Below are 230,686 nucleotides of genomic sequence, written 5' to 3'. Positions count from 1 at the left end.
AACCCCAGCAAATGCTGCGAAACAAAGTGCGATTCATCCTAAACCCAAAGTATGGAATTGGAATAAAATAAATGATTTCATAGATTTCGCAAATAAGAACAAACTTGTTGTTAGACTGCACGGCCCTATAAGTCCGCAAGCCTCTAAATGGGTAAAATCAGACAATCGAACTCCAGAAGAATTAGAAACCATGTTAGTAGAATTTACTACAGCTTTTGCTATGCGATTTAACAATGAACCATCTGTAAAATGGATGGATGTTGTCAATGAAACCATATTAGCCAATGGCGATTGGTTTGGGTCAAAAGAAGGCGTTGACCAATGGGAGAACCCCTGGTTAAATATAGGATTGGATGAAATTGGAGTTCCACTTTATATTTTAAAGGCTTTCGAGATAGCTACAAAGCATGCTCCAAATTTAAAATTAGTTTATAATCAAAATGCAGGTATGGAGGATGCTATTTGGGACAAACTAAAGAAAACTGTACTCTATTTAAGATCAAAAGGATATCGGGTTGATGGTATTGGTTGGCAAGCACATTTATTACTAGGAGCAAAACGAAAAGACTTTGTAGATAATACCGATGCCACCATGAAAAAACTTTCTGATTTAATAGATTGGGCGCATGACAATAATCTTGGTTTTCATGTTACTGAGTTGGATTATTTAGTGAAGGACGTCTCAAAATTAGAAACAGAGCGCGATATTCAAAAAAGAGTATATCAAAGTATAGTTGATGTTTTATTGGCAAAAAGTAAAAACGGAGAAGTCACACTTAACCTTTGGGATCTCGGAGAACGGCACAAAGAAGGCATGGGAGATTTCCAATCCATTTATAATTCAGATTTTAAGCCTACTCCAGCTTATAACGTCATTAAAAAGGCCATTGAGACAAAGCACTAAAAAATCATGAGGATTTCGAAATTAATTTTTGGTATGATACTTTTAGTATTCGTTTTCGGCTGTAAAACGAAACCTATTTCTTCAGAAAAACAAATTGATTCAGAAGCTACAAAACCAAACATTCTAATTATCCATGTTGATGATTTAGGTTTTCATGATTTAAGTATGAACGGAAGCCAAATCTATCAAACACCAAATATTGACGCACTAGCAAAACAATCCGTTGTTTTTAATAATGCATACGCTAATTATCCACGGTGTGTGCCATCTCGTTATGCAATGATGACAGGAAATTATCCTATTCAAAATGGAGATGTGCCAGATGATGGTTTTAAAATGGAAGGCATCCCAAATGATAAAAATTTTGTAAAAAACATAAAGGCTTCTGGGTATCAAACCGCTTATTTTGGAAAATGGCATTTAGGAAGTAAAGAAAGTTTAAAAGATTTTGGATACGATTTTAGTTTTGCTGCGGGTCATGCAGGTTCGCCAATTAGTTTTTTATATCCTTTTAATGTGGCCAAGCGCGGTAATGGAAAATCAAAAAAATCGCCAATTCCAGATGTAGATAACGTGAGTAAAGAAGGTGATTATTTAATGGATGTGATGACTGACAATGTGGTTAAATACATCAAAAACACAGACAAGAGCAAACCCTTTATGGCCATGTTTTCATTTTATGCGGTGCATCAACCTTTAGAAGCAAAAGACGAAGATATTAAACGCAATAAGGAAGACATCAAAAATTTTGACTTTGGGAATCAGCCAGAATTCATTTTAGAAGGAACTGGACGAACAAAAATGCGTCAAGACCATCCTAAATATGCCGCTATGGTAGAAACCATGGATGAAAACATTGGGAAATTAATGCAGCTATTGAAAGACTTAAAAATCGATGACAACACCGTTATTGTATTTTCTTCAGACCATGGAGGGCTTTCTAACGATGGCACAAAACAACGTGATTTAGCAACTTCTAACTACCCGCTCCGAGCAGGAAAAGGTTGGTTATATGATGGTGGCATTAAAGTACCTCTATTTGTGAAATGGGCTAATCATTTTCAACCTAAAGAAGATAATGCATCATTGGTAATGCTCATGGATGTGTTTCCAACACTTTTAGATATTGCTGCTAATAAATCTTTAAATACCAACGGAAAAAGTTTTCTTCCTGTATTAAAAAATGAAGAACAATGGGATGATAGAACTGTATTTTGGCATTCTAATAATGCAAGACCTGTAAATACCGGAGACACAAAATCTTCTGCTATAAGGAAAGGAAATTTCAAATTGATTAATTGGTATAAAGAAGGTAGAACCGAGTTATATAATATTGAAAAAGACCCGTCTGAAATGAATAATCTTTCTGAAGAAAAACCAGAGTTGACACAAAATTTATTGAACGATTTAAACGACTGGAAATCTGAATTTTAAAGTATATGAAATCTAATAATAAAAAAACACATTACTTAGGCTTACTTATAATTTTAATGTTAAGTTCGTCTATATGGTCTCAAAATTATAATCATATAAAGGCGGAGACCATCGAATACAAAAAAATAGATACCATTAGTCTTAAACTTCATATCTATAAACCAGAAGAATTCAATCCAGATAAAACTTATAACTGTATCGTTTTTTTTCATGGGGGTGGTTGGAACGGTGGCAGTCACAAAGCATTTAGGAGACAATCTCAATATCTTGCCTCAAGAGGAATGATAGCTATTTCAGCAGATTACCGCCTAAAAAATACTCATAACACCACACCCTTTGAAGCGGTAAAAGATGCCAAATCCGCCATTCGATATGTTAGAAAATATGCTAAAGTATTATATATAAACCCAAACAAAATTGCATCTGGTGGTGGTTCAGCAGGAGGGCATTTAGCTGCAGCTTGCGGTAATATTATAGGATTGGAAGAAACCAATGAAGATTTAACAATATCCTCAAAACCAAACGCACTTGTTCTATTTAACCCCGTTTACGACAACAGTAAAGCAGGCTATGGTTTTAGAAGAATGAATGGGAGATATTTAGAAATTTCACCGTTACATAATATTTCAAAAGGTGCTCCACCAACTATTGTGTTTTTTGGAACTAAAGATAAAACAACACCCGTTTCATCTTCAAAAGCCTATGAAAAAAGAATGCATGACGTTGGTAGTAGATGCGATTTGTTTTTATATGAAGGGCAAGAACATTCCTTTTTCTATAGAGGACAATACTTTACAGAAACATTACGCGAAACTGATATTTTTCTAGAGTCATTAGGCTATCTAACCGGAAAACCAACAATTTAAAACTATGAAACATTTACTGTCCTTAATTGTATTTATTTTATGTGTTTCTTGTAATTCGAAAAACGAAAAACAAGCTGCGGTAACATCTAAAAAAATGCAACCTAACATCGTTTGGATTGTAACAGAAGATATCAGTCCTACCCTATCCTTTTATGGTGATACTACAGCCAAAACTCCAAATTTGGATGCATTGGCGAAAGAAAGTTTGATTTTTGATAATGCCTTTGCCGTAGTTGGCGTTTGTGCCCCAACCCGTTCGTCTATAATTACGGGCATGTATCCAACAACGATTGGGACCATACACATGCGCACGGGACAAGATGTGATGGGTTTAGGAAAAAGAACTTACAAAAAAACAGATAGAGTAGATATTGAAGGGGATTCAATAATTCAATATTCGGCAGTAATTCCAGAAAACGTAAAATGTTATACCGAATATTTGAGAGCAGCTGGATATTACTGTACAAATAATAGAAAAACCGATTATCAATTTGCAGCCCCAGTAACAGCCTGGGACGAAAATAGTACTAAAGCACATTGGAGAAACGCACTAAAAGGTCAACCCTTTTTTTCAGTATTTAATATTGGCACCACCCATGAAAGTCAACTTTGGAAAAAGAGTGATTTACCATTAACCATAAATCCAAAAAATGTAAAAGTGCCTCCTTATTTCCCAGATAACGAAGCTACCCGAAATACCATAGCGAGACATTACAGCAATATTGAATTAATGGATACTGAAGTCGGTGCATTTATCAAACAATTAAAAGATGATGGTTTGTATGACAATACTATTGTTTTCTTTTATAGCGACCATGGCGGACCGTTGCCAAGACAAAAACGTGAGATTTACGATTCTGGTTTAAAAGTACCTTTTATGGTAAAAGGTGTAGCTGAAAAAGGCAGAACAGACCGTATGATTTCATTTGTAGATTTAGCGCCAACCATGTTAAGTTTAGCAGGTATTAAACCTCCAGAATATTTAGAAGGACATGCGTTTTTAGGCGAATTTGATTCCGAAGAAAGAGATTATATTTTTGGAAGTTCTGATAGGTTTGATGAATTCACAGATAGAATTAGAGCCGTAAGAAACGACCAGTTTTTATATTTACGTAACGACTTTCCTGAGTTGCCAAAATACAAAGATGTAGGTTACAGAAAGAATGTACCTATGATGTCCACTTTTCTGGAGTTAAGAGATGAAGACAAATTAAACGAGATTCAGAAAATTTGGTTCGAAACAAAAACCAATGAAGAATTATACGATTGTAAAGCAGATCCACACAACATCAATAATTTAGTTAAAAATCCAGACTATGCTTCGGTTTTAGCTGAAATGAGAACAACACTAAAAAAACATGTAAAAGATAGACCTGATTTAGGTTTGCAGCCAGAAGCACAACTGATAAACAAAATGTGGCCTAATTTTGAGCAGCCTGTTACCGCTACTGTCACGTTGAGTACTTCGACTGCGCTCAGCACAGGCTCTGTCGAAACGTCTCAAGGAAAGACAATAACGCTATCTTCAGAAACAAAAGGAGCTTCAATTGGGTATTATATTTCAGATAATCCTAATAATAAGCCAGATTTGACCAGCACATGGCAGTTGTATTCTAAACCAATTGCTGTTGCAAAAGGGAAAACGGTTTATGCTATTGCGCAACGTATTGGCTTTAAGGAAAGTGAGATTACAAGTCAGGAAATAAAATAGTAAACAGTCGCAGTCTCAGTTTACAGTTTCCAAAATGAGACTGTAAACTGAGACTGAGACTGCGACTGTAAACTGAGACTGATTACTATCTCTTCAATACTTTCTTAACAACACCTAAGTTGTCATCCCCTTTAATTTCAACAAAGTAAATTCCAGATTCACCTTGCAAACGAAGTTCTGTGTTTTCCAAATCGTCATAATGATGCGTCAAAATAGTTTGTCCTAATATATTGTAAACTCTGATGTTTACATTATTGTAGGTTTTGTTCAGATTTAAATTTATGACTCCATTTGTTGGATTAGGATATATACTAATCGTATTATCTACTATTTCATCATCACTTAAAGTACCTGTGTAAGTACGACCAACAACCTCTATTTCAGCAAGTTTTATCTTGATATTACTTGAATGTGAGGAGTGAATACGCATATAACGACCAATTGCATTCAAATTGTTTTGGGAAAATTTGAGTGTTGGCGATGAGTTTTTTTCATATTCATAATCAGATTCTGCTTGCGAACCTGCAAACGTGGTACTTGTAAAAGGTGTGTCTGAAATAAATACTGAAAAATTCTTAAAATGATTAGATGGCGTTTCTATACCAGCTCCATTAATTTCAACCGTATTCCAAATATCAAAATAACTGATGAGTTTTTGTTCGCCAAAATCTAAATCATAATAAGGCTCCATTTCATTTTTGGTATGCGAAAAACTACCCACAGGCACTAAACCTCTTTGATAATACTGTGCATTTATGCGTCCGTTAGTATTACCATCAATGGCTTTTTCTGCTTCCAATGTAATGGTTGCGGAAGGATGTGTACCATCATCATAACTCAAATTGCTTCTTGTAGAACTTTGAGACACAGTTGCCAAACGACTAATTAATTGATCTTTTGGTGCAAGTGCAGCGGCACTTTCCACTTGCGGACTTGCAAACACTCCAGATGCAGGGGCGTTCATGATTTTTACACGTACTGGAAATTCGGTATAATCAAAATCACGTCTGTTTGGTAAACTTTCTTTAATGATAAAATACAATTGGTCTCCATCATTTTCATCTTTATAAACGCCATTAACGGTAAGATATTCTTCAAATTTAGCATGTGAAGCAAACTGATAGATACGTTTTGGATACCCTTCCCTTAGATTACCTTGTGCCAATGCTTGTTGAATACCCATGTCGTAACTTCCAAAATCATCGGTAATCACACCGTCAACTTCAAAGCGTAAGGCATCTGCACCTACTTCAGCATAGTCAACTTCTAATGTAGAATCGTCTATAATTGTAAAAGTTGTTGGCCTAGAAACAATATCGCTTGAACTTAAATGAATGGTATTATCGGTATGTTCGGTATAATTAAAACTCGCATTAACGCTTGGGTTATCTACTTCCAATTCATAAAGATCACCAACGTTAATAGTTTGCATATCTACAAAAACCCATGGTGTAAAACCGTTATTTCGTGTTTTAGGCCCTTGTGAATTGTTCAATACCACTCTAGATACTTTGATACCATATTCTAAATCCACAAGTTTTATCCCTTCAAAGGTTTGATTGTGTGAATGTTTCCACATATCAATTCCTAAAGCATTACTGGCATTATCTCCAGAGATAAAAACATCTTTAAATGAATAATCTGCTTGGTAAGTAATAGAAATCCCTGTTTTAATTCCCCAGGCTTTAAAGCCATCAAAAATGGAACGTGTTTCGCTATTAACTCCCATATCACGTTCTATGGAACGTAAGCCTCTATTGGAATCTATAACCAAAGTATTTTCCATAATTAAGGCAGCTTCGACTGGCATAACACCATCGCCTTCCTTACTGTAACCGTTTGTACTTAACGGAAAATTATCAACCTCATAGCCAACTCTAGTAGTTGCCAAAGCCTGTGCATCCAATCGGTCTAAATTATTAATGGCATTATTCATATTAATTATACCAACACCTTGTTTTGTATCTGCAATGACGTTGTTTCTACACAATACTGCACGACCTTTCATAGCCAGTCCTTGACCAGAAAACAAATAATCATCATGATGTAAAGAGGCTACGTAAGGATCTACACTATGACCTTCGCTCACATTAACCACCAAATTGTTATCCCAAGTTCCCGTTTCACTTCCAGTTTCGGAAACAATTCCAGCACCAATAATTTTGTAAACTACATTGTTTGAAACATTGGCATGGGAATCGTGATGTGTAATTCCCCAACCTGGATTATCCCAAACCGCATTTCCAGTTACTTGAGCCATAGTTGCAGTAGCTGTTGCGCCCAATTTGTGTAAGTGAATAGAATAGCGCCCTCTAGGGTTGGTAACTTCGTTTACGGGAATAGTTCGCATTTCTGCACATTCTTGTCCTAAAGCTGATACTTTTGAAGTGAACACAACGGGCTCTAACCATTTGTCCCAAACAAAATCATCTAACAGTACTGATTTATCAGTCCTTCCCAATCTTAAAAATTGAGCATTTTTTATTTGAACATTCGTATCGTTATGCATTGCCATAACATGTCCTCTTTGTGAAACCACACTTGTTGAAGGTGATTTTATTAAGATGTTTCTCGTAAGATTCCCAACATAACAATGTAAATTATCTGCTGATCGTCCTTCGTGGTTTTTAGATAAATTGGAATCTAGAGTAAGTGTTGTACCGGAAATACTTTGAATCGCAACTTGGTCTTCGCCATTATTTGAAGCCCCAGCGTTGCCACCACTTGTGATAATAATATCGTCATTGGTTTCCCAACCTGTAGGCACTTCTGATAATTCAATACTGTTTTGACCAGAAGTAGCATCTGCTGCTAATTTTGCCATATTCAGTTTTTCCTGACCGATAATTTCCAACTGGCCCATGGTGACCATTCCCAAACTTAATTGTTTAGGATCCCAACCATAACGTCCTAAAACACCAGAACCATCATTGATTGTTGAGCCTACACCTTCTACAATTTGAAAGTTTCCGCTCTGTGCTTCTGAGAAAGTATTGTATCTATCATCACCTTGGCCAGTTCTGGTTTTAAAAGTAACCACACCGTTATCCCTAAAATGAGTTTCGGCTGCTGCAGACCAAATATTACTGCCCGCACGATAGGTTTCAATATCAAAAGGTTCTATATTTATAATGATGTCTCCATCTGAAGCATTATTTGCCAAAAATGTCACATAAGAAGAACTCATTGCAAAAAAAGTATCGAATTTTAGTCGCGTAGTTTGGCTAGAGTTTGTTTGTTTACAATTAAAATTTCCATCAACTCTAATGGCAAAAATATGATCTCCAGAAGAGCCTTCGTAATCTACAGTAATACTGGCAGGAATATATACGATGGCACCTGTTGAAGGTACCGTTCCAGTATTCCAAGTGGTGGTATCAAACCAAGAACCGTTTTGTATTGCTTGGTGTGTTGCCAAATTTGAGGGCAATGCATTCATCATATCCATTTGCGCTATCGCATTGGTTATAAATAGAAGACATAAAGTCGATAACAAAAGTTGTTTAATGTAGGATTTTCTCATATATATTTATTTCGTCGGTAAAAATAAACATTATGCCGATAAAATAGGTATAATTTTAGACTTTTTAGGTTTGTTTTAAGTCAGGCTATTTTTTAATTGACAATTTTAATCCTTAAATGATTGATACTATACGATCTTAAAAAGAAGGCATGCAGAAATTAAATTGACAAACTACTTTTGAATGTGCTTTTTCTATAACCATTCTTTAAGGTCATTACAAAAAAAGACTGCTTGTAGCAGCGTGCAATAAGGTTGATAAAAACAAAAAGCGACGTAAATTTGACGTCGCTTTTTTATTGGAAAATTTATGGTATTTATTGTTTTACTATTTTTTTAATAGTCCTATTGCCTTGGCTTTCCACTTCCATAAAGTAAATACCAGATTTGATATTTAATGGTATGGTTAACAAACTTTCATTAGTGGTTTTATGAATCAATAGTTGCCCAATACTATTATAAACACGTACTGTATTTAGTGCATTAGTTTTACTTGCAACAAAATTAACAGTTATTCTATCGGTTGCTGGATTAGGATATATTTTAACCGACGTAACGTTAGATGATGCCGCAATTTGCTTACCATTAGACCTTTTTGAAGTTGTACCTGCCACAGCAAGTTCTGGAGCAAAAGATCCTTCTTTCGTTGCTATTTTATATAACGTTGAGTTATTTCCTTTTAACACAAAACTTGCAACACCATCGCCGTTGACTTGATTAACGACATAGCTGGTCACATCAATTTCATTTGTTGCATTGTTATTTAGGGTTAACGTCCCAATTAAACCCGTAGAACTAGGCTTATTATTCCAAGTGATGGTGTTTTCATCCCAACTATCATTTGAAAGCTCATGCACTTTAACCGAACCATTATTACCGTCGTTTTGAATACGCAACACAATATTTCCTTGGGTCGTGGTTAAATCTGATACATCAAATTGAATATAGGCGTGTCTTTTTTTGTTGCTTTTACTTGTTTCTTTTATCTGCATGACAGAATTACTGCCATAATTATTTCCAGATTTATTCCCATTCCGTACATAAGCATCATTAGTGGCATCGACACTATTAACTCCGCAACTTGATGTTACAATGACATTAGCCTGACTTGCTGAAGTATTACCTACCACATTAAATGCTTTAACCCTAAAACTATAAGTAGTGTTTTCATCTAAATTTTCCGCATTAAAAGATGTGACATCTGGCGCAGTTGTTTCGTATAATGTGTGATTGCTTCCGTTTATACCTCGCATAATCTTAAATCCATCTTCATTATCTGAATTGTCGTCCCATGTGATAGCAATTGAGGTACAACTCGTTTCTACAGCCGCCGCGTTGGTAGGCGCTTCAGGTAAGGTTGGAACACTATCCATATTTTCTATGGCTCCTAAATCTGGATTAGAATCCCTTAGGTTTCCAAAAAAATCATCTGTTGGCGCAAAACCAGTATTGGCGATATCAATAGCTGGAGACCCAGTTTGTAAACCAAAATCCAATTGTGCAGTATTATTAAATAAGGGGTCGGCAATCGTTGTATTTACAGCAATAGCCGTAACATCTAAATCTTCTGTAACACTACCATTAATACCGAACACCAAATTATCCCGAACTTCTACATTGCTTTCGTTTGCTATGGAAATAGGATAGCCTTCCCAAGCATTATCAATATAAATAACGTTGTTGATAAATTTATTGTCCGCTCCACCCTGAGCACTAGCACCAATATTTCTACCTTGTTGCACCTCATTTGCATACGTTACAGTATTGGTGTAAGAATTCATAAAACAGGTATTGTTCACAAAATCTATGCGTAAACCCGTATTACTATGTACGCCACTAAAGCCATTCCAATAAGTTAAATTATTAGCCACTAAAATTCTTCCATTTAGCCATCCAGTATCATCGTTTGGATCATTAGGCGTACCATTATCATCAATATCATTTCGTTGTAAAGAAATCCCCTTACCTTCATCAATACGAGGTGTTATAAAAGTTTTAGTAGGCGCCCATGAATAAATTTCATTGTAATTATTATGCACCTTGTTTTTAGTGATAAAGATTTTTGTGGCATTGCTAGTATCAAAACTTAATGAGTTGGTAATTACCATACCGTGTGTTCCAGAATACGATTTTCTAGAGGTGCTATATACTTCGTTTCCTGTAATGTTTAGATAATCGCCGTCAGAAACCCTAAACCCATTTCCCGGTGTATGGTGTACCGTATTGTTTAAAATATCAATATGGTGCACTTTTGAAAAATACAGGCCACGCGTATCGGTATAGCTTGGTCTTTTTGAATTGTTTAATTTAGGCAAACTACCTTCTTGAGAATATAATGCTTCTACTTGTGCAGTTGTTGTTCCCGGTGGCACACGATGTTGTGTACTCGTACTACTTCCTATTCTGTAAAGAAATTGTAAAGAAAGTGCCGTTGAAAGGGGAATATTATCTACCTCCCCTTCTATTTCAAAATCCTTAATTATTAAATAAGAACTATTGGTAATCCTTAATATATTGGCACCGTCGCCTTTCAACACCGTAGCGTTATTGTATCCAGAAATGGTTATATATTGTGAAGCAGTACCATTTAAGTTGTTGATTTTTACGGTGTTCTCTGCATGCCAAATATGGGAATCGTTGATATTACCGGAATAGCTATAGTTAGGGTTATAGCTAGGGTTGTGGTATTCTCCAACAATATACATGGTGTCTCCAGCTTGAAGGTTTCCAACAGCTGCTTCAATGGTTTCATAAGCGCTGGCTAAACTTGTGCCATTGTTTGAGTCGTCTCCTGTTTGTTGATCTACGTAATACGTATTCTGTCCATAAGTAAAACTACTGATGAGCAGCATAAAAAAAGCATAATAATTTTTCATAATTTAATTTATTTGGTTGGTTAATAAATATGAAGCCACTAAAGTAAGGCATAAATGCACTACTCTGGTTTGAAAGTTGACTTATATAGTATGTTCAGCGTTAATTAGGGTTAAAAACGACTTTTTTTATCACTAGTTTGCATAATCATCTATAAATTGGCTGTTCATCTTAATCGATCGGAAATAATGGGATATATAAAATCTTTTTATATGATACTAATTGCATGTTCTTTTATGGCTATTGGAGGATGCGGTATGAGTAAACAAAAGACAGCTAAAACTAGTTCACTTTTTGATAAAACCAATTTAATCCCCTGGTCTATTGTTGGTTTTGATGTAAAGGAGCGCACACCCAAAGAACGCTTGGAAATGTTGGAACGTTTAGGCTATGATCAATATGCCTATGGAAACAGACCCAAGAATATTCCAACCATGCGCCAAGAATGGGAATTAGCCAAAGAAAAAAACATAGCCATAAAAGCTGTATGGCTGTACATCAATTTGAACAAAGACCAACCCAATACCCTAAAACCTGAAAGTGAAGCAGTATTTAAAAATTTAGAAGCTGTTGGATTAAAAACACAAATTTGGGTGGGGTTTGAACCTACTTATTTTGACACCTTATCAGAAGAAGAATCCTTAAGGCAAACTGTAGCAATAGTTCTATACCTATCAAAACGCGCAAAAAAATTAGGCTGTAAAATTGCGCTTTATAATCATGGCGGATGGTTTGGCGACCCAAAAAATCAATTAAAAATCATTCAAAGCTTACCAAAAGAAAATCTTGGTATTATTTTCAATTTTCATCATGCCCATGATGAATTAGAACACTATTCAAAAAACATCAAATTGCTACTGCCCTATTTATGGTGTGTCAATTTGAATGGTATGAAAAAAGAGGGGCCTAAAATCATCACGATTGGAAAAGGGAATCTTGAAAAAGATATGATTCAACAGTTATTGGATTTAAAATATTCAGGACCGTTTGGAATTTTAGGCCATGTAAAAGGAGGCGATCCCGAAGTTATTTTACAAGAAAACTTAGAGGGTTTATGGCAATTATTTCCTATTGAAAAGTTAATTTTTTAATTCAAATATATATCTTTAAACAAAGTGTATTTTACTAAAAACCAGCTTGTTTCTTCAACAATAATTTCAAATTCACGATTTTTAAACGCTATCAGACTATTATTAAACCTTTAAATAGCATAATTTTTAGAATTTTGTAAAGCACAAAACTACCACAACTAAAATTCAAAAGAATTATGAAAAAAATACTATTTACCTGTCTATTGCTTTTAGGTTTATCGGTTTCTGGATTTGCACAACCTAAAAACATCATACAAAAAGCAAACGAAAAGATTGAAGAATTAAATTCTCAAATAATTGCCATAGATACATCTTTAGCATTAACAGACGATCAAATAACCAAAATACAAACCCTTCATGTAAATAGGTTAAAGGATGTAAAACAAGCCAAGAAAAACGGTCAATCTAAAGATGATATCAAGCAGATAAACAAAAAATGCTTTCAGAAAATATTTAAGGAGATTTTAACAAAACCTCAGGTTAAGGCTCAAAGAGCTGGAAAAAAAAGAACCTAAGCTTAAGTTCTGTTAATAGCTACTGACCATAATGAAGCACTTAAAAATCCCATAATATTAATACTTTTAGCTATGTCATTAAATGTTGCCATCCAAATTACACCACAGCACATGATAATTAATATGGCAAGAGGTATTCATATAGGACATGTTTTGAGTGCTCCTGTGGCAGGTAATTGGACACCTGCATTTACGGAATCTTATTTTATTGAGGTTGCTGCTGAAAAAGCAAATAAAATTTTTAACAAAGATATTCGTATATATAAAGCTACAAATATTGGTTACAGATTAACAAAAACCCGATTAAAAGCAAATAATTATGTTAAAAGTTTAAAAACCCCTATATTAGCTAATTGCATAATTGATTTTACCATAAGTACCATTAAACTTTTAAATTTAAACGAGAGTTCGGTCGGCGGTACTGACGGAACTAATAATTACATATTAAAATTCCCTCCTTTAACTAAAGGTCTTTGCATGTCAGAAATAATTTTTGATAATGCAGAAACATCAAATTATAACCCTAATTATTAATTACTAAATACTTAAATCATGAAGAAAATTACATTTATTATTTTACTAACAATCTTACCTTTAGTAGGGTTTGCACAGTTTGATTTCACATCCTCGGATGATGGGTGGAATACTTTATTTCGTTTTACAGCTACTACAAATCCAACTTTTTATACACTTACTTCTGTTGTAGGAGATGGTGCAACATTAATTAATCCGAATGTTGAAATACCCGTGGCTGCTGGGATTGATGCAGATGTAAACAAATGGGTAGGTGTTACCATCAAAAATAATGATGCAACTGGACCAACTTACCTTCGCTTTGCATATCGGAAGACAGATGATTCCGGTTGGACACAAAAAAATTCAGTTATAACCTCTGGTGACGGATCATTTCAAACTTACTGGATAGATTTAACAAACTCCAATTGGTCTGGCACAAAAGACAGGCTAAGAATACAATTTAAAACAGCCAATGGTAGTACATCAGGTGCAGACTACATTATTCCCAGCGGCGCACAAATTAGTATTGACATAGATAAAATAGAGTTTGCAGCTTCCCCTACTACAACGCTCAAAGAAACTTTTAACTTTGATACAGATAATCTTACTGAAGGTTTCTTAGCTAATAACGGAAGTATTTCTGGTCCAACAGGAGGCATTTTAACATTTACGCCAACTCCAGCTAAATTTGCAAAGTTAGAACAAACATTTCATCATGCCGATGCTAGTGCAAACAAGTACGTTCATATTACATTAAAAAACAATTCTGCGCTAAATGACCAACTGCGCCTTGTTGCTGGTGGCTCAACCAGTACACAAGCTATGACTGTAAGCGATGGTACTCAAAAAACATATTCTTTTGATATGACTGGTGTTGTAGGATGGACAGGTAACCAAACATTCGTTATTGGTATAGGATCTCTTGCTAATGGAAAAGCGACTGATGCAGGAACTGTTGAGATTAGTTCAGTAGTTATTGACAATACTTTAAGTAGCAATGATTTTACCTCTGCTAATTTCTCAGTATTCCCAAATCCTGCTAGTTCTGTATTAAATATTCAAGGGGTTAACACTATTTCTAAAGTTGAATTGTTCAATATCACAGGAAAACAAGTTTTAAAATCTAGTAAACTCATCAATAACAGATTGGATATAAGCGGTTTAAAATCAGGATTATATTTAATTAATATTGAAGATGCCAACAATAACAGAGTAGTTCAAAAATTTATTAAGGAATAATAGTTCTAATTTTTTTAGACTAAACTAAAAGACCTCAACATCTAAAATCTTGAGGTCTTTTTTTGTTTGAACTATTCTTCCACTTGCAAATAATCACGAAAACCCAAAGGCAAAAGAGCTACATAACCCTCATAATTTCCCGAAGCACCTGCCAACAATAGCTTCCCTTTGTCCTTATCCCGATTCCCTAACAAGCTAATAACTTCTTTGTATTTTTCATAATTATTAAATGACCAAGACAAAAGCATATATGGCTTTGGATCATATTCACTTGATGATTTTTTCCATTTCGTCGCCCCTCCTACTATTATATAATATGCTTTTTGCTTAGAACCAGTAGCATTAAAAACAGGACTGTATTCAATATAATCAATCTTTAACGGCGATACCTGTACTCTTCCAAACTTAACATAAACATCTTGATATTTAGGATGAAAATCTTGAATTCCTTTAGCTACTATTACTTTAAATTTAGAAGGCTCTTTTACTTTAAGGTTCTTTTTAACTACGGAGTTTGTTGTTGTAGTTACATTCTTTTTCTTCGCTGAGGTTCTATCTTGTGAATATCCGCAAGTAAAAACTGAAATAGTAATTAATAATACTGCTATTTTTTTCATAATTTTTAAGTTTAATTAACCATTGTGCATTTTGATAAAATTCTGTCAGTTCGAGTGGATTTTACGATTGAAATGAGTAAAATTTGTATCGAGAATAAGAATTTTAGCTTTTTAATTGGTTCTCGATACAATTTTTCGTTCCTCAAAATCACTCAAACTGACACATTAACACTATTTTAAATTCAAAATGCACAACGAGTTTTAATAATAAATAGGCACTTCCGCTGAAGTATTTGTTTCCTTTCCTGACACAGCTGTTCTGCCATCTGCATTAAAATATATAGTAGTTCCGCCAATGGCACCAGAAATTTGAAAAGGTTCTTGGTTGCCAATGTTTTCAATATCTTGAGCTGAAATTGAAAAACAAAATATAGAATTTATTACCAGTAAAGTGATAATCTGCTTAGAAAAACATAACATGCTTTATTTTTTAAATTAACCCTAAAATGTGCAGCCTAAAAACAATACTCTATTTAAAAGTTTCTTTTCAAATTACTTACCAATATTCGTTTATAAATAAGTAATAAAACAATTTTGCTATTAATTAAAATCAATTTATTCAAAACAATTGATGTAAGTGAGAGATAATTCGATATACTATATCGATGGTACTTAATTAAGAATTATTTAGCTGATATTCAGTACTAATTTAGTAAAATTATTACAATGTTCAAATTTTCGATTAATTGTTAGATTTCTACTTGTATAGTAAAAAATATGGTTTTTTATTGTTTACTAAAAAATCTATCCCTTTTACAATGTTAGCTTGCTGTTCAGTAAAAAGTCAAATTGCTCTTAAAAGCACTTTATAATTTTGACATTTCTGGGAAGAAAGTGTACACCTAATTGCGTACCTTTTAGTTGATTTTAACAGGATATCAAATGAAATCATATAAAAAAAACTGATAATCTCTTGATTATCAGTTTTTTGATATAGGAATTAAACTATAATTTGTCGGGGTGGCAGGATTCGAACCTGCGGCCTCCACGTCCCAAACGTGGCGCGATAACCGGGCTACGCTACACCCCGAATTGATTATCTAATATTTTGCGGAGAGACAGGGATTCGAACCCTGGGTACCCTTGTTAGGGTACGACGATTTAGCAAACCGCTCCTTTCGGCCACTCAGGCACCTCTCCAATTCAATATAATTTCAAGAACTTGCGTCCTTATTTAGAACGCGGATGCAAATGTAACTTTTCATCTTAAAGAACACAACTTTTTTATTTATTTTTTTCAATTTTTATTCGGGATATTCAATCCGTAAATGGTAAATATTTGCAAGCTTGTGCTTTAGTATTTTTTTGATGGATTGAATTTCTTTAAACGTAATATTAGCGTTTAAAAATTGCTCCTCTTCTATTTGTTTATTGATAATATTTTCTACGAAAGCATCAATCTTTGTAGATGTAGGGCTCTTTAAACTTTTACTCGCGGCCTCAACACTATCGCACATCATTAAAATAGCGGTTTCTTTACTAAAGGGTTTAGGTCCTGGGTATCTAAATAAATTAGCATCAACTTCCTTGTCAGCTTCTTTGGCCTTCATATAAAAATAATACACAACACTTGTGCCATGATGCGTTCTTATAAAGTCGATTACCCTATCAGGTAAATTATGTTTTTTTGCAATCTCAATACCATTAATCACGTGGTCGGTAATAATTCTTGCACTTTCTTTTGAAGACAATTCATCATGCGGATTAATTCCCGTAGATTGGTTTTCTGTATAGTAATTAGGGTTTACCATTTTCCCTACATCATGATATAAAGCGCCTACCCTAACCAACATGGCATTTGCTCCAATTTCATTTGCAGAAGCTTCGGCAAGATTAGCAACATTCAACGAATGGTGAAACGTTCCTGGCGATACATTTGATAGCTCTTTCAATAATTTTGTATTGGTATCAGATAATTCTAAAAGAGACACATCTGAAACCAACCCAAACAACTTCTCATAAGCATATATTAGAGGCTGTACGAATAGTGTTGCTAGTCCACATAAAATGAATAGCAAAAAAGTATTTAAATCTATGGTTTCGATACTTCCTTCATGGATCACGAAAAAAGCGAAATAAGCGATGATATATATTAAGGTAATCTGTCCTACGGAAATAAACAAATTAGCACGTTTATACAATTCTGAAACCGTTAGTATGGTTACAATTCCCGCTAAAATCTGTAGAAACATGTACTCATAACTATTTGGCACAATAGAACCTAGTAGAAGCACCGTGATAACATGGGCAAACATTCCCAATCGGGCATCAAAAAATGCTTTTAACACCAATGGTAATACGCAAATTGGCACTACGTATATGTATTCAGAATTATAGTTTACTACCAAAGTGGTAATAAAAACCATCAGTAGCACATTAAAAAATATAAAGGTTACTTTGGTATTGTTATCAAAAACTTCAATCCGATATTTTCTTAAAAAAAGCAATAACATCAATAAAGCCAAGGCTACTAACAAGGTGTATGCAAATAATATCCAATTGTAATTAGACTCGTTCCAAACCTGGGATTCATATTCAGATTGTAACGATTTTAATTTCTGGAATTTATCGCCTTCAACTACTTCTCCCTTGGAAATAATAAGCGTGTTCTTTTCCACACTTCCTCGCGTGTATGATATTTTGTTTAATTCATCATTTAAAGCTTTTTCGGTAAAAGATTTATTATAACTGAGATTAGGTTTAATTATATCAAAAAACAACGAGGTAAACTGTCCTGAATATTGATTCAGGCTTCGTTCATTTAACACACTTTCAATAATGGTTTTTACATCTTCCTGTGCTATTAAATTACCATAAATCGTATTGGTTTTCTTTGTGTTTCCGCTAAGAATATTAACTACTTTTTCATCCTTAAAATTATAATTTTCAGATAAAATCCCAAAATCATATAGGTTTGATATAATGTCCCTTCCAACGGTCTTTAACTTATTTAATTTTTCAACAGAGATAGAATCTGGAAAAATTTCTTTAAACGAAGCTTTATAATCCTCTAGCACTTTAGTTTGCACAGATTCATCTACATCAAAATACAAAAGTCCTCTATCCTTAATTTCCTGCTTTTCTTTTTCTATCTCGTCTTGGGATTTTCTTATGGCGAAATCAAAAGGAGCTTGTAAATCTTCCGATTGCCAAGGCTTCCCTTTTTCAAAATTGTATTTAAACTTTCCGCTTTTAGGAAATAAATACACGATTAAAAAAGTGGTACAAACAAATAATAAGGCTTTGTAAATCAATGAATGATTTCGATATAGCTTATTTATAAAGTCTTTCATGTATTGAAGAAATATTGTCAAATGTAATAAATTCTTAGGGTTATTCTGGTTTTTATAAACCCGATAATCCTTATACTATCTATTAAAAATTGATTATTTTCGCTTTAAATAATCATAAATTTTGAATTATGAATTCAGAAGTTGTAATTGTATCCGCTGCAAGGACTCCAATTGGTAGTTTTTTGGGTGCTTTATCTACTGTACCTGCAACTAAATTGGGTTCGGTAGCCATAAAAGGCGCTTTAGATAAAATTAATTTGAAACCAGAATTGGTGGACGAAGTATATATGGGACATGTTGTTCAGGCTGGAAACGGACAAGCACCAGCGAGACAGGCAGCACTTGGAGCGGGAATTCCGAATAGAGTCCCTTGCACCACAGTTAATAAAGTCTGTGCTTCGGGAATGAAGGCGGTCATGTTTGGTGCTCAAGCCATTCGTTTGGGCGATGCCGAAATTGTAGTTGCCGGCGGTATGGAAAACATGAGTTTAATTCCCCATTATTTATATGCTCGAACAGGCACAAAATTTGGACCAACAACTTTAGTCGATGGCTTGCAAAAAGACGGCTTAGTTGATGCCTACGATGAAAACGCCATGGGGGTTTGTGCAGATGCATGTGCTACGGCATATAAATTTTCTAGGGAAGCACAAGATGCCTACGCCATTCAATCTTACAAACGCTCTGAAGCGGCGTGGAACTCGGGGAAATTTAAAAACGAAGTTGTTCCTGTTGAAGTGCTGCAACGTAGAGGAGATGCTGTACTAGTCAATACAGATGAAGAATTCACGAAAGTGAAATTAGATAAAATACCAAGTTTAAGACCTGCATTTTCTGAAGATGGCACAGTTACCGCAGCCAATGCTTCAACCATAAATGATGGTGCTGGTGCGGTAGTTTTAATGAGTAAAGAAAAAGCTAAAGCATTAGGATTGAAGATTTTAGCAACGATAAAAAGTTATGCAGATGCAGCTCACGAACCAGAATGGTTTACAACTGCTCCAGCAAAAGCATTACCAAAAGCACTAAATAAAGCTGGAATCACTTTAGATGACGTTGATTATTTTGAGTTTAACGAAGCATTTTCAGTAGTGGCATTAGCAAATATGAAGATTTTAGGATTAACTGATGATAAAGTGAATGTTAATGGTGGCGCTGTTTCTTTAGGACACCCGTTGGGTTGTTCTGGGGTTAGAATTTTAATCACATTGCTTAGTGTTCTCGAACAAAATAACGCCAAAGTTGGTGCCGCGGCGATTTGTAATGGTGGCGGTGGTGCTTCTGCAATGATAATTGAACGTAGGGTGTAAGTTTGCAGTAAACAGTATTCAGTAATCACTCAAATGAAAAAAAATTATTTACATTTATTATGAAATTTACCTTAAATACAATAGTTAACTTTTTTGATTTATTATATTTTGATAATCTCGACGTTGCATAATAAATAATAAAAATAAGAAATAGTTAATAGTTCTATGCAATACGGAATTTGTAATTTAAGTATCATCCCTTTAAGATTTGAAGCCTCCGATAAAAGCGAGTTGGTGTCGCAGGTATTGTATGGCGATTTTTTCAAGGTTTTGGAGCAACGTAAAAATTGGAGTAAAATCCGATTAGCATTTGATAGTTACGAAGGCTGGATAGATAACAAACAATATTTGGAAATTGAAGCAGAAAATTACAATACCTTAAATGCTGAAACACCCAAACTTTCTTTAGATTTAGTTGAATTTGTACAAGATGAAGATGAGCAGCTCTACCCTATTCAATTGGGTTCCGCTCTGAACGGATTAGATGTACTTAAACATACTTTTGATGGGACTTCTACCGAAGGTGTAATTAATAAAGATAGCATTATTGAAACCTCTTTTTTATATTTAAACAGTCCGTATTTATGGGGAGGTAAAACGCCTTTTGGGATAGATTGCTCTGGTTTTACACAAATGGTGTATAAACTCAATGGTTACAAATTATTACGTGATGCCTCTCAACAAGCGACACAAGGAGAAGCACTTAGTTTTATTGAAGAAAGCGAACCTGGGGATTTAGCCTTTTTTGATAATAATGAAGGCGACATTATTCATGTGGGCATTATTATGAAAGATAATTATATTATCCACGCGCATGGAAAAGTTCGCATTGATAGACTAGACCACTCTGGGATTTATAATGTGGATACTAAGATGCACACGCATAAGTTGCGGGTGATTAAGAAGATAGTTTAATTACAAAAACCGACTATGCCAACTCTCACTGGCTGGCACTTCCCAATTCTCATTAAATTCTGCAATAGTATTTACTAGATTATTAAAAACAATTGTGTTTTTAGACACCGCCCTGTCCTTCGCCATCTTTTTAAAATCGATTAAAGTTTTGTAGGCGATGAACTCCCCTTGCTTGTAAGACACGTTCATTTTATCCATTAAATCGACATCATATTCCTTTTCTAATTGCTGAATAAAATGTACTGATGCATCAATAGAACATCCTGAAGCTGCATTTAAGTTTTGATTCAATCCAATCACTATAAATCGCTTGTATTTAATTAGATAGCCCGATTGTAAATCGCTTCCATGGGCTGTCCAGTTTTCAATAAACACATTTAACTTATTTTGAATTTCTTCAATTTCCTCTGGAGTGAATGATCGGTTGGCTTGGTAGATCCAAACTCGTGATTCTTCTGGTAATGTATTAAATTCTACTAGCATGATTTTGATTTATGATTGACGGTTTTCAATTTACGATTTTCAACAATGACCGTTTACAAATCCTGAGCATTAGCAATCAACTCAGCAATATCCATGACTTGAACGTCTTCTTTTTCTTTAGCTTTCATACCATCGGTTAGCATGGTGTTGCAAAACGGGCAACCGGCAGCTACAATCTCTGGTTTTACTTCCAAAGCTTGCTCTGTACGTTCTACGTTTACTTCTTTGTCTCCTGGTTCTGCATCTTTAAACATTTGAGCGCCACCTGCCCCACAACACAAACCGTTGCGTTTGCAGTTTTTCATTTCAACTAATTCTGCCTCCAGTTTCTGAATGAGTTCCCTTGGTGCTTCGTAAACATTATTGGCACGACCTAAATAACAGGGGTCGTGGAATGTGATGCGTTTGCCCTTATATTTTCCGCCTTCAATAGTTAAACGCCCATCGCTTAAAAGTGTTTTTAAGAACTGTGTGTGGTGCATAACTTCATATTTCCCTCCCAATTCTGGATATTCATTCTTGATGGTATTGAAACAATGCGGACAAGCGGTTACTATTTTTTTAACCTCATAAGCATTTAAAACCTCAATGTTTGTAACTGCTTGCATTTGAAACAAAAACTCGTTTCCAGCACGTTTTGCGGGATCTCCTGTACAGCTTTCTTCGGTGCCTAAAACGGCAAATTCCACTTTAGCTTTATGTAATAATTTTACAAATGCCTTGGTTATTTTTTTTGCCCTGTCATCAAAACTTCCTGCGCAACCTACCCAAAATAATACTTCGGGTTGTTTGCCTTGAGACATATATTCTGCCATTGTTGGCACTTTGAGTATTTCGCTCATCTTCTAAGTTTAGGGGTTTATTAGTTTAATGGTGTATAAGTTTAATGGTGTATAAGTTTAGGGGTTTATTAGTTTAATGGTTTAGATGCTCCTAACTTCTAAACCCCTAAACTTTTTTTAAACCTCTAAACTTTCTTTTAAACTTCTAAACCTATTTATTCGTCTTTCCAATTTAATCTGTCCATTTGGTTGTATGGCCAAGGCGCTCCGTTATTCTCGATATTGGTCATCATAGTATTGAGTTCAGTTGGTGCTGCAGATTGCTCCATAACCAAATAGCGTCGCATATCTAAAATAATGGATAGCGGATTAATGCTTACAGGACAAGCCTCTACGCAAGCGTTGCATGACGTACACGCCCACAACTCTTCTTTTGTGATATAGTCGTCTAGCAACTGTTTGCCATCTTCTTTGAACGCGCCATTGTTTGCATCTATATTTTTAGCTACCTCCTCTAAACGGTCTCTAGTGTCCATCATAATTTTACGAGGCGAGAGCTTTTTACCTGTTTGGTTTGCAGGACACTCGCTTGTACAACGTCCGCATTCTGTACATGTGTAAGCGTTTAATAATTGAATTCTATTCAAATCCAACACATCGCTAGCACCGAACTTTGCAGGTATGTCGTCTTCACTGCCTTCTGCTGGAGCTGCAAATGGATCTGCGTTTGGATCCATCATTAGTTGCACTTCTTTGGTAACCGCTTCAAGGTTATTAAATTGTCCTTGAGGTTTTAAACTTGCAAAATACACGTTTGGAAATGCTAAAAGAATGTGCAAATGTTTAGAGAAATACAGGTAATTTAAGAATATTAATATCCCTATAATATGTATCCACCAGGCACTTCTTTCTATAATATGGAGTGTTGTTTCTGGCAATCCTGAAAACAAAGGCGCAATAAACTGACTCACAACATTCCCTGAGTTTAACGCTTGAAACGAGGTATCTGTTGCATTCATTATCAAAAAAAGCATCATTAATACCATTTCGAAATATAGAATGTAGTTTGCATCATCTTTTGGCCAACTGGTCATTTCGCTTTTCCAGAAACGTGCAACTTTTATAATATTTCTTCGGATCCAGAAAATAATAACCGATACAAATACCAAACAGGCGAGAACTTCAAAAGCACCAATTAAAAAGCCGTAAACTGATGTTGGTAAAATACTTAAGCCAATTCTATGCGTTCCGAATAAGCCATCAATAATGATTTCAAGCACCTCTATGTTAATGATGATGAAACCTAGGTAAACTATAACATGTAAAAAACCAGAAATTGGACGACGCACCATTTTACTTTGCCCAAGCGCAATGTTAATCATGTTTTTCCAACGTTGAGAGGTATTGTCGCTGGTATCTACATCGTGTCCCAACTTAATATTTCTAATCAATTTCTTTACGTTTTTCGCAAAGTAACCTATTCCAAAAATTAGAATTACAGCAAAGAGAATATTAGGTATGTAAGCCATTTTTAGTTAGATTCTTCTTGATAAGGGATTTCTTTTTTTGATAAAATCCTGAAGTAGCGTTTTGGATGTAATTTTACATCACGCAATAGTTCTTCCAGTTCTTTCGATGCGCCCTTCATGTTAGTATATAACGCATCATCATTGAGTAATTTACCAATTGAACCTTCTCCCTTTTCAATTTTATCAGAAATACTATTAAAATTAGAGATTGTAGCCTCTAACTCTTTAATAACATTATTTAAATCGGCTTCTGCCAAATCTTGAGTTGTTTTAGATAAATTTGAAGATACCTTGTCAAAATTGGTTAAAGTACTATTTAACTTTTCTTCATTACTGGCAATAAGTCCGTTGAGTCCCTTTGACGCACTTTTAAAATTCTGCATGGTTTCGTTCAACCCAGCGATACTGGCTCTTAAATTAGCTTTCGTTCTTTCATCAAAAACATCATTTAAATTACCAAGTAACGAATCTGCGCCTACCATCATAATTTCAATCTTTTCCTGCAAAGGTGTTAAGCGCTGGTTTACCAAATCGGTTAATCCAGCTTTTACCGTTCCGTCTAAAAAATCGTCTTTCTTTGCTTTTTCCGCACCATCAAAAGCAGGTATAATAGCTATGGCCTTACCTCCTATTAAGCCAGTCTCGTATAGTTCGGCTTTACTGTTTTTTGAAAATTCAAATTTGCTTTCAACTAACAACTCTACCTTTAATTTACCAGAACCATCTCCTTTAAAATCGACATCAACAACCCTTCCTACGCTAAGTCCATTGATGGTAACTGGTGTTGATGGCACTAAACCTTCAACATTTTCATATTCGGTATAAAATGTAAGTGAAGAATTAAAAAGGTCTCTCCCTTTCAAATAATTAATACCGTAGTACAATAAAACAATTCCAGATATTACGAGTATTCCAGTTTTTACTTCTCTTGATATTTTCAAAATATGCTTTGTTTTAAAAACAAATTTAAAATAAATTTAGATAGTAACTTGCTAATTGGGTTTTGTTTTTAAAACTTCGGAAAGTGAAACCTTTTTATCATCTTTAAAAGCGACGACAAAACAAGATTTATAACCTTTAGATTTAGCCTGTTGCACTAAAGACTTCGTCTTGTTGTAATCGGAGGTATTTCCATAGAAATATTTATACAAATTACCTTCTCGGGTTCTGGAAATAGCATCTAAGCCTTTAAAATTATAGGGTTTTGGCATTAGTTTTCTAGAGCTTGCAGCAATTTGCACTTTAAAAACCACGTTATCAAACTCCATTGGTTCAGACTCTATTAAATCATTATTTTCAATAAGAACTTCTGCCGTGTTAAGATCAAGTGATTTTTTATATTTAAGGATAGCATCCAAAATAGCACTAGACATTTGTTGTTGTCCCATTTTAGAATTTAAATACTTCCCTTCTCTATTATTTGTTAAAAATCCTAATTCTACAAGCACGCTGGGCATTACTGTTTGATGCAGCACAATAAAACCTGCTTGTTTAACCTTTCGGTTTTTTCGGTTGAGCTTCACAAAATTATCTTGAATTAAACTGGCTAAATAGATACTCTGGTCTAAATATTCTTCAAGCCCTAAAATTACACTTATGGCATCTTCGGGAGAATTTGGATCAAACCCTGCATAATTCTTTTTATAGTCATCTTCCATAAAAATTACCGAGTTTTCCTTTTTGGCGACTTCAAAGTTTGTCTTATTTCTATGTAAACCCAAAACAAAAGTTCCTGCACCGTAAGCTTGGGAGGTATGGGAATCGCAGTGCACAGAGACAAATAAATCTGCATTGGCCTTGTTTGCAATCTTGCCCCTTACAAATAAATCGATAAATACATCTTTTTTACGTGTGTAAATAACCTCTATATTCGGGTGCTTCTCTAACTCTTTACCAACTGCCAAAACAACTTTTAGAGCAATTTCCTTCTCTCGAAAGCCATTTCCCAAATTTCCGGGGTCTTTCCCGCCATGTCCTGCATCCAGGACCACAACAAATTTGTCAATGGCCTGCGAACTAACAACTGATGGAAATGTTAATACTATTATAAAAGATACGAAAAGTAATATTCTGTTCGTTTTCATGTGATAAATAAAAAATTATAATCTTTATGTTTTACAAATTTTGAATATTTCTCAGAAAGGCTCAATTTTTGATGTGTCATAAAGATTTAAACGGCTAAACAAATCGGTTTATTTCAAATGATAATTTTTATGGAGAAATATAAATTAATCCAAGAAAAATATATGTAATTTTGGCGTTTCAAAAACCGAGCCATACTTTTACAAAAATACATTTAAAAGCGTTGCGTACAAATAAGTTTAAAATACTTTTTACATTAAGTTTTACTGTGTTTTTTAACACGTTCTGCTTCGCTCAAGACATCCCTAAAAAGACTAAACCGATTACCCCCAAAGCTCAGGATACTATCATAAAAAGCCTAGATAGCATAATTAAACCTGAAGTTGCGGAAACCCCTCAAGACACTACGGTAGTTGATTCCATTAAGCCTAAAAAGAAAGAGTTTTTAGAAAATATAGTGACTTATAAAGCTACCGATTACACCTCTTTAAATCAGAAAAAACAAAAAATATATTTGTATAACAATGCTGAAGTTACTTATGGCGATATCAATATAAAAGCAGGTGATATTACAATCGATTACAAAAGGAATGAGGTTTATGCTAGAGGAATAGTAGATTCTTTAGGTGAATACACCCAAGCACCTGTATTTACGCAAACAGGAAATAAGGTGGAACCAGATTCCATGCGTTTTAATACCAAAACCCAAAAAGCATTAATTTATAACAGTATTACAGAACAGGGCGAAGGCACCGTAATTGCTAAGATTACTAAAAAAGAGAACGATTCTGTTTACTTTATACAAAATGCAAAATATACAACAGCTGAAAATCTTGAAGATCCTGAATATTATTTGAAACTAAGAAAAGCAAAAATAGTTCCTGGAAAAAAAATTGTAACAGGTTTAGCCAACCTTTTTATATATGATGTGCCTACGCCTTTAGGATTGCCCTTTGGCTTTTTCCCGCAGTCTGAAAAACAAACTTCAGGTGTGCTAATTCCGACGTTTGGAGAGCAAAACGAAAGAGGGTATTTTCTGCAAAATGGTGGGTATTATTTTGCAATAAGCGATCATGTTGATTTAGCGCTGATGGGAGATTATTACACCAACGGCAGTTATGGAATTAGAGGCGAAAGCACCTATGCGTTGCGCTATAGGTTCAGGGGGAATTTTGGGTTTAGGTATGAGAATTTAATAACTAGCGAACGTGGTTTCCCAGATTATTCAAGGTCAACAGTTTATAATTTACGTTGGTCTCATAGTCAAGATGCAAAAGCGAGTCCTAACTCAAGGTTTTCAGCATCTGTAAACCTAGGAAGTAGCACTTTTTATAGAACATCTTTAAATCAAGCTACAACGGGAGCTTTCTTAAATAATACGTTAGCATCATCGGTGTCTTATTCTAAAACATTTATTGGAGAACCTCAATTGGATTTTAGCGTAACCGCAACACATTCCCAAAATACGCAAACGCAGCAAATAAACATGACGCTGCCAACGTTTCAAGGGAATATGGGACGGATATTTCCTTTTGCTCCAAAAACGGGGAGTAAAAAAGGCATCATCCAAAATGTCAACTTTCAATATAGCGTAAGAGGGGAAAACAGAATTCAAACTACAGATTCCTTATTTTTCAAAAAAGAAATGTTTGATGACGCAAAAACCGGATTTCAACATTCCATTCCTTTAAGTACAAACTTTAAAGTGTTTAAGCATTTTAGTTTGAGCGCAAGCACCAATTATAGTGAAGTATGGGCTTTTAAAACCATAGACAAACGTTTTGATTTTGATACGCGTGAGACCGTAACCGATACCATAAATGGATTTGACTCTTATAGAACCTATAATTTTAGTACAAGTTTAGGAACTACCATTTACGGGATGTTTAATTTTGAAAAAAAGGGAGAGGACAAAAAAATAAAAGCCATTAGGCACGTTATAAGACCTTCCGTAAATTATAATATAAATCCTGCTTTTGATAAATATTATGATAGTTACGACACCGAAGTAGTTACAGCAGATGGATTAACTATAGAAGAAATTGAATTCTCTCGTTTTGAACAAGGTTTGTTTGGTGCGCCCAATAAAAACTTCTCCAGTTCCATGGGTTTATCGCTTTCAAATAATTTTGAAGCAAAAGTTAGGGACAAGGACAGTACCGCTACCGAACCCAAAAAAATTATTTTATTAAATAACCTGAATTTCTCAACCGCTTATAATTTTGCTGGCGATTCTTTACAATGGAGCCCAGTAAGAATGAATGGTGGCACACAGTTTTTTGATAATAAATTAAGCGTAAACTTTAGTGCTACCTTAGATCCTTATGCCTTGGACAACAATAATAAAAGAATTGATAAATTCAATATTGATAATGGAGGTAGTTTATTCAGACTTACAAGTGCTAATATAAATGCGAGTTACTCGCTTTCAAGCAAGGGGACAGATAAAAAAGATAACAGAAGCGACCCAAGTGTACAAGAGAATATACGTAACGGAGGTCGTGCAGATGATTTATTTGGGCGTTCTGAAGATTATACCAGCAAAAAATTAGATCAAAATTCAAAAGACGATAAGGATAAAAATAGTGAATTCTACAATTTTAAGGTGCCTTGGAGTTTACGATTGGCCTATGCCGTAAATTACAGCAATCAGAGAAGGAATAGTGAAATATCTTCCCATTCCTTAATGTTTTCTGGAGATATAGAATTGTCGCCTAAATGGTCCGTTGGCGGCTCTTCTGGTTACGATTTTAAAAATCAAGGTTTTACGTTTACACAATTGCGTTTTGAACGCGATTTGCTAAGCTGGCGCATGAATTTTAGCTGGGTGCCTTTTAGCTCCAGAAGTTCTTGGAATTTCTTTATCGGTATTAAATCCAGCTTATTAAAAGATTTAAAATACGAACAACGCCGACAACCAGATCAAACGCTATAAATATTTCGGACTACATATAAAGTTCCATTTTTCTTATCTTTAGAAAAGAATAGTAAATCTTTAATATGAAAACAATAATAACTACCGAACATGCTCCTGCTCCACTTGGCCCTTACAATCAAGCAGTTTTAAGCGGAAACACATTGTATATCTCTGGGCAAATTGCGATAAACCCTGAGAGTGGTGATTTAATTTTAGGTGATATTAAAAGTGAAACGCTGCAAGTTATGAAAAACCTAGAAGCCATTCTGCATGCTACAGATCTCACATTTAACAATGTAGTTAAGTCGTCAATATTTATTAGTAATATGGATGATTTTGGAGCAATTAATGAAGTTTACGGCAGTTTTTTTGATGACGCCAATGCACCTGCGAGAGAAACGGTTCAGGTGGCAAAATTACCCAAAAACGTCAATGTAGAAATTAGCATGATTGCTGTTATTGCTGGTATTTAGGAAACACTTTCTTTTTTAAGAGCATATTTTTCTAACAATGTTTTTAGCTTTTCAGTATCAATCGGTTTTGCCAAAAAGGCGTCAACTCCAGCTTGTTTAGCTTTTTCTATGTCCTGATCGAAAGCACTCGCCGAAACTGCTATTATCGGAATGTTGTTTTTAGCATATTTGTCAGAGTTCTTAATAATTTTTGTGGCATCATATCCATCCATTTTTGGCATGTATATGTCCATGAAAATCATATCAAAATTAATGACTTTATAAAGGTTTACTGCATCCAGTCCATTGGTTACAAACGTACATTCAGCACCTTGACTTTCCAATAAAAACTTAATCACCTTTTGATTCATTTTATTATCCTCAGCTACTAAAACATTAAATCTGTAATCAAATTTATTAAGTAACATAGGATTCTCTGGAGGTAACCCTTGCTTTATATTAAGTGTTTTCTGTAATTGCAAGCTAAAGTAAAACGTAGATCCTTCATTTTCTTTACTTTCTATTTTTAAGTCCCCACCCATGAATTCAACTAATTTTTTAGTGACAGTCAACCCTATTCCAGAACCTCTATAATGTTGTAATGATGCAGTATTTTTATTCTCTAGAGTACTAAAAGCATGCTCCATTTCATTTTTGTTCATGCCAACACCAGTATCCTTTATATAAAACGTTACTACTTGGTGGTCGTCATAGGTTATGGTATGGTCTATGGTAATTTCAATCTTACCATTATTGGTAAACTTTATGGCGTTATTTACCAGATTCACCAACACTTGTTGAATCATGCTCAAATCTCCTAGCAATAAAAAATTGTGCTTTTTATCACTCATAAATTTGCACTCAAAATCCAAACCTTTTTCCCAAGCCTGATATTCAAAAATTTTGAATAATCTAGATAGGTCAGATTCTATGTCGATGGTCACCATGTTCAATTTCAAATCATGCTCATAACCTTTTGAGTTGTTCAAAATCATATTTACAAGTTGCAGTAAGTGTTCAGATGAATACTCAGCTATTTCAACCTGTGCAGTTTGATCTACATCTAAATCGGTGTTTTTCAACATGCGAATCATTCCCAGTATAGTACTTAAGGGAATCCGTATTTCATGACTCATGTTAGCTAAGTAAACTGATTTATGATCTGATGATTCATCGGCTTTTTGCAATTCCAACTCTAGTTCACTCAATCTCTTGTTCAAAAAAGATTCTACAACCTCTGTCTCCAATTGCGACCATATTAAATACAAAACAGTTGCAGTAGCAATAATTAATAAGATAAAAACTAATAACGAAAAAGTAATAAGGTAATTTATATCCTCTATATATTTAATACCAATAAAAAAGAAGGCACCAAGAATTGCTGCTCCAATAATGGAACATATAACCCATAGCGATAGTCCTTTTTTAGTCCTTGGGGGAAATATCATGATTCAAAATAATTGGCTTCCAATATACGAAAGTATATTTACTAAATGTAAACCAAATAAATGTACTTTTAATACTAAAGACTATAAAAAAAGCTATTTTTGGGTAGCTCCAAAAAGCAAATAGCAAATTTGCATTGAATATGATATTAAATGAGGCTTTAAAGATGTTATGATTCCTTAGCGATTTTTAATTATTATAATTTATTCATCTCTTAAAATATAAGAATCATAATTTTATAATAGAAAATATAAGAGTATCTAAGCCATATTTGTCTGGTTTCTAAAAAGAAAAAGCTTAAATTGTAAATGGTTAAATCTAAAACATCCTATGGCATTAAAAATTGTTATTTCACACAAGACATTATACAAGTACGATCGTTCGGTAAATCTGTCTCCCCATATTTTCAGACTGCGCCCTGCACCTCATAGTAGAACGCCTATTGAAGCGTATTCCATCAAAATAAAGCCCGAAAACCACTTTTTCAACTGGCAACAAGATCCTTTTGGAAACTATCTCGCACGTTTAACTTTTCCGGAGAAAACGAAAGAATTGTCTGTGGATATAGAAATTATTGCCGATTTAAAAACCATAAATCCGTTTGATTTTTTTGTTGAAGAATATGCCGAAGAATATCCTTTTGAATATTTAGAAACTACCAAAAAAGAACTACAACCCTATTTAGAAATTACAGATAGAGGTAAATTGTTGGAAGATTTTATGAAAACCATCGATTATACACCACGAAAAACCATCTATTTTTTAATTGATATCAATAGAAAAATCTATGAATACCTCAATTATAATATCAGAATGGATCCTGGCGTGCAATCTTGTGAACAAACACTTGAGCAAAAAAATGGATCATGTAGAGATTATGCGTGGCTGTTTGTGCAAGTGCTGCGCCATTTAGGATTTGGTGCCCGTTTTGTTTCTGGTTATTTGGTACAGTTGAAATCTGATGAAAAATCATTGGATGGGCCATCTGGTCCTGAAGAAGATTTTACAGATTTACACGCATGGGCAGAAGTTTATATTCCTGGAGCAGGTTGGATTGGTTTTGACGCAACATCTGGTTTATTGGCTGGAGAAGGTCATATTCCTTTGGCCTGTACGCCTTCTTTTGAAAGTGCTGCGCCTGTAACTGGTATGACCGATGTCTGTGAAACTGAATTCTTTTACGAGAACTCAGTTAAACGCATTTTTGAATCTCCAAGAGTTACAAAACCTTATACTGAAGAACAATGGAACGCCATTTATAATTTAGGGTTTAAAGTTGAAGAAGAACTTGAAAAAGGCGATGTTAGACTAACCATGGGTGGCGAACCTACCTTTGTTTCCATTGACGATATGGAATCGCCTGAGTGGAATACCGATGCCGATGGCGAACACAAGCGTGAGTTAGCAAAAAACCTTTCAGCACGATTATATGACGAATACGGAAACGGCGCTGTACTGCATCAGGCCCAAGGAAAATGGTATCCAGGAGAACCACTTCCAAGATGGTCTATTGAAATATGTTGGCGGAAAGATGGCATCCCAATCTGGCAAAACAAAAAACTATTGTCCCTATTTTCAGAGAATCCAGAATTACCAAAAGATGCCGATAAAAAATTCTTGGAAACATTGACAACCTATTTAGGCGTTTCAGATACACACATTAAACCAACTTACGAGGATGCTTTTTATTTCCTTTGGCAAGAAGGACAAATGCCAATAGACATAGATCCCACAAAAGAAAACGGCAATTTATTAGTGAAAGATAAATTAAAGGAAATTTTAAAGGAAGGCACTTCAAGACCCGTTGGCCATGTATTGCCTCTAAATAATTCTGATGGTGTTTGGTATAGTAACGATTGGGAATTAAGACGAAAGCACATTTTCTTAGTGCCTGGAAATTCCCCAGTCGGCTTACGCTTACCTCTTAATTCATTGCTAGAAAAACCAGAACAAGAAGAGTTTCCAAAATTTGAACCCGATAAGTTTACAAAACAAGGAAAATTACCAAATTTTGCAGATTCAGTTTCAAAACGTTTTGACAAGATTCAAGCAGAAGGTATTGCAAAACCAGAGCACGATTACTTTATTAGAACCGCACTTTGTGCCGAAATAAGAGATAACAAATTACATTTATTCTTACCACCGTTAGATGCTGCGGAATTCTATTTGGATTTGGTAGCATCTATTGAAGCCACTTCAAAAGCACTTCAAATTCCCGTGGTTTTTGAAGGCTATGATCCGCCACATGATAATCGTTTGGAATCCATGAAAATAACTCCAGATCCGGGCGTTATTGAAGTCAATGTACAACCCGCAAAAAACTGGAAAGAGCTTACCCATAACACATTAAACTTATACGAACATGCAAAACAGTCACGTTTAGGCACAGAAAAATTCATGTTGGACGGTAAGCACACCGGCACAGGTGGTGGAAACCACGTCACGCTTGGAGGTGTTTCTCCAGCTGATAGTCCGCTATTGCGCAGACCGAGTTTATTACGAAGTCTATTAACGTTTTGGCAACATCATCCGGGGTTATCCTATTTGTTTTCCGGTGCTTTTATAGGCGCAACAAGTCAAGCCCCTCGTATTGACGAAGCGCGAATGGAAAATCTATACGAATTGGAAATTGCGTTCAGTAAAATCCCAAAAAATGGCGAAGTCCCTTTTTGGATCACCGATAGATTATTTCGTCATTTATTAACCGATTTAACAGGAAACACACACCGTGCAGAATTCTGTATCGATAAATTATATTCTCCAGATTCATCTTCAGGACGGTTAGGGATTTTAGAACTTCGTGCTTTTGATATGCCGCCACATCCGCAAATGAGTTTGATGCAAAACCTCTTGGTGAGAACTTTAGTAGCATGGTTTTGGGAAACACCCTATGAACACGAATTAATTCGTTGGGGCACCGAGTTACATGATAAATTTTTGATTGAACACTATGTTCGCGAAGACATTAAGGACATCGTAAACCAACTAAATAAAGCCGGTTATGAGTTCAAGGAAGATTGGTTCAATCCATTTTTCGAATTTAGATTTCCGCTGCATGGTATGACAACCATAAATAATATGGACGTTGAATTACGGGCAGCCATAGAACCTTGGAATGTTTTAGGGGAAGAAATGACTGGTGGCGGTACTGCACGCTATGTGGATTCTTCGGTAGAGCGTATTCAAATAAAAGTAGCAAACTTCGTTAACGAAAGATATATTGTAACTTGCAATGGCGTTAAAGTGCCTTTAAAAAATACCGGTGTTAAAGGCGAATATGTTGCAGGAGTTAAGTATAAAGCTTGGAATCCTTATTCTTCACTTCACCCAACCATTGGCGTAGATGCACCATTGGTTTTTGATATTGTTGATACTTGGAACAAACATTCCATTGGAGGTTGCACTTATTTTGTGGCGCATCCGGGAGGACGTTCTTATGAAACTTATCCTGTAAATAGCTTTGAGGCAGAATCCAGACGCATCAATCGTTTTTGGGGACTTGGCCACACACAAGGCGATATTTTACCAGATAAAGAAGGTGTTATCGAGCAAGAAGAATATCAAACCATAAAAAGACAAACGAGTTCAAAGGAATTTGAGTATAAAGAATTACCGATTAATTTTGAGTTTCCCCATACCTTGGATTTAAGAAAAAAGTAATATGAAATGCCAGTAGATACCAATACATTTTTTCAAAATTATTTCTCTAGCTTCAGAAATTATGATGAAGTTTTAAAATCTGATATGTCTATTAACCCCAATTGGGAAAAGTTGTTGCAAAACCTTTCCAAAATGGGGTCTGAAAATTTATTAGCCAAACAAAAGGAAGTGGATTGGCTCATGGAAGAAAACGGCGTGACTTACAATGTCTATAACGATCCCAATGGGATGCACCGTTCTTGGGGTTTAAATATTGTGCCTTTTGTTATTTATGAAAATGAATGGGAATCTACTATAGAACGTGGTCTCAAGCAAAGGGCAGAATTACTCAATCTGGTATTAAAAGATATTTATGGTAAACGGGAACTTATTGCCAATGGCATCATTCCTCAGGAAGTCATATTTGCACATCGTGGTTTTTTAAGACAATGCGACCAAATTGAATATGCTACTTCTAAAAATTTATTGGTCTATTCTGCAGATTTAGCTAGAGGACCAGATGGCCGCATGTGGGTTGTTACAGATCGTACCCAAGCCCCTTCTGGTATGGGTTATGCTTTGGAAAACAGATATGCGCTTAATAGGGTGTTACCAAATATTTTTGAAGGTATAAATGTGAAGCAACCCTCGCAGTTTTTTAATGAGTTCAATCAGATGCTTTTGGATGCAGCTCCTAAAAATAAGAGCAATCCAAACATTGTGATATTAACTCCCGGGCCACTAAATGAAACCTATTTTGAGCATGCCTATTTGGCGTCGTTTTTAGGCTATCCATTGGTAATGGGTAACGATTTGGTAGTGCGACACGGAAAATTATGGATGAAAACCTTAAAGGAATTAAAACAAGTTGATGTAGTTTTAAGACGGGTTGATGATGTTTTTATGGATCCTTTGGAATTAAGAGAGGATTCTTATTTAGGTGTTGCTGGATTGTTAGAAGTTGTAAGAAATCAAGAAGTAACCATAGTAAATCCGATTGGTAGCGGCATTATTGATAACTCTGGACTCATTCCATTTATGAATGCTATTTGTAATTATTTCTTAAATGAAGATTTAATTTTACCACAAATTGCCTCCTGGTGGTGTGGACAAATAGTAGAACGCAACTACGTTATCAACAATTTAAAAGATTTAGTGGTTAAAAGAATAGACAGGTCTAATCGGGAAAATATTTTTTTCTGTGAGTTTTTAGATGATGAAGCTTTAAATAAGTTAAAAAATGAAATACTCCTGGCGCCCTATCAATTTGTGGCCCAAGAAAAGATTTCATTTTCTACGGCTCCAAATTTTGTGAATGGTACTTTAGAACCGAGAAAAGTCATGTGCAGAACCTTTGCCATTGCTAAAAAAGACGGGTATAGCATCATGCCGGGGGGATTGGTTCGGGTAGCTTCAGAACGCGAAACCCTTTTTGTGTTCAATCAAAGAGGTGGTATCAGTAAGGATTTTTGGGTGGTTTCAGATCAATTTCAAAATCATATTCAAAATTATGCTTGGGGAAATACTTCAAACTATAAAGTTTCAGATATGAACGATTTACCTAGTAATACCGCCGAAAATCTGTTTTGGTCCGGTAGATATTTGGGTCGTGCTCTGGTTACTGCAAGATACTTCCGTATGGTGTTGAATAGAATGAACCAACAACAATATCACAATGCTAAATCGGAATCTGAAAGTTTAATATTGCTCTATAAATCCATCACAAACCTGACCTCCACATTTCCAGGTTTTGTTGGCAAAGGTTCTAAAACGCGGTTAAAAGATCCATTAAAGGAAATAACGGCTTTAATAATGGACGATGATAGAATAGGAAGTTTAGCGCAAACATTATCAAGCTTTAATAATTCTTATTATTCACTTAGAAGTTTATGGTCTAAAGATATGTGGCGTGTTTTTGATGGCATTAAAAGACAATGGGAGAAATTTGAGGATAAAGGCGATTATTCCGTTACCGAACTTTCAAAATTATTGGACCGCATCATTACACGATTAATAGCTTTTATGGGGCTTATTGAAGATAGTATTTTAGTACATCAAGGTTTGTTGCTCTATTTCATTGGCTTACAGACCGAGCAAACCATGATGAATATTGCAAAATGCAGATCGCTGCTCGTCATAAATTATGAAGAACATTTACAATATGAAATACTGGAATCTTTATTAACAAGTCATGAAAGTTTAAATATTTACAGGTACAGTTACCGTTCTTACTTAAGTTTAGAAAATGTGATAAAGCTGATAATTTTAGATAAGGACTACGGAAAATCATTGTCTTATCAAATAAGACGCATTCAAAAAGATGTAGATAAACTACCAATTTCAGAAGGTGCTGCTGTTATTTCGAAATGTAAAGAAAAAATTGCGCTTGCACATACCAAGATGCAAAATTTAACTATTGAAAATCTATTGGAATTAAACGAAGATGCAACGATAAGACAGAATTTGGACGACGTTTTAGCCGAAGTTAGTGAGTTATTGCATGAAACGTCCATGGCGATTTCTGATACGTATTTCAATCATTCTTACATGCAAAAACAATTATCCAATCAAAATTTCCCATTGTCTTAAATGTTATACCAAGTATCCCATACTACAAGCTATGATTACGAAGATGGCGTTTCGTTTTGCCATAATATAGCGACTATAAAACCTAAAGATATTTTAGGGCAAACCTTAGTAGATTATAGATTGGACATTCACCCAGCGCCTACTGAGTTTTCTGAAAGAACAGATTTTTTCGGAAATACCATCACACGTTTTTCAATTCAAGAACATCATAAAAAACTACAAGTCATTGCGTTTAGCAAAATACTTAGAGATTATACTCAAGCACCAAATATTTTTGAATCTGCCAGCGGACAAAAGATCACATTAAATGAAGCTTTAACAGCTTTAAAAAATCAGAAACCAGACATATTAGACGTTAGACAATTCATTCTAAAATCTATTTTAATTGCTGAATTTAATTCAGAAATAAGGGATTATGCCGAAGTATCCTTTAAACCTCAAAGACCTATTTTTGAAGCAGCCAATGAGTTGATGCAACGAATTTTTAATGATTTTGAATTCAACCCAAATGTGACCAATGTAGCGACACCAATCTATGAAGTGATGGCGAAAAAGAAAGGCGTTTGTCAAGATTTTGCGCAGATTGCCATTGCTTGCATTCGGTCCATAGGTTTACCAGCCAGATATGTTAGCGGTTATATTGAAACATTGCCGCCCCCAGGAAAAGAAAAGTTAGTTGGTGTAGATGCGTCCCATGCTTGGTTTTCAATGTATATCCCAACGTTTGGATGGGTAGATTTTGATCCCACAAATAACCAAATCCCAAAAAACCAGCATATTATTGTGGCTTATGGGCGCGATTATTATGATGTGCCGCCAGTAAAAGGTGTGATTTACAGTTCAGGACAAAATAAGATGAAGGTTGAGGTTGATATTCGGGCTGCGGTTTAGGGACGGATTTTATTTGTTATATACCTATGTTGGTGTAGTATTTAATCCGTTAATATTTTTCGGTATTTCCTTTTGACAGATTTAGAATTCCTTAAACACTCAATTAATGAAACGAAAATTTCATTTTTCATTTTACCCCATATTTCATAATCAGTATTTTCAAGAGGGTAAATTTCTTGTAAAAAATCAATTTCATAATCATCTATTTGATGTCCATAAATATGAGTTTTAAACTCAAAGCTTTTCCCGCATTCGGTTATCTCTATATCATTAGAAATTACGAAACAGTTCAGATTTATTGATGGAAGTTCAATACAACCATTTTCAATTTCTTCTTTTTGGGGAATTGAATCTGTTCTCGTGGGAAGTGACGCTAAAATATTATGGTTATCTTGGTTTTTTAATACAATAAAATATTTTGGCTTTGCTGTATTTCCATTTTTGAAATAAAAAGGGTCAAAGTAAATTATAGTTCCTTCATCAAACATATTTAGTTTGCTTCTAAATAGTCAGAGTAAATCACTTTTTTTCTTTCATCGTGATTTATTAAAGCTCCCATATCAATTAATAACTCTGTATTATTAATTTCTTCCTTTTCTAATAATTCTAAAACAGAATTTTCTTTAGCTGTATTATGCCAAGGTGAATTTTTTCGATGTGTGTAATAAACTAAATCTTTAGCAGATTTGTCCCCGAATTTTTCAACAACAAAATCTAATAAATCAATATCATTATCAGAAAATTCATCGTAATTAAAATCAATAATAGGTTTAATTACGGTAACACCTTCTTCTGAAGTTCTTTCTATGTAATCTTTTAGTAAAGTTGTTTCTGAAGATAAGTCAATAAAAATCTCTTCTGAAACTGGACCAAATTTCCAAACTTTATATTTTAGATTAAAAAAAGGTATTCCACTTTTCTTAATTGATAGTTCATCTAAAATGTATATTAATTTTAAAGCTTTAGTTTTGGATAACTCTCCAATCTTTTCTGAAAGATAGATAATTGAATTTCCGACCTTAACTATTTGATTTTCAGATAATCTTATGTAAGACATTTTTTCCACATTGCAAAAATACAAAAAATAAAATTGTAAACAATCTGTTGAAAACTATATTTATTTGTCACTCATATCACAGCCAACGAGTTATATAACAACCCGCTTTGCGAAGTTTCAAACTTCAAATATTTACCCAATATGATAAAGAATCTACATCTTACTTAAAAAAAAGCTTCATTATATCTATATTATTTTATTCTATTAATGAGTATGCTTCGAAGTTACAAACTTCGAAGAGCCGGTCTTACAGAACACATGAAATGAACGCTTAGTTATTGAACTTACAAGTTATTACCCAACGTTATTTATTAAATCATCTAGAGAATATTTTTTAATTTCTTTTCTTTTAGTTTTAGATAATTCATAAAGTTTGTTTTTGTTTTGAATATCTAACCAAAGCATTGGGTCGTTTCCAAAAATAGTTCCAAAGACAAGCGCTAATTCGTGATTTAATGAACGTTCACCTTTTATCAGTTTACTTAAGTTTGATGGTTTTACTCCTATGTAATGAGCAAACTTATTTTGTCTGATTTCAAAAGCATTTAAATAGGCTTTAAGGAAGTCTCCAACTAATTTAGAGTGTTTGTCTTTAGAATTTAAATAATCTTCCATTTTGAATTTAAGAGCCATTAGTTCTATCATTTTTTTTCGTTCGCTCGAGCGTTCTTTCGATTTGTTTAAAAGAATAGCTTGAAATTCATTAAATTCTCTAGTTCCAACATCCATTTTGTTTGTTAAAACTTGTTCTTTATTTTTATTAATTTCTTGTTTGTTCATAATTCTTAGGCTTTTAGTATAAATACTTTTGTATTAATTTTAATCCAACTGAATCTTCTATATACATTCTTTGACCAAGAGCTTGTATTGCTCCATACCTTTTCTTGTACCACTCAATTAAGCTAGTTTTAGAAGTAAAGGTTAAGAATCCTTTATAATTACCTTCAATTTTAAAACTTTCTCTACAAGCAAAGGCAATTAAACAACCAGCTACATAATCAAATTTTTTATTTGAAGAACCAAAATTATGAGGCGCAATTTCAATTACATCCATAATTAGCATATCATTTTCAATTCTTAATTGTAAAACACCTTCAACACTTTGAGTACTATTCTTTAATCTTAATATATAGGTTTTAGTGTTTTTCTCCTTAATCAGTTTATTCCAATCAAATTTCCAACCGTCTTTTTTTAATGGCATTTTTCCAGATGCAAGAACAATTTCGACTTCAATTAGTTTCTTGTTTCCTAAATCATAGATGTATGTCATTGCTAATTAATATATTATCTAACGACCAATATAATATAAAATTGTCATAAATGTATAATTAATTATATTTTAATTATCAAAATATGAAATTTATCGTGTAGTTTTTAATGTTGGGTAAAGTTGTTGTGTATGGTTAGTCGCGTGGTTAAGCAAGAGCCGAATTTTTTAATTTTCTTATTATCTTTTTTTCTCAATAAGCCAAATTAAAAAATTTGGCGTATTTGCAAATATGCCTTTAACTTCGATTGAGCAACTGATTAGCTATGAGCTATATACGTTGTTGGCAACTGGCCTTATTTACATTAAATCCTGTACTTTTTCTAAAATCATTGGGATATGAATGTCGATTCCCTTTTCTACAGCTTTTGTTGTCATTTTGCCTACCCAAGTCATAATCTTTTTTCCTAATTTAACTTTATCTTTTTCATTTGCAGTAATATCTTTTAAATCAGATAAATCTTCTTCTGGAACATTTAATTGCCTTAAATCAGAAAGTGTTTGTTCAACTTTTTGGTTATAAATATTATTAATGTTCTGTGTTAGATTGTCAGCAACTCCAATAGTAGAATTTGCATTGTCGCCATAAATATTATTATTAATAATTGTTCTGGCCGTTTCTTTATCTTCTTTTGTTGGGCGATAATCATCGTTTTTTAAGTCAGGAAACGCTCTATCAAGTTCAAGTAATGTATCTATCAATTTTTGTTTAGTTATGTTTAAGATATGCCTTGCTTGACTAAATTGCATTCTTCTTCTAATTCCAATTATTCTGTCGCTATAGTTATCTCGTAAAGAGGCTACTAAATTCATTGGTAATTCTTCATATCCATATTGTTCATCCGTGTTGCTAATTCCTTGCTCAATTACGGAAATACTTTGTTTCGCGTCCATTTTGTAAAGTTTTCCATTTAAATCTTTGTCCAAATTTGTTAAATCATATGGAATCATTCTTTTTTGTCCAAACGGGTCAACTATTACAGCAAAAATATCACAAGGCAAAACTCTATAATTCGGCAATTTGTCATCATTTGTATAAACCATTTAACTCCGTTGAAATCCACTTTTTAAAAGAATCATTTTCAATTTCAAACGCTATTATTTTAGCTCTTGTTAAAGCTTGAGTTAAATCAATTTCGTCATAGGTTAAATCCTTAATTAATTGTCATATCATAGTTTTTTAGCTTGTTGCCAACTCGTTACATAATTACCTTTATGTTTTATATCCCATAAATAAGTCAAGATATAATACCTTTTTTATCACTATCATCCCGCAAATATAAAAACAAATTATGTAATAAATTACACCATGCAACCGACATAAATACCCCTAAACGAATACCTCTCTCCCTATAGAACCAGTTTCCTCAGGCTTCAACTCATAAACAAAATCAGGTTTTATAAACTCTTCCTTTCTATGGGATACATAAATAATTGCGGTATCACTTTCCAAAGCAATTTTATTGACCAATTCAGAAAATAATTTAGCATCGGCATCGTCGAGTCCGTTTGTAGGTTCATCCAAAATAAGAAGTGGCGGATGCTTAACCATTGCTCTTGCAATCAACACCAAGCGTTTATGTCCGTTAGACAAAAACTGAAAGCTTTTGTCTTTAATATTGAGCATATTTAAAAGTGCTAACCACTCATGTGCAATACTAATTTGTCTATCGGTTGGGTATTTATAAAGTCCTATTGAATCTACAAACCCAGAGATAATCATACTTTCGATAGTATCTCTTCTTTTAAATCCTCGCAACATTTCAGAAGTATAAAACCCAATGTTCTTCTTGATGTCCCAAACGGTTTCGCCACTCCCCTTTTTTATACCAAATAAGGTCATGTCTGCCATATACCCTTTTGGGTTATCGCCAGAAATTAATGAAAGTATCGTACTTTTTCCCGAACCATTTGGCCCTATTAGCTGCCAAAACTCTCCCGGTTTTATTTCCCAAGAAATATTTTTGATAATGGGTTTGTCGCCATAACTCACAGAAACGTTATTGAGCTGTATCAAAGGGTTATGTATTTCCCTTTCTATGTTGTAGGGTTTTGGTAAATCATTAGTGAAGTAATTATTGGTATTTTTATCAGCGTCTTCTGTTGCAACAAACAATTTAGGTTTGCCATCTTCTAAAATAAAGACATCTTCTATAAACGCTAAAAGATCTCGTTTTCTAGTAGTTATTTGTATGATTAAAATGTGTTTGCTTAATTCGGTAAGTGTATCTTCTATTTTAGATTGCGCTTCTAAGTCCAGACCATCAAAAACATTATCCAAAACGATATATTCAGGATTGGACTGTAAAATATGATTCAGTAGTGCACGTTTGCGTTCGCCTTCAGATGAATTTTTAAGACTATTTCTTGTAGCTGTTTGAACATCAAAATGCCCATGACGTATTTCCTCCTCAATAAACGTATTCAGAATGAATTCAGAAAAAACAGCACCTTTTAAAGTATTTAAGTCTTCAAACCATTCCCCAGAAGTAATGCTGTTGATAAGTTCTTTTTTGTTGGTTGTATTAGAAATGTAAAATGCTTTATGCTTGGGCACAAGTAAAAAACTATAGATCTTTAGTATGGAAAGGCACTAAACCATCAATTGGTCTGCGTACAAAATTCCCAGTCTTAAACCCCATTTCTTCCGCAACTTCCTTAATTTCTTTTTGGGAAAAATAGGCTATGGAACCAGCAAAATGCACAGGAACAGTTTTTAGTTCTTCCTTAAACTGCATGATCATATTAGTTGCAAAGAGGCGAATTCCCTTTTTTATAAGGTTTGTAGTATATTCAGAATCCTTATGCAAGAACATAAACTCAGCAAAGTTTGCCAAATATGCATTTGGACTTGGTTGCTTGTATAAATTATATTTTATATAATCTGCCTCCATGTTATACTTGGCTCCAAAAGCTATTCTAACATTTTCTGGCATGTGACCAAAGTAATAATCCCTAATCAATTGCTTCCCATAATAATTACCTGAAGCATCATCCATTAATGTATATCCAAGTGATTTAACACGTTGGTGCAACCTTTCGCCATCATAATAACTACAGTTAGATCCTGTACCTAAAATACAAACCACAGCAGCTTCCTTTGGATGACTTATGGTCGCATAAACAGCTGCCAAAGTATCTTCATTAACTTCTATGTGAGCATTTGTAAATATTTGAGCAAGAACATCTTGCAATAATTCCCTAGCATTTTCCGTACCGCAACCAGCGCCATAGAAAAATACGTGCGTTACTTTATCCGCATTAGATTTTAATTCCTCACTCTTCATAATTGTTTTATGAAGTTTCCTTTCACTTAGAATTGCTGGATTCAAACCTTTGGTACGGATCTTATCCATTAATTTTTTTCCGTTACTATCTACTGCCAACCAATCTGATTTAGTAGAACCACTATCAACAATTAAAATCATAAGTAATAGAATTAAAAGGTTAATAACATCACGTAAATTCATAGAAAATACGAAATATTAAAAGATAAGATCCCGATTTTCATCGGGATTAGTGCAACTTACTATTTTGATGAAATCAAAATAGAGTTTTACTAAAAAATCCACAGCATTAATCATTTTGATTAATGCTGTGGAATATATAAACAATTATTTTAAAGCACCAATATGTTGTGCTAAATCTACCAATTTAGTTGAATAACCAAACTCATTATCATACCAAGATACTAATTTTACAAAACCATCATTTAATGCCATACTTGCGTTAGCATCGAATGTGCTTGTTTTTGGTTCTGAAACGAAATCTTGAGATACAACACCTTCTTCAGTATATCCTAAAACACCGTTTAATTCTCCTTCTGATGCTTCTTTTAAAGCAGCTTTAACTTCAGCCCAAGGCGCCGGTCTTTCTAAACGACATGTTAAATCTACAACAGATACATCAACAGTAGGGATTCTAAAAGCCATACCGGTTAATTTTCCGTTTAATTCAGGAATTACCTTTCCAACAGCTTTTGCTGCTCCAGTTGAAGCAGGCACAATGTTGTTTAAGGAAGCACGACCTAATCTGTAATCTTTTTTAGAAACACCATCAACAGTTGATTGTGTTGCCGTTGCCGCGTGAACTGTTGTCATTAAACCTTCAGCAATTCCGAATTTATCGTTAATTACTTTAGCTAATGGCGCTAAACAGTTAGTAGTACAAGATGCATTAGACACAATAGTATTGGCAGCTGTAATTTCTTTATGGTTTACACCCATTACAAACATTGGTGCATCGGCAGATGGTGCAGAAATTGCAACTTTCTTAGCTCCAGCCTTAATGTGTTTACCAGCACCCTCCAAGTTTGTAAAAATTCCAGTACAGTCTAAAACAACATCTGCTCCAACAGCATCCCATTTTAAATCTTCTGGGTTACGTTCTGCAGTTACTCTTATTGTATTTCCGTTTACAACTAAGTTTCCATCTTTTGTAGAAATAGTGCCTTCAAACTGTCCGTGAACAGAATCGAACTTTAATAAGTAAGCTAAATGATCTACATCCAATAAATCATTAATTCCTACTACTTCTATATCTGGTCTTCCTGCAGCTACTCTAAAAGCAATTCTACCTATTCTACCAAATCCGTTAATTCCAATTTTTAATTTTGACATAATCGTGTTTATTAATGTTAAGTGCTCATAATATCTGAGACACGCAATAATTCTAAATTTATTTTTGATTTACCTTTTATGGCTTTATCTAATGGTGTTAATTCCATTTTGTTATTTAATAAACCAACCATATAATTGGTTTTTCCTTCCAATAAGGATTCAACAGCCTTTACACCCATTCTACTTGCTAGAACGCGATCAAAGCATGATGGCGATCCGCCCCGTTGCATGTGTCCCAAAACAGACACCCTAACATCGTAGCCTTCCATATTTTCATCTACAAAATCCTTAAGTTCAAAAATATTTTTACCTATTTTATCACCTTCGGCTACCACAACAATACTGGATGATTTTCCAGATTTTCTACTGCGCCTTAAAGATTCTACCAGTCTATCCAATCCTAAATCTTCCTCTGGTATTAAAATCTCCTCTGCTCCACCAGCAATACCGACGTTTAAGGCAATATGCCCAACATCACGTCCCATAACTTCTATAAAAAACAATCTATTATGCGAACTTGCGGTATCTCGAATTTTATCTATAGCTTCTACAACTGTATTTTGTGCAGTATCGAAACCTAAAGTATGTGATGTCCCAAAGATATCATTATCTATGGTACCAGGAATTCCAATGATAGGAAAATCGAATTCTTCGTTAAAAATCATGGCTCCAGTAAAAGTTCCATCACCTCCAATGGCAACCATGGCGTCTATTTCTGCTTTATTTAAATGATCGAATGCTTTTTGTCGTCCTTCTACAGTACGAAACTCTTTGGACCGAGCAGATTTTAATATAGTACCTCCTTTATTAATGATGCTTTTAACACTTCTGGCATCCATGGGTACAAAATCGCCTTCCATCAAGCCCTCATAGCCTCTATAAATTCCAAAACATTCTATGTTGTAATATGCACATGTTCTAACAACGGATCTAACAGCGGCATTCATTCCAGGAGAATCTCCTCCAGATGTAAAAACACCTATTTTCTTAATTTTTGTTGACATTAAATCTTTTAATTTCGACGTAAAATTACTAAACAAAAACCATATTTCGATAACATAAACCATATTTTAATACGATATCGAAACTATAACGTTTTAGTTAACAGTTATGAAGGACTTGTTAATGAAATTGGTAGATGAAGATGACTTCTAATTCTCGCTTTTTGAGGATTTTACTGAAATAAAATCTGGTAGGGACTCTTCGGTTTCTTCTTTTGTTTCAGGTTCAATAACTTTTTCTGGGGCTTCCTTTTTCTTGAATAAACTTCGAATTAATTCTTGAAACGTATCAAAATCTACATTATATGATAAACCAACACCTTGGGTGTAACTTATATTGTCGCCAAAATTACGAATGCTATTCTCTCTATTAAATACTTTGGCTGTTAGTGTGCCTTCATCATTTAATAAAAAGTTAATTTCTAAATCTCCTGCAACAACCGTTTGGGTTTCTCCCGCACCGCCTACTGGCACACCTACTTTGCCATTAAAAAACACACGATTGTTTAACTGCGTTTGAAACGTTAAACCTACCCTATCATCGGTTTGATAATCTGGTCTGTTTTGTCCCGCTTCGTAATAGGGATTCAAATTGAATTTTCCATTTTCACTAGAAAAAATACCGTTAACAATCCCGTTTAACCGTTCTGCAATGGTTCCAGAGAAATTTAAATCATTTAACCCTCTTGAAAACGAGCCTGTTGAGATTAAATACAAGGCTTGATTTTGCCTATCATCTGTTGATTCTAATCGATAATTTAACTCTGACTTTATAGTTGAATTAACATTTGGGAACTCAAATTCATAAATAGGATCTGGATGCTCCAGGTCTCCTGTTAAAGTAATATTAAGTTCAACCGGAATGCTTCTATTTATGGGATTATCCAATAAAGGCGATGGATTTGCTTGAGTTACATATGTTGCCAAAATATTTATTTGAGCTTTTAAAGGATCGCCTTCCCAAGCAATAGTACCACCTGGCTGTACGATAAACTCTTTTTGAATTAAGCCACCGTAAGCAAAATTGTAAACCCCTTCAAACACCGAGAAATCTCCCCACATATCAAATTTTCCATTCGTATTGATCTCAACTAACAAACCACCTACACCGCGACCTTTTAAAGCATGTCCTGTTTCCTTATTTATAATAATTTCTACCTCAGCATCTTGGGTAACGTCTAAATCAAAATCCAACTCCAATCCTTTTATTTCCTCAAACACAAAAGCTTCGCCATTTTTTCTTGCCAGTTTTTCTTCTGGAGTGATAAAGTGAATGAATGAATTATCACCAAAAGACTCTGTATCATTCAAAGGAATTTTAAAAACCGTTCCCCGTTTTGTTTCGCCAACCACACTAATAACCAACTCTTCGGTTGGGCCGTAAATATTTGCTGTTCCGCCAACAAAGCCAGTACCGTAATACAAAGCTTCTTCGGTTTCTTTAGTATCAAGCACCAATAAACGCCTTGTTGTGATCCCTAAATCTAAACTCCAAACGGATAAATTAATATGGCTCAATTTACCATTCAACTTCCCTTTAGTATTATGTTTTGTATCGGTTAACTCTATATTTTTAAAAATAAAACTTTGGTTTTCTAAACCCACCTGAGCCCGATCATTAAATTGGTAATCTACATTTAAGAAAGGAATGGTAAACCCTGATCTATCTAATCGTAAGTCGCCATTAATCTCTGGCTTGTTTACGCTGCCAACTACGTTTGCTTTTCCCGTAACTTCTCCTCTAATATTTGACAAAACATCTACCAGTAAAGGATTTAATGGAATAAGGTTAAATTTATCAAACGTTACATCTACATCCATATTAGCATTCTTTCCGCTCACGCTAATATCACCAATCGCCTTGAACGACTTTTCAATATCATTATCAATACTTACATCTACTTTGTAATTTGTTAAATCTTCATTTCCAACAATGTTCGCCCTAAAATCTCCTAACAGAAACTTATTCACTCTAAAATCGCTAACTACAATGCTAGAATTTGGTAAATAGCTCCCGTTTTTCTGAAGAATGTCCAACTTACCATTTACATTTCCTGTGAGCAATAAACTATCAACATCTGGTGTGATTTTAGAAAGCCGTACATTTTTGAAATTCAGTTTTAAATCTTTTTCGGTAGAATCTTTTAAGAACCCTGAAAGCCGTACTTCCTCTTTACCGTGATTTATTTTTAATCTGTCAATATTGATATAACTCAAATCTTTACTGAAAGCTATCTTATTGAATTTATCATCATCGCCATTAATAAACCATTTGAAATTTTTAACGGTTACATCGGATGTTTTAAAACCTACAACAGAATTATTATCCTTATTAATGGTATGGTAAAAACTGAGATTGAATTTATCGTTATTTCGTTTTCCTCCAGTAAATTCTGAACGCATAAAAAGCGTATCGTTTACAGTAACATTAATTAAATTGAATTTTGAGGTGTTGTAATATTTCGTGTTAATACTATCTACTTCCACATAGGTATTAAAAACAGGATTGTTATTATCTACCTGGATCTCTACGTTTTTTGCAAAATTATCCAACAGTTTTATTTGCGGCGATTTAAAGGTCAACCTGAATTTTTGGGCATCACTCTCTACCCTACCACGTACAAATGTGTTTTTACCCAATTCTATCTTAGGATAAAAAACCTCTATTATTTTATTATAAATTTTAAAATTGAAGTTTATTTTCTGGTTATCGGCAACTTTATTCGGAATGTAATTCGTATAAATGTTTCCCAAAGAGTTTTCAATAAGCTTTATCAAATCGTTTATTACAAACTCGCCACTAATCCCACCTTCTATAATTTCGGGAGAATCTATTTCTATAAATCGAGTTTTGCCCTCAAAACGTGATGCTATCTTAAACCTTTTGAAATTATAAGTGTCATTTTCATTTTTATAGGAGGTGTTTCTAAACGTAATTCTACCATAGGCATCATCCAAATTGCTGCTATTCATATTCATATTAACAGTACTTCTAAAAATTGAAATACTGTCTTTTTTCACAAAATTCAATGCATTTAAATTGGCATAATCCACCTTTGCTTCAAAATCATATTTATTTATTGCTCCAGAATAATCCAGCAAACCATTAAAATTTAGCTGTAGGTTTCTATCATTCACTATTAAAATACCATCAAAAATGCCGTTCTTGATTTTTCCTGACACTTTGGTTTTCTGATAGTTATAGGCATTGTAAACAATTTGAAATACATCGCCTGTAACTTCCGTATCAATAGTTTTAGCAACAAAACCGCGTCCGTTAACATCAATGTTTGCAGATACAGTACCTACTTTTGGGTCTTCAAGAAAAGTACCCAAATCAAATTCTTTTAGGATGAGTTTTCCATTATATTTGGCATTATCAATATCGTTTACTTCTGTGATGCTCAAATCTGAATCTATAAAACCCAAATCGGTATCAATCGTAATGTCTGCCTTTACTTTTGAAGCGGTAATTTGAGAATTTCCCTTTATTCGAAACTTCCCTAATCTATCAAAGGAAGAAGGTATAGATGCACCCAAAACATTTGGCAATAAAGCCTTTAAATCTCGGTAAGTTGATGTAAGGTTGCTAAATCTACCATGCATCGAAAAATCGTCAGTTGCTTTACTAAACAGGTTTTTAAAATCTAAATCGCCATAAACTTTTGTGTTGGTACTGGTGGTAAGTTGTAAGTTTTCGGCATGTAAATCATTCAATGTTCCTGAAAGATTGACGTTGAATTTAGTATGTTGATGTTGTCCAAATTCGTTATAAAACGTATTCAATTCATTCAAAAGCACATTAGACTCTTTAAATGAAGCTTCAATTTTTACTTTATCTACAAAAAAACGTAAATCTTCCCTTTTGTATAGAAATTTTAAATCGCCCTTTAAAATAGAATTTTCTGTTTTAAGCTGTAGCTTGTCAAAAATCATATGAGACCGCGTGTAAACAAAATTGGTCATCATATTCTTTACAGTTACACCTCTGGTATCTACAAAAGAAAGCGTATTGATTCTTGTACTAACATCACTCCCATTAATTAAAAAATTAGTGGCATTGATATTTAAATCATAAAACTCAAGAACTTTTGTGGTTTCTCTATTTTCGTCCAGTAATCTAAAAATTCCGTTATAAATAGAAACATCACTAGAAGACAACAAGAAACTGCTACCGCCCTTGGTAGGGTTATCGCCCTCTAATTTTTCTACGAAAATATCAAGATTTGTTTCATCGTAACCTTTATAGGTTTTTATATTGAACACCAAATCCATGATATCAATATCCCCAAACACCAATTGTCCGTTAATTAAATTGGGAAAACTCAATATTGAAGTGTTTAATTCTTTAATACTTATAAGTGTATCTTGTTTAAAATCTTCGATGTAAATATTTTTAAGCTCCACATCACCATTAAACTGCAATCCTACTCTTTCAATATTAATGTTGGTCTTAAAATCTTCGTTAAGGCGCTTGGTTACAGATTTACCAAGACTGGTTTGTACTGCTGGAATGGAAAGCATTAGTACCAAAATAACAAACAGCAGCAAAAGGATAGCTACAATTTTTAATAGTATTTTGAGTACTCTTTTGATAATTTCTAAATATTAAAATTGGTTTGAATAAACACAAAAACTTCCACTACTTAGAAACTAAATAATGCCTAGTTTTGTATTTACGAATTTCTTTAAGGAAACAGCTGTTTACTTGTTTCCAAAATTAACAATTATTGTGCCTAATATTAACTAATGGCTGAACAAAATATTTTTATCCTTGGAATTGAGTCTTCATGCGATGACACCTCTGCTTCTGTGATACACAACGGTAAAATTTTAAGCAATGTTGTGGCAAGTCAAAAAATACATGGCGACTACGGCGGTGTAGTACCCGAATTGGCGTCTAGAGCGCACCAACAAAATATAGTTCCAGTAGTGCACCAAGCTATAGAAAAAGCAGGGATTACTAAAGCACAATTGCATGCCGTAGCTTTTACAAGAGGCCCTGGATTAATGGGGAGTTTGTTGGTAGGCACATCATTCGCGAAATCTTTGGCATATGGTTTAAATATTCCTTTGATTGATGTGAACCACATGCAAGCGCATATTTTGGCTCATTTCATTGAAGAAGACGGATTTAACAAACCACCTTTTCCTTTTTTAGCGATGACTATTTCTGGCGGACATACCCAAATTGTTAGGGTGGATAATTATTTTGAAATGAAAGTTATAGGCGAAACCATAGATGATGCTGTTGGAGAGGCCTTTGATAAAAGCGGAAAAATTTTAGGTCTCGGTTATCCCGCAGGACCTGAAATTGACAAACGTGCAAGATTGGGAAATCCAAAAGCGTTTCCTTTTACGAGACCACGGGTTGATGGTTTAAACTTTAGTTTTTCTGGTTTAAAAACAGCCATTCTTTATTTTATTCAAAAGGAAGTAAAAACGAATCCTAATTTTATAGCAGAACATTTAAATGACATTTGCGCATCTATTCAATATACAATCATTGGTATTTTAATTGAAAAATTGAAGAAAGCATCTAAGGAAACCGGCATTATGCATATTGCTATTGGTGGTGGTGTTTCGGCAAATTCTGGGATTAGACAAGCGCTGAAGGATGGCGAACAAAAATTTGGATGGACAACTTACATCCCAAAATTTGAATACACTACCGATAATGCTGCTATGATAGCTATTGTTGGATATTTAAAGTATTTAGAAGGCGATTTTGCGAAACAGGATGTGATGGCCTCAGCTAGATTGAAGATTTAGGTTATGAGATTTAATAAACCTCATATTTGGTTTTGGATATCAGCTATTATAATTTTTATTATTAGTTTGTTTTATTCCAATTCTGAGAAAGTTATCGATATAAATGTTCACGATACGTATTTTGTGATAGCACACTATCATGCTCTTAGATTATTGTCATTAGTGTTATTTTTTATTGGTTTTATTTCTTTTTTACTTTCTAAAATAATTAAACGATTTGGAAAATGAATTAACCATTTTACTTTTTGAAGCCATTTTTTATGGGTTTTGTTTTACTTCGTTCGGGTGTTATTTCTTGAACTTATTAAAATCTGAAGAAACTAAACATTTACTTATTTTTTTATCCACTCTTAATCTTTCATTCATAGAGTGCAAACTCATACCCAACAGTTTCCCTCCTAACAAAGAGGTATTAAGAGAGGTGTGAGTCAAAATATCAAAACGTCGAAATAAGTTGTAAACAACAAATTCTTAAAAACTTATTCCATTCTGAAATTTATCCTACACTTTAAAAATTAAATTTGAAAAAATTTAAAATAAACACCATGAAAAAACACCTACTTACCTACATTTTCCTTTTAACCTCTACACTTGTAGTCGCTCAAAATAATACAGAAGAAGCTTTAACGTCTATTGAAACCCAAGAACAAGCAAAACAATTCATTGAAGACAAATATGCTTTTAATAGTAAAATATTCACTTTTAATGAAGAAAAACATAAAACACAATTAGCGAAAACTTTGTTTAAACTTGAAAAAGGAAACGTAAAATCGGTTACTACTGAATACGATAAAACCTTATATAAGATTCTAGAAAAGAATAGCACACCCTATTACAGAGTCTCTTATATTTATTTAGATGGTTCTAAATATACTTCGGAGAGCATCAATGAACTTCGAGAGAATTTAATAAAAAAGTACAACAACGGCACACCTTTTAATGCCTTGGCGAATCAATACTCCATGGATGACAATGCAAAAAGAGGCGGAGATACTGGCTGGTTTGTTGCAGGCCATATGTATCCAGATTTAGAAAATGCCGTAGTTTCAGAACAACATGCATTAGATGATATGTACACAATAGATATTCCTTTAAAAAAGGCGTATTATTTAGTGCTTCAAACTTTTGAACCTAAAGAAATTTCAGAAATAAAAGTTTTAAAAATTGTTGAACCTGTAGAATAATGCAGCTTTTTTACAGCCAAGATATTAATCAAGATTCTAGCGATTTTTCTTTTTCAAGAGAAGAAAGCAAACATATCGTTAAAGTATTGCGTAAATCTATTGGCGACGAATTGCATATTACCAATGGTAAAGGATGGTTGTTTACTGCCAAAATTTCGTTTATAAGTAACAACAAATGTACTGCGGGTATTATTTCGAAAGTAAAACACCCCAAAAAAGATTATAAGTTGCATTTGGCAGTCGCTCCAACAAAAATGAACGACCGCTACGAATGGTTTCTAGAAAAGGCTACCGAAATTGGGATTGACAGCATCACTCCTATTATCTGCGATCATAACGAGCGTAAAGTGATTAAACCAGAGCGTTTTGAACGTATTTTGCAATCGGCCATGAAACAATCTTTATCGTGTTATTTACCCAAATTAAATGATGCTATTAGCCTTAAAGAGTTTGTAAACCAAGATTTTAACGGACAATCATTCATCGCACATTGCGAAGACACCGATAGAAAATCTCTAAAATCAGAGATTCGACCAAAAACAGATATTACTATTTTAATAGGGCCCGAAGGCGATTTTAGTTTAAGTGAAATTGAAATGGCTCTCGAAAACAAATTTATTCCTGTAACTTTGGGAAACACAAGATTACGCACCGAAACTGCTGCTATTGTTGCATGCCATTCGGTAGCGCTTACAAATGAAATCTAAAATGGGCAGAAAATTATTGTTTATGAAATCGGTTTTATCTCTTTTCTTTTTTCTCTTTTCTATCGTCCTGTTCTCTCAAGAATTAGCCGTTTTAAAATACAAAGGGGGTGGCGATTGGTATGGCAATCCAACATCCTTACCTAATCTGATAGAATTTTGTAATAAAAACATCAAAACAAAAATAAAGCCTAAACCCCAAACCGTTGAAACGGGAAGTCCTGAACTATTTCAGTTTCCTTTAGTGCATATGACGGGACATGGCAATGTGTTTTTTAGTGAAGAAGATGCTGAAAACTTGAGAAACTACTTAATCTCTGGGGGTTTTCTGCATATAGACGATAACTATGGTCTCGAGGAATTTTTAAAAAAAGAACTTAAAAAAGTATTTCCAAATAAGGATTTGGTTGAAATTCCAAAAAACCATGCTATATTTAATATCGCCTATAAATTCCCTAACGGGTTACCAAAAATTCATGAACATGATGGTAAACGTCCTCAAGCATTCGGTATTTTCCATGAAGATAGACTGGTATTGCTTTTTACTCTTGAAAGCGATTTAGGCGACGGTTGGGAAGATCCAGAAGTACACAACGATCCCGAAGATGTTAGGGAAAAGGCGCTTAAAATGGGTGCTAATATTGTGAAGTATGCTTTTGAGAATTGAAAAGCCCCCTAACCCCCATAGGGGGAATGCCTACTCAACTGCTAACTTCCAACTTCCAACTTCCAACTTCCAACTAATTTATGCAACTCACTCACTACAACACTAATTTTCAATCAAAAACATTTCCAATTATGTTGGTTTGCGATAACGTTACAAACGCTCCAAACATTGGGAGTTTATTTAGAATTGCTGATGCTTTTGGTGTTGAAAAACTAATTCTTTGTGGCAATAATATCACTTTTGGCAGAAAAATGACAAAAACATCCAGAGCTACCGAAAAGGTCGTTAATTTTCAGATAGAAAAATCTGCTTTAGAAGTTGTAAAACAATTTAAAAGTGATGATTATCAAATTATTTCACTTGAAATAACTGAAACTAGTAAACCCATTCACAAATTCAAATTTTCAAAAGAAAAACCAATTGTATTAGTTATCGGCGATGAAAATTTTGGGGTTTCAGACGCTATTTTAGAAGCATCAGACGCTATCATTCATATTGATATGTTTGGCCAGAATAGCAGTATGAACGTTGTGCAAGCAACTAATATTGTACTTTACGAAATTACTAAGCAACTAATGTAGCATTTAGCTGCAGACCTGTCAGGATTTTAAAACCTGACAGGTCTCAAAAAATTTCCAATTTTGGTCATTATGCTTCAAGTTTCAATGTTTATATTTACCACATGAATTCCAACACCATTTCAAACGGTATTTTAAAAGCAGTCGGCATTATTTGCGGTATTGCGCTGTTGTTATATTTCTTGTATCAAATCCAATCCGTTATTGGCTATGTTGCTATTGCCGCTGTTATCTCTTTAATCGGGAGACCTATTGTACTGTTTTTAGAACATAAATTAAAGTTTAGGAACACAATAGCCGTCGTGGTAACAATAGTTATTTTATTAGGCATTTTTGCTGGATTAGTAGGTTTATTTATTCCTCTAGTGCTAAAACAAGGACATAATTTATCGCTGTTAAATATTGAAGAATTACAGGGGAATATTGAAGACTTATACGTCGAAATCGTCACGTATTTCGATTTGTATCAAATTGATGTTGAGCAGTCTTTAAAAGAATCAGATTTATTATCTAAAATAGATTTTTCGTTAATCCCCGATTTTTTAAATTCAATAATAAGTGGTTTGGGGAGTTTTAGCATTGGTTTATTTTCGGTGTTATTTATTTCTTTCTTCTTTTTGAAAGACAGTAAACTGTTTGAAAATGGCATTCTAACCTTTATTCCGGACAGAAAGGAATCTAACTGGAAAACATCTTCCACAAAAATTAAAGATTTATTATCGCGCTATTTTGTGGGCTTAATTTTTCAAATATTGATTCTGTTCATCATTTACACTATTGGGCTGTTAATCATTGGGGTAGAAAACCCAATCGTCATCGCTTTCCTTTGTGCGCTTTTAAATTTAATCCCGTATGTGGGTCCTTTAATTGGTGCTGGCTTGATGTTAACTTTAACTATGACAAGTAACTTGGGCGAAAGTTTTAGCGACGTAATTTTACCAAAAACCCTTTGGGTCCTTTTAGTTTTTATCATCGGGCAGTTGGTTGATAATTTTGGAAGTCAGCCTATAATTTTCTCAAAAAGTGTAAAGTCGCATCCTCTTGAAATTTTCCTAGTGATACTTATTACAGGTATTTTGTTCGGAGTTATTGGATTGATAATTGCCGTACCTGCTTACACAGCTATTAAGGTGATTTCAAAAGCCTTTTTATCAGAAAACAAGATTGTAAAGAAGCTCACTAAAGACTTATAGTTTTCATTTGAATAATCACATTTTAAATACTGAAATTCAGGAATTTATAACAAATAATTTAAATTCTGACATGAGCACTATTCTTTTAAAAGGAACATCATTTCCTAATGTTGCTACTTCTGAAATAATTGAACAAATTGAAGCCAAAAAGCGATGCAAAAACAAACTATCCACTTGGTTTCATTGTGAAAACATATACTATCCAAATAAACTAAATATTGAGCAAACCTCTTCTGAAATTACTGCAAAATATAAGTCAGAATTAATTAGTGGAAAAAGTATTATCGACCTCACCGGAGGTTTTGGTGTTGACTTTTTTTATTTTTCAAAACAATTTGAAAATGTTGTTCATACCGAAATAAATAAGTCGCTTTCTGAAATTGTAAATCACAATTGCAAACAACTTGAAATTTCAAATATTAAAACCATAAACACAGATGGTATTGATTATTTGAAAAGAGAAAACACAGATTTTGACTGGATTTATAGTGACCCTTCCAGACGTCACGATACCAGAGGAAAAGTTTTCTTTTTGAAGGATTGCCTACCCAATATTCCTGAAAATTTAAAGGTATTGTTTAGTCATTCAAAAAATGTGATGCTAAAAACATCGCCTTTACTGGACATTTCTTCTGGCATTAGCGAATTAGAAAACGTTAAGACTATTCATGTGGTAGCTGTAAACAATGAAGTTAAAGAGTTATTATGGATCTTGAAAAATGGCTATAATGATTCTATTGCCATTGAAACTGTTAATTTAAAATCTACTCAAGATGAAAAATTTAACTTCAAATTAAAAGATGAAAAAGATAGTATTGCAAGTTTCAATAATCCCCTAACCTATTTATACGAACCAAATTCTGCAATCCTTAAATCTGGAGCTTTCAATCAGGTTTCAAAACAATTAGGTGTTTTCAAATTACATCAACATTCGCATTTATATACTTCAGAATCGTTAATTGGTTTCCCGGGAAGAACTTTCAGAATTGAAAAAGCTATTTCTTATAATAAAAAGGAAATCAACAAATTAAGAATTAAAAAAGCAAACATCACCACTAGAAATTTCCCTGAGTCGGTTCAAAATATCCGTAAAAAATTCAAAATAAAAGATGGAGGTGAAAACTATCTGTTTTTTACAACAGACTTAAATAACAAAAAAATAGTGTTAATTGCCAACAAAGACCTAAAACTATAACACATAAAACACTCGTTGGATCCTATTCTATTATTGAAAGTAATTAAGATACAGCATCAAATATCCACATAAAATTTAAAATACTAATAGATTTTTAGTGTTGTACGTCTTTGCATTTTGAAGTTCAATTTTAATGCTTCTTTTATTAAACGCCAGTATTGGAATCTCAATAGCGGCTTCCATATCTTTTATTAAATCTTTATGAAACAAGTTATGGAGTCCCCAATTATGTTTGCGCTCCAACATGGCCAGCATACTTGCTTTTTCATTATTCAAAACACTCAACAAACCTGATTTTATTTCGCTTGACACAATACTTCTAAACGTTATTTCTGGATACGAAACCTGTTTTAAAAGTGTTTTTTTAAATTTTCCCATGTTTTCTTGCGCTATGTCTTTGTCCATTTCGTAAACATGTACTATTTCTATGAGCGCACCAAATGGGCTCGCTATTTCTATAAGTTTTTGGATCGATAAAATATCTTCTTCCTCAAAATCACTAGCATATACTATATTTGAAAGCACATTATAGGGCATATCATTTGGTACCATCAATAATGGCACTTTAATTTTATCCAGTAATGCATCAGTAATACTACCAGAAAAATAACCTCTAGCACTACGGTGATCTTTCTTGCCAATAATAATTACATCTGGGTTTGATATTTTAGAAAACCGCAAAATACTTTTAGAAATAGAATCGTTTTCAACCACGTGAATGTTAATCGCTTTTAAGCTAAATTCATTTTTAAGATGTTTTTTACAATACTTTTCTACAAGTTCTATTTGCTCTTGGTGTATTCTTTTTTTTAAAGACTCTAATGGTAGAATAGTTGAATGGTTAATTGGTGGAACATCATAAACATGTAAAACATGTAAATCTGCTTTCATAATAGAACTAAAACGATAGGCATACCGTAACGTTGAAGCAGCATTGGAACTACAATCTGTGGCATATAGTATAGTTTTCATGACAATAGTTTTAACTTGGTGGAACAACTATTTAACAGACGGTTTTTTCTGTGAAGGTTTATATTCTTTAGATCCTTGATAATTAGGGTTTGGCTTGTCGTCTTTTTTAGATTTACGCTCCTTTCCCGTAATCTCTTGGATATTTATGCGGTAAACTACTGGCAAAGATTCTTGTTTGGCTTTTCCAGAAAATTCTGGAATAAAACAAAGCTCTCTTTTTTCTTTTTCTGCTATATGTTTTTTAACCCCAAGTGAAAATTTATGTAATCCATATTTTGCGTCCGGCCCCTCTAATTCCTCAAAAGTACCCTGTACTAATATGGACCTCCAGTTATCAATAGATTCTATTTCAACAACTTCGAGTGCCACAGCATTATTTAATCGTAACGCTTTTGTTTTATGGCCTTCGCCAGTATAGCCGATGATAATAATGTTTTTTTTGTCGTAATAATAGGTAATAGAAATCACAAAAGGCATATTTCTATATACATAAGCCAAATGGCCTATGTAATTGTTTTTAAGTATTTTAAGACATTCCTTTTTACTTATATTGGTTATCATGGCTAAATTTTTAATTATATAACCAATGTATTCTATATTTAGGGTTTTTTCAATGATACAAATCAGTCTGGAGTATTTTCGGGTTGGAATATTTAGAATATCATTTTTTAACTTCTACTTTTAATTCTGGTATTTTGATAAGCTCTATAGTGGTAGATGCCAAAATTACCTTGCCATTGGTTTTTTCAACTTCCTTATTAATTTTGTCATGCAACAGATGTCCTGCAATACGTCTTTTTTTATAATCAACAATATATCTTAGGTTAAATTGGATCCAATTATCTGTTAAAGTAATCGCCAAACTAGGTTCCACAATGGCATCTTCTATATAATATTTATTGACCACAGCTTTCCATTGTGCTTTTGAATTGGATGTGTATTCGGAAAGGGTTTCTGAAGCAATTTTAATGACTATAGATTTTGCCAATTCAATATCGGATCCATACCTGATAGGTAAATTAAAAGCATCCCATATAAAAGGAAAGTCTTGCGAGTAGTTATAAACAGGGCCTTTAAACACAAAGGCATTACTCAATTTTACAATTCTACCCGTGTAATTATCACTATTAACCCATTGTCCAATTTCCATCATGGTCGTGTAGATGCTATCTACGTCAATCACGTCGCCTTTAATGCCGTTAATTTCAATGCGGTCTCCAGGTTTATAGACTTTAACAATAAAAATGTACAGCGATCCAGCAATGCTCAATATAAGTTCTTGTAGTGTAAAAGCAATACCTGCTGAAAACAGACCAATGGCGAGTGTGAAACCTTTAATATTACCCGTGAAATACGAAAGGGATAAAAGTATCAAAATAACATATCCAATAATTTCTATACCTTTTTGAGATCTATATCGGACTGATGTATCGGAAACTTGCTTTTTTAAAAAACGCCTTATAAGTTGAATTAAAATAAGAACAAACGCAACCAGTAAAATATATTTAACAACGCTAAATATAGTTGGGTTTTCAACAATCCAATTTTTTATTTGTTCCTTTTCAGTCATTTATAAAGCCTCATAAAACTCTATTTTTTCAACTCAATATCAAGTTTAGCAAGCATGATCAATTCCGATTTGTTTAGGCCAGCAAACGAGGCGGCAATGGCATGTGCTGTTTTTAATATGAGTTTTCTAATCGGTTCTGTAAACAAATGCGGTTGCTCATTTTTATAATCAACAAAATCATTAAATAATTTTTCAGCATTCAAAATATCCTGTTTATCCAACCAATCAAAAACAATTTCTATTTGGTAGGCAGCATCTGTATGGAATTCATCTTCAAGTTCATCAATATCTAACCATTGCATTTTTACCACCGCTTTAAGTTTATCAAATTCAGCATCACGCACCTGATTATCAGCCGCGGCAATAGCATAAAACAACTTACCGAGGTTTTGATAAAACTTAAGCGTCATTTTCTTTTTTGATTTCATTTTAACTAAAATTAGTATATAATAAAGTTAACTACATGCTGCGCAATTAGACATGATATAAATCAGTCAGGATAAACTTATACTTTTATTTAGAATTATTTTTGCCACCCCCTATGCAATTATCTTTAGTCATAGAACGGGGTGTTAAAGAAATCTTTTATATGTATTTAAAGCAGCGTCATCTCGGGCGCTTGTGAAAATTTTTGTCTGATGCCTCAGTGCGACATCTTTTCATTTTTTATTGAAGGATCTTTTACCACACGCATTTTTCTTAATTCGATATCTAATTTGGCAAGCAGCATCAATTCTGATTTGTCTTCACCTGAAAACGACTTTGTAATGGCATGTGCCGTTTTTAATATCTTTTTTTTTGTTTTAAAGCTAAAGAGATGGTTTTGCTCATTTTTAAAGCTCACAAAATCCCTAAAGCACGATTGCGCACATGGCTTATTTTCGTTGTTCAACCAATCAAAAATAATTTCAATTTGATTGGCCGCATCGGTACAATAACCATCTTCAATAGGAGCCAACTTCACCCATTTCTTTTTTATGATGTCCTTCAGCACGTCGGATTCTTCCTTTTGCGGCACATTATCTATGGCCGCAATGGCATAAAATAGTTTACCTATATTCTGATAAAACTTAAGTGTCATCTCTTTTTCAGGTGTCATTTTTATGGTGTTTTTATCGCTATAACAAAGCTAACCACTAGTCATGTATTAAGAAATGATATAAATCAGTCTCATATAAAATATACTACGGAATTTTTCGTACTTTTAAGATACTTTTTTATAAACGTAAGTTTTCATGTTCAAGCAAGACCAAGAAATATTCAATATTCTGCTAGAAGCCGTTTCTGAAGGTGTTATTATAGTCGATAGCGACCAAAAGATCCTGGAGGTCAATTCGTTTGCCGAAACTATTTTTGGATACAACAAAGATGAAATTTTAGACAAAGAGTTCCATTTGCTTATTCCTTCTGAAAATCGTGTGAGCCACGCCCTATATATTGAAAAATTTATTGAAAGAGGTGAACGTCGAAAAATAGGAGAATCGGCAGACATTTTTGGCTTAAAGAAGGATGGCACCATTTTTCCTGTAGAAGTTGAATTAAATCCGTTTTTCATCTATAACAAATCTTATGTTATGGCTTTGGTTAGAGATATTTCTGAAAAGAAAACGACAGAAAAAAATTTGATGCTTAAAAGTAGAGCGTTAGAATCTGTTAATAACGGCATTATCATAACAGATGCTTTAAAAAAAGACAATCCAGTAATTTATGTTAATTCGGCTGCTCAAAACCTTACCGGTTACACAAGGGAAGAAATGCTTAATAATAACTGCAGAATCCTGCAAGGAAAAGACAAAGACCAAGAGCCTCTTAAAACCCTTAGGAAAGCTATAAAAAAAGGCGAAAGCTGTCAGGTGACCCTACGTAATTACAAAAAAGACGGCACCCTATTTTGGAACGATTTATACATTATGCCCATTACGAATAACGAAGGTGTTGTTACAAACTTTATTGGCATACAGAATGATGTTACCAATCGTAAAAAAGCCGAAGATGAACGCCAACACCTGGCTTCTATTTTCGATAAATCCTTAAATGAAATCCATGTTTTTGATGCCGAAACTTTAAAGTTTATCAATGTTAATTTTGGCGCGCAAAAAAGTCTTGGTTATACTATGGAAGAATTAACGCATATGACACCAATAGATATAACGCCATATAATAGTGAAGCTGAATTAAGAAAAATCATTGATGTTTTATTTGATGGGAATGTTGAAAAACTAGAGATTGAATCGGTTCAACGAAGAAAAGATGGTACCGAGTATCCCGTTGAAGTTCATTTGCAGCTATCAAATTTAGGAGAAAGGACGGTTTTTGTTGCCATAATTCTGGATATTACAGAGCGTAAAAACTACACGACCAAACTTGAAAAAAAAGTAGAAGAAAGAACGCAACAGCTAAAAATTGCTTTAAGTAAGGAAAAAGAACTTAATGAATTAAAAACAAAATTTTTATCCTTAGTGTCGCACGAATTTAAAACGCCTTTAAGTGGTATTTTAACCTCCAGCCAGTTACTGAGCAAATACCAATTAACCGAGCAGCAAGAAAAACGCGATAAGCATATAAAAACCATTACCGACAAAGTTCACCACTTAAACAGTATATTAAACGACTTTTTATCATTTGAAAAATTAGAATCCGGTAAAGTTAACTATAAGTTTAGCCCATTTAAATTAAGCAAAATGGTTAATGAAGTGGTTTATAATGCCAACATGCTTTTAAAGGAAGGACAACAAATAAATTACCCCAAAAATATTGATGGTCTTACCATAGTCCAAGACGAGAAAATTACGGAGATAATATTATCCAATGTACTGTACAACGCCATTAACTATTCTCCTGAACATACCACTATTGATATAGAGGTGAAACAAAATAGTGACATCACAACGTTTAAAATTATGGACCATGGCATAGGGATTCCAGAAAAAGATCAAAAACATATTTTTGAACGTTATTTCAGGGCAGAAAACGCTGTTAATACACAAGGTACCGGTATAGGTCTAAATATTGTAAAAAATCATTTAGAGAACATAGGAGGCACTATAAGTTTTACCAGTGAAGAAAACAAAGGCTCTTGCTTTACTATAACATTTCCTAATTCGGCAACCCAATGAAAACAGTTTTACTTATTGAGGACGATGTTGTTTTAAGAAAAAACACGGCAGAACTTTTGGAGTTGGCCAACTATAAAGTTATAAAAGCTTCAAACGGAAAAACCGGCATTACATTGGCAAAAAAACATCAGCCCGATATTATTGTATGTGATATTATGATGCCTGAGTTGGATGGTTATAGTGCTCTAGAAAAGCTGTCAAAAAATAAAGCTACAAAATATATTCCTTTCATTTTTTTATCGGCTAAAACAGAGCGCAACGATGTTAGAAAAGGTATGAATCTGGGCGCAGACGATTACATAACCAAACCTTTTACGGAAGATGATCTTATTTGCGCCATTGAAAGTCGTTTAGCAAAAGTTTCCCTTTTAAAGGAATTACATCAAAGTCAAGAGAAAGATCCCGTTTTACGAGATAGAAATGAAATAATGACACTTAACGATTTAAAAAATTTCTTTGATGATCACGGCAATCCATTCTCTTTTAATACAGAAGATGTCATTTATCGCGAAGGCGATCATTCTAATTTTATATACTTAATAACTACTGGCGCCGTAAAATGTTATAAAATAGATGACAAGGGCAAAGAACTGGTAACGGCTTTGTATAAGGAAGATGATTTATTTGGCTATACATCGTTCACACAAAACACACCACACAAAGAAACTGCAACGGCATTGGCAAAGACCAAACTGTTGGGGATTTCAATTATTGATTTTAATAATTTGCTGAGTAAAAACCATAAAGTTCTTTTCGAAATTATAGATCTTTTAACAGATGATTTGTCGGTTGTAAAAGAACAACTTTTGCAAATGGCCTATGGTACTGTTAACAAAAAAACCGCAGCTACTATTTTAAAATTTGCCGAAAAGATAAACCGTAAGCCAGACGATCCCATAAAAATTTCCAGAAACGATTTGGCAAGTGTTGCAGGAATTGCTCCCGAAACATTAATAAGAACTCTTACCGAATTTAAAAAGCAAGGTATTATAAAAGCAGAGGGCAGAAATTTTAAGGTCGTAAACATTCAAAAGTTGAAAAGCCTCATATAGCTACGGCTCTTGTTATTTTAAAATCACTATTGTCCGATTAAATTTCGCTCCTCTGGAGCTTTCTAATATTTTTTGCTTCGGTCTATAAAGATTACGCTCCTCTGGAGCTAAAAAAATCCCATAAGGATGGAATATTTATAGCAAAAGAAGAACTTAAAAATCAAGCCCCATCGGGGCGTCATCTTAAAAATCGCTTATTTAGTCTGGGGTTGAAAGGTTTCTAAAATTTTTTATCGGACACTAATGTTTTAAAATGATTAATATCATTTTGTATCTAACAACTACATTTTAAATTAGTACGTGTAAAGATGCTATGTGATGAAAAATATATTGTTACCTACAGATTTCTCCAAAAATTCATGGAATGCCATTAAATATGCAATTAGTTTTTTTGAAAAAGAAACCTGCAATTTTTATGTACTCCATGTAAATAGATTAAGCAAAGTTCTAGTTAACGATTCGCCATACATCACTGCGCAAGATGTTTTAGAAGACGCTAACGCACAACCAGGGAAAAAACAGCTACGGAATATTTTAAAGCGTATCTCAAAAGATTTTACAACAAATAAAAAGCATAGGTTCTATACACTTTTAGATTATAATTTTTTTGTAGAATCGGTAAGGAAACATGTTGAAGAGAAAAAGGTAGATTACGTTGTTATGGGCACTAAAGGTGCTTCAGGGTTAAAAAAAATTATTGTTGGCAGCAATACTGGCGATGTTATTACTAAAGTAAAGTGTACCACTTTGGTTGTCCCAGAAGACGCTCAATTTATAAACCCTAAAGAAATAGCATTCCCTACAGATTTCTTGCTAACCTATGATATTCAAATACTGGACCCCCTTTCTGAAATTTTGGAAAAACACCACTCTACATTAAGAATTCTTCATATAAGCAAAAAGAAAGCAGATCTGAATGGTGACCAAAAAAATAGCAAAGAATTATTAGAAGATTATTTTAGTCACTTACCCCACAGTTTTCATTATTTAACCAATAAAAAAGTAGAAGATGCCATACAGTGTTTTGTAGAAAGCAGAAATATAAACATGATTTGTATGGTAGCAAAAAACCTCAATTATTTTCAGCAAATCTTATTTCATTCAAAGGTCGAAACCATAAGTTATCATACGGAAATACCCTTTTTAGTACTGCACGAAAAAACATGATAAATGCTGTATAGTTCATTTTTTTTACCAAAATTTTGGGGATGATATTTTATCCCTGAATTAATTTTTGTAAACTGATAAATATCATTTTACAGTAAGAAATTGTGATGTAATTTAGCATAATAATTAAAACGTTCTTACGCATATTAACTGTCTAAAATCAAGGGATTCAACAGTATTATTTAGTTTTATTACTAATTTTTAGGTTGTTGCTTTTGCAATAATTCAATGATATAGTTGAAATTAAATGATAAAGCTAAAATCCCGAGAAAACAGGAAGCCTAGGCTTCCTGTTTTAAAAAAATCTAGGTTTTAATTGTTGTAAAATGATAAAACCGAAACAAAGTGTTTAAAACTATTATTTGACAGGAAAACCGCAATGTTGCTTTTAGACATAAAGGGTATATTGTAGAAAACCGAAACGTTAGATGATGACATTAAACACTTAAGAAAACAGGAGGCTCGGCTTCCTGTTTTTGAATAATACCGCGTTTTCATTGGAAGATGTTTAACGCTGTTTTTAGAAATATTTGTGGCTATTGGTTATCTGAAGATTTAATATCACTTTTATTAGAGGTATTAATGATTAGGGAAGGTTAGTTAATAAAATCAAATATTTCGAAAAAAGGAAACAGGAAGTCTTAGCTTCCTGTTTCTTATTTAAAGAGTGGCTATTAATCAGTTTGCATGGTTTTTCTATGTGAATGAAGAAGGGGTTGTTAATTGGCAATCCCTTTTTTTGTTTTATAATACATCTATCTTAATTCTGAAGCACTCCAATCTGATATATATCATTGTAACATATTGTTTTAGTATTTATTTTTAGTCCTAAACAATTTATGATGATGAGAAAAATACTGATCTGATGAGAAAAATACTGATCCCTACCGATTTTTCTGAAAACGCAATGAATGCCATAAATTATGCTATAGATTTATTTAAATATAAAGTTAGCGAGTTTTATTTTATGCATGCTTATCAAGATGATATTTATGCCAATGAAGCCTTATTGGCAAAAAAAACCTTAGATGATGTTACAGCTATTATTAGTAAAAAATCTGAAGAACAATTAAAAAGAACCGAAAAGATTGCCAATAGCATTTATAATAACCCAAAGCACTCATTCCATATAATATCGTCAAACAGTTTGCTAATTGATGAGGCAGATAAAATAGTTGATCAAAAAAACATAGACATTATTGTAATGGGAACTCGTGGTAAAACAAACAACAGTAGGTTAACCTTTGGCAGCCACACCTTACAGGTTTTAAAATATGTGCAATGTCCCGTTTTGGCAATTCCAGAAAACTATAAATACACCCAACCAAAGCATATTCTTTTCCCCACAGATTATATGATACCCTATAAAAGAAGAGAATTAAAATTACTACACGAAATAGCAGTTCCCTACAGAGCCATAATAGACATGCTTTACATTTCTAAAAGCAATAAACTGTCATCGAGACAGGAAGATAACAGGGCGTTTATAGAAAGTGAATTGGGCAAAAATAAAATCAATTTTAAAATTGAAAACAGTAAGCATATCATTAATACTATTTATAAATATATTAAAGAAAACAGTACAGACATATTGGTTATGGTAAATACTAGACATTCTTTTTTAGAGAATATTTTGTTTCGATCTACAATAGATGAGTTGAGTTTAAATCTTGACATCCCATTTTTAGCATTGCAGAATATGAGACGATATTAATGAACCATTAAAATTTTAAAAAGCCATGAAAAGAATACTGCTTCCTACCGATTTTTCTGAAAACTCTTGGAATGCAATATCCTATGCTTTACAACTTTTTAAGAATGAAACCTGTGAATTTTACCTACTGAATACATATACCCCAATAATTTATCATGTAGAACATGTTCTGGTCAGTCCAGAACAATATGGTTTTGGTGATCCTATTAGAGAAGCTTCATTAAAAAATTTGGATGAACTAAAAACCAGAATAAAAAGGGAATTTAATAATCCAAAGCATACAATAAAAAGTACTGCAGCCTTTAACAACTTAGTCCCCCAAATTATAGAAGTTGTTAAAACCAGAGCTATAGATTATGTAATTATGGGAACAAAAGGCGCAACTGGTTTTAAAGAGATTTTATTTGGATCTAATACGGTACATGTGTTTAAAAATGTAAAATGTCCCACAATAGCCATTCCAGATGGTTTTAATTTTGAAACACCACGCGAAGTTTTATTTCCAACCGACTACCAAATTGATTATCAAGACCATCATATAAAACCCATATTAGATATTGTCTCGCTTCATAAGGCAAGGGTTAACATATTACACGCTACTTATGGATATGATCTATCTGAAGAGCAAGAACAGAACAAGAAAACTCTAGAGAACTACTTTAAAAAATCAGCATACGTGTTTCAGAGTGTTAGCAACCAAACTGTTGAAGAAGGAATTACTAATTTTCAATTAAAAACACATATTAATTTATTGGTTATGATCAATAATAAACACTCATTTTTTGAGAATTTATTTTTCAAGAATACTATAAACCAAATAGGATTCCATTTAAGCATTCCATTTTTGGTCATTCCATCAAAAAAGCATGATTCTTAAATCGTCAAATAGGGCAAACATATTAATTGAAATGAACTTATAGTGTTAAATGTCAAATCATACCCAACAATACAAAAACAACAAGCTATGAAACGTAAGATTTTATTACCCACAGATTTTTCAGACAACGCTTGGAGTGCTACCGTATATGCCTTAAAACTTTATGCAGATGAAGAATGTTCGTTCTATTTTTTAAACTCTGTAACCATACCAGGGGCACCCTTTGAAGACCTTTCAAGCAAACTATTAAAAACAATGGAGGAAAAAGCTATGAAAGAATTGTTGGACTTAAAGGCACTGGCAGAAACCGTAAACACAAACGCAAATCATGATTTTAATATTATTTTAAGTACTAATGATTTAAACAAAGCCATTAGGGCTAATGTTAAAAAACACAGTATCGACCTCGTAATAATGGGCACAAAAGGCGCCACGGGAGCACGAGAATTTTTCTTTGGCAGCAATACCGTTAGAGTTATTAATACTACAAATTGCCCTGTTTTAATTATTCCAGAAGAACACGATTTTACAGTCCCAAAACAAATTGCTTTCCCTACAGACTATAACCGCTTTTATGGTATTAAGGAAATTCAACCTTTAACACAATTAGCAGATTTATATAATTCTAAAATAAGGATTGTACACATTAATGTCAAGGAAGAGCTCAATGATGTTCAAGACTATAATTTAATGATGCTCAAAAGCTATTTAATCAATTACGACCATAGTTTCCATTGGATGCCAAAGTATGCTAAAAAGGCCGTAGAAATCAATGATTTTATTGAAGAATTGGGGATTGATATACTAGCCATGGTAAAATACAAGCGCAGCTTTATTGAAGCAATAATAAAGGAACCTGTAATAAAAAAAATAGGATTTCGTCCCCTTGTGCCATTTTTGGTTATTCCGGAATGAACTGATAAATATCATTGCCCCCAACAACCTATAAAGGTAAATTTATATGAATTGTTAACTTAAGAAGTATATAGCAAATCAGTCCGGGCATTAGCGAGGTCAAAATATATTTTAAACGAAGACAGCTTACAAAGTAAGTCGAGTACATGGGGGATATCATTCTTTAATAGCATTTCGACTGCACGTTCAACTGGACACATATTAATTTTTAGAATGCACTAAAGCCATACACTTAAACAAGCTACCGCATGAGGCACAGAATATTAATACCAACAGATTTTTCTAAAAATGCATGGCATGCCATAAAATACGCACTTGAATTATACAAACATGAGTATTGCAATTTTTACATTTTAAACGTGTTTTCTGCATCCAATAATATTATAGATAGCTTATTGAATCTAGGCCCAGGAAGCGAACTGTACGAAACTGCAAAATTAGAATCTGAAAACGGCCTAGCCAAGGTTTTAAATATGATAGCTTTCACAAATTATGATAACCAAAAACATCATTTTGAAACTATCTCTTCTTTCAACAATGTTGTTGAAGCCATTAAAAATAGTGTTGACGAAAAGAATATTAATTTAATTATTATGGGCACAAAAGGCAAAACAGGTTCCAGAAAAATCATGTACGGCAGTACGGCCATAAATGTGATGGAAAAAGTACGCAATTGTCCGGTAATTGTAGTTCCGGAAAAGGCTGCAATAAAATTACCCAAAGAGATTGTTTTTCCCACCAACTATAAAACGACTTTAAAACAAGAAGATTTACGCCACTTAATTTACATTGCAAAAAATTGTAAGGCATCTATCGAAATTCTACATATTTCTGAAAAAGAGGGACTGGACACGAAACAACTTAGCAATAAAAAACTTTTACACGTCAGCTTTAATGGGGTTAACAATGCTTTTCATAAGCTTAGCACAATGGATATAGCAACCGCAATTAACTGCTTTGCAGAAAGTAGAGGAAGCGATATGGTGGCTTTTATAAACAAAAAACACATTTTCTTTGGAAGTATTTTAACCCATCCATTAGTAAAAAAACTTGGATATAATTCTAAAATCCCCATACTGGTTATGCACGACTCGCAAAACTGAATATAAATTTTCAGTCTTAAAAAAAGACTTATAAAATAGTTTGGTATGCCTACATCAAAATTAAATCGAATAAAAAAACAAACAGGTGTTTGGTTAGATAAGGACAAAGCTATTATTGTTACTATTTATAATGGCGATGTTAGTTTGAATACTATAGTATCTCATATGGAACATTTCCATGTTCATGGTGGTTCTGGAACACGCTCTAAAGGCGGTCCACAAGATGTTGTTCATGACAGTAAATACTTAGAGCGCGAAAAACATCAGCAAAAAAAATATTTCAAAAAATTAGCTTCAGAAATTAAAGATACAGATGCTATTGTGCTTTTTGGCCCAGCAGAAACCAGAATAAATTTCAGTAAAGCTTTAGCCAAATCTTATAAAGGTTTAAGCATTAAAGTTAAAGATGTTGTAAAAACAGACAGAATGACGAACAGACAAGTAAAAGCTTGGGTAAAAGCATATTTCAAATCCAATAGATTGTAATTTTTATTTCTGAAACAAGAAAAGCAAAAATTTTAAACGAAATAAAAATGCTTTGTAATCATTCAGGATAGACCTTTACTATCAAGCAGAAGGCACTTGAGGGAGACAACTACAAGAAGGCGCAGACGAAATACGCTTTTTTGGAAAATACTACCCTATAAAAGCCACCATAAAACGTATAGAAAGCTTATCGGCACATGCAGATCAAAAAGAGTTATTAGATTGGATGGGCAACATTAAAAATAGGCTTGAAAACGTTTTTTTAATTCATGGCGAACCTACGACCTTAGATGGGTTTCGGGTAAAAATAAAAAATACATTCAACTGGCAGGTTACCATTCCAAAACTTACAGATGTTGAAAAAGTGATGCTATAATTTTAAAATTTTTCAAATACATAAAGGCTTCCGATAAACCTCATAACTAACTGATATATATCATTGTAAAAACCTATTTCTGTAAATATATTAGTGCATCGATACAAGTTTAACCTAAACAGATATTATTATGGCAACATTAATGAAAAAGAGAAGACGCGACGGTTTATCTCCATTAGAACACCAATTACTTACCCCTTGGAGAAATAGTCTATTACGACCTTGGGGAAGCAGATTATTTAATTCAAACTTAAATAATCTCACAAGATTTGACGACATTTTCAATGATGATTTCTTAGAAGAAAATAGCTTAATGCCAGCAATGAATGTGCAAGAGCATGAAAAGGATTTTGAAATTGAATTTGCAGCTCCAAGCTTTGACAAAAAAGATTTTGAAGTTTTTATTGAAGAAGATGTGCTTCATGTTTGTGCTGAAAAAGAAGCCAAAGAAGAAGATACAAAAAAAGACTATTATTCCCGTAAAGAGTTTAGTTATAAATCCTTTGAAAAAACCTTAGCACTTCCACCTTCTATTGACTTAGACCAAGATGTAAAAGCAGTTTACAAAAATGGTATTCTAAAAATTAAACTACTAAAAAAAGAAGAAGCCATTGTAAAAGAAGTACCTAAAAAAGTTATTGAAGTACTTTAATAACTTTTTAAAAGCAGAAAGTAGTTGTTGTTTCTAAAACTACTTTCTGCTTTTTTTAAATTTTAAAATGAATCAAAATGAAAACAAAACAGGTTAAAGTAAAAAAATATGCAGCATGGTTAAGCGCAGAGACTATGCATAACAGTTCTATTAAATGGTTATCCGAATTAAGGTTCGCTAAAGACGAGCAGCTATTTTTTGATGATTTGGTAAAATCGTACACCCTTCAGCTTATAGATTCAAAATACTTTACAAAGAGCAAAAAAATTATTGAGCAATTAGGCAAGCAACAAAAAGAAACTGAGGAATTGATTGAGACCATAATTAACCATGAAAAAGAACTTAAAATTATGGTAGATGGCATAAACCAGCTTAAAGAGGAAAAAGCTTATAAAGATAAACATAGAAAACTTATCATTAAAGTAAGTCGTTTTTTAGAAAACTACAGAACTTTAAAATCGCAACTATTTGCACTTATAAAAAGTATTATAAAGGAAGGGAAACAAAAACGCCTGCTGCGATAAAAAATAAAGAACTCATGAAATGTTTTAGGTGTATTTTTTAGAGTGTTTTGGTGCAAAAAACAAAGATAAGAATAAGGAAAACCCTAAAAACAAAAAAGCCCCACCTTTTATAGTGAAGCTTTTTGTGAGCCCTGAAGGATTCGAATACCGAATCCAAATCGGCACAGGCTCCTCGACCGTTCCGCTTTAAGGCGGAATGCTCTATCCAGCTGAGCTAATCAGTCTTTCAATGTAGTCTCTAGATTTCTTGGATTTAATCTCACGCTCTCTTGCGTAAGCTTCCTTTTTTGAATTATAAGTTTCAAAATAAACAACAACCCAATCATTTGCTTTTCCCGTATAACCTTTATGGTTTGTATTGTGTTTTCGCAACCTTTCCTTTAAGGCATCACTTGTAAAACCGACATAATAGCGGTCTATTTCTTTTGAATGTAATATGTAGGTATAATGTCCCATTTTTTAAACAAAAAAGCCCCACCTTTTATAGTGAAGCTTTTCGTGAGCCCTGAAGGATTCGAACCTTAACCTATCCTTATAGTGTTTACAATGCTTATCACTACTCTACTTTTAATGGTGTGCCTAAAAGCATGCCTTTTAGTTTAATTTTTAAACGTTTTTAAAATATATTGCAATTTGGTATTTTACTTGAATACTATGAGTTCTTGATACTTTTTTTTGATAATTAACCAAAAAAGGTAGCTTTTACACTACCTTTAATTTTCTAATTATTATTACTAGTACTTCCAAAGATAACCGCCAGCAGTTTTACGTTCACCTCTGCATGCTTTTGCTATTGAGGTTTTATTAACTTTAGTTTGCCTATTTGCATCTGCAATAGACTTGTAATTATTAACATAAATACCATCTACTGAATATTGAAACACCTGTTTTTTTCTTTTATCTGCTATAGGTTTATGGTACTCTGAGCATTTATAGCTCCAATAGTAATTATCAAGTTTCTGGTTAACACTTAAACACACTTTACTTAAAGCTTGTTTAGTGTAACCTATAGATATTGCAGCTTGACTTAAACTGCTATATTGCGCAACTAATTTTAAAGTCTTTGCATCGTACTTATATAATTCCTTTTGAATTTCTCCCCCTCTACTTTGATTATATAATTCTGTATCTTCACTAAACTTAAATATATAATTTACTTCTTTTTCTGCTAACTCATTATTAGTAATAGCTGTATCAATAGATTCCCAAGTAAAAGCTTCTGCTCCATAACTAGCTATAGCCTTATGTAATGGCTTTTTCGATTTTGCAGAAACTTTTTTTAAATGGTCTTTCTTCCTGTCTTCCAAATTTCTTGTTGTTGCTCCTATATATACAGTTCCTGTTTCCTTATGTGTTACTTTATAAATTATCCTTTCTGGGTTATTCTTCTTCATCTCCAAAATCTATTTTAGTACAATTAACAGAAGAATAAAACCCTCGTTTTGGTCTATTTATAAGTTTACTTTCAACTAAATCAGATAATAATGATTTAATTTGACGCTCTTCAATTCCTAATTCTTTTTTTAGAATTGTTACTAAATCACTAGTCGATAAAGCTTTGCATTCAAGTTCTTTAATTTTTTTAATAATAACGTCACGATGGTTATCTGCACGTCTTCCGTCTGTTGCTTCCAATAACTCATATTCAGTATTAGTTCCTTGATAATCAATTGTAGAGTTTTGAGTAAATTTGAATTGATGAATTACAGAATCATCAACTTCCTTATATCTAAACTCTATATTTTTTAAATACCTCACTTTATTATTGGTATTTCGCAATCCAATAATAAAATCTGCCTCTTGTGCAAAAACAACGCTTCCTTTCATACAATCCATAGTTAATGGTCTATTTCCTATTTTAGGTGTATGGTGGATACATATCAAGGTAATTTTCAAATCCAAGCATAAATTTCTGAGTTTCAACATTATTTTTTCAGCATCACTACTCTTTTCTAAACTACCATGATTGAGACGTGTGATACTATCTATAAACACAATCTCTGCACCTGAATCTTTAATAGTTTTCTTAAGTCTTGCCCAGTCTTTGTCGTTAGATACTAATCTTAAATACTCTGTTGGTTGATAAGTGTAATTACTATTGTATAATAGTTTTTCTGGCTCAGTAAGTGTTTGATATTGGCTTTTGTTGCGCCTCACTCTCATAATCCAACTTTCTTCAAGACCAATAAACATTATTTTTCTTGGCTTTCCGTCTAATTCAAAACCCATAAACTCTTTTCTTCCAACTGCTAAGTGCATACCTAAACACTCACATAGCGTTGATTTTCCACTTTTAGGTGGAGCAAAAAACATCCCAATGGATTTCTCAATAATACCACTCCATAAGTAAGTTATGGGTGGTTCTTTATCGTATAACTTTACGATTTCTTCAAAGGTTAAATAACCTTTCTCTTTGACAACTTCTGTCTTCATTTTAATTGTTTTTTTGCCATAACGGCATGAAATAAAAATATTCAAACAGTTAAAAACACAAATAGAAGTATTAAGAAATGCTTGAAAAGCTTTCCAAATAAGACATACTTATCTACCCTATAAAAATGTATAACTGTAATGAAGACACTTTTTAGAAACAAATTTTACATTTAGATGTTTCGTTTTTGAAGTTGTAAGTGTCTAAGAATTTGTTCTCTTTGAACACTGCAAATATTTTAAAAAAAAGGGATGTTTAAAAGTATTAATTCAAAAACTTATTAACTTATCTGTTAATATCTTTAAAAGTATTAATAAATACGTACACTACATACACAATCTGCACAAAGCAAATAATATTTTGAAATGCACAAAGTGTATGCAATGTATATATTTCTGATTCTTTTCAGTATTTTTATTTTAGTACGAAAAAGTCTCAAAAGAATCGAGTAAAGAAAATCCAAAATAACGTACATCTATAGATTTTAATTTCAGCTATTAATTAAAACATATTCTTAAAGATATGTTAGTATATCAAAGCTGTGGTAATAAAAAGGTTTATTATCAATTATAAATACAGTTTTGCCAGAAGTGGAAAGCTTGATTTCAGATACCTTAGCATAATCTCCTTTTTTCAAATGCCCAATATCTTTACAAACTTTTACAGTTATTGGGGTAAACAAAGTTTTCAAAACCCCATACCAAGTACATATAAGCAATGAATTTTTATTGCAATATTTAAAAAGAGCAACATAATCGTTTTCCATAAAATTATTGATTAATTTAAAGATTATAGCCATGTATAATAATATCTAGCTTTTAGTAAAACTTATTTAAGGCTCTTAAATGTGGTTTATTGGGAATAACTTACTCTAGGAAACGCTAAACTCTTTATTTACAAGTTTGGGTTTCCTATGAGTAATGTTTACCAGAATGAAGTAATTAAGTTTAGAATGATTATATAAAAAATTATATTTCTTGTTTAATTTGTTTTAGATTCTCATTACTTAAAGCCCAATTACGAATTTTCATTCCTGTTAAAGAGTTTATTACAAATGCTTGTTTATCTGTAAACAAATTAGTCCTGTCCTTATTTGAAACTGCAAAATGCTTAATATCTATATCAAAAACTAAATCAAACTCATAGTCCACATCATTACGTTGTACTGCTTTTAACCCTACTTTTTCTGGTATATATTTACCGTTTTTTAAGTTAAGTACGTATGCCTGTTTACTTCGCATTGTAACAATAATATGTACAGGAGCATGTAATATCTTATTTATAAATACATCTTGTTTTGCTGTTACTTTTTTCCAATTAGTAAAAGAATTTCCAGTTAAACTAGCGTGTAAGCCTAATAGATAATTCCAACATTGGCTGATGCCATCAATTACAATTACTTCCATACCTGCTGTTAAGCATATATCAATTGCTTCTATATACTTTTCTGGTAAACAAGGTTGCTCTAACTTTAACACGTTATAGCTTCCTAAATGGGCATACAAATGACTGCTCCCTCTTTCAGTATCTATAATTCCAACTTTACTTAAATTATCATTTGTAAGTCCTTTTGCCAGTAAAATAGCTGACATTGTTTTTCCCGAACCTGAGATTCCTTGCAATGCCATTTTTATTTTAGTTTGCTTTCTTTCTGATGGTAATAACTGCATATTATTATTTTTAAGTTCCTGTATATTGTTTTGGTTATTATATATAACTAAAAAAAGAGGCTTTCGCCCCTTTAGTTTTAATCACATAACTTCTTCTTCTGAAATTACATTTTCTTCAATAATTTGTTGGTTTTCGATGGTTTCATCTTTGTACTCCCATCTATGTTCTAATGTAATTACGTCCCCAGATTCAGGTAATACGTACTCAAATGAAGGAACCTTAACTTTTACAATCTCTCCTTGAAATTCCTGACCAATTAATTGATTGCAAGTATCTTCATCAAATGTTGTTGGCACAGTACACGTTTTTTGTGTAAAATACATGCGCCCAGTTTCTTTGCTTCTTACAGGAGTTATTCCTCCTTCAAGAACTAATACAAAAAATTCATCCCCTGTTTTAGCTTCTCGTTTCTTAAAATTTTTAATTGTTACCATGATAATAATATTTAATTAAACAATGACGGGAGGCTCTATGCCATTCCTCCAATCTAGGGAGGGGTTTGCATCTAATTAAAGGACACTCTTGGTTACAAAAACTTCTTCAAAAAAATTGAAAAAAATATTTAGAAGTGAAGTTGGTAATATGGCTTGACAAGTTGCCAAGTTTTAAATAAATCTATTCAGAAACACTATTTAAATTTAGTTTTAAATACTCAAAACTAGTTGAAATGTTTTTAGCTGCAATAATATCATCAACATAAATAATTACATCATCCAGATTAGCAGTTTTCCTTACATACCCATCTGTTCTATATACTGCAATACAATTATGAAATATATCATTGCAATTAAAAACCACCTTAAACGGTGAAACACCATTGCCGTTTTTATCCTCGATAACGTTAACAGTAACATTATTTATATTGAATATTGTGATAAATGGTGTTGTTCTACTTTTTATATAGACCGTATTCCCCACTAAATCAACATAATCATAAAATGCATTGGCATGTTGTTGCTCTAAAATAGTATTAATCTTTTCTTCTGGGTTAAATGGTAGGTTAAAATTTTCAAATTCTGGTGAAGAGCTTTCAATCCGTGTTTTTGGCTTGGCATTTTCTATACAATTGAAAAAAGTTAATACTATTAAGATAAAAAATATTCTATTCATAACTAAAATTTAAATACAGATTTATTTGTAAAGTAGTACAGCTTATTAATTTTATTATCTATAGCATTTACCATGACTATAGCAGTTTTGTTATTTTTATTGCCAGTATATATAATAATACATGGTTTATGTTTATCATTTTTATAATGACTTAATTCAGCAAAATACTGTCTATTTTTAGCTTTTAGTTTCCTGAACAACATATACAAGTAACCTATGATATGACGATTGCCTCTGATTGCAAATAATGGTTTTTGTGCTTCGTAAACAATATCTTCATCAAATAAATCTTCCAAAAGGTTTGCATCTAAAGTGTTTATAGCTTTTGCAAGCTTTACTGTAAGGGCTTTATTATAATTAAAATCCTTAAATTCTATTCTTAACTTATCAGCAACAGGTTTTACCATACTAAAAAACACAGGGTCATCATTTAAAATACCCCGCATCCCAATATGTGTGTACCTGTCTAACCTTTCGTCATCAACAAATGCCTCTACTTCCTCAATATCTTGGTTTGCAACATGCATAACAATTTCAACAAAAAAGTTGTCAATAGCGTAACATGTCATGAGTTTAATTTCGCCGTATCTTGTGAAATCTTTTGCTACTTCTATACCTTTGGTATTTATAGCTAGTAGTTTTTGTTTGCGGTTTAGGTTGTTGAATTGGGTTATGGTCATTTGTTATATTGAAATCAATTATCAAATAGTATATCTTTCACAAAATAAGTTTTTTTGTCCTTAACACTGACTAATTTATCGTAAGACAATAATTTCCCTTTTTTATTTAAATCTCTTATTTGAACATCATTATAACGCCCCTCTTCGTTTAGGGTTAATGGGTTTATCTTTAAAAAAATCCTTCCCATTGGGAAATCAGTACGATAATTTGCTCTTGTGAAATTGTTTTTTAAATATTTATTAGTTAGATAATTTTGAATGCCATCAATAGAAATTAGTGCGTTTGTAAACTCATTCTCATTAATAAACAGTGCATATTTATCAGTTCCATCTTGATTTAAGATTAAAAAAACATCATCTAAAAAACCATGATTTAGCAAAAAAGAACTGTCACGTAATGATATCAATACAGAATTATTATTAAGATAGCTCCACTCTCCTAATGTAACCTCTCCAGAATTAGAAACAATCAATCTGTTCTTTTTATCAAAAATGTAAACTGTCTTTTGGTCATCTAATTCATTAACAGCTACCCAGTTTTTATTTTTTAATAGTGTTAAATCATCTAACTCTTTAGAATACCGTTTAATCTTTGGCATTAAATCAAAAATAAATGTTTTCATTTTAATCAATTTTAAAAAGGTAAATCGTTTTCTAAATTAATTCTATGTTCTAACACTTTATTATTGTTTTTAAGCCATTCTTTTCTAGTTAAATCATTTTCAGTCAACTTATGTCTATCAGACTCTAAAATTAAACCTACCCTAAAAAATACTTCATCATTCGGCACTCTAGTAGAAACTTTAGTAACTAACCAATTATTATAGCACTCCTGAAAAATTTCCGAAGCCTTTGTCCTGTTGGTAGAGAATTCCTTCATAAAACCTTCAACAATCTCATCTTTAGTTAGTTTATAATATGTGTCAAAAATTTCAAAAATTTCAATTTCATATTTATAACCAATTTTTCTTTTATTTTTTAAATCCTTAATCTCATTTAGCTGACTTTGTTTTTTTTCATTAATAGATTCCTGAGCTTCTTTTCTATTAGTTGGTTCTTCAATTATTTTAAATAATTTAATTCTTTCCTTTTTTAGACGTTGAATATTTCTAATTTCATCAAGAGATAGAACACGATTAGAAGCATAAGTACGACACTCACTACTATTATTTATTAACTCCCATACTTCATCATCCTTCCTCTTTTTTTCTTCATTTTTTTTTGCTAAAAAAAGTATAAGTTGATATCCACCAATAAAAACACCAATTATTGCAAATATGTTAAGTAAAAAATTTTCCATGATTATTTAATTTTTTGTGTACTTCAATTGATTAGGAAATTAATAAGATTTTAAAGGAATTTCCGAGCCTTCATTTTCATTTTTTTCTAATTATAAAATACGCTATTAAAATAGCACTTATCAATATCGTAAACACTAAGCCCCATTTGAAGTAAAATCTAGACTGTTCTTTTGTTCTATGTTCTTCTAAACTTTTATTTAAAATTTCATCTGCTTCATATGGATTATCTTCCATAAAATAATCAAGACCACTTTTATAATTTTCATCATGTTTGCTTTTTCCTAAATTATTTTGTTCAGAATAACCCAGACTTCTTCCTTGAAGTAAAGAATTCCTTTTAGGTTTATTTTTAGAAAAATCTTCTTCATTAATTTCTAAAAATTCTAATAATTCATCTGGGTCTGTTTTTTCTTGATTAGACTGCTGAGACCAAAGCACTATGCAAAACATAATCATCAACAAACTAATTATTTTTATTTTCATAACTAATAGGTCTTATTTTAAATTAATATAGATGAATACTAATACAGGTAAATATAAATAATTATGTAGTATTCTAAGGTTACAATATTTATTTTTTCAAATTGGAATTTTACCTCATGGTAGAATTGTCTGATGAAAAACTAGAAGAGCTAAAAGCCTCCATTCCCAAGGAAATTGGAAAAAGAGTTCGCTTTTTTAGAAAAGAAAAAGGTATTACCCAAACACAATTAGCTCAATCAGTAGGAAAAGATAGGCAATATTTATATAAAATTGAAAAAGGTAAGGTTACTCCAAATGTTGTGACTATATCCATACTAGCCATAACACTTGAAGTACCATTACAAGATTTTTTTGATATTGAAATTTAATCAAGTCTTATTCAACCTCTCCATTTCTAAACTAACTTTTTTCTGTACCACTTTGGCATAATGAGCTTGTGTTACAGATACAGTTGAGTGACCTAATAGTTTTGATACTATTTCAATAGGCACGTTATTATACAGTAATACACTAGTGGCAAAGGTTTTTCTCCCTATGTGATGAGTTAATTTCTTTTCAATTCCAAGAATTTCAGCAATTTCTCTTAAATAGGAGTTGAATCTTTGATTTGAAATTTTAGGAAGTTCATTATTATATTTGCTTAAAATTACTTTTGCCTTTTGAAGTAACGGCACAGAAATTTTAGAACCAGTTTTCTGTCTATACATTTCAATCCATTCGTTACCATCAAAGCCAATTTGTATGTGATTATGAGATAATGTTGCCATTTCATTATATGCTAACCCAGTATAACAACAGAATACAAATAAATCCTTAACTTTTTGTAACCTTAATTGACTAAAGGTATGTGCTTCCAACATAGCTAATTCTTCAACTGATAAATAAACAATTTTAGTCTTGTGTTTTTTATTTTTATACAGATTAAAAGGGTCTCTACTTAAATAGTTTTCTGCTATTGCAAATTGAATTATTTTTTTAACACGTTGCATACTTCTATAAACAGTAGCCTGCTTTAAATGTAGTTCAGTCTTAAAATAATACTCTAAATCTTTAATAAACTTTAAATCTAAATTATTAAGCTTAACATCATTTTTATTGTAAAACATTTTAATAAACTCGGCTACTTTCCTTCTACTTTCAACATATCTACTCCAAGATAACTCATTAAAATCAACACCTATTAATTTTTTAGTTTTCTCGTTGTGCAAGTCATAAGCACCTAATATTGTTATTTCTTCTTTAGAGTCTTCTCCTTTAAATTTTCTGTAAACATCATCCACATCAAACTTACTCGGTAAAATTTGAAGCATTAAAAAAGCCTCATTAATCTTTTGACTAATAAGGCTTAACTGCGTGTTAATAATATTATTTTGTTTGTTGGGGGGTTTAGCTTTCTGAATACTGCTATTCCAAGAATTAGGGTTAATAAATAATCCTATAGAAAATACTTTTCTTTTTTTCTGGTAGGTAATTCTACATCTTATAGGACATAATCCTTTCGCATTTACTTTGTTCCTTTGTATTACGAATAATACAGTGATTTTATAATTATTCATAAGTGTCTATTTTGAAATTAAAGTGGGTACCCCGAAGATAATATGGGTGCCTAATTGCATACCTAAAAAGGCATACATTGCTTAAATAATTGATTGAATTGGTATAATGGCTTTATCCATTATATCTCTTGTGAAGCATACCAAAACCCACAAAAAACAAAAAAGCCCCACTTTTTAAAGTGAAGCTTTTCGTGAGCCCTGAAGGATTCGAATACCGAATCAAAATCGGCACAGGCTCCTCGACCGTTCCGCTTTAAGGCGGAATGCTCTATCCAGCTGAGCTAATCAGTCTTTCAATGTAGTCTCTAGATTTCTTGGATTTAATCTCACGCTCTCTTGCGTAAGCTTCCTTTTTTGAATTATAAGTTTCAAAATAAACAACAACCCAATCATTTGCTTTTCCCGTATAACCTTTATGGTTTGTATTGTGTTTTCGCAACCTTTCCTTTAAGGCATCACTTGTAAAACCGACATAATAGCGGTCTATTTCTTTTGAATGTAATATGTAGGTATAATGTCCCATTTTTTAAACAAAAAAGCCCCACCTTTTAAAGTGAAGCTTTTCGTGAGCCCTGAAGGATTCGAACCTTCGACCGCCTCCTTAGAAGGGAGGTGCTCTATCCAGCTGAGCTAAGAGCCCTCAACCAAAAAACAAAAATATTTTTTGTTTTAGGTGTGCAAATATAAAACATCTTAATTATAAAACAAGATAATTGTTTCGTATTTTATGTAAAATTTCAGCTATTCAAAATAACTAAAAGTGTCGCCTTCTTTAATTTTTAGTAACGTCTCGTATATCAACTTAATAACATTTTCAACATCATCTCTATGCACCATTTCTACTGTGGTGTGCATATATCTTAAAGGTAAGGAAATTAACGCCGAAGCTACGCCACCATTACTGTAAGCAAAAGCATCTGTGTCTGTCCCTGTTGCTCTGGATAATGCAGAACGCTGAAACGGAATTTCCTTCTCCTCGGCCGTATCTGTAATTAAATCTCGTAACTTTTGCTGTACTGCTGGTGCGTAAGCCACAACTGGTCCCTTACCTATTTCTAAGTGTCCCGCCTTTTTCTTTTCTATCATTGGCGTGGTGGTATCATGGGTTACGTCGGTAACAATCGCAACATTTGGTTTAATGGTTTGGGTAATCATTTCTGCACCACGTAATCCAATTTCTTCTTGAACAGCATTGGTAATGTATAACCCAAATGGCAATTCTTTCTTGTTTTCTTTTAACAATCGAGCCACTTCCGCAATCATAAATCCGCCCATGCGGTTATCAATAGCACGACACACAAATTTATCTTCATTTAGAATATGAAATTCATCTGGGTATGTAATCACGCAACCCACATGAACGCCTAAATTCTCAACATCCTCTTTTGTGGCACACCCACAATCAATAAAAATATTATCTGGTTTTGGAGGTTCCTCCTTCGATTTATTCCTGGTATGAATTGCAGGCCAACCAAAAACACCTTTTACAATACCATTTTTCGTATGAATATTAACCACCTTACTTGGCGCAATTTGGTGGTCACTTCCTCCGTTTCTAATCACGTAAATCAATCCGTTATCACTAATATAATTGACGTACCACGAAATTTCATCAGCATGTCCTTCTATTACAACCTTATACTTTGCTTTCGGATTAATAACCCCAACCGCTGTTCCATAGGTGTCTGTAATAAATTCATCTACATATGGCTTTAGATACTCCATCCATAATTTTTGCCCTGTCCATTCGTAACCCGTAGGCGAAGCATTGTTTAAATATTTTTCTAAAAATTTAATCGATTTATTTGTTAGAATACTCTTTTTTGCCATGTTTTATAGATTTTGCACTAAAATAATAATATAAATACGAAATGGATGTTTAACAGAATGTAAATTATTAATTTTGGTCTCGCTATTGCCCAATGATTTTATAATGAACTATTTTAAATACATACTTATATTTCTCCCTTTTTTTGGATTTACTCAAATAAACGATTTTGAGAAAGATTCAACCGATGTGAAATACTTAATTATCAAAGGCGATTCTGTTCCAAGAACAACGATAGATTTGGCTGAAGTGATGTTACTTCATAAATTAGAATTTGATAGTAAAAAAGATAGAATTCGCTATTTAATATTACGACGGAAAACCATAAAAGTATATCCATATGCAAAGCTAGCCGCCGAACGTTTAGATTCCTTGTCCTCTCACTTAAAAACGTTAACCAAAAGGCGTCATAAAAAGCGCTATACAAAAAAAATCCAGAAATATATTGAAGGGGAATTTTCGGATGAATTAAAAAAACTAACGCGTACCGAAGGACAAATTTTAGTAAAATTAATCCACAGACAAACAGGAAGAACCACCTTCGATTTAGTTAAAGAATTACGAACCGGTTGGCGTGCATTTTGGTACAATACCACCGCAAGCATGTTTGATATCTCCCTAAAAAAAGAATACGATCCCTGGAACGAAAAAGAAGATTTTCTTATTGAAGATATTTTACAACGTAACTTTCAAAGCGGACGTTTAGTACGTCAAAAATCTAAGCTAGACATAGACTTTTACGACTTAACCGATAAGTGGATTTACAACAAAACTGAAGATTAACAGATGAGAATTCAAACATATTTTGAAGAAAAACTTAATGCCCTAAGCCATGGTATTGGTGCTTTATTTGGTAGTGTTGCGCTTGTATTCCTAATAGTTTTTGAAACTAAAAAAACAGACTACAGTTTAATAAGCGTTATAATTTATGGCATCTCAATAATCGTTTTATTTACCGCTTCAACCATATATCACGCTACAAAAAACGATGTTAGGAAACACTATTTTAGAATTGTAGATCATATCAGCATTTACTTATTGATTGCTGGAACATACACGCCCGTTTTATTGATTACGTTGGAACAAAGTTTAGGTTGGACTTTATTTTATACAGTTTGGGGAATTGCACTTTTTGGTGTGATTTTAAAACTGTTTTTTACCGGTAAATTTGAAATTTTCTCAACCTTGCTGTATCTAGTCATGGGCTGGTTGATTGTTTTTGATTTTGGAACCTTATCTGACCTTATAGGCTATAATGGCATATTATTCCTTTTTGCTGGCGGCTTATCTTATACTGTTGGTATTATTTTCTATGCCTTTGATAAGATTCCTTATAACCATGTGATTTGGCATTTGTTTGTTTTAGCAGGCGCCATTTTTCATTTCTTTATGATATTTTTATATGTGATCTAATGGATATTCAAAAAGTATCAAAATATCAAGATTTTATAAAAATTGAAAAATTAGCCCATATTATTTGGCGAGAACATTACATAGCTATCATAGGAAAACCACAGGTGGATTATATGCTGAAAAAGTTTCAGACTGCTGATTTTATGGAACAGCAAATTAGTGACCATTTTCAATATTATTTGATTCTTTCTAATGATTCTGAAATTGGTTATATCTCAATTAAAAAAGAAAATCAAAGTTTATTCTTAAGCAAATTTTACATTTTGAAAGGATATCGTGGTAAAGGCTTTGGAAAAAAAGCACTAGAATTTGTTGAAGAAAAAGCTAAAGAATTGAAATGCAAATCTATTTCATTAACTGTAAATAAAAACAACCTTAACTCTATAAAAGCCTATGAAACATTAGGGTTTAAAAACCGAGGAGAAATTATTATTGATATAGGAAATGGTTTTGTTATGGATGATTTTAAAATGGAGAAAGAATTAGATTGAAATTCTTTTTTGTCATTCAGAAGGAGGAACAACTGAAGAATCTATAAAATGAAATTATAAAAGTTCTATCTGAAATGCTTCACTACCACTCTGAACGACAACTAACCTCTAGCCTCAAAAATCTTCAAGTGAATAAACGTTCCCATTTTTCTAGCGCGACGTTTTGCATTTTCGGCATAATCGCCTTCAAATAATTCATTGATAGTTTCAAACCACAAATTCAACCAAATACCAAAATGTAGTTCTGTAATTGTGTGATTAAACGCCTTATCTACTTTTATATGCGCTTCAATTGGATCTCCCGTATAACGTGTTTTTAGAAACAAACTAGCTTCCCAAAACGTCGTAAGGTGTTCTAAATGGGCATCCCAATCTTTTATGGTGTCATTAAAAAATGGTCCTAAAACATCATTTTTCCTAACCTTTTCGTAAAAAGAGGACACAAGTAAAAACACATCTTCCCTGGTTTTAATATCTGCTTTTTTCATATTTCAAAGATAAAACATTGTCCTTTTAAAAATGATATTACTTATGTATTTTAGCCATATGATTTCAGTAACACTTCTTGGTGCTGGCAATGTAGCCACACATTTATTTAAAACTTTCAATAACTCAAATCAAATCGCTGTAAAACAATGGTTTAACAGAAGTATAGACGCGATAGAACCTTTTAAAAATGATGTTGCCATTACTGATGATTTAAATACGTTACAAGATGCCGATATTTATATTATAGCAGTTAGCGATGATGCTATTGCTGATATATCATCACAATTACCATTTGAAAATAAATTAGTGGTGCACACTTCTGGAAGTGTAAATGTTCATGATTTGAATGCAAAAAACAGACGTGGTGTTTTTTATCCGTTACAAACGTTTAGCAAATCTGCCGAGATGGATTTTGTGAACGTCCCTATTTGCATCGAGACATTGGTAAAAACAGATTATCCTATTCTAAAAGCATTGGCAGTTGCAGTTGGAAGTCCCGTGAGAAAAGTAAATAGTGAACAACGACGCACCTTACATTTGGCAGCGGTATTTGTAAATAATTTTACAAATCAGTTGTATCGAGTTGCGCACGAAATCACAGAATCTGAAGAAGCGGAATTCGATTTCTTAAAACCGTTAATTTTAGAAACCGCAAAAAAAGTTCAAAACATGTCGCCTTATTTGGCGCAAACAGGCCCTGCAAAACGCAACGACAAAAAGACGATAAAAAAGCATTTAAAGCTTTTAAAAAACGACCAACATAAGGACATTTACAACTTACTAACGCAATCTATAAAAGACACCCATGGAAGATAAAAGTTATAAAGAATATTTAAACCACATTACCACATTTATATTTGATGTTGATGGTGTTTTAACCGACGGGACTGTGCATGTAACTGCAACCGGCGACATGCTGAGAACTATGAATATTAAAGATGGCTACGCGCTAAAAACCGCTGTGGATAGAGGTTTTAACGTCTGTATCATTTCTGGCGGAAGTAACGAAGGCGTACGTTTGCGTTTAAAAGGATTGGGAATAACCGATATTTATTTAGGTGCTCACAATAAAATCGAACAGCTAGACGACTACTTTTCTAAAAAAGGCATAAAATCTGAAAACGCTTTATATATGGGCGATGATATTCCAGATTATCCCGTAATGAAAGGCATTGGCTTACCTTGTTGTCCGCAAGATGCAGTTCCAGAAATTAAAGCGGTATCTAAATATGTGTCCCATAAAAAAGGAGGTAAAGGTGCAGCCAGAGATGTTATTGAACAGGTGTTGAAAGTTCAAGGAAAGTGGAGCGGTAATTTTGATGCGAAGTATGATTGATTTAGTATGCAGTATGCAGTCTTCAGTTTGCAGTTTGCAGTCGCAGTTTAAGAACATGCAGAAAAATATTTTTGAATTTGTAGCAACTTTAAATTTTGAATTTTAAACCTTGAACTTCTTAAGTCTTATCCGCTGGAAAAATTTAGGAATGATTGCTATTGTGCAATTATTGATTAAGTATGCGCTATTAGAACCTTTTGGGGTTAATACAGCTTTAGATGGATTGGGTATTACTTTATTAGTTCTAGCAACTATTGCTATCGCAGGTGCAGGAAACATTATCAATGATATTTATGATGTTGAAACGGATAGTATCAATAAACCTGAAAAAGTAATCGTTGGTAAAACCATTTCTGAAAAATCAGCTTATAATTTATTCATCATTTTTAATGTTATTGGTGTCGGGTTGGGGTTTTACCTATCTAGTAGTGTTGGCAAAAGTGCTTATTTTTCAATTTTTGTGGTTATTTCTGCCTTGCTCTATATCTATTCATCATATCTAAAACAAATACTTATTATTGGGAATGTAGTGGTTTCAATGTTAGTAGCAGCCAGTATTCTAATTGTTGGATTGTTTGAATTAACCCCAAATATCACACCCGGAAACAGAGACATTCAACTTGTCTTTTTTAAAATTCTTTTAGACTACGCCCTATTCGCCTTCATCATTAATTTACTTCGTGAAATTGCGAAAGACATCGAAGATATTGATGGCGATTACAAAGTTGGCATGAACACCCTACCAATAGCAATTGGGCGAGAACGTGCCAAAAACGTTTTAATCATTTTGAATGTTATACCGCTTGTAATTATAATTCATTATGTAATTTCAGAGCTTTATAAACAGCAAATTTCAGTCATTTATTTTTTAGTGTTTATTATTGGGCCCTTAATTTATATCAGTATTAAATTATTTGGTGCGAAAGCAAAAGAAGACTTTCATCATATTAGTACCGTTTATAAGTTGGTGCTGTTTTTTGGGATGTTGTCTTTAGTGCATTATTTGTTTATCTTATAGTTTTTGTTGTTAGGAAACGAGACAAATTGTTACACGGAGATTCACAGAGGATTCGCCAAGATTCACAGAGAAAAAATTAAAAGTAAAAATGTCGCGCAAAGACGCCAAGTCGCAAAGTGAGACGTGACTTACTGTTAACTGAGACTGCGATTGAATACTGAGACTATAAACCAAAAACATGCTAAACCAAAACCTCAAAAATCACAATATTATTCTAGCGTCTGCTTCTCCAAGAAGACAAGCTTTTTTTAAGGATTTAGAATTAGATTTCGAAATACGGTTAAAGCCCATTAAGGAAGAATATCCACCACGATTAAGGCATTTTGAAATCACCAATTATCTTGCACAACTAAAAGCTTTACCTTTTAAAGAGGAATTACTACCAGAAGATATTTTAATTACAAGCGACACCATTGTTTGGCATCATAACAAAGCTTTAGGAAAGCCTGAAAATGAAGATGATGCGTTTTCTATATTAAAATCTCTAAGCGATGCTACTCACGAGGTCATAACCTCTGTTTGCTTTACCACAACCAATTATGAAAAGACCTTACACGATATTACCAAAGTGACGTTTAAAGTCTTATCAGATGAAGAAATCAAATACTATCTAAAACATTACAAACCTTTTGATAAAGCAGGTGCATATGGCATACAGGATTGGATTGGTCAAATTGGTGTTACAAAAATTGATGGCTCATATTTTAATGTGATGGGACTACCGGTTCATCTTGTTTACAAAACGTTAAATGCCATTGCAAACCGCAGCTAAGTTTGTAATTTTATAAAAAAGAGTTCGCTATGAAATCAATACTAAAAACTTCAGTCTTATACCTTTCATTTATAGCTGTTCTATCTATGTTTACTGCTTGTAAAAACGAAACACATCCAGAACAAAAACTAGCAGTAAACACTTCAAATACTGTTCAAAAAACAGCTGAACCTTTATCTCAAGAATTCAAAGACTATTGGTACGCTGGAGAAGCCGAAATATCATCCTATAAATTAGAACAAGCACGATACAGCGAAATGCGTGAAGGAACTGCCGTTTTAATCTACGTAACAGAAGATTTCCTACCCGAAGTCCAAGTGAAAGCCGATCATCAAAATGCTAAAAACATTCCCGTTTTAAAACTGAATGCCACTAAAAATTTCAATACTGGAATTTATCCGTATTCTATCATGCAAAGTACCTTCTACCCTGTCACTAATAATCAACATGCGTTAAAAGTATCCAGTTCAATACAAGAATGGTGCGGACATGTGTATGCACAACTTAATAATAGAGAAAAATTCGAAATCATGTCGCATTCCTATTTTGAAGGAGAAGCAGATGAGCACTTCAAACTTGAAAAAACAATTTTAGAAAATGAATTATGGACACAATTACGCATCAATCCAAAATCATTACCGATAGGGGATTTAAAAATTATTCCTTCATTTGAATTTACAAGATTGAAACATAAGCCAATAAAAGCATACAATGCTAAAGCCGACTTAAACAAAGACAATTACACTATTTCCTATCCTGGTTTAAATCGTAAATTATCTATCAATTTCAATCCAAATTTCCCTCATGAAATTTTAGGTTGGGAAGAAACATTCACCAGTGGTCCTAAAATTTTAACCACAAAAGCTACCAAGCTAAAAACCATCAAATCCCCATACTGGCAAAAAAATCATAATAAAGATGCAATTTTAAGAGAAACACTTCAATTAAATTAAAGTCATTTCAATTTGTAATGTATCTTTGTGCTAAACTATAATTTTACATATGATTTTTGGCGACTACCGAGACAAGCTAGTATATTCAGCCATTGTACTGATATCCCTGCTTATAATAAGATTCATCACACATTTTACCATCACTAAGGTAGCACGTAAAAATGAGATTAACGAAGCCAGAATCAGACTTATCCGGAGATACGTTACCGTTGCCCTGTTTTTAGTCGCTATTCTCATTGAAGCCTCTATTTTAGGTGCAGAATTTGACGAATTAGCATTGATATTCTCCTCCGTTTTTGCAATAATAGGTATTGGTTTATTTGCCATTTGGTCTATTTTAAGCAATATTACCTCGGGTATTATTATGTTTTTTAATTTCCCCTATAAAGTGGGCGATAAAATTGAAATTCATGATAAAGACTTCCCCATAAGAGCTATTATTGAAGATATTAGGGCGTTTCAATTGCATTTACGTTTAGATAATGGCGATTTGGTAACCTACCCAAACAATTTAATACTTCAAAAGGCGGTTACATTGGTAGAAAAAGATGCTATTGATTATGAAAGCGATAGCGACGATGGTGCCGCTGCTGTTTAAAAAAACCATATATTTAAGTTCTATTTTTAATATATGCCTAGAAAGAGAATTTACAGATCAAAAAAGAAATTAGGTCAAATACCCGGGAGTATTATCTATACGGGCGAGCGTTCCAAAGAAAAATTAAACCTTGAAGCTTTCGATTATACCAAGGAAAACTGTACAGAATTAGATCTTAAATCCATAACAGAAACTTTTGAATTTAAAGACACAATTTCCACAACTTGGATAAATTTTAACGGATTAAATTACGTTAAAGAAATTGAACAACTAGGCGCGCACTACGGCATACACCCCTTAGTTTTAGAAGATATAGTTAACATTGCGCAACGCCCAAAAATTGATGAACATGACGATTATATGTTCGTGGTTTTAAAAATGCTGTATTACGATGAAAAGCAACATATCGTTTCAGAGCAAGTCAGTTTTATTTTAGGGCAAAACTACGTACTCTCATTTCAAGAATCCGAAGGCGATGTTTTCGATACCGTAAGAGACCGTATAAGGCAAGGAAAAGGTAGGGTAAGAAGCATGTCTGCCGATTATTTATTGTACACGCTTATAGATGCCATTGTCGATCATTATTTTAGTGTTATAGAAATTTTAGGCGACAAAATCGAAGATTTTGAGACCACAATATTTGCTGGAGAAATAGATGATGATGTGAGCCAAAAAATTCAAAATTTAAAACGTGAAATCTTAAGGGTGCGTCGTGCCATATTTCCACTTCGAGAAGTCATTAGTAGAATAGAAAAAGACGAAAACAAACTTATTCACAAAAGAACAATCACTTATTACAGAGATATTTACGACCATTTAATTCAAGTGTCAGAAAACATAGATATTTACCGCGAAATGATTTGGAGTTTAATGGATATGTACATGACCACCATTAGTAATAAAATGAACGAAGTCATGAAAGTATTGACCATTATGGCATCCATTTTTATCCCGCTAACATTCATCGCTGGTATCTACGGCATGAATTTCGAGTACATCCCAGAGCTCCGTTACAAATACTCCTACTTCATCCTTTGGGGCGTTATGATTGTGCTGTTTTTGGGTATGCTATATTACTTTAGGAAGAAAAAGTGGTTGTGATTTTAAATGTTTGATGAAATAACATGCAATTCAAACGCAAAAATCAATAGAACTAGGATTCATCCCATTTTCGAATATAAACAAACCCATATTGGCTTTAGCCAAATAAAACATTCATCAAAAATGCCATTTATCAAAATATACATACATTTTGTATGGAGCACCAAAAACCGAGTCCCGTATTTAAAATCCAAAGAATTAAGACAAAAAGTTTGGCACCACATTAAAGAGAATGCTAAAAAGAAAGGGATTTTTATTGATTTTGTAAACGGTTACACAGATCATTGCCATTGTTTGGTTTCATTGGGTACAGACCAAACCATTCAAAAAATAATGCAACTTATAAAAGGTGAATCTGCTTTTTGGATAAACAAGGAACAACTGACAGATGAAAAATTTCGATGGCAAGATGAATATTTTGCAGTTTCTGTTTCTGAGTCTATGATAGACAGAGTTAGAAATTATATCAAAAACCAAGAAAAGCACCATAGTAAGAAAACATTTAAAGATGAATATCAAGAATTTATAGATAAATATGGATTTGAAAGATTTAAAGATGAATAATTTGGCTAAAGCCATTATTGAGATTTTGTTATCCTCTTGCTAAAGCAAGAGGCAATTCAAAAGCAAGAGGCAATTCAAAATGCATGAGGTTATTCAAAATACATCACCACATAATTCAATTGAAATGGGATTTATCCCATTTCAATAGTATTAAAATCCAAATTGGCTTTAGCCAAAAACTTTTAGCAAAACAACCATCAAAAAAGTCCTATAATTTATGTAACTCCCGCTGCGCAAAGTCTCCGACTTTGAGCCACCATCAACCCCGCTCCGCAAAATCTCTCCGCTACAATCTTTTTAAAAAGCGTCATTACGAATGAGCGACGTGGCAATCTGTCAAACCCAAGTTTCAAACCTAATTAACAGTTCATCAAGTTTTAAAAAGGGTTTCCACCACAATCCCTAAAACAAATCGTAACTATAATTCAACTTCAGAACTTCATTTGAAATGTAGAAACTATAAACTTGAATTTGTCAGAAAAATTTTCTAACTTCGTTTAACGTCGAATATTGTGCTTCATTATGACCAAACATTAACCAATGATAAAATTCTTTAGAAAAATTCGCCAAAACTTACTTATTGAAAACAAAACTAGAAAGTATTTTAAATATGCGATTGGAGAAATCATCCTTGTGGTTATTGGAATTTTGATTGCTCTGCAAATCAATAACTGGAATGAAAACAATAAACAAAAAACAAAAGAAAAAGCTATCCTTGAAAATTTGAGAACAAGTCTTGAAAACGATATTTCAACTCATCATTTTCATATTCAAGTCTACGAAGAAGCAAAGTCTTCAATTCAATTTCTAATTGAATTTATTGAGAAAGACTATCAGTATCAAGATTCATTAAAATACCACTTTGGCAGAACTACACATTTATGGAATCCCTCTATAAGACTAGAAATTTTTGAAAATTTAAAATCAATAGGGTTTGATATCGTTTCCAATAAAGATTTAAAACAGGAAATTTTAAGATATTATTCATATGCCAATACGGATTTCGTAACATCGAAAAATAGATATGACGATATTATTACTAATGCCAATTCAAATATCTTTAACACTCGTTTTAAAGCTTTTTGGAATGGTAACTACGATTTATTCCGTAAAACAGGGATACCAAATGACTTGGAGATAGAGATGATACCCAATGACTTTGAATCTCTTAAAAAAGATGATGAATACTTATTCTTCTTACGAAGTTTAAAAAATCAACATTATTGGTTTGCGGAACGAAATAATCTAAATGCAAAAAAGATTGCAGAAAATTTACTGTTAATGGTTAATCAAGAATTAGAGAAAAATAAAAATGATTGATACCGAAAATAAATAACGAAAGCACAACAATTGCCACTGCGCAAAGTCTCCGACTTTGAGCCACCATCTACTTTTGCCTAAGCAACGAGATTTAACTTCCTAAAAAGAATAAATTTCTGTCAATTTGACATTTCCAAAACCACAACATTCCCACAACCTCATTTGGTACATTTTTTGAAAAATAAAAATTGTAAAACATTGTATAATTCAAAAATATATCAATATGAAAGCACTAAAATTAATGCCTTTGTTTTGTCTTTTATTTTTAAATTGTTCAGGACAAGACAAACAAAAAACAGAAGAAAACGCTATCAAACCCGATGAAAATATTACGGTAAACAAAGAATACGACGAGTTTGGAAATCTAAAACGCTATGATTCTATCTATTCCTATAGCTATTCCTCTGAAGGTAAGCTAAGCGACAGCATAAAAATGCAATTCCAAAAGCATTTTAAGAGCCATTCCTTTTTTGACGATTCATTTTTTGATAATTTTTTTGGAAGAGATTCTATAACAGGAAGCTTTAACTCTAAAAACTTCTTCCACGATGGATTTATGAATCAAAATGATCAAATTGAACAAATGATGAAGCGCATGGACTCCATTCAACAACTATTCTTTAACCAAAAACCAAGAATGATAATTCCTCCAGAACCAGAAAAGGCAAAACCCAAGACTGAAAAAATGAGTCTTAAACAGATTTAATTTTAAGGGTAACAATTCTCTACTTGATAAGGGATTAATGGTGGTGTTATATCATAAACGCATAATATTGCCGCTAAAGTTATTATAAGCAACAACCGTTAAATAAAAATTAAAACCGGCAATTAAGTTGGTTTCTTTTTTATATTTGGTTTTTTCGCTAAACCAAAACCATGCAAAAACGTTTACTTTACTTATTTATAGGGCTTTTAGCAGTATTAATTGCCCAAGCCCAAAAACCCAAAACACCTTCATCTTCAGAAATTTACCAATCTCTTCAGAAATTGAATTTTCTAGGCTCTGTATTATACGTCGCAGCACATCCAGATGACGAAAACACACGCTTAATCTCATACATGTCTAACCACGTAAAGGCAAGAACTGCCTATTTATCGTTAACGCGTGGCGATGGTGGACAAAACTTAATTGGTCCAGAAATAAGAGAACTTTTAGGAGTTATAAGAACCCAAGAACTTTTAGCAGCAAGACGTATTGATGGTGGCGAACAATTATTTACAAGAGCAAACGATTTTGGATATTCCAAACATCCAGACGAAACGTTGGAAATTTGGAACAAAGATGAAGTATTGAGCGATGTAGTTTTAGCTATAAGACAATTTAAACCCGATGTTATTATTAACAGATTCGATCACAGAAGAGCAGGGAAAACACACGGACACCATACAAGTTCAGCTATGTTGAGCATGGAGGCTTTTGATCTTGCTAACGACAGCTCTGCATATCCAAATCAACTAAATCAAACTAGCCTGTGGCAACCAAAGCGCTTGTTTTATAATACAAGTTGGTGGCGATATGGTAGTCATGAAGAATTTGATAAAATTGATAAAAGCAACATGTTGAGTTTTGATATCGGCACCTACTACCCGCTTAAAGGCATGTCTAATAACGAATTGGCATCTTTAGCCAGTAGCCAACATTTATGTCAAGGTTTTGGGCGACTAGCACAACGCGGAACTCAAAACGAATATATCGAATTTTTAAAAGGAGATCCTCTCACGGACAATGACCATATTTTTTCAGGTATCGATACGTCTTGGAATCGTGTAAAAGGAGGAAAAGCCATTGGCGACATTTTATATGCTATTGAAGAAAACTTCAATTTTAAAAATCCATCTGTGCATATTCCGCAGTTATTAAAAGCATATCAATTAATACAGAAAATTAGTGATGCACATTGGAAAACTCAAAAAACCAAAGAATTAAAAAGCATCATTGAAATGTGTGCCGGTTTGTATTTAGAAGCTTCTGCTGAAACAAATTGGGCAACAGGTGGCGAAACCATTAACTTAAATATTGAGGTTTTAAATAGAAGTGACCTTCCTATAATTTTAACAAGTATTCAAAATTCAAATGACATAACTATTTCTAAAAATATTGAATTAAAGGGTAATACAAAATATGATTTCAAAGAGACTTTAAAAATTAAAAACGATGCAAAACCAACCACACCATATTGGTTGAACGAAAAAGGAACTTTGGGCATGTATAAAGTTGATGATATGGCGTTGATTGGGTTGCCCGAAACACCTAGGGTTTACACCATCGGCTTTAATGTTTTGATAGACAATGTACCTCTTACTTTTACAAAACCAATAATTCAAAGGTTTTCTAAACCAGATAAAGGCGAACTGTACCGTCCGTTTGAAATTATACCCGAAGCATCGGCTAAAATTACGGAAAAAGTCATCATTTTAAATAATGACCAACAGCGCGATATTACTGTTGTTGTAAAAGCAGGAAGAGATAATTTGGAAGGCGATGTAGAAGTTTGCCACCCAAACGACTGGAATATTTTTCCAAAGAAGCAAAAAATAGCCATTGCACATAAAGGCGAAGAACAAACTCTAGTTTTTACAGTTATTCCGCCTAAAAACCAAAGCGAAGGTTTTATGAGTCCAATTGTGCATATAGGCGATAAAGATTACACCAAAGAATTGATTGAGATAGATTATGAACATATTCCGTTTCAAACTGTGCTATTGCCAAGTGAAAGTAAAGTGGTGCGTTTAGACATTGAAAAACGTGGCGAAAACATTGGTTATATTCAAGGTGCTGGTGATGTAGTTCCAGAAAGTTTAGAACAAATTGGGTATAACGTTCGTGTGATTACACTCGATGAAATTACGTCAGATACTTTAAGTAACTTTGATGCGATTGTTGTTGGGATTAGAGCTTTTAATATTCTCGACGATATAGAATTTAAGCAACAACAATTGTTTGATTTTGTTTCTAATGGAGGCAACGTCATCGTACAATACAGTACATCTTACGGTTTAAAAACGAAGGATTTAGCACCATTTGATTTAGAATTATCACATGATCGTGTGACTGATGAAAATGCTGAAGTCCGTTTTTTAAATCCAGATCATGAAGTTCTAAATTTTCCAAATAAAATAACCCAAAACGATTTTGAAGGCTGGACTCAAGAACGGGGTTTATATTTCGCCAACAATTGGGGCAGGGAGTTCACTCCTATCCTATCTATGAATGACAAAGACGAAGTTCCTAAAGAAGGCAGTTTGCTCATTGCCCAACACGGAAAAGGCTATTACATATACACAGGTTTGAGTTTTTTTAGAGAATTTCCTGCGGGCGTTTCGGGCGCCTATCGCTTATTTGCAAACATACTCTCACTAGGAAAAGATGATGTAAAAGAAGCACTTAAACTAACCGATTAATTATGAAAGAAGAACATCCACCAAAACAAAAATGGCTCAATTTATATACAATCGTTTTAGTAGCTAATGCACTTTATTTTGTGCTGTTTTACATTATCACAAAATCCTTTTAATCATGCAAACTTTAAGTTGGATTGATTGGTCGGTACTGTGTGTAACGCTCGTAGCAATTGTTAGTTACGGGACTTGGCAAACCAGAGGCAGTAAAAATGTAAAGGATTATTTAAGAGGCGGGAATACTTCAAAATGGTGGACAATTGGGCTTTCGGTTATGGCAACCCAAGCTAGTGCCATTACGTTCTTGTCCACACCTGGCCAAGCTTTTAATGATGGGATGGGGTTTGTGCAATTCTATTTCGGCTTGCCAATTGCGATGGTGGTGATCTGTATGGTTTTTATTCCGTTATACCATCGTCTTAAAGTATATACAGCTTATGAGTTTCTTGAAAATAGATTCGACTTAAAAACCAGAACACTTACTGCTATTTTATTTTTAATACAGCGTGGTTTAGCAGCAGGCATTACCATATTTGCGCCTGCTATTATTTTATCGGTAGTGTTGGGGTGGGATTTATTAACGTTAAATATTGCCATAGGGCTTTTAGTCATTATCTACACGGTTTCTGGAGGTACACGCGCTGTGAATGTGACACAGAAACATCAAATGGTGGTGATATTTATTGGTATGTTGGTGGCTTTCTTTTTAATTGTGGATAAACTGCCTCAGGACATTACATTTTCCAAAGCACTTGATATTGCTGGTGCAAGTAGCAAAATGGAGGTATTGGATTTTTCATTCGATTTAAATAACAGATACACGTTTTGGAGCGGTATTATTGGTGGTACATTTTTAATGTTGTCTTATTTTGGAACAGATCAAAGTCAGGTGCAACGCTATCTTTCAGGAAAATCAGTAAAGGAAATGCAACTAGGCTTGATCTTCAACGGTCTTTTAAAAGTACCAATGCAGTTCTTTATTCTATTGGTTGGCGTTATGGTTTTTGTGTTTTATCAGTTTAATGAAGCACCTGTGAATTTTAATCCTACAGCTACCGAGTTGGTTTTAAATTCTGAATATGCAGAAGATTATAAAATTCTCCAAGAAGAACAACAACAGATTTTTAGAGACAAGCAGAAAATCATTAGCTCCTTCTCTACTTCCGAAGATAAAAATATTGCCAAATACGTTGCTGCTGCAAATTTGGCCAATGATGAGTTGCGAAAAGAAGCTAGAGATTTAATAGATAAAGCTTCCGAAAATCAAGATATAAAAGTGGAAAGTAACGATATGGATTATGTATTTATTCATTTTATTCTGAACAATCTTCCACGCGGTTTAATTGGTTTATTATTGGCAGTTATCTTAAGTGCGGCCATGTCTAGTACTGCTAGCGAATTAAACGCTTTAGGTTCTACAACCACCATAGATTTATACAAACGAAACACCAGCGAAAAGACCGAAGCCAAAATGGTAAAAGCCTCAAAATGGTTTACATTACTTTGGGGCATTATAGCCATAGGTGTTGCCTGTGTTGCTAATCTCGCCGAAAACTTAATTCAGTTGGTAAACATAATAGGCTCTATATTTTACGGTAATGTTTTAGGTATCTTCCTATTGGCATTTTTCTTCAAATTTGTAAAAGGCAATGCGGTTTTTGTTAGTGCCTTGATAACCCAAGTTTTGGTTATTGCTTTATACCTTTTAGATGAATATGAAATTATTAATCTGCCATTTTTATGGCTAAATTTTATAGGCTGTGCTATTGTAATTTTTATAGCATGCCTACTTCAAACATTCTCACATGACAAAACAATCAACACTTAAAACCATCAACTGGGGCATTATTGGTCTTGGATATATTGCTAATAATTTCGCAACCGACTTATTAACTGTTGAAGGTGCAAATCTTTATGCAGTAGCTTCACGAGGTCAGGAAAAAGCAGATGCCTTTGCTTCAAAATATAACGCCACAAAAGCTTACGATAGTTATGAAGCGTTAGCAAAAGACAAAAATATTGATGCGGTTTACATTGCTACACCACACGCTTTACACAAAGAGAATACGTTATTGTGTATAGAAAACGGCATTGCTGTTTTATGCGAAAAACCATTCGCCATGAATAGCGATGAAGTGCATGATATGATTGCAAAAGCCAAAGAAAAAAATGTACTTTTAATGGAAGCACTTTGGACGTTATTTTTACCACATTATCAATATGTTTTAAAAGCTTTGGAAGATAAAAAATTCGGAAATATTATGAAGCTTGAAGCAGATTTTGGATTTTATAGAGCGTTTGATAATTCGTCAAGATTGTTTAATAAGGAACTTGGTGGTGGTAGTTTATTGGACATTGGAATTTATCCTATTTTTGCAGCACTTTCAACTCTTGGAATTCCTAAAAACATGGAAGCTAAAGCCACTTATTTTGAAAACGGTGCAGATTCATCATGCAGTATGGTGTTTGAATATGAAAATGATACCAAAGCGTTTTTAAAAAGTACGCTCTTGGAAGATACTCCCGTAGAAGCTATATTCCATTGTGAAAAAGGCACTATAAAAATAGAGCGTCAGTTTCATTGTCCTTCAACTGTGTCTTTAATACCTAAGGATGGTAAAAAAGAAACCATAGACTTCGATTGTAAAACCATTGGTTACAATTATGAAGTGATGCATTTTAATGAGTTGCTAAGAGAAGGCAAAACCGAAAGTGATGTGATGACTTTTGAGTTTAGCCGACAAATTATCAAAACTTTGGATGATGTTAGACAGCTGATTAACCTAAACTATTAATCCATAAAACAACCCCGGCAAGTAGGTGCGTTAACGATTGAAGCGGCATCCTTTTTTGCCATTAAAAGCAAAAAAGATATAGCGGAAAGCGTGACCCTTGTGGTAACGCCCAAAAACAAAAAACGCAGCCCATCATTCAGGCTACGTTTTTACTTTTATTCGTATTTGATTGACTATAATATATCCCCATCAGAGTTCACCTTAATTTTCTTTTTTTGTTTCCCCTTTCCAATTTTAACCAGATATATTTTCTTTACTTTTTTATTAGTATTGTAATACACCTGATAATCTACATTCAACAAAGTCCATTCAGAATATGTTTTAAAAACTTTATCCCTTACGGCGTTTGGCAATTTCACATTTTTATACTTTTCAATAGTGCTTATAATTTTTCCTGTAGTGTCATAACTCACTTTTACAGCCCCTTTGTTCGTTTTAAAAATGGTTTGAAAAGGTTTGGGGTCGCCTTTATATTGAGAAACTGATGTAATATCAAATTGTGACACTTGCTTTTCTAAAGTGCTCACGTGTATTGCCATGGAATTATCCAATACTTTATCCAGATAATCGCTATTCAATATTGTTGGCGATGGTTTTGCTTTAGTAACAGACAATTCATCTGTATTAAATGCCATAAGTTCGGTGTTTACGTTCTGTGAAAATCCAAAGTTGATGCTTACAGAAACTGCGAATACTACTAGTAATGTTTTCATGATTATATAAGTTTAAAGATTAATAAATAATGTTTAAACAAATATGAAACAATAGAGCACACGGCACTTAACAGCTATGTTGCAAGAAATTTAAAGTTTTATTTAAAGGCTATGGAACATAATTTGAAGTGTTTAAATTATGTTGAATTTAGGGGTTTTATTTAGTGGCTGGACAGAAACAGACGATTTTTATAATTTGAATCACAATTGTCCGATTAAATTTCGCTCCTCTGGAGCTTTCTAATATTTTTTGCTTCGGCCTATAAAGATTGCACTCCTCTGGAGCTAAAAAAATCCCATAGGGATGGAATCTTTGGAGCAAAAGGAAAAGAACTAAAAAATCAAGCCCCATCGGGGCGACATCTAAAAAATCGCTTATTTAATATGAGGTTGAAAGGTTTCTAAAATTTTTTATCGGACGCCAATGAATTTGAATTATTTTTGATGTCATTGTTGTTTATGTTCTTATGAGTTGATGCCTTAGCATCAAGCGATTAAAAACAAACTGAAAGAACGCAAAAAGAAGCAAATTTAATTTTGCTATGTTTCTGTCCGGGCACAATTTAGTACTGGCTAATCTTTAAATGTTGCAGGGTGGCTATAATCACTAAAATTCATTTTTTTGAGAAGTTCTAAAAATTCGGGATGTGTATGCATGTCTTCAAAAAAATGGTCGTACTTTAACTTATATAATTCAGAGTTATTTCGACTATATGCTATTTCCAGCCATTCCATCGCTTTATCGTGCTCTCCAAGAAAAGCAAATTTCTCGGCTATCCAATAGGCACTATGATACACATTGTCTTCTCCAACTTGATTTATATCCATATCGTTAAACCATTTAAAAACACCCTTTATACCCGAAGATTCATAGGCTTCTAGCATGGGCTCAATATTTACTTTAATCACAGGATATAAACTCCAACTTCTCCTTAACTCTTCAATGGCCAAATCGTCCTTTCCCTGTTCCACGTAGGACAAAAAGATGATCCAAGACGTCCATAAATCCTTATTGTCAATTTCTTTGGCCTTATTTACCTCTTTTAAAGCCAGCTCATAGTCGCCCATCATTATATAACATTCGGCAATCATAATATGGGGGTAAATAAATACAGGATCGAGTTGTATCGCTTTTTTAAAAAAGTACATTCCTTTATCAATATCGCCCTTAACATACACTAAATAGCGTCCGTAATGCAAATGGGCAAAAACACTTTTCGGGTCTTTTTCCAAAGCTATTTTAAATTCCTTTTCAGCTTCATCCCAGTTTCTTTCATACTCCATTTTAATCATGCCCAACACCCGATGTGTTTCTGATAAATCACTATCTAATGCTATCCCTTTTAGAGCATATTTCTTAGCCTTTAAATAATCTTCCTCAGAAGTCCTGGGCCAACTCCTATACATATAAGCCTCTGCAAGTCCAGAATATGGCAACGCGAACTCTGGGTCATGCACAATACTTTCATTAAAATATTTTTCGGCGCTATCAAAACTTCTTTTTTCAGAATTGTACAAAAAATGCTTTCCTTTTAAGTACAGATTATAGGCTTCTAGGTTTTTAGTGGGTATTTTTCCAATTTGTTCAAGCTCATTTGGGGACAACACAAGATTCAATTCTTTTGCAATATCTATTGAAATCTCCTTTTCCAAATTGAAAATATCTTCAAACTCACGATCAAAATCCTTAGACCATAAATGGGTATCGGTTTTCGTATTGATAAGATGGACAATGATTTTTATTCTATCCTCATGTTTTTGAACACTTCCGTTAACCAAATAATCTACACCAAGAGCATTGCCAATTTCCAATCCAGATAACTCCCCACTTTCATATCTATCGGAAGATTGCCTTGATTTCACAGAAATACTTTTTATTTTCGATAGCTGATTGATGATATCTTCCCGCATGCCATCTGCAAAATATTGGTTGGTATTATCATCGCTCAAATTCTTAAAAGGCAATACGGCAAGAGACTTATTAAGGGTTGCCACAACTTTAGAACTTACAGGGTCTTTTTCTTTAGAATTATTAAATATGAAATAAAGAAGCGCTATAATAAATAGACCTCCAAAAACAGCGACTATGGTGTTTTTGCGATTGAACGATTTGCGGTTTTCAGCTTTTGAATTTTTTATTGAATACCCAGATTCTTTTACTTCAGATGATTTCTCAGAACCACCATCGGAAGAATTTGAATTTCTGTATTTTACTTCGCCTGGGGGATAGCCATAATATTCGCTAAACCGTGTGTTAAAGTATGTAGGACTGCTAAACCCCACACGGTACGCAATCTCGGAGGCCGTAGCAACATTGTTTTGCAATAGCTCCATTGCTTTTTCCAATCTGTATTCCCGAATAAATTGACTGGTTGATTTTCCTGTAAGCGCATTTAGTTTCCTGTGTAGCTGTGATCTACTCACACCCAATGCTTCAGACAATTCATTAACGCCAAATTGTTCATTTTCAAGATTGGCCTCTATAGCATCTTCTGTTTTTTTTAAAAATGCATCATCTATAGAACGTGGGTTGGACATTTTAGTAGTAAGTTAGAGTTATAAATTATTGCCGTTATACTATTTCACTAATATACAGAATTCAGCATCAAACTTAGAGAAATCTAAAAACGCAATCAAACTTTGTCTTTAATCATTTAAATAGGACAACTTCTAAAAGTTAAACCAAAAAAGCGAATTGCACATAATTTGAAATGTTCAAATTATCTTATACTAAGATTTTTTACTTTTTGAATGTTGAACTATGGGTATAATCACCTAAATTCATTTTTTTAAGAAGCTCAAGAAAATCGGGATGGGTTCGTAAATCCATAAAGAATTGATCGTACTTCACTCTATAAAATTCTGAGCTTCTTCTTTTATAAGCAATATTGAGCCATTCAATAGCCTTTTCATGTTCACCTAGAAATGCAAACTTTTGGGCTATCCAATAGGCATTATGGAGCGTGCCTTCCTTATCCTTAAAATTTATATCCAAATTGATTATCCATCTAAAAACACCTGGAATCCCCTCTTTTTCAAAAGCCTTTAACATAGGTTCTACGTTGTTATTATCGGCATCGAGCCTCCAATTTTCTGCCAATTCCTCAACCGCCATGTTTTCCTTGCCAGTTTCAATATGTGCCAAAAAAATAATCCAAGGTGCCCACGCATTTTTATAGTCTATTTCTTTAGCTTTAAGGGCATCCCTTAAAGCCATATTATAATTTTCCTCTGCTAAATAAAATTCTGCACTAGTTGTATAAACATAATACGACAATGGTGCTATTAGTTTCACTTTATCCACCAACTTTCTGGCTTCCGAAAAATCACCTTTAATATAAGTTAAGTATCTCGCCACACCCAGCAGTCCATCAGGGCTTTTAGGATCAATACTAATTGCTTTTTTAAAGGCCTTTCCCCCCGCATCCCAATCCATATCATATTCTATGTGGATTCTTGCCAAAACCAGATAGGGTTCTGGCAAACTATTGTCAAGTTCCAAAGCTTTTAAAACATATTCTTTAGCTTTTTTATAGCCCTCTTCTGTTGGCGTAGGCCAATCCTTATATAAATGATACATTGCCAGACCTGCATAGGGCAATGCAAATTCGGGATCGAGGGCCATACTTTCTTTATAGTATTTTTCAGAAAGCTTATAGCGGTCATTTTCAAATTCAAATAAAAAATAATTGCCTTTTAAGTACAAATTATAGGCCTCAATACTATTTGTGGGTATTTTTGCAATTTCCTGAAGTTCGTCCGGTGACAACACTAAGTTCAATTCTGTAGCGATATCTGTTGAAATCTCTTTTTCCAAATTGAAAATATCCTTAAACTCACGGTTAAAATCCTTTGACCATAAATGTGTATCATTTTTTGTGTTGATAAGGTGCACAATAATCTTAATTCTATCACCGTGTTTTTGAACACTTCCATTAATTAAATAATCCACCTCCAAGGCTTTTCCTATTTCCAAACCTGACAGATCACTACTGCCATAACCATCAGAAGTTTGCCTAGATTTAATCAAAATGCCATTTATTTTCGATAGATGGTTTATAATATCGTCACGCATTCCGTCCACAAAATACTCGTTACCAGCATCATCGCTCAAGTTTTTAAATGGGAGTACCGCAAGCGTTTTCTCAGGTATCTCTACAACTTCTGAAATTATTATATCCTTTTCTTCGGGTTTGTTAAATATGAAATAAAGAAGTGCTATAATTAATAGACCTCCAAAAACAGCGATTATGGTATTTTTGCGATTGAACGATTTGCGGTTTTCAGCTTTAGCATCTTTTCTTGTATGAGGAGGTTCTTTTATTTCAGATGATTTTCCAGCACTATCATCTGAAGCATTTGGGTTTCTATATTTCACTTCCCCTGGAGGGTAGCCATAATATTCGCTAAACCGTGTGTTAAAGTATGTAGGACTGCTAAACCCCACACGGTACGCAATCTCGGAAGCCGTAGCGACATTGTTTTGCAATAGTTCCATTGCTTTTTCCAATCTGTATTCCCGAATAAATTGACTGGTAGATTTACCTGTATGAGCATTCAATTTTCGGTGTAATTGTGATCTGCTCACACCCAATGCCTCAGACAATTCATTAACGCCAAATTGCTCGTTTTCAAGATTGGCCTCAATTAAATCCGTCGCTTTTTTTATAAACGCGTCATCTAAAGATTGTTGGTTTGACATTTAGTTTGATAGTTTAAAATTGTAAAAAAAGACAATTATTCTACACCACTAATATACAGAATTTAAACACGAAATATTTAGAACAAGTTGAAAATTACTCCAATATTATAATAGTCAATTTTATGAATTGTTTTTAAAAGTAGTGCTAGACAAAAAAACGCAACCAATCCCGATAGCCATCGAGAGGTTGCGTTTTTCATTTGTATAAAATTCTAATACTATAAACTCTAAGAAGTCCAATTTATAGTGCTCCCCATTCCTTTAATATGTCTTCATTTTTTTTAATAAAAGCATCATATTTAGCTTCTTTTGCCAATGCCAAAGAAGACTTGGCAGCAGCAATAGCACCTTTTTTATCTCCAGCTTTGGCATGAATTAAAGCCTGCTGGTGAATAAACCAGAATTTTGGTTTATCTTTTGTCATATCTACGGCTTTATCAATCCATTCTACTGCTTGGTTTATGTCGTGTCCCGCCTCTAAATAGTAAACGGCGGCAGAAAAATAATCTTGTGCCGAAACAGAAGAACCACTCATTACATCCTTAATACTTGCCATTACTGCGGCATCTGTAGGCACTGTAATATCAAAACCAACCCAAGTTTTTTCCCAAATAAATTCAAGTCTTGCACCAGTATTGGTTATGTTATTTAAATCTATAGTAAATGTTTCTACATTAAAATCTACAGGATAAGACTTTGCAGAGGTTTTAGCTGCAACATGCTCTGGATCTAATTCATCAGGAGTGCCAGATTCTTTCCCATCATTGTAAAAAATAAGCTCCCAAGATTCTGCATTAGGAATAGTGAAAATAGAATAAGAACCTGCTTTTAAAGTTTGTCCATCTATCGTTACATCAGTACTAAAAGTAATTTTTGTTCTAGCATTTGCACCAGTTCGCCATAGTTTACCGTAAGGCACCAAATCTCCAAAAATGGTTCTCCCTTTTACTCCAGGTCTAGAATATTCTATAGTAATATCTGTTAATCCAACCTTTTGCTCTATTTTAGAAAATGGACTAGGGGCTGGTGTTTTCACTTGCGCATTAACCGCATTAATCGTGGCAAAAGCCATAAATAATAAAAGTAATTTTTTCATGTCAGTAGTTATTAATAATTAAGTTTAAAACGTCATAAAATTAAACAATATTAAATCGGTTATTGTTAACAAAAGCTTAAAATAAGACGTTGTATATTTGCTGAAAAGCAAATTAAATGAAACAATATTATGCCGAAACAATAGGCACATTTGCCATGGTATTCTGCGGTTGTGGCGCCATGACCATTAACGAAATAACAAACGGAAGTATTTCTCACGTAGGTGTTGCCGCCACTTGGGGACTTATAGTCATGGCGATGATTTACGCTTTTGGCGAAATATCAGGCGCACATTTTAATCCCGCAGTAACCATCGGGTTTGCATTTGCCAAAAAATTTGCTTGGAACAAAGTACCCAAGTACATTTTAGCTCAAGCCATTGGAGCCATTTTTGCAGCATTTTTATTGTGGTTTCTATTCCCGGAAAGTCAGTTTTTAGGCGAAACCACACCAGCGGAAGGTTTCCCACCATATAAAGCTGCTATTTTAGAATTTTTGCTCACGTTCTTTTTAATGGTGGTCATCATCAATGTCTCTACAGGTAGCAAAGAAATTGGCACCATGGCAGCTATTGCCGTAGGTGGTGTCATTTTATTGGAAGCCATGTTTGCGGGCCCTATGACAAAAGCCTCAATGAACCCTATTCGCTCCATTGCTCCTGCCCTATTTACAGGGAATTTTCAGTATTTATGGCTGTATATTTCTGCACCAATTTTAGGTGCTATTGCTGCTGTTTCTAGTTGTAAATTGGTTAAGGATGAGCAGTGTTGTTAAGATTTGACTTTTGCTGAAAAAATGGAAAAAAACATTACTATTGAATATATAGAAACGCAATATCCAGAAATTATCGAAGAACTAAGTCAATAACATGTCTTTTCTAAAGAAAATTGAAATCTTTTGAAATAATTACGGATTGTTTTAAATATAAAGATTACCTATACCATTATAAATTATCTTGTTTAACTTTTCATAATATCGATTAAACATTTTATATATTTACCATATTTTAAAAAAAGAATTGACAATCGTGGTTCTAAACACTTCATATTATATAAATAGAAAAATTTTCTGACTGTATAATTTAATGTTCGATTTAAAACCACAAAACATAAAAATCAATAATTATTTAAATAGCTAATATCATGGATTTAATCGATAGAGCATTAAAATTTGAGCAAACAAAAATGAGATCGTTATCAACTAGCGATCGCGTTAAATTATCAAGAGAGGCAAAAGCTTTGATCTTAGATTTAAATAAAGTTTATAAGGAAGAAAAAGACGAAAACATCATGGATATCATGAAGCGGTTAACAGTCATAAAAAGAAAGGTTGAAAAAAGACTCAAAGGCAGACCTTAATAGTATAACCATCAAAAACAGGTACTTAATATTTATAAATATTAAATTTTCCCTAATAATTCTATATAAAAATAGTTAATCTAGCATAATTTATTATATTGCCTAATTGGTATGCTATTTGCTCCAATTAAATGAGATTAAAGATTAAAAAAGAATTATGGAAATTATTGATAAAGCTTTAGAATTTGAGCAGCGAAGACACACTTTTAAAACTACAAGTGAGCGCATCGAATCTTCTAGAGAAGTAAAAAGTTTAATATTAGGTTTAAATGACATTTATAAAGAAAAAAAGGATCCTGAAATAATGGATCTTATGAAACGATTGACTGTTATAAAACAAAAAATTGAAAAAAGGCTAAAGGGCAGGCCATAAAACACAAAATGCCCTGAAACCCATGAAAACAATACTAATTGTTGGTGGCAGTAAGGGCATTGGAAAAGCATTGGTTGAAAAGCTATTAGCAGTATGTAATGTCATAAACATTAGCAGAAGTATTCCCGAAATATCGCATAACAATTTAACCCACCACAATTGCGATATAACTCAAGATGAATTACCAGAAATTGAAAATGCTGACGGACTAGTTTATTGTCCCGGAAGTATCAATTTAAAACCCATTCCCAGATTAAGTATTGAAGATTTTAAAGTTCCTTTTGGTTTGCTTAGACAATTGGTACATCCTATTTTAGTGAAGCCTCAATTGGAAGAATTATATGGTAAGTGTTAAATGAAAAAATCTATTAACTTTTTTTGGTTTCGCCGCGATTTAAGATTAGACGATAATGTTGGCTTTTATGAAGCCTTAAAAGGAAATCATCCTGTTCTGCCCATTTTTATTTTTGATGCTGAAATTTTAGAAAAGCTTCCTGAGGATGATGCGCGTGTTTCTTTTATTTATAAGACGCTTCAAGACATGCGCACTACTTTACAAGAACAGCATAATAGCAATATTGCCCTATTTCATGGTAAACCAATAGATATTTTCAAGGATTTGGTTAATAAATATGATATTAATACGGTTTATGCCAATCATGATTACGAGCCTTATGCGAAAGAACGCGATGAAGCGATACATTCTTTTTTATCTGAAAACACTATAGAATTCAAAACGTTTAAAGATCAAGTGATTTTTGAAAAAGATGAAATAGTTAAAAACGATGGCAACCCGTATATGGTATATACGCCATATATGAAACTTTGGAAGGCTACTTTTAGAACTCTTGATTTGAAATCTTCTCCATCTGAAACAGTATTAAAACATTTAATTCCTACTATTGATTTACCAAGTTTGAGTTTGTCTGATATTGGTTTTAAAACATCTGCTCAACACATAGAGCCATATACGGTAACACCTGTGCTTATTCAAGAGTATGAAGCCACTCGTAATTTCCCTGCAAAAGACAGCACCTCGAGATTAGGACCTCATTTACGTTTTGGAACTGTAAGTGTTCGTAAAATGGTTGAAAAGGCGATTGCTGAAAAGAATGAAATATTTTGGCAAGAACTGATTTGGCGTGAATTTTTTATGCAAATCCTTTGGCATTTTCCACATACTAAAGACGAGAGTTTTAAACCGAAATACGACAGAATTGAATGGCGCAATAATGAAGATGAATTTAAAGCGTGGTGCGAAGGAAAAACGGGGTATCCATTAGTTGATGCGGGAATGCGCCAACTGAACGAAACCGGTTTTATGCACAACCGAGTGCGTATGTTAGTGGGAAGTTTTTTATGCAAACATTTGTTGATTGATTGGCGTTGGGGCGAAGCTTATTTTGCTGAAAAACTACATGATTACGATATGGCAAGTAATGTTGGCAACTGGCAATGGGTTGCCGGTTGTGGTGTTGATGCTGCACCTTATTTTAGAATTTTTAATCCTACGACTCAAATACAAAAATTTGATAAGGATTTGAATTACATTAAAAAATGGGTGTCAGATTTTCAAGAATTGACCTATCCGCAGCCTATTGTGGAGCATAAATTTGCTAGAGAACGTTGTTTGGAAACTTATAAGGCAGCTTTGAATTAGTTTAGATGTCTTCTCTTTACTTTGTCTAAAAAAAACGATAACTTCGTTTAGCTCCTGATAAAAAATATTTTAATATTTTTTATCAGAGATTCATTAAAATACATTTAAAACATGCAACGCGCTACCACCATAAAGGAAGTTCTAGAACAGCTTGATGTTATTATTAATGAAAGCATCGCAACCAACAGCAGGCTGGGTTTGTTTGCCTATATCTATAGACGGACTACTGCTGAGATTGCTTCCGAGATTGCTCTGGGTAATTTTGAGAATAACCAACGCTTAGAAATCCTAGATGTTGCATTTGCCAATTTGTACCTAGATGCCTTCAAAGCCTACAAAAATAATGAGCATGTAAGTTCTTCTTGGACCTATGCCTTTGATCACACGGATGAGTCCTTGACCATTCTGCAACATATTTTGTTAGGGATGAACGCTCATATCAACCTTGACCTTTGTGTTGCCACAGCAGCAACTATGTCTGGTAAGGAAATTCTTGATATTGAAGCTGATTTCAATAAAGTGAATGACATTCTATTTCAGATTACTAACGAGATGCAAGATCGCCTCAGTCGGGTGTCGCCCTTAATGTTTATTCTAGATGTATTGGGCGAGAACAAGGATGAAAAAATTATTGACTTTAGCATGCGAAAAGCTCGTGAGCAATCTTGGAATGGAGCAAACCTACTTTGGTCATTAGGCAAAGGTCAAAGCGAAGGAGCCATAAATAGTATAGACCATCTTGTCCTAAAAATTAGTGAGCGCATCAAGGGGCCAAAATCGCGGATAATTCGATTTGTACTTAAGTTGACGCAAAAATTTGAAACCAAAAAGGTAAGCGTCATCCTTTCAAAATTAAAAGCGGACTAGCTTTTTTTGTGAATTGTAAACCTAGGATATGTATTATTAGTTCTGTGTGTACTCACAAAATCCAATAAACAATCAGAAATTTAGAGGGCTACCTATGAACATTGCAAACAGATGCGTTAACGATTGCAACGGCATCCTTTTTTGCCATTAAAAGCAAAAAAGATATAGTGGAAAGCGTGTTAAAACGCCCAACTAATTTTCATTCAAAAATCATAACATTTTATTAAGATTTATATGTTTAAAATTTTGGTACATTTATCCTTCATCAAAACAAACTAAAATTATGAATACACAAGAAGTAGCAAATAAGTGGGCACAAATGTGTCGTGAGGGTAAAAATTTGGAATGTATAGAAGAACTTTACGGAGACAATGTAACGAGTAGGGAAATGCCAGGGGTGCCTTCCGGAGAAGTGGTTACGGGCAAACAGAACGTATGGGATAAAAGCAAACAATGGTTGGACAATGTGGTGGAGTTTCATGGTGGCGACATCTCGGATCCTGTAGTAGCCGACAATCATTTTACAAGCAAAATGAGTTTTGACGTCACGTTTAAAGACCGTGGCAGACAGCAAATGGAAGAGGTTTGTGTGTTTGAAGTTAACGATGGAAAAATTGTAAACGAGCAATTTTTTTATACGATGTAACCCATTAATTTTTAAAACTTAAGAAGCTTCAATAACTGTTTTGAAGCTTTTTTTATGCTTAAAATCTAAATTTAGAAAACACCATCTAAATATTTCACAACAGAAATCCTTATATTTGAATAACCAACCAACCCGTATATAATATGAGAAAGCTAGTGGTTTTACTGTTTTCCTTATTCTCCCTAGTTGCCTTTGGTCAAAATAAAACGTGTCAAGATTTTAAAACAGGAAAATTTGAATATGTGGACACATCTTATGCTGACTGGAAAGTGTGTAGAACAGATGCTGTTCAAATTGAAACAAATACTAAAAGCGGACTTATAATTTATAGTGCCGTAACATGGATTTCGGACTGCGAATTCACATTGACCTGTACCAAAGTTTCCAAACCAAAATTACAACATGTAGTTGGAAAAATTTTTGAAATTGAAATTGTTAAAACTGGTAACAATACTTACTATTGTATCTCTGAGAAAAATGAGGTTCAAACAAAAGATTTAATGTTGGAGTTAGTTAAAATTGAGTAAAATATTTTTCGGCAATCTCGGAAAATAAGTTTAGCTCTAGTGAAATTACTTTACAAGTCTTTCTATAATTTTTTTAGTCGGTAAAATTTCGGTTGTATGCTCTATACTTGGTCCTGCTACCCAAACCGTTTTGTAAGTGGCCTTAGTCGCCGCATTTTTTGTAGCATTCATACCTATAGAAAAACGAATCATTTTTACCCATTTTTTAAGCTTTTTGTTTTTATTTAATACCGATTCCAGCCAAGTTTGTTTCGTACCTATTTTTTGAACATAAGGTGTATTGATAACCGTACAAGGTGTACCCGAAATACGTTCGGTCATCACGATATCTTCTGCTCCATAATCTACACAGGCTTGTTTATACTCCTCTGTAACACCTGCTTCTTCTGAGGCTATAAACGGACTTCCAACCGAAACGCCGTCTGCGCCATAGCTTAACATTCTATCAATATCTGCTTTACACCCTACTCCTCCTGCCGAAATTATTGGAATACTGCAATGTGTACTCAGCTCTTTAATGAGTGCTTCCGGAGAAAAATTACCTCGGTGTCCTCCTGCTTCGTTGTTAACAGCAATAATGGCATCGCCACCTAAACCTTCAACCTTCTTTGCGAATTTTAAATCCGTAACATCACAAAATACTTTAATCCCAACTTTATGTGCTTGATTTATGGTTTCCTCTGGGCTACCTAAAGAGGTAATTATAAAGTCGCAACCTTCCTCACAAATCACTTCTAACTGCCCTTTATATTTTACGTTAGATTTGTTTACAATGAGGTTAAACCCAAATGAACCTCCTTTTGGTTTAGCAGCTTTTAATTCGCGTAAAGCGCCCCTTAATTCATCTAAAGTTCTATAGTTTAATGCAGGAATACAGCCTGCTATTCCTCCTTTCATGGCTTCTTTTACCATGGCTACATTTGATACCAAAAACATTGGGGCTTGAATAATTGGGTATTTTATATTGAGAAGTTTTGTCAATTTAGTAGCCATAAAATATTTTTTTCAAATATAATAAATTATTATGCATGCATAGTAACTGATAATCACTTAGTTAGAAAACCCTCATTATTGAAAACATCTAAACTACTGATTTACATGACATTTATCATTTTTTTACTATGCGCGCATAGTTAATTTTGAAGTCAATAAACTATATAATATCTTAATCATGAAAAAAATAATCTTAGGTTTATTCATTTTTGGTCTCACCACCCAAGTCAATTCTCAAACCGTAGAACTTCCAGAAACGGTTATTTCAGTAAATTACAAATATTTAGATGCCGTAGATGTAGATCATGTTCCTGAACGCGTTAAAAAATTAGAAGAAGAAATTCTTAACTACAAAAATATAGAACAATCTAGACTTTACTCTGACAAAAACGACATATACAGCGTGTCTTTTTATGTTCCTGAAGGAAAAATAGTTGCCGCTTATGATGTAAATGGCAAAATTTTAAGAACTATTGAAAAATACAAAAATGTAAGATTGCCTTTAGTTGTTATGCAAGCGATTTCAAAGCGATTTCCTAATTGGGGAATAGTTGAAGATGTTTACTATATTAGGTACCATATTGAAAAAGATTCCATAAAACAGGAATACAAAATTAAAATTAAAAATGAAGATGAAACCCTTACGGTTAAAACAGATGAAAAAGGTGCGTTTTTATAAGAATACCTATTTAATTTTTTGATACAAAAAGCGCATTCAAATTATGGATGCACTTTTTTTGTTAATCAATTCTATTCTGAAAAATTTCTGCACCATAATTTAAAAGCTAAATCTAATCTAAAAAACGATAATAACCGCATTTTAAATATGCGCCTTCTGGAAAACTGATGGGATGATCTATATCATGCTGTGTTTTTAAAACTTCTTTGTGACGCCTATTGGCAGAATCAAACATTTTATTACTAATTTCAAAAAACTCTTCGGCTAATACTCTTGAAGAACAAGATGCTAAAACTAATAGTCCGTTTTTAGCAGTTAGTTTTTCGCCTAATTCTGCCAATTGCATATATTTCTTTTTTGCTAAATCTATTTCTGAAGCTTGTTTTGCAAAACTTGGAGGATCTATAACCACAACATCAAATGTTACTTTGCTTTTAATGAGGTTTTTTAATTCCACGAAAGCGTCGCCAGCAATTATTTTATGTTTTCCTGAATAGGTATTCAACTTTCCGTTTTCAATAGCAATTTCTAATGCTTGTTTGCTAATATCTAAACTCGTCACTTCTTTTGCACCATTGTATAAAGCATGTACCGAAAACCCACCAGCATAAGAAAACACATCCAAAACCGTTTTTCCACTACTCCACTCACCTACTTGTTTTCTATTGGCGCGATGGTCTAAAAAATAACCTGTTTTATGACCTTTAATAACGTTTGCCGAAAAGTTAACACCATGTTCTACAAATTCCACAACTTCGTTTTCAAGAGTACCAAAAACAACTTCTCCGTTTTCAAGTTTATGAAGCTTTGATTTTTCTATACTTCTGCTTAATCGGATAACAACCGTTTCAGCTTCTGATGTTTGCTGCAAACTCGGAATAATAGTTTCTAAATAAGGTAACCATATTTCAGAATAAATTTTAACGACCAAAACCGATGCATAAACATCAGCAATTAGCCCAGGAAAGCCATCATTTTCTCCAAAAAGTAAACGATAACTATTCGTGTTCGTTTTTAATAAAGGCTGTCTTTTATTATAAGCTTCATCTATTTTATTTTGAAAAAACCCTGCGTTAATTTCAGCTTTCTCATAGCTACTATGAAGCATTTTAATCCGAATTGGCGAACTAGCATCATATAAACCTAAACCAACAACGCGGTTTTTATTTTTACTGAAAATGATGGCTAAATCTCCAGACTTAGCATCATCATTTATTTTTATGATATTATTGGAAAACACCCATGGATGTCCTTGTACTACAAACTGTTCGCCTTTGGAGTTCAGTTTAACTGCTAAGCGTTTTGGTTTGTGATTTGATTTTAGTTTTGGAGAAAAGGACATTAAAGAAGGATTATTTTAAAGCAAACTTGAATTTACAAAGAAACGGTTTTACCTGTTCCTTTTAGATTGATAGAAAATGAATTACCTCATATAATTATGTTTTATTAATTTAAACCGATAATCGGTCTTTATTATTTTTATCGCTTTGCCACTTAGCTGGATTATTTATGATATAATCTCGTATGTTTTTCAATGCTGTTTCATCTCGAATAATATGATCGTAAAACCTGGTTTGCCAACCAAAATTTGTATCTGGGTGTTTTTTATTTATTTCAAATGTACACCTGCCTTTGTACCAGCGCATAACACGTGATATGTTTTTGTGAAACATTGGATTGTTTTTTCCTGTTGCACCACCCGTAGAGACGCGATTCATCGCGTCTGTTTGTTCGGAGATGCCGTTGATCGCGTCTGTTTGTTCGGAGACGCGGTTGATCGCGTCTGTTTGTTCGGAGATGCGGTTGATCGCGTCTGTTTGTTTGGAGACGCGATGAATCGCGTCTCTATCATCAATGTTATCAATCCACAAAACCCCGTGCACATGATTTGGCATCACAACCATTTCATCCAAAATAATAAATGGAAAATGTTCGGGTATCATATTCCAAAATTTTTGTGCCAATTCGCCAACAGGATTCAACAACATTTCATTATTTTCAATTGCACCAAAAAAACAATATCTATCTGAGGTGCAAATCGTAATAAAATAGGCACCATTGGATGCATAATCATACCCTCTTAAACGGGCTGACGGAATTCTATATTTGCCATTAAATTTTTGTGCAGACATCCCAGCAATATTCAAATTAACCTATCTCGTACAGACGCAATTCATCGCGTCTCAAAAAAAACACAACCATTTCTAGTTGTGTTTCTATTTTATATCATTTCTTAAAAACCTTAATGATTTTAGAAGCATGTTTTGAATTCAATTTTAATATATAGTGACCGCTACTAAAATCTGAAAAATCCAATATTGTTTCTAAGTTATTAGGTACAATACTTATTAATTGTTTTCCAAGAATATTATAAACTTGAATATTTTTAAGCTCTTTTTGAGTGTTAATTTTCAAAACATCGCTTACAGGGTTTGGATAAACTTTAAACTGATTAGTAGCAAACTCTTCATTTGATAATACATTTCCTGAAACCATTATAGAAAAATCCCCGCAGGCAAGTCCTTTACAGGTTACAGGAAAAGGTACAACTTGTATATAATAAGTAGCACCATCTTGAAGTGACTGAACCACATTGTTATTACCTGTACCGCAATATACTAGCGTAGCACCTACACAACTGTTATAAATAGCAAAATCGCTATCGCTTGATACTGTAACTTCACCACTAGGTGGTGCGATAAAAGAATACCAATAATCATTAAACAAAGGGTGAGGGCAGGCACTACTACCTCCACCAGAAACAGTACCTCCTGAATTTGTATTTCCTATGGCTGTTTCATCTGGGTTTAACGCTATTGAGGCACTACAAAAATCATTTTGTGAAAATAAATCTAAACTAATGCTAAAAAATAATAAAAGTGTTGCTAGAGTAATTTTGTTCATATACATAGTGATTTGGTTATTCCATAAAAATACAAATCAATTTTCTAAATCCTACTTTTATTTTAAAAAATTCTTACATTCCTTATTTTGAAGCGCATTGTAGTTTTTTTAAAACAAAAAGAAGCGGTCTGAAAAAGCAGTTAAAAGAATTATGATCTTATACGGAAAAAAATTTCAAAGACAAATAGCACATTCCAAATACACTAGGTTTTGAAGCTATCGATGCCGATAAAATAAATGTTGAAATAGGGCTGATCGCTATGGCACACAACCTTAAAAAGCATAGCTTAGCTATGATAGGGCTACTTTTGCTTTTGTTATTTTTGAGACGCTGAACTCTATATTTTAAAATGAAATAAAAAATCAAAATATAGCAAAAAAGAAAATCGTCCAAAAATTACTTTTTGGACGACCTCTTTTTTATTATTTACACTACGTTTTATGCATCAATATTCGCATAAATAGCATTCTTTTCAATAAACTCTCTGCGAGGTGGTACTTCATCGCCCATTAGCATAGAGAAAATACGATCTGCCTCTGTGCCATTATCTATTTGAACCAAACGCATGGTTCTAAACTCAGGGTTCATAGTGGTGTCCCAAAGTTGTTCTGCATTCATTTCTCCAAGACCTTTATAACGTTGAATTTTAGAACCATCTCCAAATTCAGAAACAATCTCGTCACGTTCCTTATCGCTCCAAGCGTATTGTTTCTTCGCACCACGTTTTACCAAATATAATGGTGGTGTTGCTATATAAATATGTCCGTTTTCAATCAATTCCTTCATATATCTAAAAAAGAAGGTTAAAATTAAAGTGGCAATGTGACTACCATCAATATCGGCATCACACATAATCACTACTTTATGATAGCGTAATTTTGAAAGGTTCAATGCTTTACTATCTTCTTCGGTTCCTATGGTAACACCTAAGGCAGTAAAAATATTTTTAATCTCTTCATTTTCAAAAACCTTATGCGTCATCGCTTTTTCAACGTTTAAGATTTTCCCACGAAGTGGCAAAATAGCCTGAAACGCTCTATCACGACCTTGTTTTGCGGTTCCACCTGCCGAATCTCCCTCAACAAGGAATACTTCGCATTTTGTAGGGTCTTGCTCAGAACAGTCACTTAATTTCCCAGGTAAACCGCCAATGCTCATCACAGTTTTACGCTGTACCATTTCACGAGCCTTTTGAGCTGCATGACGCGCTTGTGCCGCCAGAATTACTTTCTGGACAATCGTTTTGGCATCATCTGGATGTTCCTCTAAATAATCCGTTAACATCTCAGAAACCGCTTGACTAACAGAAGCAGAAACCTCTCTATTTCCTAATTTCGTTTTTGTTTGCCCTTCAAATTGAGGTTCTTGAACTTTTACCGAAATAATAGCTGTTAACCCTTCACGGAAATCATCACCTGCAATATCGAATTTCAATTTATCTAACATCCCAGATTCATCGGCATATTTCTTCAAAGTATGCGTCAATCCACGACGGAAACCAGATAAATGTGTTCCGCCTTCATGCGTATTAATATTGTTTACATAAGAATGTAAATTTTCAGCATAAGATGTATTATAAATCATGGCAACCTCAACTGGCACACCATTCTTTTCGCCTTCAAAAGCAATCACATCTTTCATTAAAGGCTCGCGAGTGGCATCCAAATATCTGATAAATTCTTTTAATCCTTCTTCAGAATGGAATGTTTCACCTTCAAATTCACCATCTTCTTTTTTAGTCCGTTTGTCTATTAAATGAACGGTAATTCCTTTATTCAAATAAGCCAACTCGCGTAACCTGCTCGCCAAAGTATCATAACTATACTCTAAGGTTTGGGTAAAAATAGTCGGGTCTGGTCTAAATGTTACCGTAGTACCACGTTTATCGGTTTCTCCAACTTGTTTAACTGGGTATAACGATTTTCCACGTTCATATTCTTGTTCATAAACTTTACCTTCTCTAAAAACGGTAGCCTTTAAATGTGCAGATAACGCATTTACACAACTCACACCAACACCGTGCAGTCCACCAGAAACCTTATAAGAATCCTTATCAAACTTACCACCTGCTCCAATTTTGGTCATAACAACCTCGAGGGCAGATACCCCTTCTTTCTTGTGTAAATCTACAGGAATACCACGACCATCATCTTCCGTAGTAATAGAATTATCTTCATTTATAATTACCGTAATGTTGTTACAATGTCCAGCCAAGGCTTCATCAATCGAGTTATCTACAACCTCATAAACTAAATGGTGTAAACCACGAGTCCCAACATCTCCAATATACATCGAAGGACGCATACGCACGTGCTCCATGCCCTCTAAGGCCTGAATACTATCTGCCGAATAATTATGCTTGTTAAATTCTTCTTTAGGTTCGCTCATATTCTATTATTTTTCTTGTTTTTAGTTTGATTCATTTTCATAAAAAAATCCCGCTGTTCATCGGGACTCCTGAGACAAACAAATATACGGAATTTTAACCCCTTTTGAAAGTATTTCACCGAGTGAATGATAATTTTATCAACATTTGTTAATTACTCAAAAGTGTCTTAAATCGCCTAAAAACCACCTCAAAATCGATTTTGTGTGATTTTACCATCTTCTGAAAGTCAAAAATTCGCAAAAATTGTTTTAAGAGCTTATTCACGTATTTTCAAGTTTAAAAAAATCACCAAAAGTTTGGTCTAAAAAGCTATATCTATCCTTTTTCTTCTTTTATATTGCTTGTAAAAAAATATAATCACCAAACATGATGTTTGTCACTTTTTACCCCATAAGTTCACCTTAATTTTGTCCAAAATTCTATAACTTAAGATCTCATGGAACTAAAAAAAGGAGCGTTCAACATATGGTTTTTGGCAGTAATTCTATTTTCGCCACTACTTTTAATTTGTCAAAGCGAAAAAGAATTTAAACCCGTAATAAAATGGAACATTACGTCTCAAATTTGGATGAGATATTCCGATTTAAACAATGGCTCTTTGATATACGACGAACCCGCTTCAGAGTTTTTTGATATCTCCATTAGAAGATTACGTATTCCTGTATCTTCTCAAATAACCCCCAATATTTACGCTTATGCAATTTTTGGAGGCAACAATTACAATTTTAAAGACAAAACCTTTTCGCTTGATGTTTTAGATTTATATGTTGAGTATAAATTTGCCAAATTTTTAGAGGTTGGTGTCGGTAAATCTGGTTGGCAAGGTCTTAATAGATGGAATATTCGTTCTGCCAAAACCATGATGGGATTAGACTCCCCTCTATTTACCTTAAACTCTGTTGAAAAAAATGATGATTTGGGACGTTTATTTGGTGTTTGGCTTAAAGGACAAGCTGGACAATTTGATTACAGACTAACCTTTAACAGACCGTTCGCTGTAACCAGCGCACCAGTTAATGCTGTAAATTTTGCCAATAATAAACCTAGAGTAAAAACCTCATCTTATGTAAAATACCAATTTTTTGAGCTCGAATCTAACAAATCTGCCTACCAAACGGGCACCTACATGCAGGCAAAAAAAGTATTCAATATTGGTGCAGGTTTTCAGTATCAAGAAAAAGCCATGAGTGATGGCGATGCAAAACTTGAAAGCACTACTTTTTATGATATTCAACATTTTGCTGCAGATTCATTTTTAAATCTACCGCTTGCGAACGGCAATGCCATAACAACTTATTTGGGATTTTTTGACTATGATTTTGGGAAAAACTATATTAGAAATGTTGGCGCAAATAATCCTACTACCGGAGGTGGCTCAGACTTTAATGGTGCTGGTGTAGCATTCCCTATGATTGGTACTGGAAGCACTTGGTACACCCAATTTGGCTATGCTTTTAAAGAAACAGAATTTTTAAGTCAACCCATGGTTATTCAACCAAACATAGCCATACAGCATTCCAGTTGGGATGCACTAGAAGATAACATGACGGTTTACGATTTTACAATCAACTTTTTATTAGACGGCTCACACAACAACAAATTTAGTTTAGGCTATCAACACCGCCCTATTTTTGATGCCACTACTTTACAACAAAAGGATTACAAGGGCATGGCGGTTTTGCAGTACCAAATTTCTTTGAAATAAATTTTTTTTTGACTATCGAATATGTAATTGGGAAAGTTGCGGAACATATCATTTCGCAACTTTTTTATAAGTCATAAATTTAGCGTTTTTAATTCTACACCTGAACCAAAACCATCGGCGAACAAAATATGCCCATCTTTAAAACCAACGCCCGAAGCAATATCGGTTTCTAAAAGCATGGCGCCATCTGCATCAATATAATCCAAAAGTGGCGCTATTTGTACCAAACTTGAAATCCCGATAGTAGATTCGGTCATGCAACCTGCCATCACTTTAAGGTTTAAATCCCTAGCTTTTTGTATCATTTTTAATGCCGGCGTGATGCCTCCGCATTTCATCAATTTTATGTTAATTCCATGAAATGTTTCTGCACATTTTTCGACGTCTCCTAGTCTTTGGCAACTTTCATCTGCAATAATGGGGAGTGCGCTTGTTTCTTTTATAATGGTCATTGCACCCCAATCATCTGCTCTAAGTGGTTGTTCTATAAACTCAACACCTAAATCTTTTAAAGCTTTTGATTTGTTGATGGTTTCATCTGTTCCCCAAGCACAATTGGCATCAATTCTAAAAACAGCATCTGTAATTTTCCGTAACGCTTTTATGATGTTCACATCTTCCGAAGTCCCCAATTTTATCTTATAAATTGGCCATGTGTTTTCAATAATTTTAGACTTCATTTTAAAAATTTCATCTATACCAATCGTGTAATTTGTCATGGGAATATTTGTATCATCGTTACTCCAAAAACTACGTAATGTTTTCTTATTCAATTTTGCATAAAAATCCCAATAGGCGCAATCTATCGCACACAATGCAAAATAATTTTTCCGAAGTTTAGGCTCTAACCGCGTCCATAAATCGGTGGGATGCACTCCAAAACCCTTCTTAACAATTCCTGAAACACTTTTAATTGCATGTTCCAAATTCTCAACCGTGCTGCCATAATAGGGGTTTACGGTAGCTTCCCCATAACCAGTAATCTCTCCATTTGAAATGGAAACTATCATCGTATCCTGAACAGTAACCGTGTATCTTGACGTGGTAAATGGGTCTTTTAATTTGAGCTGATATTTGGTAGGTGTAATTTTTAATTTCATTTAATAAATATAGAAAAAGTTAGTTATTGAGCTCATCTTGGCTCTTTGTTTTTAACCGAAAATGAGGCAAAATTTCTTCAGATTAGGCACTTTCAGAAAGGCATAGCACCGCTACGGATAAAAAAAAGTAACGAAATATGAAGGAATTTGGGCCATTTTTTAGGAAATAGAAAAAGTCAAGATAAGTTCATTACCTGCATTCATATATTTCATCTAAAAAAAACACTTTCATATTATTATAATATCAATGTTTAACCATGCAAATCGACAATAAAACAGCATAAATTTTGAATATTTAAAACCAATAAAATCGCCCATTCAACTTTAAGGCTTTAAACACCTATTCTGCATAAAAACTTTCGTAATTTTACTCGCTAAAATTTTCAGTAATAAACGAAAGAAAATAAGATGAGTAAAATTATGACAGTCGATGTTTTGTCGAGTATTAAAGGAGCGCAGCCATCGGAGGCCGTGAACAAATTATTTGAAGTGATTAAAAATGCAAATGCATCAAATACTAATTCTTTTAATACGAATCATAATAATTGCGTGTCTTTGGATAATTTGAGAGACGATGTGGTAATAGACAGTCCAGATATTGAAAAGCAAATCATCATCGAAAACTTTCCGAAAGAAAAGAACGGCTATTTAGTGGTTTCTAAAGTAATTGAAGAATAGTTATGGGATCTCAAATACACAAAATTCATCAGCAGTTGGTGAACCAAAAAATAACTTGCACGCAACTTGTACAAGAAAAATTGGAAGCTTTAAAGCACAATACACACAATACGGTAAATTCATTTTTAGACACTTTGGCACTAGATTTAGCCAAAAAAGTGGACACTAAAATAGCTAACGGCGAAACCATCGGGCTTTTGGAAGGCATTCCCTTTGGAATAAAAGATGTCTATATGGTTCAAGGTACGCTTACAACTGCAAGCTCAGATTTATTGAAAAATTATAAATCGGCATACACCGCAACAGCCATTCAAAAATTGTTGGATGCTGGCGCAATTCCTTTAGTAAAAGAAAACTGCGATAGTTTTGGTCATGGGTCTTCTAGTGAAAACACCATTTTTGGTGCAGTTAAAAACGCTGTCAATCCAGATTTGGTGGGCGGTGGCTCAAGTGGCGGTTCTGCGGTAAATGTTGCTAAAGATTATACGGTTTTTTCCATTGGTGGCGATACGGGAGGTTCTGTTCGTCAACCTGCAGGCTATAACGGTGTATATGGCTTAAAACCCACTTATGGTCGAATTTCACGTTACGGTTTAATGGCGTATGCGTCTTCTACAGACTGTGTTGGGCCTATTGCAAAATCTATCGAAGATATTCGTATTGTGTTAAATGTGATGAGTGGTAAAGATGTAAAAGACCAAACTACTTACGCTTCCGCGGAAATATCCAAGGATGGTATTTTAACTTCTGAAACCATTAAAACCGTAGGCTATTTTAAAAACTTTATAGAAAATGATGCGATCGATGCTCAGGTGAAATCTGATTTTTTAGCCTCTATTGAAAAAATAAAAGCAAAAGGTATCGAAGTGAAAGCTTTGGATTTCTTTGAATCCAACACATTGGTTTCAACATACTACACGTTGGCTATGGCAGAAACCGCCTCAAACTTATCACGTTTGGATGGCACAAATTACGGAAACCGAATTGAAGGCGATAACTTAATAGACACCTATGCAGTAACACGTTCTGAGAATTTTTCAGAAGAAACAAAACGCAGAATAGTTGGTGGAAACCAGGTATTATCACAAGGATTTTCAGATGAAATCTATTTGAAAGGTTTAGCGCTTAGAGATAAAATCTCAGAGAATTTTGAGCATGATTTTAAGGAAGTTGATATCATTGTTTCGCCTGTCACACCAAACACGCCACCAAAGATTGGAGATAGTTTAAAGGACCCTTTGGCAATGTATTTATCTGATGCTTATACCGTTGGTTTTAGCTTGGGGCAACTCCCAACGTTAACCGTTCCACAAGGTACTGCAACAGGTTTACAAATTACTGCCGCAAAAAATAATGACGAACTCGTTTTGAAGTTTGCTAACTTCTTAAAAGACACGATATAATGGATTTGGAGCAATTAAATGAGCAACTAAAAAAGCATGAGCTAGAGTTAGTAATCGGACTGGAAACCCACGTTCGGTTAAATACAAAAACAAAGTTATTCTGCTCTTGTGCCAATCAGGAAATAGAAACACCAAATCAAAATATATGTTCGGTGTGTACTGGGCAAATGGGGGTGCTGCCTGCACTAAATAAAGAGGCAATTACAAAAGCGATTTACTTCGGAAAAGCTGTAAAATCGACTTTTGAAAACGACCTGATTTCATGGGACAGAAAGCATTACGAATATCCTGATAATCCGAAAAACATTCAAATTACACAGTTTCATAATCCTGTAATTCCAGACGGACAAGTCTCTTGTTTCCGAAATGATGGCTCGCAGTTTACCGTGAATTTAACGCAAGTACACATTGAGGAAGATGCCGCGAAATTAATGCACGAAAAGAAAGTGTCTTTGGTAGATTTTAATAAAGCTGGCGTGCCACTTATTGAGATTGTTACCGAGCCCTGTATTCGCCATATTGAAGATGCATCCACCTATGCGCAATACATTCAGCGTATTGTTCAGAATTTAGGAATCTCTGAAGCCAATCTGGAAAAAGGAGAGTTTAAATCGGATGTTTCTGTGTCGCTTCGCAAAAAACGTGATTATAATTTAAACCCGCGTACCGAAATTAAAAACTTGAACTCGTTTAAGTTTATGGTGGAGGCCTTAAAGGAAGAAATTGAAAAACAGCTCAACTATTTCTTAGAACATAAAGAGTTTAGACCAGACCAAACTACGGTGCTTTGGGATGCCGATTTGAAGCAGACTAAAACCATGCGTAAAAAGGAATTTGAAGCAGATTACCGCTTTATTTCCGAACCTGACTTACCGTTTGTGAGCATTAAGGATGTGGTGGAGTCTATTGACGTAGATTTAAGCACACTCCCTTTTGCCGTTGAATCTATCTTGATAAAAGGTGGCGTGTTACCGCAAGACGCAAAGTTTTTTACCGCAGACTCTTTACGTTCGGAAACTTTTGTTGCAATCAATAATGAATTAAAAGCTCCATCGTTTGTTGCAAAAACTTTGACCAATAATATTAAAGCCGAACAGTATTCTAATATTGAAAACGTTTCAGATTTTATTGAAATTTTCAGTTTATTCAAAGATGAAAAAGTAACGCCTGTTTTAGCTCAAAATGCAATTTCCTCGTTATTGGCTGATTCAAAATTTGACTATAAAACGTACTTTGAAGCCAATACTATTTCCAAAGAAAAAATTAGTGACGCCATTCAAAAAGTAATTTCTGAAAATGAAGCTGTTGCAAATGACATCAAATCTGGAAACCAAGGAAAGGCAGGTATTCTGGTTGGAAAAGTGATTGCAATTATCGGTAAGGGCGCTTCTGGGAAAGTAATTCGCCAGAGTATTTTGGATGCGCTTGCTGGGGAAAATGACAGAAGACCGAAGACGGAAGACGGAAGTGGTAAACAACAGACAGCTCAACAACAAACAACGAAAGTTCAGGATGAGGAAGTACTTCCCGAGATACCGTTAGTCATCAAAGACACTTACAGAACACACAAAGTATCGCAATTAAGCGAAACTTCAATTTCTGAAACCGTAACTTTAGCGGGTTGGGTGTCTAGTGTGCGAGATCATGGGGAATTGATATTTATCGATTTACGGGATTCTAGTCACGAAATTTTCCAAGTGCGTTTAAGTAGGGAATCTTTTCCTAATTTGGACGATTTGGTAAAACTAAAACCAGAATCCGTCATTACCGTTACTGGAGAAATCGTTCAGCGTAAAGCTGATGATTATAACGCCTCTTTAAGAACAGGAACGATAGAATTAGAAACTTCGGAATTAGAAATTTTGAACCTTTCCAAAACATTACCTTTTGAAATTAAACGTGCACATAAAACCAATGAAGCCGTTCGTTTTCAATATAAATATTTAGACCATAGAAATGATGATGTACGTCGCGCCATAGTAAATCGCCATAAAGTGATTAAATTGATGCGTGACCTTCTCGACGATCAAGAATTTATAGAAGTCGAAACACCAATTCTTACTGCGGGAACCGATGAAGGTGCACGGGAATTTATTGTGCCTACACGTAAAAAAGCAGGGTCTTTCTATACCTTACCGCAAGCACCCCAACAATTCAAACAGATTTTGATGGTGAGTGGGTATGAAAAGTATTTTCAAATTGCACGTTGTTTTAGGGATGAAGATTCGCGTGGCGACCGTCAACCGGAATTTACACAGTTGGATATTGAAATGGCATATGCCAGTATGCAGGATATTATTGATTTAAACACGACTATGTTTAATGAGATTGTTGCAAAAATCTATGGTAAAAAATGGATTTTGCATCCGTTTGAAGTATTGACATATAAAGAAGCGATGGACTATTACGGTTGCGACAGGCCAGATTTACGTTTTGGGTTGAAACTTCAAGATATTACGGCTATAGTTAAGGAAACATCGTTTCAAGTATTTAGCAAACCAATTGATGAAGGCGGTATTGTAAAATGTATAAAAGTTTCTGCCGAAGAACAAGGAAAAAAACGTTTGTCTAAAGGACAAATTGAAAAACTGACTTCTATTGCACAAGACCATGGTTTAGGTGGTTTGGCTTATATCATCGTCAATGAAAACGATTTACAATCGCCAATTATCAAATTTTTAGGCGAAGACATTGCTGCAAATATTATAAAAGCTACTAATGCGCAAATTGGAGACATTGTATTTTTCTCCGCTGCCGATTATGATACAGCAAACAAAGCTTTGGATGCTGTTCGCCAAGAATTAGGCAGCATGTTGAAATTGATCAACCCAAAGGAATTAAGGCCTGCTTGGGTGGTTGATTTTCCAATGTTTGAAAAAACAGATGAAGGCCGCTGGACGTTTACGCACAATCCTTTTTCTATGCCTGCCATTTACGACATTGAAAAACACATGAATGGTAAAGAAGATGAAATTGGAAAGATCATTGCACAACAATATGACTTGATATTGAATGGTTTCGAAATTGGTGGTGGTTCCGTGCGTGCCCACAAACCTGAAATTCTGGAAGCGACATACAAAAACATGGGCTACAACAAAGACGAAATGATGAAAAGCGTTGGGACCATGTATAAAGCATTTCATTATGGTGCACCGCCACACGGTGGTATTGCATGGGGCGTTGATAGATTAATGATGATTTTAGAGAAAAAAGCATCCATTAGAGAAGTGATGGCATTCCCAAAAACAGGCACAAGTGAAGATTTATTGTTTGGTTCCCCTTCTCCCCTTTCGGATAAAAAGGTTGAGGAAATGAATGTTAGGGTTATCAGGTAGATACGCAATACCTTGCGTATCAAACCACGTAAATACGCAATGCCTTGCGTATCAACATTGCGTATCAACATTGCGTATCAACAATGCATACCAAACCATGGAAAAATATAAAGGAAAATACCGCATAGGATCCGCCCGCCTGCCCAATTGGGATTATGGTAGCGAAGCATTATATTTTATAACCATTTGCACACAAAACCGATACCATTATTTTGGGGAAATAAATAACCAAATAATGGATTTGTCGTCTATCGGTAAAATCGTAAATGATGAATGGAAAAAAACATTTGAAATGCGTCCAGATATGAATTTATCCATGGGAGAATATGTGATAATGCCCAATCATTTTCATGCCGTTATTGGTATTAGTAAAAATCGATATAATACTCGTGGTGGTGGTAGAAACGCAATGCATTGCGTTTCTACCACCACCACTATTTTCGGCCCACAATCCAAAAATTTGGCATCCATTGTTCGTGGGTTCAAATCTGGGGTTACCAGGGATGCATGAATAATAAACCCTGATTTTCAATGGCAGGCGCGGTATTACGACCATATCATCCGAAATAGCAAATCGTACGACCGTATTTCCGAATATATTATCAACAATCCCATGAAGTGGAAGAAAGATAAATTCTATGAATAGCATTACAACCGAAAACACCTTTGAAACAGCCATAGAAGAAACCTTTTCGGGACGAGAGGAATGGCAAAACCCAAAAGACCTGCCGCGCAGACAGGCACAAAAAAACTAAAGTTACATCTATGAGATCCCGCTCTTCAGCGGGATTAGTTCAGCTGCGTATTTTGCTAAGGCAAAATACTGCTTCAATAAAAAAAGCCCAAGATCTTCACCTTGGGCTACGCACTAATACTACTAAGATGTTAGGTTTAACGTAATCGATCTACAGATTTTACGAGATCTTCATCCTTCTTAATGGCCTTATTGGCTAATGCCAAAAACACGATAGAAATAATAGGAAGAAACATCCCAATACCTTTCTCAGAAACTACCGTTTCTCCAGATACATTTAGTGACAGATAAACGAAAAATCCTAGTAAAAAAAAATTTAATATGATGTTAAGTCGCCCCAAAACAAATTGAAGCTTCCTGTTTTTAAACAAAAATATGGCGACCAATGATAATATGCCCGATACCACAAATGCCACAAAATATGGTAATTCATCTTTAGCAAAAACTACGACACCATCATTCGTAATCCATAAATGAACTACAAAAATAAGCCCTAACGAACATATGGCCGCTAATAATAAATAAACACTTTGTATGCGTTGTAACATTTATAATACTTATTAATAGAGAGCAAAAATAATAGTTTCTTTATTAAATTGACAGATTAAATTAAAATAAAGTTGTATAATTGCAGTAATAATACCCAACAGTCGCCATAACAGATTGTTAATTCTTCAGAATAAAATTCATTTTTTTCAGAAAAACTCAAATTTATACTTAATATAATAGTATCCAACAAAACATTTATGTTTGAAATTTCACAATTAAAAGAAAAGAAACTTACTGACTTACAGGAGATTGCAAAAAAACTGAACGTACCTAAGTACCGTTCATTAAAAAAATTAGATTTAGTGTATCAAATACTAGATCAACAGGCTGCAGACCCAAAAGCGGTTAAAGCTGTTGTAGCTCCAGAAGCTTCATCTGAAACAAAAACAGATGCAACACCTGTTGCAAAGCCTGCTAGAAAACCGAGACAGCGCGTTGAAAAACCTGCTAGAAACGAGCAACAACAAAATAGCGACAAGGCCTCTGAAAAGAAACCTGAAGCTACGCAAAAAGCTGAGGTTCCAGCTTCTCAAAAGAGAGAAGAAAGGAAGCCCGTACATAAGCCTAACCCTAGACCACAGAACGATAACCAGAAGAAGCCAAATCCGAGACCTAACAAAAATCAGCATAAAAACCAGAAAAATGGTAATGTTGAAAAAGGTAATAAAGATAACAGAAACCGTTACCGTGAGCCTGATTTTGAGTTTGACGCCATTATTCAAAGTGAAGGTGTTTTAGATATTATGCAAGATGGTTACGGGTTTTTACGCTCATCGGATTATAACTATTTATCATCTCCAGATGATATTTATGTATCGCAATCGCAAATAAGATTGTTTGGCTTAAAAGTTGGTGATACTGTTTTAGGACAAGTACGCCCACCAAAAGAAGGCGAAAAATATTTTCCCTTAATTAGAGTGAGTAAAATTAATGGTCAGAGTCCAGATGTGGTGAGAGACCGTGTGTCTTTTGAGCATTTAACACCATTATTTCCGCAGGAAAAATTTAATTTAGCAGAACGTCAAAGTACAATATCTACAAGAATTATGGATTTGTTCGCACCTATTGGGAAAGGACAACGTGGTATGATTGTATCGCAACCAAAGACTGGTAAAACCATGTTACTAAAGGATGTTGCCAATGCAATTGCAGCAAACCATCCTGAGGTGTATCAAATGATTTTATTAATTGATGAACGTCCTGAAGAGGTAACAGATATGCAACGTAACGTTCGTGGAGAAGTGATTGCTTCTACTTTTGACAAAGAGGCTCATGAGCACGTAAAAATTGCAAACATCGTGCTTGAAAAAGCAAAACGCTTGGTAGAATGTGGACACGATGTGGTGATTCTTTTAGACTCTATCACACGTTTGGCAAGAGCCTATAATAGTGTGCAACCAGCTTCTGGTAAAATATTAAGTGGTGGTGTAGATGCTAATGCGTTACACAAGCCAAAACGTTTCTTTGGTGCAGCTCGTAACATAGAAAATGGAGGTTCGCTGACTATTATCGCTACGGCACTTACAGAAACAGGTTCTAAAATGGACGAAGTTATCTTCGAAGAATTTAAAGGAACAGGTAATATGGAATTGCAGTTGGATAGAAAAATCTCTAACCGTCGCATTTTCCCTGCTATTGATTTGACGTCTTCAAGTACGCGTCGTGATGATATTCTTTTAGACGAATCAACCATTCAACGTATGTGGGTAATGCGTAAATATCTTGCAGATATGAACCCTGTTGAAGCTATGGAATTCATTAACGAGAGATTTAAACAAACTAAAAACAACGAAGAGTTTTTGATATCCATGAATGGATAACAAGAAATACTAACTAACTCAAGCTAAACCTCGACAGAAATGTTGAGGTTTTTTTATTACCTTAATCACTAGTGTCCACTTAAATCAATAACAAATTTTTCTGAAAACTTGATTGCTATACTTTGGAAAACGTACAACTTTTTATTTCAAAATCAAGAAACATTATGATAGTTTTCAGTCACTTTTAATCACAATTAATGCTACAAATGACTTTATTTAAACAAGTCAAAAGCAAATAAACAGAGTATAACCAAGAACTGTTTGACAATAGAGATACTGGAAAAAACCCGTTGTGCATTTTGAATTTAAATAGGGCTAACGTGTCATCTCGAGTGGTTTTGAGGAACGAAAAATTGTATCGAAGATCAATTAAAAAGCCAAAATTCTTACCTACCTGCCGCCCTTTAGATTTATTTAGTAAAATGATTAAATTAAAATTTAATAACTATTCAAAAGATCCCTATATTCTTTCAAATCGTCAATATTAGATTTGTTATTTAGATTTCTAAAAAGCGACATTAAATATTTAAGGCTTTCTTCTGGAGACGCATCATGAGCTTCAACAGCTACACCTTCTTCTATAGGCTCATCGTCTAAAATAGGTATAAGAAATGATTCCGTCGCTTCTATATGCTCATAAGTTAGTCTCAACACTTTTACCAACAAAGGGATTTGTGCTTCTAGAGCATACGCTCTTAGTGCCTTAATATCATCGATCAATACCTCTGTATTAACTCCATTTTTGTCTATATCCTTAAGAATCTTATCGATTAATTTAATTGCTTTTTTATTTTCCAAAAGAGATTATTTTTATGTTATGAATTAGCTTAGGCTGATATATTTATAGGTTTTGAAAGGTAAATATATTTAAAAAGTAATAAAAAAAGCTCCTCATTTCTGAGAAGCTTTTCAAAATATTATAAATAGTGCAACACTATTAAAGTGAAGCAATATGTTTAGACAACCCAGACTTCAAGTTAGCAGCCTTATTATCGTGAATGATATTTTTCTTCGCTAATCTATCTAACATAGAAACTACTGAAGGAAACATCGCTTCAGCTTCTTTCTTATCTGTTAACTCACGTAATTTTTTAATAGCACTACGCGTAGATTTATGCTGATATTTGTTAACTAAACGTTTAGCTTCGTTACTTCTAATTCTCTTTAATGCTGACTTGTGATTTGCCATTTTGTTTTTTTCTTAACTTTTTAATTGTAGCCCGTAGGGGAATCGAACCCCTCTTACATGGATGAAAACCATGCGTCCTAGCCGATAGACGAACGGGCCATTTGTTTTTCGAGTGCGCAAATTTAAAAATAATATTTAAACTTGCAATAATCTTTCAAATAACATACAATGTTTCCATTGCGGATGCAAAAATACAACTATTTTTAAATGTTGCAACTCTTGATTAAACTTTTTTATTTTTTTTTTCATCAATACGCTTTTGCGAACAAAACACGCTTGCTAGACGGTGCTCCAGAATAGACACAAACCCCTTTTTCCTCCTTGTTTTCCAATGGAATACAACGGATTGTTGCTTTTGTTATTTCCTTTATTTTATCTTCAGTTTCTATTGTACCATCCCAATGCGCAGAAATAAAACCGCCCTTAGTCTCTAATACATCTTTAAATTCTTCAAAAGTATCAACTTCCGTTGTGTGAGTATTTCTATATTCTAATGCTTTATGAAACAAAGCGTCTTGAATATCTTTAAGTAAACCATCTATTGTTTCTGTAAGGTCATCTAAAGGCACTATTTCCTTTGTTAACTTATCTCGTCTTGCCAATTCCACCGTTCCATTGGCTAAATCTCTCGCACCCATGGCAATTCGCAATGGGACACCCTGTAATTCATGTTGTGCAAATTTTGCGCCTGGCCTGTGCGTTTTTCGTTTATCAAATTTTACTGTTATGCCTTTAGCTCTCAAATCGCTTATAATGGTATCTGCAACTTCAGAAATCGCATCAAAATCTTCATCACTTTTATAAATAGGAACAATCACTACCTGATTTGGTGCTAAACTTGGGGGGAGCACTAAACCATGATCATCACTATGTGTCATTATTAATGCACCCATCAAACGTGTAGAAACACCCCAAGACGTAGCCCAAACGTAATCTTGCTTGCCTTCTTTATTTGCAAATTTCACATCAAAAGCTTTTGCGAAATTCTGACCTAAAAAGTGAGATGTTCCAGCTTGTAATGCTTTTCCATCTTGCATTAAAGCTTCTATACAATAGGTGTCTTCTGCCCCAGCAAAACGTTCGCTTTCAGATTTCACGCCCTGGATTACAGGTATTGCCATAAAGTTTTCAGCAAACTTTGCGTATATGTCGTTCATCAATTTTGTTTCTTCAATCGCCTCTGCTTTTGTTTCATGAGCCGTATGTCCTTCTTGCCATAAAAATTCCGCGGTACGTAAAAATAAACGCGTACGCATTTCCCATCGCACCACGTTTGCCCATTGATTAATTAACAATGGTAAATCCCTATAAGATTGAATCCACCCTTTATAAGTATTCCAAATAATAGCTTCACTAGTAGGTCTTACTACTAATTCTTCTTCTAATTTTGCTTCTGGATCTACACGCAATTTCCCAGGATTATCCGGATCATTTTGCAATCTATAATGTGTGACTATGGCGCACTCTTTTGCGAAACCTTCAGCGTTTTTCTCTTCAGCTTCAAACAAACTTTTGGGTACAAATAATGGAAAATAAGCGTTTTGATGTCCTGTTTCTTTAAACATTTTATCTAATTCTGCTTGCATTTTTTCCCAAATTGCATAGCCGTAGGGTTTAATGACCATGCATCCTCTAACTGCGGAATTCTCAGCTAAATCAGCCTTTACGACCAATTCGTTGTACCATTTTGAATAATCTTCTGCCCTACTTGTTAGTTTTTTGCTCATATCGGTATTTTGGCACAAATATTGTGACTATGTTAAATATAAAAATAGTAGCGCAAAACTAACTATTTTTGTGATGTTCAACAATTAAATTCAAGAGATATGCAAATTAATAACTACTTAAAATCTAAAATGCAATTCGTGGCAATCCTCGGGTTGTTATTCGGATTGGCATCTTGTGGTTCTTACCAATATGTTGGTGTTGATAGCGATGGCATTTATGGAGGCACAAATGAGAATACGCAGAATCGAGAAACCGTTGTTGTAACAAAGGATGGTAATGCTAATAGCAGCGATTATTACCAAAATTACTTTAAAAATAAAGCGCAGGAATATGAAATAGCTACTGATAACGGTGCTATTTTTACTGATATTGACAGTTATAGTAGCGAGCAAAATTATGCAGTAAATGATACCATATATAATGATTACCAAGGTCAAGCAGGTTGGGGACAAGCCAACAGCCATGTAACCATTAACTATATTGATAATGGTTGGAACAACTGGGGCTGGGGATGGAATGATCCTTGGCTATATGGAGGTTTTGGCTGGGGCTGGAACAACTGGGGCTGGAACCGATGGAATCGTTGGGGCTGGAATGCTGGCTTTGGCTGGGGAGGATGGAACGGCTGGGGCTGGAATGCATGGTGTCCACCAGGATTTTACGCAAATAACTTTTACGCAGGTGTAAACAATAGATTTTACAACCGAGGCGTTGCATTTAATAATAGCAGGAGAGGCAGTAGCTCATTATACGGAAGAGGTTCAAATACCGCATTAAGAAGAAGTAGTTCTGCAGATAGAACAAGGACTTCAGCTTCAAGATATAGTACTTCTCGAAGAAGTAGTGTCTCAAGTAATAATCCGTCATCCTCAAGATACAGCACATCCAGACGCAGTAGTGTTACTAATGGTAGATCTACAACAGCAAGACGCTCTTCATCACCTACGGTAATCAATAGAAACTCAACGGTAAGAAGAAGTAGTTCTAGACAACCTTCTTACTCTACAAGCAGGTCGTCGTCTTCTACTAGGTCTTCAACACCTATTAGAAGAAGCTCTTCTGCAACAACTTCTAGAAGCAGATCTTCGTCGTCAAATAACAATTCTAGTTATAGCAGACGTTCAAGTAGTAGCAGCAATAGCTCTTACTCAAGATCATCTTCAGGTAGTTCTAGATCTTCATCGGGTGGTAGTTCAAGAAGTTCATCCTCTGGTGGAAGAAGACGTTAATAGTTCACAATCTCTAAGAAAAATAAACACATGAAAAAGATATATTTTTTGTTCATAGGTGTATTATCTATGTCAACAATTTACGGTCAAGATTTAAGCGATGCTCTAAGATATTCGCAAGATAATGTACAAGGAACTGCTCGTTTTAGAGCCTTAAGTGGTGCCTTTGGCGCATTGGGTGGCGACATGAGTGCGGTAAACATTAACCCTGCAAGTTCGGCTGTATTCAGTCAAAGTCACGCCTCTTTCACCTTAGGAAATGCAGAACTAAATAATGACACCAATTATTTTGGAGGAACCGGAAGCACCAACGATTCAAATTTCGACTTAACACAAGGTGGTGCTGCTTTCGTTTTTAAAAACACGAGCAATTCGCCATGGAGAAAGTTTAGTATCGGCGTGGCTTACGATAGAACTAATAATTTTGATGATAGCTGGTTTGCCGTTGGGACAAACACCAATAGTGCTAATTTCAATAACACAATTGCAAGCTATTTCTTTGATTATGCAAACGGGTTGCGTTTAGATGAGATCTCTGCTTTTGAAAATGAAACCCTAAATCAGGCTTATGCGAATATTGGTAACGATCTTGGATTTGCGCACCAACAGGCTTTTTTAGGATATGAATCTCTAATCCTGGATCCTGAAACAAACGCAGACGACAATACAAATTACTTTATAAATGCCACTGAAGGTAATTTTATGCACAATTACACCTATGTATCAACTGGGTACAATGGTAAGATTGCCGTAAATTTAGCAGCACAATATGAAGACAATTTATATATTGGAGTAAATTTAAATTCTCACTTTATAGATTTTCAGCGTTCAACGCTTTTATTTGAAAACAATTCTAATAATCCCAATCCTGCTCCAGACGTAATTGATTTCGATACTGTTGAATTTGAAAATAATTTATCTACTGTGGGTTCAGGGTTTTCATTTCAATTGGGTGGCATCTTAAAATTGACTAACGAATTTCGTTTAGGTTTAACTTATGATTCTCCAATATGGTACACCATAGAGGAAGAAACTTCTCAATTTTTAGGTGTTGACGGTATTGATAATGGTGCAGGTTTTACGCAGAATATAAATCCGCAGGTAACAAATATTTACCCATCATACAAACTACAAACGCCTGCAAAAATAACTGGTAGTGCCGCTTACGTATTCGAAAACCAAGGGCTCATCAGTTTTGATTATTCCCGTAAAGATTACGGTGCTGCTAAATTGGAACCGGAAGGGGATTATATAGATTTAAATGCAGACATTAGCGATATGTTAACAACAGCTTCTACCTACAAACTTGGTGCCGAATACAAACACAAGCAATTCAGTTTTAGAGGTGGCTATCGTTTTGAAGAAAGTCCATATGTTGATGGTATTACCGTTGGTGATTTAAGTGGTTTTTCATTAGGTTTTGGGTATAACTTCGGAAATACCAAACTAGACCTTACTTACGATCAATGGAAAAGAACCGATGAAACATCTTTATATAGCGTTGGTTTAATTGATACCGCCACGATAGATAGACAAAATTCCAATATAACTATTAGTTTAGGTTTCAATATTTAATCAAATAACAGAAAACATATTTAAAGCTTGGACTTAAAAAGAGTTCAAGCTTTTCTTTTTTGTGTAATTTGAAATGAATTTTGGAGACAGATAGAGATATTAATTATTTGCTAAGAAAAAGCATGCAAAAACAGAAATGCTTATCTTTGCACATTAAATTTTGATTGAAAACCCATGAAATTTGATAACAACTTAGGAGATTTTGATGCTTTAGGAGATGAACATATCGGTGCTTCGGAAAACACACCGATGCGCAGCGATGCCTTCCAACTTTCTAATGAAGAAAAAATAGATATTATTAAAGATGATGTGCGCCGTATCCTAGAAACTCTTGGATTAGACTTAACAGACGATAGTTTAAATGGCACACCAAACCGTGTAGCAAAAATGTTTGTTAATGAAATTTTTGGAGGTTTAGATCCTTCAAAAAAACCAAGTGCATCCACTTTTGAAAACAAGTACAAGTATGGCGAAATGCTTGTTGAAAAAAATATTACGGTATATTCCACTTGCGAGCATCACTTATTGCCTATTGTTGGTAAAGCACATGTTGCCTACATTTCAAATGGTACTGTAGTTGGTCTTTCTAAAATGAATCGTATTGTAGATTATTTTGCGAAACGTCCGCAAGTTCAGGAACGTTTAACCATTCAAATTGTAAAAGAACTTCAAGAGGTTTTAAACACTAAAGATGTAGCTTGTGTTATTGATGCGAAACATTTATGCGTAAATTCCAGGGGTATTAGAGATATCGAAAGTAGTACAGTAACTTCAGAATTTGGTGGTAAATTTAAAGATATGGGGACACGCCGTGAGTTTTTGGATTACATCAAATTAGACACTCAATTTTAATGTTCATTGGTCAATACTAAACTTAGTATTCAATTCTAGAATTTGAAAATCTATTCTGAAAGAACTCAAATTTATTTCCGAAGAAAACTATAAAAATATTAGATTTGAAGTGGAATCTATTACAAACAAGATTAGCGCATTACGAAATTATTTTCTAAAAGCATAATGTAACTTAATTCTAACGTCATCCTCAACTCAACAACAAACGACTTAACGTCTAACAACAAATGCAGTTATACCAATCAAACCAAATCAAAATATATAACTCCTTAACGGGTCAAAAAGAAGCTTTTAAACCAATAGAAGCTGGATGTGTAGGCATGTATGTTTGCGGACCCACAGTTTACAGCAATGTCCATTTGGGGAATGTGCGCACCTTTATGTCTTTTGATATGGTATTTCGGTATCTAAAGCATTTAGGTTATAAAGTGCGCTATGTGAGGAACATTACAGATGCTGGACATTTGGAAAACGATGCAGATGCTGGCGAAGATAAAATCACAAAAAAAGCACGTTTAGAGCAAATTGAACCTATGGAAGTCGTGCAACGCTACACCGTAGATTTTCATAATATTCTCAATACCCTAAACTTTTTACCGCCTAGTATTGAGCCTACTGCAACTGGACATATTATTGAACAGATTGAATTGATTGGTAAAATTATTGAAAATGGTTTTGCTTATGAAGTAAATGGTTCTGTATATTTTGATGTCCATAAGTTTAATGAAACCAACGACTACGGAAAATTAAGTAAACGTAAACTTGAAGATTTAATTCACAACACGCGAGTTTTAGACGGCCAGAGCGATAAAAAAAATCCGCAAGATTTTGCACTTTGGAAAAAAGCAGAACCACAACATATTATGCGCTGGCCTTCCCCTTGGGGCGATGGTTTCCCCGGATGGCATCTGGAATGTACTGCAATGAGCACCAAATATCTGGGCGAAACGTTTGATATTCACGGTGGCGGCATGGATTTAAAATTTCCACATCACGAATGTGAAATTGCACAAAATGAAGCTGCTATTGGGAAATCTCCTGTAAATTACTGGATGCATGCGAACATGTTGGAGCTAAACGGACAGCGCATGTCTAAAACTACAGGAAATATCATTAACCCCAATGAGCTATTATCTGGGAACAATGATAAAATGAGTAAAGCCTATTCCCCTAGCGTTATTCGTTTCTTTATGGCGCAATCGTCTTACAGAAGTGTTTTAGATTTAACAGACGACGGTTTATTGGCTAGTGAAAAAGGGTTTTATAGGTTGATGGATGGTATCAATTTATTGAAGGTTATTAAATCTTCTACTAGCTCTACTATGGATGTAACCGCATGGAAACAGAAATGTTATGATGCTATGAATGATGATTTTAATTCGCCAATTCTAATCGCTCATTTATTTGAAGCCGTAAAATATTTGAATCAGATTAAAGACCAAAAAGCAACTATTTCTGCTGAAGATTTAGAACTTTTAAATGATACTATGCATGCTTTTGTTTTTGATGTTTTAGGACTTTTAAACGAAGTTGAAACTACATCTGGAACCGATAAACTTACTGGGGCCGTTGAGCTATTGATTAAGTTACGGCAAGAAGCCCGAGCCAATAAAGACTTTGCTATGTCTGATAAGATTAGGGATGAACTGGCAGAAGTTGGTATTCATCTTAAGGATGGAAAAGATGGGACTACGTTTAGCCTCTCTTAAATGGCAGGCTAAAAAAATCTTGTCAAACTGAGCACCCGACTGCCGGACGGACAGGCAGTCGGGCGCTCAATATGACATTCGAGCCAAAAGCCTGTTTTTAGTTTCTTATGAAAAAACTACTTATTGCCCCTTTTTTATTTTTGATAAAAGTGTATCAAACACTCATATCTCCTCTTACCCCTGCAACTTGCAGATATAACCCAACATGTTCCCATTATAGTAAAGAAGCCCTAAAAAAACATGGTTTATTTAAAGGGGGTTGGTTAGCTTTAAAACGTATTTTTAGTTGCCATCCTTGGGGCGGTTCTGGGCATGACCCTGTGCCTTGAAATATGATTTAACTTACTTGACTTGTGATTTTTTCTACTATATTTGTATTACTTACAATCTAAAAAATCAAACTAATGATAGAAAGATAGATTATAAGCGGAAAACATTTTTAAAAATTAACATTTATGAAAAAAATCATTGATAGTGTAAAAAGATATTCCTTTTTTTATATTCTAGGGGTAGCAACCATGTATGCGATATTTTATTCTGTCTATAGTTTAAATGAAGCAGTTAATGGTTCATTAAATAAGTATGATAAAGTTATTTCTTATTTTGCAAATGTTTCTATACTATTTTTTACTGCAGGAATATTTTCAGTTTCTTTGAAATATTTCCAATTTTTAGGGATTTTTGAAGCAGAATTTAAAAAAAGTTATATCCTCGAAGGATTTCGATAAAAAACTCGAAAAACAATTAAAACAAATAACCTTTTCTGAAGGTTTTTTAATTGAGCAATCAAATTTACCAGAATTATGGGAAACTGTAACCCTATGCAAATACAGACAGCAATTCCCTGAACTTTATCCAAAGTTAAAAAAGAAGATTGATAATGAACTTTTTATAACAGACAACATTTCATACTACTATAAAAATTTTCAAATAAATTATAATATCGAACTAATAGACATAAATTATATTAAAGTTATTGAAAGTGCCTCTTTAACTATTGTCAGACCTAATATCAATGAATTTGAGTGGGATTTCGGGGTTACTTTTGATGACACTCCTGATGAAAATATTACTTACGACTTAACTTTTGAAATAAAAAACGTAGATGGCATAATATTTGAAGAAAATGATATAAAAACAAGAAAAAAACCTGGTTTAATAAATAAATATATTGCAAAAAAACTCTCAGGTCAATTAGAGTACCATATAGAAAGAAGAATTGAACTAGTACAAGATTTACGAGTGGATAGACAATTTTCTTTTGGAAGTGACAGAATAATTGATGATTTTAGTCTTAAAATAAAACATTGTGACAAGTTATCCGTTTTCTTTACAACCGTAAATAAAAATAAAATGTACCATAATGGAGCATTTAATAAGGAAGATTTAGCCTATATCAATCGAGATATTTTCTTGTCTGGAGAAAAATTTAAGATTTTTATATACAAAAAATCAGAAAAAGTTTAATACATTTGTTTAACCTTAAAATTCAAAATTATGTCTAAAGAGTTATTAATGGGAGGTTCTTGGTCAGGATAAACCAATCCTTTCTTTTTATAAACTAATATATCAAAGCAGGTTTCGACCTGCTTTTCTTTTTATTGATTCAAGCTTTTATAGGATTGTGTCGTGATTTATAAAAAAAAAAGCTAATCTTACACATGGCTTTAGCAACCAAATCTCAAACCATTCTAATTCTCAGGAATAGCCTTCAAAATCTCCAAAACAAACTTCCAATATTTTTGAACTGAGGAAATTTGTGCACGTTCATCAGGAGAGTGCGCTCCTTTAATATTTGGGCCAAAACTAATCATATCCATATCTGGGTAATTTTGCCCCAAAATACCACATTCCAAACCTGCATGACACGCTGCTACATGTGGTTTTTCGCCATTTAAATCTTCATAAATTTTTGTCATTATTTTTAAAATGGCTGAATCCATATTTGGTGTCCATCCTGGATAATCTCCTGAGAATTCTACTTCGCAACCTGTAAGTTCAAAAGTAGCCCGAAGCGTATTTGCCAAATCCATTTTAGAACTTTCAACTGATGAACGCGTTAAACAACCCACTTTAATAGTGCCGTCTTTAACAATAACTCTGGCAATATTATTTGAGGTTTCTACCAAATCCGGAATATCGGCACTCATGCGGTAAACGCCATTTAAGGCCGCATACATGGCTCTTGTAAATCCTTCTTGCACTCCTAAATCCATAATTTTTTCAGGGGTATCGCACTTAGAAACCTGGATATTTAAATCGGGCTCCATGGTTTTTAATTCCTTTTTTATAGCATTGGATATTAAATTAATTTCCAATAAAAAAGCATCTTCATGAATGGCGTCTATAACCACTTTTGCCTTACTTTCTCTTGGAATGGCATTACGCAGACTACCACCGTCAATTTCAGAAATACGTAATCCGAAATTTTCAAAACCATCAAATAACAAGCGGTTCATTATTTTATTGGCATTCCCCAAACCTTCATGAATTTGCATTCCTGAATGTCCACCTTGCAAACCTTTTACGGTTATTTCAAAACCAATCTTGAACTCAGGTGTTTCTTCTTCATTGTAAGTTCTCGTTGCTGTAACATCAATTCCTCCTGCACAACCTACTCCTATTTCGTCATCTTCTTCGGTATCTAAATTTAGAAGGATGCCTCCAGAAAGGAGTCCGCCTTTTAAACCCATGGCTCCTGTCATTCCTGTTTCTTCATCTATGGTGAATAACGCTTCGATTGCCGGATGTGGAATGTCTGTACTTTCTAAAATCGCCATTATGGTTGCAACTCCCAGTCCATTATCGGCACCCAATGTTGTGCCTTTTGCACGCACCCAATCGCCATCTATATACATATCGATACCTTGTATGTCAAAATCGAATTCGGTATCGTTATTTTTTTGGTGCACCATATCTAAATGCGATTGCATCACTACGGTAGTTCTGTTTTCCATTCCTGCGGTGGCTGGCTTTTTTATGATAACGTTTCCAACTTCGTCTTCTATGGTTTCCAATCCTAAGCTTTTACCAAAATCTTTCATAAACGCAATAACACGTTCTTCTTTTTTTGATGGTCTGGGAACGGCGTTTAAATCTGCAAATTTGTTCCAAAGTGCTTTAGGTTCTAACTGTCTTATTTCTGCGCTCATAATTTTTCAAATATAAAATACAAATGTAGTGAGACCTTTCAGGTTTTAAAAACCTGAAAGGTCTAAGTTGTAAACACATTTTAGTATTTTTGAAACATGCTGAAGAAGAAAAAAACAATTATTGCGCTGTTGTTAATTCCGCAATTTTTGCTTGTAAAACTGCTCTCTAACTACCCTGGATTTGTAGAGCAATATTATAGCGAAGGACTTTACCAATGGCTTTCTAAAATTTTTAGGTATGTATTGGGCTTGTTGCCATTTTCTTTTGGGGATTTGGTATATGGGCTTGGTGGTATTTACATGATTTGGTGGTTTTTAAAAAACAGAAAACGCTTAAGAAAGGACACCCTAAATTGGTGTGTTGATGTTTTCGCGGCTGTGTCTTTAATTTACTTTGCGTTTCATTTGTTTTGGGGCTTGAATTATTACCGATTGCCATTGCATAAAAACCTCAATTTGAATGCTGATTACACTACTGAACAGCTAGTAAACGTAACTGAAAAACTTATAGAAGCTTCTAACCTGTTACAGTTTAACATAACTAAAAATGATTCGATTAAGGTTGATATACCCTATGATAAAACCGAGGTTTTTAGCCTAATTCCAAAGGGTTATGATAATATAAAAGCTGTTTTTCCAGATTTAGAATACCAACCAGAAAGTATAAAGCAGTCTTTATTTAGTTATCCATTATCGTATATGGGTTTTAGTGGATATTTAAACCCTTTGACCAACGAAGCGCATGTAAACGGGAGAATTCCAATGTTTCGATTTCCAACCACATCTTCCCATGAAATTGCACACCAATTAGGTTATGCCGCTGAAAACGAAGCTAATTTTATCGGTTTTTTGGCTGCCTCAAATAATGATGATATGTATATTAAATATTGTGGTTTCGCCTATGGTTTGGGGTATTGTTTGAATGAAATTTACCAACGTGACGAATGTCTCTACGAAGATTTAGTTGCAGATGTAAATACGGGTATTATAAAAAATTATGAAGAATCCCGTTTGTTTTCGGATGCGCACGAAAATCCCTTCAAGCCACTTTTTAAACTGTTTTACAGCAATTACTTAAAAGCAAACAGACAAAGTAAGGGCATGGAAAGTTACAGCTACGTGGTGGCACTTTTGGTTAATTATTTAGAGGCACATCCAGACAATTAATTACTCTATAATTTTTGCGCCCACCGGGGCTTCAAACATTGAGGCTTCTGGTTTTTCTTTGCTTAACCTTATGTTTATGAACTCTAAATCGTTGCGTTTAGAAACTGGTAAATTATTTTCTACGTTATACCAAGTCAAGGTTTTAGGCACTATTAAACCATCTACGTTTTGCCAATTGCTGTATTTTATAAAATGCCATTCCTTACTTTTTTCTTTTGAAAAATAGGTTACGGTGTATGCTAGCCATTCCATTTTGTGGCTGTCTTTATTGTAATAGACTATATATTCGTCTTCTGGAGATTCGCCTACGCCACTTTCATATGAGATTTTTATTCCTGGATAGGTTTGCCCTTCGAATTCCAAAGGTTTTGATGCTTCATATTTGATACCATCATCGCCTACAATAAAAGGCATTGCATAGAAATAGAACATTAAGTTATAGTAAAACTTTGGCTTACCTTTATATTGAGCAGTATCTTTATTTTTTAACCAAACATCTTTTCCGTTATAGCCAATGGTGTGTTTTGGCATTTCTATTAAAGATTTTCTGTTTTTCAAATCGGTAGTAGTTACCTCGTTACCGTTTGGTTTTTTTATGGTAAAAACTAACGATTGCATTTTATTCCAATTATCGATACCGCCATGGGCATCAAAAACTTTTGAGATGTTTTCTGGATATATGCTTGTCGTAACATCTAGATTTTCTTTTGAATAGTCTGTGGTTTCTTTTTTAGCGTCTTTGCAGGAAACCATTGAAATAATCAGGAGTAGGAAGAGTAGGTTTTTCATATTAAATAAGATTGAATGTGATAATGTCTTCTGTCGGTTTACAGATGATAAAATTACAGTAAAAAAGCTTCAGAGATTACCCGAAGCTTTTAAAATAATTATTTTCAATCTATTTATTCAATAATTAACTTTTGAGTCAATTTATACATTCCATCAGTCACTTTAAGAAAATATATGCCACTTTTTAAAGCAGATACATCTAGTTTGATGTTGCTGTTCTTCAATTGGTTATCCGAATTTAAAATCAACTTCCCTTGGATATCATAAATAGCTGTATGTATGTTGTTGTTGTTGTTGTTGAGTTTATTAAACTTTAATTCAACCGTATTCTTTGCTGGATTTGGGAACATTGAAAATTCAAAGTCCTTAAAATCCGTATTTGAAAGCGTTGTTATAAATTCCGTTTCAAAAGTATTGGTAATTACAGCAGGGTTAAAATCGAAATAAATTTCGGCAGTATTTGGAATAATATCCCCAACATTATACCCAGCCATTGGTTTTATTTTATAATAGACATAACCGTGGCTGTTGGGTTCGTCCATATCCTCACTTGGTAAATGGATGTCATCAAATTGCCAGTTTAGTTGATTATCGGTTCTTGTGAATACATTAGAATGACTCGAACTTAACATTTGAATTGTTGATTTATCTAAACGACTATCGAGTGTATTATCAATGGACACATTTATGGCGTCGGCTGTTCCAACGTTTTGAAATCTGATTGTGTAATATAGATAATCTGAAGACCCAAAACTACTATGAAGTATTTCTGGACCGTGGGATTCTAATATGTCGTTGGGGTCATAAGATCCAATTACAACTTCAGATAATTCGGATACATTGTTATAAATATTTGAATCATTTGTAGAATACGTAGCAGAATTTGTTATTAGAGTTCCTAAATCGGTAGAAACTGGAAGATTCATTCTAACTGCTATCGTTTCTTTTTCTCCTTTTTCTAAATTATTAAAATTTAATATAAATCCGGTTGAAGTATTTGTTATCGTATTTCCTGAGTCTACTCCAGATACATTAATAAAACTAGTAGAAGCATCATGAATAAATTCAACACTTCCAGATACATTTAAACTAGAACTAAGATTTCTTATTTCAAGATAGTTTATGTAATCAAATCCTGGTCTTGGTGGTGCTTGTGATGTCAAATAAACCGTTATGTCAGAACAATTTTCTTGAACTACTAAATTCATTTCTACTATATCCTCACAACCAGAAGAATTACCATAATCCATCCTTGCATAAATCATTTGAGGATTTGTTACATTAGTATAACCATCTCTAGGCAATTCGTTCACTTTATTTTGTGCGTCAATAAGCGTAGCGTAATATTTGACTCTATATAAAATTGAATCTAAGCCTGCCAAAATCTCACTATCCTTATTAAACAAAACAAAAGTGTTAATCCCATTATTATTTGTATCACACAAAACAAACGATGACGGCTTGTTAGCTTTTTGATAAGTGACTACCTCAATTGACTGATCGTTTCTAGCTATATACTCATCACCTCCACTTGGGTTAATTTTATTTGCCCTGTAGTAAATACTTTGAGAATTAGGCGTGATATTTACATAAGCCTCTGGATTAACTATTGGATTAATTTGGTTTTCCAAATCTTCTTGTGATTCATAAAAAACCATTGAATGATAGTCTTCTTCTACCTCTCCTTGAGGGCAAAAGGAGAGAAAATCAAATAAATCTACTAAATTAAATGTTGCAAAACCATCATCATTAAAATCACAGCCATAAGCTCCTGTAAGGCCGCAAGGAGGCGGTGGCAAAGGAACCTGAGCAAAAGCAAGTGAAGCACTAAAAATCATCAAACCAAATAGTAATCGTTGTATCATAATACAGTAAATTTGTGACATCAAAACTAACAGAAAAAATGCTCAATAAGGTAATACAAAGCATACAAAACCCATTTATTCGACAACTTACACAATTGAAGGACAAATCACGCGAACGCAAAAAAACAGGCACGTTTTTAATTGAAGGCGAACGTGAAATTTCTTTGGCCCTAAAAGGTGGTTATGAGTTTGAAACTGTTTTGTTTTATCCTGAACTGTTTTCTTTGGAACAGATAAAAACTTTAACAAATCGAGAAGTTGACATTATAGAAATCTCGAAAGAGGTCTATCAAAAACTAGCTTACCGAGAAACTACCGAAGGTGTTTTAGCGGTTGCAAAATCAAAAGATCATACTATTGAAAACTTAAATTTTAAGACAAAAAACCCACTCATTTTAGTAGCAGAAGCTCCCGAAAAACCAGGCAATATTGGTGCGCTTTTAAGAACTGCCGATGCTGCAAACGTTGATGCAGTAATTATCGCAAACCCAAAAACCGATTTATACAATCCTAATATTATTCGCTCTAGTGTTGGGTGTTTATTTACCGATCAAATTGCAACTGGAAGTTCTTCTGAAATTATAAGTTTTTTAAAGGAAAAAAATATAAACATCTATTGTGCTGCATTGCAAGCATCAGTTAATTATCATACGCAGGATTATACAACACCAACCGCCATTGTTGTTGGCACGGAAGCTACTGGATTGAGTGACGCATGGTTAGAAAACTCCACTCAAAATATTATTATACCCATGCAAGGAGAAATTGATTCTATGAATGTTTCGGTTGCTGCTGGAATTCTTATTTTTGAGGCGAAAAGACAGAGAGATCTTGAATAAGCGTCATTACGAGGAAAGGATGACCGAAGTAATCTCTAAATTGAACTAAAATTAAACAGATTGCCACGTCGCAAAAAGCGACTCGCAATGACGTTAAAAATAAATATGAATTCAACCACCCTATTCTACATCATCATCGCCATAATCGTCATCAATTTTATAGTTGATAAAGTTTTAGACGCTTTAAACGCAAAACATTTTAATGATGCACTTCCTGAAGAATTACAAGATGTTTACGACGATGAAGAATACAAAAAATCACAAAGCTATAAAGCGACGAGATACAAATTTGGATTATTAACGTCAACTTTTTCTATTATTCTCACGTTAGCTTTTTTAATTTTTGATGGTTTTGAGTTTGTGGATAATATTGCCAGAGGTTATAGTGACCACCCAGTTATTGTAGCACTCATTTTCTTTGGAATTATAATGATCGGGAGCGATATTTTAACCACACCATTTTCCTATTACAGCACCTTTGTTATTGAAGAAAAATTTGGGTTTAATAAAACAACTGTAAAAACTTTCTTTTTAGATAAGATTAAAGGCTGGTTGATGATGGCTATTGTTGGCGGCGGAATTTTGTCGTTAATTATTTGTTTTTACCAAGCTACAGGAAAACATTTTTGGTTGTATGCTTGGGGGTTAGTAGCTATTTTTACCTTGTTTATGAATATGTTTTATTCTAAATTAATTGTACCGCTTTTTAATAAACAAACGCCTTTGGAAGAAGGGGCTTTACGTGATAAAATTTCAGCATATGCGGAATCTGTCGGTTTTAAATTGGACAAGATTTTTGTGATTGATGGCTCTAAACGAAGCACAAAAGCCAATGCTTACTTTTCAGGTTTTGGAAGTGAAAAACGTGTTACACTTTATGATACGTTGATAAATGATTTAGATGATGAAGAAATTGTTGCTGTTTTGGCGCATGAGGTTGGGCATTACAAAAAGAAGCACATCATCTTTAATTTGTTTGCTTCTATTTTATTAACTGGGTTAACGCTTTATATTTTATCGTTGTTTATATCGAACCCTTTATTATCTCAGGCTTTGGGTGTTGAGATTCCGAGTTTTCATATCGGACTGATTGCTTTTGGATTGCTCTACTCGCCTATTTCCGAAATTACAGGCTTGATTATGAACGTGTTTTCTAGAAAATTTGAATACCAAGCGGATGATTATGCTAAAAACACTTATAAAGGCGAACCGCTTATTTCGGCTCTTAAGAAGCTTTCTAAAAACAGTTTGAGTAATTTAACACCGCATCCTGCGTATGTGTTTATGCATTATTCGCATCCTACGTTGAAGGAACGGATTGGGAATTTGAGGAAATAGGTTTTTCTCTCGCAAAGACGCAGAGGCGCAAAGAGATTTTGATTCATTTTGAGTTTGTCGGAAAAAAAACAACTAATACTTTGACTTTCTATAAAGTCCTAGAGAATGGAACCACGCTGCTCAAAGTCGGGATACGTGTCCTCAAAGTCGGGAGACTTTGCGCAGCGGTTGAACCTAGAATTAAACAGATTGCCACGTCGTTCCTCCTCGCAATAACGTTAGCTGATAAGCGCGTTAGGGATTGCAGAGGAAAGCCCACAGTCACGCCTTAAAGCGTGACGAGGACTTGGAACGCAAAGCCCGACCCGACCTTAGGAGGGGAACGCCAAAAAAAGTAAATTCCAAAAGACAAAAACTAAATTCCAAATCTCAAATCGTTAATCTTTTTTTGTTCGTTATTCGTTAATCATCAATCGTTATTCGTTAATTATTTTTCATCAATCGCCAATCTAAAATAATAACGTACCTTTGCACCTTGAAATTAAAAAAGTTGAGTTCCCTGAATGAATTCGGGATTAGTTCAACTAACAAATTTGAATGCGCTTTACAAGGGTTTCAAATTTGAGTTTCACTAAATTCCTCAGAGTGAGGATGTGTTGCTAGGAGTTTAAGGTTAAGTATGTCGATTCGCTTCTTTTGTAACACCACATCATACAATCGAATACTTATACTAGAATGAGCACATTCCAAGATTTAGGTCTTAATGACGACCTATTACAAGCAATTACCGATTTAGGTTTTGAAAAACCGAGTGAAGTACAAGAGAAAGCAATCCCAATTTTATTAAATTCTGAAACCGATTTAGTGGCACTAGCCCAAACGGGAACTGGTAAAACGGCTGCTTTTGGTTTTCCGATGTTACAAAAAATCGATGTCGATAGCAGAACTACGCAAGGGTTGATTTTATCGCCTACCCGCGAGCTTTGTTTACAGATCACCAACGAGATGAAACAATACGGTAAGTATTGTAAAGGCTTAAATGTTGTGGCTATTTATGGTGGCTCTAGCATTACCGACCAAGCGCGCGAGGTAAAACGTGGCGCACAGATTATTGTGGCAACTCCTGGACGTATGAAGGATATGATTAAAAGACGTTTGGTCGATATTTCTAAAATTCAATATTCTGTTTTAGATGAAGCCGACGAGATGTTAAACATGGGCTTTAAGGAGGACATTACGGATATCTTATCGCATACGCCCGATGATAAAAACACATGGTTGTTTTCTGCAACCATGCCTCGTGAAGTGGCTACGATTGCTAAAAAATTCATGGATCATCCGCAGGAAATTACTGTTGGAACCAAGAATGAAAGTACAAGTAATGTGTCGCATGAATATTATTTGGTAAATGCGAGAGACCGTTACCAAGCCTTGAAACGTTTATCTGATGCAAATCCTGATATTTTCTCAGTTGTGTTTTGTCGTACAAAACGTGATACTCAAAAAGTAGCCGAACAACTGATTGAGGATGGTTATAGCGCTGGTGCGTTGCACGGCGATTTAAGTCAGAATCAACGTGATTTGGTGATGAAATCCTTTAGAAACAAACAAATACAAACACTTGTAGCTACTGATGTTGCTGCGCGCGGTATTGATGTTGACGATATTACACACGTTATAAATTACCAATTGCCAGACGAACCCGAAGTTTACACCCACCGTTCTGGAAGAACAGGACGTGCAGGTAAAACAGGAATCTCGATGGTTATTGTGTCTAAAAGTGAAGTGCGTAAAATAAGAGGTATTGAGCGCATTATCAATAAAAAATTCGAGAAAAAGGAAATTCCTGATGGTGCTGATATATGCGAAGTGCAGTTAATGTCCCTGGCTAATAAAATCCATAATACGGAAATTAATCATGAAATTGATAAACACCTAACCAGTATTAACGAATTGTTTGCGGATACCGATAAAGATGAATTGATTAAAAAATTCTTCTCTGTGGAGTTTACGCGTTTTTATAATTATTATAATAAATCTAAAAACTTAAATGTTTCTGAAGGCTCTAGTGATAGAGAAGGCGGTCGTGGTTTCGGAGGAAAAGCTGATAATTCTTCACGTTACTTTATAAACGTAGGTGGTAAAGATGGTTTTGATTGGATGAAGTTGAAAGACTTCTTAAAAGAACAATTGGAATTGGGAAGGGATGATGTTTTTAAAGTTGAAGTAAAGGATAGTTTTTCGTTTTTTAATACTGAAAAGGAACTACAGGAAAAAGTTTTGGCTTTTTTCACCGACTTTAAGCACGACGGGCGTTTTGTAAACGTTGAAGTATCCGAAAACCGTGGAGGCGGCGGACGTCGTGATAGAAACAGAGGTGGCAAGCGCCGAGACCATAGAAAAGGTGGTGACGGAAACAGAGGAGATAGACGCAGAAGCGATAGCAAATCTAAACCAAGACGTTCAAATTCTGGAGAATTCGCAGCTTCTAGACCAAGACGCTCAAGAAGATAATAGGTAATAATTTAACACCTCCCTTAACCCCCTCTTTTTATTGGGTAAACTCATGCGCAACAGTTTCCCTCCTAAGTAAGGAGGGATTAAGGGAGGTGTTGTTAATCCTTACAAAACTAAACCTTCATTAATTATAGGTTTTAAAACCGATTAAGACGCAAAAACCCATAATTTAGGAATAGTTTTTGTTAATTTTAAGTCAAATTAAAACACTACAACAAAATACTATTGTTTTGTTTAGTACTTTTATATCCTAATTTAGAATCTTTATAGATTTATGAAACATTATCTAAACATTATTGTTTTTCTATGTGTTACAGGAATTGCCCTAGGACAGGATGCAACTAGTGTTTTGGGTACTGTTATCAATTCGGCTAACGATAAACCTCTGGAAAGTGTAAATATTGTTAACTTAAATCAAGTTAAGGGTACTTCTACTAATGAAAAGGGGGAATTTGAAATTACCGCGAAAGCGAATGATACGCTTCATTTTTCATTCTTGGGATTTAAATCCATTAAAGTAAGGGTGACGAACGACTGGTTGAAATTTGGAAGTTCTAAAATTGAATTGACCGAATTAGCCCTGGCACTTGAAGAAGTGGTTGTAAACCAATTGACACTTACTGGTTATTTAGAGGTTGACATTAAACAAGTACCTTCTATAAACGATAATTACCGTTACCAGATTTCTGGATTAACAAGTACTGGTTATGAAGCTAGTAAAAAATCTGGCTTGACCAAAGTGATAGGCTCTATCTTTAATCCCGCCGATTTCTTACATCGCATGTTTGGCAAAAAACCAAATGAGCTAAAAAAGCTTAAGCAGATGAAAAAAGATGATGAAATCAGAAATCTATTGGCTTCTCGTTTTGATCGTGAAATGCTTACCGTTCTGCTTAATGTAGATCGGGTGGATTTAGATGAAATTGTAAGCCAATGTAACTACTCTAAAGGCTTTGTACAAACTGCAAACGATCTTCAAATTTTGGATGCCATTAGTGAATGTTATGAAGAATACAAATTGTTAAGTCGCGGAAGAACTAATAGGATTTAGTTTTTTTAAAATTCAGGGTAAATTCATACTTTTTATTTTAAAGTTATTTGAGCCACTAATGCACGAATAAAACTAAAAATAGGAGTTAAATAATTATCACAAATAAAAAATCTATAGATTTTTTTAAAAATTAGTGTACCTGCCTTGCCGGCAGGTTCGTGGCATTTTCGTAAAGTATGTTAATCTTTTTATACTACACATTCCTTTTTACTTTACAAATTCCCTGACTTTATTTCTGCGAATGTAAAGCAACTCTATTTCCTTCTGTGTCAATAAAAACGCCCATACATCCGTACTCGGGAGAAATTTCGGTTTTTGGTTGGTATATTTTACCTCCAGCAGCTTCTACTCTATCCAGTTCAATTTGAACATCCTCACTCATAAAATAGACGAGTGTACCTTCTTGACTTGGAATATAAGACTCCTGTTTAATTAAAGTTCCTGCTGCGCCCTCCTTACCTTCTGTAAAAGGAAACCACCCCATTAACATGCCTCCAAAATCGTGCATATCAATTTTAACCTGAAACACCGCTTCATAAAACGCTTTGGCTCTATCCATATCAGATACAGGGATTTCAAACCAACCCACCATATTTTTTTTCATAATTTCTATTTTTCTAAAATTAATTTTAAACTCGCCAATCCTTCTTCAAAATCTTTCCCAACTGCCTTATCCATATTAAAAAATAAGAAAAACACATTTGTTGGTGGTTTACTTTCTCCAGAAAAACCCCAAATAACTTTAGTTTTATTAGGGGTGATTTCTTCAACCTTTAAATAAGCATCCGATTCTGATTTCCAAGGTTTTAAGAAACGTAATTTCGATATAATGATTTCATTTTTAATAATTCCCGTAATCTCTTGTTCGCCAGAACCCACATCTTTATTCCCTACCCATTTCGATAAAAAACCAATTTCTCCATCAGTACCTATAAACTCTTGTTTCATATCTGGGTCTTTCTTTTTCCAAGGCGACCATTCATCTTGATTTTTAATGAATTTTAAATATTGAAAAACTTCTGGTAACGGTTTATCGATGATGATATTTCTGTTCACATCATATTTTTTGGGTGCTATAAGAACTAAAAGAATACATATCGCAACAATTGCTAAAACGATGTAAAGGAGAATCATCATGATGAGAAAATTTTAGTTGTTTTGTATAAAGATAATTATTTTTTCACTTTATAAAACCGTTCCACAATTTCATCATAGCTTTTTATTGTTTTTTTACACCAATCCAATCGCTTTTCAAACATTTCATTATCCGATAATTGCCATTCAATATTTGATTGTTTCAACTTAGTTGTGACATGTTGTAGAATGATGGCCGCAGATACCGAAATATTCAAACTCTCGGTAAATCCAACCATTGGAATTTTCAGAAAACAATCTGCATTATTAAGCACTTCATCAGAGAGTCCTTCTGTTTCCCTTCCGAAGAAAAAACACGATTTCTTGGAAATATCAAAGTCACTTAAATTACAATCATTTTTATGAGGTGTGGTTGCCACAATTTGATAGCCTTTTTGCTTTAAGTCTGAAATACACGATTGCACAGAACCATACCTATTTAAATCTACCCATTTTTGAGCACCCATGGCAATTTCCCTATCAATCTGTTTTGAGTTTTGCTCTTCTACAATATTGACTTCCTGAATGCCAAAAACATCACAAGATCGTATTACCGCGCTTGTATTATGAAGCTGATATACATCTTCAGTAGCTATTGTAAAATGCTTGGTCCGTTGGGATAATACACGTTGGAATTTTTCTTTTCTAGATACAGTTAAAAAAGATTCTAGGTGTTCTAAAAGATGCAGGTTTACCATTCTATAAAAATACATAAACCCGATAAAATTTATCGGGTTTAGTTAATTCTTCTTCTAACAGATTAATTATTATTCGTTGGCACCAACATTGCCCTGAGCAACAATGATTTCTGGCTGTGCAGCACTTAAATGTATGTTAATATAACCATCAACGGTTAATACATCATCATAATCAAAATCTGTTTCATCATCTAATTCAGAAACATTTGTCATACTCATTCCCGTATCTCCATCTACAGGATTGAAGGTAAACATGATGCTTCCAGGAGCAGTAGCAATACTTCCTGTATGAATATGTGCGGGATGCATACCACCTGCAGGTGTATTCAAGATATCTAAAATAGCTAGAGCCTCACCATTAACACGCTCATGAAAAGTTGCCGTGCCACTAATACCAGTAACATCTTTTTCATTTAAAGTATAAACTTTAGAAGTCCCGGTTAGCTCATTTTCTCCAATATCGCCTTGTGCAACTATTGTTGATAGCTCTGTAGTGCTTAAATGTACGTTGATGTAACCGTCAAAATCCAGAATTTCTTGAAAAGTTACATCCGTATCATCGTCTAGCTTAGAAAATGTTATGGTACTAAAACCCGTGTCTCCGTCAACGGCACCAAGAGTAACAGCTACACCTCCACCCTCGGCAGCAGTATTAAAGTGAATGTGTGCTGGGTGCATCCCACCTGCTGGAGTGCCGGTTAATTGTAATTCTACTGTAGTTGAGCCGTTTTGGTTTTCGATGAATTTTGCTTTACCCGAAATATTTGGGTCAGTAACAGAGTTTAAATCATATGTTTTAGTTGCACCAACAAATACGCCATCGTCGTCGTCACAACAACTACTAGTTAAAACTAAAATAGGCAATACCATTAAAATACTTAAAATTGTCTTTTTCATAATATATAAATTTGAGATTTATACAAAATTAGAATAGCACTTCTATGTAAATTTGCTCAATTAAATTAATTCTTGATTCAAATAATTTTAGGCTTACTTTATCTTCAATTAGCCATTTTTAATTATTTTGTTAAAAACTATTAAAATGAAACACATAGTAGTACTTACAGGAGCAGGCATGAGTGCCGAAAGTGGTATTAACACCTTTAGGGATGCCGATGGTTTATGGGAAGGACATGATGTTATGGAAGTTGCCACTCCTGAAGGTTTTGCTGCAAACCCTGAATTGGTGTTGGACTTTTACAATAAAAGACGACAGCAACTTTTTGATGTTACACCTAATGCCGCTCATTTTGATTTAGCCGAATTAGAGAAAAATTTTAAAGTAAGCATCATTACCCAAAATGTAGATGATTTGCATGAACGCGCAGGAAGCACAACCGTTATTCATTTACATGGTGAATTATTGAAAGTAAGAAGTACTCGTGATGTCAACGATATTCAAGAATGGAAAACGGATTTGGTTTTAGGTGATGTTTGCGAAAAAGGCTATCAACTACGTCCGCATATTGTATGGTTTGGAGAAGATGTCCCGATGATTGAAAAAGCTGTAACCATTTGTGAAACCGCCGATATTTTAATGATTATTGGAACTTCCATGCAAGTATATCCCGCAGCCAGTTTGATGCATTATGTGCCTGAAAACACGCCAACTTATTTTATTGACCCAAAACCGAATGTTGAGAGCAAACAAAATTTGACTGTAATTGCTGATGTTGCTACGGTTGGGGTTAGAAAGGCAATTGAGGATTTTGGTGTTTAAGGGTGGGGTTTAGGGAGGTTTGTTTAACGGTCTTGTGCATGATTTCGTTGAGTCTTTAAGCATTAAAATTAGCAATAAATCACAGATAGAAAAGTCCGCGAGGACTTTAATAAGTAGGCTCTAACTAGCAATGAATTATACACATTGTGCCCCACAGTATTTTTTATTCAGTCAGAAATTTTGTTGTATAGTTTATTACAAAATCGGAAATAAAAGATTTTATAAATTCATCATCGTTGTATTCATCGTTTTCTTTTAATTCCGCATATAATTTTTTGTATTCCTCTGTTTTTTCGAATACCTCAAATTGACGTTTTTTGAACTTTACAAATTCTTTATTGGTATATTTTCGAGCCTCATTAAATATTCCGTTTTCAATTTCGAGAAGCCAATATTTGCTGTAAGTCGATGCATAACCCATATGAACATATTCAACCATTTTTCCGTGTGGTAAAATTAGAATTCCAGTAAACCAGTCAATTCTTACTTTTCCTTGTCTTGGAAAATACATTTTGTAGATTGAAACCCATTTTCGCTTATAATTTCCATCATCATCGGTATAACTAACAGGCTTTTTCATATCAGTTAGAAACAATTCATTTCCGATTATTTCAAAATGACCTACATATCCACGCCAAAGAGCTGTTGACGTCATTTCCGGTCTATTTTCGGGATTCTTGTCAAAATATGGTTCTAATGGATTTGAGTTTAAATTAAACTCTTTTCCTTCATAAATGATTTTGTCAGGATATTGAGCTGTAATTATACTTTCAGCTCTTGTAATTCCAATTGTTAGAATTATTAATATTAATGATAGTGTTTTTTTCATATGGCTACTAATGTTTTTACGGATATACATCATTTTAATACTGAAACAAGTTCAGCACAGGTGACTTATATCCGACGTTAACGAAGTTAAAAATTTTTCTGACAAAATCAAGTCATATATAATACAAAAATCTCCAAGAATCAAACTCTTGGAGATTTAAAATTTTCTTTATAAAAATTTGTAATGGTTATTTAAGACTAGACATTCAGGGTCATAAAAAAGTTATTGTTTTTCATAAGTAAGCGTCATGGATTCTTTATCGTCCACAACACTTGTACCGTTATATTTTTCCATTTCAAAGCCTTTTACAATAGTTGCGGTTACCGTATTTCCAGAAATCGTGCCTACAATATCTGCGGATCCATTTTCAATGGTAACAGTATTTCCGGTTTGTGTCCACGTTGTGGTGCGGTCAAATCCGTTAAGACATCTGTGCGTTGGTTGAAAATTATCATCTACGGAAATAAAGGTAAGTCCGCTCACAATCCTCACGTTTCCGTCTTCCATGTTTTCAATAAAATCGCCATCGTAGCAATCTGTTTCCAGAAATAAATCTCTTGAGGCTGTTCCGTCTCCGTTAAAATCGAAAGCGCTTTCAATGACCAACGACGTTAATTTCCATGTCCCCACTAATGAAGCATTTGATACTTCATCATCACTTGAGCAAGAAAATAAGATAATAGCACATAAAGAAGTTAGTAATACATTTTGAAATTTGGTTCTCATAATAGTAAGTTTTTAAATTATACCATTACATCGAAACCTATTTAAAATGTCATCAATTATTTTTTTCTATAAAGTCAAATCGCAACTAACCCTCTAATCCTTCTCCACAACCGTAATCGGCAAATCTTCTGTCCCAGCATAAAACACCACAATTTCAACGGGTTTGTTTCCCTGGTTAATGCCGTAGTGCATCTTATTGACCAGCTCAACAATTACATCGCCTTCTTTTAAATACAACACGTTATCAGCTATATCTACAACCTTTAATTTTCCTTTTAAAATGATTCCCGAATTTATAACAGGATGGTAGTGCTTATGCAGTTTCGTTTTTGGCGGAATGGTAATTTTTAAAACAGTAATCTTTGGAGTGCCTTCTGGATAATTTGGAAGTGCATCCCCGTTCCAACTTTTAGAGGTTTCTGCCAGTTTTTCAACTTTAATTTCTTTTAGTTTCCCAACAGCACAAGAGGAAAGTAAAATCAGTAGCAAGCAGAAAATTGTGGTGTATTTTTTCATTCTGTAAATTATGTAGATTTTTTTCGAGTACTCACAGACTAAGCAATTGATCATACTTTATTGTATAGTGTGATTTTTAATCAATTAGTTTGTTTATTTCATAAGTCAACCATAATCCGTTCTTCTTTGGTTTATCAAATTCAACCCAGTTTTTTGGTAAATAGACACTATTAACTTTCCAAAATCCATCTTTATTTTTCTTTTTGTCCAGAAACTCTATTGCTGAATTACATCTTACATCTGATAATAAATTATTGTCTTTTATTAGCCGAAGAATTTCAATCAAATTTGTTTTATAAAAAAATGGATACGTTAATTTTGTTATATCTTTTGTGATTGGTTTATCATTCGTCTTTCTTTTAAACAAATTATGTTCGAGCACATATTCAAGTCCTTTTTTTAGTTTTTTTTCGAGTAAAGCGTTTGATTTGTAATTCTTACTTTTTTTGCACTCTGTTAAAGTGATTAAGGCTTTTACTACTCCAATAAAGCAAGGGGTCAGCTTCATACAACCACCATATTTTAAAACCCCAGAACCGTTCCAATTGTTTGGCACACCACGTTCAAAGTTTTGAAATCTCAAAATCCAATCAATTCCCTTTTGGATTTGATTGCTGTTACCATAATTCAATTTTATCAGAATGGTAGTTATCATTGAATTGTAGCAAGCCAAAATATCGTCACTTTTTCCAGTAAGTGAAAAACCATCGCCACAATATGATAAATCGGCAAGTTTGTTTATCCAAAATTTAACTTTATCAAGTTCTGCAGTAAATGGGATTTCAGATAGTTCAGCTAATCTATTCAGTAAGTTAAGTGTGGTTAAATCAAAATCGGACAGTAATTCTTTTATCAGTTCTGATTTTTCAAAATACTCAATTGATTCCTCATATTCAGTAATTTCTCCAATGTCATATTTTTGTTTCAATTCAAGAACTTTGTCCATTTTATTGGTTCTCTTTAATGCCCTACAACTTTGAGGTTATGAACTCATTTAAATACTGAAACAGTTCTGCAATGCGTTTTATATCCTAGGTTACCTGACTGTCGCAGACAGGAACGAAGTTAGCAGTTTATTCTTAAAAAGTCTAGCCCAATAAAACTACCGTATCAAACTAAAATGGCCTCTATAAATTTGAGTATCTCCAGAAGCATCAACTAAATTTATAACAAACCAATAATCGTTAGTTCTAAGAAGTTGTCCATTAAAAGTGCCATTCCAACCACCATTTAAGGGTCTTAATTGTTTTATGAGCTTTCCGTACCTATCATAAATTTTTACTGTAGTATTTTGCAAATATTCATTACTTAAACCTTTGATGTTCCAAGTATCATTGTTTCTGTCTCCATTAGGTGTAAAAAACTTTGGGAAGCCCATTACAAATACTTCTACATTAGCAGTTCCACATTTATTTTTATCTCTTACATAAACTGAATGTGCACCAGCCAATACATTATTAAAAAATGGCGTGTCCTGAAAAGGTCCGAATTCATTATCTAAGGCATATTCATAATCACCAATGCCAATATCAGAATCATCAATGGTGATGGTATTGTTGTTTGATAAATCTTCAACTTTAATATCTTCTTTATCTATTTTTGAAATCCCAGATGCTTTAACCTCAAAAGGAACTGGAAACGATTTACAACCTTCAATTGAAATTGCAACAACTGTATAAATATCTTCAGAATTCACAATTGCAGTTTCTGAATTACTTATAATATTGTCATCGGAATCCTTCCATTCATAACTATATATTCCATTGGGATTGAATGTATTTAAGGTAATGGAATTCCCATCTAAACAAAAGGTTTCAGATTGATCTACTTCAAATTCCGGTCTTGGATGGACTGTTAAAACTAGGTTTGGTCCTATTCCGAAACACGCCCCGTTATCTTCACTTTCAACCCGAACATACAAAGTTTGAGAAAAAGGTGTCTCGTTGATATAATTGGTTGGTGCAGAAATTTCGTTGTCTTCTAATTGTGCATCAGTCAAATTCCTGTAATAATGAACCGTTAAATTTTGTCCGCTTGGAAATTCGTCCATAAATGACATTGACACAGTTGTTAAATCAAATTCATGAAAGCCATCACTATCATCATCACAATGCTCTATATCTTGAATAAAGTTAGCAGCCAATGAAGTCGTAGAAACTTCCAAATCTATTGTGGAGACACTATAACAACCTGTGGTATTATTTTCTACACGTCCGAATATGAGATTTGAGGTTTGGTTATTGTATGGGCTACGAATTAACGGGTTATCGCCAGAATTAACATCTACTAAAGACGAATGGTATGTTATCTTGAAATTATTTAAATTTTCCTGGGTAATAATGCGGTCCAATTCATTTAAATTAAAATCGGTAAAACCATCTGCTATACCATCTTCATCACAGTTTTTAAATACGACTGAAGGTGCTACAACTGGTATCGCATTCACTTTCACATTAAATGAAACATCAGTATAACAATTTGTATTTGCATTGTTTTGTATCCTAAGGTAAACGGACTGTTCGTTGGCAATTGTGTTTTCAAAAGTTTCAGGTGGCGTCGCTATTGGAGTAGCTCTTGCGCCATCTATAAAGTATAAAAAACTAAAATCGCTGGCCGCAGCTCCGTTTAATAAAATGGTTTCATAGGTTCTTAAATTAAATTGGGCTAATCCGTTTGTTGCATCACCATCATCATTGTTGTCGCAGGCTTCCATGGGGTCTATTTCAGTAGGCAACAAAGGGATTACCGTATCGTATATAAGAACTTCTACTGGTAATCTCGCAGCACCTTCGCAACCTCCTATTGTTTGAGATGCATAATAAGTTGTATTATTAACTACTGGTGTAGAAAAACTAAGAAGTGTTCCTCCAGCATTTGAATCATACCACAATATATCTGTTCCTGTAGCGACCAAATCTGCCAATATTGCATTTTCTATATCACAAAATTCCTGAATAGTATTTCCTATTGGTGCTGGTGTTTGTTGAACAGTTGCTGTAACAGGTTCTCTAGTTATTGAAGTACAACCATTACTTATAACTTCAACATAATAAGTGGTTGTATTAGTAAGTATTGGTGTAGAAAATGAAGTTCCTGATGCAATTGACGCACCTCCAGCCGAGACATTGTACCAACTTACTGTGCCTTGAGAAACGGTAACACTTAAAGTTCCAGATGCTCCTTCGCAAACGGTATCTTCGGAAATAGTATCAATACTTGGAATTGGATTAACGGTGGCTACCACTTCAGTCCTTTTTCCTACTAAGCATCCATTTACAGATGCCAATGCATAATAACTAGTTGTCGCATTTATTATTGGGGTAGTAAACGTAGAACCCGTAAATATTGGTGTTGTTGCTGTTAAACTATCAAACCAAACCACATCTCCAGAAGATGCTGTTGCTTCTAAATTCACACTTCCAGAGCCACAAATTGCGGTTGGTGTTACAGAATTGGTTATAGATGCAATATTAATTTTTGTACTTGCAGAAATGTCAAGAGGTGGATCTCCGGGCGTACCTCCGTATTCCATAATATAACCTTTTGGTTGGTAATTCCCACTATTAGCTCCTGCATTAGTTAAATCATTCCAAGAACCATCTATTCCTATGCCAGGTGCGGTAACATGTGCATAATCTTCATTTCCAGATTGGTTGGGTTCATTTGCGTTCCAGTTGGCATAATTTGGGGTAGAACCATTGATGCCACCATTCCAAAATACAGTTCCCGCTTCTGGTCCTGTAACCCATTTCCATACGCCTTCAGTTTCTGCATCGCTCCCTCCTATCCATCCTGCGCCTGCTGCCTGTTCTCCAGAAAGTTGCGCTTCTTCATCAGAAGTTATCGTTGCTAAATAACCTTGTAACCCAAAGTAAGTCCGTGTATCTGCAGCAGCCTTGGCAGCAGTCCATGTAATGCCCAAAGCGGGAACATATTCATAATAATGTCCTGTTGAAGGTAAAAAATTGGCACTTCCTATTGTGAATGAAAATAACTTATCCCCAGGGTCTGTATCAATTGTAGCTTCATAAACGACATTGTTTACTGCGGCAATCAAATCGGTATAATTCATCGGCGCACCACCAAGTCCAGTCAAGCTTAATTTACCTTGAACTGTATTCCAACTCGCTAAAATATTTGGATGTGTTCCGTTTAAAATTAAAACGTCTTCACCAGAAGTATAACCTGTAGATATTTGGATGAAAAATGCATCAATCTGTGTATCATCAGGATCAATAATATTGAAACTTGTCGTAATATTTATTTGAGTTGTTGGACAATAATCCTGATTGCCAGTAGCTATAAGATTTGGTGGTATGTTTTGAGTCCAACCTATCATTGAACTCATGCATAAAATCGGGTATAAAAATTGTTTCAATATGAAATTCAAAGTGAATTGGGTTAAGATTACGACTTATAAATTTATCAATAATATATTAATAAAAAGAAGGATTTAGCCATGATACCGTAATTGTTAGTTAAACGAACATATATTTTTATTAACGTCGGAATTTATCTGTTTTTCTCCTCAATCCATTTACTCATATACTTTGTACTTTGAAGCAGATGATGGTGCAACATTTGTCCCGTGAAATTATTAAGACGGTTTTCTTTTAATTGTTTTATAGATTGCTCAACAACTTCTATAAACCTATTTTGATGTTCTTTTTTATTAAAACGTAGATTGATAATTGAAAATCCGTTCTCTTGTTTTTCTTTCCAAATAGTTTCATTCTGATAGAGTTGAATTGCTTTTGCAGCTAAAATTTCTGGATTATTTTCAATAAACCCATTTACATCAAAGTTTCCATAAACACCTTCTGCTCCAACTTCAGTAGTAACAGATGGTGTTCCATTTTGCATCGCATCAAATAATTTACCTTTTAAACCTGCTCCAAATCGAATTGGTGCTAAACACACTTTTGCCTGTTGCATGACTTCATTTACATCTTCAGCAAAACCTTTTACAATAAAACCTTCTTTTTCATTGTGTAACTGATTTACTTTTTGAGAGGCATAAGCACCATACACATGAAGTTCTGCTTTTGGTAATTGTTTTCTAATGGGTCGCCAAATGGTTTCTTTTAAGTACAAAACCATGTCATAGTTAGGTTCGTGTAAAAAGTTACCGATACTTATAAAATGGTGTCTTTCTTCAAACTTTGGAAGTTTATTCGTGTTTTCTTCTGAAATTTCATCTAAAATAAAAGGCAAATAAAACAACAAAGCATCAGGTACTTTAAAATGGTTTTTAAGAATCTCCATTTCAACTTCTGAAATTATCAAACTTAAATCGTTTCTATAAATACTGGCGATTTCTCGTTTTGCGGTATCATTAAATAAATAGGTGTTATCAAATGGTTTTTGATCTTTTAAGGCTAGATGTCTGCCTTTTCTCAAACAATGTAAATCTTCAGTATCCAAAATTCTTAAAGCATTCGGGCATTGTTCAGCAACGCGCCACCCGAATTGTTCTTCCATCATAAAACGGTCGAACAACACGATATTCGGATTTAGTTCTTTTATAAAACCATCGAAACTGGAATTGTTTAATGCAATCGAAATTTGAGAAACACCAATCGTTTCAAGGTTAATAGCATTGTCACTTTTAGCACACGGACTAGCAAAAGTAATCCCATAGTTTTCATTTAGAAAAAACTCAATCAATTGTAACATTCTACTGCCAGCAGCAGAACTTTTAGGTTCTGGCCAAACGTAACCAATAATTAATAAATTTTTCTTCATAAAAATTATCCAAATCTCAAATTATCAAGAACAAAATTCCAAGTAGATATATTAAGTTTTTATAAATTGAGCTTTTAAGTTGTGCTTTCGCTTCCCCTATGGGGAAGGATAGGATGGGGCTTTATTCTGGTTCTTTCTCCAAGCCATATTTCACCCGCACCAATTTTGCCCAATCAATAACAGATTTCCTTTCTTCATCAGTAAGTTTTGCTTCTTCATGTGTCCAAGTATAAGAGTTTAAAGGCATCTTCTTATCTTCAACCATTTCTATTAATTCTTCAAACTTATGGTCTTTTCTTTTAACGGAATTCCCTTCCCAGTTCGAAACATTAAAATGCTTTTTACCATCTTTAATGTGTCCAGCCAACCAATAGTTTACTGGTGTAATACTATTATACCACGGATATTTGGTCATAGCACTATGGCAATCGTAACAAGATTGTTTCAAAATGAGTTGTACATCTTCGGGCGGGTTTGTTTCAGTCTCAAAAAATTCAATAGAGGCTAAATCACCACTATTTTTTTCTGGTCCAAAAAATTGTGCAATTACAAGTACAATCAAAAGCAACACTATTATTTTTTTTAGTATTTTCATCAAAGTAATTTTAAAGTTTAAAAATAAGAAAACCTTTTGACTACCGCCGAACTTTACAAAGAATTAAACTATGTAAATCATTCCCGTGAAAAGCGTTTGTATTATGCTAATTTGGTCATTAAAAATCCAGAATTAATCCCCAAGTTGCTGGAGATTCTTTTTATGGTAGATGACAAAATATCTCCAAGAGCAGCATGGGTTTTAGAGTTTATGTGCAGCAGAAAAATTGAATATATAGTACCACACTTGGACTATTTTACTGAGAATATACATAAGGTTCATCTGGATTCCGCAGTACGTCCTGTTGCCAAAATCTGTGAACTTTTAACGGAAGCATATGCTATCAAAACCAATATTTATATAAAAAACGTTTTAAAGGAAGTACACAAAGAACGCATCATCGAAACCTGTTTTGATTACATGATTAACGATGAAAAGGTGGCTCCAAAAGCCTATTCTATGACAACACTTTTTAAACTTGGAAAAGAATACGATTGGGTGCACCCCGAATTGGTTTTAATATTAGAACGCGATTTCCAAGCGCAAAGTGCCGCCTTTAAAGCAAGGGCGAGACATATTTTAAAGAAAATTAAGCGAAAATAACTTCGTTAGGAGTATATATCTTTCCGGTTTAGCCACGAATTCGCTAATTTTTTAAATTTTAATTTTTACTGATAGCATCACTAATCAATTTACTTTTAGTATTTTAAAAACTGATTACCAATTATTTAAACCTAAAAATATATTCAAATTTCACCAACGAAGAACCTAAGGTTTTTCATAATCAGTGAAATAATTTAAAAATTAGCAACCGATAATTCGTGAATTCGTGGCAGAAAATAAAAGCATGTACTTGCTTTAATAACTTCGCATTTGTTCCTTCCATCTTCTAACTTTCTTTCCTATCTTTACATCCTTAATTTCGGGACTTAAAACCAAACCAAAATGTCATTATCGCCACTAAACGCCATCTCTCCAATTGATGGTCGCTACAGAAGTAAAGTAAACGAATTAGCACCTTATTTTTCTGAGGAAGCACTAATTAAATATCGTGTTTTAGTTGAAATAGAATATTTTATCGCGCTTTGCGAAATTCCTTTGCCGCAGTTAAAAGGCGTTGACGTTTCAGTTTTTGATGGCCTTAAAGCTATTTATAAAGACTTTTCCTCGGAAGATGCTCTAGCTATAAAAAAGATTGAAAGTGTTACCAATCATGATGTAAAAGCGGTTGAATATTTCATTAAAGAAAAATTTGATGCTTTAGGTTTATCAGAATTCAAAGAGTTTATCCATTTTGGATTAACGTCTCAAGACATCAACAATACAGCCATTCCCTTAAGTATCAAGGAAGCCATGAACGACGTTTATGTGCCTGAATATTTTATAGTTTTAAATAAATTAAAAGACCTTGTAAAAGAGTGGGCTACTATCCCTATGCTCGCAAGAACACATGGGCAACCAGCTTCTCCAACACGATTGGGAAAAGAAATTGAAGTTTTTGTGGTGCGTTTAGAGGAGCAGTTTAATTTATTGAACGACATTCCGAGTGCCGCTAAATTTGGTGGTGCCACCGGTAATTTTAATGCGCATTTCGTGGCATATCCAGAAATTAACTGGAGAACCTTTGGAAAGCTATTCGTTCAAGAAAAACTGGGACTATACCACTCTTTTCCAACAACGCAAATTGAGCATTACGACCATATGGCGGCTTTGTTTGATACTTTAAAGCGCATCAATACTATTTTAATTGATTTAGATAGAGATATTTGGACTTATGTTTCCATGGATTATTTTAAACAAAGAATTAAAGCTGGCGAGGTTGGAAGTTCTGCAATGCCACACAAAGTAAATCCTATTGATTTTGAAAACTCCGAGGGCAACTTAGGCATTGCTAATGCTATTTTTGAGCATCTTTCGGCAAAACTGCCAATTTCCAGATTACAGCGTGATTTGACCGACAGTACTGTTTTACGAAACGCAGGTGTTCCTTTTGCGCATACGCTAATTGGCTTTAAATCAACGTTAAAAGGATTAAATAAATTATTATTAAACGAAAAGAAGTTTGCTGAGGACTTAGAAAATAACTGGGCAGTAGTTGCAGAAGCTATTCAAACTATATTGAGAAGAGAAGGATATCCTAACCCTTATGAAGCTTTAAAGGGCCTGACGAGAACCAACGAAAAGATCAATCAAGCTTCAATTTCAAATTTTATTGATACATTAGAGGTTTCTAATGAAATTAAAGAAGAATTAAAACACATAACTCCAGCTAATTATACTGGAATTTAAAATAGGAATATGTTAAGTAATAAACAATCTATAGCGCTTACTGGTTTAATGGCCGGTGGTATTTTCATCTTTGGATTGCTGGGTGTTCTGGATAATTTTATTGTACTTACAATTTTGACATTAATCTTTTTTGCGATTGTTATAAACTTGTTTTATACGAATTATAAATTTAAGCAAGAAACGCAAGAATTGGAAAAACGGTAAAGGCTAAATCTTCTTAAAAACAAAAAAGGTTTCCCGGCAAGGAAACCTTTTCAATATTAACATTTTAACCAACTATTTAAAGAAATTCAAAATATTTTGCATTTGATTTTCATCAACGTTAGCCTTGTTTAGAGCTTCTGCCAAAGTTACCATCTTTTCAGGGCTCATATCGTCCCCCAAAATTCTAACCAAGGCAAAACCCATGTCGTTAGCACTACCAAAAACCACAACCTCATCGGCTTCGTCATCATCTCCTATATACTTTACCAAAACTTTTTTTCCTTTATCGTTAAACTCCATTAAGTCTTGGTACTTTTCTTGACTTAAAATAGATGTAACCTTAGTTAATTCTGCTTCATAAGTAACCCTATCTGTTTCATTCACCTTATATCCTAAAAAGTTTAATCGTCTTACGGAATTAAAAGCCTCTGTTTGGGCTTCAGAGAAATCAGATTTATCAATCTCTACCATTGAAATAGGTAAATCTTGCGATATAAAATTTGGTTGCTCCTGGTTATCTACAAAATAACGCTGTAAACTTGGCTCACCATTACAGCTATTAAGTATGACACTCAAAAATGCTGTAAGGAATATGATTTTAACTGCTCGTTTCATGATGGTCAATTGATGGATTTATAGTATTTACGCCTTTTTTTTCTCCAAATGATCTCCTCCGGGGATATTCATTTTTTGTGTTAGTTTTGATATTTCATTCAAATCAATATCACCAGTCATAGATACCACTACGGTTTCAATTTTACGCTGCTTGCCGTTAATTTCAACTTTATCATCCATCACTTTGTCAATTCCAGTTACAAAAATGAGCAACTCTTTAACGTGATCTGCATCTTTACCTTCTTTTACGTAAAACTTCACTTCGGCACCGTCATCTTTCACTTCCATTAATTCTTCCAGACCACCAGAACGAGATTTTACCCATTTAGAGATTTCTGCCGAAATTTCCTTACTATCGGTAACAATCGTTTTAAAACTCGTAATGCTTTTTACCATATCCATATAAGCCTGTGCTTCTGGATCATCTGTACTCACGCCTATTTTAGCAATCATCTGAAACATTTTCGGTTTAATGTTTACATACGTTACATCTGGGCTATCGCTGTATTTGTCAAAAATACTTTTCTGAGCCATTCCTGTTAAAGGCAACATCATAATTGCCATTATTATTACTATTAATCTATTTTTCATTTTACTTGTTTTTAGTGTATTTAAAGTTTTCATGGTGTTCGTTTTTTTACGGATTTGTTTTAAAAATTATACGCGTCGCATTTTCAACTTCATTTAAATAATTAAGCGTTGCTGTACCTTTGTTTACCTCGTCGAGATAATTTACGGTTGACACCCCTTTATTAAAATGATTTGAAATCATGGCTAACGATTTTGTGACTTCGTTAAGCGCATCTTCCGGTTCACAAAACGTACCAACTATATTCTCTTCACAAGAAGAGGTTCCAATCATTGGTGTAAAGTAAACCCCCAACATAATAACCGCTACCGCTGCGACTGCAATCCATTTTAAATCGAATTTTTTCTTAGCTTTTAATGGAAGGTCTTTAGTAAATTGTTCCTGTTGGTTTCCCAAAAAATACGTAAACATTGGTTTGTAATGCTCTAAGTGTGGCGCCACGTTATCTTGAGAAAAATAGCTTTTTAACGCTTGCTCTTCCTTTAGGCTTGTTTCCCCGTTTTCGTACTTTTCAAGTAGTTTTTCTATATTATTTAATACCATAATTATGTGTATTAGTTAATCGTTCTCTTATTGTTTTTCTAGCTCTCGATAAGGCTACTCTTACTGCGGTATTTTTCATGTCCAGCATTTTACAAATCTCATCAAAATCATACTCTTCTATATCTCTAAGTTGAATAATCATGCGTTGTTGTTCTGGTAATTCTTCAATAATCTTTTCAACCCAACTTACGCTATCATTTAGCTCCATTTGTTTTTGTAATGGCGTATTTTTTTCTTCATAATTGCTATGTACAATTTTCAAATTTTGTGACTGTTTCGATTTTAACTTATCAAAACAAAAATTCTTTGTCATCGTCATAGAAAACGCCTCTACGTTCTTGTACTCGCCAATCTTCCCCTTGTTTCTCCACAATTTTAGTAACACCTCCTGCGTAGCATCCTCAGCTTCTTCCGTCGAAACCAGCAATCGTTTTGCTAAACGAAATACTTTATCCTTAAACGGCATTACAATATTTAAAAACTCACTCTGAGTCATTTTGGTTTGGTTTAAGCCCCCATTGTCTTTCAGACATTTCCGCTCAGGGGAAAATAAATGCTTGGTTAGGCTATTTGCTATTACGACGACCTATAATTTGTTTTGTTACACAACTACTAAAAATAAATAAAATATTTTGGGCATAACCCCAAGGGGTCGGGCTTTTATTCATGCCTTTCCATTTTTTATTAATGAATTCATGAACATATATGTTTCTCTGCAATCCTTAACGCGGTAAATCGGCAAATACCAGTCATTTTTAAAGGTTAAATCATACTTTGCTCTAGTTCATTTTTCACACTACCTTTACACTTCAAAAAAAATTAAGATAGAAACTCCAAATAAATACCTCATTTCAATTGTTGGCCCAACTGCTATAGGCAAAACCGCATTAAGCATTAAATTGGCACAACATTTTAATACCGAAATAATTTCAGCAGATTCCAGACAGTTTTTTAAGGAAATGCAAATTGGTACAGCAGCTCCAAATAAAGATGAACTTGCTGGAGCAAAGCATCATTTCATCCATCATAAATCAATTACTGAAAATTATAACGTTGGTACTTTCGAAAGGGATGCCATCCAACTTTTAACAACCTTGCACAAAAAAAATAAGGTCGTAATACTTGTTGGTGGTTCAGGTTTATATGTAGATGCGGTTACAAATGGTTTAGACAATTTTCCCAGCGTAGATCCCTCCGTCAGAACCCAATTAAATTCAGATTTAAAAGAAAAAGGATTAGAACATCTACAAAACAAACTAAAAGAATTAGACCCAAAAAGCTACAATACTATTGCAATAGATAATCCCCATCGTGTAATTAGAGCATTAGAAATTTGCATCGGATCTGGAAAACCCTATGCATCCTTTTTGAATAAAGAAAAAGGGAAACGCCCTTTTAAAACCATACATATTGGTTTAACTGCCGAAAGAGAAACAATTTACTCCCGCATCAATCAACGTGTAGATATCATGTTGGAAGAAGGACTTCTAGAAGAAGTTAAACAATTGGTATCACATAAAGATTTAAACGCACTAAACACCGTTGGCTACAAAGAACTATTTAAGTATTTAAATGATGAATGGACTTTAGAATTCGCAATTTCAGAAATTAAAAAGAACACACGACGTTTTGCCAAACGCCAGCTCACTTGGTTTAGAAAAAATGAAGACACTCTTTGGTTTGATTATGTAACTGACGTAAAGCATATCATTGCCCAAATAGAAAACCAGATTAAATGACAGTTGAAACTATCTTATCAAAACTTGTTTCATTCCCAGTACTTGGAGGAGAAAGTAACTTATCCATAATTCATTGGATAAAAGAATATGTGGAATCCTTTGGTATTGCATGTACCTTAGTTCCAAATAAATCGGGAGACAAAGCATCTTTACATTGTCGTATCGGGCCGTCAATTGATGGCGGCATGATATTATCTGGACATACAGATGTGGTCCCTGTAAAAGGACAAGATTGGGACACAAACCCATTTACTTTAACGGATAAAGGCGATGGGAATCTTTACGGTCGAGGTGCTTGCGATATGAAAGGGTTTATAGCCTGTTGTTTAAATCTTCTTCCTCAATTTGTAAAAGCAGATTTAAAAAAACCCCTCTATTTTGCATTTTCCTATGATGAAGAAATAGGCTGTTTGTCTGCTCCGGAACTCATTCAACATGTATTACAACATTACCCAGAAACACCCAAGTATGCAATTATTGGTGAACCTTCATTAGGACAACCCATAATTGGGCATAAAGGTATTTGTTTATACACCACAAAAGTAAATGGATCGGCGGGACATAGCAGCGGGATTCTTAAAGAAGTAAGTGCGATTCATGAAGCGGCACGACTTATTTTATGGTTAGAAGATAAGATGAAAACCATTGAAGCATCTGGTAATAAAAATCCTAATTTTAGACCACCACACACCTCATTACATACAGGAATAGTACGTGGCGGCATTGCCCCAAATGTTATAGCGGACAAAACCTATTTTAAATGGGACGCAAGAGTAATTCCCAACGATGATCTATCTAAAATTATTAATGAATTCAAGGCACATTGCGAAAATAGAATGCAAGAACTTCAGGTTATTTTTCCAGACTTCAATATTGAAACCACAGAAATTCATCCTCCAGTTACGCCATTTGAAACCAAAGCAAACGCCTCAATTGTACGGCTTTTTAAGGAGATTAACTCCAATACCAATATTGACACCGTAGCCTATGCATCAGAAGCGGGGCAATATAACGAAGCTGGTTTGGAAAGTATCATTTGCGGGCCAGGGTCTATAGAACAAGCACATAGAGCCAATGAATTTGTGAGTAAAGATGAATTAAAAAACTACTGTGAAATTCTTGAAAATTTAGTGGAATTATTTTCTTCTGAAAAAATTGCAACTAAATTCTAATTGTTATAATTTTATTTCAGCAAGTACGGGCTCATGGTCAGATAAATTGACATTAAAATTTTTATGAGCAATCACTTCAAGTTTGTCATCAACTAAAATATGATCCACTTTAAATGGGTATTTAAATAATTTCAAAGTGCCTCCAAAACCGCTACCTGCTTCAACAAAAGTGTCTTTTTTAGAGCCTTTTAAAACCCTGTAAACGGGAGAATATTGTGTGCTGTTAAAGTCCCCTACAATTATAACCTCCCCGTCAAAATCTTTCATATGCTGTTTTACTAATTGCGCCTGAATCCCCCTGTTTTTATCAGCTTTCAATATTATATTATAACTATTGGGAGGATTCAATTGGGAGTTCCTATCTACTTTATAAGACTCTAAATGCAAATTATAAAGCCTATAAATTCTACCGTCAATATCTATATCAACAAACATTGTATTATTGTTGCTATTAGGAAATTCTAAATACCCATTGTTTACAATAGGAAACTTAGAAAATATGGCTAAAACAGACTTATTTGGCATATCCATATTACTTTTTATCCAGTATGGATAGTCATCCCTATATTTTTTATACTCTATGGCAGAGAACTCTTGAAAACAAACGATATCTGCATCAATACGTTTTACAAAATTTGCAATTTCTTCTTTCTTATTTGTGGAATTATTAGAACTTGAAGTAAACCCTTGCACATTATAAGTTAAAATTGAAATAGTTGGCTCCTTAGTTTCCTTATCAAAATTGAATTGATAAAACGAATCAAAACAGAAAAAAAACAACAGCAATGCCACAAAGTTACCTATGACTTTTCTCTTGCGCTTTAATAAAAGCACCATACATTGCATAAAATTGAGCACGACAAAGATTGGTAATGCAATAGAAAAAACAAATGACGTATGGCTTTCTCCCAAAAGTATAGCCACAATACCAAATACCAACAAAAGTGGAAGTAGAAAAGATATAAGGTACCTAGCTCTTTTGAATATTCCTAATCGCATCTAAAATAATGTAATCTGTCCTTCACCGTCAATTTCTAAATCATCATCATTTGAATCAGGATTAGAATTTTTAGAGGTATCATTTCCATTTTCTGAAGATTGGGTAGTTACCTCCTTTTCATCTACCACTTCCAATTCATCAGCATGCACTTCTTCTGGTGCTTCATATGGCAATGGCTCTAATAAGTTTATTTGATTTACCTTTTCTTTTGTAAGTTGGTTTCCTTGTGCAGAAACACCTTTGATGTCAATAAACTCTTCGAGATTGATTTCTTGATTTTCTTTTCTATCCTTACCACGCTCTTTTGCAAAAACAACCTCAGCCATAGGTTTCCAGTCTGTAGAGACAATTTCTAATTGTGAATTTGGGTGTTCAGAAATAAAAGATTCCTCTCGACCTTCCTGTTCAATCAAAAAGCGCTTCACATAATACATGTCTTTTTCGCCATTAAAATACACCGCAGAAATAGGTTTTTTAGGCATCCATTTTTCCATGACAATCATGTCATCATCAAAATGCATCGTAACTTCTGGCGTTACAGTTTTTACAATTCCAGACTGAGTTATAATCAGCAATTTATCTTCACCTCTAAATTCTCCAATGAGCTCTCCTCTACCATCTACATTTAAACGCTGAACAGTATCATCAAACCAAATTTTACGAGGTTTTAAAGTTGACACGCCTTTTTCTTTTAACTCCACACGTTTTACAGGATATTTAGTTACCAAATTACCTTTTGATGAACGCCCTTTTATTAAGATATCAGCAAAATCAATATCCCATTTTAGTTTTTTAATACTTCCCGCTTGTCTTAAATTAATGGTAATAACCTCAGCTTCACCATTCGGGTTTGCAGAAAAGTATAATACGTTAGACCCTTTATTGCCATTGGTTAAATCGTATTCCCTATCGCGAGTCATACTTGTAACTGCAAACCGTTTGATATATGATGGGCCTTTTTTACCGTCTCGATATATCATATTATAAATGGTACGTTTGTCTTTCTTTTTGAAAACCGCTACATGAATAATATCTTTCCCCACAAAGGTTTTGGAATCTACTTTTGTGACCATCATCTTCCCTTCTTTGGTAAAAACTATAATATCATCAATATCACTACAATCGCAGACATATTCATCTCTACGAAGCGATGTGCCCACAAAGCCTTCTGCACGATTCACATAAAGTTTGGTGTTTCTAATGACCACTTTAGTAGCATCTACGTCATCAAAAGTCCTGATTTCGGTTTTGCGTTCCCGCCCTTCGCCATACTCCTTTTTAAGTCTTGTAAAGTATGCAATGGCGTAATCAATCAAATGTTCTAAATGATGTTTTACTTCGGCAATTTGATCTTCTAATGCATCAATTTTTTGTTGCGCTTTATCAATATCAAATTTTGAAATACGCTTGATACGAATTTCGGTTAAACGTGTAATATCGTCTGTTGTTATAGCACGCTTTAAATGTTTTATATGAGGTTGTAACCCTTTATCAATTGCAGAAATAACACCTTCCCAAGTTTCTTCTTCTTCAATGTCTCGGTAAATTCTGTTTTCAATAAAAATACGTTCTAAGGATGCGAAATGCCATTGCTCTTCAAACTCCCCCAATTTTATTTCTAGTTCTTGTTTTAAAAGCTGAACGGTATTGTCCGTACTGCGACGTAACATTTCGGTTACACCAACGAATAATGGTTTATTGTCTTCAATAACGCAACCTAAAGGAGAAATTGATGATTCACAACTTGTAAAGGCATAGAGTGCATCTATGGTTTTATCAGGCGATAATCCTGAAGGTAAATGGATTAAAATTTCAACATTAGCAGCTGTATTATCTTCAATCTTTTTAACCTTTATTTTACCCTTATCATTTGCCTTTAAAATAGAATCTATTAAAGACGATGTTGTAGTACCAAAAGGCAATTCATTTATAACAAGGGTGTTTTTATCTAATTGCGAAATTTTAGCACGCACGCGCACTTTACCGCCTCTATTGCCATCGTTATAATTTGAGAAATCGGCAATTCCCGCTGTCGGAAAATCTGGTAAAATCGTGAAACGTTTGCCTTGTAAATGCTTAATGGAAGCATCTATCAATTCTATAAAATTATGGGGTAATATTTTAGTTGATAAACCTACTGCAATGCCTTCTCCTCCTTGTGCTAGTAAGAGCGGAAACATGACTGGTAAATTTACGGGCTCTTTTCTTCGTCCGTCATAACTAGCCTGCCATTCGGTAATTTTAGGATTGAAAACAACATCCAATCCAAATTTAGAAATACGTGCTTCGATATATCGAGATGCCGCTGCCCTGTCTCCCGTTAATATATTCCCCCAGTTTCCTTGAGTATCAATTAATAAATCTTTTTGACCAATTTGAACCATGGCATCTGCAATACTCGCATCTCCGTGGGGATGGTATTGCATGGTGTGTCCCACAATGTTTGCCACTTTGTTGTAACGCCCATCATCCAAATCTTTCATGGAATGCATAATACGACGTTGCACGGGCTTGAAACCATCTTCTATAGCTGGTACGGCACGTTCTAAAATAACATATGAAGCATAATCTAAAAACCAATCTTTGTACATGCCCGTAACACGGGTGATGGTTTCTTGGGGTGCTTCGTTGTGTTCGTTTGTTAAATCGTCGTTTTCTTCTTCTATCATATTTTTTTGTCGAGACCTATCAGTTTTTTTTGAGCGTTTCTAGTCTGATTTTTACTTAATTCTAAATTTCGAATCCAATTCGAAATGACAATTAATTCAACAACTATTTTTTATATCCTATTTTAGTCCTTGGCTTTTCGTTCTCTTTTTTGTCAATCAACTCGTCCAAGTAATTAAATACAAGTTCTATATTTTTGCCATGATCGGTAAGCTTCTTTGATGTCATCTATTTCTAATCTTAAACTTAAATTATCATTGAGTAACTCTCGCATTTTAGCAAATACCCTAATAATTTTGATGTTTACGGCAATTGCACGTTCACTTCCTAATACGCTTGATAACATTGCTACACCTTACTCAGTAAAAACCATGGGTAAATATCTGCTACCTCCCCAACTTGAGGTCACAAATTGTGACCTCAAGTTATCGAACTCTTCTTTAGATAAAGTGAACATAAAATCATTCGGAAAACGTTCAATATTTCTTTTAACGGCTTGCTTTAATACCTTGGTTTCTACGTTATACAAATCTGCCAAATCCCTATCTATCATTACTTTTTGATTTCTAATCAAATAAATCTTATCAGTTATAATTTCATCTGGAATGGTTATAGAATTGCTACTCATAATAAATTACTTCTCTTCTTCAATCAAATCCAACTCCACCTTCAAATTATCAATAATAAATTCCTGTCTGGTCGGCGTATTTTTACCCATATAAAATGACAATAAATCTTCAATAGACATATTATCATCCAACATTACAGGGTCTAAACGAATATCATCACCAATAAAATGTTGAAATTCATCGGGAGATATTTCACCCAAACCTTTAAATCGGGTTATTTCTGGTTTTGGCTTTAATTTTTCAATGGCATCTCGTCGTTCTTCTTCCGAATAACAATAAATGGTTTCTTTTTTATTTCGAACTCTAAATAATGGTGTTTGCAAAATATACAAATGCCCTTGTTTAATCACTTCTGGAAAAAACTGTAAAAAGAAGGTAATCAATAACAACCGAATGTGCATACCATCTACATCGGCATCTGTTGCGATAACCACATTATTATAACGTAAATCTTCCAGAGATTCTTCGATATTTAAGGCTGCTTGTAACAGGTTAAATTCTTCGTTTTCGTAAACAATTTTTTTAGTCAGTCCGTAACAGTTTAAAGGTTTTCCTTTCAGGCTAAAAACGGCTTGAGTATTGACATCACGGGATTTTGTAATACTTCCCGAGGCAGAATCTCCCTCGGTAATAAACAAAGTGGTTTCTAAATTACGTTCGTTTTTAGTATCGCCAAAATGTACACGGCAATCGCGTAATTTTTTATTATGAAGGCTTGCTTTTTTCGCTCTATCCTTTGCCAGTTTTCTAATGCCAGATAATTCTTTTCGCTCGCGTTCTGCTTGCAGGATTTTACGTTGGATTTTTTCGGCAGTATCTTGATTTTTATGCAAATAGTTATCAAGATTCGTTTTTAGAAAGTCGTTTATATACGTTCTAACGGTTGGTAAGTTCCCTCCCATATCTGTAGAACCCAACTTGGTTTTGGTCTGACTTTCAAAAACAGGTTCCATCACTTTTATGGCAATGGCACTCACGACAGATTTCCGAATATCTGAAGCATCATAATTCTTGCCGTAAAACTCACGTATAGTCCTCACCAAAGATTCTCTAAAGGCATTAAGATGCGTCCCTCCTTGCGTTGTATTTTGTCCGTTTACAAAACTATTATACTCTTCGCTATATTGCGTTTTACTGTGCGTTAGCGCCACTTCGATATCGTCTCCCTTTAAATGGATAATCGGATACAATAAATCTGTTTCGGCTATTTTTTCTGCTAGTAAATCTTTTAGTCCGTTTTCGCTATAATATTTTTCGCCATTAAAAACTATGGTTAAACCTGGATTTAAATACACATAGTTTTTAAGCATTTTCACGACATACTCCGGTCTGTATTTATAGTTTTTGAAAATGACTTCATCTGGAATGAATGATACTTTTGTGCCCTTTCTTCGGCTTGTTTCGTCCAAAAGCTCTTCATCTATAAGATTTCCTTGCTCGAAATCTGCTGATGCACTTTTACCATCACGAGATGATTCTACTCTAAAATAGGACGATAAAGCATTTACCGCTTTTGTACCAACGCCATTTAACCCAACAGATTTTTTAAAGGCTTTAGAATCGTATTTTCCACCGGTATTCATTTTAGAAACTACATCTACCACTTTCCCCAACGGAATACCACGTCCATAATCTCGAACTATGACTTTACTCCCTTGAATGGAAATCTCAATGGTTTTTCCGGCTCCCATGACGTACTCGTCAATGGAGTTGTCCAACACCTCTTTTAACAGAATATAAATTCCATCATCTGGAGAAGACCCATCACCGAGCTTCCCAATATACATTCCTGGACGCATTCTAATATGCTCTTTCCAGTCTAGTGAACGTATATTATCTTCGGTATATTTAGTTTCTTCTGCCATAAAAAGGGTGTGGGTTTATAAGATAGCACGCTAATATAGTACAACCAATCAAAAAATAAAACAGCTAGCCTACAAAGTAATTAACAAAGAAAATCCATTATTGTTGAGAACGTTATCCTAGGTGTTATTTGACTTTTTTAAAGACACCACTAAAATACCAATAATAACTGCCAATGCACCAAATAGTTGCAACAAAGTAAGTCTTTCCCCTAAGAAAATAGCGGCTAAAACAATCGTAGAAATTGGCCCTACTCCAGCCACAATTGCAAAGTTTGAAGAACTTATCATTTTAATAGAAGCCGACACTAAAAATGAAGGAATTACGGTTGCAAAAACAGCAATTAAAAACCCTAAACCATACACTTCCCAAGAATAGCTAAACACATCTGTTGCGCTAATAATGCTATAATGAATAAACACGCAGAAGCATGAAATAAGCATTGCATTTGCTGTAAACTTCATCACACCAAATTTGGGGATCAACCAACCGCTACCTACCAAATAAGAGGCATAGGTTAAAGCACTTAATAGAATAAATGCACCTCCAATTAGTGTGTCTTTACCAGATATATTTACCTCATCCCAAAAAGCAATTACAATTCCTAAATAGGTTAAGGCAATAGCCGCAGCTTGAATTTTTGTAATCTTCTGTTTAAAAAAAACTTTGTTTAAAAGCAATACTAGTGTTGGGTATAAAAATAATATGATGCGCTCTAAACTTGCTTTGATATAGGTAAGCCCAACAAAATCGAAATAACTGGCCAAATAATAACCCACAAACCCAAAAAACACCAACCACAAATAGTCTTTAGAATTGGGTTTTGTTGCTTTGTTTTTATTTTGATAGAGGTATGCAATCACTACATAAAAAGGAAAAGAAAACAACATACGTAATAGTAAAATACTAATGGCATCTACATCATAATTATACGCCAATTTTACCATTACTGCTTTTGAGGAAAACATAACGACTCCTAAAATGCCGATTCCTATTCCATACCAAAACTGTTTTTTTGTTTGCATGAAACGAAAGTAGGATTGTATTTCTGGATGATTCCCATGAAGAAGAAATAATTACGATGTTCAAAATGAACATCGTAATTATTTCGAAACCATATTTATCTTTAAAAACTAATAGTAAAAGAGACTATACGTTAAATAAGAAGTGCATTACATCGCCATCTTTAACCACGTAATTTTTACCTTCTACACGCATTTTTCCTGCCTCCTTAACTTTAGCTTCACTTCCGTAAGACACATAGTCATCATAAGCAATAACTTCTGCTCGAATAAAGCCTTTTTCAAAATCGGTATGAATTACGCCTGCCGCTTGTGGGCCAGTTGCTCCAATATCTACGGTCCAAGCACGAACTTCTTTTACACCTGCGGTAAAGTAGGTTTGCTGGTTTAGTAATTTATAGGCTGAACGAATTAATTTTGCAGAACCAGGTTCATCCAATCCAATATCTTGTAGAAACATTTGACGCTCTTCGTAATCGTCCAATTCATTAATATCTGCTTCCGTTCCAACTGCTAAAACCAAAACCTCAGCGTTTTCATCTTTTACAGCTTCTTTTACTTTTTCAACATATGCATTTCCTGAAACCGCAGCACCTTCATCTACATTACAAACATACATCACAGGTTTATCTGTAATAAATTGAGATGGCTTTACAAAATCCTCATAATCTTCTTCACTAAACTCTAAAGCTCTTACAGAGATTCCTGCTTCTAAACTTGCTTTGATTTTTAATAGAACGGCTTCTTCTTTTTGAGCCTCTTTGTTACCCGTTTTTGCAGCACGTTTTACTTTATCCAGTTTCTTTTCGGTAGTTTCTAAATCTTTCAACTGCAATTCCATATCAATGGTTTCCTTATCGCGAATAGGATCTACATTACCGTCAACATGCACAATATTATCATTGTCAAAACAACGCAACACATGTAAAATAGCATCAGTTTCACGAATATTTGCTAGGAATTGATTGCCTAAACCTTCGCCTTTACTTGCGCCTTTTACCAAACCTGCAATGTCAACAATCTCAACTGTTGCTGGCAACACACGTTCTGGGTTTACCAAAGATTCCAACTTTTCTAAACGTGGATCTGGTACGTTTACCACACCAATATTTGGTTCTATGGTACAAAACGGAAAGTTTGCACTTTGTGCTTTTGCGTTAGACAAACAATTAAACAACGTTGATTTCCCTACGTTTGGTAATCCTACAATTCCTGCTTTCATCAATTCAGTATTTTGTCATTCCCGCGCCTGCTCTGAACTCGTTTCAGTAAAGGTGGGAATCTATTTTATTTGCGAGTGCAAATGTAGTTAATATAATAGAATTTTTAGCAGTTTAATAATGTTGAGAACTCATTAAAAACGATACGACACGAATTTCACTAATGAGCACTAATTTTGGTGAAAAATCTATATATTTTTCTATTTGCGTAATCATTCTGAGTAATCAATTCACGAGTTTTAATTGGGGTTTACCTCATCTATTCATGATAATTAGTGATCCCGAAGCTTCGGGACGTGGCTAAAAAAAAGATGATAATTAAAAGTTAAATAACATGATACCGATTTCTCTTTCTGTAACATTAATTAACTTGTCTCGTTTTATAGATATAAATCATCATCATCAAAAAATGCGTTATAACATTCCCTTGCTATTATTATTTATAGCCCTGCCTGTTTTATCTCAAAACATCACAGTTAAACTTATTGATAAAAACACAAAAAAACCAATTCCGTATGCCAATATAAAGACTGGAGCTTATTCTGGTGTGATATCTAATGATGAAGGTTTTTTTAGTATTTATGCTGAAGATGACACCAAAACAATTACCATTTCCTGTATGGGCTACGAAAGTAAAACTTTGCGTGTAGCAGACATAAAATCTTTAAATTATAGCATAGAATTAAAGGAAGCGATTAATCAATTGAGCGAGGTTTTTATTAGCACGAAAGCTCCTAATGCCGATTCTATTATTGCAAAGGTAATATCTAAACTTGCGGACAATTACAATTATGATTTAAACGCATATAGTATTTTTAAACGCACTACAAATCATGTGGATTTCAAAAAATTAGAATTTGAAATTGACAAAGCATCCCATGTTAAAAAGAAAGAACTCGAAAAAGCCAACTTTAGTTTAAATGCACTTGTCAAACAAATAAAAAATAGCAACATGGTGCAGTTCTCCGATTTTAAAGGCAAATTGTATAGTTTGAATACAGACAGTATTAAAATTGAAGTAGAAAAAGCTACAGAACTGTTAGATACTAAAAATGACTTTTCAATTGAAAATATACAGGAGAAATCGCAAAAGATCATTTTGAGTTATCTCGATACTACTAAAACCTATAAGCTGAAAACTGGCTTGTTTAAAATAGAAGATTCTTTGGCTTTAAATGATGAGGAATTTAAAGATGAGAACAAAAATGAACACAAATTATCTTATTTAAATGATGACACAAAAGGGTTATTAAAACGCTCCCAGTTTTACGAAAACTCTTTTCTAAACAAAATATTAAACACCGATTGGTACGACTACACCCTTGAAACTATTGGTTATAACAACGAAGAACTCACATACATCATCAACTTTACTCCAAGAAAAGGCAAAGCAAAATATACAGGAAAACTTTATATAGCCGATGACACTTATGCGGTTACAAGAATAGATTATAACTACTATAAAAACCGCCATGGCGAAAAAGTAAATCTGAAATTTATTTTAGGTGTCAAATACATTTCTAACGTTAGCGAAGGGACTGTCATTTTCCAGAAAGACAGTTCTAGCACCTATCATCCTAAATATATAAAATGCACCACGGGAAGTTACTTTTACGTGAGCCGTCCGTTAAAATTTATTGAGAATAGCAAAAACCGTTCTAAAGTGAGTTTTGACTTTAAGATTGAAGGAGACAATAGAAACAAACAGGAATTATTGATAACCGCTCATAATAAATTGACGTTTCTAGATTTTCAAGCAGAACGCCAAAAAGAAAAAATACCTATTACAATTTTGACTAAATATGAAAAATCGGTTTGGGATAGTGAGGCTGTTTTGGAACCTAGTTTGGAGATGAAGGCTTTTGAGAGTGAGGAATAGATTTAGAAATACTTAGTAGAAAAATCTTGTTTATTTAGTAAGAATTTATCTTTAATTTATTAGTTATATCCGCATGTTAGCGGTTGTTTTTTAATATTCAATGTCCTTAGTCGTTTTTAAAAAAAGGTTATATAAATTAATAAAAATTTCATCTATTATAATTAACTGTGTAAACCAAATAAAGTAATTGTGATTTAAATATTTTGGATTTGACAAAGTACTTAATGTTGGTAAATTGTGTTGATAAGACAAAGTATTATGAGCACATTGATTTCTGAAAGAATATAGAGTTTTGTATAAGTCTTGTAAGCTACTTTCAAATAGATTTCTCTTACTATTAGCAAAATGAATAGGCTTTATTATTTCTTTTATATTACTGCTGAAATAATTATAGTTCTTCTGATTCCAAATTAGTAAAGAACTTCCATTAAAAATATCTTTCAATTTTTCTACTGAGCTATTTCGAATCATAGTTTTATCTAAAAATTCACTTATTTGGAAGTTTACATCTTCTTTTTCGAGTACGGCAATTAACCTTTGAAATATCTTATTTTTAGATTTATATGAAGAGCATTCACCAAGATTATCTTCATTACCTAATAATGTTCGTCTATACTCAAAATCATAAGTTGCCATTTCCCAAGTTATGCATTTTAGTTTTTGTTCTTGAAAACCTGTCATTTTAAGGAATACAGACTGCATAATGTATTCACTTAAAGGATAAGTCTCAATTGCAAAATTTGTTCCTGAATTTGCTAATACAACTTCTTTTAATATTGAAACAATTGGTGTGAAGATAAATTTTTGATGCTTATTCATCTTTTAAATATCTTTTATAGATTAGTATAGACCAACGAATTCTTTCTCTTAGATATTTTAATGCCCCAGGCGTAGATTTATGATTTTCAGTATTTTTTAGGCTTTCAATTTTATTATTAATCTTTTCTTTTAATTCATCTTTTTTATCGACATCAATTACTTTATTCTTGAATACAACTAAATAAATTAGTCCAAAAAAATACAAGTCTAAATCAATAATTGAATAATACTCTTTTTCTAAATTTAGGTCATTAATAGTTTTTTTAACTTTTTCAAAAGAGGTTTCAAATTTTTTACCTGAAAAGATATTTTCAAATTTTTCAAAGATATTAGAGTCAGTTTCGCCAGTTACGGAATAAATATATTTTTCATAATACTCTTCCGTTTTACGACCAAATCTCTTTGCTACATTATTGGGATTCTCGTCTATATAATATTGTGATAATAATGATAGGTATCTAACAAAATCAATTTTAGAATCATAACTTGTATTTTTCATAGAGATTTCACTAATAAAATCTGGTACAAAAAACTTTGACAAGTCCTTATCTAGAAAATACAAAGAAGCTCTACTTTCTTGTGGTAAAAGTGTTTGTCCTTGAATATTTATGTTTCTAAATACAGATGAATAATACTTCTGCTGATTAACCTCGTTTTGATTGTCTGGAACCAAATAAGAAAACCCTAAAAAAGTATTTTTAAAAAAAGATTCATTAAGATTTAGGTCAACTTTTTTGTAGTTGCCATCAACTAAGTTTTTAAGAATCTCTTTTTTCGTTCTACCTTTTTTGGTTAGTAAATCAAATCTCCATTCGATGACGTTATCATAAATATCAGCATCTTCTTCATCAAATAAACCGTCATTTTCATCAGCTAATTTTTTCAAAGTATTCTTAAATGTGTTTTCATCTGGAAATAATCCTAAATAAGCAAGTAAAATACTTGTGAGCCTTTGTTGTCCATCTAAAATTAAATTCTGTATATTTTCATTATCCTTAAATGAACCGATTAAAATTGGTGGTACAAATTGTTTTTCTTTTAATGATTCTATTAGAACAGCTACCTTTTTTTCATCCCAAACAAAATGTCTTTGATATTCAGGTAGAATAAGATTTTTCTTTAAGATTAAAGTAATCCAATGATGAAGAGTATATTCACCGTAATAGACTTTATTTTCCATAGTTTTTATGTGGTGGTGATAAATAACCGCTAACGTTTATGTATATGGAAAGTTGCGTGTTTGTGTGCGAGGATTTTCCGAAGGAAAATCAGAAGCTAGCAAACAAAGCAACTAACATTGGTTAAGCTAAAAATAGTGATTTTTGTATATATGGTGTTGGCAAACGTTTTTTTAATATTCTTTTCCTTTATGATTCATTATGTCGTAAACAACTCCTCTCTTACAAAAATTAATCTTGTCCGTTGAATATTTAACCACAACGACTTTTTCAGGGTTTATTTCACTGTCAAATTGAACATCAAAAATTCCTTTTTCATTTTCTTTATTGGTCAGTCCGAATGCCAAATGCCTCGGGATTACACCACCAAATTTCGTTTCGTAAACAATTCTGTTTTCGCTATTTGTTTTTCCGTTTTCCAAAATTGGAATTACGTGAAGTTCTTTAAATCCTTTTCTAAATTGGAATTCATATTCTTTAGTCCGAATTCCGTGTGTCGATTTTAAATTTTCTGCAAGAGTTTCATATCTAACAGTATATGAACCGTCTTCATAATCTTTTTTAGAGTCTAAACTTTCTGAAAATATTGGGTTTTCTTGAATGTCATATGTGGTGGTTTTTAATTTTTCGTCATTGTTCGAAGCGAAAACTCCAATTAATAAAATCAGAGCAACAATTCCAATTCCTCCAAATAAAATAAATTTCAAAAATGTCTTCATTATGTTTTTTTTAAATGTTTGCCAACTCTTTATATAGCAACCTTTTATCACTCATATTCTATAAATAAATAGAATATATTTAACCTTTTTGCTACTATTACCTCGCAAATATAATTAATTTTTCCTACATAAAAACAAAAAAAATCCCAAACCAAAGCTCAGGATTCAATTTTAATCAATTAGTTGCTATTAATCAATTATGGTTTTCAATCTCTTCTAAAATTATATTACTCCAACCGCCGTAACTTCCAACGTTTTCAATATAATTAGTAAGTTCTACATCGCTATAGGCACAGCCATCATAAATTTCAATGCCCAATTCAACGAGTTCCCAAGAATCTTCAACAAAATGCCAGTTAAAAAAATGTGTGCCGTTTTTATTATACCCTGAACTCCCCGTCTCTATTTTACCTAAAGGAAAAAGTTTCCGAGATTCCAAAGGCAATTTTAATTCCTCTAAACATCGCTTTATAACCATGGGGTTAACCGTTGCCGCCACAAACGATGTGTCTTGCCAATTGCCATGGCTGTTTTCAGGACAGCTTTTAAATCTAAAATAGCGCTTTGATGGTTCTGTGGTACCATTATCATCATTAGTGTTGCATGCTATTAACACAAACCCGAAAGTGCAAATGATGACATTTAATTTTAAAAATATTCTCTTCATTTTATATTTTTTTTTGAATGCTATATTATTTACTCTGTTTTGAAATATCCCTAAACAAGAGCATGTCTTTTAATTTACTAGAAGCACCATCATAAAACCCAGTTTCTTTTTCGTAGTTTTTTGGGTTCTGAAATGTGCCGAAAATCATATCTATAAGCGGCAAATCAGCATAATTATTTTTATGAATGCCCCTTCCATGATGAATGGAATGACTTTCTGGACGCTGAACAATAAACCCAACCCAACGCGGTGTTTTTATATTGGCATGTTGAAAAAACGCCATGAAATTTATTATAAAAAGCAATGCCGTAATGGTTTGTGCCGGTAAACCAATAAGTAGTGCAAAACTAATACTGCCCATAAGTGTAAAACCTATCATATCCAACGGGCTGTGAAATAATGACCCATAGGCATCCAATCGTTCTGCACTATGGTGTAGTTGATGAAAAGTACGCCAAAGAAAATCGTACTTATGCATAGATACATGATACAAATAGACAAACAATTCATATACAAATAGCCCTATTAATGAACTGGTTACAAGCCCTAAATGAGTTAAATCCATCAATTGAAATTTAGCCAAAAAGGGGTCGATTAGTATTGGCAAATAAGAGGCTATGTAAAAAAAGGAGAAGAAAAAAAGAAGCCCTTTTATCCTCCAGAACTTTACTTTAGGAAGTTTTCTTGCTGGGAAAATTTCTTCCCATAATATTAAAAACGCATAAGAAGCCAATACAGCTAATGACAAAGGATCTAGAAGTAACTCTAAAGGTGTTGGTAATTCTGAAATTAAATTTTGCATGATTTTATTTTTTATAATTGAGAAACACTAATTGACATTTTATTTATACCAACTAGTCTGTGCAAATATAAAATAATTTTTAATTATACCAACTAGTCTGTTTAATTTTTTTATATTTACACTATGGCAAGAGATGGAAAACCTACAAAGGATAAAATATTAGCGGCGTCTAAAAACCTAGTGCTTTCAAATGGGTTTGCGGGTACCAGTATCGATCAAATACTAGAAAAAACAGGCATAACAAAAGGTTCATTTTTTTATCACTTCAAAACAAAAAACGCTCTCGCAAAAGCGTTGATAGAGGAATTTGCGCGCGATGACATGTCTCATCTGGAATGGGCATTGCAGGAAACAGAGCATTTGAAGGCAGAACCCTTAAAAAGATTGTTACAATTTGTTCAGTTATTTATTGATATGATGACGGGCTTAAAAACACCTCATTCTGGATGCTTATATGCCTCATATACCAACGAATCAACTCAATTTGATCCAGAAATAAAAAAATGCATTTCCGATACCATTTTAGTTTGGAGAAGCACTATGGAATTACTTTTACAGAATGTTTTGGAAACGCATAAAATGGTTATAGATGAAGATATCAAATCTTTGGCTGATGCATTTACCGTGGTTTTTGAAGGCGGGTTTGTACTATCAAAAGCTTTAAATGAACCCGAGCTTACAGCAAACCAATTACGACATCTAAAAAATTATTTTCAATTGCTTTTTAGTGAAAAGAATTAATAGTTTATAAAAATTCATCCAAAGGAACTATTAAAACAAAAAAAATCCCAAGCCAAAGCTCAGGATTCATTTTATAATTTAAATAGTGATTATCGATTTAATTATCCTTCAGGATGCATAAAACGTTGTTTTGCCAACAATTCTTCTTCCGTTTCAACAACATCTTCATCTGGCACACAACAATCTACAGGACAAACTGCGGCACATTGTGGCTCGTCATGAAAGCCTTTGCACTCTGTACATTTATCTGGAACAATGTAATAGAGTTCATCACTTACTGGTTCTTGTGCTTCATCTGCATCAACTTCTCTACCATCTGTAAGCACAACCTTACCTTCTAAACTTGTACCATCTTTATAGCGCCAATCGTCGGCACCTTCATATATTGCTGTATTTGGGCACTCAGGTTCACAAGCACCACAATTTATACATTCGTCTGTTATTATAATTGCCATAATATATTTTATCTTTTAAAATTCAAGAACTCTATACAGAATCCTTAAATTTGCAATTGCAAAAATAAAGCCAAAACCATTCATAACCAAATTAAGGATGCAATTACAAGAAAGAATTAACGCTTTTGTAAAATTAGGAGATTTTATAAGGCAATTTTCTAATGAAGTCGTCCAAAAAGATGATAAAGTTGAACATAATGCCCTTTTCTTTGATGGCTTTAAACATCAGCTTAAATTGGCCGAAGAACACAACGGGTGGTTTACAACTAAAAATATAACATTTGCGCTAAACTCATGGTCTGAAGCTTTAACTTTTGATAATCTTTCAAAATGGTTACAGCCTTATGAAATTTCAGAATCTGAACCTAAAAAAGTGGCCATAATTATGGCGGGTAACATCCCTTTGGTTGGGTTTCATGACTTTTTAGCGGTGCTTATTTCTGGTCATTCTGTATTGGTAAAACAATCTTCGAACGATAAACATTTACTGCCATTTTTAGCAAAATATTTGGAATTTGTTGCGCCCGAATTCAAAGGAAGAATTACGTTTTCTGAAAGTAAATTAGAAAATTTTGATGCTGTAATTGCTACTGGTAGTGATAATACAGCGCGTTATTTTGAATATTATTTTAAAGGCAAACCTTCAATAATTAGAAATAATAGAAATTCGGTGGCTGTTTTAACAGGCAATGAATCTGAAGAGGATTTAAAAAACCTATCCGAGGATATTTTTAGATACTACGGATTGGGGTGTAGAAATGTTTCAAAAATTTTCGTTCCGAAAGATTATGACTTTACTTCTTTTTTTGAAGGGATATACCATTGGCACCCTATCATCAATAAAGCAAAATACGCCAATAATTACGACTATAATAAAGCCGTTTACTTGATGAGCGAATTTGATATGTTAGAAAACGGTTTCTTTATGATTAAGGAAGACGAAAGCTACGCCTCCCCTATTGCCACCGCCTTTTATGAGTATTACGATTCACCTGAAGCATTGAAAAAGAAATTAGGAGCAGATGCGGATAAAATCCAATGTATCGTTTCTAATGGTTTTATGGAAAATGAAATCCCTTTCGGGCATACTCAAAAACCGCAACTTTGGGATTATGCAGATAGCGTAGATTCTATTAAATTTTTATTATCGATTTGACGAAAAAATTATTGAATTCTTAACAATAAATAATGAATTAATTAGCAACTTTGCATCTTTAAAATTTACTACAAAAAATGAAACCGACTTGATGAAAATAATTTTTAAAATTTAAACATAAAATTATTGAATCAACGAAGGTTACATCTGACCAAAACATGAAATAACAAATTACAGATGAAAAAACATAACTTTAGTGCAGGACCTAGTATTTTACCACCAGAAGTAATACTAAAAGCTTCTCAAGCTGTTGTTGATTTAGACGATAGCGGATTATCTTTATTAGAAATATCCCATAGAAGTAAAGCTTTTGTAGATATTATGGAAAACGCTAGAGCTTTGGCTTTAGAGTTATTGGGTTTAGAGGGCAAAGGCTATAAAGCATTGTTTTTACAAGGTGGTGCAAGTACGCAGTTTTTAATGGTAGCTCTTAATTTATTGGAAAAAAGAGCTGGTTATTTAAACTCTGGAGCGTGGGCTGCAAAAGCAATTAAAGAAGCAAAAATTTACGATGATGTTTATGAAGTAGGTTCTTCTAAAGACGCCAACTATAATTACATTCCTAAAGGCTATGCTATTCCTGAAGATTATGATTATTTCCATTGTACATCAAACAATACCATTTACGGAACCCAAATGAAATCGTTTCCAAAAACCGATATTCCTATGGTTTGCGATATGAGTAGCGATATATTTTCACGTACTCTAGATTTTACGCAATTTGGTTTAATTTATGCTGGTGCTCAAAAAAATATGGGACCTTCTGGAACTACTTTGGTGGTTGTTAGAGAAGATATTCTAGGAAAAGTATCTCGTAAAATTCCATCTATGATGGATTATAAAATACACATTAGCAAAGGGAGTATGTTTAATACGCCTCCTGTTTTTCCTATTTATACATCTATGTTAACATTGCAATGGTTAAAAGACCTTGGCGGTATCGCAGCTATTGAAAAGGAAAATGAGAAGAAAGCGCGTTTGATGTATTCTGAGGTAGATTTAAATCCATTATTTAAAGGATTTGCAAGTAAAGAAGATCGCTCAAACATGAACGCTACATTCACACTTGAAAGAGAAAATCTAAAAGACACTTTTGAAGCTATGCTTAAAGAAGCTGGTATTAGCGGTGTAAATGGTCATAGAAGTGTTGGTGGCTACAGAGCTTCAATGTATAATGCTTTGCCCATGGATAGCGTAAAAGCATTAGTAGAAGTGATGAGCGAATTGGAAAGTAAGGCTTAGAAACAGTTTGCAGTAGGCAGTCTCAGTTTTCAGTCACTTACTTAGATGAATAACATAAAAATAATTTAAAAACTAAAATTTATCAGATGTAACTTCTAAACGTTACACTTTTAAACTTCTAAACTTAAAAAATGAAAGTATTAGCAAACGACGGTATCTCTCAAAGTGGTATTGATGCATTAGAAAAAGCAGGTTACGAAGTCATAACAACTACTGTAGCGCAAGAACAATTAATTAATTACATCAACGAAAAAGACATTACAGTTTTATTAGTGCGTAGTGCAACAACGGTTCGTAAAGATTTAATTGATGCCTGTCCTGGATTAAAAATCATTGGTCGTGGTGGTGTTGGCATGGATAATATTGATGTTGCCTATGCTCGTGAAAAAGGTTTAAAAGTAATCAACACGCCTGCAGCATCTTCACATTCGGTTGCCGAATTGGTATTTGGTCATTTATACGGTCTTTCTCGTTTTTTACACAACTCAAACAGAGACATGCCTCTTGAAGGCGATAGCAACTTTAAAGGTTTAAAGAAAGCTTATGCTAAGGGCACCGAACTTAAAGGTAAAACTTTAGGTGTATTAGGTTTTGGTCGTATTGGTCAAGCTACTGCAAAAGTGGCGCTTGGTGCTGGAATGAAAGTGGTTGCTTTTGATCCGTTTTTAGAAAATGCCAATTTAGAATTAGACTTCTTTGATGGTCAAAAGGTAAACTTTGATATCAAAACCATTTCTAAAGAAGATGTTTTAAAACAATCTGATTTTATTACACTTCATGTCCCTGCCCAAAAAGATTACGTTATTGATGAAGCTGAATTTAACATGATGAAAGATGGTGTTATTTTAGTTAACGCTGCTCGTGGAGGCGTTCTTAATGAAGTTGCACTAGTTAAGGCCATTGAAAATGGGAAAGTTGCAAGAGCTGCTCTTGATGTTTTTGAAAAAGAACCAAAACCAGAAATACAGTTGTTAATGAATTCTGCATTGTCATTAACGCCACATACTGGTGCTGCAACTAACGAAGCTCAAGATAGAATTGGTACAGAATTAGCATCACAGATTATCAGTATCTTAGGATAGAGATAATTAGCAGATCCCGCTAAAAAACGGGATTTTAAAAAACATGTTTCACTAAAATGTGACCTAAATAGAATTAATGAGTCCTAACTATAGAAGTTGGGACTTTTTTTGTACATTAAGCCTTCATTTTCATAAACTTTATTAATTAAAAACATATACACAAAAAATCATGGCAGGAATTTTAGATTTATTAGACAGCGACTTAGGAAAAACTATTATTAACGGAGTAGCTGGTTCAACAGGAAACGACACAAACAAAACAAGTAGCGTATTAACAATGGCGTTACCTGTTTTAATGAAAGCGATGCAACGTAATGCTGCAACACCACAAGGTGCAGAAGGACTGATGGGCGCTATAAAAGGAAAACATGATGGTAGTATTTTAGATAATCTTGGTGGATTATTTGGTGGTGGTGTTGATGATAATGTGAAGCAAGATGGCGAAAAAATATTAGGTCACGTTTTAGGATCTAAGCAACGAGGCGTTGAAAAAATAATAGGAGAAAAATCTGGTTTAGATGCAGGTTCTGTTGCGAACATATTAAAAGTTGCTGCGCCAATTTTAATGGGTGTTTTGGGAAATCAAGCGAAACAACAAAATGTTAATTCCTCTAATGGTATTGGAGATTTATTGGGCGGATTATTAGGCGGAAGTTCTGCACAGAAAGAACAAAGCTTTTTAGAATCTATTCTTGATGCTGATGGCGATGGCAGTATTGTTGATGATGTTGCTGGAATGGTTCTTGGAAATGCAAGTAAAAAAGGAGGCCTTGGTGGTTTATTAGGCGGTCTTTTCGGAGGAAAATAAACTTTTTAACATACATGAATTTTAAAATGTCAAATCTAGCGGTTTGACATTTTTTTGTTAAAAACACTTAAATACAATGACTTACGGAATGGTTTTTGTAAATTTATTATTAAAGTTGCATTTACTAGCTGAAAACAGTTGTTCACTCATTCATACTTTTTAAAGCTTGACTTTAGATATACTTTTGAGGTATAAACAAAAACTTAGTAATCATGAAAAATAGTATCTACATCCTTCTCATTAGTTTATTTCTTTTTAATTGTAATACTTCAAAGAAAGTCACTTCAAAAAAAGACGAAAAATTAGCAGCTGTTAAACAGAATGATACCATTAGAATTGCCAATGACGAACTAGAATATGAAATCATCATCATAGACCCAGGATTTGCCGCCTGGTTAGTATCAAGAGCGCAACCAGAAGGTTTCTACTCTCAACAATACATGGAAAACAGAAATAGAATTTATGTTATTGAGTGGAATCAACGCGTCCTGCAACCCCAACGTTTTAACCCTAATTTATATGAACTCAGAATAGATTATGAGCAAAATATAGACTACGGTTACGAGGTAAATTATAAACTCTATAATTACTTTATTTACTTTCAAATAAAATACAATCAAAGATTAGGGCCGTTTGTTCCTAGAATTTAATTTCATTTTAATAGTTTTGCATCCAAATTATTGATGTGAAAAAACTAAAAGAGAATTGGGACATAAAGAGCAACTGGCAACTTATTTTTCCTTTGTTAGGGATCCTAGGTTTAGGCTACTCCTCTTTTAGGTTGTCTAATTTGTTTTTAAAAGAATATCATATTGCATTTAATCTAGGATTAAGTGCAATTATTTTTTTTGTGCTTTTAAAGTTTACGCTATTTCTTTTTTCCAAATTGGAAAAAAAATGGGGCGTAACATACCGCTGGGAACTTATATCCATCTTTTTAGTATTTGCAATTACCGGGTCTTCCTCTGTATTTGTGAGTAGGCCTTTAATTAAATTAGCAGGAATTAATAAAGAAAATTTACCCATCTTTGTATATTGGATATTATATATCCTTATCGGCTTTATTTTCTATCAAATTTTATTGGTAGCTATTGGCTGGCTATTTGGGCAGTATAAATTCTTTTGGGAGTTTGAAAAGAAAATGTTGCGCAGGTTAGGTTTTAAACGTTTTGTAGATTAATGTACAAAATTAAAAAACATATCGTTTTTAGAGTGTTTGCTTTTATGTTGGCAACAATGTTGTTTGTTCCAACTATTATCAAATTTGCTCACGTGTTTTCGCATCACGAGCATAAAGTGTGCTCTGGAGATGAAACCACACACTTTCATCAAGTTGATTTAGATTGTGATTTTCAGAAGTTTCAACTGAACCATCCTTTTTTATTACCTCTTGAAAACGATAATTGGGCAGACGCCTCTTTTCAATATCAAATATTCACATTAACATATAAATTCCTTAATAGTCATCGGCAATTATCTTTCTCTTTAAGAGGGCCGCCTGTTTTAGTTTAAAATCTAAATTTTAAACTAAAACACAATACGATGAAATATTATTTGTTGATTGTGGTGCTTTGTTTTTTAAACTTAGCCCATACTCAAAACTGTACACATTCTTTTTTAGGTGAGATAAAAGACTTTCATGATGGTACACCAATGTCTGGTGCTACTATTTATATTGAAACCTTAAACTCTTATACTACCGCAGATATTAATGGTAAATTCACTATTAAAAACCTGTGCGAAGGCACATTAGTTTTGAGGATATCTCATGTTGGTTGCGAACCCAAGCGTTTGGAAATCGAAATAGATGGAGATACTTACAAAGAAATCAATATGGAGCATCATATAGAAGAGCTTCATGAAATAATGGTTTCTGGAAACTCCGCAAAAAAACTAACTAAAACCGCTCAAGAATCTCAGTTAAATACTGAAATAATTGAACGTTTTAGCGCGTTAAATCTTGGTGATGCAATCAAACAAATAAGTGGTGTTTCATCTATTAATACCGGAAACTCTATTGTTAAACCTGTTATTAATGGGTTGCATAGTAGTAGAATATCTTTAATTACAAATGGAGTATTGTTACAAGACCAAGAATGGGGTATTGAACATGCACCAAACGTAGATTTAAATACTGCAGGAAGTATTAATGTTATTAAAGGTGCTAGTGCTTTAGCTTATAGTGGCGACGCTATTGGAGGTGTTATAGTTTTAAAACCAGCAAATATTAGTTTAAAAGATTCTATTTACGGAAAAACCATATTAAGTGGGCAAACCAATGGAAGAGGCTACAACATAGCATCTACCCTAACCAAATCTTGGAAAAAAGGTTGGTTTGTTAATGGTCAAGTTTCATTAAAACGTTTTGGAGATTTTAAAGCACCTGACTATAATTTAACAAATACTGGAGTTAATGCGAAAGGATTAAACTTAAGTACTGGTTTTAAAACTTTTGAAAAAGGTTTCATAATCAATTATAGTTATTTAAATAGCGAAATTGGAATTTTAAGTGCTGCACACATTGGCAGTATTAACGATTTAGTGAGAGCAATTAATAATAGAGAACCTATTCTGGTTAAAGACTTTAGTTATGACATCAACTCTCCAAGACAGGATGTAACCCATCAAATCTTAAAAACAGAGTTTTATAAACGTTTTAAGCAATTTGGTAGGATTCAAATACAGTATGATTTTCAGAATAATCAACGTTTGGAGTATGACATTCGAAGAGATGACAACAACAGAGCTGCGATAGATTTAAATTTAAAAACACATGCAATTAAGGCCAATTTAAAGTTGGATGCTAACACCAAAGCTGTTTACCATTTTGGGATTCATACAAGGTTCCAAAATAACTTTGCAAATCCTGAAACAGGAATCAAGCGATTAATTCCTGATTATGATAAATATGATGTTGGAGTATTTGCTATTTCAAACTTAAAATTGAAAGAGAATACTATTTTAGATTTTGGATTGCGCTATGATTTTAATCGAATTGATGCAAAAAAATGGTTCTTGGAAAGCAGATGGGAAGAACGTAATTACAACAATGATTTTAGTGATATTGTTATAAAAACCGAGAATGCTCAAGTTTTAGCAAATCCAGTTTATAACTTTCATAATGTTTCGGTATCAGCCGGAATATCACATAAAATTAGTAAACGGCACTCTGTTTTATTTAATTATGGATTGTCTCAACGTTCTCCAAACCCGTCAGAATTGTTTAGCGATGGTCTTCACCATTCAGCAGCTAGAATAGAATTGGGAGATTTAAGAATTAAACAAGAAATTTCAAATCGATTTGGAGGTACATACCAAATACAACCATCAAATTTATCATTGCAAGTGGAAGGTTTTGCAAATCATATCAAAGATTTTATTCAAATAATTCCTTTTGGAACAGAGCAAACTATTCGAGGTGCGTTTCCCGTTTGGAACTACACACAAACCAATGCTCTTTTATTTGGTGTTGATATTACTGCAAATTATGACCTTACGGAACAATGGAATATTAATCACAAATCGTCTTTTTTAAAAGGAAGAGATGTTGAAGCAAAAACTGCACTAATTGATATGCCCGCATTTAGAACAGTTAATGTATTAGGATATACCAATAAAAAATGGCTAGATTTCAATGCTAATCTAGAAAGCGAGTGTGTATTCAGACAAAACGACTACCCAAATTTTAATTTTGAAACGTTAAACCCAACTACGCAAGAAATGGTATTGGTAGATATAAGTACACCACCACCAGCGTATCATGTTATGCATTTTAGAAGTGAGATTACAACAGCGTTATCAAAAAAAACAAAATTAAACATTGGACTTAATGTGTCTAATGTATTTAACACTTCCTATAGAGAATACTTAAATAGATTAAGATATTTTGCCGATGATTTAGGAAGGAATTTTATGTTACAATTAAAGTTAAACTATTAAAAATTTCAAAATGAAACATTTAAAAAGATTATCAATTTTAGCAATATCATTAATTTTAGGAACTTCATGTTCAAACGATGATGACACACCTACTCAGATTATTGAAGAAGAAGTTATTACAACTATGACGATTACCTTAACCCCAAATGGAGGTGGAACCCCAATAGTTATGCAGACTAGAGATACAGATGGAGATGGTCCAAATGCACCCGTAGTTACAGATCCTGTAAATTTAGCTGCCAACACAACTTACAGCGGAAGTATTGAATTGTTAAATGAACTAGAGTCTCCTGCTGAAGATATAACCGAAGAAGTTGAAGAAAAAGATGACGAACACCAATTCTTTTTCCAAGCTACAAACTCCATAGCAACATTTGCATATTCCGATATGGACGGCGATAACAACCCAATTGGCTTAAGTTTCACGCTTACTACAGCAGCTACAGGTACTGGTACCGTTACTGTTACTTTAATTCATGAGCCAAATAAAGACGCAAGCGGTGTTAGCGACGGTAATATTGCGAATGCCGGAGGTGAGGAAGATATATCAGAAACGTTTAATGTAGTTGTAAAATAAACGCATTTATATTTAAACAAAAATCCCTTTCCAATTCGGAAAGGGATTTTTGTATTTTAAAAGTGAATTATCTTTAAACCTCTTCAGCTTCAACTTCAACCACAATTGGGTCTTCTTCCTTCTGAAAAACATAGGTCAAAAACCACATTATTGTAAACGTTGGGATAATATCAAAACCTGGTATCGCTTCTTCAATAAAAGAAATTACACCAGCAATTTTACCTTTTGTGCCTTTGTACATCTTTGTCATTAAATATGCCGAGGCTGGTGCCCATATAATATCTATAAAAGTTACCATACCAATAGCATCAAACAAAATGCTCAATGCCAACTTTTTATATTTGCTTAAATTTTCTAGGTTCATAGTTGTTTATTTTTACAATAAACATTGCAATAATTGTTCCAAAATTATTTCCCAATTAACTTCAAAAACTCGTTACGCGTTTCTATCTTTTCAAACTGTCCCCTAAACCCAGATGTTGTAGTGGTCGAGTTTTGTTTTTGCACGCCTCTCATCATCATACACATATGCGAAGCTTCAATAACCACGGCTACGCCTTGAGGTTTTAGCGTGTCGTTTATGCAATCTAAAATTTGTTCTGTCAATCGTTCCTGCACTTGCAAACGTCTCGCAAAAACATCAACAATTCTAGGCAACTTACTAAGCCCTACTATATATCCATTTGGAATATAAGCAATATGCACTTTCCCGAAAAATGGTAAAATATGATGTTCGCAAAGCGAATACAATTCTATATCTTTTACAATAACCATTTCGTTATAAGATTCTTTGAACATGGCACCTTTCAAGATTTCAACAGGATCTTGACTGTATCCCTGAGTTAAAAACTGCATTGCTTTGGCAGCACGTTCGGGAGTTTTTAACAAACCTTCACGCTTGGTATCTTCACCTAAATCTTCAATAATATTTTTGTAATTGTCCTTAACATCCCCAGTAACTTTTATGTTGTACTCTTCAAAATTTTTATATGGCATAGTAGTTTTCTATTCTAAAAATGATAAAGTTAATCAAATTTTAATTGTTGCAAATGTCAAACCCATCAGCAACCATGGTATTTTAACTTTTTATTGGCAATTAAAACCCCATTACAAATTTACTTTTGTAACTAATACCAATTAGTACTTAAAATATTCCATATAATTTGTTTCTATTTCGCTCATATTTCAATATAAAATGAAACCGTATCTAAGGTTATGCTTTAATTTTCTATCTCATCTGAACAAAATATAATTCAAATTAGTTATGGTTCATTTTAAATAATAATTCGTATATCAGGTTTTTTAGTTTGAAAAATTTGTTGATTTCTCCCAAGCTTTCAACCAAAAATATGGAATGAAATTTTCTTTTCTCTTATTTTTTTCTCTATGGTTTTTGACTAATGTTGAAGCTCAAAACAAAAAAGCGTATCATATTACCAGAACAGAAAAAGCACCCAACATCGATGGGGAGTTAAATGATGATACTTGGAAAAATGCCCAAATAGCGACTGATTTTATTCAGTTTAAACCAAATGTTGGCAAGAAAGCACCAAAACATAAACGCACCGAAGTAAAAATGGCTTACGACAATAAGGCTATTTACATCTCTGCCTATTTATATGATGACCCCAACGATATCATGCGCCAATTTACCCAACGCGATAATTTTGGACAATCAGATTTTTTTGGGATTTTTTTTAACCCGAACAATGATGCACAAAACAATACAGAGTTTTTTGTGTTTAGTTCGGGAACACAGGCCGATGCGGTTGAAAGCCCAAACAATGGAGAGGATTTTGGATGGAATACCGTTTGGGAAAGTGCCGTAAAACATACCGCTAACGGTTGGACTCTCGAAGTAAAAATACCGTATCGGGCTTTACGATTTACGCAACAAGAAAACCCTACTTGGGGGATTCAATTCCACAGACATTTCAGAAAAACACGCGCACAATATACTTGGAATCCCGTAGATGTTACTATAAACAACATGGGGCTTTTTAATGCTGAATTAAAGGGCTTGAAAAACATAAAACCTCCTACAAGACTAAGTTTCTATCCTTACGCCTCTAGTTTGGTAAGTTCTTTTGAAGGTAAAACTGAAACCGATTTTGCTGCCGGATTGGATTTAAAATATGGCATTACCGAAAACATCACTTTAGATGCCACTTTGATTCCTGATTTTAGTCAGGCTGGTTTTGATAATGTAGAATTAAATCTTGGGCCTTTTGAGCAGCAATTTGCAGAACAACGTCAGTTTTTTACCGAAGGCGTAGATTTATTCAATAAAGGCGATTTATTCTATTCAAGGCGCATTGGGGATAATCCTTCTGAAACTCCAGAATTAGGTGATGATGAAGAAATACTGAACACTCCAGAAAAAGTGCAATTGCTTAACGCAGTAAAAATCTCCGGAAGAACGAAAAAGGGTTTGGGGATTGGTTTTTTTAATGCGATCACTAAAAAGACCTCGGTTAACATTGAAAAAACAGCTCTAAGAAATGAAGGGACAGCGTTTGAAGAAACCATAACTTCAGAGCGAGAAGCTGTATTTGAATCTCTTGCCAATTATAACATTATGGTTTTAGACCAACAGTTTAACAAGAATTCTTCCGTAACCCTAATTAACACCAACGTTACAAGAAATGGCGACTTTAGGGATGCAAATGTTACAGGTTTTCTTTTAAATCTAGCTGATAAAAAAAATACGTTTGGTGCTGTTGCTGAGATCAAAATGAGCACGTTTAATGATGTAACAGATAAACAAAACGGATATAGTGCTAAATTTGCTCTCGGAAAAACCAGCGGTAAAACACGTTATAGTGCAGAATACAACTATGCCGATAAAAACTATGATATCAATGACTTAGGCATACTGTTTAGAAACAACTACAGTAATTTTAGTGCAGATTTTAGTTACCAAATTTTTGAGCCTACTGAAAAACTGAATAGCTATAAATTCAATTCATGGTTTAATTATAGAAGGCTTGCCGACCCAAGTGTATATACTTGGTCTAACGTAGGGTTTAGATATCGCGGCACAACTAAAAAACTACATTCGTTTGGTATTACCGGCAATTGGAACATTGGTAAACAGCACGATTATTTTGAGCCTAGAAATGGTTTTGATAGTTTCTTTTTAGTGAAGAATTATGTGCAATCCGATATTTATATCTCCTCAAACTACAATACTTTTTTCTCTATAGACTCCAGTCTTAAACATGGTCGTTTTTTTGATGAATCACTAAAAGATTTCAACAACTGGAGGTTTCGTTTAAGTCCACGTTTTAAATTCAACGAAAATTTTCTGCTCGTTTTTGATTTTGAATATGATGACTATGTAGCAGAGCGAGGCTATATCAACGACCAAGATGTAGATGGCGAAATTATTTTTGGCGAGCGTGATAGAACTGATGTTGAAGCTAGTATTTCAGGAAGCTATAACTTTAATCCGTTTCATGCCTTAACCTTAAGTTTTAGGAATTATTTAAGCCGTGTAACCTATGATAATCAAGTTTATAATCTACAGGATGATGGCACGCTTGCGGTTTCCAATGTTCATACAAAAAACACCGTTGGAAGTGATCCAGATTTTAGTCCGGACATAAATTTCAATACTTGGAATTTAGATTTCAGTTACACATGGCAGTTTGCCCCAGGAAGTCAATTAACGGCGCTTTACAGAAATCAGATTTTTAATTTATCTGATACATCTCGGGACGGCTATTTTCAAAGTTTAGATAATTTATTCAATCAAGAACAGAGAAACACATTTTCATTAAGGTTGGTTTATTTCATTGATTATAATGATTTAAAAAATGTATTTTAAAATAAAGACCATTTGTATTACCATCTCTTGTTTAAAATTACATTAAAAGAAAAGGATAAATATCTTAATATTGCGCATCACATTCTAAAGTAGTAATTTCACGGCTACTATTTATTTCAAATGATAAAAGCAAAAAACATACATAAATATTACGACGATTTACACGTTTTAAAAGGTGTCGATATTGAAGTAAAAAAAGGTGAAGTAGTTTCTATTGTTGGCGCATCTGGCGCCGGAAAAACAACATTGTTACAAATATTGGGCACGCTGGATAAAGCTTCAAAAGCTGAAGATTTCAGTTTAATTATAAATAATTCTGAAGTAAAGTCCTTAAACGATAAAGCACTTGCCAAATTTAGAAACGAGCATATTGGGTTTATCTTTCAGTTTCATCAATTATTACCTGAGTTTTCTGCATTGGAAAACGTTTGCTTACCGGCATTTATAAAAGGCACAAAAAAGGTTGACGCCGAAAAACGCGCCAAGGAACTCTTAGATTTTTTGGGATTATCACATCGCTACAACCACAAACCCAATGAACTTTCCGGTGGCGAGCAACAGCGTGTGGCAGTTGCCAGAGCATTGGTAAATAATCCAGATTTGATTTTTGCAGATGAACCTTCGGGAAATCTGGATAGTGAATCTGCTGAAAATCTACACAACCTTTTTTTTAAATTGCGCGATGAATTTGGACAAACCTTTGTGATTGTAACACACAACGAAGAATTGGCAGATATGGCCGATAGAAAACTGGTAATGGTGGATGGAAAAATCGTAAATTAAAACATACTATTATTGACCAAAGAAGAACTCAAAGAATTCCTAGACACAAAAGTTATTCAATACAATAATCCGAAATTTATTGAAAGCGACCCGATTCAAGTTCCTCATAAATTCACAAAAAAAGAGGATATTGAAATTTCTGGTTTCTTAACCGCTACGATTGCCTGGGGAAATAGAAAAAGTATCATCAATAATGCGAATAGGTTAATGGAATTATTGAATAATTCCCCACATGACTTTATTATAAATCATCAAGAAACCGATTTAGAAAAGCTACTCCCTTTTGTACACAGAACATTTAATGGTAATGATTGCACACAGTTTATAAAATCGCTACAACATATTTATAACAATCATGATGGTTTAGAAGCTGTTTTTGCTAAACATGCTGAAACGAATTCTCTTCAAAAATCTATTTCGAATTTTAAATCTGTTTTCTTTGAAATCGACCATCTCCCAAGAACAAAAAAACACATTAGCGATCCTTTAAAAAATTCGGCAGCAAAACGAATTAACATGTTTTTACGTTGGATGATCCGAAACGATAAAACTGGTGTGGACTTTGGAATTTGGGAAAGCTTATACCCTAGCCAATTATCTTGTCCGCTAGACGTACACTCTGGAAATGTTGCTAGAAAATTAGGCCTCTTAAAACGCAAACAAAATGATGCAAAAGCCCTTTTAGAGTTAGATACTGCATTACGGAAACTAGACCCAAACGACCCTGTGAAATATGATTTTGCGCTTTTTGGTCTTGGTGTTTTTGAAGGGTTTTGATATTTATTCATAACATAGTAAAACCGTGTTAAAGTATAATTGTCTGTTAAAATATTTATTATACTCCAAATTAACACATCACTTGACTTTGTCAGAAAAAAATAACTAACTTCGTTTAACGTTCGGATGTAAAACATTAAAACGATTTTATATCCGTAAAAAACATTAAACGAACCTCTCAAAAACAAAACAACTTTCAATCTAAAACGATAAGCTGGCAAACACGTCCGTGTTAGGGATTGAACGGCATGTTTGAAATCCCCGACGCAGGAGGGATTGAGTAGTGAAAGCCCGACCCTTTAGGGTAACACCATAAAAAATAAATTTAAAATTGCGCATTCTTAATTATTAATTATATTTGCACCCAATTTCGGGTTAACCTCTGGCGAGAATCGTGAATGTTGTTCTGAATTAATTATGTAAATATTAAGAAATGGATTTAGTAAAATTTGTTCAAGACGAATTTGTAACAAAAAAAGACTTACCAGAATTTGGAGCTGGAGACACAATTACCGTGTATTATGAAATTAGAGAAGGCGAAAAAGTGCGTACTCAGTTTTTTAGAGGTGTAGTAATTCAAAGAAGAGGTTCTGGAGCATCAGAAACTTTTACAATTAGAAAAATGTCTGGCACTATAGGTGTTGAGCGTATCTTCCCTGTTAATTTACCAGCATTACAAAAAATTGAAGTTAATAAACGTGGTAAAGTACGTCGCGCTAGAATCTTCTACTTTAGAGGACTTACTGGTAAAAAAGCAAGAATTACCGAAAAAAGACGCTAGAAATAACACTAGTAAAATACTATTGAAAAGCTTTGGATCTTGTCCAGGGCTTTTTTTTGTACTAATTATTGCTTGAACGTATCATACAAAGAAAATGAATCATTTTTGCTTTATACGAACTAGAAAAATAAAGCATAGCCTTAGTTACGGTTTCTTTTTATTGTGAAGTAGAGAGGAAAAAAAGCAACGTTTTATTTTGATAGGTTCAAGTAATTATTAGTATTACTAACAAAAGTTAACAACTATGGTTGATAACCAGTTGATATCTAATTTGTTGCAAAATTTGGTTTTTTGGAACTTATGTTGTACTTTAGTAACAGAATCAGAAATAAGGCTTAAAATGTTTTTATTGAAATTCTAATAAAGAAACGTTCTTTATATATTGTTGTTTTTCGAGGTTTTGATTTTATTATGCTTGCATGATAAAATAAAACCATGACGTTATAAAATGTTCAAGTAGTTTTAATTGCTTGAATAAACGAGTAACAGAAAGCTTTTTAAATATAAGGTCAATACCTGTAATTTATTAAGAAATGTTTGGAGTATTTGATTAAGCTCGCATTAGTGAGTCATAAATGCCAATCATAAAGAAAAACAATCTACTGAAACATGAAGTGATAGGTCAATACATTTTGAAAATCACAAATTATGTTTCATTGATTTAACTGGACTTGAATTGAAAAGATTTAAATATAATGTTTAAATTGATTTTAGTTGAAACACTAAATTAGATCACGCGAAGTTATCTCAAAAAAGCCATGTCAGAATATAGATTAAATTCTATAGTGATATGGCTTTTGTTTTTTTAATACTTTCATATCGTTATTCTTGCCAAATTCTTATCAACCAGAAACATTATTAAAATAATACTAAATATGTACTGTTTCGGTACTTTTACTATATATATTATTCCTTTTTAAGTGTCGATTTTTGTATATTCGCAGTCGCTAAAAACGAATCATCTTTTTACTCCTGTTTTTAGTATTGCAATAATTCAAAAAAACACGACGCGAATGTCTAAAATTATTTACACGAAAACGGACGAGGCTCCAGCACTAGCAACACGCTCTTTATTACCAATTGTTAAAGCTTTTGTGAAGTCATCAGGTATTAATATTGAAACTAAAGATATTTCATTAGCAGCAAGAATATTAGCTGTTTTCCCAGAATTTCTGAATGAAGACCAACGTGTTTCAGATGATTTGGCAATACTCGGCGAAATGGCAAAAAAACCAGATACCAATATTGTAAAATTACCAAATATTAGTGCTTCAATTCCTCAGTTAAAAGCTGCAATCAAGGAATTGCAATCTAAAGGTTTTAATATTCCTGTTTATCCTAACGAGGCAAAAAATGATGCTGAAAAAGATATCAAAGCACGTTATGACAAAATAAAAGGTAGTGCTGTAAACCCTGTTTTACGTGAAGGCAATAGTGATAGACGTGCGCCTAAGGCTGTTAAGAATTATGCTAAAAGGAACCCACATTCCATGGGGGCCTGGTCTAGCGATTCAAAAACTCATGTGGCAACTATGAGCGAAGGTGATTTTGCCCACAATGAGAAATCTGTTACCTTAAAAGATGCAACCAGCATATCTATTGAGCATACGGATACTAATGGAAATACTACTGTTTTAAAAAATAGTTTTGCTTTGCTTAAAGGAGAAATTATTGATGCCACTATAATGAGCAAAAAAGCATTAGTTAGCTTTTTAGATAAACAAGTTGTGGATGCTAGAGAAAAAGGTATTTTGTTTTCTCTACATATGAAAGGCACCATGATGAAAGTGAGCGACCCCATTATTTTTGGTCATGCCGTTAAAATATTTTTTAAAGATGTTTTTGCTAAACATAATGAAACCATTGAAAAATTAGGTGTTAATGTGAATTCCGGTTTAGGGAATTTATTAGAACGCATACAAGAACTACCTGAGGCAAAACGCAAAGAGATTGAGGCCGATATTGAGGCAACGTACCTAAATGGTCCAAGTGTGGCTATGGTAAATTCTGATAAAGGTATTACAAATTTACACGTACCAAGTGATGTGATTATTGATGCATCTATGCCTGCAATGATCCGAACTTCCGGTAAAATGTGGAACGCTCAGGGCAAACTTCAAGACACAAAAGCTGTAATTCCAGATAGTAGTTATGCTGGCATTTATTCGGCAACTATAGATTTCTGTAAAAAGAATGGTGCTTTTGATCCTACAACCATGGGAACAGTTCCTAACGTTGGACTAATGGCTCAAAAAGCTGAAGAATATGGTTCTCACGATAAAACTTTTGAAATTTCCTCAAACGGAACTGTTAAAGTTATTGATGCTTCTGGAAATGTGCTGTTGCAACATACAGTTGAAGAAGGCGATATTTGGCGCATGTGCCAAACTAAGGACGCACCAATTCAAGATTGGGTAAAACTAGCCGTTACTCGCGCAAGAGCATCCGAAACTCCTGCTGTATTTTGGTTGGATGAAAACAGGGCCCATGATGCAGAGATCATCAAAAAAGTAAACACCTATTTAAAAGATCATGATACTTCTGGTTTAGATTTAAGAATCTTATCCCCTATTGAAGCCACACTTTTTACTTGTGAACGACTTGTAAAAGGTCAAGATACTATTTCTGTCTCTGGAAATGTATTACGTGATTATTTAACCGATTTATTCCCAATATTAGAAGTTGGTACTAGTGCCAAAATGTTGTCTATTGTGCCATTAATGAATGGTGGCGGACTGTTTGAAACTGGTGCAGGAGGTTCTGCGCCTAAACATGTAGAACAATTACTTGAAGAAAACCATTTACGTTGGGATTCTCTAGGCGAGTTTTTAGCCTTGGCCGTTTCTTTCGAACACTTTAGCAACGTTAATAAAAATCCAAAAGCAAAAATTCTAGGGGAAACTTTAGATGACGCAACAGACACATTATTGGAGAACAGTAAAGGACCTTCTAGAGTTGCAGGAGAATTGGATAACAGAGGGAGTCATTTCTACCTGGCAATGTATTGGGCACAAGAATTGGCAGCTCAAAATAAAGATGCAGCTTTAAAAACTGAATTTGCTCCAATAGCTAAACAACTGGAAGAAAACGAAGCAGCAATTGTTAACGAATTGAACGAAATTCAAGGTAAGCCAGCAGACATTGGTGGCTATTACGAACCTGATGAAAATTTGATAAATCAAGTCATGCGACCTAGTAAAACGTTTAACGCTATTATAGAATAGTCTCAAACACATAAATAGTTATCCAAAGCTCCCTTCTCGGGAGCTTTTTTTGGGCATAATTTTTGATGAATCTAAAGTATTTAAAGTCTTAATATTTAAGAGCATATTAACTTTTGCGTAAATATTCTAGTCTTTTTTTTATTTAAATTTGAACATCATCAACCAACAAAATAAATCATGTCCAAAAAAAACCTTATCATAATTGGTACTGCAGTTGTGGTTCTTATCATATCCTATTCACTTTTTGGAAGTAATAGTGATGAAGACTCTCCCATTACAACTGAGGTTATAAAAGGCAAATTTATCAATGAAGTCATTATTTCTGGAGAAGCACAATCTACCAGTTCAAAAAAAATTAATGGACCTATTAATGCAAGACGCTTCAATATCTACCAACTCAAAATTCAAGATTTAGTTGCAGAAGGTACTGTTGTAAAAAAGGGAGGCTATATAGGAAAACTTGATGCGTCTGAGGTCAATGGGAAAATTAACGATGCCATGTTAAGCTTAGAAAGTGCGCAATCTAAATACACCCAAGAACAGCTAGATACTACATTAACTTTGAAGCAAGAACGAAATGCGATAAAAGACCTTTTGTTTAACATAGAAGATGATAGACTTGAATTAAAGAGTTCTATTTACGAAGCACCAACAATTATTAAAAAATTAGAAATCAATATTGAAAAAAACGAAAGGGATTTAAAAGAAAAAAAAGAGGACTACTCCATAAAAAAAAGGAAAGCCGTTGCTAAAATGGTACAAGTGGGCACCGAAGTTTCTAAAATAAAAAAGCAAATAGATGAGCTAACTGCGCTGCAAAAAGAATTTACAATTTATTCTGAAGATGCGGGCATGGTAACTTATGTAAAAGACTGGAATGGTGTAAAAAAGAAAGTAGGTTCTACAATTTCACCATGGGAACCAGCGATTGCAAGTTTGCCAGATTTAACCAAAATGGAATCTAAAACCTATAGCAATGAAGTCGATATCAGGAAAATAAAAAAAGGGCTACCCGTAAAAATTGGTTTTGATGCTTTTCCCGAAATTGAATTGACTGGAGAAGTCACAGATGTAGCCAACGTTGGAGAAAACAAAAGAGGATCTGATATTAAACTGTTTCAAGTGCTTATTAAATTAAATGAAACAAATGATAATATAAGACCGGGAATGACAACTTCCAACAGGATTTTGACCGAAGAAGTTGAAGATGTTCTAATGGTGCCTTTAGAAGCCATTTTTACGAAAGATTCCATTAGTTATACCTATGTGAAATCTGGATATTCCATTCAAAAGAAAGAAGTGAAATTGGGATTATCTAATAACGAAGCTGTCATTATAGAAAAAGGCTTAAAAGAAAATGAGACTGTATATTTAAGTAAACCAGAAGGTTTGGAGGAAAAAAGTATAACGCTATTGGACAACTAATGATAGACAAAATACTTTTAGAAAAACTAAAATCTAACTTCTCTGAAGCGTTTCGGTCTATTAACACGAATAAGTTTAGAACGTTCCTAACCGCATTGGGGATTATATTTGGTGTTGCTGCTGTAATTACAATGTTGGCAATAGGTAATGGCGCCGAAAAAGAAATACTATCACAGTTGGAGCTTGTTGGTGTAAATAATATCGTAATAACACCAATTCCCGACAATGAAGATCCTGACGAAAACTCTGATGAGGAAGAAAACAACGATAGTGAACCTAAAAAGTTCTCAAAAGGGTTAGATCTTCAAGATGCTTTAAGTTTAGAAAAAAACATTCCAAGTGTTAAAATTGTGAGTCCAGAAATTATATTAAACACCTACGTTATAAATAATGGAAAACAAAACTCCGTCAAGCTCGTTGGTGTAACCTCTTCATTTTTAGAATCTTCAAATATTAATATTGAAAAGGGTAAGTTTTTTTCAGAGTATCAATCGAAAAATGCACTTCCCGTTTGTGTTATCGGCAGAAAAGTTGAAAAAAAATTATTTACAGGCGAAAGTGCTTTAGGAAAACACATAAAGGTAAAAGACGTTTGGTTGCAAGTTATAGGAATCATTGAAGAAAAATTAATATCAGATAAAGCTCAAGAAAATCTAGGGATTAGAGATCTAAATCAAGATGTTTATATTCCTATTAAAACTTTTCTCGTGCGCTACAAAGACCGAAAAGTAATTAGTGATGATCTTTCCGTAAGCAACAGGGGGCGTAATCAAAACGGGCCTAAAAAACGGATTCCCAGAGGAAATTATCATCAAATAGACAAACTGACCGTAAAGGTTTCAAATTCAAATGAGTTAAAGGCTACTGCTGAAGTTTTAAGTAGAATGTTAAAAAGAAGACATAATGATGTGCTGGATTTTGAAATCACAATTCCCATTCAACTTTTAAAACAACAGCAAAAAACCAAACAGATTTTTAATATCGTGCTAAGTATTATTGCCGGTATTTCGTTGCTTATCGGTGGTATCGGTATTATGAATATTATGTTGGCTTCAGTTTTAGAACGCACCAAGGAAATAGGAATCATGCGCGCCATTGGAGCAACTAAAGAAGATGTGATTTTACAATTTTTATCAGAATCTGTGCTTATTAGTGTTGGTGGCGGAATTATAGGAATTATAGTAGGCATTATTGGAGCTTATGTCATTGAAATGGCTTCGGGAATAGAAACGATACTGTCTTTAAACTCCATACTTATTTCTTTTGTTATTGCCGTAATTATCGGATTGGTTTTTGGAATTCTCCCTGCAAAATCGGCAGCAAATAAAAGACCCATTGAAGCATTAAGAGCGGAATAAACTACCTCGGGTAAGCCCACGAGGTATGTAAATTCCAAAAAGACAAAAACTAAATTCCAAAAAAAGAAAAACGGGGCAAACCTGGAGGACTTAAACCCAAAAAATTAAAACATCACCAATCAAAAAAAACTAAAAATGTGAAACAACTAATTCTAATTATCCTTATCATTTTCCCATTGATTAATTTTTCGCAATCAAAAAAAATCACGTTAAGTGAGGCCATCGAAATTGCGAAAAAAAAATCCCCTGATTATAAAATTAATTTGAATAGAAACGAAAGTAACTATTGGAGGTATAGACGGTATAGGGCTAGTTTTTTGCCTGAGTTGAGGCTAGATGCAACCTTGCCAGAATATAGAAATGCAGTAAGAAGAATTACAAATGATGCCGGTCAAGATATTTTTGTGAACCAAAATCAATTGTTGGTTGAAGGCGGATTATCCATAAAACAAAGTGTGCCCTATACAGGTGGAACACTTTCAATAAACACCAATTTAGAGCGCATAGAACTTTTTGGATTGGATGACAATATTGGGTATGCTGTCATTCCCTTCTCTATCCGATATTTTCAAAATTCATTATTGTTCAATCCATTTAAATGGGATAAAAAAATTGAACCTCTAGTGTATGAAGAATCCAAAAGAGAATTTGTGGAGAATATGGAGCAAATTTCGGTGAGCACCTCTCGACGCTATTTTCAATTACTAAAAGCTCAAATGCAATTAGAAATTGCAAAAACCAATTTATCCAACCAAGACACATTGTATCAAATAGCACAAGGGCGTTTTAAAATGGGTAAAATTGCCGAAAACGATTTATTACAAATGGAACTAACACTTTTAAATTCCAAAAATGATGTGACTTCAAATACGCTAGAATTAAAAAGAACCTCCCAAAATTTAGCGCGTTATTTAGAATTAAGTAGTGAAAATTTAGAGTTAGACGTTCCAGCTAATTTACCACTTTTTGAAGTTGAACCTGAAAAAGCGTTGGTAGAAGCACAAGCGAACAGAAAAGCAGTTGTAGAGTTTAGAAGAAGGCGTCTGGAAGCAGAAAAAGAAGTGGCTTTTCAAAAAGGAAATAATAGGTTGAACGTAGGTGTCGTCGCCAATTTTGGAATTTCAAATAACGGAGATGATTTCAATAATCTCTTTAATAATTTTAACAAACAACAAAGTGTATCGGTTTCGCTGGGCTTCCCAATATTCGATTGGGGTGTTTCTAAATCTAGACGAAAAATGGCAGAAGCCAATTTAGACTTAACCAATAATAGCATCAATCAAGACCAGCAGGAGTTTGAACAAGAAATCTATTTGCATGTACTAAACTGGTCTAACCAAAGGGACTTTTTATATACAGCCGAAAAAGCTAAAATAGTGGCACAAAAAAGATATGATATTTCCAAAAAGAGATATATCCTTGGAAAAATTACAATTACCGATTTAAATATTGCACTTCAGGAAAAAGATAAAGCCATACTTCAGTATTTAAACTCCCTTCAAAATTTCTGGCAAGATTATTATATTTTGAGACAATTGACACTTTATGATTTTATTAATGATAAAAAAATAGAGGTAGAAGATATTCTTTATGATTAAATGCTGATGAATCTATAATATAAGCCCTACGATTTTACGAAATCAGTAATATAAAACACCTTTTTGCCTTACAAATAGAGTAAATGCAAAACGTTTAACCCTATTTAAACTAAAATGTAGCACACTTCAACTAATAAAAAGTTGCTCATTGGGATGCTTTTTTAAATTTGTTCGCTCTCATGCTATATAATGGTTAATATTTTAAAATTCTCTCTCTTTTTTTTATGTGTCAGCCTTTCTGTTGTAAACGCACAACAACGTTTTACATTAAGTGGTACTATAATCGAAGAAAGCAGTAACGAAACCCTAATTGGTGTTTCTATAGTATTCCCTGAAATCAAAACAGGCACAACTACCAATGAATACGGCTTCTACTCTATCACACTCCCTAAAGGGGTTTATAAAATAGAAATAAGTTACCTAGGGTTTTCTACAATAACAGAAACCATAACACTTTCGCAAAATATTTCAAAAAATTTCAGTTTGAAAGATTCCTTAGAAAGTCTTGATGAAATTATCATTACAAAAAGTTCTGAAAAAGCAAATATTCGTTCAACTCAGATGAGTATCAACAAGCTTTCATCTGCAGCAATTAAAGAAATACCCATTTTGCTTGGCGAACCTGATATTATTAAAGCTATAACCCTTCTTCCCGGAGTAAGTAATGCAGGAGAAGCATCTTCAGGATTTAATGTTCGAGGAGGCGCCGTTGACCAAAATTTAATTCTTTTGGATGAAGCCACGCTTTATAATTCATCTCATTTATTCGGTCTGTTTTCAATTTTCAATACCGATGCCATAAAAGATATAAAATTATATAAGGGCGGTATTCCTGCGCGTTATGGCGGCAGGGTAGCATCGGTTTTAGATATTTATCAAAAGGAAGGCAATAGTAAAAAATTTCACGGTAGTGGCGGTATTGGCCTTGTAACTAGTAGGCTTTTGTTTGAAGGGCCGCTCAAAAAAAACGTAAGTTCTTTTCTTATAAGTGGCAGGTCTAGTTATGCACATTTGTTTTTGCCTCTTTTTGATGTGAGTAACAAAGCTTATTTCTACGATATAAACACCAAATTAAGCTATAGGATCAATGATGAAAACAACATCTATTTATCGGGTTATTTTGGAAGGGATGTTTTCAGCGTTAACAATACCTTTGAAAATATTTACGGAAACTCAGTTCTAAACTTTAGATGGAATCATTTGTTTTCAGATAAATTATTCTCAAATCTTTCGATGATTTATTCTGATTATACATTCGGATTAAACTTGGATTTTATTGAGTTTGAATGGACATCGGGTATTCAAAGTTTAAATATAAAGTACGATTTCAAACACTATACATCAGACAAAATAAAATTACAGTATGGCCTTAATAGCTATTACTATAAATTTACGCCTGGAGATATTAAACCCAACACAGAGACTTCAGGTATTAACGAAATGCTTTTAACCAATAAATATGCGTTAGAAAATGCCATATATATAGATACAGAACACAAAGTAACCGAAAAATTAGCGTTATCTTATGGGTTAAGAGTCAGTTCCTTTTTTCGTTTAGGCCAAGACGAATTTAATATTTATGAAAACGACCAACCCGTAATCTGGAACAACACTTTTAAGGTTTATGAAAAGGCCGAACCAATTGACAACAAATCATCCGAAAGAACTGATATTCTTGAAAAATTTTTCAACCTAGAGCCAAGAGCAGCTCTTTCATATCGATTTAATGAAAATAATTCTATAAAATTAAGCTATAACCGAATGAGTCAATATTTGCATTTATTGTCAAATACTAGCTCACCTACACCACTGGATATTTGGGCACCTAGTGGCAAATATATAAAACCGCAATTATTAGATCAGTATGCTGCGGGCTATTTTATAAACTTTAGTGCTGATACATACTCCATAGAATTGGAAAGTTTTTACAAAACCATTAAAAACAGAATTGATTATGTTGATGGCGCAGATTTAATTGCAAATAACTACATTGAACGCGCAATTCTTAATGGTAGGGCAAGAGCTTATGGTTTAGAGTTTTTGTTTCGAAAAAACAAAGGACGATTTAAAGGGTGGATTGCTTATACCCTATCAAAATCTGAGCAGCAAACAGAAGGAAGAACCCCTGATGAATTCGGAATAAACAACGGTAGCTGGTATTACACACCCTATGACAAAACTCATGATGTGTCCGTTACCACAAGTTTTAAGCTAAGTAATTCCTGGAAGATAAACACTAATTTTTTGTTCCAAACAGGACAACCAGTAACATTTCCGAATAGTCAATATCTATTTAACGGAATAGTGATTCCAAATTATAGTGGAAGAAATGAAGATAGGCTTCCGTCCTATCACAGATTAGATTTAGCAATTAATTATACGCCAAAAACCCATAAAAACCAAAGCTTTCGTAGTTCATGGGATTTTGGAATTTACAATGTCTATAATCGCAGAAATGCCTCTTCAATCGATTTTAACCGAAATAGGGGCACAGGACGTAATGAAGCTAAACGCTTATCCATATTTGGCATAGTGCCATCTATATCTTATAATTTTAAGTTTTAAGGTTATGAAAAAAGTACTATTTATATGTTTTTTAGGAATACTATCTTTCTTTAACTGTGAAGATATTATTCAAGTTGAATTGGATACCGCAGAACCTAGATTAGTGGTAGATGGTACTCTTGCTTGGATAAAAGGTACTTCAGGAAATCTCCAAGAAATAAGACTCACTTTAACGGCACCGTTTTTTGATACTATAATCCCTCCCGCTACCGGCGCAACCGTTACCGTTACAGATGAGGATAATAATGTGTTTAACTTTACTGAAAAAGATAGTACCGGGAAATATAGAAACCAATCTTTCAGGCCTACTCTCAACGGCACTTACACGCTCAACATTAACTATAATAATGAAGCATATATTGCAACTGAAACTTTAATACCAGTAGTCCCCATTGAATCTGTTGAAGAAAGACCCAATGTAGGTTTTGCAGGTGATGAAACAGAAATAAGAGCCTTTTACACAGATCCTAAAGGTGTTAAAAATTATTATTTATTTGAGTTTATAAACCCAGTTACTGGAGTTAGGAATAATGAATTATATGATGATGAATTTACAGATGGAAACAGAACCTTTGGAATTTATTTTGACGACGATTTTAAAACTGGCGATTCCCTAATCATTGCCAATGAAGGTATTTCAAAACAGTTCCATGAGTATGTAAATGTATTGCTGCAACAAATCAATATTGATGATGGAGACCCCTTTCAAACCCAACCTGCTATAGTAAGGGGAAATTGTATTAATACAACAAATCCCGACAATTTTGCTTTAGGCTATTTCAGGGCCTCTGAAGTCTCTGTTTTTATTCATGTCTTCGAATAAATTCCCTATTCCCAAAGTGCTTTGAGTTCCATATACATTAAATTTTATGTACTTTTGAGGCATGACTTTTATCAAAACCACAGAGCAAGATTCCAATCATGACCATCTTGAAAAGATGTCTGTTTTAGAGTTGCTCAAAAACATCAATAAAGAAGACAAAACTGTACCAAATGCCGTTGAAAAAGTTTTACCTCAAATTGAGACTTTAGTACTTCAAATAGTTGAAAAGCTAAAACAAGGTGGACGATTATTCTATATGGGGGCTGGTACAAGTGGCAGGTTAGGGATTTTAGATGCATCTGAGTGCCCTCCTACTTTTGGAGTATCACACGATTTGGTTATCGGACTCATAGCTGGTGGAGACCATGCCATAAGAAAAGCGGTTGAATTTGCTGAAGATTCTACAACTCAAGGTTGGAAAGATCTACAAGAATATAACATTAGCCAAAACGATGTTGTTATAGGTATTGCTGCCTCTGGAACAACACCTTATGTGATTTCGGCCCTGGAAGCATGTAACGCTAACAACATTATTACGGGATGTATTGCTTGTAATAAAAACAGCCCTTTAAGTCAAGTTTCCAAATACCCTATTGAAGTTGTAGTAGGCCCTGAATTTGTAACAGGAAGCTCCAGAATGAAAGCAGGAACTGCTCAAAAATTAGTGTTGAATATGATTACCACCTCTACCATGATTCAACTGGGACATGTAAAAGGCAACAAAATGGTTGACATGCAATTGAGCAATAATAAGCTTGTTGATAGAGGAGTTAAAATGATTATGAAAGAAATAAATGTTTCTGAAACTGAAGCCTTAGAATTACTAAACAAGTACAAAAGCGTCCGTGAAGCCGTTAACAATTTCAACAATGGAGAAAACCAAAAGAACAGATAAGGAAATGCTTGTAAAAGGACTTCAATATATGGGTGGTGCTTTAGCCTGTATGTTTTCTGGGCCAACGCTTGCTTATATTTCGCAAACAAAATTAAAAAGCCCAATAGACAGCATTGTGCTAATACTGGCAATCATAATATGTGTTACAGCTATTTTTTTAGCTTTTAAAGGCATAAATACTATCTTGGATAGCATGTTTAAAAAGAAGTGAAATCTTTTACAATCAATCGAAATATCAGTTCGAGTAATGTTTTATAAAAAACCATATCGAGAACCTTCAATTAACAAAATATTATTCCATAGAAACTTGCTTAGGCGTGGTAGGATTATATCCAAATTCGACATCATTAATAACAATTCCTAAACTATCAAAAATATAATTGATTATTGCGTAATGATGAATCGTATGGCTGTTTGCTTGTGCCAATAAAGAACCATAAGTATAAGGGATTTCTGTTTTTCCTAAACCTAAATCGTCTATCACTAAAACAGTATCATTCACTTCAAAAGATGCTGAATTTAACTTTTCAACTATCGCCACTAAATAATCTTGAGCACATCCACAATCCGACTCTACATCTTTATTTCTACTTCTAGCGGTCAAGTCAACTCTATTCTCAGAATCTGTATTAAAAATACACTCATAAAAATCCAAAATATGCCTAATGTGCGTACCAATACTAGAATAATAAGGTGGCACAGATGCGTCGCACAATTGCAAATTGGACAAATTATCTAATAACAATTGAGATTTTTGAAGTGTTTTAATAGTAGATTGGATAATAATATTCATAGATACTAAATTAGCTAAATAATTTGAATTGAAAATTATTTTCTATTAGTCTATCTTTCATACTATCCTTACATACTTCCATAAAATACTCAATTTCAATTAGATTAAAAATTCATTATCTTAGATACTCTCAAATCCTAAACAAATTTGATATTGAACTACAACAAATCTACATTAAAAACCATATCCTTTTACTTTGCTGCTTTTTGTTGCCTTTTAACAAATGCACAAAAAACCACCAACATAGATACCCTATTTCCTAAAAAGCAATATGCTTTTAAAACCTTAACTATTAACGATGGCTTATCTCAAAATAGTGTTATCAGCATCGCTCAAGATAGTATAGGTTATTTATGGTTGGCAACACAAGATGGATTAAATAAATATAACGGTAGAGAGTTTAAACATTACGATAAGCAATTTGAAGATATTACAAGAAGTACTTTTAGCAAACTGGGCAAAATCTATATCGATAAGCAAAACAGGCTCTGGATAATTACACATTCTGGAAAATTGGAACTTTACGACCAAAATACTGACGATTTTAAACCTATTGATCTCAATTTTGACGCAAGTTGTGTTTTTCAAGATAAAAACCTAAACCTTTATATAGGCTCTTATAACAATGGGCTTTTTAAAATTGATGCTAAAACCAAAGATACGCTACAGGTTTTAAAAAATGAAGATGTCAAAAAAACGGTATATCATAGTATAGAGATTGATGGTAGTTTATTGGTAGCCACATCTGGCTCTATTTTCAATATAACAAAAAACAATACTTATAGGGAAATACCTGTTAGAACTTCAAGCCTTACCAATTTTAGTGTGTTAGAAAAAAATAGCAAAGGTGATGTTTGGCTAGGATCCTTCGGAAATGGTTTATTCTTTAAATCTAAAAACGGCGAGTCATTTACTAAATATAAAAACTCAAATCTTCCTGAAAACCTAAATATTGAAGATTTACTATTTGATAGCAAAAACCGTTTGTGGATTGCTACTTATGGCAATGGTGTTTATGTAATGGACCTAAGCACGAGCGTTGTAAAAAATTTCAAAGCCAATAAAAATAATCCGTTTGCTATCCATTACAACGATATGTTGTGTCTTTATGAGGACACTACCGGTGTTATTTGGTTTGGTTCTGACGGAACAGGTGCCAGTTATTATGACGCACATTTAATAAAATTCAATATCCTAACAAACAATCAAGTGCCAAAATCCGTGAATGTAGATATGGTTAGGAGTATTGTTACGGATAGCCTTAACAATATTTGGATTGGAACCTCCGGAAAAGGATTAACCTTTGTTGACCTAAAAACAGATACTTATAAAACATACACTACAGACAATACACCTCTGGCCAGTAATAGAATTATAAGCCTAAATTTTATAGAAAACAATTTATGGGTTGGTCATCAGGGTTATGGTTTAAATATTATTGAACCATCAGGCAAGTATAGATTTTTTCCTGAAATAGCCAACTTTACCATTTGGCGTATTGTTAAAGCATCTAAAAACCAAGCTTGGTTATGCACAGAACGCAACGGTATTCTTCTATTTGATAAAAACAAAGGAATAATAACCCAGTATAACACAGAGAACTCTTTGCTAACATCAAACAATGTTAGAGCGTTAACCATAGGTAAAAACAATCATATTTGGTTGGGAACAGATGACAACGGCTTATTCAAACTTAACAAAGAAACTAACACCATTGAAAAAATAGACCTTATAAGTGATAAAATAAAATCCTTATTTTACAAGGACCATGTACTTTGGATAGGCACCAATGGAAATGGTTTAAAGAAGTATAATATTATAGAAGATACTGTTGTAGTTTACACAAAAAAAGAAGGCTTGCCCAATGATGTTATTTACGGCATTCTACCGGATATAAATGATAATCTATGGTTAAGTACCAACAACGGAATTAGTCAATTTATCTTAAATAACACCGAAAAACACTTTGAGAATTTTAGTATATATGACGGTTTACAAGCAAAAGAGTTTAATACCGGTGCTTATTTCAAAGACAATAAAGGCACTTTGTATTTTGGTGGTTTAGAAGGTATTAATTGGTTTCATCCAGAGCAGTTAACGTTCAACACCATCGCCCCAAAAACCATTATTACTAAGTTCGAGGTTTTTTCAAAAGAAAAAAAATTAACCCCAAACACTTCTTTGAATTACGATGATAACACCGTTACATTTACATTTTCCAGTCTTCATTTTTCGCAGCCCGAACGAAATTTTTACAAATACCAATTGGTAAATCATGATGCAAATTGGATTGAATCTGGGAACACTAATCTGGCTCATTATACCAACTTACCTCCTCACACTTATACGTTTCAAGTTATTTCAAGTAATTATGATGGCATTTGGAACAACTCCCCTGCCACATTCACCTTTACCATTAACCAACCTTGGTATTTTAGTACTATGGCAATTATTGACTATATCGTATTACTAATCCTTATCGGCTATGGTATCTTTAGGTATTTAAAATGGCGTTGGCACATTAAGGCACAACTGAAATTCGAACATAAGGAAACCGAGCGTTTAAAACAATTGGACGCCTTCAAAAAAAAGCTTTACACCAATATTTCCCATGAATTCAGAACACCGCTTACACTAATAACGGGCCCAGTAGAAAAACAATTAAACAACCCAAAACTATCAGAAACCGATAGAAATGAATTAATGCTCGTACAACGAAATTCCAAACGCCTTTTAAATTTAGTCAACCAATTGCTCGATTTATCAAAACTGGAAACTGGCCATTTAAATCTATCTGTAAGCCAAGGAAATCTTAGCCTATTCTTAAATCAACTTGTTACGGCATTCAAATTTAAAGCAGAAGACAAAGAAATCACTTTTTCATATCATATACAACACACAGAAAATGCTTGGTTCGATAAAGATGTTATAGAAAAAATTGTCACCAATCTACTAGCAAACGCCATAAAATATACACCAAGCCATGGGAAAATTCATTTTGATGCCAGCAAACAGCAAGGTCAAATCATATTAACAATCATAAACAATGGAAACACCATAAGTACTGAAAAAATTGGAAAATTATTTCGGCGTTACTATCAAGATAGTAAATCTGCCGATGGTGTTGGCATCGGGCTATCCTTGGTAAAAGAGTTAACCGTTTTATCTCATGGAAATATTGTTGCCCATGCTTTGAATAAAGATGACATACAATTTACAGTAACCTTACCCATAGAACGTTCGTTTTTCAATGCATCTGAAATTGCAGAAGAAACGCTTCCTGATATATCTGACACAGATGATAATTATAATTTACAGCAAACGGCAAAAACGAAAACCAATCCGTTACTATTAATTGTTGAAGATGATGAAGACATACGCATATTCCTGAAATCCATTTTTAGGGACACCCACGCTATTGAAGAAGCTATTAACGGTGAACAAGGCATAAAAAAAGCCATAAAAATAATCCCCGATATCATAATCAGCGATATTATGATGCCAAAAACCGATGGCATAGTATTGTGCAATACCTTAAAACATGACGAACGCACAAGCCATATCCCTATTATACTCCTTACAGCAAAAAGTGGTAACGACAATGAAATTAAAGGCTTAAAAACTGGTGCGGACGATTATGTTGTAAAACCGTTTAATAGTGAAAAACTTAAAATTAAAGTTAAAAATCTTATTGAGTTAAGATTACAATTACAACAGCGATATAGCACTACTTTAGAATTAAAAGACATTGCAACTACATCGGTAGAACAACAATTTTTAAATAAATTAAAAGCTGTTTTAAATGAAAATATCACAGACACGTCATTCAATTCAGATATGTTTAGTAAAACAATGTTGATGAGCCGGATGCAATTGCACAGAAAACTTAAAGCCCTTACAGGGTTATCCACCACCGAATTTATAAGAAGCGAACGCTTAAAATTAGGCGTAAAGCTTTTGCAAACTTCCGACCTCTCTATTTCAGAAATCGCCTATCAAATTGGGTTTAATACACCATCCTATTTTATTAAATGCTTTAAGGAAACGTACAAAAGCACACCTTCAGAATACGTCTCAAACCAGTAATACGCTACGTTTCACACATCATGTTACATATGTTGCATACTTTGTTACATATTTGATATCCATAAAAATGCTTTCCATATAATTTTACAATCAAGCTAGCACGATTATACTATCGTTGTTAAAAGCAACTCTCCTCCAAAGTATTAAAATTGATGCATAAAACCGATAACATAAAAGCAGAGGAAAATCAAAACATTTATTTAAGTATAGACCATTTAAAAAAAGGAAATTACTTATTGAACATCACTCTAAAAAACAAAATAGTAAAGTCTATAAAGTTGAAGAAATAAAGATGCTATTAATCAGTGAGAGAAAGGGGAATAATGAAGATGGCTCATTGAATTTATTCCCTTTTTAAAAAATAGCTACGAGATTCTTTTTTTGCCCCACTATTCTCCCTAGTCCATGATTTAATGAGCAACAAATAATTAATCATAAAATCTATCAAAAATGAAAACAAAAATTACGTTAACATTAGCACTATTATTTTGCTTTTTGACCAATGCCAATAATATTACGGTAAGTAATATTTCGTTGGAAAACTTAAATGAGCCTGATTGGGTGCAAATAGAATTCGATCTGAGCTGGGAAAATTCTTGGCGATTAAGTGCAGGCCCTTCCAATTGGGATGCCGCATGGGTGTTTGTTAAATACAGAGTTAATAGCGGTAATTGGCAACATGCGCAATTAGCACAAACAGATTTCGTTGCTGCCTCTGGAAGTACCATTGATATTTCTAGTGATGGTGTTGGCGCTTATATTTATAGAGATAGCGATGGAAGTGGCGATTTAAACCTACAAGATATGCGCCTGCGCTGGGATTACGGATCGGTTAATACCAACGACGTATTGGACATCCAAGTATTTGCTATAGAAATGGTGTATGTGCCTGAAGGCGCATTTAGTGTTGGTGGTACTTCTGGAGATGAAAACAGTAAATTCTTCAATGGAACTGAGAATATATCTTATGAAATAACCTCAGAAAACGCCATAACCGTTTCACCAGGAAGCCTATATTATAATAATGAAGGCAACACCCCTGGAGACCAATTAGGGCCAATTCCTTTAGATTTCCCTAAAGGGTTCAATGCGTTTTATCTTATGAAATATGAAATGTCTCAAGCACAATTTGTTGGGTTTTTCAATACACTAACAGAAACACAAAAAACAGCCATAGATGTTCCTGCTCCTATAGGTAATGGAAATTTAATTACATGGTCAGGTGGTTCTTCAAGTGCTACTACTACTGCGCCAGACCGAAGTGCAAATTATATTAATCTTGCAACTGCCATGGCTTATTTAGATTGGTCTGGTTTAAGATTTATGACGGAGCTTGAATATGAAAAAGCATGCAGGGGACCTTTACCGCCAAAACCTGGAGAGTTTGCTTGGGGAAATGCCAATATAAACGCCACACCATATACAATAATTAACGCTGACCAACCTACAGAATTAATAACCAATAGTCAAGTAGGCACAGGAAATGCATTATATTTCTCTACTCGTCCTGGAGGCCAAGGCCAAACCCTAAGGAATGGCATTTTTGCAGCTAGCGCTATCAATAAAAATAGAGAAGAGACTGGTGGAAGTTATTACGGCATTATGGAACTTTCTGGAAATATTTGGGAATCTATTATAAGCATTGGCAATCCTGCTGGTAGAAATTATACAGGTTTACATGGTAATGGCAGTATTACTGCAAATGGCAGCGCAAATGTTGCCAATTGGCCGTCTTCAGGCACAGGTTTGGGAATAGGCTTAAGAGGTGCTGGTTATTCAAATCCTTCCATAGATTTGAGAATTTCCTCAAGACGATTGGCGAACTTCAGTTATACAGTAGCATTTTCTGATGTAGGTTTACGTGGATGTCGAAGTTTTTAATATTCAAAAAATGAAACAGATACTTATTATACTATGTTTTTTCAGCTCTTTTTGCAGCCATGCACAATTTTTGGGCGGCACAAATGACGGAGATTCTTATGCTTCAATTTTTGGCACACAATTGAACGGAAGCATCGTATCTTATACCATTATGTACCGCGCAGGAAATGGTGATGGCTATGACCTGAATTATAAAAACGGCATGTTAACCGATAATACGTTAAGTTTTTATAATGGAGGTATGGGCGATGGATTCGCAAAGTATGTTACTACAGATTTGCTTACAGGAGAAAGCCTAAGCACTATTTTTTCTGGGAGTAGCGGAGACGGATTCAGCAATCAAATTTCCAATACTACAGTTTTAAAAGGCACAAATCTAACCGCTTTATACAATGGGAATACTGGTGATGGATTTGCCATGAATTTTCTAACAGATGTTCTGTTGCAAGGTTTTATGACAGAACTTTACAAAGGTGGTACCGGCGATGGTTTTGCAAGCCTTATTAGTTCAGAAAACTTCCTCAATGGCTTAATGGCTGAATTGTTTAATGGTGGGAACGGTGATGGTTATGCTTCTGAAATAGTATCATCTTCATTAACATTAGACCTTATAGAAGAACTTATCAAATTGGATGTTTTATTATACCCAAACCCAGCAAGCCATATCGTAAACATAAAACCTAAGGATGGTGTGAGTATTACTTCCGTAGAACTCTATGATGTTTCGGGCAAGAAGGTCTTAATCAAATTATCAAATGAAAACACATTAAATGTGTCCAACTTATCAGATGGTATTTATCTTTTGAATATTTTCTCTGAAAATGGAAGTGTTTCAAAAAAGTTGATTGTTAAAAAATAAATCTAATATTAAAACGTAACATTATGAAAACACTATTCACTTCAATCGTTGGACTTCTAATAATACTGTCCACAAACGCCCAAGTAGGCGTAAACAACCCTAACCCTACGCAGGCACTCGACGTTAAAGGGAAAGTAAAAATTTCCAACGATGGCCGAACGCCAACCGCAGGTACCATTCGTTACACCACCGTCTCTGATGACTTCGAGGGCTACGACGGGACGGAGTGGAAATCCCTGACTGAACAAAAAAGCAGCGGCACGCCTAGTGACCCGGTGCCTTACTTTGGGCGCTCAAATGCAGTAGCCGTTGGCAACGCACTAGGTAACCCCGGCCTAGTAACACTCGAATCCTGGGAGAATAGTGCTGACACCTTCAGCACCGTTCCCGCCGGCCAATTCTTTCTAGTTACCCGCATACAGGCGCAAGACAACAACCTGACCTCAACGTTTGAACGTATGGACTGTGGGGTCTACGCTCAGGGCGCACCCAACTCCGTCAGAGGCAGTACGCTTGTCCGCATGGTAGGCTCTAACCGGGAATTGGTCGCCTTAACGGGAGATCAATCGAACCCGCTCTTGATTCTGCGACCAGGAGACCGGATCGCTATTTATAATAACAACCTGTCCTCACAGACGACCCTCAACGTCCTTATCCACGGCTTTCTGGTAGATAAACTGGACTTTTAAACCAAGAGCCATGAAAAATAAAATTCTATTTTTAATCTTTACGGTCTGCCAATTTTCATTTGCACAACAAGGACTTTACATTTCCTCGGGGGGATTCCTCCATAATGAAAACAGTATCATTACCGTTGTTGATGGCGACTTTGTAAACGCAAGCACTACCGTTTTGAATGGTGGCACGCTCCAAATAAAAGGTTTGGATGGTAACGCACATAGCATCTCGCTAGATAATGAAAACACTATGGATTATTTGGAACTTTACGGTATCTCTCCTATTGAACTCGATGGACAATTGGTTCTGAATAATGAAATTTTTATGAATGATACCTCTAGTTTTATTATGAACACTGGGAGTTATGTTACTCTTGGTCCAACAGCAGAAATTGTGGGCGAATCAATAACAAATACCATAACGGGAGCCGATGGTACTTATTTTAAGACCACAAGGAACCATACATCTGGCGTCACCAATGATTTTGGCATAATTGGCGTGATTACATATAATGGTAGCACTTCCATGGGAAGTACCGAAATTTATAGACGCTATGGCACTTTTGACATTAACGGAAACCCAACCGTAAAACGGTATTACGAAATTAACCCCACCGTTAATTCAGGTTTAGATATTGAGGCACATTTCTATCTTTCAGATGTTGATTTAAACGGATTGGAACGCTCAAGTCTTGCGGCCTTTAGAAGTACTAACAATGGTGACTCCTTTACTAAAGAAGGTGGTACTCCAGAAACCTTTTTTCATTCCGTATCCAATATTGATGCCTTTTCAATCTGGACTTTTGCAGATGCTTCCATTTTAAATATTGATGAGTTTGGTGCAAATAACGTTTCGGTACTTCCAAATCCAGCAACACATAGCGCTACAATTTATTCAAATAACAATCAACGGGTAAATTCCGTAGAACTCTATGATGTAACTGGTAAAAAAATGTTTGGCGAATTATCAAATGAAAACACATTAAATGTGTCCAACTTATCAGATGGTATTTATCTTTTGAAGATATTCTCGGAAACGGGAAGTGTTACAAAAAAATTGGTAGTTAAAAAATAATAGGAACAAAATAGAAACTTTAATATTATCCCGAAGTTTCTGTTTTTTCCTTTTGCAGTTCTTTTAAAACCAATCTAATTTCACTATAATCATATTTATCGTCCAATTGTGATTTTAAATCAGATAGGTTTTCAAAAGTCTTTTTTGGTATAATTTCTTTTAACGCCTCATAATGATCAACAGGCATCAAATCATTAACTTTTACTTCTCCTGAATCTAAAAAAGTAGCTAGATGTCCAACAATAGTACTTGGAACAAATTCTCGTTCTTTGGCGATTTCAAAAATAGTTTTTCCTGCTTTAAATAACTCTAAAGATAATTTCTTGGAGTCCGTAACCTTTTTTCTTCTGGGCTTCTCCTCAAATATTTCCGCCCTATTTGATGTATCAATATCATGCTCCTCGCAATAGGCTTTAATCACTTTTAAAATAGCAGTTCCATATTTTTCAACACGGGTTTTACCCATACCATTCACTTTCAACAATTCTTGTTTAGTAATCGGCAAGGTTTCACACATTTCATATAATGTTTTTTGTGCAAAAATCTGATAATGAATTAAATCTTTCTCCTGAGCAATATCATTTCTTAACATACGTAGTTGTTCAAACAAGACCACATTACTAGTCCCTTCAACAACTGCCTTTCTAAGTTTTTTAGGTTTTTCCTTTCCATTAAAGACAGATTTAGCCCGTAGTTCTAAAAATTCTTTCGCATTAAAACCACCTGTCAAATTATTAAAATATAATTTTTTAGTATCAAGTAATTCTTCAAAATTATCGAGATTTTTGGTAATATCTGTTCCAACGGCATTATTATCGGTAGTAAATCCAAAAGTCTTTAAAGGCTCTAAAATCTTAGTTTCAGTTTCAGTTTTAAAATAGGCTATTGCCTTCTTAAATCGCTCTTGGATAACTGCACTTTCTTCTGCTAAACCCTCACTTTCCGAAAGTTGTTTTAACTGTGTATTAAAGTTATTGGCCACTTTTAAAAAATTAGTTATGGTGTCTTTAATCGTTACAAAGGTACTTTCAATTGGCCCTTCAACCACAGTTCTATTTTTGTAATAAATATCCAAAACCCTGTTTGCAGGATATAGCAATGGATAAAATTCAAACACTTCGGCAATTAAATCCAATTGGAATCTTTTTTGCGAATTTTTCAAAACGTTTTCATCTGGGGCATTGTCCTCTGCATTCCTATTAAATGAAATGACATTGGCATCGCTGATAATCTGGTTTGAATGAATTTTACTCTTCAATATCAATCCTTCCAAAGACTTACACCTACTCAACGCCACATAAGTTTGTCCGTGGGCAAAAGCACCTTCCGCATCAATAATGGCCTTTTCAAACGTTAAACCCTGACTTTTATGTATTGTGATAGACCAAGCCAAACGCAACGGCATTTGGGTATAACTCCCAATTTTTTTTTCTGTAATAGCCTTTGTTTCAGGATCTACCGAATAGTTGATATTCTCCCAAATTTCGGGCGTTACATTAATATTAAAATCATCATCGGGGCAATGTACTACAACTTCATCTTTATCCAAATGGATCACCTTTCCTATTTTTCCATTAAAATAGCGTTTCTCAGGGCTACTATCATTTTTGACAAACATGACCTGTGCGCCTACTTTCAACTCTAACTTTTCCATGTTAGGGTATGCATGCTCAGGAAACTTGCCGTCAACTTCAGCATTATAGGTAAGTGTTTTGGTTTTTAGTTTGTTTAATTCAGTTCTATTTGTTGCTTCCGCCTTATTATTATGTGTCGTTAATGAAATATAACCCGCATCCGGCTCGGGCGTAAAATCTGGGATATAACGTTTGTTTAATTCCGTAGCCGCAGCTATGGATAACACATTATTCCGAATCTGATTAAGTATTTCGATAAATTTCGGGTTATCCTGTCGGTAAATATGTTTCAACTCAATACTAATCGCATCACATTGCTGGTATGCTTGACTACTAAAAAAGAAACCGTTTTTATAAACGTGCTTTAACAAGGCCCATTCCTGTTCTTTAATAACGGGCGATAGTTGTTGTAAATCGCCAATCATCAAAACCTGTACACCACCAAACACCTTAGTTCTATCTCTAAAACGACGTAATGTTTTATCAATACCGTCCAGCAAATCGGCGCGCACCATACTAATCTCGTCAATCACCAACAAGTCCATCGACTTGATAATATTGATTTTTGTCTTGCTGAATTTTCTATTAAAACCCTTCGAAGCATTTAAATCCGTATCCGGTAAAATAGGCCCAAAAGGCATCTGAAAAAAAGAATGGATGGTTACGCCTTTTGCATTAATAGCCGCAACACCTGTGGGCGCGACTACCACCAAGCGTTTTAAACTGTTCATTTTCAAGCGGTGCAAAAACGTTGTTTTACCAGTTCCCGCTTTACCCGTTAAAAAGATAGAGCGATTTGTATTATTTACAAATGCCCATGCTAATTCTAGTTCTTTATTTTCAGTCATTAATTGCCTTAAAATTTAGAGGTTTAAGATACTAATTTATGAGGGTTTTTATGGCGGGTTTTTGAGAAAAATAAAAGCTGTGCTGGTGATTTATCTTTAAAGGTCTAATTCATTATCAGCACCTGGCAATTCTAATGCTTTTACAGATTGTATCGCATTTCCAGCTATTCCTTTAACTGAACCATACATGTCTATTGTATTGGTTACAACCTTTTCAATTTGCTTTTCTCGTTGTTTCCAAATTCTTTGCATGGAACGTTTTTCGCTATCCAAATCCGATTTCATTTGTGTAAACCCTTCAACAATAGCTTCTATTTGCATTCTGAAAGTACTACTCGTTAAATAATCATAAAGCAAGTCCATTTTATCGCCTTTATTTTCTTGCGTGATAATTGCATTACTTACTTGTAAAATGCCTTCTCTTAAAACGGCGCATAGACTTTTGAATTCCTCATAATTACAAATCCAAATGCCATCTTTTAATCCCATTCTGTCCATATCAGATGGCATAACTTCTGTAACCAAAACTCCAATATTTGCACCTCTATCTCTTATATCAGCTTTAAATTTTTCAATCCAACTGGGTTGAAAATCTTTAGTTCTCTTACTTTCATAATATATAGTTCCGCAGTTTTGTTCCGTTCTAGAATGTACAATCTGAATGCAATCTCCGCCTCTAGTTCCTTTTTTTATTTCTTCAATGGTATCTAACGGAAATTTAGCTGCCAACCATTCTTCTATTGCTAATTCTTGAACTTCTCCTTGAAGCTGCATAGAACCTTGCTCCTGCTTACGTTTCATTTCTTCAGTAAGCTTTTTTTGGTCTTCTAGTTGCTTTTGCATTTCTTTAAAACGCAATTCATTTTTATCTTCTTCGGATTTTTTTATTTTCTCTTTTTCAGCAATAAGAATTTCATTCAGCTTTTTCTGTGCTTCGGCTTCGGCAGCTTCTTTTAATTCTGATTTCTCACGCTTCAATTTTTCAATCTCTGCTTTAGAGCGGTTCAGTTCCTTAACCTGTTCAGATTTTTCATTTAATTCTTTTTGTAAAGCATCAAATTGTTCTGACTGTTCTTCTTTTAATTTCTGTTTAAGTTTGGACTCAATTTCTTTTTTATCCGCTTTTAATTGATTTTCGAGACGCTCTTGAAAGAGTTCATTTTCTTTCTTTTTCTTCTGTTCAAAATCAAGCTTTTCTTGCTTTAGCTTTTCTTGCTCATTCTCGTACTTCTTCTTTTCCAAAGCAATCTGAGATTGATATTTTTGCTTTATTTCTTCTTCTAATTGATGCGACAAAATATCTTGAACATCTATTGATGTTCCACAGTTTGGGCATTTTATTTGTGTTTGGTTTTTCATTTTTAATTTAGCTTGTAATCAGTTTCTGTTATTTAAAATCACTTTCTATTGCTTTAAAGCGTTCATAATCTGCTTTTAAATCATTCATTGTAGGTGGTGCATGTTGTTCTTCTGGATGACTATGTGCTCTTATAAATCCACTAGCACGTCCAAACATTCCATCTATTTCAGCTTTATGCTTTTCAATCATATCTCCTTTTACAGCAGGAAATTTAGTCATCATAATGTTATTTCTGTATCTCCCGACTATTTCCTGAAAAATTGAATTAGACACTAATAATTCTAAACCTGTGCGCAGATAGGCATAACCTTCAGCAGCAACTTCATTTTCATTTTTACCTCCTAATCCATTATTACAGATTGCATTTAGCTTGCTTGTATATGTTTTCAATTTATTGATAGGTGTACCATCAGATAAAAGACCTGTGTTAATGCCATCAGTATTAACTTTATAAAAACTAAAATCAGTATTAGCTTTATACAAAACATGTCCTTGTAAGGCGAAAAAAGAATTATAAAATAGGACATTATGTGTAAATACAATTACTTGTCGCTCTTTTGATAAATCAACTAATCTTTTGGCAACATCCTGCATTATGTTGTGGTCAAGCGAATTTACTGGGTCGTCAAAGACAACTGGAGCAACAGTTGTGTCAAGTTGCAGTTCTGTTAAAAATTCACAGAGAGCAATAGTTTTTTGCTCTCCTTCACTTAAAACTTTATTTATGTCAAATTGACGAATGTTTTGTCTTATTCTTGAGCTACCTTGTTGCGAAAAAAAACCAACATTAACACCGAGATGCTGTTTCCTAAACCCTGTCAATTCAGCTGTAAACTTGTCTTGAAAATCTTGTGCGACAAGTTCTTCACGTGCTTGAGTTGTTTTTGCACTTAAAGACGCTGTATTAAATTGAACCTTATTATCATGAAGTAATTTTCTTGCTGAAAGATTTGAAATACAGGTAAGCACTTCTTGTTTGTGCTCCGACAAGAGTTTTCTATCCTTTAGTTCCGCTATTTCCTTTTTTAATTTTATTTCAGCTGTTTCTAAATTTGCTAATGCTTTGATTAGCAAACCTCTTGAAGTAGTAAGTTCTTTTTGTTTTTTTTCAAGAAACTGAATTGTTAGTATATAATTTATATCGAACTTAATATTTGGACTCACACTATCATTAACAATATGACTTTTATATAATTTAACTTTTGAGTTAAAATCGATAATTTCTTTTGGTTGTACAATTGAACTATTTTCTAATAAACCAAAAGCTGGATAATGAAACACAATAGCATCATTCAATATATTAACCCGTTCAGCAATATCAGTTTTTAGTTTTTCATATTTTGTAATTTCTTCTTGAGTAGTATCATTTAATATTTTGCTATAGCTTTCAATCAAGTTTCGCGCATATTCATTTTGCAAATCTTGTTTGCAATACACACAGGTATCATCTGTATTATTAGGATAATTTTCTTTCGCAATTAATTTAATATATGAATCAGCAGACTTCAGGAAAGTGTTAAACTCAACAGTATCAAACTGTTCTAAACCATGTGTTTCAGCTAATCCTGCAATGCCTTTTTGCGTTTTAGCTTTTAAAATTTTTAATGCAGCATTATATTTTATAATGTTATCCCAATCATTTTTTGTGAGATTTAATCGTATGTGTCTAACCGTTGAAATAATTGTGGCTAGTTCATTAAGAATAAAATCAATGTTTTTCAAATTAACTTCAAGAGTAGCTTTATTAAGTTTTTTTAGTTCATCTTCTTTCTTGGTTAATTCATCTTGATTCACTTGTGTATATAAAGAAAGTTCTTCAAGTTTTTGCTTATCAGAATTATGAGCTAACGAATCAATATATAACTTTTGTGGAGTACCTTCATTAAGCTGTTCACTCCAAAGCATATTAATAGGATACAACATGTATTGTTGAGTATGCATTACACTCAACGCCGTTAATTCATTTGTTATTAAAGAAAAAAGATAAAAACCTTTTGGTGTAACAAGTAATTCACGATTGCTAGACAACGATATATTTACACAATCACTATTAAAAACAGAAACTGCATTTAAATCTGATGGAAGAACTCCACCTTCCCAATTGATAAAGAATGGATTTCCATCTGAAGTAAACTCTATTTTGGCACTTTGTCCAACTTGTTCTTCATTAACATTTGAAAGAATGTCATTATTGCTATCAAAACTATATCCTTGAGCTTTAAGAACACGACTATAACCTGTTTTTCCTACTCCATTATTTCCATACACTACTGTTATGTTTGGACTAAATTCCATGACTTGGTCTTCAGCCAATCGATTTACACCTTTAACTTCAGATAACTTTGTAAGAGAAATTTCCTTGGTTGGTGGCGTAAAAGTAGGTTTACTTATGTTTATTGGAGGAAGTGGTGGTTCAAATAGAAATGTAATTCCTTGTAGATAATAATTGAAAATCTCTTGCTTTTCAATTTGGGACAATGGAGCCTGTGATGTTGTGACTTTTTGAACTAAGAGTTTAGCCCAAAGACCTTTAGACTCAGCCCATTCCCATAAATAGTCAATCAATTCTCTTTGCGTATTTACTGTTGTCATAATTTGTTAAATTCAATCATTGATTAAACATTTTAAAAAAAATCAAAAAAAATAGATAATTCAAAAAACGTTATTTTTTAATTCTTCAAATAAATAATAAGAAGACCATAAATCTACAAAATCTTGTAGGAATTACTTTGAGGGAAAACCGTAAACATCAAACTTCAAACAACCAAATTAGCCCTCTCATCCGCAATCCCAATTTCCACAATACTACCAGAGTTAAAATTCAAAAAATCAGATTCAATACCATCACTAAAAATAACGCCATTAGTCGGCATATTAGATTCAATTTTTAAGGTCTTATTTTTTGTGATTATTCCATAACCGATATTGGTTTCTGTCATTTTACTCAAAAAAGGTTCTCTTACCACAAATACAAGTTTGTTATCATTCCAATCTAAAGTAGTTCCACAATCATTTTTAGCACTATTGTAATAGCCACTTACATTATTTGTCATATTAAAAATGGAACTTAACCAACCTGTTGAACCAGCTCCAGTCGAAATTATAATGCTGTTAGAAGATTGTTGCTCTTTTATACCATTAAACGCTATGCTGTATCTTGAAGAAACATGAGAATCAGCACCTATATAAAAATCATTAAAGGCTAAAAGTATTTGACCGTCGTTTAAGGTAGCCTTTGCCATAGTAACCTCTTTTGTTTCATAATTACCTTTCATTACATTTTTAAGGATACCGTTTAGGTCGCTAGGAGCATGTTTTAACAGAATCCCGTCATAACGTTCTATATCTGGATTAATGCCTATTATTGGCAATCCATTGACGTATTTAGCTGTATTTGCAACCAATCCATCTTGCCCAATAACCAATACTAAATCTTTTTCTGTAAAAATATAGGTTGGCAAAAACGAACGATTTATAACTTTGTGTTTAAGGTTTCCAGTAATAGATTCCTTAATTTTTGAAAGTGATTCGTAAAACGTGTTATGTTCAAGTTCAAAATACTCAAAGTCTCCACCTGAACTCTCAATATAAAACTTGGCTTGAGCTTTGGAATTAAATCTTTCTATTAATTGCTCAAGCCTGGTTTTATCTCTAATTATGATTGCGCTTTCAAATTTCATTTTTCTTATGATTTACTTCTAACAATGGCATCTAACAGTTCTGGAGATATATTCAAGTTTCCAATTTTATCGGCATTTTCAGCTAATTCCCTAAAAGCTAAAGCAATATTATTACTTGGGTCATTACCATTGTTACTAATAGCCATCAATGTTTTCCAGTCTAGCTCTTTATAGGGTTTTAAATTAGCATTTAACACATATTCTTTCACGTCAGCTTCTTTCTTTTCATTGGTTACTTGAATATCGATAAGTGCTTTCTTTTGTTCTTCCAGAGAAATACTTGATGTCATTTTCATTTCTTTGAGTTTTTGCTCATTTTCTTGCTTCACAACATCTGTTTCCATTTTTTTCTCTACAATTTGCTTTTGCTTTTCTTCGACAGCAATTTCAGTATTTAACTCACTTTCCTTTATGATGCGTTCTTGCTCTACAGCAAAATTCCGACGTTCATACACCGCCTGATCAGCTTCTTTTTGTAAAGATTCTCTTGTTTGAGCTTCTAAAGCTCTAGCCATTTCAGGATTTGGAGACACACCAAGTATATTAACACTTAACACTTCTAAACCTAACATTTCAACAGTTTTTGACTTTTGAACACTAGTAAAAATTTCCTTTTCAATCTCATCTAGTTGTCTTAAAGCTTCCTTTAGATGTAATCGTTGAATAATTGAAGCACTTGCTGTTTGAGCTTCATTAATGATGCGCTGCTGAATCTTCTCATAATCATTTTTTAAATACTGCTTTTTCTTATTAACTGTAAAATCCAATGTTTCAGCAATTTGCTTTGGATTTTCAATTTTATAGGTTATTTGTCCTTGCAATGTAACCTCTTGATAATCTTTTGTCGTTTCATTAAATACGAATTGAAAATCATTACTTGGTACTGGAATAGATACAATTGATGAGTTTGGAGAGAAGTAAAAGAATGATAATCCTCTTCCCTCCTTCTTTATCTTTCCATTTTTGTAATGAATTACATAATTCATTGAGTCGAATTTGATATAATTTATTCCTAACATAACATTGAGTTTTAATTATTAATTTGCGTAATTATGACACAAATATAAAATAGAATAAAACATCTACCAAATATATTTTGTGTTATTTTTACACAAATACACTCTGTCGTTGAAATACAGTTGTTTATATCTCGAAAATTATACCTTCCTTTTTGAGTTGGAAGTATCGTTTTTGATTAAATTGGAATAAATTAGCAGGTCTTCCAGAGCCTTTTGATACTTTTTCATCAAGCTCATCTAGTACATTTAAACCTATAATTTTTTTTCGGAAGTTTCGTCTATCAATGTCTCTCCCTAGAAGTGTTGTATATAATTTTTCTAAATCAGAAAACGGGAATTTTTTATCCAGTAGTTCAAAACCAATAGGCTCATAAGTTATTTTACCTTGTAACCTTTCTATAGCAGTTTTTAAAATTTCCTTATGGTCAAAAGATAATTTGGGTAACTCATTAATATGAAACCATTGTACTTGTTCAGCATCTGTTGAAGCATGTATTTTAAATGCATTTGGTCGGACTAACCCAAAATAAGCTATTGACACAACTCTACCTCTTGGATCTCTATCTGGTTTTCCGAAAGTGTATAGTTGTTCAAGGTAATTTATCTTAATTCCAGTTTCTTCGAACAACTCTCTTTCAACGGCGTCTTCTAATGATTCATCGTTTAAAACGAAACCACCAGGAATTGCCCATTGACCTTTAAATGGATCATACTTTCTTTTTATTAATAACACAGATATATTTCCTGCTTCGTATCCAAATACTACTGCATCTACGGAAAGTTTAATTGATTGCTTACTCATTATGTGTAGTTTTTACACAAAAGTATTGAACTTGGACTAATATCCTTGAGTTTATCGCAAAAAAAAATCCCGACTCGTTAGAATCGGGATTAAAAAAGGCAACGACCTACTCTCCCACAAATGCAGTACCATCGGCGCAAACGGGCTTAACTTCTCTGTTCGGAATGGTAAGAGGTGAGCCCCATCGCTATAACCACCTTAAGCTTTAGTCCCGCACTCGGTGCGGGATCTCTTCCGTTTTTAGCTCTAAAGCATTTTCGAAAGATAAATATCTTAACATATTGAAAATAAGAAACATGGTCTGTAATAAATATTGAACTTATAAAAAAACAGGCGTACAATAAGCCTATGGGTTATTAGTACTACTCGGCTACGACATTACTGCCCTTACACCTATAGCCTATCGACCCCGTAGTCTACGGGGACCCTTTAAAGAAATCTCATCTTGTGGTGGGTTTC

Annotated in this window: 206 protein-coding genes, 4 tRNA genes and 2 rRNA genes (1 of these 212 cut by a window edge); 110 read left to right on the top strand and 102 right to left on the bottom strand. The window is 33.8% G+C overall.

Annotated features, from left to right (window positions below):
• The 4 genes in view from ABXQ82_RS02915 to ABXQ82_RS02900 are tightly spaced (at most 6 nt apart) and all read left to right on the top strand, a layout consistent with a single transcriptional unit that may run on beyond the window.
• A protein-coding gene (locus ABXQ82_RS02915; protein ID WP_367054581.1) for an endo-1,4-beta-xylanase crosses the window boundary here: on the top strand, window positions 1-904 show its 3' portion. 197 nt of this gene lie to the left of the window's left edge; only the last 904 of its 1,101 coding nucleotides appear in the window; its start codon lies off the left edge, out of view; its stop codon occupies window positions 902-904.
• A 6-nt stretch (window positions 905-910) separates the two neighbouring features.
• Window positions 911-2,338, top strand: a complete 1,428-nt coding sequence (locus tag ABXQ82_RS02910) for a sulfatase (protein WP_367054579.1) — start codon at window positions 911-913, stop codon at window positions 2,336-2,338.
• Between the two features lie 5 nt (window positions 2,339-2,343).
• Window positions 2,344-3,204, top strand: a complete 861-nt coding sequence (locus ABXQ82_RS02905; protein ID WP_367054576.1) for an alpha/beta hydrolase fold domain-containing protein — start codon at window positions 2,344-2,346, stop codon at window positions 3,202-3,204.
• A gap of 4 nt (window positions 3,205-3,208) precedes the next feature.
• Entirely contained in the window at window positions 3,209-4,915 is a 1,707-nt protein-coding gene (locus ABXQ82_RS02900) for a sulfatase-like hydrolase/transferase (protein WP_367054574.1), read from the top strand.
• A gap of 85 nt (window positions 4,916-5,000) precedes the next feature.
• Here the strand turns inward: ABXQ82_RS02900 and ABXQ82_RS02895 are convergent, their stop codons facing one another.
• Both ABXQ82_RS02895 and ABXQ82_RS02890 read right to left on the bottom strand, forming a co-directional pair.
• A complete protein-coding gene (locus ABXQ82_RS02895; protein ID WP_367054571.1) occupies window positions 5,001-8,438 on the bottom strand; it encodes a T9SS type A sorting domain-containing protein in 3,438 nt (1,145 codons plus the stop codon).
• 314 nt (window positions 8,439-8,752) lie between these two features.
• Window positions 8,753-11,311 (bottom strand): DNRLRE domain-containing protein, encoded by a 2,559-nt coding sequence (locus ABXQ82_RS02890; protein WP_367054569.1) that lies wholly within the window; start codon window positions 11,309-11,311, stop codon window positions 8,753-8,755.
• Window positions 11,312-11,521: 210 nt separating this feature from the next.
• Here ABXQ82_RS02890 and ABXQ82_RS02885 point away from each other — a divergent pair, with 210 nt between their 5' ends.
• The 4 genes from ABXQ82_RS02885 to ABXQ82_RS02870 all read left to right on the top strand — a co-directional run bounded on the left by ABXQ82_RS02885 (window position 11,522) and on the right by ABXQ82_RS02870 (window position 14,670).
• Complete coding sequence (locus ABXQ82_RS02885; RefSeq protein WP_367054567.1) at window positions 11,522-12,400, top strand: TIM barrel protein; 879 nt, start codon at window positions 11,522-11,524, stop codon at window positions 12,398-12,400.
• A 176-nt stretch (window positions 12,401-12,576) separates the two neighbouring features.
• Window positions 12,577-12,915: a hypothetical protein gene (locus ABXQ82_RS02880; RefSeq protein ID WP_367054564.1), complete on the top strand. Its 339-nt coding sequence runs from the start codon at window positions 12,577-12,579 to the stop codon at window positions 12,913-12,915.
• Window positions 12,916-12,987: 72 nt separating this feature from the next.
• The gene (locus tag ABXQ82_RS02875) at window positions 12,988-13,449 is read left to right on the top strand and encodes a hypothetical protein (RefSeq protein ID WP_367054561.1); all 462 of its coding nucleotides are present in this window, start codon (window positions 12,988-12,990) and stop codon (window positions 13,447-13,449) included.
• An 18-nt stretch (window positions 13,450-13,467) separates the two neighbouring features.
• Window positions 13,468-14,670 carry a T9SS type A sorting domain-containing protein gene (locus ABXQ82_RS02870; RefSeq protein ID WP_367054559.1) on the top strand — a complete coding sequence of 401 codons (1,203 nt, stop codon included), beginning with the start codon at window positions 13,468-13,470 and terminating at the stop codon, window positions 14,668-14,670.
• A 71-nt stretch (window positions 14,671-14,741) separates the two neighbouring features.
• Here the strand turns inward: ABXQ82_RS02870 and ABXQ82_RS02865 are convergent, their stop codons facing one another.
• The 5 genes from ABXQ82_RS02865 to ABXQ82_RS02845 form a co-directional block, all read right to left on the bottom strand.
• Window positions 14,742-15,287, bottom strand: coding sequence for a hypothetical protein (locus tag ABXQ82_RS02865; protein WP_367054556.1), 546 nt, complete (start codon window positions 15,285-15,287; stop codon window positions 14,742-14,744).
• A gap of 201 nt (window positions 15,288-15,488) precedes the next feature.
• On the bottom strand, window positions 15,489-15,707 hold the full coding sequence (locus ABXQ82_RS02860) for a hypothetical protein (protein ID WP_367054554.1): 219 nt from the start codon (window positions 15,705-15,707) through the stop codon (window positions 15,489-15,491).
• A 535-nt stretch (window positions 15,708-16,242) separates the two neighbouring features.
• Window positions 16,243-16,317: transfer RNA gene (locus ABXQ82_RS02855), tRNA-Pro, on the bottom strand.
• A 21-nt stretch (window positions 16,318-16,338) separates the two neighbouring features.
• Window positions 16,339-16,427: transfer RNA gene (locus ABXQ82_RS02850), tRNA-Ser, on the bottom strand.
• 104 nt (window positions 16,428-16,531) lie between these two features.
• Entirely contained in the window at window positions 16,532-18,580 is a 2,049-nt protein-coding gene (locus ABXQ82_RS02845; RefSeq protein WP_367054552.1) for an HDIG domain-containing metalloprotein, read from the bottom strand.
• Window positions 18,581-18,708: 128 nt separating this feature from the next.
• Here ABXQ82_RS02845 and ABXQ82_RS02840 point away from each other — a divergent pair, with 128 nt between their 5' ends.
• On the top strand, window positions 18,709-19,890 hold the full coding sequence (locus ABXQ82_RS02840) for an acetyl-CoA C-acyltransferase (RefSeq protein WP_367054549.1): 1,182 nt from the start codon (window positions 18,709-18,711) through the stop codon (window positions 19,888-19,890).
• A gap of 165 nt (window positions 19,891-20,055) precedes the next feature.
• Window positions 20,056-20,805 (top strand): C40 family peptidase, encoded by a 750-nt coding sequence (locus ABXQ82_RS02835; protein WP_367054547.1) that lies wholly within the window; start codon window positions 20,056-20,058, stop codon window positions 20,803-20,805.
• Here the strand turns inward: ABXQ82_RS02835 and ABXQ82_RS02830 are convergent, their stop codons facing one another.
• The 5 genes from ABXQ82_RS02830 to ABXQ82_RS02810 form a co-directional block, all read right to left on the bottom strand.
• Window positions 20,806-21,288: an ABC transporter ATPase gene (locus ABXQ82_RS02830; RefSeq protein WP_367054545.1), complete on the bottom strand. Its 483-nt coding sequence runs from the start codon at window positions 21,286-21,288 to the stop codon at window positions 20,806-20,808. It lies immediately after the preceding gene.
• 53 nt (window positions 21,289-21,341) lie between these two features.
• Window positions 21,342-22,130 carry a (Fe-S)-binding protein gene (locus tag ABXQ82_RS02825; RefSeq protein WP_367054543.1) on the bottom strand — a complete coding sequence of 263 codons (789 nt, stop codon included), beginning with the start codon at window positions 22,128-22,130 and terminating at the stop codon, window positions 21,342-21,344.
• Window positions 22,131-22,285: 155 nt separating this feature from the next.
• Entirely contained in the window at window positions 22,286-23,599 is a 1,314-nt protein-coding gene (locus ABXQ82_RS02820; RefSeq protein ID WP_367054541.1) for a (Fe-S)-binding protein, read from the bottom strand.
• Window positions 23,600-23,601: 2 nt separating this feature from the next.
• On the bottom strand, window positions 23,602-24,540 hold the full coding sequence (locus ABXQ82_RS02815) for an MlaD family protein (protein ID WP_367054538.1): 939 nt from the start codon (window positions 24,538-24,540) through the stop codon (window positions 23,602-23,604).
• Between the two features lie 51 nt (window positions 24,541-24,591).
• A complete protein-coding gene (locus ABXQ82_RS02810; protein ID WP_367054535.1) occupies window positions 24,592-25,683 on the bottom strand; it encodes an N-acetylmuramoyl-L-alanine amidase in 1,092 nt (363 codons plus the stop codon).
• Between the two features lie 170 nt (window positions 25,684-25,853).
• Between ABXQ82_RS02810 and ABXQ82_RS02805 the strand changes: the two genes are divergently transcribed.
• Entirely contained in the window at window positions 25,854-28,616 is a 2,763-nt protein-coding gene (locus ABXQ82_RS02805) for a putative LPS assembly protein LptD (protein ID WP_367054532.1), read from the top strand.
• Between the two features lie 65 nt (window positions 28,617-28,681).
• Window positions 28,682-29,071, top strand: a complete 390-nt coding sequence (locus tag ABXQ82_RS02800) for a Rid family detoxifying hydrolase (RefSeq protein WP_367054530.1) — start codon at window positions 28,682-28,684, stop codon at window positions 29,069-29,071.
• Here the strand turns inward: ABXQ82_RS02800 and ABXQ82_RS02795 are convergent.
• On the bottom strand, window positions 29,068-30,498 hold the full coding sequence (locus ABXQ82_RS02795; RefSeq protein WP_367054527.1) for a response regulator: 1,431 nt from the start codon (window positions 30,496-30,498) through the stop codon (window positions 29,068-29,070). The two genes, ABXQ82_RS02800 and ABXQ82_RS02795, sit on opposite strands and share 4 nt — an antisense overlap.
• Before the next feature lie 328 nt (window positions 30,499-30,826).
• On the opposite strand from ABXQ82_RS02795, the gene ABXQ82_RS02790 reads away from it, so the two are divergent.
• Genes ABXQ82_RS02790 through ABXQ82_RS02780 form a run of 3 tightly spaced genes read left to right on the top strand, consistent with a single transcriptional unit; the run spans window position 30,827 to window position 37,615 of the window.
• Complete coding sequence (locus ABXQ82_RS02790) at window positions 30,827-34,156, top strand: transglutaminase family protein (RefSeq protein WP_367054525.1); 3,330 nt, start codon at window positions 30,827-30,829, stop codon at window positions 34,154-34,156.
• Window positions 34,157-34,162: 6 nt separating this feature from the next.
• Window positions 34,163-36,724, top strand: a complete 2,562-nt coding sequence (locus ABXQ82_RS02785; RefSeq protein ID WP_367054523.1) for a circularly permuted type 2 ATP-grasp protein — start codon at window positions 34,163-34,165, stop codon at window positions 36,722-36,724.
• Window positions 36,725-37,615: a transglutaminase family protein gene (locus ABXQ82_RS02780; RefSeq protein WP_367054520.1), complete on the top strand. Its 891-nt coding sequence runs from the start codon at window positions 36,725-36,727 to the stop codon at window positions 37,613-37,615. It begins immediately after the preceding gene.
• A gap of 41 nt (window positions 37,616-37,656) precedes the next feature.
• On the opposite strand, the gene ABXQ82_RS02775 is transcribed toward ABXQ82_RS02780, so the two are convergent.
• The 11 genes from ABXQ82_RS02775 to ABXQ82_RS02725 all read right to left on the bottom strand — a co-directional run bounded on the left by ABXQ82_RS02775 (window position 37,657) and on the right by ABXQ82_RS02725 (window position 50,083).
• Window positions 37,657-38,103, bottom strand: a complete 447-nt coding sequence (locus tag ABXQ82_RS02775) for a hypothetical protein (protein WP_367054518.1) — start codon at window positions 38,101-38,103, stop codon at window positions 37,657-37,659.
• A 2-nt stretch (window positions 38,104-38,105) separates the two neighbouring features.
• On the bottom strand, window positions 38,106-38,672 hold the full coding sequence (locus tag ABXQ82_RS02770) for a Panacea domain-containing protein (RefSeq protein ID WP_367054516.1): 567 nt from the start codon (window positions 38,670-38,672) through the stop codon (window positions 38,106-38,108).
• 294 nt (window positions 38,673-38,966) lie between these two features.
• Window positions 38,967-39,452: a hypothetical protein gene (locus ABXQ82_RS02765; RefSeq protein WP_367054513.1), complete on the bottom strand. Its 486-nt coding sequence runs from the start codon at window positions 39,450-39,452 to the stop codon at window positions 38,967-38,969.
• A gap of 13 nt (window positions 39,453-39,465) precedes the next feature.
• Window positions 39,466-39,942 (bottom strand): hypothetical protein, encoded by a 477-nt coding sequence (locus ABXQ82_RS02760; protein WP_367054511.1) that lies wholly within the window; start codon window positions 39,940-39,942, stop codon window positions 39,466-39,468.
• Between the two features lie 297 nt (window positions 39,943-40,239).
• Window positions 40,240-40,983 carry a hypothetical protein gene (locus ABXQ82_RS02755; protein ID WP_367054509.1) on the bottom strand — a complete coding sequence of 248 codons (744 nt, stop codon included), beginning with the start codon at window positions 40,981-40,983 and terminating at the stop codon, window positions 40,240-40,242.
• Entirely contained in the window at window positions 40,967-41,074 is a 108-nt protein-coding gene (locus ABXQ82_RS02750) for a hypothetical protein (RefSeq protein WP_367055044.1), read from the bottom strand. Before ABXQ82_RS02750 ends, ABXQ82_RS02755 begins: the two co-directional genes overlap by 17 nt.
• Before the next feature lie 195 nt (window positions 41,075-41,269).
• Complete coding sequence (locus tag ABXQ82_RS02745) at window positions 41,270-42,496, bottom strand: ATP-binding cassette domain-containing protein (protein WP_367054506.1); 1,227 nt, start codon at window positions 42,494-42,496, stop codon at window positions 41,270-41,272.
• 10 nt (window positions 42,497-42,506) lie between these two features.
• Window positions 42,507-43,367 (bottom strand): N-acetylglucosamine kinase, encoded by an 861-nt coding sequence (locus ABXQ82_RS02740; RefSeq protein WP_367054504.1) that lies wholly within the window; start codon window positions 43,365-43,367, stop codon window positions 42,507-42,509.
• A gap of 186 nt (window positions 43,368-43,553) precedes the next feature.
• The gene (gene gap, locus ABXQ82_RS02735) at window positions 43,554-44,558 is read right to left on the bottom strand and encodes a type I glyceraldehyde-3-phosphate dehydrogenase (RefSeq protein WP_367054502.1); all 1,005 of its coding nucleotides are present in this window, start codon (window positions 44,556-44,558) and stop codon (window positions 43,554-43,556) included.
• Window positions 44,559-44,575: 17 nt separating this feature from the next.
• On the bottom strand, window positions 44,576-45,562 hold the full coding sequence (gene pfkA / locus ABXQ82_RS02730; protein WP_367054499.1) for a 6-phosphofructokinase: 987 nt from the start codon (window positions 45,560-45,562) through the stop codon (window positions 44,576-44,578).
• A 147-nt stretch (window positions 45,563-45,709) separates the two neighbouring features.
• Complete coding sequence (locus ABXQ82_RS02725; RefSeq protein WP_367054497.1) at window positions 45,710-50,083, bottom strand: translocation/assembly module TamB domain-containing protein; 4,374 nt, start codon at window positions 50,081-50,083, stop codon at window positions 45,710-45,712.
• A 225-nt stretch (window positions 50,084-50,308) separates the two neighbouring features.
• Here ABXQ82_RS02725 and tsaD point away from each other — a divergent pair, with 225 nt between their 5' ends.
• The 7 genes from tsaD (at window position 50,309) to ABXQ82_RS02690 (ending at window position 56,852) form a co-directional block, all read left to right on the top strand.
• Window positions 50,309-51,331, top strand: a complete 1,023-nt coding sequence (gene tsaD, locus ABXQ82_RS02720) for a tRNA (adenosine(37)-N6)-threonylcarbamoyltransferase complex transferase subunit TsaD (protein ID WP_367054494.1) — start codon at window positions 50,309-50,311, stop codon at window positions 51,329-51,331.
• A gap of 545 nt (window positions 51,332-51,876) precedes the next feature.
• Complete coding sequence (locus tag ABXQ82_RS02715; protein WP_367054491.1) at window positions 51,877-52,515, top strand: peptidylprolyl isomerase; 639 nt, start codon at window positions 51,877-51,879, stop codon at window positions 52,513-52,515.
• Window positions 52,515-53,222 (top strand): 16S rRNA (uracil(1498)-N(3))-methyltransferase, encoded by a 708-nt coding sequence (locus ABXQ82_RS02710; RefSeq protein ID WP_367054489.1) that lies wholly within the window; start codon window positions 52,515-52,517, stop codon window positions 53,220-53,222. The genes ABXQ82_RS02715 and ABXQ82_RS02710 overlap by 1 nt, the downstream gene beginning before the upstream one ends.
• Before the next feature lie 22 nt (window positions 53,223-53,244).
• Window positions 53,245-53,886, top strand: a complete 642-nt coding sequence (locus ABXQ82_RS02705; RefSeq protein ID WP_367054487.1) for a DUF4159 domain-containing protein — start codon at window positions 53,245-53,247, stop codon at window positions 53,884-53,886.
• An 80-nt stretch (window positions 53,887-53,966) separates the two neighbouring features.
• On the top strand, window positions 53,967-54,467 hold the full coding sequence (locus tag ABXQ82_RS02700) for a TrmH family RNA methyltransferase (RefSeq protein WP_367054484.1): 501 nt from the start codon (window positions 53,967-53,969) through the stop codon (window positions 54,465-54,467).
• Between the two features lie 101 nt (window positions 54,468-54,568).
• On the top strand, window positions 54,569-55,657 hold the full coding sequence (locus tag ABXQ82_RS02695; protein ID WP_367054482.1) for an AI-2E family transporter: 1,089 nt from the start codon (window positions 54,569-54,571) through the stop codon (window positions 55,655-55,657).
• 70 nt (window positions 55,658-55,727) lie between these two features.
• The gene (locus tag ABXQ82_RS02690; RefSeq protein WP_367054479.1) at window positions 55,728-56,852 is read left to right on the top strand and encodes an RsmD family RNA methyltransferase; all 1,125 of its coding nucleotides are present in this window, start codon (window positions 55,728-55,730) and stop codon (window positions 56,850-56,852) included.
• A gap of 75 nt (window positions 56,853-56,927) precedes the next feature.
• Here the strand turns inward: ABXQ82_RS02690 and ABXQ82_RS02685 are convergent, their stop codons facing one another.
• The 5 genes from ABXQ82_RS02685 to ABXQ82_RS02665 all read right to left on the bottom strand — a co-directional run bounded on the left by ABXQ82_RS02685 (window position 56,928) and on the right by ABXQ82_RS02665 (window position 60,493).
• A complete protein-coding gene (locus ABXQ82_RS02685; protein ID WP_367054477.1) occupies window positions 56,928-57,824 on the bottom strand; it encodes a universal stress protein in 897 nt (298 codons plus the stop codon).
• 27 nt (window positions 57,825-57,851) lie between these two features.
• Window positions 57,852-58,385: a pyridoxamine 5'-phosphate oxidase family protein gene (locus ABXQ82_RS02680; RefSeq protein ID WP_367054474.1), complete on the bottom strand. Its 534-nt coding sequence runs from the start codon at window positions 58,383-58,385 to the stop codon at window positions 57,852-57,854.
• A gap of 100 nt (window positions 58,386-58,485) precedes the next feature.
• Window positions 58,486-59,394, bottom strand: a complete 909-nt coding sequence (locus ABXQ82_RS02675; protein WP_367054472.1) for a mechanosensitive ion channel domain-containing protein — start codon at window positions 59,392-59,394, stop codon at window positions 58,486-58,488.
• Window positions 59,395-59,414: 20 nt separating this feature from the next.
• Complete coding sequence (locus tag ABXQ82_RS02670; protein ID WP_367054469.1) at window positions 59,415-59,822, bottom strand: hypothetical protein; 408 nt, start codon at window positions 59,820-59,822, stop codon at window positions 59,415-59,417.
• 215 nt (window positions 59,823-60,037) lie between these two features.
• Window positions 60,038-60,493 carry a hypothetical protein gene (locus ABXQ82_RS02665; protein WP_367054467.1) on the bottom strand — a complete coding sequence of 152 codons (456 nt, stop codon included), beginning with the start codon at window positions 60,491-60,493 and terminating at the stop codon, window positions 60,038-60,040.
• 136 nt (window positions 60,494-60,629) lie between these two features.
• On the opposite strand from ABXQ82_RS02665, the gene ABXQ82_RS02660 reads away from it, so the two are divergent.
• The 11 genes from ABXQ82_RS02660 (at window position 60,630) to ABXQ82_RS02610 (ending at window position 71,376) form a co-directional block, all read left to right on the top strand.
• Window positions 60,630-62,510: a PAS domain S-box protein gene (locus tag ABXQ82_RS02660; protein ID WP_367054465.1), complete on the top strand. Its 1,881-nt coding sequence runs from the start codon at window positions 60,630-60,632 to the stop codon at window positions 62,508-62,510.
• Entirely contained in the window at window positions 62,507-63,562 is a 1,056-nt protein-coding gene (locus ABXQ82_RS02655) for a response regulator (protein ID WP_367054462.1), read from the top strand. The genes ABXQ82_RS02660 and ABXQ82_RS02655 overlap by 4 nt, the downstream gene beginning before the upstream one ends.
• A gap of 318 nt (window positions 63,563-63,880) precedes the next feature.
• Window positions 63,881-64,729: a universal stress protein gene (locus tag ABXQ82_RS02650; protein WP_367054460.1), complete on the top strand. Its 849-nt coding sequence runs from the start codon at window positions 63,881-63,883 to the stop codon at window positions 64,727-64,729.
• An 865-nt stretch (window positions 64,730-65,594) separates the two neighbouring features.
• Window positions 65,595-66,443, top strand: a complete 849-nt coding sequence (locus ABXQ82_RS02645; RefSeq protein ID WP_367054458.1) for a universal stress protein — start codon at window positions 65,595-65,597, stop codon at window positions 66,441-66,443.
• 25 nt (window positions 66,444-66,468) lie between these two features.
• Entirely contained in the window at window positions 66,469-67,320 is an 852-nt protein-coding gene (locus ABXQ82_RS02640) for a universal stress protein (protein WP_367054455.1), read from the top strand.
• Window positions 67,321-67,407: 87 nt separating this feature from the next.
• A complete protein-coding gene (locus ABXQ82_RS02635; protein WP_367054453.1) occupies window positions 67,408-68,235 on the top strand; it encodes a universal stress protein in 828 nt (275 codons plus the stop codon).
• 248 nt (window positions 68,236-68,483) lie between these two features.
• Window positions 68,484-69,338, top strand: coding sequence for a universal stress protein (locus ABXQ82_RS02630; protein ID WP_367054450.1), 855 nt, complete (start codon window positions 68,484-68,486; stop codon window positions 69,336-69,338).
• A 45-nt stretch (window positions 69,339-69,383) separates the two neighbouring features.
• The gene (locus tag ABXQ82_RS02625; RefSeq protein WP_367054448.1) at window positions 69,384-69,824 is read left to right on the top strand and encodes a hypothetical protein; all 441 of its coding nucleotides are present in this window, start codon (window positions 69,384-69,386) and stop codon (window positions 69,822-69,824) included.
• 130 nt (window positions 69,825-69,954) lie between these two features.
• Window positions 69,955-70,200, top strand: a complete 246-nt coding sequence (locus ABXQ82_RS02620; protein ID WP_367055041.1) for an MBL fold metallo-hydrolase RNA specificity domain-containing protein — start codon at window positions 69,955-69,957, stop codon at window positions 70,198-70,200.
• Window positions 70,201-70,330: 130 nt separating this feature from the next.
• Complete coding sequence (locus ABXQ82_RS02615; protein ID WP_367054446.1) at window positions 70,331-70,852, top strand: Hsp20/alpha crystallin family protein; 522 nt, start codon at window positions 70,331-70,333, stop codon at window positions 70,850-70,852.
• 77 nt (window positions 70,853-70,929) lie between these two features.
• The gene (locus ABXQ82_RS02610) at window positions 70,930-71,376 is read left to right on the top strand and encodes a hypothetical protein (RefSeq protein WP_367054443.1); all 447 of its coding nucleotides are present in this window, start codon (window positions 70,930-70,932) and stop codon (window positions 71,374-71,376) included.
• A gap of 201 nt (window positions 71,377-71,577) precedes the next feature.
• On the opposite strand, the gene ABXQ82_RS02605 is transcribed toward ABXQ82_RS02610, so the two are convergent.
• The 11 genes from ABXQ82_RS02605 to ABXQ82_RS02555 all read right to left on the bottom strand — a co-directional run bounded on the left by ABXQ82_RS02605 (window position 71,578) and on the right by ABXQ82_RS02555 (window position 79,052).
• Window positions 71,578-71,832 carry a GIY-YIG nuclease family protein gene (locus ABXQ82_RS02605; protein WP_367054410.1) on the bottom strand — a complete coding sequence of 85 codons (255 nt, stop codon included), beginning with the start codon at window positions 71,830-71,832 and terminating at the stop codon, window positions 71,578-71,580.
• 278 nt (window positions 71,833-72,110) lie between these two features.
• Window positions 72,111-72,770, bottom strand: a complete 660-nt coding sequence (locus ABXQ82_RS02600) for a GIY-YIG nuclease family protein (RefSeq protein ID WP_367054441.1) — start codon at window positions 72,768-72,770, stop codon at window positions 72,111-72,113.
• Entirely contained in the window at window positions 72,757-73,809 is a 1,053-nt protein-coding gene (locus ABXQ82_RS02595; protein WP_367054439.1) for an AAA family ATPase, read from the bottom strand. Before ABXQ82_RS02595 ends, ABXQ82_RS02600 begins: the two co-directional genes overlap by 14 nt.
• 512 nt (window positions 73,810-74,321) lie before the next feature.
• Window positions 74,322-74,573 carry a hypothetical protein gene (locus ABXQ82_RS02590; RefSeq protein ID WP_367054437.1) on the bottom strand — a complete coding sequence of 84 codons (252 nt, stop codon included), beginning with the start codon at window positions 74,571-74,573 and terminating at the stop codon, window positions 74,322-74,324.
• Window positions 74,574-74,775: 202 nt separating this feature from the next.
• The gene (locus ABXQ82_RS02585) at window positions 74,776-75,477 is read right to left on the bottom strand and encodes an AAA family ATPase (RefSeq protein WP_367054434.1); all 702 of its coding nucleotides are present in this window, start codon (window positions 75,475-75,477) and stop codon (window positions 74,776-74,778) included.
• 81 nt (window positions 75,478-75,558) lie between these two features.
• The gene (locus ABXQ82_RS02580) at window positions 75,559-75,912 is read right to left on the bottom strand and encodes a hypothetical protein (RefSeq protein ID WP_367054431.1); all 354 of its coding nucleotides are present in this window, start codon (window positions 75,910-75,912) and stop codon (window positions 75,559-75,561) included.
• A 181-nt stretch (window positions 75,913-76,093) separates the two neighbouring features.
• Entirely contained in the window at window positions 76,094-76,588 is a 495-nt protein-coding gene (locus tag ABXQ82_RS02575; protein ID WP_367054428.1) for a hypothetical protein, read from the bottom strand.
• 2 nt (window positions 76,589-76,590) lie between these two features.
• The gene (locus ABXQ82_RS02570) at window positions 76,591-77,268 is read right to left on the bottom strand and encodes a hypothetical protein (RefSeq protein ID WP_367054426.1); all 678 of its coding nucleotides are present in this window, start codon (window positions 77,266-77,268) and stop codon (window positions 76,591-76,593) included.
• A gap of 14 nt (window positions 77,269-77,282) precedes the next feature.
• Window positions 77,283-77,891, bottom strand: a complete 609-nt coding sequence (locus ABXQ82_RS02565; protein ID WP_367054423.1) for a hypothetical protein — start codon at window positions 77,889-77,891, stop codon at window positions 77,283-77,285.
• A gap of 11 nt (window positions 77,892-77,902) precedes the next feature.
• Window positions 77,903-78,568: a hypothetical protein gene (locus tag ABXQ82_RS02560; RefSeq protein ID WP_367054421.1), complete on the bottom strand. Its 666-nt coding sequence runs from the start codon at window positions 78,566-78,568 to the stop codon at window positions 77,903-77,905.
• 76 nt (window positions 78,569-78,644) lie between these two features.
• Window positions 78,645-79,052, bottom strand: a complete 408-nt coding sequence (locus tag ABXQ82_RS02555; RefSeq protein WP_367054419.1) for a hypothetical protein — start codon at window positions 79,050-79,052, stop codon at window positions 78,645-78,647.
• 116 nt (window positions 79,053-79,168) lie between these two features.
• Between ABXQ82_RS02555 and ABXQ82_RS02550 the strand changes: the two genes are divergently transcribed.
• Window positions 79,169-79,420, top strand: a complete 252-nt coding sequence (locus tag ABXQ82_RS02550) for a helix-turn-helix transcriptional regulator (RefSeq protein WP_367054416.1) — start codon at window positions 79,169-79,171, stop codon at window positions 79,418-79,420.
• Here ABXQ82_RS02550 and ABXQ82_RS02545 read toward each other — a convergent pair whose 3' ends face one another.
• The 4 genes from ABXQ82_RS02545 to ABXQ82_RS02530 form a co-directional block, all read right to left on the bottom strand.
• Window positions 79,421-80,608: a tyrosine-type recombinase/integrase gene (locus ABXQ82_RS02545; protein ID WP_367054413.1), complete on the bottom strand. Its 1,188-nt coding sequence runs from the start codon at window positions 80,606-80,608 to the stop codon at window positions 79,421-79,423.
• Between the two features lie 268 nt (window positions 80,609-80,876).
• Window positions 80,877-81,131 carry a GIY-YIG nuclease family protein gene (locus ABXQ82_RS02540; RefSeq protein ID WP_367054410.1) on the bottom strand — a complete coding sequence of 85 codons (255 nt, stop codon included), beginning with the start codon at window positions 81,129-81,131 and terminating at the stop codon, window positions 80,877-80,879.
• 43 nt (window positions 81,132-81,174) lie between these two features.
• Window positions 81,175-81,248 (bottom strand) — tRNA-Arg (locus ABXQ82_RS02535).
• 101 nt (window positions 81,249-81,349) lie between these two features.
• Window positions 81,350-82,438, bottom strand: a complete 1,089-nt coding sequence (locus tag ABXQ82_RS02530; RefSeq protein WP_367054407.1) for a M42 family metallopeptidase — start codon at window positions 82,436-82,438, stop codon at window positions 81,350-81,352.
• 103 nt (window positions 82,439-82,541) lie between these two features.
• Between ABXQ82_RS02530 and ABXQ82_RS02525 the strand changes: the two genes are divergently transcribed.
• From ABXQ82_RS02525 to ABXQ82_RS02515, 3 genes are read left to right on the top strand one after another with little or no spacing between them, the layout of a single operon-like run.
• On the top strand, window positions 82,542-83,219 hold the full coding sequence (locus tag ABXQ82_RS02525; protein ID WP_367054404.1) for a DUF4294 domain-containing protein: 678 nt from the start codon (window positions 82,542-82,544) through the stop codon (window positions 83,217-83,219).
• A gap of 3 nt (window positions 83,220-83,222) precedes the next feature.
• Window positions 83,223-83,849: a hemolysin III family protein gene (locus tag ABXQ82_RS02520; protein WP_367054401.1), complete on the top strand. Its 627-nt coding sequence runs from the start codon at window positions 83,223-83,225 to the stop codon at window positions 83,847-83,849.
• Complete coding sequence (locus ABXQ82_RS02515; protein WP_367054398.1) at window positions 83,849-84,340, top strand: GNAT family N-acetyltransferase; 492 nt, start codon at window positions 83,849-83,851, stop codon at window positions 84,338-84,340. Before ABXQ82_RS02520 ends, ABXQ82_RS02515 begins: the two co-directional genes overlap by 1 nt.
• 101 nt (window positions 84,341-84,441) lie before the next feature.
• Here the strand turns inward: ABXQ82_RS02515 and ABXQ82_RS02510 are convergent, their stop codons facing one another.
• Complete coding sequence (locus tag ABXQ82_RS02510; RefSeq protein ID WP_367054395.1) at window positions 84,442-84,828, bottom strand: group III truncated hemoglobin; 387 nt, start codon at window positions 84,826-84,828, stop codon at window positions 84,442-84,444.
• 58 nt (window positions 84,829-84,886) lie between these two features.
• On the opposite strand from ABXQ82_RS02510, the gene ABXQ82_RS02505 reads away from it, so the two are divergent.
• The 13 genes from ABXQ82_RS02505 to ABXQ82_RS02445 all read left to right on the top strand — a co-directional run bounded on the left by ABXQ82_RS02505 (window position 84,887) and on the right by ABXQ82_RS02445 (window position 98,685).
• Window positions 84,887-85,645, top strand: coding sequence for a DUF2520 domain-containing protein (locus tag ABXQ82_RS02505; RefSeq protein ID WP_367055038.1), 759 nt, complete (start codon window positions 84,887-84,889; stop codon window positions 85,643-85,645).
• On the top strand, window positions 85,635-86,165 hold the full coding sequence (locus tag ABXQ82_RS02500; RefSeq protein ID WP_367054392.1) for an HAD-IIIA family hydrolase: 531 nt from the start codon (window positions 85,635-85,637) through the stop codon (window positions 86,163-86,165). Before ABXQ82_RS02505 ends, ABXQ82_RS02500 begins: the two co-directional genes overlap by 11 nt.
• A gap of 109 nt (window positions 86,166-86,274) precedes the next feature.
• Window positions 86,275-87,183, top strand: coding sequence for a geranylgeranylglycerol-phosphate geranylgeranyltransferase (locus tag ABXQ82_RS02495; protein ID WP_367054389.1), 909 nt, complete (start codon window positions 86,275-86,277; stop codon window positions 87,181-87,183).
• A gap of 178 nt (window positions 87,184-87,361) precedes the next feature.
• Entirely contained in the window at window positions 87,362-87,955 is a 594-nt protein-coding gene (locus ABXQ82_RS02490) for a Maf-like protein (RefSeq protein WP_367054386.1), read from the top strand.
• A gap of 29 nt (window positions 87,956-87,984) precedes the next feature.
• Window positions 87,985-88,908 carry a septum formation inhibitor Maf gene (locus ABXQ82_RS02485; RefSeq protein WP_367054383.1) on the top strand — a complete coding sequence of 308 codons (924 nt, stop codon included), beginning with the start codon at window positions 87,985-87,987 and terminating at the stop codon, window positions 88,906-88,908.
• A gap of 49 nt (window positions 88,909-88,957) precedes the next feature.
• On the top strand, window positions 88,958-89,506 hold the full coding sequence (locus ABXQ82_RS02480) for a mechanosensitive ion channel domain-containing protein (protein ID WP_367054380.1): 549 nt from the start codon (window positions 88,958-88,960) through the stop codon (window positions 89,504-89,506).
• 33 nt (window positions 89,507-89,539) lie between these two features.
• Window positions 89,540-90,607 carry a magnesium/cobalt transporter CorA gene (gene corA, locus ABXQ82_RS02475; protein WP_367054377.1) on the top strand — a complete coding sequence of 356 codons (1,068 nt, stop codon included), beginning with the start codon at window positions 89,540-89,542 and terminating at the stop codon, window positions 90,605-90,607.
• A 123-nt stretch (window positions 90,608-90,730) separates the two neighbouring features.
• Window positions 90,731-91,171 carry an IS200/IS605 family transposase gene (gene tnpA / locus ABXQ82_RS02470; RefSeq protein ID WP_367054374.1) on the top strand — a complete coding sequence of 147 codons (441 nt, stop codon included), beginning with the start codon at window positions 90,731-90,733 and terminating at the stop codon, window positions 91,169-91,171.
• A gap of 540 nt (window positions 91,172-91,711) precedes the next feature.
• On the top strand, window positions 91,712-92,491 hold the full coding sequence (locus ABXQ82_RS02465) for a DUF6090 family protein (protein ID WP_367054371.1): 780 nt from the start codon (window positions 91,712-91,714) through the stop codon (window positions 92,489-92,491).
• A gap of 223 nt (window positions 92,492-92,714) precedes the next feature.
• Window positions 92,715-93,197 carry a hypothetical protein gene (locus ABXQ82_RS02460; RefSeq protein ID WP_367054368.1) on the top strand — a complete coding sequence of 161 codons (483 nt, stop codon included), beginning with the start codon at window positions 92,715-92,717 and terminating at the stop codon, window positions 93,195-93,197.
• A 170-nt stretch (window positions 93,198-93,367) separates the two neighbouring features.
• Entirely contained in the window at window positions 93,368-95,893 is a 2,526-nt protein-coding gene (locus ABXQ82_RS02455) for a PIG-L family deacetylase (protein WP_367054365.1), read from the top strand.
• A gap of 115 nt (window positions 95,894-96,008) precedes the next feature.
• A complete protein-coding gene (locus tag ABXQ82_RS02450; protein WP_367054362.1) occupies window positions 96,009-97,718 on the top strand; it encodes a sodium:solute symporter in 1,710 nt (569 codons plus the stop codon).
• Window positions 97,696-98,685, top strand: a complete 990-nt coding sequence (locus ABXQ82_RS02445) for a Gfo/Idh/MocA family oxidoreductase (protein ID WP_367054359.1) — start codon at window positions 97,696-97,698, stop codon at window positions 98,683-98,685. Before ABXQ82_RS02450 ends, ABXQ82_RS02445 begins: the two co-directional genes overlap by 23 nt.
• A 173-nt stretch (window positions 98,686-98,858) precedes the next feature.
• Here ABXQ82_RS02445 and ABXQ82_RS02440 read toward each other — a convergent pair whose 3' ends face one another.
• The 4 genes from ABXQ82_RS02440 to ABXQ82_RS02425 form a co-directional block, all read right to left on the bottom strand.
• Entirely contained in the window at window positions 98,859-99,398 is a 540-nt protein-coding gene (locus ABXQ82_RS02440; protein WP_367054356.1) for a hypothetical protein, read from the bottom strand.
• A 573-nt stretch (window positions 99,399-99,971) separates the two neighbouring features.
• Complete coding sequence (locus ABXQ82_RS02435; RefSeq protein ID WP_367054353.1) at window positions 99,972-101,936, bottom strand: helix-turn-helix domain-containing protein; 1,965 nt, start codon at window positions 101,934-101,936, stop codon at window positions 99,972-99,974.
• Between the two features lie 202 nt (window positions 101,937-102,138).
• Window positions 102,139-104,100, bottom strand: coding sequence for a helix-turn-helix domain-containing protein (locus ABXQ82_RS02430; protein WP_367054350.1), 1,962 nt, complete (start codon window positions 104,098-104,100; stop codon window positions 102,139-102,141).
• A gap of 241 nt (window positions 104,101-104,341) precedes the next feature.
• Window positions 104,342-105,196 carry a DUF2911 domain-containing protein gene (locus tag ABXQ82_RS02425; protein WP_367054346.1) on the bottom strand — a complete coding sequence of 285 codons (855 nt, stop codon included), beginning with the start codon at window positions 105,194-105,196 and terminating at the stop codon, window positions 104,342-104,344.
• 116 nt (window positions 105,197-105,312) lie between these two features.
• On the opposite strand from ABXQ82_RS02425, the gene ABXQ82_RS02420 reads away from it, so the two are divergent.
• The 8 genes from ABXQ82_RS02420 to ABXQ82_RS02385 all read left to right on the top strand — a co-directional run bounded on the left by ABXQ82_RS02420 (window position 105,313) and on the right by ABXQ82_RS02385 (window position 110,626).
• The gene (locus tag ABXQ82_RS02420; RefSeq protein ID WP_367054343.1) at window positions 105,313-105,969 is read left to right on the top strand and encodes an aquaporin; all 657 of its coding nucleotides are present in this window, start codon (window positions 105,313-105,315) and stop codon (window positions 105,967-105,969) included.
• Window positions 105,970-106,337: 368 nt separating this feature from the next.
• Entirely contained in the window at window positions 106,338-106,553 is a 216-nt protein-coding gene (locus tag ABXQ82_RS02415) for a hypothetical protein (protein ID WP_367054340.1), read from the top strand.
• Between the two features lie 157 nt (window positions 106,554-106,710).
• On the top strand, window positions 106,711-106,926 hold the full coding sequence (locus ABXQ82_RS02410; protein WP_144116908.1) for a hypothetical protein: 216 nt from the start codon (window positions 106,711-106,713) through the stop codon (window positions 106,924-106,926).
• Between the two features lie 22 nt (window positions 106,927-106,948).
• Window positions 106,949-107,281 carry a hypothetical protein gene (locus ABXQ82_RS02405; protein WP_367054337.1) on the top strand — a complete coding sequence of 111 codons (333 nt, stop codon included), beginning with the start codon at window positions 106,949-106,951 and terminating at the stop codon, window positions 107,279-107,281.
• Complete coding sequence (locus ABXQ82_RS02400; RefSeq protein ID WP_367054334.1) at window positions 107,282-108,586, top strand: deoxyribodipyrimidine photo-lyase; 1,305 nt, start codon at window positions 107,282-107,284, stop codon at window positions 108,584-108,586. It begins immediately after the preceding gene.
• Window positions 108,587-108,697: 111 nt separating this feature from the next.
• Window positions 108,698-109,453, top strand: coding sequence for a DUF5995 family protein (locus ABXQ82_RS02395; protein WP_367054331.1), 756 nt, complete (start codon window positions 108,698-108,700; stop codon window positions 109,451-109,453).
• Window positions 109,454-109,736: 283 nt separating this feature from the next.
• Window positions 109,737-110,099 carry a SnoaL-like domain-containing protein gene (locus ABXQ82_RS02390; protein WP_367054328.1) on the top strand — a complete coding sequence of 121 codons (363 nt, stop codon included), beginning with the start codon at window positions 109,737-109,739 and terminating at the stop codon, window positions 110,097-110,099.
• A 143-nt stretch (window positions 110,100-110,242) separates the two neighbouring features.
• A complete protein-coding gene (locus tag ABXQ82_RS02385) occupies window positions 110,243-110,626 on the top strand; it encodes a hypothetical protein (RefSeq protein WP_367054325.1) in 384 nt (127 codons plus the stop codon).
• Between the two features lie 45 nt (window positions 110,627-110,671).
• Here the strand turns inward: ABXQ82_RS02385 and ABXQ82_RS02380 are convergent, their stop codons facing one another.
• On the bottom strand, window positions 110,672-111,619 hold the full coding sequence (locus tag ABXQ82_RS02380; protein ID WP_367054322.1) for a nitronate monooxygenase: 948 nt from the start codon (window positions 111,617-111,619) through the stop codon (window positions 110,672-110,674).
• Window positions 111,620-111,797: 178 nt separating this feature from the next.
• Between ABXQ82_RS02380 and ABXQ82_RS02375 the strand changes: the two genes are divergently transcribed.
• Complete coding sequence (locus tag ABXQ82_RS02375; protein WP_367054319.1) at window positions 111,798-112,298, top strand: nicotinate-nucleotide adenylyltransferase; 501 nt, start codon at window positions 111,798-111,800, stop codon at window positions 112,296-112,298.
• A gap of 112 nt (window positions 112,299-112,410) precedes the next feature.
• Here ABXQ82_RS02375 and ABXQ82_RS02370 read toward each other — a convergent pair whose 3' ends face one another.
• The 4 genes from ABXQ82_RS02370 to gyrB all read right to left on the bottom strand — a co-directional run bounded on the left by ABXQ82_RS02370 (window position 112,411) and on the right by gyrB (window position 117,591).
• Window positions 112,411-113,640, bottom strand: a complete 1,230-nt coding sequence (locus ABXQ82_RS02370) for a class I SAM-dependent rRNA methyltransferase (protein ID WP_367054316.1) — start codon at window positions 113,638-113,640, stop codon at window positions 112,411-112,413.
• A gap of 109 nt (window positions 113,641-113,749) precedes the next feature.
• Window positions 113,750-114,430 carry a transposase gene (locus ABXQ82_RS02365; protein ID WP_367054313.1) on the bottom strand — a complete coding sequence of 227 codons (681 nt, stop codon included), beginning with the start codon at window positions 114,428-114,430 and terminating at the stop codon, window positions 113,750-113,752.
• Between the two features lie 94 nt (window positions 114,431-114,524).
• Window positions 114,525-115,202, bottom strand: a complete 678-nt coding sequence (locus ABXQ82_RS02360) for a T9SS type A sorting domain-containing protein (protein WP_367054311.1) — start codon at window positions 115,200-115,202, stop codon at window positions 114,525-114,527.
• A gap of 439 nt (window positions 115,203-115,641) precedes the next feature.
• Complete coding sequence (gene gyrB / locus ABXQ82_RS02355; RefSeq protein ID WP_367054309.1) at window positions 115,642-117,591, bottom strand: DNA topoisomerase (ATP-hydrolyzing) subunit B; 1,950 nt, start codon at window positions 117,589-117,591, stop codon at window positions 115,642-115,644.
• Window positions 117,592-118,028: 437 nt separating this feature from the next.
• On the opposite strand from gyrB, the gene ABXQ82_RS02350 reads away from it, so the two are divergent.
• Window positions 118,029-119,297, top strand: a complete 1,269-nt coding sequence (locus ABXQ82_RS02350) for a porin (protein ID WP_367054307.1) — start codon at window positions 118,029-118,031, stop codon at window positions 119,295-119,297.
• A 71-nt stretch (window positions 119,298-119,368) separates the two neighbouring features.
• Here the strand turns inward: ABXQ82_RS02350 and ABXQ82_RS02345 are convergent, their stop codons facing one another.
• Window positions 119,369-120,397 carry a dipeptide epimerase gene (locus tag ABXQ82_RS02345; RefSeq protein ID WP_367054304.1) on the bottom strand — a complete coding sequence of 343 codons (1,029 nt, stop codon included), beginning with the start codon at window positions 120,395-120,397 and terminating at the stop codon, window positions 119,369-119,371.
• A gap of 408 nt (window positions 120,398-120,805) precedes the next feature.
• Between ABXQ82_RS02345 and ABXQ82_RS02340 the strand changes: the two genes are divergently transcribed.
• The 4 genes from ABXQ82_RS02340 to ABXQ82_RS02325 all read left to right on the top strand — a co-directional run bounded on the left by ABXQ82_RS02340 (window position 120,806) and on the right by ABXQ82_RS02325 (window position 126,324).
• On the top strand, window positions 120,806-121,075 hold the full coding sequence (locus tag ABXQ82_RS02340; protein ID WP_367054301.1) for a hypothetical protein: 270 nt from the start codon (window positions 120,806-120,808) through the stop codon (window positions 121,073-121,075).
• A 2-nt stretch (window positions 121,076-121,077) separates the two neighbouring features.
• Window positions 121,078-122,478, top strand: a complete 1,401-nt coding sequence (locus tag ABXQ82_RS02335; protein ID WP_367054298.1) for an amidase family protein — start codon at window positions 121,078-121,080, stop codon at window positions 122,476-122,478.
• A complete protein-coding gene (gatB/aspS, locus tag ABXQ82_RS02330) occupies window positions 122,478-125,813 on the top strand; it encodes a bifunctional amidotransferase subunit GatB/aspartate--tRNA ligase AspS (RefSeq protein WP_367054294.1) in 3,336 nt (1,111 codons plus the stop codon). The genes ABXQ82_RS02335 and gatB/aspS overlap by 1 nt, the downstream gene beginning before the upstream one ends.
• Window positions 125,814-125,910: 97 nt before the next feature.
• Window positions 125,911-126,324, top strand: coding sequence for a hypothetical protein (locus tag ABXQ82_RS02325; protein WP_367054291.1), 414 nt, complete (start codon window positions 125,911-125,913; stop codon window positions 126,322-126,324).
• 380 nt (window positions 126,325-126,704) lie between these two features.
• On the opposite strand, the gene ABXQ82_RS02320 is transcribed toward ABXQ82_RS02325, so the two are convergent.
• Complete coding sequence (locus ABXQ82_RS02320; protein WP_367054288.1) at window positions 126,705-127,115, bottom strand: DUF4293 domain-containing protein; 411 nt, start codon at window positions 127,113-127,115, stop codon at window positions 126,705-126,707.
• Window positions 127,116-127,313: 198 nt separating this feature from the next.
• Between ABXQ82_RS02320 and rho the strand changes: the two genes are divergently transcribed.
• Window positions 127,314-128,936 carry a transcription termination factor Rho gene (rho, locus tag ABXQ82_RS02315; protein WP_367054285.1) on the top strand — a complete coding sequence of 541 codons (1,623 nt, stop codon included), beginning with the start codon at window positions 127,314-127,316 and terminating at the stop codon, window positions 128,934-128,936.
• Between the two features lie 438 nt (window positions 128,937-129,374).
• Here rho and ABXQ82_RS02310 read toward each other — a convergent pair whose 3' ends face one another.
• From ABXQ82_RS02310 to proS, 4 genes are all read right to left on the bottom strand, one after another.
• Window positions 129,375-129,734 carry a hypothetical protein gene (locus ABXQ82_RS02310; protein WP_367054282.1) on the bottom strand — a complete coding sequence of 120 codons (360 nt, stop codon included), beginning with the start codon at window positions 129,732-129,734 and terminating at the stop codon, window positions 129,375-129,377.
• A 139-nt stretch (window positions 129,735-129,873) separates the two neighbouring features.
• Window positions 129,874-130,125: a 30S ribosomal protein S20 gene (gene rpsT, locus ABXQ82_RS02305; protein WP_367054279.1), complete on the bottom strand. Its 252-nt coding sequence runs from the start codon at window positions 130,123-130,125 to the stop codon at window positions 129,874-129,876.
• 27 nt (window positions 130,126-130,152) lie between these two features.
• Window positions 130,153-130,224: transfer RNA gene (locus tag ABXQ82_RS02300), tRNA-Glu, on the bottom strand.
• Window positions 130,225-130,373: 149 nt separating this feature from the next.
• The gene (gene proS, locus ABXQ82_RS02295) at window positions 130,374-131,852 is read right to left on the bottom strand and encodes a proline--tRNA ligase (protein ID WP_367054276.1); all 1,479 of its coding nucleotides are present in this window, start codon (window positions 131,850-131,852) and stop codon (window positions 130,374-130,376) included.
• 99 nt (window positions 131,853-131,951) lie between these two features.
• On the opposite strand from proS, the gene ABXQ82_RS02290 reads away from it, so the two are divergent.
• From ABXQ82_RS02290 to ABXQ82_RS02260, 7 genes are all read left to right on the top strand, one after another.
• Window positions 131,952-133,082: a hypothetical protein gene (locus ABXQ82_RS02290; RefSeq protein WP_367054273.1), complete on the top strand. Its 1,131-nt coding sequence runs from the start codon at window positions 131,952-131,954 to the stop codon at window positions 133,080-133,082.
• 30 nt (window positions 133,083-133,112) lie between these two features.
• Window positions 133,113-134,657: an outer membrane protein transport protein gene (locus ABXQ82_RS02285; protein ID WP_367054270.1), complete on the top strand. Its 1,545-nt coding sequence runs from the start codon at window positions 133,113-133,115 to the stop codon at window positions 134,655-134,657.
• Window positions 134,658-134,831: 174 nt separating this feature from the next.
• Window positions 134,832-135,509 (top strand): GTP cyclohydrolase I FolE, encoded by a 678-nt coding sequence (gene folE, locus ABXQ82_RS02280; RefSeq protein ID WP_367054267.1) that lies wholly within the window; start codon window positions 134,832-134,834, stop codon window positions 135,507-135,509.
• 227 nt (window positions 135,510-135,736) lie between these two features.
• On the top strand, window positions 135,737-137,218 hold the full coding sequence (cysS, locus tag ABXQ82_RS02275) for a cysteine--tRNA ligase (RefSeq protein ID WP_367054264.1): 1,482 nt from the start codon (window positions 135,737-135,739) through the stop codon (window positions 137,216-137,218).
• 107 nt (window positions 137,219-137,325) lie between these two features.
• Window positions 137,326-137,547 carry a membrane protein insertion efficiency factor YidD gene (gene yidD / locus ABXQ82_RS02270; RefSeq protein ID WP_367054261.1) on the top strand — a complete coding sequence of 74 codons (222 nt, stop codon included), beginning with the start codon at window positions 137,326-137,328 and terminating at the stop codon, window positions 137,545-137,547.
• 126 nt (window positions 137,548-137,673) lie between these two features.
• Window positions 137,674-137,946: a hypothetical protein gene (locus tag ABXQ82_RS02265; RefSeq protein WP_367054258.1), complete on the top strand. Its 273-nt coding sequence runs from the start codon at window positions 137,674-137,676 to the stop codon at window positions 137,944-137,946.
• The gene (locus ABXQ82_RS02260) at window positions 137,900-138,685 is read left to right on the top strand and encodes a hypothetical protein (protein ID WP_367054255.1); all 786 of its coding nucleotides are present in this window, start codon (window positions 137,900-137,902) and stop codon (window positions 138,683-138,685) included. Before ABXQ82_RS02265 ends, ABXQ82_RS02260 begins: the two co-directional genes overlap by 47 nt.
• A 224-nt stretch (window positions 138,686-138,909) precedes the next feature.
• On the opposite strand, the gene ABXQ82_RS02255 is transcribed toward ABXQ82_RS02260, so the two are convergent.
• Window positions 138,910-140,370: an aminoacyl-histidine dipeptidase gene (locus ABXQ82_RS02255; RefSeq protein ID WP_367054252.1), complete on the bottom strand. Its 1,461-nt coding sequence runs from the start codon at window positions 140,368-140,370 to the stop codon at window positions 138,910-138,912.
• 96 nt (window positions 140,371-140,466) lie between these two features.
• Here ABXQ82_RS02255 and ABXQ82_RS02250 point away from each other — a divergent pair, with 96 nt between their 5' ends.
• Window positions 140,467-141,537, top strand: coding sequence for a DUF3810 domain-containing protein (locus ABXQ82_RS02250; RefSeq protein ID WP_367054250.1), 1,071 nt, complete (start codon window positions 140,467-140,469; stop codon window positions 141,535-141,537).
• On the opposite strand, the gene ABXQ82_RS02245 is transcribed toward ABXQ82_RS02250, so the two are convergent.
• Entirely contained in the window at window positions 141,538-142,326 is a 789-nt protein-coding gene (locus ABXQ82_RS02245) for a hypothetical protein (protein WP_367054247.1), read from the bottom strand. It lies immediately after the preceding gene.
• 113 nt (window positions 142,327-142,439) lie between these two features.
• Window positions 142,440-144,191: a T9SS type A sorting domain-containing protein gene (locus tag ABXQ82_RS02240; protein WP_367054244.1), complete on the bottom strand. Its 1,752-nt coding sequence runs from the start codon at window positions 144,189-144,191 to the stop codon at window positions 142,440-142,442.
• A 38-nt stretch (window positions 144,192-144,229) separates the two neighbouring features.
• On the opposite strand from ABXQ82_RS02240, the gene ABXQ82_RS02235 reads away from it, so the two are divergent.
• The 4 genes from ABXQ82_RS02235 to ABXQ82_RS02220 all read left to right on the top strand — a co-directional run bounded on the left by ABXQ82_RS02235 (window position 144,230) and on the right by ABXQ82_RS02220 (window position 149,876).
• Window positions 144,230-145,030 (top strand): RNA methyltransferase, encoded by an 801-nt coding sequence (locus ABXQ82_RS02235; protein WP_367054241.1) that lies wholly within the window; start codon window positions 144,230-144,232, stop codon window positions 145,028-145,030.
• 105 nt (window positions 145,031-145,135) lie between these two features.
• Window positions 145,136-146,368 carry a M48 family metallopeptidase gene (locus ABXQ82_RS02230; RefSeq protein WP_367054238.1) on the top strand — a complete coding sequence of 411 codons (1,233 nt, stop codon included), beginning with the start codon at window positions 145,136-145,138 and terminating at the stop codon, window positions 146,366-146,368.
• A 675-nt stretch (window positions 146,369-147,043) separates the two neighbouring features.
• Window positions 147,044-148,822, top strand: coding sequence for a DEAD/DEAH box helicase (locus ABXQ82_RS02225; protein WP_367054235.1), 1,779 nt, complete (start codon window positions 147,044-147,046; stop codon window positions 148,820-148,822).
• A gap of 277 nt (window positions 148,823-149,099) precedes the next feature.
• Entirely contained in the window at window positions 149,100-149,876 is a 777-nt protein-coding gene (locus ABXQ82_RS02220) for a carboxypeptidase-like regulatory domain-containing protein (RefSeq protein WP_367054232.1), read from the top strand.
• A gap of 229 nt (window positions 149,877-150,105) precedes the next feature.
• Here the strand turns inward: ABXQ82_RS02220 and ABXQ82_RS02215 are convergent, their stop codons facing one another.
• The 4 genes from ABXQ82_RS02215 to ABXQ82_RS02200 form a co-directional block, all read right to left on the bottom strand.
• Entirely contained in the window at window positions 150,106-150,480 is a 375-nt protein-coding gene (locus ABXQ82_RS02215) for a VOC family protein (RefSeq protein WP_367054229.1), read from the bottom strand.
• A 5-nt stretch (window positions 150,481-150,485) separates the two neighbouring features.
• Window positions 150,486-151,010 carry an SRPBCC family protein gene (locus ABXQ82_RS02210; RefSeq protein WP_367055035.1) on the bottom strand — a complete coding sequence of 175 codons (525 nt, stop codon included), beginning with the start codon at window positions 151,008-151,010 and terminating at the stop codon, window positions 150,486-150,488.
• Between the two features lie 38 nt (window positions 151,011-151,048).
• Window positions 151,049-151,708, bottom strand: a complete 660-nt coding sequence (locus ABXQ82_RS02205; protein ID WP_367055032.1) for an RNA methyltransferase — start codon at window positions 151,706-151,708, stop codon at window positions 151,049-151,051.
• Window positions 151,709-151,777: 69 nt separating this feature from the next.
• Window positions 151,778-152,605, bottom strand: coding sequence for a CHRD domain-containing protein (locus ABXQ82_RS02200; RefSeq protein ID WP_367054226.1), 828 nt, complete (start codon window positions 152,603-152,605; stop codon window positions 151,778-151,780).
• Window positions 152,606-152,750: 145 nt separating this feature from the next.
• Here ABXQ82_RS02200 and ABXQ82_RS02195 point away from each other — a divergent pair, with 145 nt between their 5' ends.
• Entirely contained in the window at window positions 152,751-153,428 is a 678-nt protein-coding gene (locus ABXQ82_RS02195; RefSeq protein WP_367054223.1) for an NAD-dependent deacylase, read from the top strand.
• Between the two features lie 163 nt (window positions 153,429-153,591).
• Here ABXQ82_RS02195 and ABXQ82_RS02190 read toward each other — a convergent pair whose 3' ends face one another.
• From ABXQ82_RS02190 to ABXQ82_RS02160, 7 genes are all read right to left on the bottom strand, one after another.
• Entirely contained in the window at window positions 153,592-154,257 is a 666-nt protein-coding gene (locus tag ABXQ82_RS02190) for a hypothetical protein (RefSeq protein ID WP_367054220.1), read from the bottom strand.
• Window positions 154,258-154,479: 222 nt separating this feature from the next.
• Window positions 154,480-154,983, bottom strand: a complete 504-nt coding sequence (locus ABXQ82_RS02185; protein WP_367054217.1) for a lipocalin family protein — start codon at window positions 154,981-154,983, stop codon at window positions 154,480-154,482.
• 93 nt (window positions 154,984-155,076) lie between these two features.
• Window positions 155,077-155,499 (bottom strand): cupin domain-containing protein, encoded by a 423-nt coding sequence (locus ABXQ82_RS02180; protein WP_367054214.1) that lies wholly within the window; start codon window positions 155,497-155,499, stop codon window positions 155,077-155,079.
• 76 nt (window positions 155,500-155,575) lie between these two features.
• On the bottom strand, window positions 155,576-156,445 hold the full coding sequence (locus ABXQ82_RS02175; protein WP_367054211.1) for a hypothetical protein: 870 nt from the start codon (window positions 156,443-156,445) through the stop codon (window positions 155,576-155,578).
• 156 nt (window positions 156,446-156,601) lie between these two features.
• The gene (locus tag ABXQ82_RS02170; RefSeq protein ID WP_367054208.1) at window positions 156,602-159,847 is read right to left on the bottom strand and encodes a T9SS type B sorting domain-containing protein; all 3,246 of its coding nucleotides are present in this window, start codon (window positions 159,845-159,847) and stop codon (window positions 156,602-156,604) included.
• A gap of 164 nt (window positions 159,848-160,011) precedes the next feature.
• Window positions 160,012-161,244 carry a glycosyltransferase gene (locus tag ABXQ82_RS02165; protein WP_367054205.1) on the bottom strand — a complete coding sequence of 411 codons (1,233 nt, stop codon included), beginning with the start codon at window positions 161,242-161,244 and terminating at the stop codon, window positions 160,012-160,014.
• A 121-nt stretch (window positions 161,245-161,365) separates the two neighbouring features.
• Window positions 161,366-161,839 carry a heme-binding domain-containing protein gene (locus ABXQ82_RS02160; RefSeq protein WP_367054202.1) on the bottom strand — a complete coding sequence of 158 codons (474 nt, stop codon included), beginning with the start codon at window positions 161,837-161,839 and terminating at the stop codon, window positions 161,366-161,368.
• Window positions 161,840-161,875: 36 nt separating this feature from the next.
• On the opposite strand from ABXQ82_RS02160, the gene ABXQ82_RS02155 reads away from it, so the two are divergent.
• Window positions 161,876-162,442, top strand: a complete 567-nt coding sequence (locus ABXQ82_RS02155) for an adenylosuccinate lyase (RefSeq protein WP_367054199.1) — start codon at window positions 161,876-161,878, stop codon at window positions 162,440-162,442.
• Window positions 162,443-162,784: 342 nt separating this feature from the next.
• Complete coding sequence (gene purB, locus ABXQ82_RS02150) at window positions 162,785-164,128, top strand: adenylosuccinate lyase (RefSeq protein WP_367054196.1); 1,344 nt, start codon at window positions 162,785-162,787, stop codon at window positions 164,126-164,128.
• Between the two features lie 276 nt (window positions 164,129-164,404).
• On the opposite strand, the gene ABXQ82_RS02145 is transcribed toward purB, so the two are convergent.
• From ABXQ82_RS02145 to ABXQ82_RS02130, 4 genes are read right to left on the bottom strand one after another with little or no spacing between them, the layout of a single operon-like run.
• A complete protein-coding gene (locus ABXQ82_RS02145) occupies window positions 164,405-164,947 on the bottom strand; it encodes a DUF4252 domain-containing protein (protein WP_367054193.1) in 543 nt (180 codons plus the stop codon).
• 27 nt (window positions 164,948-164,974) lie between these two features.
• The gene (locus ABXQ82_RS02140) at window positions 164,975-165,538 is read right to left on the bottom strand and encodes a DUF4252 domain-containing protein (RefSeq protein ID WP_367054190.1); all 564 of its coding nucleotides are present in this window, start codon (window positions 165,536-165,538) and stop codon (window positions 164,975-164,977) included.
• 46 nt (window positions 165,539-165,584) lie between these two features.
• On the bottom strand, window positions 165,585-166,079 hold the full coding sequence (locus ABXQ82_RS02135) for a hypothetical protein (protein WP_367054187.1): 495 nt from the start codon (window positions 166,077-166,079) through the stop codon (window positions 165,585-165,587).
• The gene (locus ABXQ82_RS02130) at window positions 166,066-166,575 is read right to left on the bottom strand and encodes an RNA polymerase sigma factor (RefSeq protein WP_367054184.1); all 510 of its coding nucleotides are present in this window, start codon (window positions 166,573-166,575) and stop codon (window positions 166,066-166,068) included. The genes ABXQ82_RS02135 and ABXQ82_RS02130 overlap by 14 nt, the downstream gene beginning before the upstream one ends.
• 328 nt (window positions 166,576-166,903) lie before the next feature.
• Here ABXQ82_RS02130 and miaA point away from each other — a divergent pair, with 328 nt between their 5' ends.
• Entirely contained in the window at window positions 166,904-167,818 is a 915-nt protein-coding gene (gene miaA / locus ABXQ82_RS02125) for a tRNA (adenosine(37)-N6)-dimethylallyltransferase MiaA (protein WP_367055029.1), read from the top strand.
• Window positions 167,815-168,990 carry an acetylornithine deacetylase gene (gene argE / locus ABXQ82_RS02120; protein ID WP_367054181.1) on the top strand — a complete coding sequence of 392 codons (1,176 nt, stop codon included), beginning with the start codon at window positions 167,815-167,817 and terminating at the stop codon, window positions 168,988-168,990. The genes miaA and argE overlap by 4 nt, the downstream gene beginning before the upstream one ends.
• A gap of 3 nt (window positions 168,991-168,993) precedes the next feature.
• On the opposite strand, the gene ABXQ82_RS02115 is transcribed toward argE, so the two are convergent.
• The 7 genes from ABXQ82_RS02115 to ychF form a co-directional block, all read right to left on the bottom strand.
• The gene (locus ABXQ82_RS02115; protein WP_367054178.1) at window positions 168,994-169,989 is read right to left on the bottom strand and encodes an endonuclease/exonuclease/phosphatase family protein; all 996 of its coding nucleotides are present in this window, start codon (window positions 169,987-169,989) and stop codon (window positions 168,994-168,996) included.
• A complete protein-coding gene (locus ABXQ82_RS02110) occupies window positions 169,990-172,659 on the bottom strand; it encodes a DNA gyrase/topoisomerase IV subunit A (RefSeq protein ID WP_367054174.1) in 2,670 nt (889 codons plus the stop codon).
• A gap of 173 nt (window positions 172,660-172,832) precedes the next feature.
• A complete protein-coding gene (locus tag ABXQ82_RS02105; RefSeq protein WP_367054171.1) occupies window positions 172,833-173,003 on the bottom strand; it encodes a hypothetical protein in 171 nt (56 codons plus the stop codon).
• Window positions 173,004-173,012: 9 nt separating this feature from the next.
• Window positions 173,013-173,285, bottom strand: a complete 273-nt coding sequence (locus tag ABXQ82_RS02100; protein ID WP_367054168.1) for an ORF6N domain-containing protein — start codon at window positions 173,283-173,285, stop codon at window positions 173,013-173,015.
• A gap of 6 nt (window positions 173,286-173,291) precedes the next feature.
• A complete protein-coding gene (locus ABXQ82_RS02095) occupies window positions 173,292-175,151 on the bottom strand; it encodes a DNA topoisomerase IV subunit B (protein ID WP_367054165.1) in 1,860 nt (619 codons plus the stop codon).
• A gap of 117 nt (window positions 175,152-175,268) precedes the next feature.
• The gene (locus tag ABXQ82_RS02090; protein WP_367054162.1) at window positions 175,269-176,174 is read right to left on the bottom strand and encodes a DMT family transporter; all 906 of its coding nucleotides are present in this window, start codon (window positions 176,172-176,174) and stop codon (window positions 175,269-175,271) included.
• Window positions 176,175-176,298: 124 nt separating this feature from the next.
• Complete coding sequence (ychF, locus tag ABXQ82_RS02085) at window positions 176,299-177,393, bottom strand: redox-regulated ATPase YchF (RefSeq protein ID WP_367054159.1); 1,095 nt, start codon at window positions 177,391-177,393, stop codon at window positions 176,299-176,301.
• Between the two features lie 332 nt (window positions 177,394-177,725).
• Between ychF and ABXQ82_RS02080 the strand changes: the two genes are divergently transcribed.
• On the top strand, window positions 177,726-179,270 hold the full coding sequence (locus ABXQ82_RS02080; protein ID WP_367054156.1) for a carboxypeptidase-like regulatory domain-containing protein: 1,545 nt from the start codon (window positions 177,726-177,728) through the stop codon (window positions 179,268-179,270).
• A 90-nt stretch (window positions 179,271-179,360) separates the two neighbouring features.
• Here the strand turns inward: ABXQ82_RS02080 and ABXQ82_RS02075 are convergent, their stop codons facing one another.
• The 5 genes from ABXQ82_RS02075 to ABXQ82_RS02055 all read right to left on the bottom strand — a co-directional run bounded on the left by ABXQ82_RS02075 (window position 179,361) and on the right by ABXQ82_RS02055 (window position 183,455).
• On the bottom strand, window positions 179,361-180,089 hold the full coding sequence (locus tag ABXQ82_RS02075; protein ID WP_367054153.1) for a hypothetical protein: 729 nt from the start codon (window positions 180,087-180,089) through the stop codon (window positions 179,361-179,363).
• Entirely contained in the window at window positions 180,082-181,269 is a 1,188-nt protein-coding gene (locus ABXQ82_RS02070) for a DUF262 domain-containing protein (RefSeq protein WP_367054150.1), read from the bottom strand. Before ABXQ82_RS02070 ends, ABXQ82_RS02075 begins: the two co-directional genes overlap by 8 nt.
• A gap of 171 nt (window positions 181,270-181,440) precedes the next feature.
• Complete coding sequence (locus tag ABXQ82_RS02065) at window positions 181,441-181,986, bottom strand: hypothetical protein (RefSeq protein WP_367054148.1); 546 nt, start codon at window positions 181,984-181,986, stop codon at window positions 181,441-181,443.
• A gap of 193 nt (window positions 181,987-182,179) precedes the next feature.
• Window positions 182,180-182,653: a hypothetical protein gene (locus ABXQ82_RS02060; protein ID WP_367054145.1), complete on the bottom strand. Its 474-nt coding sequence runs from the start codon at window positions 182,651-182,653 to the stop codon at window positions 182,180-182,182.
• Window positions 182,654-182,678: 25 nt separating this feature from the next.
• Window positions 182,679-183,455, bottom strand: a complete 777-nt coding sequence (locus ABXQ82_RS02055; RefSeq protein WP_367054142.1) for a sterol desaturase family protein — start codon at window positions 183,453-183,455, stop codon at window positions 182,679-182,681.
• Window positions 183,456-183,578: 123 nt separating this feature from the next.
• Here ABXQ82_RS02055 and ABXQ82_RS02050 point away from each other — a divergent pair, with 123 nt between their 5' ends.
• Window positions 183,579-184,196, top strand: a complete 618-nt coding sequence (locus ABXQ82_RS02050; protein ID WP_367054139.1) for a helix-turn-helix domain-containing protein — start codon at window positions 183,579-183,581, stop codon at window positions 184,194-184,196.
• A 101-nt stretch (window positions 184,197-184,297) separates the two neighbouring features.
• On the opposite strand, the gene ABXQ82_RS02045 is transcribed toward ABXQ82_RS02050, so the two are convergent.
• A complete protein-coding gene (locus ABXQ82_RS02045) occupies window positions 184,298-184,651 on the bottom strand; it encodes a 4Fe-4S dicluster domain-containing protein (protein WP_367054136.1) in 354 nt (117 codons plus the stop codon).
• A 97-nt stretch (window positions 184,652-184,748) separates the two neighbouring features.
• On the opposite strand from ABXQ82_RS02045, the gene ABXQ82_RS02040 reads away from it, so the two are divergent.
• The 9 genes from ABXQ82_RS02040 (at window position 184,749) to ABXQ82_RS02000 (ending at window position 193,455) form a co-directional block, all read left to right on the top strand.
• Window positions 184,749-185,807, top strand: coding sequence for an acyl-CoA reductase (locus tag ABXQ82_RS02040; protein WP_367054133.1), 1,059 nt, complete (start codon window positions 184,749-184,751; stop codon window positions 185,805-185,807).
• 177 nt (window positions 185,808-185,984) lie between these two features.
• Window positions 185,985-187,049 (top strand): 3-phosphoserine/phosphohydroxythreonine transaminase, encoded by a 1,065-nt coding sequence (serC, locus tag ABXQ82_RS02035; RefSeq protein WP_367054130.1) that lies wholly within the window; start codon window positions 185,985-185,987, stop codon window positions 187,047-187,049.
• 131 nt (window positions 187,050-187,180) lie between these two features.
• Window positions 187,181-188,131, top strand: a complete 951-nt coding sequence (locus tag ABXQ82_RS02030) for a D-2-hydroxyacid dehydrogenase (protein WP_367054127.1) — start codon at window positions 187,181-187,183, stop codon at window positions 188,129-188,131.
• 169 nt (window positions 188,132-188,300) lie between these two features.
• Window positions 188,301-188,939: a DUF937 domain-containing protein gene (locus tag ABXQ82_RS02025; protein WP_367054124.1), complete on the top strand. Its 639-nt coding sequence runs from the start codon at window positions 188,301-188,303 to the stop codon at window positions 188,937-188,939.
• A 212-nt stretch (window positions 188,940-189,151) separates the two neighbouring features.
• Entirely contained in the window at window positions 189,152-189,589 is a 438-nt protein-coding gene (locus ABXQ82_RS02020) for a DUF6146 family protein (RefSeq protein ID WP_367054121.1), read from the top strand.
• Window positions 189,590-189,624: 35 nt separating this feature from the next.
• On the top strand, window positions 189,625-190,119 hold the full coding sequence (locus ABXQ82_RS02015; protein ID WP_367054118.1) for a DUF6787 family protein: 495 nt from the start codon (window positions 189,625-189,627) through the stop codon (window positions 190,117-190,119).
• On the top strand, window positions 190,119-190,451 hold the full coding sequence (locus ABXQ82_RS02010) for a hypothetical protein (protein WP_367054115.1): 333 nt from the start codon (window positions 190,119-190,121) through the stop codon (window positions 190,449-190,451). Before ABXQ82_RS02015 ends, ABXQ82_RS02010 begins: the two co-directional genes overlap by 1 nt.
• Window positions 190,452-190,481: 30 nt before the next feature.
• Window positions 190,482-192,878, top strand: a complete 2,397-nt coding sequence (locus ABXQ82_RS02005; protein ID WP_367054112.1) for a TonB-dependent receptor — start codon at window positions 190,482-190,484, stop codon at window positions 192,876-192,878.
• A gap of 10 nt (window positions 192,879-192,888) precedes the next feature.
• Window positions 192,889-193,455, top strand: coding sequence for a type 1 periplasmic binding fold superfamily protein (locus tag ABXQ82_RS02000; protein WP_367054110.1), 567 nt, complete (start codon window positions 192,889-192,891; stop codon window positions 193,453-193,455).
• Window positions 193,456-193,528: 73 nt separating this feature from the next.
• On the opposite strand, the gene ABXQ82_RS01995 is transcribed toward ABXQ82_RS02000, so the two are convergent.
• Both ABXQ82_RS01995 and folE (ABXQ82_RS01990) read right to left on the bottom strand, forming a co-directional pair.
• Window positions 193,529-193,819 carry a hypothetical protein gene (locus ABXQ82_RS01995; RefSeq protein ID WP_367054107.1) on the bottom strand — a complete coding sequence of 97 codons (291 nt, stop codon included), beginning with the start codon at window positions 193,817-193,819 and terminating at the stop codon, window positions 193,529-193,531.
• A gap of 44 nt (window positions 193,820-193,863) precedes the next feature.
• The gene (gene folE / locus ABXQ82_RS01990) at window positions 193,864-194,451 is read right to left on the bottom strand and encodes a GTP cyclohydrolase I FolE (RefSeq protein ID WP_367054104.1); all 588 of its coding nucleotides are present in this window, start codon (window positions 194,449-194,451) and stop codon (window positions 193,864-193,866) included.
• 358 nt (window positions 194,452-194,809) lie between these two features.
• Between folE (ABXQ82_RS01990) and ABXQ82_RS01985 the strand changes: the two genes are divergently transcribed.
• The 12 genes from ABXQ82_RS01985 (at window position 194,810) to ABXQ82_RS01930 (ending at window position 211,724) form a co-directional block, all read left to right on the top strand.
• Entirely contained in the window at window positions 194,810-197,284 is a 2,475-nt protein-coding gene (locus ABXQ82_RS01985) for a DUF5916 domain-containing protein (protein ID WP_367054101.1), read from the top strand.
• 120 nt (window positions 197,285-197,404) lie between these two features.
• Window positions 197,405-198,067, top strand: a complete 663-nt coding sequence (locus ABXQ82_RS01980; protein ID WP_367054098.1) for an ABC transporter ATP-binding protein — start codon at window positions 197,405-197,407, stop codon at window positions 198,065-198,067.
• 12 nt (window positions 198,068-198,079) lie between these two features.
• Window positions 198,080-198,844, top strand: coding sequence for a TIGR02757 family protein (locus tag ABXQ82_RS01975; RefSeq protein WP_367054095.1), 765 nt, complete (start codon window positions 198,080-198,082; stop codon window positions 198,842-198,844).
• Between the two features lie 433 nt (window positions 198,845-199,277).
• A complete protein-coding gene (rplS, locus tag ABXQ82_RS01970; protein ID WP_367054092.1) occupies window positions 199,278-199,625 on the top strand; it encodes a 50S ribosomal protein L19 in 348 nt (115 codons plus the stop codon).
• 1,013 nt (window positions 199,626-200,638) lie between these two features.
• Window positions 200,639-202,849 carry an NADP-dependent isocitrate dehydrogenase gene (locus ABXQ82_RS01965; RefSeq protein WP_367054089.1) on the top strand — a complete coding sequence of 737 codons (2,211 nt, stop codon included), beginning with the start codon at window positions 200,639-200,641 and terminating at the stop codon, window positions 202,847-202,849.
• Window positions 202,850-203,026: 177 nt separating this feature from the next.
• Window positions 203,027-204,274, top strand: coding sequence for an RND transporter (locus tag ABXQ82_RS01960; RefSeq protein WP_367054086.1), 1,248 nt, complete (start codon window positions 203,027-203,029; stop codon window positions 204,272-204,274).
• Window positions 204,274-205,632 (top strand): ABC transporter permease, encoded by a 1,359-nt coding sequence (locus tag ABXQ82_RS01955; RefSeq protein ID WP_367054083.1) that lies wholly within the window; start codon window positions 204,274-204,276, stop codon window positions 205,630-205,632. Before ABXQ82_RS01960 ends, ABXQ82_RS01955 begins: the two co-directional genes overlap by 1 nt.
• Window positions 205,633-205,769: 137 nt before the next feature.
• Window positions 205,770-207,230, top strand: coding sequence for a TolC family protein (locus tag ABXQ82_RS01950; protein WP_367054080.1), 1,461 nt, complete (start codon window positions 205,770-205,772; stop codon window positions 207,228-207,230).
• A 189-nt stretch (window positions 207,231-207,419) separates the two neighbouring features.
• Entirely contained in the window at window positions 207,420-209,795 is a 2,376-nt protein-coding gene (locus ABXQ82_RS01945; RefSeq protein ID WP_367054077.1) for a TonB-dependent receptor, read from the top strand.
• Between the two features lie 4 nt (window positions 209,796-209,799).
• Window positions 209,800-210,618 (top strand): DUF4249 domain-containing protein, encoded by an 819-nt coding sequence (locus ABXQ82_RS01940; RefSeq protein WP_367054074.1) that lies wholly within the window; start codon window positions 209,800-209,802, stop codon window positions 210,616-210,618.
• A 61-nt stretch (window positions 210,619-210,679) separates the two neighbouring features.
• Window positions 210,680-211,513: an N-acetylmuramic acid 6-phosphate etherase gene (murQ, locus tag ABXQ82_RS01935; protein WP_367054071.1), complete on the top strand. Its 834-nt coding sequence runs from the start codon at window positions 210,680-210,682 to the stop codon at window positions 211,511-211,513.
• Window positions 211,488-211,724, top strand: a complete 237-nt coding sequence (locus tag ABXQ82_RS01930; RefSeq protein WP_367054068.1) for a DUF6095 family protein — start codon at window positions 211,488-211,490, stop codon at window positions 211,722-211,724. Before murQ ends, ABXQ82_RS01930 begins: the two co-directional genes overlap by 26 nt.
• An 81-nt stretch (window positions 211,725-211,805) precedes the next feature.
• On the opposite strand, the gene ABXQ82_RS01925 is transcribed toward ABXQ82_RS01930, so the two are convergent.
• On the bottom strand, window positions 211,806-212,306 hold the full coding sequence (locus tag ABXQ82_RS01925; protein ID WP_367054065.1) for a hypothetical protein: 501 nt from the start codon (window positions 212,304-212,306) through the stop codon (window positions 211,806-211,808).
• 153 nt (window positions 212,307-212,459) lie between these two features.
• On the opposite strand from ABXQ82_RS01925, the gene ABXQ82_RS01920 reads away from it, so the two are divergent.
• The 5 genes from ABXQ82_RS01920 (at window position 212,460) to ABXQ82_RS01900 (ending at window position 220,884) form a co-directional block, all read left to right on the top strand.
• Window positions 212,460-216,392, top strand: coding sequence for a two-component regulator propeller domain-containing protein (locus tag ABXQ82_RS01920; protein WP_367054062.1), 3,933 nt, complete (start codon window positions 212,460-212,462; stop codon window positions 216,390-216,392).
• A gap of 450 nt (window positions 216,393-216,842) precedes the next feature.
• A complete protein-coding gene (locus ABXQ82_RS01915) occupies window positions 216,843-218,273 on the top strand; it encodes an SUMF1/EgtB/PvdO family nonheme iron enzyme (protein ID WP_367054059.1) in 1,431 nt (476 codons plus the stop codon).
• 10 nt (window positions 218,274-218,283) lie between these two features.
• Window positions 218,284-219,132, top strand: a complete 849-nt coding sequence (locus ABXQ82_RS01910) for a T9SS type A sorting domain-containing protein (RefSeq protein ID WP_367054057.1) — start codon at window positions 218,284-218,286, stop codon at window positions 219,130-219,132.
• Between the two features lie 23 nt (window positions 219,133-219,155).
• The gene (locus ABXQ82_RS01905) at window positions 219,156-219,821 is read left to right on the top strand and encodes a hypothetical protein (RefSeq protein ID WP_367054054.1); all 666 of its coding nucleotides are present in this window, start codon (window positions 219,156-219,158) and stop codon (window positions 219,819-219,821) included.
• 10 nt (window positions 219,822-219,831) lie between these two features.
• Window positions 219,832-220,884 (top strand): T9SS type A sorting domain-containing protein, encoded by a 1,053-nt coding sequence (locus ABXQ82_RS01900; protein WP_367054051.1) that lies wholly within the window; start codon window positions 219,832-219,834, stop codon window positions 220,882-220,884.
• 25 nt (window positions 220,885-220,909) lie between these two features.
• Here the strand turns inward: ABXQ82_RS01900 and ABXQ82_RS01895 are convergent, their stop codons facing one another.
• The 8 genes from ABXQ82_RS01895 to ABXQ82_RS01860 all read right to left on the bottom strand — a co-directional run.
• Window positions 220,910-223,366, bottom strand: coding sequence for a helix-turn-helix domain-containing protein (locus ABXQ82_RS01895; protein ID WP_367054048.1), 2,457 nt, complete (start codon window positions 223,364-223,366; stop codon window positions 220,910-220,912).
• Between the two features lie 96 nt (window positions 223,367-223,462).
• Window positions 223,463-224,725, bottom strand: a complete 1,263-nt coding sequence (locus tag ABXQ82_RS01890; protein ID WP_367054045.1) for a DUF2130 domain-containing protein — start codon at window positions 224,723-224,725, stop codon at window positions 223,463-223,465.
• A 28-nt stretch (window positions 224,726-224,753) separates the two neighbouring features.
• Complete coding sequence (locus tag ABXQ82_RS01885; RefSeq protein ID WP_367054042.1) at window positions 224,754-227,318, bottom strand: AAA family ATPase; 2,565 nt, start codon at window positions 227,316-227,318, stop codon at window positions 224,754-224,756.
• Between the two features lie 164 nt (window positions 227,319-227,482).
• Entirely contained in the window at window positions 227,483-228,406 is a 924-nt protein-coding gene (locus tag ABXQ82_RS01880) for a sugar kinase (RefSeq protein WP_367054039.1), read from the bottom strand.
• A gap of 5 nt (window positions 228,407-228,411) precedes the next feature.
• The gene (locus ABXQ82_RS01875; RefSeq protein ID WP_367054036.1) at window positions 228,412-229,425 is read right to left on the bottom strand and encodes an SPFH domain-containing protein; all 1,014 of its coding nucleotides are present in this window, start codon (window positions 229,423-229,425) and stop codon (window positions 228,412-228,414) included.
• Between the two features lie 124 nt (window positions 229,426-229,549).
• Entirely contained in the window at window positions 229,550-230,227 is a 678-nt protein-coding gene (locus ABXQ82_RS01870; RefSeq protein ID WP_367054033.1) for an NUDIX domain-containing protein, read from the bottom strand.
• A gap of 93 nt (window positions 230,228-230,320) precedes the next feature.
• A 5S ribosomal RNA gene (gene rrf, locus ABXQ82_RS01865) occupies window positions 230,321-230,428 on the bottom strand.
• A 135-nt stretch (window positions 230,429-230,563) separates the two neighbouring features.
• A 23S ribosomal RNA gene (locus ABXQ82_RS01860) occupies window positions 230,564-230,686 on the bottom strand; the annotation flags it as partial.

Source organism: Algibacter sp. 2305UL17-15 (genome assembly GCF_040720935.1).
Lineage (GTDB): Bacteria > Bacteroidota > Bacteroidia > Flavobacteriales > Flavobacteriaceae > Jejuia.
The sequence above is the reverse complement of the archived record's forward strand: the minus strand, read 5'-3'. Positions and strand labels throughout refer to the sequence as shown.

What these genes read in the sequence shown, in the direction of transcription:
- ABXQ82_RS02910 (WP_367054579.1), top strand. Translation starts at nt 911, where the DNA reads ATGAGGATTTCGAAATTAATTTTTGGTATGATACTTTTAGTATTCGTT.
- ABXQ82_RS02905 (WP_367054576.1), top strand. Translation starts at nt 2,344, where the DNA reads ATGAAATCTAATAATAAAAAAACACATTACTTAGGCTTACTTATAATT.
- ABXQ82_RS02900 (WP_367054574.1), top strand. Translation starts at nt 3,209, where the DNA reads ATGAAACATTTACTGTCCTTAATTGTATTTATTTTATGTGTTTCTTGT.
- ABXQ82_RS02895 (WP_367054571.1), bottom strand. Translation starts at nt 8,438, where the DNA reads ATGAGAAAATCCTACATTAAACAACTTTTGTTATCGACTTTATGTCTT.
- ABXQ82_RS02890 (WP_367054569.1), bottom strand. Translation starts at nt 11,311, where the DNA reads ATGAAAAATTATTATGCTTTTTTTATGCTGCTCATCAGTAGTTTTACT.
- ABXQ82_RS02885 (WP_367054567.1), top strand. Translation starts at nt 11,522, where the DNA reads ATGATACTAATTGCATGTTCTTTTATGGCTATTGGAGGATGCGGTATG.
- ABXQ82_RS02880 (WP_367054564.1), top strand. Translation starts at nt 12,577, where the DNA reads ATGAAAAAAATACTATTTACCTGTCTATTGCTTTTAGGTTTATCGGTT.
- ABXQ82_RS02875 (WP_367054561.1), top strand. Translation starts at nt 12,988, where the DNA reads ATGTCATTAAATGTTGCCATCCAAATTACACCACAGCACATGATAATT.
- ABXQ82_RS02870 (WP_367054559.1), top strand. Translation starts at nt 13,468, where the DNA reads ATGAAGAAAATTACATTTATTATTTTACTAACAATCTTACCTTTAGTA.
- ABXQ82_RS02865 (WP_367054556.1), bottom strand. Translation starts at nt 15,287, where the DNA reads ATGAAAAAAATAGCAGTATTATTAATTACTATTTCAGTTTTTACTTGC.
- ABXQ82_RS02860 (WP_367054554.1), bottom strand. Translation starts at nt 15,707, where the DNA reads ATGTTATGTTTTTCTAAGCAGATTATCACTTTACTGGTAATAAATTCT.
- ABXQ82_RS02845 (WP_367054552.1), bottom strand. Translation starts at nt 18,580, where the DNA reads ATGAAAGACTTTATAAATAAGCTATATCGAAATCATTCATTGATTTAC.
- ABXQ82_RS02840 (WP_367054549.1), top strand. Translation starts at nt 18,709, where the DNA reads ATGAATTCAGAAGTTGTAATTGTATCCGCTGCAAGGACTCCAATTGGT.
- ABXQ82_RS02835 (WP_367054547.1), top strand. Translation starts at nt 20,056, where the DNA reads ATGCAATACGGAATTTGTAATTTAAGTATCATCCCTTTAAGATTTGAA.
- ABXQ82_RS02830 (WP_367054545.1), bottom strand. Translation starts at nt 21,288, where the DNA reads ATGCTAGTAGAATTTAATACATTACCAGAAGAATCACGAGTTTGGATC.
- ABXQ82_RS02825 (WP_367054543.1), bottom strand. Translation starts at nt 22,130, where the DNA reads ATGAGCGAAATACTCAAAGTGCCAACAATGGCAGAATATATGTCTCAA.
- ABXQ82_RS02820 (WP_367054541.1), bottom strand. Translation starts at nt 23,599, where the DNA reads ATGGCTTACATACCTAATATTCTCTTTGCTGTAATTCTAATTTTTGGA.
- ABXQ82_RS02810 (WP_367054535.1), bottom strand. Translation starts at nt 25,683, where the DNA reads ATGAAAACGAACAGAATATTACTTTTCGTATCTTTTATAATAGTATTA.
- ABXQ82_RS02800 (WP_367054530.1), top strand. Translation starts at nt 28,682, where the DNA reads ATGAAAACAATAATAACTACCGAACATGCTCCTGCTCCACTTGGCCCT.
- ABXQ82_RS02795 (WP_367054527.1), bottom strand. Translation starts at nt 30,498, where the DNA reads ATGATATTTCCCCCAAGGACTAAAAAAGGACTATCGCTATGGGTTATA.
- ABXQ82_RS02790 (WP_367054525.1), top strand. Translation starts at nt 30,827, where the DNA reads ATGGCATTAAAAATTGTTATTTCACACAAGACATTATACAAGTACGAT.
- ABXQ82_RS02785 (WP_367054523.1), top strand. Translation starts at nt 34,163, where the DNA reads ATGCCAGTAGATACCAATACATTTTTTCAAAATTATTTCTCTAGCTTC.
- ABXQ82_RS02780 (WP_367054520.1), top strand. Translation starts at nt 36,725, where the DNA reads ATGTTATACCAAGTATCCCATACTACAAGCTATGATTACGAAGATGGC.
- ABXQ82_RS02775 (WP_367054518.1), bottom strand. Translation starts at nt 38,103, where the DNA reads ATGTTTGATGAAGGAACTATAATTTACTTTGACCCTTTTTATTTCAAA.
- ABXQ82_RS02770 (WP_367054516.1), bottom strand. Translation starts at nt 38,672, where the DNA reads ATGTCTTACATAAGATTATCTGAAAATCAAATAGTTAAGGTCGGAAAT.
- ABXQ82_RS02765 (WP_367054513.1), bottom strand. Translation starts at nt 39,452, where the DNA reads ATGAACAAACAAGAAATTAATAAAAATAAAGAACAAGTTTTAACAAAC.
- ABXQ82_RS02760 (WP_367054511.1), bottom strand. Translation starts at nt 39,942, where the DNA reads ATGACATACATCTATGATTTAGGAAACAAGAAACTAATTGAAGTCGAA.
- ABXQ82_RS02755 (WP_367054509.1), bottom strand. Translation starts at nt 40,983, where the DNA reads ATGGTTTATACAAATGATGACAAATTGCCGAATTATAGAGTTTTGCCT.
- ABXQ82_RS02740 (WP_367054504.1), bottom strand. Translation starts at nt 43,367, where the DNA reads ATGATTTTAATTGTTGATAGTGGTTCTACTAAATCAGATTGGTTGGCA.
- gap (WP_367054502.1), bottom strand. Translation starts at nt 44,558, where the DNA reads ATGTCAAAATTAAAAATTGGAATTAACGGATTTGGTAGAATAGGTAGA.
- pfkA (WP_367054499.1), bottom strand. Translation starts at nt 45,562, where the DNA reads ATGTCAACAAAAATTAAGAAAATAGGTGTTTTTACATCTGGAGGAGAT.
- ABXQ82_RS02725 (WP_367054497.1), bottom strand. Translation starts at nt 50,083, where the DNA reads ATGCTTTCCATTCCAGCAGTACAAACCAGTCTTGGTAAATCTGTAACC.
- tsaD (WP_367054494.1), top strand. Translation starts at nt 50,309, where the DNA reads ATGGCTGAACAAAATATTTTTATCCTTGGAATTGAGTCTTCATGCGAT.
- ABXQ82_RS02715 (WP_367054491.1), top strand. Translation starts at nt 51,877, where the DNA reads ATGAAAAAACACCTACTTACCTACATTTTCCTTTTAACCTCTACACTT.
- ABXQ82_RS02710 (WP_367054489.1), top strand. Translation starts at nt 52,515, where the DNA reads ATGCAGCTTTTTTACAGCCAAGATATTAATCAAGATTCTAGCGATTTT.
- ABXQ82_RS02705 (WP_367054487.1), top strand. Translation starts at nt 53,245, where the DNA reads ATGAAATCGGTTTTATCTCTTTTCTTTTTTCTCTTTTCTATCGTCCTG.
- ABXQ82_RS02700 (WP_367054484.1), top strand. Translation starts at nt 53,967, where the DNA reads ATGCAACTCACTCACTACAACACTAATTTTCAATCAAAAACATTTCCA.
- ABXQ82_RS02695 (WP_367054482.1), top strand. Translation starts at nt 54,569, where the DNA reads ATGAATTCCAACACCATTTCAAACGGTATTTTAAAAGCAGTCGGCATT.
- ABXQ82_RS02690 (WP_367054479.1), top strand. Translation starts at nt 55,728, where the DNA reads ATGAGCACTATTCTTTTAAAAGGAACATCATTTCCTAATGTTGCTACT.
- ABXQ82_RS02685 (WP_367054477.1), bottom strand. Translation starts at nt 57,824, where the DNA reads ATGAAAACTATACTATATGCCACAGATTGTAGTTCCAATGCTGCTTCA.
- ABXQ82_RS02680 (WP_367054474.1), bottom strand. Translation starts at nt 58,385, where the DNA reads ATGATAACCAATATAAGTAAAAAGGAATGTCTTAAAATACTTAAAAAC.
- ABXQ82_RS02675 (WP_367054472.1), bottom strand. Translation starts at nt 59,394, where the DNA reads ATGACTGAAAAGGAACAAATAAAAAATTGGATTGTTGAAAACCCAACT.
- ABXQ82_RS02670 (WP_367054469.1), bottom strand. Translation starts at nt 59,822, where the DNA reads ATGAAATCAAAAAAGAAAATGACGCTTAAGTTTTATCAAAACCTCGGT.
- ABXQ82_RS02665 (WP_367054467.1), bottom strand. Translation starts at nt 60,493, where the DNA reads ATGACACCTGAAAAAGAGATGACACTTAAGTTTTATCAGAATATAGGT.
- ABXQ82_RS02660 (WP_367054465.1), top strand. Translation starts at nt 60,630, where the DNA reads ATGTTCAAGCAAGACCAAGAAATATTCAATATTCTGCTAGAAGCCGTT.
- ABXQ82_RS02655 (WP_367054462.1), top strand. Translation starts at nt 62,507, where the DNA reads ATGAAAACAGTTTTACTTATTGAGGACGATGTTGTTTTAAGAAAAAAC.
- ABXQ82_RS02650 (WP_367054460.1), top strand. Translation starts at nt 63,881, where the DNA reads ATGAAAAATATATTGTTACCTACAGATTTCTCCAAAAATTCATGGAAT.
- ABXQ82_RS02645 (WP_367054458.1), top strand. Translation starts at nt 65,595, where the DNA reads ATGAGAAAAATACTGATCCCTACCGATTTTTCTGAAAACGCAATGAAT.
- ABXQ82_RS02640 (WP_367054455.1), top strand. Translation starts at nt 66,469, where the DNA reads ATGAAAAGAATACTGCTTCCTACCGATTTTTCTGAAAACTCTTGGAAT.
- ABXQ82_RS02635 (WP_367054453.1), top strand. Translation starts at nt 67,408, where the DNA reads ATGAAACGTAAGATTTTATTACCCACAGATTTTTCAGACAACGCTTGG.
- ABXQ82_RS02630 (WP_367054450.1), top strand. Translation starts at nt 68,484, where the DNA reads ATGAGGCACAGAATATTAATACCAACAGATTTTTCTAAAAATGCATGG.
- ABXQ82_RS02625 (WP_367054448.1), top strand. Translation starts at nt 69,384, where the DNA reads ATGCCTACATCAAAATTAAATCGAATAAAAAAACAAACAGGTGTTTGG.
- ABXQ82_RS02615 (WP_367054446.1), top strand. Translation starts at nt 70,331, where the DNA reads ATGGCAACATTAATGAAAAAGAGAAGACGCGACGGTTTATCTCCATTA.
- ABXQ82_RS02610 (WP_367054443.1), top strand. Translation starts at nt 70,930, where the DNA reads ATGAAAACAAAACAGGTTAAAGTAAAAAAATATGCAGCATGGTTAAGC.
- ABXQ82_RS02605 (WP_367054410.1), bottom strand. Translation starts at nt 71,832, where the DNA reads ATGGGACATTATACCTACATATTACATTCAAAAGAAATAGACCGCTAT.
- ABXQ82_RS02600 (WP_367054441.1), bottom strand. Translation starts at nt 72,770, where the DNA reads ATGAAGAAGAATAACCCAGAAAGGATAATTTATAAAGTAACACATAAG.
- ABXQ82_RS02595 (WP_367054439.1), bottom strand. Translation starts at nt 73,809, where the DNA reads ATGAAGACAGAAGTTGTCAAAGAGAAAGGTTATTTAACCTTTGAAGAA.
- ABXQ82_RS02590 (WP_367054437.1), bottom strand. Translation starts at nt 74,573, where the DNA reads ATGGAAAACGATTATGTTGCTCTTTTTAAATATTGCAATAAAAATTCA.
- ABXQ82_RS02585 (WP_367054434.1), bottom strand. Translation starts at nt 75,477, where the DNA reads ATGCAGTTATTACCATCAGAAAGAAAGCAAACTAAAATAAAAATGGCA.
- ABXQ82_RS02580 (WP_367054431.1), bottom strand. Translation starts at nt 75,912, where the DNA reads ATGGTAACAATTAAAAATTTTAAGAAACGAGAAGCTAAAACAGGGGAT.
- ABXQ82_RS02575 (WP_367054428.1), bottom strand. Translation starts at nt 76,588, where the DNA reads ATGAATAGAATATTTTTTATCTTAATAGTATTAACTTTTTTCAATTGT.
- ABXQ82_RS02570 (WP_367054426.1), bottom strand. Translation starts at nt 77,268, where the DNA reads ATGACCATAACCCAATTCAACAACCTAAACCGCAAACAAAAACTACTA.
- ABXQ82_RS02565 (WP_367054423.1), bottom strand. Translation starts at nt 77,891, where the DNA reads ATGAAAACATTTATTTTTGATTTAATGCCAAAGATTAAACGGTATTCT.
- ABXQ82_RS02560 (WP_367054421.1), bottom strand. Translation starts at nt 78,568, where the DNA reads ATGGAAAATTTTTTACTTAACATATTTGCAATAATTGGTGTTTTTATT.
- ABXQ82_RS02555 (WP_367054419.1), bottom strand. Translation starts at nt 79,052, where the DNA reads ATGAAAATAAAAATAATTAGTTTGTTGATGATTATGTTTTGCATAGTG.
- ABXQ82_RS02550 (WP_367054416.1), top strand. Translation starts at nt 79,169, where the DNA reads ATGGTAGAATTGTCTGATGAAAAACTAGAAGAGCTAAAAGCCTCCATT.
- ABXQ82_RS02545 (WP_367054413.1), bottom strand. Translation starts at nt 80,608, where the DNA reads ATGAATAATTATAAAATCACTGTATTATTCGTAATACAAAGGAACAAA.
- ABXQ82_RS02540 (WP_367054410.1), bottom strand. Translation starts at nt 81,131, where the DNA reads ATGGGACATTATACCTACATATTACATTCAAAAGAAATAGACCGCTAT.
- ABXQ82_RS02530 (WP_367054407.1), bottom strand. Translation starts at nt 82,438, where the DNA reads ATGGCAAAAAAGAGTATTCTAACAAATAAATCGATTAAATTTTTAGAA.
- ABXQ82_RS02525 (WP_367054404.1), top strand. Translation starts at nt 82,542, where the DNA reads ATGAACTATTTTAAATACATACTTATATTTCTCCCTTTTTTTGGATTT.
- ABXQ82_RS02520 (WP_367054401.1), top strand. Translation starts at nt 83,223, where the DNA reads ATGAGAATTCAAACATATTTTGAAGAAAAACTTAATGCCCTAAGCCAT.
- ABXQ82_RS02515 (WP_367054398.1), top strand. Translation starts at nt 83,849, where the DNA reads ATGGATATTCAAAAAGTATCAAAATATCAAGATTTTATAAAAATTGAA.
- ABXQ82_RS02510 (WP_367054395.1), bottom strand. Translation starts at nt 84,828, where the DNA reads ATGAAAAAAGCAGATATTAAAACCAGGGAAGATGTGTTTTTACTTGTG.
- ABXQ82_RS02505 (WP_367055038.1), top strand. Translation starts at nt 84,887, where the DNA reads ATGATTTCAGTAACACTTCTTGGTGCTGGCAATGTAGCCACACATTTA.
- ABXQ82_RS02500 (WP_367054392.1), top strand. Translation starts at nt 85,635, where the DNA reads ATGGAAGATAAAAGTTATAAAGAATATTTAAACCACATTACCACATTT.
- ABXQ82_RS02490 (WP_367054386.1), top strand. Translation starts at nt 87,362, where the DNA reads ATGCTAAACCAAAACCTCAAAAATCACAATATTATTCTAGCGTCTGCT.
- ABXQ82_RS02485 (WP_367054383.1), top strand. Translation starts at nt 87,985, where the DNA reads ATGAAATCAATACTAAAAACTTCAGTCTTATACCTTTCATTTATAGCT.
- ABXQ82_RS02480 (WP_367054380.1), top strand. Translation starts at nt 88,958, where the DNA reads ATGATTTTTGGCGACTACCGAGACAAGCTAGTATATTCAGCCATTGTA.
- corA (WP_367054377.1), top strand. Translation starts at nt 89,540, where the DNA reads ATGCCTAGAAAGAGAATTTACAGATCAAAAAAGAAATTAGGTCAAATA.
- tnpA (WP_367054374.1), top strand. Translation starts at nt 90,731, where the DNA reads ATGCCATTTATCAAAATATACATACATTTTGTATGGAGCACCAAAAAC.
- ABXQ82_RS02465 (WP_367054371.1), top strand. Translation starts at nt 91,712, where the DNA reads ATGATAAAATTCTTTAGAAAAATTCGCCAAAACTTACTTATTGAAAAC.
- ABXQ82_RS02460 (WP_367054368.1), top strand. Translation starts at nt 92,715, where the DNA reads ATGAAAGCACTAAAATTAATGCCTTTGTTTTGTCTTTTATTTTTAAAT.
- ABXQ82_RS02455 (WP_367054365.1), top strand. Translation starts at nt 93,368, where the DNA reads ATGCAAAAACGTTTACTTTACTTATTTATAGGGCTTTTAGCAGTATTA.
- ABXQ82_RS02450 (WP_367054362.1), top strand. Translation starts at nt 96,009, where the DNA reads ATGCAAACTTTAAGTTGGATTGATTGGTCGGTACTGTGTGTAACGCTC.
- ABXQ82_RS02445 (WP_367054359.1), top strand. Translation starts at nt 97,696, where the DNA reads ATGACAAAACAATCAACACTTAAAACCATCAACTGGGGCATTATTGGT.
- ABXQ82_RS02440 (WP_367054356.1), bottom strand. Translation starts at nt 99,398, where the DNA reads ATGAAAACATTACTAGTAGTATTCGCAGTTTCTGTAAGCATCAACTTT.
- ABXQ82_RS02435 (WP_367054353.1), bottom strand. Translation starts at nt 101,936, where the DNA reads ATGTCCAACCCACGTTCTATAGATGATGCATTTTTAAAAAAAACAGAA.
- ABXQ82_RS02430 (WP_367054350.1), bottom strand. Translation starts at nt 104,100, where the DNA reads ATGTCAAACCAACAATCTTTAGATGACGCGTTTATAAAAAAAGCGACG.
- ABXQ82_RS02425 (WP_367054346.1), bottom strand. Translation starts at nt 105,196, where the DNA reads ATGAAAAAATTACTTTTATTATTTATGGCTTTTGCCACGATTAATGCG.
- ABXQ82_RS02420 (WP_367054343.1), top strand. Translation starts at nt 105,313, where the DNA reads ATGAAACAATATTATGCCGAAACAATAGGCACATTTGCCATGGTATTC.
- ABXQ82_RS02415 (WP_367054340.1), top strand. Translation starts at nt 106,338, where the DNA reads ATGGATTTAATCGATAGAGCATTAAAATTTGAGCAAACAAAAATGAGA.
- ABXQ82_RS02410 (WP_144116908.1), top strand. Translation starts at nt 106,711, where the DNA reads ATGGAAATTATTGATAAAGCTTTAGAATTTGAGCAGCGAAGACACACT.
- ABXQ82_RS02405 (WP_367054337.1), top strand. Translation starts at nt 106,949, where the DNA reads ATGAAAACAATACTAATTGTTGGTGGCAGTAAGGGCATTGGAAAAGCA.
- ABXQ82_RS02400 (WP_367054334.1), top strand. Translation starts at nt 107,282, where the DNA reads ATGAAAAAATCTATTAACTTTTTTTGGTTTCGCCGCGATTTAAGATTA.
- ABXQ82_RS02395 (WP_367054331.1), top strand. Translation starts at nt 108,698, where the DNA reads ATGCAACGCGCTACCACCATAAAGGAAGTTCTAGAACAGCTTGATGTT.
- ABXQ82_RS02390 (WP_367054328.1), top strand. Translation starts at nt 109,737, where the DNA reads ATGAATACACAAGAAGTAGCAAATAAGTGGGCACAAATGTGTCGTGAG.
- ABXQ82_RS02385 (WP_367054325.1), top strand. Translation starts at nt 110,243, where the DNA reads ATGAGAAAGCTAGTGGTTTTACTGTTTTCCTTATTCTCCCTAGTTGCC.
- ABXQ82_RS02380 (WP_367054322.1), bottom strand. Translation starts at nt 111,619, where the DNA reads ATGGCTACTAAATTGACAAAACTTCTCAATATAAAATACCCAATTATT.
- ABXQ82_RS02375 (WP_367054319.1), top strand. Translation starts at nt 111,798, where the DNA reads ATGAAAAAAATAATCTTAGGTTTATTCATTTTTGGTCTCACCACCCAA.
- ABXQ82_RS02370 (WP_367054316.1), bottom strand. Translation starts at nt 113,640, where the DNA reads ATGTCCTTTTCTCCAAAACTAAAATCAAATCACAAACCAAAACGCTTA.
- ABXQ82_RS02365 (WP_367054313.1), bottom strand. Translation starts at nt 114,430, where the DNA reads ATGTCTGCACAAAAATTTAATGGCAAATATAGAATTCCGTCAGCCCGT.
- ABXQ82_RS02360 (WP_367054311.1), bottom strand. Translation starts at nt 115,202, where the DNA reads ATGAACAAAATTACTCTAGCAACACTTTTATTATTTTTTAGCATTAGT.
- gyrB (WP_367054309.1), bottom strand. Translation starts at nt 117,591, where the DNA reads ATGAGCGAACCTAAAGAAGAATTTAACAAGCATAATTATTCGGCAGAT.
- ABXQ82_RS02350 (WP_367054307.1), top strand. Translation starts at nt 118,029, where the DNA reads ATGGAACTAAAAAAAGGAGCGTTCAACATATGGTTTTTGGCAGTAATT.
- ABXQ82_RS02345 (WP_367054304.1), bottom strand. Translation starts at nt 120,397, where the DNA reads ATGAAATTAAAAATTACACCTACCAAATATCAGCTCAAATTAAAAGAC.
- ABXQ82_RS02340 (WP_367054301.1), top strand. Translation starts at nt 120,806, where the DNA reads ATGAGTAAAATTATGACAGTCGATGTTTTGTCGAGTATTAAAGGAGCG.
- ABXQ82_RS02335 (WP_367054298.1), top strand. Translation starts at nt 121,078, where the DNA reads ATGGGATCTCAAATACACAAAATTCATCAGCAGTTGGTGAACCAAAAA.
- gatB/aspS (WP_367054294.1), top strand. Translation starts at nt 122,478, where the DNA reads ATGGATTTGGAGCAATTAAATGAGCAACTAAAAAAGCATGAGCTAGAG.
- ABXQ82_RS02325 (WP_367054291.1), top strand. Translation starts at nt 125,911, where the DNA reads ATGGAAAAATATAAAGGAAAATACCGCATAGGATCCGCCCGCCTGCCC.
- ABXQ82_RS02320 (WP_367054288.1), bottom strand. Translation starts at nt 127,115, where the DNA reads ATGTTACAACGCATACAAAGTGTTTATTTATTATTAGCGGCCATATGT.
- rho (WP_367054285.1), top strand. Translation starts at nt 127,314, where the DNA reads ATGTTTGAAATTTCACAATTAAAAGAAAAGAAACTTACTGACTTACAG.
- rpsT (WP_367054279.1), bottom strand. Translation starts at nt 130,125, where the DNA reads ATGGCAAATCACAAGTCAGCATTAAAGAGAATTAGAAGTAACGAAGCT.
- proS (WP_367054276.1), bottom strand. Translation starts at nt 131,852, where the DNA reads ATGAGCAAAAAACTAACAAGTAGGGCAGAAGATTATTCAAAATGGTAC.
- ABXQ82_RS02290 (WP_367054273.1), top strand. Translation starts at nt 131,952, where the DNA reads ATGCAAATTAATAACTACTTAAAATCTAAAATGCAATTCGTGGCAATC.
- ABXQ82_RS02285 (WP_367054270.1), top strand. Translation starts at nt 133,113, where the DNA reads ATGAAAAAGATATATTTTTTGTTCATAGGTGTATTATCTATGTCAACA.
- folE (WP_367054267.1), top strand. Translation starts at nt 134,832, where the DNA reads ATGAAATTTGATAACAACTTAGGAGATTTTGATGCTTTAGGAGATGAA.
- cysS (WP_367054264.1), top strand. Translation starts at nt 135,737, where the DNA reads ATGCAGTTATACCAATCAAACCAAATCAAAATATATAACTCCTTAACG.
- yidD (WP_367054261.1), top strand. Translation starts at nt 137,326, where the DNA reads ATGAAAAAACTACTTATTGCCCCTTTTTTATTTTTGATAAAAGTGTAT.
- ABXQ82_RS02265 (WP_367054258.1), top strand. Translation starts at nt 137,674, where the DNA reads ATGAAAAAAATCATTGATAGTGTAAAAAGATATTCCTTTTTTTATATT.
- ABXQ82_RS02255 (WP_367054252.1), bottom strand. Translation starts at nt 140,370, where the DNA reads ATGAGCGCAGAAATAAGACAGTTAGAACCTAAAGCACTTTGGAACAAA.
- ABXQ82_RS02250 (WP_367054250.1), top strand. Translation starts at nt 140,467, where the DNA reads ATGCTGAAGAAGAAAAAAACAATTATTGCGCTGTTGTTAATTCCGCAA.
- ABXQ82_RS02245 (WP_367054247.1), bottom strand. Translation starts at nt 142,326, where the DNA reads ATGAAAAACCTACTCTTCCTACTCCTGATTATTTCAATGGTTTCCTGC.
- ABXQ82_RS02240 (WP_367054244.1), bottom strand. Translation starts at nt 144,191, where the DNA reads ATGATACAACGATTACTATTTGGTTTGATGATTTTTAGTGCTTCACTT.
- ABXQ82_RS02235 (WP_367054241.1), top strand. Translation starts at nt 144,230, where the DNA reads ATGCTCAATAAGGTAATACAAAGCATACAAAACCCATTTATTCGACAA.
- ABXQ82_RS02230 (WP_367054238.1), top strand. Translation starts at nt 145,136, where the DNA reads ATGAATTCAACCACCCTATTCTACATCATCATCGCCATAATCGTCATC.
- ABXQ82_RS02225 (WP_367054235.1), top strand. Translation starts at nt 147,044, where the DNA reads ATGAGCACATTCCAAGATTTAGGTCTTAATGACGACCTATTACAAGCA.
- ABXQ82_RS02220 (WP_367054232.1), top strand. Translation starts at nt 149,100, where the DNA reads ATGAAACATTATCTAAACATTATTGTTTTTCTATGTGTTACAGGAATT.
- ABXQ82_RS02215 (WP_367054229.1), bottom strand. Translation starts at nt 150,480, where the DNA reads ATGAAAAAAAATATGGTGGGTTGGTTTGAAATCCCTGTATCTGATATG.
- ABXQ82_RS02210 (WP_367055035.1), bottom strand. Translation starts at nt 151,010, where the DNA reads ATGATTCTCCTTTACATCGTTTTAGCAATTGTTGCGATATGTATTCTT.
- ABXQ82_RS02205 (WP_367055032.1), bottom strand. Translation starts at nt 151,708, where the DNA reads ATGGTAAACCTGCATCTTTTAGAACACCTAGAATCTTTTTTAACTGTA.
- ABXQ82_RS02200 (WP_367054226.1), bottom strand. Translation starts at nt 152,605, where the DNA reads ATGAAAAAGACAATTTTAAGTATTTTAATGGTATTGCCTATTTTAGTT.
- ABXQ82_RS02195 (WP_367054223.1), top strand. Translation starts at nt 152,751, where the DNA reads ATGAAACACATAGTAGTACTTACAGGAGCAGGCATGAGTGCCGAAAGT.
- ABXQ82_RS02190 (WP_367054220.1), bottom strand. Translation starts at nt 154,257, where the DNA reads ATGAAAAAAACACTATCATTAATATTAATAATTCTAACAATTGGAATT.
- ABXQ82_RS02185 (WP_367054217.1), bottom strand. Translation starts at nt 154,983, where the DNA reads ATGAGAACCAAATTTCAAAATGTATTACTAACTTCTTTATGTGCTATT.
- ABXQ82_RS02180 (WP_367054214.1), bottom strand. Translation starts at nt 155,499, where the DNA reads ATGAAAAAATACACCACAATTTTCTGCTTGCTACTGATTTTACTTTCC.
- ABXQ82_RS02175 (WP_367054211.1), bottom strand. Translation starts at nt 156,445, where the DNA reads ATGGACAAAGTTCTTGAATTGAAACAAAAATATGACATTGGAGAAATT.
- ABXQ82_RS02170 (WP_367054208.1), bottom strand. Translation starts at nt 159,847, where the DNA reads ATGAGTTCAATGATAGGTTGGACTCAAAACATACCACCAAATCTTATA.
- ABXQ82_RS02165 (WP_367054205.1), bottom strand. Translation starts at nt 161,244, where the DNA reads ATGAAGAAAAATTTATTAATTATTGGTTACGTTTGGCCAGAACCTAAA.
- ABXQ82_RS02160 (WP_367054202.1), bottom strand. Translation starts at nt 161,839, where the DNA reads ATGAAAATACTAAAAAAAATAATAGTGTTGCTTTTGATTGTACTTGTA.
- purB (WP_367054196.1), top strand. Translation starts at nt 162,785, where the DNA reads ATGTCATTATCGCCACTAAACGCCATCTCTCCAATTGATGGTCGCTAC.
- ABXQ82_RS02145 (WP_367054193.1), bottom strand. Translation starts at nt 164,947, where the DNA reads ATGAAACGAGCAGTTAAAATCATATTCCTTACAGCATTTTTGAGTGTC.
- ABXQ82_RS02140 (WP_367054190.1), bottom strand. Translation starts at nt 165,538, where the DNA reads ATGAAAAATAGATTAATAGTAATAATAATGGCAATTATGATGTTGCCT.
- ABXQ82_RS02135 (WP_367054187.1), bottom strand. Translation starts at nt 166,079, where the DNA reads ATGGTATTAAATAATATAGAAAAACTACTTGAAAAGTACGAAAACGGG.
- ABXQ82_RS02130 (WP_367054184.1), bottom strand. Translation starts at nt 166,575, where the DNA reads ATGACTCAGAGTGAGTTTTTAAATATTGTAATGCCGTTTAAGGATAAA.
- argE (WP_367054181.1), top strand. Translation starts at nt 167,815, where the DNA reads ATGACAGTTGAAACTATCTTATCAAAACTTGTTTCATTCCCAGTACTT.
- ABXQ82_RS02115 (WP_367054178.1), bottom strand. Translation starts at nt 169,989, where the DNA reads ATGCGATTAGGAATATTCAAAAGAGCTAGGTACCTTATATCTTTTCTA.
- ABXQ82_RS02110 (WP_367054174.1), bottom strand. Translation starts at nt 172,659, where the DNA reads ATGATAGAAGAAGAAAACGACGATTTAACAAACGAACACAACGAAGCA.
- ABXQ82_RS02105 (WP_367054171.1), bottom strand. Translation starts at nt 173,003, where the DNA reads ATGTTATCAAGCGTATTAGGAAGTGAACGTGCAATTGCCGTAAACATC.
- ABXQ82_RS02100 (WP_367054168.1), bottom strand. Translation starts at nt 173,285, where the DNA reads ATGAGTAGCAATTCTATAACCATTCCAGATGAAATTATAACTGATAAG.
- ABXQ82_RS02095 (WP_367054165.1), bottom strand. Translation starts at nt 175,151, where the DNA reads ATGGCAGAAGAAACTAAATATACCGAAGATAATATACGTTCACTAGAC.
- ABXQ82_RS02090 (WP_367054162.1), bottom strand. Translation starts at nt 176,174, where the DNA reads ATGCAAACAAAAAAACAGTTTTGGTATGGAATAGGAATCGGCATTTTA.
- ychF (WP_367054159.1), bottom strand. Translation starts at nt 177,393, where the DNA reads ATGAAAGCAGGAATTGTAGGATTACCAAACGTAGGGAAATCAACGTTG.
- ABXQ82_RS02080 (WP_367054156.1), top strand. Translation starts at nt 177,726, where the DNA reads ATGATACCGATTTCTCTTTCTGTAACATTAATTAACTTGTCTCGTTTT.
- ABXQ82_RS02075 (WP_367054153.1), bottom strand. Translation starts at nt 180,089, where the DNA reads ATGAATAAGCATCAAAAATTTATCTTCACACCAATTGTTTCAATATTA.
- ABXQ82_RS02070 (WP_367054150.1), bottom strand. Translation starts at nt 181,269, where the DNA reads ATGGAAAATAAAGTCTATTACGGTGAATATACTCTTCATCATTGGATT.
- ABXQ82_RS02065 (WP_367054148.1), bottom strand. Translation starts at nt 181,986, where the DNA reads ATGAAGACATTTTTGAAATTTATTTTATTTGGAGGAATTGGAATTGTT.
- ABXQ82_RS02060 (WP_367054145.1), bottom strand. Translation starts at nt 182,653, where the DNA reads ATGAAGAGAATATTTTTAAAATTAAATGTCATCATTTGCACTTTCGGG.
- ABXQ82_RS02055 (WP_367054142.1), bottom strand. Translation starts at nt 183,455, where the DNA reads ATGCAAAATTTAATTTCAGAATTACCAACACCTTTAGAGTTACTTCTA.
- ABXQ82_RS02050 (WP_367054139.1), top strand. Translation starts at nt 183,579, where the DNA reads ATGGCAAGAGATGGAAAACCTACAAAGGATAAAATATTAGCGGCGTCT.
- ABXQ82_RS02045 (WP_367054136.1), bottom strand. Translation starts at nt 184,651, where the DNA reads ATGGCAATTATAATAACAGACGAATGTATAAATTGTGGTGCTTGTGAA.
- ABXQ82_RS02040 (WP_367054133.1), top strand. Translation starts at nt 184,749, where the DNA reads ATGCAATTACAAGAAAGAATTAACGCTTTTGTAAAATTAGGAGATTTT.
- serC (WP_367054130.1), top strand. Translation starts at nt 185,985, where the DNA reads ATGAAAAAACATAACTTTAGTGCAGGACCTAGTATTTTACCACCAGAA.
- ABXQ82_RS02030 (WP_367054127.1), top strand. Translation starts at nt 187,181, where the DNA reads ATGAAAGTATTAGCAAACGACGGTATCTCTCAAAGTGGTATTGATGCA.
- ABXQ82_RS02025 (WP_367054124.1), top strand. Translation starts at nt 188,301, where the DNA reads ATGGCAGGAATTTTAGATTTATTAGACAGCGACTTAGGAAAAACTATT.
- ABXQ82_RS02020 (WP_367054121.1), top strand. Translation starts at nt 189,152, where the DNA reads ATGAAAAATAGTATCTACATCCTTCTCATTAGTTTATTTCTTTTTAAT.
- ABXQ82_RS02010 (WP_367054115.1), top strand. Translation starts at nt 190,119, where the DNA reads ATGTACAAAATTAAAAAACATATCGTTTTTAGAGTGTTTGCTTTTATG.
- ABXQ82_RS02005 (WP_367054112.1), top strand. Translation starts at nt 190,482, where the DNA reads ATGAAATATTATTTGTTGATTGTGGTGCTTTGTTTTTTAAACTTAGCC.
- ABXQ82_RS02000 (WP_367054110.1), top strand. Translation starts at nt 192,889, where the DNA reads ATGAAACATTTAAAAAGATTATCAATTTTAGCAATATCATTAATTTTA.
- ABXQ82_RS01995 (WP_367054107.1), bottom strand. Translation starts at nt 193,819, where the DNA reads ATGAACCTAGAAAATTTAAGCAAATATAAAAAGTTGGCATTGAGCATT.
- folE (WP_367054104.1), bottom strand. Translation starts at nt 194,451, where the DNA reads ATGCCATATAAAAATTTTGAAGAGTACAACATAAAAGTTACTGGGGAT.
- ABXQ82_RS01985 (WP_367054101.1), top strand. Translation starts at nt 194,810, where the DNA reads ATGAAATTTTCTTTTCTCTTATTTTTTTCTCTATGGTTTTTGACTAAT.
- ABXQ82_RS01980 (WP_367054098.1), top strand. Translation starts at nt 197,405, where the DNA reads ATGATAAAAGCAAAAAACATACATAAATATTACGACGATTTACACGTT.
- rplS (WP_367054092.1), top strand. Translation starts at nt 199,278, where the DNA reads ATGGATTTAGTAAAATTTGTTCAAGACGAATTTGTAACAAAAAAAGAC.
- ABXQ82_RS01965 (WP_367054089.1), top strand. Translation starts at nt 200,639, where the DNA reads ATGTCTAAAATTATTTACACGAAAACGGACGAGGCTCCAGCACTAGCA.
- ABXQ82_RS01960 (WP_367054086.1), top strand. Translation starts at nt 203,027, where the DNA reads ATGTCCAAAAAAAACCTTATCATAATTGGTACTGCAGTTGTGGTTCTT.
- ABXQ82_RS01955 (WP_367054083.1), top strand. Translation starts at nt 204,274, where the DNA reads ATGATAGACAAAATACTTTTAGAAAAACTAAAATCTAACTTCTCTGAA.
- ABXQ82_RS01945 (WP_367054077.1), top strand. Translation starts at nt 207,420, where the DNA reads ATGGTTAATATTTTAAAATTCTCTCTCTTTTTTTTATGTGTCAGCCTT.
- ABXQ82_RS01940 (WP_367054074.1), top strand. Translation starts at nt 209,800, where the DNA reads ATGAAAAAAGTACTATTTATATGTTTTTTAGGAATACTATCTTTCTTT.
- murQ (WP_367054071.1), top strand. Translation starts at nt 210,680, where the DNA reads ATGACTTTTATCAAAACCACAGAGCAAGATTCCAATCATGACCATCTT.
- ABXQ82_RS01930 (WP_367054068.1), top strand. Translation starts at nt 211,488, where the DNA reads ATGGAGAAAACCAAAAGAACAGATAAGGAAATGCTTGTAAAAGGACTT.
- ABXQ82_RS01925 (WP_367054065.1), bottom strand. Translation starts at nt 212,306, where the DNA reads ATGAATATTATTATCCAATCTACTATTAAAACACTTCAAAAATCTCAA.
- ABXQ82_RS01915 (WP_367054059.1), top strand. Translation starts at nt 216,843, where the DNA reads ATGAAAACAAAAATTACGTTAACATTAGCACTATTATTTTGCTTTTTG.
- ABXQ82_RS01910 (WP_367054057.1), top strand. Translation starts at nt 218,284, where the DNA reads ATGAAACAGATACTTATTATACTATGTTTTTTCAGCTCTTTTTGCAGC.
- ABXQ82_RS01905 (WP_367054054.1), top strand. Translation starts at nt 219,156, where the DNA reads ATGAAAACACTATTCACTTCAATCGTTGGACTTCTAATAATACTGTCC.
- ABXQ82_RS01900 (WP_367054051.1), top strand. Translation starts at nt 219,832, where the DNA reads ATGAAAAATAAAATTCTATTTTTAATCTTTACGGTCTGCCAATTTTCA.
- ABXQ82_RS01895 (WP_367054048.1), bottom strand. Translation starts at nt 223,366, where the DNA reads ATGACTGAAAATAAAGAACTAGAATTAGCATGGGCATTTGTAAATAAT.
- ABXQ82_RS01890 (WP_367054045.1), bottom strand. Translation starts at nt 224,725, where the DNA reads ATGAAAAACCAAACACAAATAAAATGCCCAAACTGTGGAACATCAATA.
- ABXQ82_RS01885 (WP_367054042.1), bottom strand. Translation starts at nt 227,318, where the DNA reads ATGACAACAGTAAATACGCAAAGAGAATTGATTGACTATTTATGGGAA.
- ABXQ82_RS01880 (WP_367054039.1), bottom strand. Translation starts at nt 228,406, where the DNA reads ATGAAATTTGAAAGCGCAATCATAATTAGAGATAAAACCAGGCTTGAG.
- ABXQ82_RS01875 (WP_367054036.1), bottom strand. Translation starts at nt 229,425, where the DNA reads ATGTTAGGAATAAATTATATCAAATTCGACTCAATGAATTATGTAATT.
- ABXQ82_RS01870 (WP_367054033.1), bottom strand. Translation starts at nt 230,227, where the DNA reads ATGAGTAAGCAATCAATTAAACTTTCCGTAGATGCAGTAGTATTTGGA.